This window comes from Streptosporangium sp. NPDC049644 (assembly GCF_040675205.1).
Taxonomy (GTDB): Bacteria; Actinomycetota; Actinomycetes; order Streptosporangiales; family Streptosporangiaceae; genus Streptosporangium; species Streptosporangium fukuiense.
Map to the genome: position 1 here is coordinate 1 of NZ_JBFAOJ010000009.1, position 163,513 is coordinate 163,513.

Consider the following 163,513-nt stretch of genomic DNA (forward strand, 5'->3'; position numbering starts at 1 on the left):
GATCGACCGCATCGTGTCCCTCGGCGACGCCGACACCGACGGGCTGCACGCGCGGCTCTACGCCCTGCTCGACCTCACCGACCCCGGCGCGCGGCCCGCGCGAACCTCCGCGGTCTAGAAGAACAGGTTCTCCGGCACCGGCAGGTCCAGTCGTGCCGGACCCTGCCACCTGGACGTGTCCTTCGGCACGTCGGCGCCGCCGAGGGTGCTGATCACCAGCGGGATCACGACCTTGCTCCCCGCCAGGTCGACGGTGACGTTCGCGCCGGTGGCCCGCTCGGCGCTGTAGGTCGAGTCGGTGCCGGCGATCACGAGGGCCAGCCTGTGCCCCTTCTTGAAGACGTACTCCTGCGGCAGCGTCTCCCAGCTGACCTTGCCGTACGTGCCCGGGGGCAGCGGCGAGGGCTCGCTGAGCGAGTCGCGGTTCTGCACGTCGATCCAGCCACGGGCGACGATCTCCAGCGGCCGGGTGGCCCGGTTGGTGACGACCTGCCGGTAACAGGCGTCGTCGGAGGCCGTGCTCTCGCCGTGGCAGCTCTCCTCGGCGACCGTGGTGACGCCCTGGCCCCGCCGCCAGTCGATCCGGGTGTCCTCGCCGAAGTCGACGAGGAGCGCGGTCAGGTTCGAGGTGGGCTTGTCGAGCGCGACGCGCAGGTCCACCACGGGCGTGCCGGACAGCCGCAGATCCAGCGGCAGCTCGCCGGTGGTGAAGGCCACCCGCCCCGGCTTGACGGTACCGACGTCGGCCACCATCGCGTCCTCGGACTGGCGGATGTCGGTGAACGTGGCGGTCTGCCCTCTTCTGGCCGGTACCAGGCCGAACGAGCCGTCGGCCGCGGGGCGGAAGGGAACCTTCAGGGAGAGCGGGGCGGGCCAGTCGCGCTGGGTGATCCAGCGGTCGAGGCTGGTCTGCACGTCGGCGCGGGGCTCTCGCATGACGCCGTTCTGCACGCCGAGCAGCCAGTGGTCGAACCAGCGGTGCAGCGTGTCGACCCAGAGGTCACGACGGCCCTCGAAGTCGAAGGGGTCGACGTGCTGGTACTGCCCGACCCAGATCTTGCGGGGCACGTTCCGGTCGGCCAGCGCCTGCCACCACTTGGAGAAGTTGTCGGGCCTGACGTTGAGGTCGTTGACCGTGTGCACGGCGAAGACGCTGGCACGCACCTTGGAGACATCGGCCATCGAGCCCGCGATGTAGTCGCGCTCGGCCCAGAAGCCGTTGTAGTCGCCGGTGTCGTCGCCGTCCTCGGCGTCCAGCCGCGCCCGCACCGCGGCGCACTTGGCCTCGGGGTCGGTGTCGACGTAGTTCCCCAGCCACGACATGTAGTCGTAGTTGTAGACCACCCCGTTGGAGCGCTGGTACCTGTACCAGGAGCTGATCGCCGAGATCGGCACGATGGTCTCCAGCCCCCGCACGCCGGTCGCCGCCACGGCGTTGGCCAGCGTGCCGTCGTACGACTTGCCGATCATCGCGGCCTTGCCGGTGGTCCAGTCCGCGACCGCGGGCGTGCCGTCGGGACGGTAGGCGGTGGCGCGGCCGTTCAGCCAGTCGATCACGGCCTTGCCGCCCAGCACGTCGGCCTGCCCGCCGACGTCGGGACAGCCGTCGGACCTGGTGGTGCCGATCATGTCGACATTCAGGACGGCGTAACCGCGCGGCACGAAGTAGTTGTCGTAGAACAGCGGGAATTTCACTACGTTCCCGGCGGCGTCATAGACCTTCCGCTCGGCCTCGTTGCCCCGGCCGGAGTTGTCGTAGTACGGACTCTCATCGATGATCACCGGTACCTTGAGCCCGGGGCCCGATTCCTTCGGTCTGATGATGTCGACACGGACCCGGTCCGGCCTCCCATCGGAGTCGCTGTCGACACTCGACTCGACGTAGACGTGCTCGCGGACGGCGTCGGCGTAGGAGAAGACCGGTTGGGTCCGCCCCCGCTCGACGGTGAGGGATGGCCGGGTGGCCGCGTGGGCCGGAGTGACGCCCGTCGCGAGAACCGCGAGGACGATGAGGGCTGCCCGTAACTTCGGCAAGCGGAGCCTCCAGAACAACTAGGGAAACATCCGCAATATCAATCTTTGTCCGTATAGTCCGCAAGATCCTTTATGTGTTCGACATCACCCTGGGGCTGGTATGTGACATGGCGCTCGACAGCCCTGTACGGCCACCGGTCAGGGCGGCCCGGCGCAGGCCGGGCAGGCGGGAGCAGGGGTGCGGCGGCTACCCGCCGCGGGACCTCAGCAGGGTTCGGTGCCGGAGGCGGGCAGGAGCTTGTTCAGCATGACCGCGCACCGGCGCAGCTCGTCGGCGTCGAGCATGTCCAGGAACTGGGCGCGGACACCGCGCAGATAGGTGGGGCCGGCCTCGGCCAGGAGCGCGGCGCCCGCGTCGGTGAGCACCGCGAACAGGCCGCGCGCGTCACTGGTGCACGCCTCGCGCTCGACCAGGCCGTCACGCTGGAGGCGGTCGATGAGCCGGGTCAGGCCGCTGCGCGAGAGCAGCACCCGGTCCGCCAGGTCGTTCATCCTCAGCCGCCGCTCGGGCGCCTCGAAGAGCTGCAGGAGGACCTCGTAGGAGGCCAGGGACAGATCGTGCTCGACCAGCAGGTCGGCTTCCAGCACTCGGGCGATGCGGACCTGTGCTCGCTGGAGCATGCGCCAGAGCATCAGCTCCTCCGAGCTGAAGCTCTCCGTGGACTCGCCCGCCGTGAGGGTCACCCAGTAACCTTAGAACGTTGCACGCGCATCTACACAGCGAATTGTCCGAATCCGGCGACCAGAACCGGAGCCGGAATTCCTGTCGACGTTCCGTGGTTCATACCATTGGACTCACGACGCCGACCGTTCCCTGACGGGATCGGGCCTCTCGCCAAGCCATACGAGCGCCGCGACGGGCAACTCCTGCCCTTGAGACGCCTCATCGATAACAGACAAGGAGGGACGGCATCCTCCGTCGCCCCCGGGTGACGCCGTGTTGCCGACACTTCGATGGCACCTACCCCGGAACTGGTGATGGCCGCTCTCGCGACCGTCAACGACCCTGAGATCCGTCGGCCGATCACCGAGCTGGAAATGGTCAAGAGCGTCGACATCTCCCCCCAGGGGGCGGTACGTGTCGCGATCTTCCTCACCGTGTCCGGCTGCCCCATGAAGGACACCATCACCCGAGACGTCACCGCCGCGGTCTCCAAGATCGACGGAGTGACCGGCGTCTCCGTCGAGATGGACGTCATGAGCCCCGAGCAGCGCAAGGCGCTGCAGAGCAAGCTGCGCGGCAACAAGGGCCCCGAGAAGGAGATCCCCTTCGCCCAGCCCGGCTCGCTGACCCGGGTCTTCGCCGTCGCCTCCGGCAAGGGCGGTGTCGGCAAGTCGTCGGTCACCGTCAACCTGGCCGCCGCGATGGCCGCGAGCGGCCTCAAGGTCGGCGTCGTCGACGCCGACATCTACGGCCACAGCATCCCTCGCATGCTGGGCACCTCCGAGCGCCCCACCAAGGTCGAGGACATGATCATGCCGCCGGTGGCGCATGACATCAAGGTCATCTCGGTCGGCATGTTCAAGCCGGAGGGCAACACCCCCGTGGTGTGGCGCGGTCCCATGCTCGACCGGGCCCTGCACCAGTTCCTCGCCGACGTCTACTGGGGCGACCTGGACGTGCTGCTGATGGACCTGCCCCCGGGCACCGGTGACATCGCGATCTCCGTGGCACAGCGGATGCCCTCCGCGGAGCTCCTGGTGGTGACCACCCCGCAGCAGGCCGCCGCCGAGGTCGCCGAGCGGGCCGGATCGATCGCCGTCCAGACCCACCAGCAGATCGCCGGTGTCATCGAGAACATGTCGTGGCTGCCCTGCCCGCACTGCGACGAGCGGGTCTCGGTCTTCGGCGAGGGCGGCGGCCAGACCGTGGCCGACGCGCTCACCCGCACCCTCGGCGCCCGCGTGCCGCTCCTCGGCCAGGTGCCGATCGACATGCGCCTGCGCGAGGGCGGCGACGAGGGCAAGCCGCTCGTGCTGACCGACCCGGACGCCCCGGCCGCGGCCGAGCTGATCCGCATCGCCGGCTCCCTCAGCAAGAAGTCGACCAGCCTCAAGGGCCTCCAGCTCGGCATCTCGCCCACCCGGCGCGGCTGAACGGCACCCGCTCCGACACGACGACGGCGGCGTCCTCCTGTGGGGGGCGCCGCCGTCGTCCGTCCGGGAGGGACTCAGGTCGCCTCGGAGTCGTACGGAGGGATCTCGCCGTAACCCAGCTCGCCGCCCGCCGGGTAGGAGGACGCGGGTTCGGCGGTGGCGGTGGCCGGGGTGGAGTTCCAGTCGTCCTCAAGATCAGCGGTGAGGTGCTTGCGGACGAAGTTCTTCGGATTCAGGTCGGACGGGTCGAAGTCGGCGAACTCCGGTCCCAGCCCGGTCCGCAGGTCGTCTCTGGCGTTGTTGGCCATCCTGCGCAGGTTGCGCAACGTCTTGCCCGCCTGGGCGGCGGCCTGGGGCAGTTTCTCCGGGCCGAACACGAGGAGGGCGATGACCACCAGCGCCACGATCTCAGGCCAGCCGAGTCCGAACACGGTGATCTCCTACCGAGAAGAGGCCATGGGCACCTCTCCGGCTACATACCGGAGAGGTTCCAGACTAATACCGCCGAGCGTGAGCACGCGCCCCTGCCGGGCGGCTCAGGACGGCTCGGGTGCGGGCTGGTCCGGCGCGGTGCCGACGGTCACGGTCGCGGTGTTCTCCTGGCCGCCGCGCTGGTACTTGACCGAGAGCTTCTCACCGGGAGCCCTGTTGCGGACCAGCGCGATCAGCTCGTTGCCGTCCTGCAGCACGATGCCGTCGACCTCCAGGATGACGTCGCCCGGCTTGAGGCCCGCCTGGGCGGCGGGGCCGTTCGGCTCGATCGGCTGGCTCCCCTGCTTGGCCTCGGTCGCGATGCGCACCCCGACGCCCTGGTAGGTCGGGTCGATGGCGACACCGATCCGCGACTTCTTGGCCTTGCCCGTGGTGATCAGCTCCTGGGCGACGCGGCGGGCGTGGTTCACCGGGATGGCGAAACCGAGGCCGATGCTGCCGCTCTGGCCGCCGACCGACCTGCCGAGAGTGGCGATCGCCGAGTTGACGCCGATCACCTCGCCGTTGCCGTTGACCAGCGGTCCCCCGGAGTTGCCCGGGTTGATGGCCGCGTCGGTCTGGACCGCGCTGAGCCAGGTGGTCTCGGAGTTGTTCTCCTCACCCGCCTGAACGGGGCGGTTGAGCGAGCTGACGATGCCGGAGGTGACGGTGCCGGTCAGGCCCAGCGGGGAGCCGATGGCGATGACCGGGTCGCCCACGACCACGTTGTCGGAGTTGCCGAGGGTGATCTCCGGGGCGCCGAAGGTCTCCGCCGGCTTGACCACTGCCAGGTCGGACTCGGGGTCGCGGCCGACGACGACGGCGGAGGTGGACTTGCGGTTGTTGAACTGGATCTGGATCCGACCGCTCGGATCGGCGCCGGCGACCACGTGGTTGTTGGTCACCACGTAGCCGCCCTTGATCAGGAAGCCGGAACCGGTGTTGGAACTCGTCCCGCCCTCGACCGCCAGCGAGACCACGCTGGGCAGCACCTTCGAGGCCACGCCCGCCACCGAGTCCGGGGGCCGGGCGTTGGAACCGGTCGGCGCGTTCCCCAGGCTGTAGGAGGGGTCGCGGCCCGAGCCGGTCGGCTTGGTGAGGAGGTAGGTGCCGACGCTGCCGAGCAGCGAGGCGAGCAACGCGATCACCACGGCGAGGACGACCAGCGTGGCCGTGCGCGGCCCGCGGACCACCGCGGGCGCCAGGCCGCCGAAGCTCCCCGGCAGCCCCGGGCCGCCGGGAGGCGGCGCCCAGCCGGGCCCCAGGCCGAACGCCTGGCTGGGCGGCGGTGGCGGCGGAGCCGGGTGGGCGGCGAAGACCGCCGTGTCGTACCTGGGCCGGCCGGAGGGGTCGCCCCAGCTCTCCACGTAGCCCTGTCCCTGGACGCCCTCGCCCGCCGGCGGCTCCCCGTCGTCGTGACGGAACAGCTCGGGTTGCCCCTGCCGGTCACCCCACCGGCCACGGCCTGGCGGAGCGCCCAACTGGCTCCAGCCGTCGTCGTCCGACCGCTCGGCCTGGGACGGCGCCCCCTCTCCGGCGGGCAGGAACTCGGGGCGCGAGAACTCGGGGCCGGAGGAGTCTGCGTGGCGGGACTCCGGAGCGCCGTGACCGCCGTCGGTGAAGTCCGACGGCGTACGCCCCGCAGCATCCTGCGCCCCGTGGCCGGTACGGGCCTCGTCGGTCATCGAATACTCACTACTCCTTGCCTCGCAGATGCCCACTCACCGGGTCAACCCGGCAATCTTCCCCCGAGTGGCATACGAGATGTGTAAAACACGCGTCAACCGAAGGGATTGACCCACGAGAGCAGGCGACTCGCACCTCGGCCGAGCCTCGTCCAGAGATCCGGAACATGCTCGTGCGGTAGGGCCGCGACAGCCGTGTCGACCATGTCGGCCGACGCGTCCGCGAAGACTGTATAGACATGCCCCCCACTCGCCCAGATCATCTCCTGCCCAACCGGGCCTCGAATCCAGATCGTATGCCCGCTGCGCCGTTCCGCATGCCAACCCTGGAGATGATCCTCATCAAGCACTCCGGGCTGCACAAAAACCGACACAACTGATAACCCATCTGAATACCCCAAATATAAGTATCCAGCGGGGGCGCTTCGCGCGGCGAACAACTCCAGGCGGCCCGGCAGGGCACGGGGAATGCGCCAGCCCGCGGCCAGCAGGCGGGGCATCTCCACGAGGTCGAGGCCCCCGACGGCCAGCGGCGGCGCCGTGGGCACCGCCCCCTTGGCCACCGGGTCGAGGGCCAGGTCGACGAAGGCCCCGACGTTGACGACCCGGCCCCTCGCGTCCATGAGTTCGCGGCGCAGCACCGGCCCGGCGGCCTTGTCGATCCAGTAGCGGGCGGCGACCGTGCCGTCCCCGCGCAGCACGTTCACCAGACGGGCTGGGCGCCCGCAGGCGTGCCCCTCCCCGGCGGCCACCACCCGGTAGTTCCGGGCCAGCACCTCGAGCATCGTCTCCGACGGGCTGGACATGCCCCCGGCGGGGGTGCCTGGATCGGCGCTCCGCACGGAACCCGAGGGCTCGGCATGCACCGTCATCCCCTTTCCGGGGACGTTGCGCACCTCCAGCACCGCGGAGGTGGAGCCGGAGGCCCCCCAGACCGTGACGTACTGGGTGCCTGAGTATCCGCGGGCCCGGCCCGCGACCGCCGCCTCACGGAGCAGGTGCAGGCCGGTGTCCTCGTTCTCCGCCTCGTCCGGCGGTATGGCGTGCGAGGTCCTGACCGCGTGTGCCGTACCGCCCGTCACCAGCCCCAGCAACATGACAGCCACCAGGATGATCGTGGCGGGCAGCCGGATCACGGAGTGGGTGAGAAGGTGGGCGTCGCCGATCCGCCGTAGGGTGCCGTGTTCCTGTGCTGGTTGGCGAACATGTCGACCGGCGGCACGACACGCGGATTGGGGTCGGCCCCGCCTACCACGAACAGTGTGCCGATCGCCACGGCCGCCGAGGCGACGCCCACCGCGACGTAACCCGCTCTCCGGGTGCGGCGAGGTCCTTGGGCCCGGCTCCTGGGACGGTTGTCCGGGGGAGCGACGCTGTACATGCTCGGAATGGGTGCTCCGCCGAAGGTGCGCGAGGCCGGAAAGGGGCGCTCACGCGGGGGCAACGGGCCGCCGGGCTCCGCCATCCGCAGCAGGGACATCGTCAGGTCGGTCGGCATCGCGGGCCCGTCGAGGGACCGCAACCGGCTCTTCAGCGCTCGCACGGCGTCGACCTCGGCCCGGCAGTCGGCGCAGAAGGCCAGATGCGACAGGGCCCGGTCGCGCTCGTGGTGATTCAGCTCACCGTCCACCAGTGCGGAAACGCGCTCTCCTAGATGACTCATGCGCACTCCTTGCCAAGTGGCTCGTCGTGACATTCGTCATGACTGTGATTTCTCATGCGAATTCCTCCCCGTGAGTAACGCTCGGGGGGAATAGATCGTTCCGCGGCGCGCGATGCTCAAGCGCCTCACGCAACTGCGCCCGCCCACGGTGGATCCGGCTCCGAACCGTGCCGAGCTTCACACCCAGCGTCGCCGCGATCTCCTCGTAGGACAGCCCCTCGATGTCACACAGAACGACGGCCGCGCGGAACTCGGGCGCGAGCGCGTCGAGTGCCGCCTGGATGTCGGGCTCCAGATGGGTGTCGTCGTACACCTGTGCGGGAGAAGGCTCGCGCCCGCGCAGCCGCTCGGCGGCGTCGTCGGCGAGCCCCTCGAACCTGATGCGCTGCTTGCGCCGCGCCATGTCGAGGAACAGGTTGGTGGTGATGCGGTGCAGCCAGCCCTCGAAAGTGCCTGGCGTGTAGTTCGACAAGGACCTGAAGACCCGGACGAAGACCTCCTGGGTGAGATCTTCCGCATCGTGCACGTTGCCGGTCAGCCGATAGGCCAGCCGATACACTCGCGCCGAGTGCGCCCGGACCACCTCCTCCCAGGTAGGAGGCGTCCAATCAGACACTGGAGCTTCTGCCTGGTGGTCAGGCTCGTCCACCAGCACTCCTCTCTCCGGGACCACCGCTATCGCCATAGTGCCTGGTTTCGTCCCTTCGTGCGCACTGACTACCTTCAGGACCGGCAAAGGCCGCTTAAACCGTGCAACGCACCGGGGACGACATGAGTTCCCGATCGGGCCTGCCTCCCTTAGGCTGCGACCCAGCGCCTATATGACTGTGTACGGAGAAAGCGGGAGGAGAGGCCGATGGCAGAGACGCCGACAAGTCCGTTGGAGGCCACTCTGGCCTATGCCGACGAGTTCCACAGGGAGGACGACATCCTGCTGGCCGCGCGCATGCGCGGAGCCGAGGTGGGAGCGCCCCCGATCCGGCCCGGCGGCGGCGCTGCTCTCTGCTTCCTCGCCACCGCCATCAACGCCCGTGCCGTCGTGGAGATCGGCACCGGCTGCGGGGTGTCAGGCCTGTGGCTGCTTCGCGGCATGCGCCAGGACGGCACGCTCACCAGCGTGGACGTGGAACCGGAGCACCAGCGGCTGGCCAGGCAGAGCTTCGCCCAGGCCGGATTCTCCGGGGGCCGGACCCGCCTGATCACCGGCCGTGCCCTCGACGTGCTCCCCCGGCTGTCCGACGGCGGCTACGACCTGGTCTTCTGCGACGGCGCCATGCACGAGTACGCCGACTACCTGGCCGAGTCCGTCCGGCTGCTCCGGATCGGCGGCATCGTCGTCTTCGACAACGCCCTCTGGGGCAACCGGGTGGCCGACCCCGTGCAGCGGGACCCCGACACGGTCTCCATCAGGGAGCTCGGCAAGCTGGTCCGCTCCGACGAGCGGCTCCGCCCGCTGATGATGCCTCTCGGAGACGGCATCCTGGCGGCCGTCAAGCTCTCCGACTGACGGCGGCCACCCGACCGGGGGCGGGACGACGACACCGTCCCGCCCGCCGCGCGATCACCGCTCCTGGAGCCCCGCCAGCCATTCGAGCAGCAGGCGCACGCCGTATCCGGTGGCTCCCTTGCTGAAGAGCCCCTCGTCCGCGCCGCTACGGCCGACGCCGGCGATGTCCAGGTGCGCCCAGGGCCGCCCGCCGGTGAACTCGCGCAGGAACAGCGCCGCGGTGACGGAACCCGCGCCGTAGGTCGATCCGGCCTCGATGTTGGTCAGGTCGGCCACCGACGAGTCGAGCGCGGGAAGGTAGTCCTCGATCAGCGGCATCCGCCAGAGCCGCTCCCCACTGGCCTCCCCCGCCTCGACCAGCGCGCCGGCCAGCGCGTCCTCGGAGGTGAAGACCGCGCCGAGATTCTTGCCCAGGGCCACACTGATCGCCCCGGTCAGCGTGGCGACGTCGACCATGACGTCCGGGTCCAGCTCCGCGTCGGCGTAGGCCAGCGCGTCGGCCAGCACCAGGCGGCCCTCGGCGTCGGTGTTGAGCACCTCCACGGTCCGGCCGCCGTACTGTGTGATCACGTCCGAGGGGCGCTGGGCCGAACCGGAGAAGGAGTTCTCGGCGGCGGCGACCAGGCCGGTGACCCGGATCGGCACGCCGAGCGAGGCCAGCGCGCCCAGGACCGCGATGACCACCGCTCCGCCGGCCATGTCGGTCTTCATGAACACCATGCCGGCGGTCGGCTTGAGCGACAGGCCGCCGGTGTCGTACGTGATGCCCTTGCCGACCAGGACCACGTGGCGCGTCGCGCCCTCGGGCCGGTAGGAGAGCTGGATCAGCCGGGGCGGGTTCACCGACCCCTTCCCGACGGCGAGGATGCCGCCGAACCCGCCGGCGCGCAGCTCCCGCTCGTCCCACACCCGCACGGCGACGCCCTGCTCGGCGGCGCGCTCGGCGAGCCAGGCCGGTGACTTCACCGAGGACGGGGTGTTGGCCAGGTCCCTGGCGAGCGCGACGGCTCCGGCGATCACCTCCGCGCCGGCGACCTCCGCCTCGACCTCGTCTCCGACGAATTCGAGTGTCGTCACGGGGGACTTCGCCTCGCCGACCCTGAAGGTGTACGTGGCCAGCAGCGCGCCCTCCGCGAAGGCCGCCACCGGCCCGCCGGGCAGCACGATCCTGATGGCGTCCTTGCCCTTACCGCGCCGCGCCACCGCCGCACCGGCCTTGCGCAGGGCCGTCGCCGACCCGTCCCCGACTCCGTAGAGGAGCACCCGGCCCACGGCGTCGCCGTTCGCGACGGGAACCTCGACGATCTCACCCGCCTCGCCCTTGGCCTGGTAGTGGGCGAGCAACGCGGCCACGGGCACCGGCAGCTCGATCTCGGGCGCGAGATCCTCGGCGAAGGGCACGGCGAGCAACTCGGCGTCGCCGAAGGACTCGGTCTCGGCGTCCTCCGCGACGAACGGCCCCTGGGCATAGGGCACGCGGGGTAGGAGCAGACAGGGGGAGATGGGCATGGATGACTCCAGTCGTCAGGCCCGGCAGGAGAGAGAAGCCGGGGAGAACACCGCGGCCCTGGCGCGAGCCGCCGCAAGGCGGTCCGACGGCCAGGGCCGTGTTCGTCGTCGGTCGCGCGGGCCATCGCAGGTGTCATGCTCCCCGAGCAAGCTCAAATAGGGCCCGGCTCCGCCGCTTTGTCTTAGATCGGTATCAACCGACGATCTTCTTCAGTTCCTCACCAAGAGCACTTGCCTCGTCCGCGGAGAGCTCAACGACGAGACGGCCGCCCCCCTCCAGAGGAACCCGCATGACGATCCCCCTGCCTTCCTTGACGACCTCCAGCGGACCATCACCGGTCCTCGGCTTCATAGCCGCCATGCGTGTATCCCTTCCTGCTTCGGGCTCCGGATCTCCGACTGACCCGAGGGTGGCCGACGCATTCACGTCTTCTGTGATGTCCTATTATCCCGCCTCCGCACGGAGAATGGGAACGATCAGTCTCAGCGTCGGCTCATCCGGCGATCAAGACCGTTGTCCGAGACCCCCCGGACGGCCAAACTTGTCCTCGTGAACGCCCGCGCCGCGCTCTTCGATCTGTACGGGGACCACCTCGGATCCCGAGGCGGCCATGCGTCCGTGGCCGCCCTCGTCCGCCTGCTCGCTCCACTGGACATCGCCGCTCCGGCCGTGCGCACCGCCATCTCGCGGATGGTACGGCAAGGCTGGCTGGCGCCCGCCCGGTTGCCCGGAGGCCCCGGCTACGAGGTCACCCCCAAATGCGTGCACCGCCTCGACGAAGCCGCGCTGAGAATTTACCGAGTTGGGACGATCACCTGGGACGGCCGATGGCACATCCTGGTGCTGGAGCCCGTGCGCGAGCGGTCCAGAAGGGAGCGCCTCCGGGCCGAGCTCTCCTTCATCGGGTACGCGCCCCTGTCCGAGACCACCTGGATCGGGCTCCGGCCCTCCTCCGAGCTGGAGACGATCCTCAGCCGCGAGGGCGTCGGCGCCGAACGGTTCGACGCGGTGCTCGACGGCGACCCCGCGGCACTGGCCGCCAGGACATGGGACCTGGACGGCATCGGCGCCGCCTACCGGAGATGGCTGACCCAGGCGACGGACCTGATCGGCGAACTGCCCGGCGACGCGAGCGACGCCCGGGTGTTCGCCGTCCGCAGCAGGCTGCTGCACGGCTGGCGCAACTTCCTGTTCCACGACCCCGGGCTCCCGGCCGAGCTCCTGCCGGAAGGCTGGCCGGGGGAGCAGGCCAGAATCTACTTCGAACACGAGGCCGGACGGCTGCTCCCAGCCGCCGCCGCCTTCGTCGACCGTCACCTCGGCGAGCCGTAGCACGCGGAGCCCAGAAGCCCGAAGGAGCCCTTGTTGAACGACGTTCTCTACTCCGTCGACGACGCCGTCGCCACCATCGTCATCAACCGGCCGGAGGCGATGAACTCGCTGACCTCCCGGGCGAAGACCGCCCTGCTTGAGGCGGTGACCGCGGCGTCGCAGGAGCGTGCCGTGCGGGCGGTGCTGCTGACCGGGACGGGGCGGGCGTTCTGTGCCGGCCAGGACCTGGGCGAGCACGCCGCGAACCTGGAGGCCGGCCGGGGCCTGGACGGCACGGTACGTACGCAGTACAACCCGATCGTCCGCACGATCACCGAGATGGACAAACCGGTCGTCGCGGCGGTGAACGGCGTCGCCGCGGGCGCGGGCGCCGCGCTGGCCTTCGCCTGCGACCTGCGGATCGCCTCGGAGAAGGCCAGGTTCGCGATGGCCTTCTCCGGCATCGCCCTGGCCCCGGACTCGGGCGCCTCCTGGACCCTGCAGCGCCTGGTCGGCGCGGGCCGCGCGGCGGAGCTGCTACTGCTCGGCGAGCCCGTCGGCTCGGCCCGCGCGCTCGAACTCGGGATCGTCTCCCAGGTCGTCCCCGCCGACGAACTGGACACCGCCGCCCACGCACTGGCCGTACGACTGGCACAGGGGCCCACGAGCGCCTACACGGCCACCAAGCGCGCCCTGCGGTTCGCCTCGACCAGTTCGCTGGCCGAGGCCCTGGACCTGGAGGCCGACCTCCAGGACGCCTGCGCCGGGACCGACGACCACCTGAACGCGACCCGCGCCTTCCTCGCCAAGGAGCGTCCGGTCTTCCAGGGCCGCTGACGGCCTGCCGGCGGCTTCCGCCGGGAACCCGGCCCGGCCGCCGCGTACCCGCTCCCTGTCGCGCGGGCGGCGGGGCGTCCGCGCACGGCTTCCCCTCGCCCGCGGGGGAAGGCCGTCAGGCCCGGTGTGTCCAGCAGTCGGCCAGGTGGTCGTTGACGAGGCCGATGGCCTGCATCAGCGCGTAGGCGGTGGTCGGGCCGACGAAACGGAAGCCGTGTGACTTGAGCTCCTTGGCCAGCGCCTTGGAGCCGGGGGTCTGGGCGGGCAGGTCCGCCGGGGTCTTCGGGACCGGCGAGCCGGGGTCCGCGTGACTCCAGACGAGGTCGGACAGGCCGATGCCGAGCGCGGCCCTCGCGTTGGCGATCGTCGCCTCGATCTTGGCCCGGTTCCTGACGATGCCCGCGTCGGCGAGCAGGCGTTCGACGTCCTGTTCGCCGAAGGCGGCCACGGCCGGGATGGAGAACCCCTCGAAGGCGGCACGGAAGTTCTCCCGCTTGCGCAGGATGGTGATCCAGGACAGGCCGGACTGGAACGCCTCCAGCGTGATCCGCTCGAACACCCGGTCGTCGCCGGTGACCGGGCGGCCCCACTCCTCGTCGTGGTAGGCGATGTAGTCGGGGGCCGCGCTCACCCACCCGCAGCGCACGAGCTCCACGGGTGCCGCGGGCACCACGGGTCGCGAGGTCTCGGTCAACGGGACTCCTCCTTCTTGTCCGTCCCCGGCCGCTCACCGAGGTGGACGCCGACGGCGTCGGAGGACGGCTCCGGCGAAACCCCGGAAGGGGACGGGGAGTCCGGCACCCGGGACGGCTCGGACGGCGAGGAGACCCGCGACATGCCGGGCGGCTCCTCCGCCACGGAACTCCCATCCGCCTCGGAGGGCCCGTCGGCCTCCTGCGACCCGTGCCCGACCCGTGACCCGCCGGAATCCCCCTCGTCGTGCACGAGGTCCGGCACGAGGTCCGGCACGGGCTCGGCCGCGCCGGGAAGCCGGGGCGGCACCTCGCGCCCGGTGAGCGAAACGGCGGACGAGCCGTCGGCATGCTCCTTGTCCGCCGCCGGCCTGCCGTGGCCGGAGAGCTCGTACGGCGCCTCAAGCTCGCGCAGGGTGGCGGGCAGGCCGCCTTTGAGCTCGTGGCGGGCCTGGAGCCGGCCGGCGAGCAGCTCGGCCACCCGCTGCTCCAGCACGGCGATCCTGGTGTCACGCTCGCTCAGGGCTCCGGCGACCCGGTTCAGCGCCTCGTCCACGCTCTGGGTGTGATAGCCGACGAGGCTCACCGGGAGCTGGAGCGCCATGAAGTCGACGGCACCGAGCTGGCCGCCCTTGGGCAGGTCCAGCGGAGGCACGTCGGGGGCGAACTCGCTCAGCTCACCCCCTCGGCCCATGGCGACCACCGTGACACTGGCGACGACGGCTACGGCAGCGAGGGCTAATACGACCAGCACATACGAATCGTGCCACAACTCCGCTGACCTAGGATCGGGTCGTGACTCCTCCGCTCCCTGAAGAGAGCAGCCTTCCGCCCGCCTCCGCCGAGGCGGGCGACGACCGGGCCCCGGCCTCTCCGAGCGGGCGGACCGGGACGGTCCCCCTCGTGCTCGGCCCCGGCGATCCTGGCGAACCCGGCTGGGTCGAGGCCCACTCGATCGGGGAGGTCGAGGAGCTCGTCCGCGCCGGGCACACCGTGGTCGTCACCCCCGCCAGGCTGGCCGCCGGCGGGCAGGCCTGGCAGGCCGGAGACGAGAGGGACGCCGAGGCCGCGGAACTCACCGCGGCCTCGATCTGCGCCTGGGCGGGTGCCCGCGTGTTCCGTACGGATCGCCGGGAACAGGTGCGACTCGCGGTCGAGATGACCGACTCCCTCGCCGGGCGGCGTCCACCCGCGCTAACCCGCCGTGGCCTCGCCTAGTTCCTCGGCACTCGGTTCCAGGTGCCTGGTCGACTTCTCCAGCAGCCGGAACGCCTCGTCGACCGTGGCGGTCCAGGAGATGGCGTCGAAGACGTTCGGCCGGGTGAAGCCCGCCTCCTGCATGCCCTCGACCAGGTCCCGCAGCGGCCGGTAGATGCCCCACGGGTCGAGGACCACCAGGGGCTTGTCGTGCAGGCCCAGCGTGCGGGACGTCCAGATCTCGAACAGCTCCTCCAGCGTTCCGATGCCGCCCGGCAACACCAGGAAGGCGTCGGAGCGGGCGTCCATGACCCCCTTGCGCTCGCGCATGTCGCCGGTGATCACCAGCTCGTCGGCGTGCTCGTCCGCGAGCTCGATGTCCACCAGCGACTGGGGGATCACGCCCACGGTGCGGGCGCCGCCCGCACGGGCCGCTCGGGCGATCGCGCCCATGCAGGAGACCCTGGCCCCGCCGCTCACCAGGTCGTGCCCGCGCCTGGCGAGCTCCGCGCCGACCTCCTCGGCCAGCTCCTGGTACTTCTTGTCGATTCTCTGACTAGACGCGAGGAATACACATATGAACACGCCCCGACCTTATTCGGCTTCGCCGGCCGGGGTCATGGGCTTCTCCGCTCGTCCCTGGCCCGCCCGCTCCTGGTCCGGTCGGCCCTGGTGCGGTCGGCCTCCACGATGATCCGGACCGCCTCGTCCACGTCGTCGGTGACGTGGATGAGATCCGCGTCCCGGGCGGAGATCTTGCCGGTCCGCGCGAGGGTGTTCCTGATCCAGCCGATCAGGTCGCCCCAGAACTCGGTGCCCATCAGCACCACGGGGAAGGAGGTGACCTTCCCCGTCTGGACCAGGGTGAGCGCCTCGAACAGCTCGTCCAGGGTGCCGAACCCGCCGGGCAGCGTGATGAAGCCGCAGGAGTACTTCACGAACATGGTCTTGCGCACGAAGAAGTAGCGGAACTCGATGCCGAGGTCGACGTACTCGTTCATGCTCTGCTCGAAGGGCAGCTCGATGCCCAGGCCGACCGAGACACCGCCGGACTCCGCCGCCCCCTTGTTGGCGGCCTCCATGCAGCCGGGGCCGCCACCGGTGATCACGGCGTAGCCCGCCTCGGAGAGCCTCTTGCCCAGCTCGATCCCCATCTCGTACTCGGGGCTGCCCGCGGGGGTACGCGCGGATCCGAACACGGTCACCGCCTGGGGCAGCTCGGCGAGCTGGCCGAAGCCCTCCACGAACTCGGCCTGGATGCGCATCACCCGCCAGGGGTCCATGTGCAGCCAGTCGGCCGGCCCTCTCCTGTCGAGAAGCCGCTGATCGTAGGTGGAGTCGGAGACGAGGTCACCGCGGACCACCGCGGCTCCCTGGCGGCGTTCAGGACGTGTTTTCCTCATGCGGGACACCGTAGTGCCGCCCCGGAAAAATCTTGAAAAATCTCCATGAAAACATGGAACCGAATTTTGACGAGGGCGCGTCTAACTGCCGAGGGTGCTGCTCGGGACTGAAAGTGGCTTTCCCCGCCAAATGGCCGGCGAGGAAAGCCACTTTCATTTGCGCCGCACGTCGCTCCGGCCCCTCACGGGATAACCGCCCACGTCAGAGTGGAGTGGATCACACCCGCCGGATGCCCTACCCCACCGTGAACGGCACGCCCGGCCGGGTGGGCCCGGCCTTTCACGACAGCCAGCCGAGCATTCCGCGCTCGCAGTCGGCGATCTTCTTCAGTGAGACGAACTCCCCCTGCTGGTGCGCCATATTCGGGTCTCCTGGGCCGTAGTTGACGGCGGGCACCCCGAGACCGGCGAAGAGCGAGACGTCGGTCCAGCCGAGCTTGGCCCTCGGCGTTCCGCCCACGGCGTCGACGAAGGCCGCCGCCACCGGATGGGTCAGGCCGGGCCGCGCGGCGGCCGCGCCGTCGGTGAAGCGGACCTCGTACCCCTCGAACACCTCGCTCACGTGGGCCCGCGCCTCCTCCAGCGACAGGTCGGGGGCGAAACGGTAGTTCACCGTCACCACGCACTCGTCCGGGATCACGTTGCCCGCGACGCCACCGCCGATGCCCACCGCGTTCAGGCCCTCGTGGTACTCCAGCCCGTCGACGACGGGCAGCCTCGCCTCGTAGGCGTTCAGGATCGCGAGCACCGGCTGGGCGGCGTGGATCGCGTTGACCCCGAACCAGGACCTGGCGCTGTGCGCCCGCTTGCCCCGGGTGACGACCTGGGCCCTGAGCGTGCCCTGGCAGCCGCCCTCGATCGCGCCGTCGGTGGGTTCCATGAGCACCGCGAAGTCCCCCGCGAGCCAGTCGGGGTGCCTGCGGCTGAGCCTGAGCAGGCCGTTGCGCTCAGCCTCGATCTCCTCGCAGTCGTAGAAGACGTAGGTCACGTCCCTGCTGGGTTCCGGGAGGGCCGCGGCCAGCTTCAGGGCGACCGCGACGCCGGACTTCATGTCCGAGGTGCCGCAGCCGTAGAGCAGGTCGCCCTCGACCCGGCTGGGCAGGTTGCCGGCGACGGGGACGGTGTCCAGGTGCCCGGCGATCACCACCCGCTCACCGCGGCCCAGCCGGGTACGGGCCACGACCGACTCGCCGTCGCGCTCGACCGTCAGGTGCGGGAGAAGCCGGAGGGCCTCCTCCACGGCGTCGGCCAGTGCCTTCTCGTCACCGCTGACCGACTCGACGTCCACGATCCGGGCGGTGAGCTCCCCGACATCCTGGGTGAGATCCAGACGCGTACTCATGCCCGCGACCCTAGTGCCCGCGCGGGAACCGGACGAGCCCGCCCCCGCCACCCCGTCCGTGTCCGTACGGCATCCGGTCGAGTCCGGCGTGGGGCCGGGCGCCCCCTGCCGAGCAGGCCGGCTATCCGTGTCCGTGCAGCATCCGGTCGAGTTCGACCTCGCCGGGCCTGCGTCCCTCCTCCAGGCGCTCGAGCACCAGCACGCAGCGCAGGCCGAAGGTGCCACCGGGAAACTCGCGCCGCCGGGTCCCCCCTGCCACCACACACCAGTCCGGGACGCGGCCACGGCCGAGTTCCTCCCCCGTCCGCACGTCGATCACAGGGGTCGAGCCCGACAGGATCGTCCCGGCGCCGACCACGGCGCCCCGGCCCACCCGGGCCCCCTCGGTGATCACCGCACGGCGGCCGATCAGCGCGCCGTCCTCGACGACCGCGGGTGCGGCCCTGGGCGGCTCTCCCCCGGCGCCGGAGCCCTCCTCGCCGTCCTGGCCGCCCGCCGCTCCGACGCCGGCCCCGCCGGCCAGGTGGACGTTCTTGCCGATCTGGGCGCACGAACCGACCGAGACCCAGGTGTCCACGGTGCTGCCCTCGTCCAGGTGGGCGCCGATGTCGACGAACGAGGGCATCAGCACCACGCCTCGCGCCAGGTAGGCGCCCCAGCGGGCGATCGCCCCCGGCACGACGCGTACCCCGTCGACGGAGGTCTTCAGCGGAAGGCGATCATGGTGATGGAAGTCACCCACCTGGGACCTGGCCATGCCGAGCACTCGGAAGGCGAGCTTGACGGCCCGCCGGGCGCGCTCGTCCACGACCACCTCGCCGCTGGGGGAGACCTCCGCCACCCGGGCCTTTCCGCCGTCGAGCATGTCCACCGCGCTCACCACGACGGCGCGGGCCTCGGTGTCCGCGGGGCTCAGCTCGGCCCGGCGCCGCCACAGCTCGTCGACGGCCGCGGGCAACGGGCTGGCATCGCTCTGGATCATGGCCCGGAGCCTAGTGTTCACAGCGTTATCACAGGCTGAGCAATCGCGGGGACCGGTAGGTTCTTGACCGTGCGAGGGCGCTTCTCAAAAGGGGTTATCGCGATCATCGCGATCGTGGTCGTGCTCGTGGTGGCCATCACCGCGGGTCTGTTCACCCTGCTCAAACGGGCGAAACCGTTCGTCGACCTCGGCGAGGGGTGCAGGATCACGACTCCGGAGGGCTCGCTGGACCTGGACATCGCGCAGGCCCAGGTGGCGGCGTCCATCGCGGCCGTGGCGGCCCGCAGGAAGCTGCCCGAGCGGGCCGCCGTGATCGCCTACGCCACCGCCATCCAGGAGTCGAAGCTGGAGAACCTGAGGGGCGGCGACCGCGACTCGGTCGGCGTGTTCCAGCAGCGCCCCTCCCAGGGGTGGGGAAAACCCAGCCAGCTCATCGATCCCGTCTACGCCTCGGAGAAGTTCTTCGCCGCGCTGGTGAAGGTGAAGGGATACCGGAAGCTGCCGCTCCACGAGGCGGCCCAGGCGGTGCAGCGCTCGGCCGACGGGTCGGCGTACGCCCAGCACGAGGAGGACGGGAGGATCCTCGCCGCGGCGTTCACCGGACGCGTTCCCAGGGCCGTGCACTGCTGGTTCCCCGTTCCCTCGGGTCCCTCGGGCAAGAGCCCGAGCCCCGACACGGGTGCGGCGAAGCGCGAGCTCACCAGGGCGCTCGGGGCCGCGTTCGAGGCTCCGTCGCGCAGGCGCGGCTGGCTGGTGGCCGGCTGGTCGATCGCCCACGCCAAGGAGTTCGGGCTGACCAGGATCCGCTACGACGGCCAGTCATGGGTCTCCGCGAACGGCCACGACGGCTGGCAGACCGACCCCAAGGTGCCCGCGGGGAAGGTCGAGATATCCCAGTCAACGACCCCCTCCTGAGGGAGGGGGCTTGAGGCGCGGTAACGCGCTTGCCGAACCCCGCGTTGACCGGCCCTGGCCGTCGGCGTTGTGATGGCCACGTTGAAGACCCACCGGCGGGTGCTTCCTCGGCCCGCCGCTCTGGAGGTCGAGCCCGCCCCGGGGCTCAGCCCCTCTTCTCGATCCTGATCGTGCCGGGGGCCAGGGGCTGGGCGTGCGAGGCTCTCCAGCGCCTGCCCTGCAGGCGTTCGAAGCTGAGCAGGCGGCCGTCGGCCGCCCGGTAGTCGGCGAAGTCGAGCAGGCCCCGCTCGGGCATCGAGGTGACGCCCTCACCGCGGAAGGCCGCGGTGCCGCGGTCGATGGGCAGGAAGTCGACCCCCTCGACGCTCAGGGTGGTCTTGGCGGGGATCATGCCCTCGGTGGGCACCTGCGTCCACAGCAGCACCTCCAGGTGCGGCGGCTCGCCGGTCGCCAGGCCGTCGTGCATCTGGATCGAGAGCCACTGGTAGCGGCGGGTGCCGTCGTCGAGAAGGTACTCGGTCCACTGGGTGCCCTGCCACGACAGGTACAGGGCGCCGAGAACACGGCTGCGCACCCCCTGGCATTCGATCGTGTCGCCGACCTTGATCGTACGGGGGTCGGGATAGTCGATGCCGACATGGCCCATGGCCGGTTGGGGCGGCTGCGCGGCCCCAACCGAGGAGGAGAGGGGGGTCTCGCCGGGAGGCTCGGGATCGTCGGCCCCCCTGTCCTGACGCGTCGTCGCGAAGAACGCGCCGAGCAACAGGACAAGGGTGACCACACTCAGACCGAGTATCACGGCGACCTCGGGGGTCATGCCGCGCGATCCTACTGGAGGCGGCGCACAGCCGCACTGATGCGTTCGTCACCGGCCGTCACGGCGACCCTGATGTGCCTCTCGCCCGCGGTCCCGTAGAAGTCGCCCGGAGCGACCAGGATCCCGTCGTCGGCCAGCGCGCGAACCTGCTCCCAGCAGCCCGTCCCGTTGGACGCCCACAGGTACAGACCCGCCGTGGAGTGCTCGATCTTCCAACCGGCCGCCTCCAGGGCGGGCCGGAGCGCCGCGCGGCGGGCGGCGTAGCGGGCCCGTTGCTCCTCGGCGTGCTCGTCGTCGTCCAGGGCGACGGCCATCGCCGCCTGGACCGGCGCGGGCATCATCATGCCGGCGTGCTTGCGTATCTCCAGCAGCCGCTTGATCAGCGCGGGGTCGCCGGCGACGAACCCGGCGCGGTAGCCGGCCAGGTTGGAGCGCTTGGACAGCGAGTGCACCGCCAGCAGTCCCTCGTGCGAGCCGCCGCAGACGTCCGGGTGCAGGATCGAGACCGGCTGCTCCTCCCAGCCCAGCTCGATGTAGCACTCGTCGGAGGCCACGACCGCGCCGTGCTCGCGCGCCCAGGAGACGACCTTGCGCAGGTGCTCGGCGGGCAGGACCTTACCCGTCGGATTGGACGGGGAGTTGACCCAGACCAGCGGCACCCGCTCGGGCCCGAGCGCGAGCAGCCCGTCGGCGGCGTACGGCTCGGCGCCCGCGAGGCGGGCTCCCACGTCGTAGGTGGGGTAGGCCAGCTCGGGGAAGATCACTCGTTGTCCCGGCCCGATACCGAGCAGTGTCGGCAGCCAGGCCACCAGCTCCTTGGAACCGATCAGCGGCAGCACGTTCGCCTGGTCGAGGACCACTCCGTGCCTGCGCCGCAGCCATCCGGCCGCGGCCGAGCGGAGGCGCTCGGAACCGTAGGTCTGCGGGTATCCGGGGCTGTCCGAGGCGTCCGCGAGCGCCTGGCGCACGATGGCGGGCACCGGATCGACCGGGGTGCCCACCGAAAGGTCGACGATCCCGTCGGGGTGCGACGCCGCCAGTTCCTTCAGCGGCGTGAGCCGGTCCCACGGAAAGTCCGGCAGGCCGATCATCGGAGCCTCGCGGACACGTTCGGGTCCTCTGACCGGTTGGAAGTGGCGCTCACTTGATTCAGCCGTCGTCTCTCGCTCTGTCGGATCTGCCGGTCTCACGCACCGGAGGAGCGATCTCGCACCCCTCCGGCACCGGACCCCGTCCTTTGGATCTTGCACCCACCGCGGCCGGTCAGACGGCACCTCGCCGTGTCGTCGTCGGTCGCCGCGGCACGCCGCGGCGACCTCCTTCGCTCCGCGAGGCGGCGGCCGGCCGATCCTCGCCACGGCAGGATCCGCCGGACAGGACCTAGTGGCTCTCGGCCTGCGGGGGCAGAGCCTCGACGACCGGGTGGTCCTTCTCGATCTTGCCGACCTTGGAGGCGCCGCCGGGCGACCCCAGGTCCTCGAAGAAGTCCACGTTCGCCTTGTAGAATTCCTTCCACTGCTCGGGAAGGTCGTCCTCGTAGAAGATGGCCTCCACCGGACAGACGGGTTCGCACGCGCCGCAGTCGACGCATTCGTCGGGGTGGATGTAGAGCATCCGTCCCCCCTCGTAGATGCAATCGACAGGGCACTCCTCGATGCACGCCTTGTCCAGGACGTCCACGCAAGGCTGCGCGATGACGTAGGTCACCTCGGGCTCCTTCTTCTTTACGCACCTAGGCACGACTTCGACCGCGGGTTGCTTAGCCCTAGTATTGCCGGGCCCGCCACGTGTCTGAAACGGGAGGGGGCAAAAGTCGATGGCCCTTGGTTTCGGTGCTCACCTGAATATCACCATAACCCCCTCTGACGTGGGCAAAAGAGTCACCACGCGGAGACGGGTCCCCGAGGGATTCCGGGACGCGGTGGGCGAGTTGGAGTTCTGGCGGGACGGCGTGCTCGGCGTGCGCAAACGGGACGGCACTCTGGTCGAGATCGGCGAGGAGACACTCGCCGCGGCGAAGGTCGTCCAGGGGCCGCGGCCGCCGCGCGGGTAAGCCGCTCGCCAAGACACGTATAAACCGTCCGGTGGGAAGGGCCGCGCCTGCTCGACCGGAGGAACGACAGCGGAGAGCATTCTCTCCGTGACCGTACGTACCAGCGCCGCAGCCGCCGTGATCCTCACGGCCACGATCGCCGGATGTGGCGCCCCGGCTCCTCAGAACATCCAACTTCCGCCGGTCAACACCCAGGCCGCCTCCATGAAGGAGGGCTTCTCCACGATGGAACGCCTCATCGAGGCGGCCAAGAAGGAGGGGACCCTCACGGTGATCGCGCTACCGCGCGACTGGGTGAACTACGGCGAGATCATCGACACCTTCGCCGAGGAGTACGGGATCAAGGTCGACCAGCTGGAGCCCGACGCGAACAGCGCCAGGGAGATCGCGGCCATTCCCGCGCTCAAACCCGACGTGTTCGACCTGAGCGTGGACGTCGCCGTGTCCAAGTCCGACCTCTTCGCCCCGTACCGGGTCCAGGGCTGGCAGGACATCCCCGACCATCTCAAGGATCACCGGGGCACCTGGTACGCCGGGTACGGCGGCTACATGTCCATCGGCTACGACCCGAGCAAGGTCGCGGCCCCCGCCTCCTTCTCCGACCTGCTGAAGCCCGGTCACAGCGTCTCGCTGCCCGGCGACCCCCGGGAGGTCTCGGCGGCCTTCAACGGGGTGATGGCCGTCTCGCTCAGGGGCGGCGAGGCGAGGGCGGAGCGGGGCGTCGAGTTCTTCCACCGCCTCAAGGGCGCGGGCAACCTCGCGGCGACCCCCAAGGCGGCCTCGGTCATCGTCGACTGGGACTACCACAACGCCGAGCGGGCGGCCGGCGGCAAGGACTGGAAGGTCGCGATTCCCGGCGACGCCGTGCTCGGCTCGTACTACGTCCAGGCCATCAACAAGCAGGCCCCACACCCCGCCGCCGCCCGGCTCTGGCAGGAGTTCCTTTTCTCGGACAGGGGCCAGAACCTCTTCCTGAAGGGCTACGCCCGCCCGGTCAGGATGGAGGCCCTCCAGATGCGCGGCACCCTGGACGACGAACTCGCGGCCAAGCTCCCCGCCACCAGCGGCAAACCCGTGATCCTCACCGTCTCGGAGATCGACAGGGCCAGAGCCTACCTTCAGCGCGAGTGGGCCAGAAAGGTGAGATGAGGGTGGGGCTGATGAGACTGATATGTCGTGACTTCCCAGAGGCTCTAAAGTGTCTGGAGAGTACCGATAAGAGACCCTGGCGTCTCAGAATGTGAGCTGATCGTCTTGCGATACGACGCGCCTAGCTTGACGAGGTGGAATGCTCGCGCCTATGACAGCAGCTTTGGGTACGTTTCAGCACATGGCGCCCCCCTGGTCGAGCTACTCGACCCACAGCCGGGCGAGCGCATCGTGGATCTCGGCTGCGGCACGGGGACGCTGACCGCCGAGATCACCTCCAGGGGCGCGCACGTCCTGGGGATCGACGGATCGCAGGCGATGATCGAAAAAGCCCTGGCGCAGTACCCGGGGCTGGACTTCATAGTCGGCGACGGCCGCGACTTCACGGTGGCCCAGCCCTACGACGCGGTCTTCTCCAACGCGGCCCTGCACTGGATGGGCCAGGAGCCGGACGCGGTGATCACCAGTGTCCGCGAGGCCCTCGCACCCGGCGGACGCTTCGTGGCCGAGATGGGCGGCGCGGGCAACTGCGCCGCGCTGACGGCGGCGCTGTCCACCGCCTGGCGGGAGTACGGGCTCCGCGAGCCCGGCCTGCCGTGGTACTTCCCCACCCCCGCCGAATACGCCACAAGGCTGGAGAAGGGCGGCTTCACGGTCCGCTTGCTGGAATACTTCGATCGGCCGACCCCGCTCGACGAGTGCCCCAACGGGGCGGCCGACTGGGTGCGGATGTTCGCCGGTTCGCTGCTCCAGGAAGTGCCGGTGGAGATGGTCGACTCGCTGCTGCACCGGGTGAACGAGCTGGCCGCCCCCGCCCTCCGGCGGGAGACCGGCTGGATGGCCGACTACGTGCGACTGCGGTTCGCGGCTGTACGCCGCTGAACCGACCCGATGCGCCGTAGCGATTTGCCAGACTATGGTCTGTTCCATGAGTCTCGTTCCCCGGCCACATGGAGTGTCTCGGGCGGCTTAAGGGGCTGGTGAAGGGAACGGATGAACTTCTGTCTGAGTGACCTCGTGCCGCCGCTACGCTGGAGCGACGCGGCCGCGGTCCCACTTCTGCGCGACCAGCCGGATCTGCCGGACGCCTGGTGGCGGAGCCTGCCGATGGCCCGGGTGCTCGCCGTGCTGCCTCCTGAGCGGCTGGCGGAGATCCTCACCGCGCTCGCCCTGAACCACTGGCCTGCCGCTACCGTGGGCGACGTGCTGCCCGCACTGCACGTCCTGGACCCGGACGAGGCCGACGAGCCCTGTACGGCCATAGCCCTCGACCGCGCGGGATCCTGGCCGGGCCTCCTCGCGCTGACCGGCCACGACCTGCGCGACCAGCCGTTCATCCAGCCGGTCCCGCTGCTGCACGCCCTCTTCACCGCGGTCTTCGCACGCCTGGCGACCCCGCTCCCGGCGACTTCGGCTCCGGTGGCTCCGGTGGCTCCGGCCGCTTCCGTCCAGGCGGCTCCGGTTCCGGTGGCTCCGGTCCAGGCGCCCGGCGCGCGGAGCGAGCCGGCCCCGGGCGAGTCCGATGCCATACCGAATGAGTCTGGAGCCGACCCCGCGCCGGAGACCGGGCCGGGCGTCGTGGCGGAGTCCCCCGCGGAACCCGCCGCCGAACCCGCTTCAGGGCCCGCTTCGGGGCCCACTGCCGAACCCGCTGCCGAAAGCGCGGCCGAGAGCGCGGAGAACTCCGTGCCGGAAGCCCTGCCGGTGCCCGAGGCACGTCGTGCGGCGGAGGCGGAGGCTGAGCCCGCCGCCGTCCCCGGGTCGCTCTTCCAGCCGGTTCCGGCGAGGAACGATCCGCCCGTGACCGATCCGGAGGCTCAGGCCGCCGCGCCCGGCGCCGTGTCCGAAGAGGTCCGGGAGTCCTCCGCCGAGAGCGTGCCCGAGGCCGAGACGGCCGCCGCCCCGGTCGGGGCGATCGCCGAGACCGGCGACGACCCCGTACCCGCCGCCGCCCCGGATGCGGCGAGCGCTCCCGAGCCGGAGGAGGCCGCGCGGAGCCCGCGGGCCGGGCAGCCCGCAGAGAGCCTGCACGCGCTGGTGGACGGTGTCTTCGCCAACGCGGAGGACAAGCGCTGGGCGGTGGCGCAGAACAGGCTGTTCAGCGACACCCCGGCGAGCGCCGAGGCGCTGGCCAAGCTCTTCGCGGTACGGCCGGAGGTCATCTTCGGCATCGAGCTCGACCTGCGCCGGGAACTCGGGGAGTGGATCGCCTCCGACGAGGCCGCCCCGTACCGGGAGCACCTGGAGGAGATGAGAAGGGTGCTCGGCAGGGCGGCGCCCAAGGAACGGCTGATCAACGCCGCCGACTGGCACACCCTGGAGCTGCACTCTCTCGACATCCCGGCCTGGCAGTTCGTGCTGGCCACACTCCCCGGTTACCACCTGGTCGACGAGTGGCTGGTGGAGGGCGACATCACCGAACTCCGCCATCGCACCCGCGACATGCTCAGCGACGCCCAGCCGCCGCTGACCATCAACAAGGCCCTCGACATGGTCTCCTCGCTGGGCATCCACCCCGAGGTGTCCAAGGAGTGGCTGGAGAACGTTCCGCAGCTCCGCATCCTCGGCGCGGGCGAACGGCCTCCCCAGCGCCCGAGCGGCGCCCCGGCCCTGATCGCGGAGAAGCCGCCCGGCGCGCCACGGGAGAACGGGGAGCCGGCGAAGGCCCCCTTCCGCCCGCTGAAGGACGTCTCGCTGACCAGACGCTGCTTCCGCCAGCCCGACGGTCGCTGGTGGCTCCGGATCGACGTCACCTCCGACCACCTGCGAGGCGCCGAGTGCCCGTTGCCCAGCGGGTTCGCCGCCTACCTCGGGATGTCACCCGGTGAGGGCCGCACGGTCAGCAGCGCGGTCGGCGATCTGGTCCTCAGCTGGCATGACAGGCCCGTACTCGAGTCGCTCAGAACGCTCCTGGAGGACGTGGGGGCCAAGGAGGGCAGCCACCTGTTCCTCACCCTCTCCGACGAGGGCGTCCTGCGGGCCAGGCACCTGCCCTCCGCCGAGGGCGAGGGGGAGGCGACGGCCCAGGCGCTGAGACTCGTCGGCTACACCGCCTCGGGCGGCACCCCGGAACAGGCCGGGCGGGTCATCGCCACCCGGGTCGGCATGACGGGCCCCGTGGGCATACCCGACCTTCTCATCCGGCTGCGAGAACGCGGGGACCGCGATCTCCTGTCACTGTTGGCCTAGCTCATGCCCCGCCTCGCCATCTCCCCGGACTTCCCCGTCGAACTCGGCGCCCTGGCCCAGCCGGTGCGCCGGGACGTCGTGGTCTCGGCGCGCAGGTTCCTGCAGAACGTGGCGGGTGCTCCGCACCCCGAGCGGGTCAGGGGGGCCAGGGATCCCCGGGTCGCCACCCTGAGGCTGGCCGACCGGTACCGGGGCGTCGTGGTCAAGCAGCGGGACGTCTACTGGCTGCTGACCGTGCTGCCGGACGCGGAGGCGTGGGCGTACGCCCAGCGCTACCGGTTCGGCGTCAACACCGCGCTGGGCGTGGTCGAGATGTGGGACGCCGAGGCGCTGGACCAGGTGCGGCCCGCGGTGCGCAGGGCGGCCGAGGCGTCCGCGACGCGGCTGTTCTCCGAGATCTGTGACAGCGACCTGGCCGAACTGGGGGTGGACGGCCGGTTCCTGCCGCTGATCAGGCAGATCACCGACCAGCTCACCCTGGAGGCGCTCGAACCGCTGCTGCCCCCCACGCAGTACGAGCCGCTGGCGGCGCTCGCCAGGGGCGAGTCGATGGCCGGGGCCTGGCGGGAGCTGGAGAACTGCCGCGCCGTCGCCGCGGGACCCGAGCCGATCAACCCCGAGGACTTCGGCGCCGCGCTCCTGCGCAGCCCGGACCGGGCCGTCTTCACGGACCATCCGCGCGAGCTGAACCGCGTGCTCGACGCGCCCGGCTGGTGCGTGTTCCTGCGGCCGCCGCAGCACCGGCTGGCGTACTGGGAGTCCTACCAGCAGCCGACGCTGGTCACCGGTGGCGCGGGCACCGGCAAGACGCTGGTCGCCCTGCACCGGGCGGCCCACCTGGCCAGGCGCGCGAGCGGCCAGATCCTGCTCGTCACCTTCTCCCAGGGGCTGAGCGCCGAACTCGCGGCCAGGCTCGACCTGCTGATCGAGGACGAGACGATCCGCAAGCGGATCGAGGTCGGCAACGTGGACCGGCTGGCCCACCGCATCGTCGCGGAGGCCGAGGGCCGTCCGCCCTCGCTGGTCGGCGCCGCCGAGCTGACGGCGCTCTGGGAGGAGACCGCGACCGGCCACAGCCCGGCGTTCCTGCTGCGCGAGTGGGAGCAGGTGGTGCTGGCGCAGAACCTGCGAACCCTGGAGGAGTACCTGGCCACCCCCCGCTCGGGCCGCGGCGTCGAGCTGTCGGCCGAGGAGCGCGGCGCCGTCTGGGACGCGATCGGGCACGTCACCGGACGGCTGCGGGAACGCGGCAAGCGGACCCTGCTGCAGCTGGCCTCCGAGGCGTCGGTGCTGCTCGGCCAGACCACGGGAGACCTGCTGGAGGAGACGGAGCCCATGCGGGAGCCGTACCGGCACATCGTGGTGGACGAGGCGCAGGACCTGCACCCCGCGCAGTGGCGGCTGCTGCGGGCGGCGGTGCCGCACGCCCGCGACGACCTGTTCATCGTGGGCGACCCGCACCAGCGCATCTTCGACACCAGGGTGACGCTCAGCGCCGTCGGGATCGACGCGATCCAGCAGCGCCTGCAGGTGTCGTACCGGCTCCCGCAGGAGATCCTGTCCTGGGGGGTCCGGCTGCGCGGAGGCGGTCCCGCCGACGGGCTCGTCAACGGTGTGCAGGAGCTTTACGGCTTCCGGAGCACCCGGCACGGGGCCAGGCCGATGGTCCGAGCCTACGATTCACCGCAGGATGAGCTGACGGGGCTGGTGGCACAGGTGGGACAGTGGGTGGATGAGGGCGTGACGCCCGAGGAGATAGCGGTGGCCGCCAGGACCGCCGGCCTCGTGCGTGACGCGCGGACCGCTCTGCGCGAGCTGGGGGTGCGAGTGACGACGCTGCACGGCATGAAGGGACTCGAGTTCCGGCGGGTCGCGGTGATCGGCGTGGGCGAGGGAATCGTGCCCGACCCCGACTCGCTGACCCCCGTCGGCGAGGATCCGGCAGCCAGGGCCCACGATCTCCAGCGGGAGCGCGGCCTGCTCTATGTCGCCTGCACCCGGGCACGAGAACTCCTTTACGTATCCCATTCCGGACGGGCAAGTCCCTTCCTTCCCAACTGACCACATAGTCTGAATTGCGGATGTAATCCCCTTTGCCGGTTGGACCTCAATGAACCTCAGCCTGAGCGACATCGCGCCACCGTTGCGCTGGACCTCTCCCGGCCAGGTAGCGCCGATCGCAACCGATCCGCGCCTCCCAGAGGCGTGGTGGCAGGCGCTTCCGCTCGACAGGGCCTGCTCCACCATCGGGACGTCCGAGGTAGCCGGACGCCTGACCGACCTCGCCCTGGCATGCTGGGGTCACCTGATGCTCGGCGACGTCCTCCCCCTGCTCAGATTCGCCGACCCCGCCTCAAGCGTGCGCACGCCCGAGGGGCTCGGCCGCGAGACGGTGCACAAGCTGTTCACCGGGGTGCTGGAGCGGCTGCTCGAACCGGTCACCGAGGAGAGCGTCGCCCAGACCCGCCCCGCAAGGCCCGACCGGCCGCTGCCAGAACTGATCGACGAGGTCTTCGCCACGCTGGACGAGCGGCAGCGGGCCATCGCCAGGGACCGGCTCTACGCCTCCCAGCGGGCCACGCTCGACGACCTGGCCCAGCGCTTCTCCGTCACCAGGGAGCGCATCCGGCAGATCGAGCGTGACCTGCGCGACCATGTCGAGGCCTGGCTCGCCAAGGACGACGCGGCCCCGCTGATCGGCCACGTGTCCTGGTTGCGGGGCCGGCTGGGCTCCGCCGTGCCCGCCGACGACCTGGCCGCGGCGGTGCCCTGGCACCGCACCGACCTGGCCACGCTGGGCATCCCCTCCTGGCGGTTCGTGCGGACGCTGCTGAGCGGCTACGAGCAGGTGGACGGCTGGCTGGTCGCGGGCGGCGCGGACGAGCTCAGGGAGAAGACCAGGCAGCTGTTCACGGACGGGCCGCGCCCGCTGGACGAGGCCGTCACGCTGGTCAGCCAGCTCGGCATCCGCGAGGACGTGGCCGAGCGCTGGCTCATCGCGGTGCCCCAGCTGCGGGTGCTGGAGAACCACGTGGTGCCCTGGCCGCGCAGCGTCAACGACAAGGCCGAGGCGGTGCTCGCGGTGGCCGGCAACCCGCTGACGCCCGAGGAGATCCAGGAACGCATCGGCGAGGACTACAGCCTCGTCGGCATCCGCAACCAGCTCACCGCCGACGACCGGTTCCTGCGGGTCGACCGGAACAAGTACGGGCTGTCGCGCTGGGGTGGCGAGCAGTACCTGGGCATCCGGGAAATGATCGTCAGGGAGATCGAACGCTCCAACGGCGAGGCGTCCGTCAACACGATCGTCACCAACCTCACCGGGCGCTACGACGTGAGCGAGAGTTCGGTCCGCGCGTACGCCGGCGGCCCCGGCTTCGAGCGCACGCAGCGCGGGTGGATCCGGGTGGCCGGAGCCGAGCAGTCCGACTACCAGCCGCGCCGCGACGTCTCGGAGACCCGGCGCTGCTTCCGCAGCCGCGACGGGCGCTGGTGGCACCGGGTGGACGTCAACGCCGAGCATCTGCGCGGCTCGGGCTCCCCGCTGCCGACCGGCTTCGCCGCGCATCTCGGCATGGCCCCCGGCGGCCAGCTGACCGCCTCCACCCCCTCCGGCGACGTGGTGATCAGCTGGCACAACCAGCCGACCATGGGCTCCATCCGCCCCGTCCTGATCGCGACCAACGCCTCCGAGGGTGACCACGTCTTCCTGACCGTCTCCGACGGCGGCGAGCTGCTGACCCGCTACCTGCCCGCCGCCTCACCGGCACTGCCCGCCCTGAACCGGGCGCTGCACCTGATCGGCTACACGGCGCCGGTGGCCTCGGAGGCCGAGGGCATCCGCCTGATCGGCGCCCGCATCGGCCTCTCGGACGGCTGCACCCGCGAGGAGGTGATCGCCCGCCTGCGCGACCGAGGAGACCGCGAGATCCTCGCCTTCCTGGAAAATGGTGGGTGATTGCGTAGGCTCGGCGTATGTTGCGCCTGTATGACACACGGAATCGGCGGGTTGAGCGGATCGTCCCCGAGGGGAGCCGTTCCCTGCGGATGTACACCTGCGGGCCGACCGTCTACAGGTCGGCCCACGTGGGCAACCTCCGCTCGTACCTGCTGTCCGACCTGATCAGGCGGGTCAGCGAGCGGCAGCGGGTCCGGGTGGTGGTCTGCCGCAACATCACCGACGTCGGTCACCTGGTCGACGACGCCGAGATCGATCCTGTCGGCGAGGACAAGGTGCTCGCCCAGGCGAGGGCCGAGGGGCGCAGCGCCCTGGAGATCTCGCGGTTCTACGAGGACGCCTTCCTCGCCGACACGGCCGCGCTGAACATCCGGCCGCCCGAGCACTCGCCCCGGGCGAGCGAGACGATCGACCTGATGATCGAGATGATCGCCAGGCTGATCGAGAAGGGGCACGCGTACGCGACCCCCGACGGGTCGGTCTTCTTCGACGCGACCTCCTTCCCGACGTACGGCGAGATCTCCGGCAACCGGCTCGACCAGCTGAGGCCGGGCCACCGGGTCGAGGGCGTCGATCCGCGCAAGCGCTTCCACGCCGACTGGGCGCTGTGGAAGCCCTCGGACCGGGAGCTGACCTGGGAGACACCATGGGGCCGGGGCTTCCCCGGCTGGCACATCGAGTGCTCGGCCATGTCGCTGCGCTTCCTCGGTGAGCGCATCGACGTGCACACCGGCGGGATCGACCTGCGTTTCCCGCACCACGAGGACGAGCGCGCCCAGTCCGACGCCACCGCCGGACACGAGGTGGTGCGGCACTGGGTCCACGGCGAGCACCTGCTCTTCGACGGGCGCAAGATGTCGAAGTCCACCGGCAACGTGGTCCTGCTCAAGGACGTGGCGGACGCGGGCCTCGACCCGCTGGCCGTGCGGCTGGCACTGCTCGAACACCGCCACCGACAGCAGATGAACCTCACCTGGGACACCCTGCGGGCCGCCGACAGGACCCTGCGGCGCTGGCGGAGCCAGGTGGCCCGGTGGTCGGAGTCGCCGAGCGGGCCGATGCCCGCCGATCAGGTCTCCCGGATCGAGGCGGCCTTCGACGACGATCTCGACACCCCGCTGGCGCTCCGGCTGCTGCGCGAGCTGGAGCGCGACGGCTCGGTCGCCCCCGGCTCCCGCTTCGAGGCGTTCCTGCACCTCGACCAGATCCTCGCCCTGGACCTCTCCCTCGACATCGGCAGGTCTAGGAGCCTGCCCGGGGGTGCCGCGGAGCTTCTCGAACAGCGCGCCCGAGCCCGCGACGCCCAGGACTGGGCCGTCTCCGACCGCCTCCGCGACGAGCTGGCCGCCCTCGGCGTACAGGTCGCCGACACCCCTGAGGGCCAGATCTGGTCCTGACATCCCCTGACCGGCCCTTGGCGCGGTCCATGTCGGAGACCCTGCCTCTGACATGGCCACGGAGCGGCCCGCATCGGGAACAGCCACTGACACGACCCGCCACAGACCTGTCTCATGGGTGTTGAATTGCCAGGTGACAAACATCGCGCCCACCGGGACTCAGTACACCATCGCGGCCGGCGGTTTCCAGGCGGTCATCACCGAGGTCGGGGCCGGCCTGCGGAGCCTCACCCTGGACGGCCGGCCGCTCATCGTCGACTTCCCCGAGGACCTGTCCCCGATCGGCGGCGCGGGGCTGCCGCTGCTCCCCTGGCCGAACAGGATCGAGGACGGCCGCTACACGTTCGACGGTGCAGAAAGGCAACTCGCGCTGAGCGAGCCGCAGACCGGCAACGCGATCCACGGCTTCTCCCGGTCCTTCCCCTGGCGCGTCCTCTCCCATGACGACGCCTCGATCCTGCTGGGGCTGCGGCTCTTCCCCCAGCTCGGCTATCCGCACATCCTGGATCTCCACCTCCGGTACGCGCTGGGCGCGTCCGGCCTGGAGGTCGAGGTGGCCGCGGAGAACGTCGGCACCACCGACGCGCCGTACGGCTTCGGGGCCCATCCCTACCTGACCCTGGGCACCCTCGACGACGCGATCCTGGAGCTCCCCGCCGCCCAGTGGCTCGCGGTGGACGACCGGAAGATCCCCACCGACCGCCGGGACGTCAAGGAGACCGAGTACGACTTCAGGACCGCCCGCCCGATCGGCCGGACGGTGCTCGACACCGCGTTCACCGACCTGGAGCGCGGCGCCGACGGGCTGGTACGGGTGCGGCTGAGCGCCGCGGACGGGACCCGCGGGGTCCAGCTGTGGGCAGGCGAGGGGATCGAGTGGCTCCAGCTCTACACCGGTGACACCCTCCCCGAGGAGCACCGCCGCCGGGGACTGGCCGTGGAGCCGATGAGCTGCCCGCCGAACGCCTTCCGCAGCGGTGAGGACGTCATCCGGCTCGCTCCCGGAGAGCGCGCCGTCCACCACTGGGGAATCGGCCCGATCTGACCGGCTGCCCGGTCAGGGGGCAGTTCGCGAGTTGATATGCCTTTCGTCGTTGAGGTTGGGCAAGGCGGGCTGGTCAGAGAGCTCACTGCCGGGCTACGGACGCGGCTGAGTGAACAATCCGGGCTCGGTTTCGACGAGGATGCCCTTGCTGACCAGGCGCTTGAGCTTGGCCCGGATGTTCTCGGTGTTCTTGGCCACGATGGGCAGATCCAGAACCTGGCAGAGATCACGGGCCCTCATGGGCTGGCCGACATCGGCGAAGACGGCGAGGATCTGCTGGTAGGCGGGATGGTCGGGCAGCTCGGGAGAGGGGGCGGCCGTCGCGGTGTCGGGCTTGTCGGCGAGGGATATCACGGTCTTGCGAGTGATCCGCAGATGATCGAGTGCTTCGTCGAGTTCGCGCAGCCTGGCGGTGAGGTCGTCGATCAAGATGCGGGTCTGCTCGGCCTCGCCGATCAGGGCCGCCTCGTGCGCGTCGATCTTGTCGAGCAGCCAGGTGCCCGGGTCGGGTCTGGTCACGCGCCGCGCCAGGTCGGGGCGGAGGTGCCGGTCAGGCGTCTGGTCATCATGTCGCTCATCGCCCAGTACACGCGCGATTCGGAGCTGGTGGGACGATGCTCATAGTCGCGCACCAGACGTCGGTGCAGCATGAGGGTGCCGTAGGTCTGCTCCACCACCCACCGCTTGGGCTGGGGAACGAACCCCCGGTCGGCGGGGTTACGCTCAACGATCTCCACGTCCATGCCGAGCCGGGCTCCGTGGGTGACCACCGAGCTCTTGAACCCTTGGTCGACCAGGACTTTCTGGACGGTGGGGGCCTGGGTGGCCGCTGACCGACGGATGCGCGGCCTTCTACGCCGTGATCACCGGCTCGATCAAGGCCCAGCGTTTGTCGGATAAGTCGCTCGGGTACGGCTTGCGCTCGCTCACGCCGCTATCCCAGCACAGCCAAGCCGGCCAGCCAGGCATAACGCTACAGATTCACGCGATCACACTACGATATCGCAGACATCAGCTCGCGAACCGCCCTCTCAGGAGAGCTCGACCGGGCTGACGAGGATGCCGTCCTCGTCGCTGTAGAGCCAGGCGCCGGGGGTGAAGACGACCTCGCCGAAGGTGACGGGGACGTCGAGCTCACCGGTGCCCTCCTTGGCGCTCTTGGCCGGGTTCGACCCGAGGGCCTTGATGCCCAGGTCCAGGCCGGCGAGGGCGACGGTGTCGCGGACGGCGCCGTTGACGACCACGCCTGACCAGCCGGAGGAGACGGCCGAGGCGGCGATGAGGTCGCCCATCAGCGCGGTGCGCAGCGAGCCCGCACCGTCCACCACCAGCACCCGGCCCGCACCGGGGGTGGTCAGGATCCGCTTGACGAGGGCGTTGTCCTCCAGGCAGCGGACCGTCGCGATCGGGCCCGCGAATCGGGTGCGCAGGCCGTAGGAGCGGAACTGGGTCAGGCAGCTCGCGACCGCGGCGCCGTGGGCGTCGACCAGATCGGCCGTGGAAAGTGTCATACCCGCATCTTCGCCAATGATCACAATGCCGGGACCTCCGGGGTGGTGCCACACTTGCGGAAGCGTGTCGCCTAGGAGGTTTTTGTGAGGTTCCCCCCGTACGCCTGGATGCCCCGTCCGCTCAAATGGCTGGCCCGCGCACTTTCCGTCCTCGTGGTGCTCGGTCTGCTGTTCGCCGGGGCCGGCGTGTGGACCGTACGAGCGTCCTTCCCCCAGCTCGAAGGCGAGCTCAAGGTACGTGGCCTCACCGGGAAAGTCACTGTATATCGCGATAAAACGGGTATCCCGCATATCTACGCCGACTCCCCCGACGACCTGTTCCTCGCCCAGGGCTACGTGCACGCGCAGGACCGCTTCTTCGAGATGGACTTCCGCCGCCACGTGACCGCCGGCCGGCTGTCGGAGATGTTCGGCTCGGCGACGCTGACCGAGGACAAGGTCATCCGGACCATGGGCTGGCGAAAGGTGGCGGAGAAGGAGCTCTCCCTGCTCGGCGAGCAGACCCGGCGCTACCTGGACGCCTACGCCGGCGGGGTGAACGCCTGGATGGAGCGACACGACGGCTTCGCCGCCCGGAGCCTGGAGTACGCGCTGCTGCGGCTGACCAGCCCCGACTACGAGCCCGAGCCGTGGACCCCGGTCGACTCGCTGGCCTGGCTCAAGGCCATGGCCTGGGACCTGCGCTCCAACATGACCGACGAGATCGGCCGGGCCGTCGCGGCGAGCAAGCTGCCCCGCGGGCGGGTGGAGCAGCTCTGGCCCTCCTACCCGTACGACACCCACCAGCCGATCGTCACCCAGGGCTCGGTCGGCGAGCGCGGGTTCGACCAGGACGAGGAGCCGAAGAAGAGCGTCACGGAGCCGCCGGGGACACCGGCCACCGGGGCGCTGACCCGGGCGGCGGCGGCCATCCGCGCGGTGCCGAGCCTGATGGGCGACCCGGCGGGCGGCAGCGGCATCGGCTCGAACTCGTGGGTGGTCGGCGGCAAGCACACCAAGTCGGGCAAACCCCTGCTCTCCAACGACCCCCACCTGTCCGCGAGCATGCCCTCGGTCTGGTACCAGACCGGACTGCACTGCCGCGCCAAGAGTGCCGAGTGCCCGTTCGACCTCACCGGGTTCAGCTTCTCCGGCGTGCCCGGCGTGATCATCGGCCACAACGACAGGATCTCCTGGGGCTTCACCAACCTCGGCCCGGACGTCGCCGACCTCTACCTGGAACGGCTCAAGGATGATTCGTACCTGTTCATGGGCGACTGGAAGCCGCTGACCACCAGGACCGAGACGATCAAGGTGGCCGGAGGCGCCGACGTACAGCTCAAGGTGCGCGACACCATGCACGGGCCGATCATCTCCGACGTCCTGCAGAGCACGAAGGACACGCTGCCCGGTATGGACGCGGTCTTCGAGGAGAAGGCCGACGCGGTCGCGCTCAAGTGGACGGCCCTGGAGCCGGGCAGGACCGCTGACGCGATCTTCGAGCTGAACACCGCGCAGGACTGGCAGCAGTTCCGGGCGGCGGCGAGCAAGTTCGAGGTGCCCGCGCAGAACCTGATCTACGCCGACACCGCGGGCAACATCGGGTACCAGGCCCCCGGGCGGATCCCGGTGCGGAGCCGCGGCGACGGCACCTGGCCGGTGCCGGGCTGGACCGGCGAGTACGCCTGGCAGTCGACGATCCCCTTCAGCGAGCTGCCCAGCGTCTACAACCCGCCGGAGGGCTACATCGTGACCGCCAACAACGCGGTCATCGACCCCACCCGCTATCCGTACAACCTCACCAAGGACTGGGCGTACGGATACCGCTCCCAGCGCATCCTGGACCGCCTCCGCGACGCGGTGAAGGACGGCAAGGTGGACGTGGCGACGATGAGCGCGCTGCAACAGGACAGCGACAACGGCTTCGCCGACTTCCTGGTGCCCAAGCTGATGGACGTCGAGATAGCCGGCCCCGCCGAGGGCGCCCGTGAGCTGCTGCAGAAGTGGGACCGCTCGCAGGGCGAGGGCTCGGCCCCCGCGATGTACTTCAACGCCGTCTGGCGGCACCTGCTCATCGAGACCTTCAACGACGACCTGCCCGAGGGTGCCTGGCCCGGCGGCGGCGACCGCTGGTTCGAGGTCGTCCGGGTCATGCTCGACAAGCCGAACGACGCGTTCTGGGACGACAGCGGCACCCCGCGCACCGAGACCCGGGACGACATGCTGCGACGGGCGATGGCCCGGGCCTACGACGAGCTGAACGCCCGGCTCGGCCCGGACGCCAAGGACTGGCGCTGGGGAGACCTGCACTCGCTGGAGCTCGTCCACCAGACCTTCGGAACCTCGGGGATCGGCCCGATCGAGTGGCTGTTCAACCGGGGCCCGTTCCCGGTGGCCGGCAGTGACGACGCGGTCAACGCCGCCGGCTGGGACGTCCAGTCCGACTACATGGTGGGCTGGCTGCCGTCCATGCGAATGCTGGTCGACCTGGGGAACCTGGACGAATCCCAGTGGATCAACCTGACCGGCGCCTCCGGCCACGCGTTCCACGACAACTACTGGGACCAGGCGCCGCTCTGGGCGAGCGGGAAGACCGTCCCCATGCTCGCCCGCGAGGAGTCGATCAAGAAGGCGGCCGCCAACGTCCTTACGCTCAGCCCCTGATGACCCGGGGCGGGCGCCGGGAGGCGCCCGCCCGCCGGGACGCAGGGTCGCGGGTCGTCAGGTGGTCAGCACGCGGGACTCGCCGACGGCGAGGTCCCACAGGTCGGCGCGGTCCCGTCCCGCCTCCGCCCAGGCCGCCCTGGCCTCCTCCACCGGCGCGAGGAGCGACTCTCCGGACAGTACGAACGTGCCCCAGTGCATGGTCGCCATCCGGCGCGCCCCGACGTCCTGGCAGGCCCGTACGGCCTGCGCGGGATCGACGTGCGCGGCCTTCATGAACCAGCGGGGCTCGAACGCGCCCACCGGCATCAGGGCCAGGTCGATGCCGCCCGGATAGCGTGCCCCGATCTGGGCGAAGCGCTCGCCGTAACCGGTGTCCCCGGCGAAGTAGATCGTCTGGTCGTCGGAGGCGATCACCCAGCCGCCCCAGAGGGTCCTGCAGGTGTCCCAGACCGTGCGGCGGCTCCAGTGGTGGGCGGGTACGAAGTCGAAGCGGACGCCGCCCACCCAGGTGCTCTCCCACCAGTCGAGCTCGGTGACGTGGCGGAACCCGCGTCTGGTGAACCAGGACCTGAGCCCGGCCGGGACGAGGACCGGCGTGCTCCGCGGCAGCCGCCGCACGGTCGGCGCGTCCAGGTGGTCGTAGTGGTTGTGGCTGATCACCACGGCGTCGATCCGGGGCAGGTCCGCCCAGGCGACGCCGGGCGGGGTCAGGCGGGCCCGGGTGCCGGGGATCTTCCTGGCCCAGACCGGGTCGGTGAGGATGGTCAGCCCGCCGATCTGCACCACGTACGTCGCGTGGCCCACCCAGGTGAGGACCGCGTCGGTCCCCGCCGGGCGGGGCAACCCGTCCCGGTGGACCGGGATCCGGTCCGCGTCCCCGACCCCTGGGCGGAGCCTGCCGTGCCACACGATCGCCAGCAGCTCCTGGAAGGTCGGGACCGGCGAGGTCAGCCGGTCCCTGAAGCCGCCCGGCCACGACCGCCGGGGCGCGGGTGCCAGGCGGCCCGGCGGAGGCGCCGGTCGGGGCGCCGGCCGTACCGGCGGCTCCGGCCGGGTGGGGGGTTCCGGGAGCGTGGCGGAGCCGGCCGCCGCCTCGACCACGGCCATCCGCTTGGAGGCCCGGCCCAGCTGTCTCAGCGCGCGCGCCGGCCGCGTGGCGAACCGGGCCGACCACCCGGAACGGCGGGGCGGCTCTTCGACAGGGCCCATGGGTTCTGCTGCGGCGGCTTCGGGGTGGGACGTCTGCGACATGGGCGGTCCCCTTCTGTCATCGTCGGCTCACCCCCTGTTGATCCCCCCGCAGAGAGATTCATTCCCTTTTAAGAGGATTTAGTACGAAACCACCACGGGGATCTGCGGGCGTAGTTGCCGTCCTCCAGGTTCGCCAGCCGCTCGAAGAGGTTCCAGGAGGCGTGGTCGCCGCAGATCAGCATGGAGACTGCCACCGCCACGACGTAGAGCGGCAGCATCGGCAGGCCCACGCAGAGCATGTACTGGGAGGCGTGCCGGTCCTCGTGCCTGAGCAGGGCTCCGGTGAGGAAGCCCTCCTCGTGCTTGGTCAGCACCACGTTGCCCACGGTGAACGCCGAGGCGATCGGGAACCGGAAACGGTAGCCGTACGCCAGGACCAGCCCGTCGGGCCCGGTGGCCACCCTGGCCCGCCCGAGGCGCGCCAGCAGCAGCCCCAGGGGCGTGGCCAGGTTGATGTAGTTGACAGTCCGTCGTACCCGATGCAGCCGCCGCATACCGGGATTGTCCGTCATCCGGACGGCTCGCGGTAGCGGCCCTCACCGCGCGGGGTCCGGGCGGAACCCGACCGGGCGAGCCTTCAGGTGCCGGGCGGGGGCTGCGGTCCCGGCGGCCCCTGACCGGGCGGTGCCTGTGGGCCCGGCGAGGCGGGTGAGGGCTGCGGGCGGGGACCGTACCCGTGCTGGGTGAGCGGCCACGAGCCGCCCTGCGTGGCCGGTGGCGCGAGCAGGACCCCCACCGCGACCGCCGCGAGGCCCCCGTAGAGGTAGACGTAGCCGGACAGGTCGTTGGCGATGACCAGGTCGCCCTCCGGCCGCCCGGTGATCCAGATCATGGTGATCAGCGCCCAGCCCATCGCGAACGACAGGGCCGCCGCCTTGCCGCGGGTCATCCGGCCCGCTCCGTAGGTGATCGCGAACAGCAGGGCGACGCAGACGAGGGCGGAGACCGGGACGGGCCTGATGTACCAGGAGTGCTCGAACCCGCCGAGGACGCCCATCAGCAGTCCGAGCATGACGAACACCGCGTTGACCGCCACGGTGACGACCGCCTCCGAGGGTTCGCGTGTCGCGGGGACCTGCTCCATCACAAACATCGAGGCTAGTCGATCCCGGCGAACAGGTCGTCCTCGCGGCCGTAAGGCTCGCCGAGACCTCCCACCTCGATCGGCGCTCCCGGCCTCGCGGGACCCCGCGCGCCGGAGCGGAGAACGAAGTGCTCGATTCCGAGCAACTCCTGGCCGACGTCGTTGGACAGCGCGAACCAGGGCGGGCTCACGCTGATCTGGGTGGCGTGCGCCCGCATCGCGGCTATCTTCCGTTCGATGTGGGCACGGGCGTCGATCTCGGTGGTGACGTCATCGTCCGCGCAGCCGAACGGCAGGTCGGCGACCGACTCGACGAGGAAGGGGGTGCCGTTCTCACGCATCGCCTCCTCACCCCTGATCATCACCGACCTGGGCATGGCGGTGTGGTAGAACTTCGAAACGCGCCACGGACCGTCCTCGCCGTACGCCGGGTCCGCCGCCAGCTCAAAGGCCCGCCAGGTGACCCGGTGGGCCTGGATGTGGTCGGGATGGCCGTAGAAGCCGTTCTCGTCGTAGGTGACGAGCACCTGGGGCCGCACCTCGCGGATGATCCTGACGAGTTCCCCGGCGGCCTCGTCCAGATCGGCCTGCCAGAAGGCGTTCGCGGCGTGGTTGGAGACGACGCCCATCATGCCGGAGTCGCGCCAGCGGCCCCGGCCGCCCAGGAAGCGGTGGTCGGTGACGCCGAGCGCGGCACAGGCCGCGGCGAGCTCGGAGACGCGGTGCTCTCCCAGGGTGTCGTCGCGATCGGCGGTCAGGTGGGCCAGCTCAGGCGGGATGACCTCGCCCTCCTCCCCCAGGGTGCAGGTCACCAGTGTGACGTGCGCGCCCTGGGCCGCGTACCTGGCCATGGTGGCCCCGCTGCCGATCGTCTCGTCGTCCGGATGGGCATGCACGAGCATCAGGCGCCGGTCAGTCATAGGTTTGAGGGTATCGATGCCAGGGATCGCCCAGAACCTCCGAATTCACCACTTCTGGAGAACAGGACAGCCGACGCGGAACTGGCAAGATGGCTCGTATGAGTGAGAGCTTTCCTCGCCTGCACGCCAGAACCCGCCGATTCACCCTCGGAGTGCCCCGCGGCTTCACGATCGCTCCAAGCGGTGATCGCATCGTCTTCCTGCGGACCAGGGGCGGCTCCGATCCGGTGACCTGCCTGTGGGAGTACGACGTCCTCAGCGGCGCGGAACGGCTCGTCGTCGACCCGCGCGCCCTGGCCGCGGACGACGAGAACCTGCCCCCCGAGGAGCGGGCGCGCCGCGAGCGGAGCAGAGAGCAGGCCGGCGGCATCGTCGGATACAGCACCGACGCGGCGGTGGCCACCGCCGCGTTCGCGCTCTCCGGCGGCCTCTACGTCGTCGACCTGAAGACCGGGTACGTAAGGAGTCTGCAGACCCCCGGACCGGTGATCGACCCCCGGATGTCCCCCACCGGAGAACACGTCGGCTACGTGACCGGCGGCGCCTTCCACATCCAGGACCTGGCGGACGAGGTCGACCACGCGCTGGCCCGCCCCGAGGCCCCGGAGGTGACCTACGGCCTGGCCGAGTTCATCGCCTCCGAGGAGATGGACCGCATGCGGGGCTACTGGTGGTCCCCGTCGGGGGACGCGATCCTGGTCGAGCGGGCCGACGAGTCTCCGGTCCAGCGGTGGCACATCGCCGACCCGGCCAACCCGGCCCGGCCCGCCGCCGAGCAGCGCTACCCCTCCGCGGGAACCGCCAACGCCGGGGTCGAACTCTTCGTGCTGACCCTCACCGGGGCCCGCGTCCCCGTGCCCTTCGACGACGAGTACCTGGTCAACGCCGCCTGGGACGCCCACGGCCTGTCGATCGTCACCATGACGCGCGACCAGCGGACCATGCGGCTGCTCGCCGTCGACCCGGCCACCGGCGCCTCCACCCTGGTGCGCGAGGACACCGACCCGGCCTGGGTCGACGTCGTCACCGGCGTTCCGGGCCACCTGGCCGACGGCAGCCTCGTCTGGGCCGCCGTCTCCGAGGGCGGCCACCGCCTGATCGTCGGCGACGGCCCCGTCACACCGCCCACCCTCCAGGTCCGCGAGATCCTCGACATCGACGGCGAGACCGTGCTCTTCCGGGCGAGCGGGGAACCCACCGAGATCGCGGTATGGGCGTACCGGAGGGGTCAGATCACGCTCGTCAGCCCGACCGAGGGCGGTGTCTACAGCGGCCACACCGCGGGCGGCACCCTGGTGATCACCGGTCAGACCCTCGAGAGCGAGGGCTCGGTCACCCGCGTCCTGCACAACGGCACGCCTCGCGGCCACATCACCTCGCACGCCGAGCGTCCCGGCCTGGACCTGCGGGTCTCCCTGATCAGGGCGGGCGAGCGCGACCTGGCCACCGCGGTGCTGCTGCCCTCCGGGCACATGCCGGGCTCCGCGAGACTGCCGGTCCTGATGGACCCGTACGGCGGACCGCACGCCCAGCGCGTCCTGGCCGCGGCCGGGGCGCACCTGACCAGCCAGTGGTTCGCCGACCAGGGCTTCGCGGTGGTCGTGGCCGACGGCCGCGGCACCCCGGGGCGGGGCCCCGAGTTCGAGCGGGCCGTCCTGCACGACCTGGCCGGCCCGGTCCTGGATGACCAGATCGACGCCCTGCACGGCGCCGCCGCGCGGTTCCCCGACGACCTGGACCTGACCCGGGTCGGCATCCGCGGCTGGTCCTTCGGCGGCTACCTGGCCGCCCTGGCCGTGCTCCGCCGCCCCGACGTGTTCCACGCGGCCATCGCGGGAGCCCCGGTGACCGACTGGCGCCTGTACGACACCTGCTACACCGAGCGCTACCTCGGCCGGCCCGACGAGGGGCACTACGACTCCTCGTCCCTGTTCGCCGACGCCGAGAAGCTGGACCGCCCCCTCCTGCTGATCCACGGCCTGGCCGACGACAACGTGGTCGCCGCCCACACCCTCCGCCTCTCCTCGGCCCTGCTGGCCGCCGGTCGCCCGCACAACGTGCTGCCGCTGTCCGGGGTCACCCACATGACCCCGCAGGAGGTCGTGGCGGAGAACCTGCTCCTGCTCCAGGTCGACTTCCTGAAGAAAGCCCTGACCTGAGCTGAGGCCGTTCCCGTCAGAAGATCAGAAGATACGACGCCGTGCCGGTGAGGCACAGAACCGCTCACCGGCACGGCGTTTCCCATCGGACGCGCGACTGAATTCCTCCGGTCGCCACGTTCCGTAACAATTACGACTCGACCGGCCAGCTACCCTCAACAGTCCCACCGAGGATATATAGGCGAGTCCCCAGGACAACGTAGGCAATCCAGCCCGCCCCGCCCACCGGGGAACGGCCAAGAATGTGCCGCTATTCTCCCGAGCCGATCCATGGATTGGCGATGAAAATCCGGCACGCCGCCAAACACTCGTCATCATGGGATTTGGGACGGGTATGGCTTTTCCCCGTTCAGTACTTTTTTCCCATTCCTCGGCGGCCATCCGTCCCTCATCTCGGATTCGCCGCCATTCCGGGGTTCACCGGTGCCTCGATTTACCCTGGAGAAGTTTCAGCGCTCGTCGTGACGATCTTCCTCGGTCGGCCACGCCGAAAATTGATCGAGCTGGACGGATCCAGAAAGAAGGCGTTCCCAGGTGCGCGCGAATTCAGAGAAGGTACTTGTCGTCGGAGCCGGTGTGAGCGGGTTGACGACCGCGCTGTGTCTGGCCAGGGAGGGATTCCGGGTCACCGTCATCGCGGACAGGTTCGCACCCGACATCGTCTCGGTCGTCGCGGGCGCGCTGTGGGAGTGGCCGCCCGCGGTCTGCGGTTACCACCACGACCAGGTCTCGCTCGCCCGCTCCAAGAGCTGGTGCGTCACCTCGTACCGGATATTCGATGAGCTGGCCCGGTCCGGAGTCCCCGGGGTGGCCATGCGAAGGTCCAACTTCTATTTCAAGCACCCCGTCGAGGAGAGTCCCCACGATCTCCACAAGATGCGGGAGCTCGCGGGGAAGGTGCGCGGTTTCGTCCACGACCGATCGCTCGCCGAGCGGAACGGCGTCGGCCCCGGCTACGGCGTGGTCGACGCCTACTCCCACCTGGCGCCCATGATCGACACAGACCGGTACATGCTGTGGCTGATGCGGCAGGTCAGAATGCACGGGGTGCGGGTCCGACGGCATCGGATCGAAGGGTCGCTGACCGAGAGGAAGGCCGAGCTCCTCGACCGGTTCGACGCCGAGGTGATCGTCTGCTGCGCGGGGCTCGGCACCGCCGAGCTCCGCGGTGTCGGCATGTATCCACTCCGCGGCGCGCTGGTGCGGGTCCGCAACGACGGAATCGACGAGGCCCACTGCGTCTCCCACGACGAGACGAACGACGGCGAGCAGGACATCGTCTTCATCGTGCCGCGCAGTCCGCAGATCCTTGTTCTCGGCGGGCTGGCGGAAAAGGACGAGTGGGACACCGGAATCAACCTGGAGAATCACGTCCCGGTGCGGGACATGTATGAACGCTGCCTGGCCTTCATGCCCGCGCTGCGAAGTTTCGAGCTGGATCCCGATGAGCCGGTACGGGCCGGACTGCGGCCGTTCCGGAAGGAGAACGTCTGCCTTGAGTGGGACGAGGAAGGGCAGGTCGTCTACAACTTCGCACACGGCGGGGCCGGATTCAGCTTTTCCTGGGGCTGCGCCCAGGAGGCCGTCGGCCTGGTGCGCGCGGCCGTGGCGGACCGCACGTACTCCTACTCCTGCTGAGCGTTCTCCTTTCTTCCCGGAGTCGACGCGAGACGGCCTGAACACGGCGAGGTCGCCCGGCGCCGTATGTCACCCTGCTCGGTCGCGACGACAGACCAAAGAGGCTCACTGAAATGCAGAGAATCGTCAACTGCCTGCTGATCGCGAACACGACCCTCGCGCTCACCTCGTGCCTGCCGTTCGGCATCGCGAACACCGGCACCGCGAACACCGGCATCGCGTCACCGAGACGCTCCGGACCCGCCGTCGCCGACGACCACCCGCCTCGTTCCGGGCACACCCCGCTGTCGCGTTTCCCCGCCCTTCGCCCCGGTGATCGGGGAACCCAGGTCCAGGAGATCAAAAAACGTCTCGACCGGCTGGGGTTCCGCACGGGATCCGCCGGCCAGGAGTACGACCCCGCGCTGCGCGCGGCCGTGTGGGCCTTCCAGAAGGCCAACGGGCTGCCCGCCGACGACGAGATCGACCCGGCGACCTGGAAGGCACTCGCCCGTCCGGCGCGGGTCAGGCCGCTGGTGTCCTACGGGGCTCCCACCAGGGTGGAGATCGACCTGCGTCGCCAGTTGCTCACGGCCTGGCAGGACGGCAAGCCGGCGCTGGTCTCCCATATCTCGACCGGCAACGACAAGCACTACTGCAAGAACGGCCACTGCGGGGTCGCCGTCACACCCACCGGGGACTTCCGCGCCTGGTGGCGGACCACCGGCTGGACCCACGGACCGCTGGGCGACCAGTTCTACACCGTCTACTTCAACGGGGGCATCGGCTTCCACGGCTCGGAAAGGGTCCCGCTCCACCCCGCGTCCCACGGCTGCATCCGCGTCCCGCTGCACAACGCCAAGCCGCTGTTCGACATGGCCCCGACCGGCACGCCGGTGTACGTCCGCCGCCCGGCCCCTGCCGAGCCGCCGAAACAGGCCGCGGCCCGGCGAGGCTGACCCCCGCGCCGGTCCTCAACCGGAGGTGCCGTGCCAGCTGCGCCACAGGGCCGCGTAGGAGCCCCCCGCGGCGACCAGTTCCTCGTGGGAGCCGAGTTCGCCGATGCGGCCGTCCTCCACGACCGCGACGCGGTCGGCGTCGTGGGCCGTGTAGAGGCGGTGGGCGATGGCGATCACCGTACGGCCTTCGAGGACGGCGGCCAGCGAGCGTTCCAGGCGGCGGGCAGCGCGGGGGTCGATCAGCGAGGTGGCCTCGTCGAGGACCAGGGTGTGCGGATCGGCCAGCACCAGCCGGGCCAGGGCCAGCTGCTGGGCCTGGGCGGGAGGAACGTGCTCGCCGCCGGAGCCGACCGCCGTGTCGAGCCCGTCGGGCAGGGTCTCGACCCAGTCCCAGGCGTCCACGGCCTCCAGCACCTCGCGGACCCGCGCGTCGTCGGCGTCGGGCCTGGCGATCAGCACGTTGTCGCGCACCGTGCCCCGGAAGACGTGGTGCTCCTGGGTCACCAGGGCGACCTGGCCGCGCAGGTCGTTCAGTGGCAGCTCGACCAGGGGGACACCGCCCACGGTGACCGAGCCGGTGCGGGGGCCGTGGATGCCGGCGAGCAGGCGGCCCAGCGTGGACTTGCCCGCCCCCGACGGCCCGACCATGGCCAGCCGCTCGCCCGGCTTGACCAGCAGGTCGATGCCGTGCAGCACGTCGTGGCCCTCGCGGTAGGCGTAGCGGACGTCGTCGGCCGCCAGCTCACTGCCCTCGGGAGCGGCGGAGGTGGCCTCGCGGTCGTCGGGCACCTCGGCGACGCCGAGCAGCCGGGCCATGGAGGCGCCACCGACCTGGAGCTCGTCGATCCACATCAGCAGCCGGTCGAGCGGGTCGATGAGCTGCTGGACGTAGAGCGTGGCCGCGGTGACCTGGGCCACCGATACCCAGCCCTGGAAGTGGAACAGGCCGCCGATGACCAGCGTCGCCACGATCGGGATCACGTAGCCGAGCTCGACCGAGGGGAACCACACGGTGCGCAGCCCCAGCGTGTAGCGCTCGGCCGCCCACGAGCGGGCGATGTCGGTGTCGGTGCGGCGGTGCCGCCGCCCCTGCAGGCCCAGGGCCTCCACCGCGCGGGCGCCGCCGACCGTCTCGGCCAGCCCGTCGGTCATGTCGGCGTACGCGGCGCTCTCCCGCAGGTAGCCCTCCCTGGCCCGGTTGAGATACCAGCGGGTGGAGATCCACAGGATGGGGACGGCCAGCAGCGAGGGCAGCGCGAGCAGCGGCCCGACCAGTACCAGCGCGCCGACGGTGATCAGGCAGGTGACCAGCGCGATCAGCGTCTCGGGCACGGCGTGCCGTACGGTGCGCGACAGCGAGTCGACGTCCCGCGAGGTCCGCGAGATCAGGTCGCCGGATCCGGCCCGCTCGACGACGGACAGCGGCAGGCCGAGCACCCGCCCGACGAACTCCTCGCGCAGCTCGGCGAGGACCTTCTCGCCGAGCCTGGCCGAGGCGTAGACGGCGAACCTGACCAGCACCGCCTGGGCGACCAGGAAGCCGCCGATGGCCAGCGACACCGTGGTTACGTCGATCCCGGTGCCGTCCTGGACGCCCTGGACGAGGCCGCCGAGCAGCCACGGCACCGCCAGGCCGGCGACGGCGGCCAGGCCGTGCAGCCCCAGCGCCACGGTGAGCTGTCCGGGATATTTCAGGGTGAGCCTGCGGGCGTACGCCCGAACCTGCGCGGTGTCGGCGACGGGCAGGATCTGCCTGCTCATGACTCCTCACCCCGGGTCACGACGGCGGTGTAGCCCGGGTGGGCGGCCAGCAGCTCCCGGTGCGTGCCCTGGGCGCGCACGACGCCTCCCTCGACGTAGATGACGTGGTCGGTGCGGTCGAGCACCAGCGGGCTGGTCGTGCAGACCAGCGTGGTCTTGCCCGCGCGGGCCTTGGCCAGCCGGTCGGCGATGCGGGCCTCGCTGTGCGCGTCGACCGCGCTGGTGGGCTCGATGAGGATGAGCACCTCCGGGTCGAGGGTCAGCGCCCTGGCGAGCCTGAGCCGCTGCTGCTGGCCGCCGGAGAACTCCCGGCCGGCCTCGGCGACGCGCCCCTCCAGACCGCCGGGCAGCGCCTCGACGATGTCGGTGGCGCACGCGGCCTGCAACGCCGAGTTGATCTCCTCGTCGGAGGCCCGGCCGGTGACGTCCAGTTCGTCCCTGAGCACCCCGGCGAACAGCTGGGCCTCGTTGTCGGCGACGAGGATGCGGCGGCGGACCTCGGAGATCGGCAGGGTGTCGAGCGCCACGTCGCCGAAGTCGACGTCGCCGTCGCTGTAGCGGCCGAGCCGGTCGGCGATGGTCACGGCCTCCTCGGGGACGGCCGCCGCGATGGCGGTGAGCATGCCCGGACGCACCGCGACCCCGGAGGTCACGTCGCGCAACAGGCCGCCCTCCGAGCGGCCGGTGCCGCCCTCCACCTCGGGATTCAGCGCCAGGATGCGCACCACCCTGCGAGCGGCGACGTGCCCCTTGGTCAGCTTGTCGGCCGCCTCGGTGAGGGTGCGCACCGGGGCGATCAGGAAGACCGCGTAGCCGTAGAAGGCGACGAGCTGGCCGGCGGTGATCTCGCCGCGCATCGCGAAGGTCGCACCGAGCCAGGTCACCCCGGCGATCAGCAGTCCGGGCAGCAGGATCTGCGCGCCCTCCAGCATCGACTCGACGGAGGCCACCCGCACGCCGGCGTGGCGCACTCGCTGCGACTCGGCGCCGTAGCGGTCGGCGAAGACCTGCTCGCCGCCGATGCCACGGAGCACCCGCAGGCCCGTGACGATGTCGGCGGCGCGGGTGGCGAGGTCGCCCTGCAGGTCGCGGTGGTCGTTCTGGCGGCGGTGCAGCGGCTTGAGCAGGGGGGCGACGGCGACCGCCACGAGGGGCAGCCCGACCAGCACCATCAGTCCCAGTTGCGGCGAGGCGCCGATCAGGATGACGGTCACGACGGCGATGGCGACGACGGCGCCGCTGCCGCGGAGCAGGATGTCCATCGCGTTGCCGATGTGGGCGATGTCGGAGTTGCCGACGCTGACCACCTCACCGGTGGACATGCGCTTGGGCAGGGTCGCGCCCAGCCGGGTCGACTGCCTGACGGTGACCTGGACGGTCCGGTAGGCGGCGGCCAGCCAGTTGTAGACGGCCATCCGGTGCCGCAGGACGCCCATGACGGCCTGGATGATTCCCAGGGCGAGCACCACCGCGCCCCAGGTGATCAGGGCCGGCAGGTCCTTGGCCTTGGGCGTGATCGCGTCGATGCCGTTGCCTATCGCGGCCGGTACGAGCGCCATCGCCAGCCACCACAGGATGGCGTAGCCGATGCCGAGTAGCAGCGGGCCCCGCTGCATACGGGCCACCCACAGCAGGTAGCCGATCGGACTGCGGGCATCGGGAACGCCGGGGTCGGCGGCTGGTAAGGAGCGCATCTCACAGCAAGGGTCACAAACTTCGACCTGGCCCGGCAAACGATTTTCGGCCTCCCGGCGTGTCGCCGTCAATCAGGGTTGACAAGTGGAGCATGTCAACCTAAATTGACAGACATGAGTGATACGGCGCAACTGGCATCCGACGCCGGTAGCCGCGATCCGGCCGTCGGCCTGCGGGCCGTGCGGGCGCTGCGGACGCTGGTCGACCGGCTGGAGGCCCTCCAGGTGGAGAACGCCAGGGACCAGGGCTGGTCCTGGCAGGAGATCGCGCACTGCCTTGAGGTGAGCCGGCAGGCGGTGCACAAGAAGTACGCGGGCGGCCGAGGTCTGCTGAGACGGAAGGACTGACCATGTTCGAAAGGTTCACCGACAAGGCCAGGCGGGTGACGGTCCTCGCCCAGGAGGAGGCACGGCGCCTGCGTCACGGTCACATCGGCACCGAGCACCTGCTGCTCGCCCTGCTGCGTCAGAGTGACGGCGTCGGCGCCCAGGTGCTGACCGGCCTCGGCCTCACCCACGAACGAGCCGACGAGGCGGTCGGCCGCACTCCCCGCGCCGGAGACCTCGACGCGGAGGCCCTGGAGACCATCGGCATCGACCTCGACGCGATCCGGGAGAAGGTCGAGGCCGCCTTCGGGCCCGGCGCCCTGGATCGCCCCCGCGACCGCAAGGCGCCCCGGGGCCACATTCCCTTCACCCCCGGCGCCAAGAAGGTCCTGGAGCTGTCCCTGCGGGAGGCCCTGCGGCTGAAGAACAAACACATCGGCACCGAGCACCTGCTGCTCGGCCTGGTCCGCGACGGCACGGGGCCCGGGATGCGGGTCATCACCCAGGCGGGCCTCACCGCCGACGACGTCCGCCGCGAGATCGCCCGCCACCTCGGCCGGCCGGATCGGCACTGACCCGAAGGACGTTCGGACCTCGGGCGTCGTCGCCCTGAGCGCGTTCCCGGCCGAACACGGTCATCGGCCGCCACCGGCCGGATGGATCCCGGGACGGCGCGAGCCGTACATCACCTCGGATGTACGGCTCGGTGAACCCGGGAAGGCCCGGAGGGTCGATCGGGCACCCACCCGGCGACCGCCTGGCCTACTTGGCGGCCCGCAGGTAGTCGTGGTTCATCTGGGCGATGGTGTCCAGCGGGATGCCCTTGGGACAGACCGCCGTGCACTCGCCGGTGTTGGTGCAGCCGCCGAAGCCCTCGGCGTCCATCTGCTCGACCATCGCGACGGCACGGGAGTCGCGCTCGGGCTGGCCCTGCGGCAGCAGGCTCAGATGGGTGATCTTGGCCGCGGTGAAGAGCGAGGCCGAGCCGTTCGGGCAGGCGGCGACGCAGGCGCCACAGCCGATGCAGGTGGCCGCGTCGAACGCCGCGTCGGCGTCGACCTTCTTCACCGGGAGGCTGTGCGCGTCGGGGGCCGAGCCGGCCGGGACGGAGATGAAGCCGCCCGCCTGGATGATCCGGTCGAACGCCGAGCGGTCCACGACCAGGTCCTTCACCACCGGGAAGGGCGCGGCACGCCACGGCTCGATGGTGATGACCGCGTTGTCCTCGAAGTGGCGCATGTGCAGCTGACAGGTGGTGGTGGCCACCTGCTCACCGTGCGCCACGCCGTTGATGACCATGCCGCACATGCCGCAGATGCCCTCGCGGCAGTCGTGGTCGAAGGCGATCGGGTCGTCGCCCTCCAGGATGAGCCGCTCGTTGAGGACGTCGAGCATCTCCAGGAAGGACATGTCCGGTGACACGTCCTCGACCCGGTAGTTGACCATCCGGCCCTCGTCCTTGGGGCCCTTCTGGCGCCAGACCTTGAGAGTGAGGTTCATACTCATGGTTCGCTTACCTCTCCTCATTCGCTGCGCGGATCGCTCGTCCCACGCGAACCGGTCCGCTCACCGCGTCGGGTGCACTCACTTGTAGCTCCGCTGGCTCATCTTGACGTACTCGTAGTCGAGGTCTTCCTTGTGCAGGATCGGACCCTGCTCGCCGTACTCCCAGGCCGCGACGTAGGAGAAGTTCTCGTCGTCGCGCAGGGCCTCGCCGTCGGCGTCCTGGGACTCGGCGCGGAAGTGACCGCCGCACGACTCGGTACGGTGCAGCGCGTCGATGCACATCAGCTCGGCCAGGTCGAAGAAGTCCCCGACCCGTCCGGCCCGCTCCAGCGCCTGGTTCAGCTCGTCGGCCTCGCCGGACACCTTCACGTTCTGCCAGAACTCCTCGCGCAGCTCGGGGATCCGCTCCAGCGCCTTGCGGAGCGACTCCTCGGTACGTTCCATGCCGCAGTACTCCCACATGATCTTGCCGAGTTCACGGTGGTAGGAGTCGGCGGTGCGGGTGCCGTTGTTCGTCAGCAGCTTTTCGATCTTCTGACGCACCTCGGCCTCGGCCTCGGTCACGTCCTCCTCGTCGACCTCACCGTAGGGGCCGTTCGCCAGGTAGTCGCCGATCGTGGTCGGCAGCACGAAGTAGCCGTCGGACAGCCCCTGCATCAGCGCGGACGCGCCGAGGCGGTTGGCGCCGTGGTCGGAGAAGTTGGCCTCGCCGATCACGAACAGGCCCGGGATCGTGGACTGCAGGTCGTAGTCCACCCACAGGCCGCCCATCGTGTAGTGGACGGCCGGGTAGATGCGCATCGGCTGGGAGTACGGGTCCTCGCCGGTGATGCGCTCGTACATCTCGAAGAGGTTGCCGTACTTCTTCTCCACCGCCTCGCGGCCCAGACGGCGGATCGCGTCGGCGAAGTCGAGGTAGACGCCCAGGCCACCGGGGCCGACACCGCGGCCCTCGTCGCAGACGTTCTTGGCCGCGCGGGAGGCGATGTCGCGCGGGACCAGGTTGCCGAACGCCGGGTAGATCCGCTCCAGGTAGTAGTCGCGCTCCTCCTCGGGAATCGCCGAGGCCGGACGGGTGTCGCCCGCCTTCAGCGGCACCCACACGCGGCCGTCGTTGCGCAGCGACTCCGACATCAGGGTCAGCTTCGACTGGTGGTCGCCGCTGACCGGGATGCAGGTCGGGTGGATCTGGGTGTAGCAGGGGTTGGCGAACATCGCGCCGCGCCGGTGTGCCCGCCAGATCGCCGTGGTGTTGCAGCCCTTGGCGTTCGTCGACAGGAAGAACACGTTGCCGTACCCGCCGCTGGCCAGCACCACCGCATCGGCGACGTGCCGCTCGATCTCGCCGGTGACCATGTCACGGACGATGACGCCGCGCGCCCGGCCCTCGGAGACGATCAGGTCGAGCATCTCGTGGCGGGTGTGCATCTTGACGGTGCCGGCCGCGATCTGGCGCTCCAGCGCCTGGTACGCGCCGAGCAGGAGCTGCTGGCCCGTCTGGCCTCGGGCGTAGAAGGTACGGGAGACCTGCGCGCCGCCGAAGGAACGGGTGTCGAGCAGACCGCCGTACTCGCGGGCGAACGGCACCCCCTGGGCCACGGCCTGGTCGATGATGTTCACACTGACCTGGGCGAGCCGGTAGACGTTGGACTCGCGGGCGCGGAAGTCGCCGCCCTTGACCGTGTCGTAGAAGAGCCGGTAGATCGAGTCGCCGTCGCCGCGGTAGTTCTTGGCGGCGTTGATACCGCCCTGGGCCGCGATGGAGTGCGCGCGGCGGGGCGTGTCCTGGTAGCAGAACGAGGTGACGTTGTAGCCGAGCTCGCCGAGGGTCGCGGCGGCCGAGCCGCCCGCCAAACCGGTGCCCACGACGATGACGTGAAGCTTGCGCTTGTTGGCCGGGTTGACCAGCTTCGCGGAGAACTTGCGCTTCTCCCAGCGCTCCTCGATCGGGCCGTCGGGAGCCTTGGTGTCACGGATCGGCTCACCTTCGGTGTACCCCGTGCTCATCGCGGTCCTCGCTCCTTGTTCTCCGTGCGGCAGGCCCGCCGGGTTCGCGTTCTCGCTCACTTGATCACTCCGATCGCGACCGCCACCGGGACCACCAGGAAGCCGATGACCAGCAGCGCCGACAGGCCCGCGGCGACGGCCTTCAGCGGGCGGTAGCTACGGCGGCTCGCCAGGCCGAGCGTCTGGAAGGCGCTCCACAGGCCGTGGCGCAGGTGCAGGCCGACCATGACGAGGGCGAGCACGTAGAACAGGGTGATCCACCAGCGCGACGGCGCGAAGCCCTCGACCAGGCGGTCGTAGGGGGTGGAGCCGCCACCGGCCGGGTTGACCGCGCCGAACGTCAGGTCCAGCAGGTGGTAGATCAAGAACAGCACGATGATGACGCCGCCGTAGCGCATGGTGTGCACCGCGTAGCCGTTCGCCCTGGACTTGCGCCTGGCCGCGTACTTGACCGGGCGGGCCTTGCCCGCCCGCCGGGCCAGGGAGATCGCCGACCACATGTGCAGGACGACCGCGACGACCATCACGACCTCGATGACGGTCAGCAGGACCCGGTACGGGAGCATCGGCTCGCCCATGGTCCGCAGGAAGGCCGCGTAGGTGTTGAACGACTCGGCACCGGCGAAGCTCTTGAGGTTTCCGGCCATGTGGCCGACGAGGAAGAGCACCATCACGGCACCCGTGATGGCCATCACGGCCTTCTTGCCGTTCGAGGAGCCCAGGAAGCCGCTTCTCCGCCTGGGCTTCGCGGTCTTCGCGGTATCCGCGGGGGGGTTCACAGACGCGGTGGCGGATCCGCGCTCAATCGTGGCAGTCACCCTCGTGACGCTAGGTAAGGGGTTTTATCCAAGTCCAAGTCATCGTGGATGTGGTTTCCATAGCCTGCGGCTATTACCTCTGCGTCGCTGTCGCTTCCAGCGCCGCGCCCTCCGACGCGGTGCGAGCAATCTCACATCGTCTCCCCCACCACCACCCGCCCCGAATCCGCGGTCGGGGGGTCCGTACGCTAGGGAAACGTGCAGCTCCAGCAACTCGCCTATTTCGTGGCGGTCGCCGAGGCCCGGCACTTCACCCAGGCCGCCGAGCGGATGCGCGTAGCCCAGCCCTCGCTGAGCAAGCAGATCAAGGCCCTGGAGGCCGAGCTCGGCGCACCGCTGTTCAGCCGTGCCCGGGGAAACGTCACGCTGACCCCCGCGGGCGAGGCGTTGCTGCCGCTGGCCCGCCGCATGCTGGCCGACGCCGAGACCGCCAGGAGCGAGGTCGGCGAGCTGGCCGGACTGCGCCGCGGCCGGGTCCGGCTGGGCGCCACGCCCTCGCTCTGCGCGGGGCTGCTCGCCGACGCGCTGGCCAGGTTCCACCACGCCTACCCCGGCATCGAGCTGTTCGTGGAGGAGGGCGGCTCCCGCGACCTGGTCCGCACCCTCGCCCGGGGCCAGCTCGACCTGGCGCTGATCATCATGCCGCTGCACAGCGACGACCCCGCCCTCGTCACCGAGGAGGTCCTGCGGGAGAACCTCGTCGTCGCCTCCCCCTCGACCACTCGCGCCCGCAGGCCGTATGTGCGCATCGAGGAGTTGCGGCGGCGGCCGATGGTGATGTTCAGGCGCGGGTACGACCTGCGGGAGGCCACGCTCAACGCCTGCCGGCAGGCCGGGTTCGAGCCCAGGTTCGCGGTGGAGGGCGGCGAGATGGACGCCGTGCTGCGCTTCGTGGAGGCCGGGCTGGGGGTCGCGCTGGTCCCCTCGATGGTCCTGGACGGCCGCCCGGGACTTTCCGGGACACCCCTGGCTCCTCCCGGGCTGCGCCGCACCATCGCCATCGCGCACCGCAAGGACGTCGAGCCCACCCGCGCGGCCCAGGCCTTCCGCGCGACCCTGCTCCTCTTCCTCGCCGAGGCCGCCCACGAGGGCAGCCTTCCCCAGGGGTTGGACCTGATCATCCAGGGTTGACCCCTGGCGAGGAGACCGTCGGCGCCTCGCGCCGATCAGTGCCTCCCCCGGTGTCCGACGGGCGGTGAATCACATCGCATCGGCGTCCCGGTACCTGACGTGTCGCACTATTCTACGTAGCGTCGACAGGTTCTCCCGAGCTCATGAAGAGGCGTCAGTGACCGCCCCCGCCAATGAAACGCTCACGCTTCTTCTCATCGAAGACGACGCGGGCGATGCCTTCCTCGTGGAGGAGTTGCTCGGCGAGGCGGACAACCCACCGAAGATCATCTGGGTGCGGAGCCTGGCCGAGAGCAGGGTCCGGCTGACCTCCGAGGTGCAGTGCGTGCTCGTCGACCTCTCCCTGCCCGACGCGACCGGCCTGGAGGCGCTGGAGCAGGTGCTCTCGATGGCGCCGCATGCCGCCGTGCTCGTGCTGACCGGCCTGAACGACGCCCACGTCGGCGTGGAGGCGGTCGCCGCCGGCGCCCAGGACTTCCTGGTCAAGCAGGACGTGGAGGGTCGCCTGCTGGCACGGGCGATCCGCTACGCGATGGAACGCAAGCGAGCCGACCTGGCCCAGCGCAGGCTGGTCGAGGCCGAACTGCTCACCAAGGAGAACTCCCGCCTCGAACGCGGGCTCCTCCCGGTCCCGCTGCTGTCCACCGAGATTCTCGAACACCACGCCCGCTACCTGCCAGGACGCAGGCGCGCCCTGCTCGCCGGTGACTTCTGGGACACCGTGCAGAGCCCCGACGGCGCCGTCCACGTGGTGGTCGGCGACGTGTGCGGGCACGGCCCCGACGAGGCCGCGCTGGGAGTCGCGCTCAGGATCGCCTGGCGGACCCTGGTCCTGGCCGGGCACACCGGCAACGAGCTGCTCGGCACGCTGGAGTCGGTGCTCCGCCTGGAACGCAAGTCCGCGGAGATCTTCACCACCCTGTGCATCGCCACGATCGACCCCGCGCTCAGCCAGGCGCGGATGTACGTGGTCGGCCACCCGCCGCCGCTGCTGATCCGCGACGGCGCGATCGGCGTGGTGCCGGGTACCCCCTCGGGGCCGCCACTGGGCATCTTCCAGGACGTGCACTGGTCGGAGATCGACGTCGCGCTCGGCGACGACTGGTCGCTGCTGCTCTACACCGACGGGCTGATCGAGGCCACCGTGGGCGGCGGACCCGACCTGCTCGGCACCGAGGGCCTGCTCAGGCTCGTCCAGGAGCAGGGCGGGATCGAACTCGATCGCCTCATCGAACGCGTCATCGAGCTGAACCGTGACGCGCTCAGCGACGACCTGGCGACCGTGCTCATCTCCCGGAACGGAAGACGATGACCGACCGCTCGGATCGCGGCACCAGCCCGCATCCCCTGCCCGCGCCCACTCCCGCGAAGGGTTTCGGGAGGCTCCCGGTGGGCCGCTGGTTCATGTTCGCCGGAGTGGGCATCGCGCTGGTCTTCATGATCTCGGCCGTCGTCACGATCAGGTCGATCGAGGACGCCCGCCAGGCCAGGGAGACCCTGGTCGACGTCATCGACCCGGCGACGCTGCGCACCCTGGAGATCTCCAACGCGCTGACCGCGCAGGAGAGCTCGATGCGGACGTACGGCAGGACCAACGAGGAGACCTCCCTGCGGGAGTACCGGGAGGCGCTCGCCGCGGAGCACCGGGCGCTGGACGCGCTCACCGCGCTGATCCCCCGGATACCGGAGCGACAGAGGATCAGTGTCGAGGTGGCCAACCTGAAGGCCAAGGGGGAGGCCTGGCGGCGCGACTACGCGGAGCGGGTCATCGCCTCGGTGCCGACGCTGAAGACCGACGCCGCCCGACAGAACGCCACGATCAACGCCACCCGGTCCACCGAGATCCGCCAGTCCCTCGAAGAGCTGCAGAACCATCTGAACCGGCTGCACGAGATCGGCAGCGTGCGGCTCGACCGCGGCTGGCAGGCCCTCTACGTCGCGCTCATCGGAGTCGCCGGAGCACTGGTCGCGGCCGCGATCGTCTCGGTCCTCATCGTGCGCCACGTGGTGCTCCGCCCGCTGGCGGAGCTGAACGAGCAGGTCCGCGCGGTCGCCCAGGGAGACTTCGACCACAGGCTCAGGGTCGAGCACCCCGCCGAGCTGGCCGAGCTGTCCGGCCACGTCGACGCGATGCGTCACCGTATCCTCGCCGAGTGGCACCGGTCCTCGGAGACGCAGCGCAAGCTGGAGGACCAGGCGACGGAGCTGAGGCGCTCCAACAGCGAGCTGGAGCAGTTCGCCTACGTGGCCAGTCACGACCTGCAGGAGCCGCTGCGCAAGGTGGCCAGCTTCACCCAGATGCTGGAGCAGCGCTACGGCGACCAGCTCGACGACCGCGCCAAGCAGTACATCGCCTTCGCGGTCGACGGCGCCAAGCGCATGCAGATGCTGATCAACGACCTGCTCGACTTCTCCCGGGTCGGCAGGATGGGCGGCGAGCGCACCGACATCGACGCCGAGGGGCCGCTGAGGGCCGCGCTGAACAACCTCGCCGCGCCGATCGAGGACACCGGCGCGACGGTGACCTACGACGAGCTGCCCCAGGTGCACGGCAACCGGGTGCAGCTCACCCAGCTCTTCCAGAACCTCATCGGCAACGCGATCAAGTTCCGCTCGGAGGATCCGCCGGAGATCCACATCGGGGTGCGGCGCGACGGGGACATGTGGGAGTTCTCCTGCACCGACAACGGCATCGGCATCGACAGTAAATACACTGACCGCATCTTCCTGATTTTCCAGCGTCTGCACGGGCGGGACGTCTACGCGGGCACCGGCATCGGGTTGGCTCTCTGCAAGAAAATCGTCGAGTACCACGGCGGTCGCATCTGGGTGGACACCGAGGACAGCGAACCCGAGAACACCACCAGAACCGGCACGACCTTCCGCTGGACCTTTCCCTCAGGAGAAAACGCTGATGAATGACCTGCGCTGGATCGACGTCCTGCTGGTCGAGGACGACCCGGGCGATGTCCTGCTGACGCGGGAGGCGTTCGAGCTCAACAAGGTCCGCAACAAGCTGCACGTGGTCAACGACGGCGAGCAGGCCATGTCCTTCCTTCGCAAGGAGGGCGAGTACGCCGACGCACCCCGGCCCGACCTGATCCTGCTCGACCTCAACCTGCCCCGCAAGGACGGCCGGGAGGTGCTCCAGGACATAAAGGCCGACGAGAAGCTCCGCGGGATCCCGGTGGTCGTGCTGACCACGTCGGAGTCCGAGGAGGACATCCTGCGCAGCTACAACCTGCACGCCAACGCCTACGTCTCCAAGCCCGTCGACTTCGACCAGTTCATCAGCGTGGTCCGGCGGATCGACGACTTCTTCGTGACCGTCGTCAAGCTGCCCAGCTCCGGCCAGCACTACTGACGGCACGCCACGCCCGGCGGCGGGGTCTCCCCGCCCGCCGCCCGTGCCCGTTCTCACGGCCTCCGAGACCTCCCTGTGATCGTCCACCTCCTGAGACGCCGCAGGCGGAGTGCCCTCACGCGCCAACGTGACAGGAATCACACCTGGCTAGTGAAATTACCAGTGACCTCTCTCACATAACCCCCGGGCTCCGTCGTAACGTATCCCCCACCAACATGCGCGCGCACGTGTGAGCCGGCGCGACCATGGCCCAGCGCGCGGCACAACTGAAACGACCCGGACCCCAAGGCGAGCGGGGTTCGCGGGAGGTGGAGAGGTCTCGATGACCCAGACAACGGCCGAGAGCCCGGCCAGAAGGCAACGTGCGCAGATCAAGGAGCGCACCCTGCGAACCGACCCGTGGTGGCGCTATCCACTGGTCACATTCATCATCTTCACGGTATTCGTCGTCTACGCCACGTGGACGATCTTCGACGCGAGTTACTTCGTGTCCCCATATCACGCACCGTTCACGTCACCCTGCCTGGCGACGAGCTGTCCCGAGGAGGCGCGGCTGTTCGGCCTCGCCCCGTTCGGCGACTGGTACGCGCTGCCCCCGGCCCTGCTGATCCTCGGTTTTCCCGGGGGCTTCCGTCTCACCTGCTACTACTACCGCAAGGCCTACTACCGGGGCTTCTGGCTCTCGCCGCCGGCGTGCGGGGTGGCCGAGCCGCACAAGAAGTACACTGGTGAGTCACGCTTCCCGTTGATTCTTCAGAACATTCACCGCTACTTCTTCTACGCGGCGATCGTCATCGGCCTCATCCTGGCGTACGACGCGGTGAAGGCGCTGATCGCCAAGCCGACCGGCCTGGGCACCTGGATCCTGATCGTCAACGCGATCCTCATCAACCTGTACACGCTGTCGTGCCACTCCTGCCGGCACATCACAGCCGGGCGCCTGAACCACTTCTCCAAGCACCCGATCCGCTACCGGGCCTGGGGCATCGTCTCGAAGCTCAACGCCAAGCACCAGGAGCTCGCACTGATCTCCATGTTCAGCATCATGGGTGCCGACCTCTACGTCCGCCTGGTCGCCAAGAACATCATCGCCTTCCCGTTCGTATAAGGATCACCTGTGGAAATCGAGCGTCACGAATACGACGTCGTCGTCATCGGCGCCGGCGGTGCGGGGCTGCGGGCGGCCATCGAGGCCCGCCAGCAGGGCAAGCGGACGGCGATCGTCTGCAAGTCCCTGTTCGGCAAGGCGCACACGGTCATGGCCGAGGGCGGCGCCGCCGCGGCCATGGGCAACGTCAACAGCGACGACAACTGGATGGTGCACTTCCGCGACACCATGCGCGGCGGCAAGTTCCTCAACAACTGGAGGATGGCCGAGCTGCACGCCAAGGAGGCGCCCGACCGGGTCTGGGAGCTGGAGGCGTGGGGCGCGCTGTTCGACCGCACCAAGGACGGCAAGATCAGCCAGCGTAACTTCGGCGGGCACGAGTACCCGCGGCTGGCCCACGTCGGCGACCGCACCGGCCTGGAGCTGATCCGCACCCTGCAGCAGCGGGTGGTCGCGCTCCAGCAGGAGGACGAGAAGCTGCACGGTGACGCCGAGGCGTACATCAAGGTCTTCCAGGAATGCACGGTGACCCGCCTGCTCAAGGACGGCGACGCCATCTCCGGCGCCTTCGGCTACTGGCGGGAGAACGGCAAGCTCATCCTGTTCGACGCCCCCGCGATCGTGCTGGCCACCGGCGGCATCGGCAAGTCGTACGTGGTCACGTCCAACTCGTGGGAGTACACCGGCGACGGCCACGCGCTGGCCCTGCTGGCCGGGGCGAACCTGATCAACATGGAGTTCATCCAGTTCCATCCCACCGGGATGGTCTGGCCGCCCTCGGTCCGGGGCATCCTCGTCACCGAGTCCGTCCGCGGTGACGGCGGGGTGCTGAGGAACTCCGAGGGCAAGCGCTTCATGTTCGACTACATCCCCGACGTGTTCAAGGACAAGTACGCCACCTCCGAGGAGGAGGGCGACCGCTGGTACACCGACCAGGCCAACAACCGCCGCCCTCCGGAGCTGCTCCCCCGTGACGAGGTCGCGCGGGCCATCAACTCCGAGGTGAAGGCGGGACGCGGATCACCCCAGGGCGGCGTCTACCTCGACGTCTCCACCCGCCTCCCGGCCGCCGAGATCATCAAGCGGCTGCCGTCGATGCACCACCAGTTCAAGGAGCTGGCCGACGTCGACATCACCAAGGAGGCCATGCAGGTCGGCCCGACCTGCCACTACATCATGGGCGGTGTCGAGGTCGACGCCGACACCGGCGCGGCGGCCGTACCCGGCCTGTTCGCGGCCGGTGAGGTCTCCGGCGGCATGCACGGCTCCAACCGGCTGGGCGGCAACTCGCTGTCCGACCTGCTGGTGTTCGGCCGCCGCGCGGGCGCCGGAGCGGCCTCGTACGTGGACGGCCTGGCCGCCCGGCCGAAGGTCTCCGAGGAGTCCGTGGCCAAGGCGAGCATGGAGGCGCTGGCCCCGCTGGAGCGCTCGGGCGAGAACCCGTACGAGGTCCACCACGAGCTGCAGCGGACGATGAACGAGCTGGTCGGCATCATCCGCAAGTCCGAGGAGGTCTCCGAGGCGCTGGAGGCGGTGGAGAAGCTCAAGGAGCGGGCCCAGAACGTCGGCGCGGCCGGCAGCCGGATCTACAACCCGGGCTGGCACCTCGCCCTCGACCTGCGCAACATGCTCCTGGTCTCGGAGTGCGTGGCGAAGGCGGCGCTGCTGCGCGAGGAGAGCCGCGGCGGCCACACCCGTGACGACTTTCCGGCCATGTCCGCCGAGTGGCGGACCAAGATCCTGCGCTGCGCCCTCACCCCGGACGGCTCCGGCATCGCGGTCGAGGAGCAGGTCCAGACCGCGATGCGGGACGACCTCATCACGCTGTTCGACCGCGACGAGCTGAAGAAGTACATCACCGAGGAAGAGCTGGCCGCCTTTGACGCGCTGGCCAAGGAGTAACCATGAGTTACAAGGCGAAGTTCCGCGTCTGGCGGGGCGAGGGCGGCGAGGGCAGGCTTGAGGACTTCACCGTCGAGGTGAACGAGGGCGAGGTCGTTCTCGACATCATCCACCGGCTCCAGGCGACCCAGGCCCCCGACCTCGCCGTCCGCTGGAACTGCAAGGCCGGCAAGTGCGGCTCGTGCTCCATGGAGATCAACGGCAGGCCGAAGCTCGGGTGCATGACCCGGATGTCCACCTTCAGCGAGGAGGAGACGATCACGGTGACGCCCATGCGGACGTTCCCAGTGATCAAGGACCTGGTCACGGACGTCTCGTACAACTACCAGAAGGCCAGGGAGATCCCGTCCTTCACTCATCCGGCCGACGTGAAGCCGGGCGAATACCGCATGCAGCAGATCGACGTCGAGCGGTCCCAGGAGTTCCGCAAGTGCATCGAGTGCTTCATGTGCAACAACGTCTGTCACGTCATCCGTGACCACGAGGAGAACAAGCCCGGCTTCGCCGGTCCGCGCTTCCTGATGCGGATCGCCGAGCTGGACATGCACCCGTACGACGTGGCCGACCGCAAGGACTCCGCTCAGGAGGAGCACGGCCTGGGCTACTGCAACATCACCAAGTGCTGCACCGAGGTCTGCCCCGAGCACATCAAGATCACTGACAACGCGCTGATTCCCATGAAGGAGCGCGTCGCCGACCGTAAGTACGATCCGCTGGTCTGGCTGGGCAACAAGATCTTCAAGCGTTCCAGCTCGAAGAGCTGACCTCCGCACGGCGGCGCCGCCCACGGGGCTCTCCCCGGGCGGCGCCGCCGTGTTTCCGCAACGTTTCAAGCTGCTCAGACCTTCGTGGCCTTCCGCGCTGTCTCAGGCCGGCGGCGCGATCAGGGACGAGGACGGTTCCAGAGGCCGGTGGAGGTCAGGTGGAGCGGCGGAAGAGACCGCGCTTCTTCTTGCCGGCGTCCTGACCGGGGAGCGGGTAGACCGCCGTCGAGGCCGGCCCCATGGGGGGCTGCTCGCCGGCATCCGGCCGGTTACCCGGGCCGTGGGTCCCCGGACCACCGGGACCGTCAGGACCACCGTGAGCGAGTGGGCCGCCAATGGGGCCGTGGGCTCCCGGACCACCGAACCCTTCAGGGCCGCCCTGAGCCGGCGGGCCACCGACGCCGTGAACTCCGCCGAAGGGGCCTCCGGGGCCACCTCGGGCGGGCTCCTGCGGGAACGGCGCCCCGGGGAACTCCGGCTGCCCCTGCGGAGAACGACCCTCGCGAGGCTCGGGGCCAAGCGCTCCGGGGTTCTCCGGCCCGCCCTGGCCTGGAACTCCCTGACCTGGAGCGTGCTGCCCCGGAACATCCTGCGGCTCGGGTCCGAAAGGCTGGAAATCGCCCTGGGGGCGGTCCGACCGGTTCCGATCATCCTGCGGTTCCTGGCCGAAGGGCTGGGGGCCGTGGAACGCGGCCGCCGGGCCGTCCTGCCCCGCCGGGCCGTAGGGCACCTGCTCCTGGACGGTCTGACCGTACGGGTCGCCGTGGCCGGTGGGCTGCTGCTCGTAGCCGGGCGCGGGCATGTACGCCGTCGTCTGCTCGTAGCCGTAGGGGTACTGCCCGGGGACGTAACCCTCCGGGTAGACGGGAGAGTACATCTGCATCGGGACGAGGCTGATGATCGGCGCGTAGGCCGTGCCGCCCTGGTAGGGGCCGGGAACGAAACCGGGTCCGGCGGCGTAGCCGGGACCGCCGTGATAGGCCATCGGGTCCATCGGGTCGACGCGGGGACCCATCCCCCGGGGGCCGGCCCGGCGGATGGCCGCGGCGTGGGCCAGGCGGCGCAGCCTGCCCTCGAAGATCAGAACGGCGAACAGCACCAGCAGCACCAGGATCAGCGCCGGGATGCCGAGCTGGCGGCTCAGCGTGGCCCCGTCAAACTCGGCGTTCGCGTTGCGGATCTCGGACACCGAGGAGCCCGAGGCGTTCTCGTCGAACGTGGCGCTCTCTTCCGGTGAGGGCGTGGCCGAGGGAAGCGGGGTGTTGGCCGGGAACTGGACGTCTTGTTCCTCGGACGCCGAAGGGCTGGGATCGGTCTCCGGCGGAGCGATCGGGGCCGAGCTCTCCTGGGCCGGCGGAGCGACCGGCTCCTGCGCGGGCGGCGGGGTCGTGGCCTTCGGAGGCTTCGTCGTCGGCGGTACGGTCACCGTGGTGGTCACGGTCTTCTGCGGGACCGGGGTCTCCTCCGCGCCGCCTCCGGGATCCTCGGTGACCGTGACCGTGACGATCGGCGTGGGCTCCTCACAGGGCCCCGCCGGATCGACGTCACATCCGGGGATGTACGACGGGTCGACGACCATCGTCCTGACCGTCGCACCGGCCACGGAGGAACCGGTGAGCGGTGCCACGACGACCAGGAAGGCACCGCTGATCCCCAAAGACATCACAACGGCGGAGACAGCTGCCCTGAGCCGTGCTCGCGTCACCGGTGCCCTCCGTGCAATCAACCATGAACACGTCAAAGAAATACTAGTTGGGCAAAAGTAACAGTAAATCGCCTTTTACAAAACGTGTCGCGAACGACGGCGGCGCTGGATCCTCCGCTGCAGCCAGAGGAGGCCGAGTAGTGCCCCCACCGCTGCTCCCACCGCCGGTAGGCCCCGCACTCCTGTCAGCAGCGGGCTTGACTCGGCGACCGCCCGGACCTGGGTGTTCGGACCGTCGAGATCCTGCGGGAGCGGCGCACCCTGTGGTACGGGGACCTGTGCGGCGGCGGGGAAGGGGCCCGCCGGCGGCAACTGGAGCTGGGGCCCGGTCCCGAGACCGGGCATCTGGCCCGCCCCCGCCACCCCCGCGGAGCCCGGCGGCACCTGCTGCGGTACGCCCGGCATCTGCCCCATGGGCGGCGGCGCTACCTGCTGCGGCACCATCGGTGCCTGGCCACCCGGCGGCTGCGCCATGGGCACCTGCTGTCCCGCTCCCGGGAAGCCGCCCCCCGGGAAGCCGGGACCGACCGGCCCGCCCACTTCCCGTCGTGGCGCACCGGGCCGGCCGGCCTTTCCCTGCCCGCCTGCCCCCGGATGGCCCGGAAGCATCGGCTGCGGCTGCGCGCCGAGCTGACCGGGCGGGACGAGCATGCCCTGACCGGGCTTACCCGGCCGGCCGGGCATGCCCTGACCGGGCTGGACGAGTTGTCCGGCCGGCCACTGAACGGCCCCCGGGTAACCGGGCCCCATCGGCGCCACCATCGGGCGGCGCGCTCCGGGCTTGCCGATCATCGTCTGGCCGCCTGCCGGATGACCGGGTCCCACGGGCGCGAGCATCGGCCTGCCCGCCCCCTCGCGGCGCGCGCCGGACCGGCAGGCCGCCCGCCGTTTCCCGGACATCTTCCGCCCGGCCGTCCCGCGTCCCGCGTGAGCCCCCACGGCCGGATGGTTCCTACCGTTCTGCCGCTGAAGGGGATGTTCCTCAGGTGTTCTCACCGGCTGCGGTGCGGCGTCGGCCGGGCCGTGGCCGGCCACACCGCCGCTCGTCCCCGGTACGGCGCCCGGAACGGCGGCGTCGGCGGGAAGCCTCGTTCCCGGCCGAACCGAGCCCTCGGGAGCCACCGGGGCCGAGGGAACAGCCGGGACTGAGGGGGCAGCCGAGGTCGAGGGAGCTCCCGAGGTCGAGGGCACGGCCGTGCTCCCACCCACACCCGTAGCGGCACCCGCCACGACCGAACGCGGCGCCTCGGGGACCGACGCCTTTTCCAGAACGTCGAAAAGGAAGGCCAGTGTGCGCTGCTCGACCTTCTCCGCCTCCGACGCGCCGGGGGCGATCTTCGGAGCCCAGCCCCGCTCCCCGACTGCCTGGGGAGCGTTGAGAACCAGGTCGGCGCCACCGAGCGTCTCCACGCCCGCGCGCGGACCCGCGGGCCGGGCCGGCGCGGCATCTCCCAGATGGATCCTGGAAGGGCCGGAGATTTCCGGGGCACCGGAGCCGCCACGCGAGGGCGGCGCCCCGGCACTCACCCCGGAGACGGACCCGGGCATCTCCCTCTGGGCACGGGCGAGCTCCGGGCTCCCGGCGGCGCCCCGGATCTGCGGCGTCACCACGTCCGGACTCCCGGCGGTGCCCCCGGCAGTGCCCCCGGCAGTGCCCCCGGCAGTGCCCCCGGCAGTGCCCCCGGCAGTGCCCCCGACGGTGCCCCCGACGGTGCCCCGCACCTGCCGGGTCACCACATCCGACTCCTTGAGTGCGCCCTGCCCCTGCTGCACCGTCTCCCCAGCGGGTCCGCGCATCCGGGCCATCGCGGTCAGCGTGATGTCCCGCGGACGCTCCGGCGCGGCGAGCAGCACGTCGACGAGCCCGCCGTCGGCGGGCAGGTCACCGACCGAGCAGACCGCCGTCCCCTTGGGAAGCGGGGTCGCGGGCCCGGTCGCCACCGGACACTCGATGCCTCTGAGGGCGTCGGCGGGGGTCGTCACGACCGCCAGCCGCGCGCCGGCGCCCGGCCCTCGCAGGCGGATGCGGAAGCGGATCACCTCGTCGGCGCGGCTCCACCGTGCCCACGTACCGGGGGCGGCGGCCAGGTCGAGGGGCGACTCGGCCGGCTCGGCCGGCTGGGCGGCGTACACCCCCGAGGCACCGCCGAGGATGAGCACCCCCGCTCCGACCGCCGACACGAGCCGAGTACCACGCCACCATACGGTCACCGCATATCTCCGTTCCCCGGGTACGGACACGCGACATCGCCACGTCCAGTAGCAGTTATGTCACGGTGCGGAGACGATCAATCCTTATTGAACCGACCTTGCCCATCGTTGAGACGACCTTGTACCGCCCGCACGATTGGAAGGTCCGCGGGCAGCCACGCCACGTCGTAGAGCTCGTCCATCTTCAGCCAGCGCAGATCCAGGTGCTCCCTGGTCTCCGGCCTGCCCTCGGCGATCACCGCGAACCAGACCCGCAGGACGTAGCCGCCGGCGAGCGCCCAGTCGCCGCCGACCCGCTCGCCCACCTCGATCAGTACGCCGAGCTCCTCCTGGCACTCCCTGACCAGCGCCGTGTGCTCGTCCTCACCGGGATCGACCTTGCCTCCCGGCAGCTCCCAGCCACCGGCCAGCTCGGGAGGATCGGCGCGCTGGGCGGCGAGCAGCCTGCCCTGGCCGTCGACGATGGCGGCGCCCACAACGACCTTTTCCGTGACTCCTCCGCTCCCCGAGGAGAGCGGCTTCTCGCTCCCCCGGCCGAGTTGGGCGATGGTCAGAACACCGGAACCGTAACAGGAGGCGACTCACCTGCCGGGTAGGCCAGGCCGTCCCCTCGCCGAACATGACGCCCCCGATTCTGTCAGCCCTGCTCCCTCAACTTGAGTTGCTCCAGGATCTGGGGGTGTTGCAGCGGTCGGGTGAACCCCACGATCCCGGTGCGTTCCCGATAGGTGGTGACCTTGATCGGCCCGCAGAGCCGGCATCTCGCCTCGACCATCTTGCCCGGCGACACCACCAGGCCCACGTGCCCGGGACGGTCGGGGCCGGTGCCGGGACCCGAGTTGAAGAAGACGAGATCACCCGCCTGTTCCTGCCCCGCGGAGACCTGCACGCCGAACGGCCACTGGCCGAACGTGGTCCGCGGGATGGTCAGGCCAACACTCCGGTAGGCCATGTAGATGATCCCCGAGCAGTCGTAGCCGGCGGGCCCGGTGCCGCCCCAGATATAGGGCTTGCCGCGCTGGGCCAGCGCGTACTGCAGGATCGCGGCCACCGTACCTGTCGGCGCCGCCTCCAGCATGGGTTCGTCGCAGCTGTCGTCCGCCTCGGGCGGGGTGGCGACCTCGCCGTCCTTGGCGTACTTCTCGGCGATCTCCATGACCTGGTCGACGTACCACCAGGCGCGGTTGTAGACGAACAGCGAACGCCGTACGTTCTCCGGCGCGCCGTTCCGCTTCAGCATCTTCGCCGCGCCTAGGATGGCGTCAGCCGGGTTGTACACGTCGGCCCAGCCGTCTCCGTCGCCGTCGGAGGCGTAGCCGTTGAACGTGGACGGGATCTTGATCTTGGCCTTACCGCCCCAGGTGCTGATGAGAAACTGCATCGGCCCGGCGGCGCCCGCGTAGTTGACGCCGCTGCGCACGCCGGGGAGTGTGGAGCGTCCGTGGTCGGTCTCGCGCTTGCCGACCCCGGCGAGCACGTTCCACTGCACGCCGACCTTCTGCCCGTGCTCGCGGTAGAGCTTCAGGTACTCCTCGGGGATGTCGGACGTCGCGGTCTCCGACTCGTCGCCCACCGTCTGGACGTTCTTCCCGCAGTCGGGTTGCGCCTGCCCGGTGATGGAGGGGAACGAGGGGAAACCACTGATCATCATCATCGGCGCCATGATCAGCGTGATCATGCAGAGTCCGGCGACTCCGAGGACCAGCGCGAGGCGGAGATGTCTGTTCTCCCTCATGAGGTTCCGCCGTTCATCCGGCCACGCCGGTCTCGGAAGGCTGTTCGTCTCCCTCCTGGCCGGAATCCGCCGGCTGGAGGTCGTGGACCCGCCACTCGGCACCGACCTGGATAAGCGTGACGGCGTACTCCGCGGTCCTCTCGTTCACCCCGCTCTTGGCCGTGACGTTCTGGGTGCCGACGACCACGAACACCACCGAGGCGCTGTTGATCTGCCGGATCTCCTTCACCCGCGCCGCGCCGACCGAGACGACCTCATCGGCCCTGTTCGCCTCGACTGTGCCCGGCGAGGTGACCGTGCGCAGCAGCACCCCGGAGAACTCGGCCGTGGTGTAGCCCTTCAGGCGGTCGCCGTAGACCGCCGGGTCCTCGTCGTAGCTGAACGTGCCGTACTCGGCGGTGAAGCGCTGCGCGTAGTCGGCGGCGGCCGCCAGCTCCTGCTTGGTCATCGGCAGGTAGGAGTAGACGTCGAAGGGCGCGTTGCTGGCCGTCGCCTCCGGGCGCGTCGGCTCCGCGACCGGCTCCCGTCCCGATGCCACGGTACGGGTGGCCCCCGCGGGCTCTGTCAGGTTCTCCACCCCGTCGCCCTCCGGCCACATGGTCAGGTAGACGCCGACCGCTGCGAGCACCGCGACCAGCACCGCGAAGACGACTCCCCGCCGGCTGCCTCCCTCGGTCAACGTCAGTCCCTGTCCGGGTTGGACGGGCGAAGCCAGAACGGCGGCGGCTCACCGGCGTCACCACCGCGCTCCGCTCGCCTGGTGATCCAGAGCGGTGGCGCCTCGGACGACCTGCCTCCGGCGTCCCGGTTCCGCGAACCGCCGGAGGAACTCCGCGAGCCGCCGAAGATGCTCTCGCCCGACCTCGAACCGCCCGAGCCCTTCGAGCCCGAAGAGCCGCGGGAGGAGTTGCCGTTACGCGACCCCGAGCCGGAGCCGCCTCGCGAGGAGCCGCCGAAGATGCTGCCGCCCGACCGGCCGCCACCCGAGGACGGCGCGGCGGGCCTGACCGCCGAGGGGCCGGACGATCTGCCCGCCGAGGACGCCCCGTTGCCCGAGGAGCCGCCCTGCGGCGCCCAGCCTCCCGACGAGCCGCCGAACCAGCCGCCGGAACCACGTCCCGAGGACCCTCCGGACCTGGTGGGGGGCGCGCCGCCACCGGTACCGGCACCGGACAGGTTGAGCGGTGGCGCCGCGCCCGGGCGGGCCGCGGTGACCGGGCGTCCGGTGCCCTTGCGCCGCCCCGCCGCCTGGGAGTCGGTGTCGAGCGGCGCCGGTTGCGCGCCGACCGGGACCCGGGTGCCCGACGGGGTGGCCGGCGTGGCGCCGTCCTCGCCGCGTCCCCTGCCCTGGGCGACCGTGGCGGCGGCCGCCGCGCCGACGGAGGCTCCGCCGGCCATCGCGGCCGCCTGGAGCATCGGCTCCGCCTTGCGCATGCCCCAGCGGCCCACCCTGGCCGCCGCGACCGGCGGCAGCGCGGACGCGGCCCGCTGCAGGGTCGGCGCGGTGGCCGCGTCGCCGAGCATCCGGGTGGTGAGCGTGTGCCCGTCCATCGAGGCGAACAGGTGCTGGAAGGGCCGCCGGTAGAAGAACACGGCGATCGTCAGGATCGCCATGAACATGACCTGCATGCCCCACGGCATCGCGGTGGAGATGATCAGCGCGTAGCCGTACACGAGCACGCCCAGGACGAGGGCCAGCACCGCCTGTCTGAGCAATGTGCCGATCAGCATCTCCACCCAGCGCATGGCGATGATCCGCCCGGACCCCGGATGGACGCCGATCAGCAGGAAGACCGGCGCGAGGATCAGCAGCAGCAGGAACCCGACCTTGAGCACCAGCAGCGAGACCGCCACCAGGAAGATCAGTAGCCCCGCGACCACCGCGGCCATGAAGGCGCCGATCGCGACCCCCAGCCGGTTCGTCCAGTCCTTGCCCTGGAAAAGGGGGAAGATCGGCGTGTTCTGCAGCTTGTCGGCGACCTCTGTCTCGTATCGTGCCTGGTGAAAGCCCACTTCGGGCGCCTGCTGCGCCTTCAGCTCGGCCGCGTCGATCGTCTGGATCTCCAGCAGTTTGGCGCCGAACACCTTGATGACGGGGGCGTCGGCGTCGGCCGTGCCGAACTGGCCCATCAGCCACGGCTTGCAGACCAGGGTGGACCAGAGCGCGTCGGAGTTCTGCTCGACTCCCGGCACGCCGCTCTGGCCGTATCCACCGCCCTGGACCTGCGGGTTGGCGTCGCCCTTGGCCGGCAGGCAGGAGGTGCCGCCCGCACCGGGCAGCCCGGAGAAGGCGGAGTTGACCACCTCTCCGGTCTTGTCGGTGACGACCTTGCCCAGCCCCGTGAGGTCTCCGGGGCGGCTGAAGAACCAGACGGCCACGGTGACCGCGAGGACCATCCAGATGACGCCCTCGGCGGTGGTGGTGGCGCGCTTGCGGATCAGCCCGTACCAGGCCAGCCAGACCGCGCCGAGGATCACCAGCGGCCGCAGGTACGGCCAGTACATGGCGTCGGCCAGGCGGACCACGATGTCGTCGACGACGTTCTTGATCGACTCCAGCGGCCCCTCGGTGGCGGCCGCCTGGTAGGTGGTGATGGTCAGCCGGTCCAGCGCCTTGGCCCACAGGAAGACCGTGTTGGCCATCGCGTTGCCCATCACCGCCGCGATGTCGTCACAGCCGAGCTGGTGGGTGTGCCAGAACTGGCCGCTCATGCCGTAGGTCGCGTAGTTGCCCTGAACCGCGGGAACCTCCGCCTGGGCGCCCGGCTGCGCGGGGTCCGGGACCGGCGGCTTGATCAGGCCGTCCACACCTCCCGCGACGATGTCAGGGGACAGGTCGGGTGACATGTCGCAGGGCGCGGCGGCGACGGCCGTGGACGCCTCGTCGGGGAACACCATTGGCAGCGCGAGGAACGCGGCCAGTGCCACCAGCCCGATGGCGATCCGCCTGCCCAGCCTTCCCCTGCGGGAATCCCTCTTGCGAGAGCCCTTCATGACCGCACCTCCAGCGCCGCAGCCCCCGGCCCATCGACTCTGTCGCCCCCAGGGAGATCATGCACTTTCTCGTCGGGTTTGTCGTGGGTAGGGTTCGTATCCAGCCAGCGCAGCAGCTCGTCCGAGATCAGGTCCACCCCGATACGGCCTGCTCGGCCGTCCAGATCCCGGAAGACGCACTCACCGTTACCGAGCGAGCGCAGCACCGCCTTGTGCTCCTCGGACGCCTCGACACCGAGCAGCGCCATCACGTGCTCCACCTCGACCCGCTCGGTGGAACGGAACGCGAACACCGAGGAGAGGCAGTTCGTCACCTGCTCGCTCAGCAGGTCACCGGCGTTCTGCGAGACCAGGACCAGCGCCGTGTTGCGGGAGCGGCCCATCCTGCTGACCTCGGGCACCAGCTTGGCGCCCTCGGGAGTGGAGGTGATCGCCCATGCCTCGTCCAGGAAGATCGCCTTGGGGGTCCGCCGGTCCAGGCCGTTCATCAGACCCCGCGCGAACTGCGCGACGAGGTAGAGCAGCGCCACCGACAGCCGCTGCTCGTAGGAGTAGTCGTCGCGGCCGGTGGAGGCGTCGGGCAGCGTCAGACCGCCCAGGGTGAAGACGGTGGTCCAGCCCTCGGTGTCGATCTGGTCGCCGCCAGAGGGGTCGAAGCAGAGCCTGGCCAGATGCATGTCGGACATGGAGCGGAGCACCGCGCCCAGGTTCTTGGAGGCGGCGTCGTCCGTCTGCTCCAGGAAGTCGACCACCTTGCCCAGCGACGGGTCCTCGGCGTTGGAGACCGCGGCGACCGCCTGGATCATCGCCGACTCGCGCTCCTCTGACATGCGCGGCAGCAGCAGGCGCAGGGTCTCGGTGGCCATCGTCTTCTTGGCCGCGAGGTCGTCGCCGAAGGAGAACGGGTCGAGCAGGCCCGGTGCCGCGGAGCCGAGCGGGATGATCCGTGCCTTCCTGCCCCGCTTCCGCAGTAGCTGGACCAGCGAGTCGGCGTCGCCCTTGGGGTCGATGACCGCGACCGTCACCCCGCGCAGCGCCATCTGGTAGATCATCAACAGCGCCAGCGTGGTCTTGCCGCCGCCGGGTTCGCCGGTGATGGCGATGGCCGTAGGCCGGTTGCGCGTCGCCGCCACCAGCGGGTCGAAGTGCACGATGCTGCGCGCCCGGCCCAGGGTCTCCCCTACGTACGGGCCCATCCAGCCCGAACCGCCCTCGTCCGTCCGGTCACCCAGGTCGACGGTGGCGGTGGCCATGCCGCCCGCGATGGTGCGCAGCGGCTGCCGCTGCGCGTAGGCGTTGACCCTGACCCGCTCGCCCGGCAGCGTCTCGCAGAACAGCGAGAACTGGTCGCCGGTGGAGTTGACGATGTCGATGCCCATGTCGCGGTAGTGCTCCACGACCGCCTCGACCCGCTGCACGCAGATCTCCTCGGTCGGGGCCGACACGATCAGCCGGTGCCAGCCGTACACGAACGGCAGGCGCTCCTTGGTGATTCCGTGCTCCAGCATCCGGGCCGCGTCGATCTGCTCGGCCAGGGCCAGCGGCGCCTCCGCCCCGGCCTCGCGGATGTGGATGTCCATGTCACGGGCGTGGGCGAGCTGGCGCGCCACGTCCTTGCTCGCCTTGACCGGCGGGATCAGCCGCATCCTCGAACTGATCTCCACCGGGAAGGGCAGCTGGTCGGCGAAGTGCATCCAGGGTTCGCCGTCGGGGAAGGGCATCAGGTCGGGGAAACGGGCGAAGGACATGTGCGCCACGTAGGAGTCGCCGTGCGGCTGCTCGATCCGGAGCAGCGCCCTGCCGTTGTGGATCTGCCCCTCGACCAGGGACTCGATCTCCCCCTGTCCCCACCGCCGCTTGGGGCTGGCCGAGGCAGGAGGGTCGCCGAGGGAGCCGGTCGTGGCGTGCTGGAACAGCCAGGCGAGCTCGACGGAGCTGGCGTGCCTGGCGTACAGGGCGCTGGCCGACAGTGCCCTGCCCAGCCGCTCCGCCTGCTCGGACCACTTGGCGATCTCCGCCTTGGGGACGTGGTCGTCCTCGATGCCCAGGGCCTTCTCGCTGCGCTGGTAGAAGCCGAAGAGCTGGGAGAGGACCCCGGTGCCCAGTTGCCTGCCGCGCGTGCCGAGCCGCACGCCGAGATAGACCTCCTTGGTCCAGAAGTCCTTGGCCCAGACGTGCCGGTACATGTCCTCCAGGTAGTCGCGCCAGCCGGGGCCCTCGTCGGAGGTGGCGTTCAGCGCCATCGCCCATTCGGCGGCCGGGTAGGTGCGGTGCGCCACCCGCAGGTGCACCTCGGCGTCCGGCATCCGGATGGCGGCCAGCGCGATCGTGATGTTGGTGGCCAGCGCCTCCCGCTCCTCGGGAGTGATGAACTCGTAGCTCACGGTGGGAAGCCTGAAATAGGCCCAGACCGACGAGTCGGTCAGCAGGATCCGGTCGTCGAAGTACCGGACGGCGAGGCGGCTGCGCGCTCGGGACGCACGGCTCACAGGCCCTCCCCCACCGGTCGTACGGCCCTGCCCGCACGCCTGCCCGCGCGGCCTCCGGCCCACCCGCTCACCCGCACCTCGTCACGCCCGTTCACCACGTCTTCTCGCGCCCGGGGGATCACTGAGCTAGTTCCTCCTCGCTGGGTCGACCCGCCTGCACCGTTCCGAAGCCCGCCACCACGACACCCGCCAGGGCGAGGTACGCCCGGCGGCCCGGCGCCCTCAGGTGGGACGGTTCCACCCGATCGGCCCTGCCGGGAGCCAGCGCGTCCTCCCAGGGGACCCTGACGATCGCCCGGCACCTGCCCCGCGCGACCGCCTCCGCCTGCTCCACGTCCTCCATGCTGCGGCGGCTCACCCCGTTGACGACCATGACCGCCCGGCGACGGAGGTCCGCGCAGCCGTGCCCGTCGAGCCACTCGTAGGTCATGGCCACCGCGTCGGGCCCGTCCTCACTGGCCGGGACGACGAGGACGAGCTGATCCGCGTAGGGGAGCACCCGCGCGGCCAGGGCCGCCGCCGGGTCCATGACGATCATCTTGTAGTACCGGTCGAGCGTGTCCATGGTCTGGCCGAGCCGCCGGTCGGAGAAGAGCGTGCGGTCGGACAGGCGCTGCTCGGCACCGGCGTCGGTGTCCCCGGCGAGAACCTCCAGCCCCGAGGCACAACGGCTGGTGTAGGCCCGCATGCCCAGGTATCCCTGGACGTTGTCGAGGCCGGCGAGCAGGGAGCTCAGGGTCTCGGGCGACTCGCCCTGGATCCGGCTGGACAGGGCGTGGGAGCCGGTGCTGGCGTCGACCGCGAGAATCCGGTCCTCCCGGTAGCGGGCGAGGGTGTGGCCAAGCATGAGCGCGGTCGTGGTCTGCCCGGCGCCGCCGGTGCAGCCCAGCACCACCACCCGGCGGCTGCCGCTGAACACCGCCCTGGCCCGTGCCTCGTCGATCTCCGAGCCGTCCGTACGGCCGCCGCCCCCGGGCCCGATCACCACCTGGGCCAGCCGCCGCCAGCCGCCCGAGGAGTCCCTGCCGACCACCGACTCCACCCGGCGGACCCTGGCCCCCGCCTCGCCGGCCGAGGAGGTGGGCACCTGCACCACGGGGGCCACCGGATCTGCCTTCGCCGTTCCCGAGGGGACCGCGCGGATCGACATGCCGGCACCGGTCTGGACGCCGGTGTCCCCCGGGATGCCGGGACCCGCCTGCGTCCCGGTGGGCCGCTCGGGCGGCCATGCCTTCGAGGCGTCGGCCGCCCGGCCGATCGGGGTGGGCCGCCCCCTGCGGTGCTGGCGCCGGGCGCTCCTGTCGTCCGGCGAGAGTTCGGCCGCCTCAGCGTCACGGCGTCCGGCCGGCGCCGGTCCGACGAACCTGGGCACGAAGGACGGAACGGCCGGGGCGGAGGGCTTCTCCACGGGGTCGGGCACGACGGCCGGCCTCTCGGCGGGCGCCGTACGGCCCTTGGCGGGTGTCTCCACCCGGGCCGGCTCCGGAGCCGAGGGGGAGGGCGGCGGCACGGCCGGGGCCTCGGGACGGTCCCGGACGGGAGAGCGCGAGGCGGGCACGGAGATCTCCGGAGACGCCTCGGGCTCGGACGGGGCGGGTTGCGCGGGCGGGGCGGCGGCGCGCTGAGCCTCGGCGGAGGCGGCGAGCCTGCGCAACCGCCGCAGCGCCTCGGTGCTGATCGGAGCCTCCGGCGTGTCCGGCGTGCCGGGCGTCGCCGGGGTGCCCTCGGCGTGCTCCCGTGCGGGAGCACGGTCCCGCTGGGCCGCGGGCCGGTCGGCGGGAGCGTCGGCGATCGGCCGCGAGGGCGGCCCCAGGACCGGCGTGTCCGGCGGGGAGGTGACGGTCTCGGCCGGAGCCGGCTCCGGGGACGCGACGGGCAGCGAGGCGCGGGGCACCGCGGACAGGACGGGGACGACCGGGGCCGGCTCGGCCGCCGCGGTCTGGGCGAGGGCCGGGGCGGTGCCCTGACGGAGTGCGCGAGCCTCGCCCCAGGCGACGCGCTCGCGGGCGACCGGGGCGGTGGCGGCGGCCGCCGCCGCGGCGGCCACGGCAGGACGCACCTCGCGCGAGCGTGCGGCGGCGCGCTTGGACTGGGCGTGGCGGGCCTTGCGCGACGCCTTGACCCGGACCGAGGCGGGCCGCGGCGCGGCCCGCCAGATCCGGCCGTTCAGCGCGATCTCGGCGGGCTCGGAGATGGGAGCCATCCGGCACCAGGTGCGCGGCTCGCCCACGTAGCGCATCTGCGACTGGAGCAGCTCGGTGAGCCGCTTGCTCTCGATCACCGGCCGGGTGGAGAGCCAGGTGACCACACCGGGCGGCACCAGGTAGAGCACGTGCCAGGGGGCCGCGAAGGGCAGGCCGAGCAGGTAGAGCAGGAGCGACCACGGAGCCAGCACTCCCACGAACCCACCGATCCAGACGATCGGGAGCGGCGTCGGCAGCCGTAGGTCGTACAGCTTGTAGAGCCGCTTCTCGATCCTCCAGATATTGGTGTACGTGGGCAGGTCCACGTGATCCTCCTCTCCGCCTCTCCTTGTTTGACCGTTTGGAGGCGGTCTCAACCCCCCGAGATGCCCAGTGCGCCCGCGATCGCCTTGGCAGTCACCTCGATGATGTTCGGCACGTAGAAGATCACTCCGATGGCGATCGCCAGGATGATGAACTGAACGAACCTGGTGATCTCACGGGTGAAGAGGAAGAAGAGGGCCACCACCGAGACGATGACGAGGAAGAGCGGTGCGAAGAAACTGCGGAGGAAGTCAGCGAGGCCTTCTGTGTTGACGCCTGCCGGAGGGGCTGTGGGCTGAGCGAACTCCATGGCGCTCAGCAGCATGGTCTTGAGAATCACTTCTTGTCCTCCGTACTCACGATCGCGGCCCCCGGGCGGCGACGGGCCCGCGACGCACTCGCGCGCGAACCCGAACCGGCGGCTCGTCGATCAGGGGGGGTCTGCTCACCGTGGACCGGCACCATTCGATCATGCGCTACCTCGCCACAGATCGATACGCACCACGAATGTCCTTGACGAACCACTTGTCGCCTTGCTTGACCACGGTGAGCAGATAGGCCTGCTCGAGCTTGCCTTCCATCTGGCCGGGATCCGCGGGTTCCGGGTCGGTGGACTGCCTCGCCTTTGACGGCACACCCCACAGGACCGTCGCGGTCACCTCGCGGGTGGCTCCCCCTCCGAGGGGCACGGCGAGCTCTTTGAGCTGCAGGAAGGTGAACGCGCCGCCGAATCCCTCCAGGGTGATCCCGGCGTCGGCGTAACGCTGCAGCGAGGCGGTGTCGCTCGCCGCGTAGGCCTTGAAGAAGTCCTCCATCGGGGTGCGCAGCTCCTGCTCCGCGGCGCGGTCACGCTCGGGTGCGGCCTTGGGCGGCAGGGCGGCCGCCTTCGGCGCCGGCAGGATGCCCGGACGCCCCGCGACGACGAACCTCTTCGCGGATCGGTCGTGGTAGACGGGCACCGACAGCAGCTGGCGGCGGTTGTCCGACTGGTAGAGGACGGTGACGACCGCGTTGTCCGCGTCGACGACCTCGATCCCGTACGGTTGCACCGCGCCGGCGCTCATCCGGCCGAAACCGTCCCAGCCGAACTGCGGCTCCGTGCCTTCGGGCAGGTAGGGGGCGAGCCGCGACCTTCTCTCCTCAAGGCGGGCCCCGTCGAAGTTCAGGTAGACCTCGGCGAACTGGGTCGCGAAGGCGGACCCCTGGGCGGTGGGGAACCCGCTGTCGGAGGCGGGCGCCGCACCTGAGGGGGCGTTCTGCTGGGTGAAGCGCTCGAAGGGCGCGCGGACCCCGTTCACCACGATGACGACTATCAGCGCCCAGAGCACGGCGCGGCCGGTCCACACCAGCCAGCGACCGCCTCCACCGGACCAGCGGCCCCGCGACGCGCCCCGCCCACGCGCCGGAGCGCGGCCGAGATCGGGGTCGTCGGGAAAGTCCGGGTATGCCGACAGCTCAGGGTCGCCAGCGATCCGGGGATCACGCTGGACCGTCGACCTTCGAGCCATCACGCCTCCGCTCGCGTCAATCCTCGGCCGCACGGTGTCGTATCGCCGCCAATCCCGTTGGCCATGGTGACGCACTTACTCTAGCCGCCCCGCCGATTCTTCCAGGAAAGCCACGCCTATGCTGCAGGCATCGCGATGACTGAGCAAACCCGGTCTGGAACCCCGGCGAGACCGGCGATGCCGCCGATGCCCGATGAAAAGTGCATTACCCCTGGCCAGCGCGTGGGTCGATTACTCAAACGCCACGCATTGCTAACTGGACGGTTCCCGGACTGTCGCGACCTGCACATTTAACCCGAAATACGTCACCCAGTGTCACAACCCCACGGAATGGCCTCGTTCCCCGGTCCAAACAACGACCGGGCCGCGAGGGCGCCCACCGGCGCGTCGGCTTTCCGCTCGGTGCGACCTCCGGTGCCGCCGGGCCGAGGAGGCCGTCGCCCCGGCCCGGCATTGTGACGATCATCGGCGGACGACCGCGCGGACGTGACGCGGCCGCTTTCGGCCGAGCCGGCCGGGCGAACCTCGTACGACAGGAGAAGGCCCCCGCTCGATCGGGCGAGCGGGGGCCTTCCGGGCGATCGGTCAGACGTTGAAGCGGAACTCCACCACGTCGCCGTCGCGCATGACGTAGTCCTTGCCCTCGATGCGGGCCTTGCCGGCCTGGCGGGCGGCGGCGATGGAGCCGGTCTCCACCAGCTCGGCGAAGGAGACGATCTCGGCCTTGATGAAGCCGCGCTGGAAGTCGGTGTGGATGACCCCGGCCGCCTCGGGGGCGGTGGCGCCCTTGGGGATCGTCCAGGCCCTGGTCTCCTTGGGGCCCGCGGTCAGGTAGGTCTGCAGGCCCAGGGTCTCGAAGCCCACCCTGGCCAGCTGGGCCAGGCCCGACTCCTCCTGGCCGACGGACTGCAGGAGCTCCAGCGCCTCGGCGTCGTCGAGCTCGACGAGCTCGGACTCGATCTTCGCGTCGAGGAAGACGGCCTCGGCCGGTGCGACGAGCGCCGAGAGCCGGGCCCGGAGCTCGGAGTCCGTCAGCTCGTCCGCGTCGAGGTTGAAGACGTACAGGAAGGGCTTGGCGGTCAGCAGGTGCAGCTCGCGCAGTTCCTTCGGATCGATCCCCGCACCCTTGGCGCCGGCGTACAGGGTGGTGCCACCGTCGAGGAGCTTGAAGGCCGCCTCCGCCGCGTCAAGCGCAGACTTGCGATCCTTGTTGGTCCGAGACTCCTTCTGGAGGCGGGGAATCGCCTTCTCCAGGGTCTGCAGGTCGGCGAGGATCAGCTCGGTGTTGATCGTCTCGATGTCGCGCCCGGGGGCGACGTCGCCGTCCACATGGGTCACGTCGGGGTCGCCGAAGACCCGGATGACCTGGCAGATCGCATCGGTGTCGCGGATGTTGGCGAGGAACTGGTTACCCCGCCCCTGTCCCTCCGAGGCACCGCGGACCAGCCCGGCGATGTCCACGAACTCCACCTTCGCCGGCAGGATCCTCGCGGACCCGAAGATCTCGGCCAGCTTCTCAAGACGCGGGTCGGGAACGCCGACGATGCCCACGTTGGGCTCGATGGTGGCGAACGGGTAGTTCGCCGCCAGGGCGTTGGCGGTCTTCGTCAGCGCGTTGAAAAGCGTTGACTTGCCGACGTTGGGCAATCCGACGATGCCGATGCTCAAGCTCACGTGAGCCGAGTTTACGCGGAATGACCCACTGCTAACCGCCACCGGCAGGTCACAGGGTGGTGGACATCCTCTTCGGGCGCCCGCCGGCGGTCTGGCACCGATCGAGGCCGTCCGGGCGACTCTCCCCGGTTCGGCCAGGTTCGGAGACGATGCCGCGGCTCCCGGTCCGGCCCCGGGCGCCTTCGGAAGGCGTGTCGGCGCGCCAGAAGTGATCGGGCCTGGAATCATGCCGGGGTGGACGTCATGGCGCTCTCCTTCCAGCTCGCGGTGGGCCTCGCCGCGGGGCTCGCGATCGGCTTCCTGCTGGGCCGGGCGCGCGCCTCCTCGGGAGCCGCCGACGTCATCGCGCGCCTGGCCGACGCCGAGGCCCGCGCGAAGATCGCCGAGGAGAAGGTCGTCTACATCGAGGAGCAGCTCTCCGAACGCTTCCAGGCCCTGTCGAGCCGGGCGCTCGATGTCAACAACCTGCGGTTCCTGGAGCTGGCCGAGACGAGGCTGGCCGCCAACCGGGTCGAGGCGGCCGGTGAGCTGGAGCAGCGCAAGCAGGCGGTCGAGCACCTGATCGAGCCGTTGAAGGACACCCTGGCCCGCGTCGAGACGCAGCTGCGCGACACGCAGACCGGCCAGCGGGCCGCCCACGCGGAGTTGGCCAAGCACATCGACGTCGTCCGCGAGAGCAACGAGCAGCTCCGCGCCCAGACGAGCTCCCTGGTACGGGCCCTGCAACGCCCCGAGGCCCGGGGCCGGTGGGGAGAGCTCCAGCTCCGCAGGGTCGCCGAGATCGCCGGGATGCAGCGGTTCTGCGACTTCGACGAGCAGGTGAGCGTCACCACGCCGGACGGCGTGCTACGGCCCGACATGGTGGTACGGCTGGCCGGCGGCAAGAACATCGTGGTGGACTCCAAGGTCTCCCTCGCCGCCTACCTGGAGGCCGCCGAGTCCGCCGACCCCGGCCACCAGTCGGCCCGGCTCGACTCCCACGCCCGTCACGTGCGCGAGCACGTGGACCGGCTGGCCGCCAAGACCTACTGGCAGGCGTTCAACCCGGCGCCGGAGTTCATGGTGCTGTTCATCCCCGGCGAGGCGTTCCTCGCCCCGGCGCTGGAGCGCGACCCCGCCCTGTTGGAGTACGCCATGCGGCGGCGGGTCCACATCGCCACCCCCACTACGCTGATCACCATGCTCCGCACCGCGCAGTACGCCTGGCAGCAGGCCGCGCTCAGCGAGAACGCGCGGGCGATCTTCGAGGTCGGCAAGGAGCTGTACGAGCGGCTGAGCAGCATGGGACGTAACGTCGACGCTCTGGGCCGCTCGCTGAACCGGGCCGTGGAGTCGTACAACAGGACCGTCGGCTCGCTGGAGACCCGGGTGCTGGTGAGCGCGCGCAAACTAAACGATCTGGGACTGGTCGAGACCGATCTGGACAGGCCGCAGGCGGTCGAGGACCTGCCGCGCGCGCTGACCTCGCCGGAACTGCTCGCGGAAGAGGAGCCAAGCTCGCCTCTCGTATCCCGCCTGAACGGTAGGTTGGCCAACGACCTGCCCTGAAACTGTTCTCCCAAGGCGCCGACGGCCGGACACTGGAGGCGACGGGGTTGACGACGTGGGGTCCGAGGTCATGGGGAGCGAGTGGTGGACGAGCGAGGCGGCCCACAGCCGGCCGGCGGGGTGATCGTATGAGTGAACTTGGCCGGACCACCGGCGGCGTCCGGCTGACCGTCCGGGGCGCGCTGGCCCTCGTGCTGGCGTCCACGCTGGTGGGCAGCGTGCTGCAGGCGCTGTTCGGGGTGGCGGCGCTGACCGGGGCGGCGTTCGTGGCCGGCTGCGTGGCCGCGGCGGCGCTGGTGAACCGCAGGGACCTGCTGACGCTGGTGGTCTCTCCGCCCCTGGTCTTCTTCGTGACCACCGTGCTCATCGAGGCGGTCCGTTCCCTGTTCGCGTCCACGCCCGTCCAGGCCTTCGGCCTGGGCATGTACACCGCGCTCTCGCAGGGGGCCCCGTGGCTGTTCGGCGGCTCGCTCCTGGTGCTGGTCATCGCCTGGCGCCGCGGTCTGACCCACTGCGTCCGTGAGCTGCGCGACGAGCTCAGAGCCGGCAAGGCCTCCGTTCCCGCGCCGAGGAGCGGCGAGGGCGCCTTCGCCCCCGAGCCCGAGGGGTACTTCGAGCCCAAGGTGTACGGCACACCGCGCGAAGGCTCCTGACTGCCGGGCACGAGATCTCACCGCCGGGCACGAGATCTCCCGGCCGGCCGTGGCCTGCCGCGACGGGCCGGGCGCGGCACCGTGCCCGTAGCGGCGGAACCCCTCGAACAGCGGTGCGGTCAGGCCGTGACGCGCAGGTCCTTGCGCAGCTCGTGCGGGAGCGCGAAGCGCACGCTCTCCTGGACGGACTCGACCTCTTCGACGTCCTCGAAGCCATGCCTGGCGAGGCGGGCCAGGACTTCGGTGACGAGTTCCTCCGGCACCGAGGCGCCGCTCGTCACGCCGACCGTGGTGACACCGTCGAGCCAGGCGTCCTCGATGAACGCGGCGTCGTCGACGAGGTAGGAGGCGTCGGCCCCGTGGTCGAGGGCGACCTCGACCAGCCGCTTGGAGTTGGAGGAGTTCTCCGAGCCGACCACGATGACCAGCTCCGCCTGTGCGGCGATCTCCTTGACGGCGACCTGACGGTTCTGGGTGGCGTAGCAGATGTCGTCGCTCGGCGGGTCGATCAGGTTCGGGAAGCGCTCCTTGAGACGGGAGACCGTCTCGACCGTCTCGTCCACGGAGAGCGTGGTCTGCGACAGCCAGACCAGCCGCTCGGGGTCCTTGACCCGCACGGCGCCGACCGACTCCAGACCGTCGACGAGCTGGATGTGGTCGGGTGCCTCGCCCGCGGTGCCCTCGACCTCCTCGTGGCCCTCGTGGCCGATGAGGAGGATGTCGTAGTCCTGGGAGGCGAAGCGCCTGGCCTCGTTGTGCACCTTGGTCACCAGCGGACAGGTGGCGTCGATCGTCTTGAGGCTGCGCCGGGCGGCCTCCTGGTGGACCGCCGGAGAGACGCCGTGGGCGGAGAAGACCACGATGGCCCCCTCGGGCACCTGCTCGGTCTCCTCGACGAAGATCGCCCCACGTGCCTCCAGCGTCTTGACCACGTGGGTGTTGTGGACGATCTGCTTGCGGACGTAGATCGGGGCACCGTACTGCTCCAGCGCCTTCTCCACGGCCTGGACAGCGCGATCGACCCCCGCGCAGTAACCGCGGGGCTTCGCCACCAGTACACGTCGGGTCGCGGAGGTCTTGGAAGTCATGCTCTTATGCTACGTGGAGACGCCCGCGAGACAGCCCATACGTCCCACAAGCTCATGCGGCACAGTCTTGCCACACTAGCCTTTCTCGATACAGACCTCCCAGGGAGACGATATGTCAGTCCCCGACATGATCCGCAATGTCACGCAGAAGGCAAAAGATCTGCCGCTGCACATGCTGCAGACCGCACTGAGCGGGGTGGGCCAGGCCCTGCTCCTCGGCGACCGCGTACGGTCCAAGATCAAGGGTACCTCCGGCCAGGGAGAAGAGCCCGACGAGTCCCGCGAGACGCTCGGCGGCCAGTCGGCGGAGACCGGTGAGAAGGCCGCGGAGCAGGTGGAGAAGCCCGCCCGCCGCGCACCGGTCATCTTCGCGCCGCGCCCGGAGAAGGCCGCGGACACGGCGACCGCCGCCGAGAGCAACGGCGCCAGGACCACCCGCGAGCCGGTCATCTTCAGCCCCGCCAAGCCCAAGGCCGCGGAGCCCTCCACCACCGAGGCGGCCACCGAGGCCGCCGAGACCAAGCCCGCCGAGGCCCCCAGCGCGGAGCCCTCCACCACCGAGGCACAGGCCGCCAAGGCCCCGGTCCCCACGGAGACCCCGGCCGCCGAGCCGGAAGTCGCGGAGGCCCCCGCCGCGGAGGCCCCGGCCGCCGCCGAGCCGGAGGCCGCGGAGGCCCCCAGCACCGAGCCGGAAGTCGCGGAGACCCCCGCCGCCGAGGCGAAGGCCGCCGAAACCGCCGCCGCCGAGCCGGAGGCCGCGGAGACCCCGGCCGCCGAGGCACCCGCCACGAAGAAGCCCAGGGCCACCCGGGCCAAGCCCAAGGCCACCGAGCCCGTGGAGGCTGTGGAGGCTGTGGAGGCTGTGGAGCCCGAGGCCGCCCCGAAGGCCAAGGCGACCAGGGCACGCAAGACCGCCAGGACCGCCGCCCCGGCGACCCCGGTGGCGGAGAGCGATGCCCCCGTCGAGACGCCCGCGGCGGTGAAGGTCGAGGTCGAGCGGGTCGAGACCGCGAAGCCCGAGAGCACCGACGCCGCGGCGGTCGAGGTGACGGAGACCAGGGTCGCGGCACCCGAGACGGCCGAGCCGCTGCCCGGTTACGCGGGGCTGACCGTCGCGTCGCTGCGGGCGCGGATGCGGGGCAGGACGTCCGAGCAGATCCGGGAGCTGCTCGCCTACGAGCGCGCCACCGCAGACCGCGAGGCCGTCGTGCGGATGTACGAGAACCGCCTGGCCAAGCTGGAGGCCGCGGAATAGTCGCCTCCGGCGCGTAGGCTCCCGGCCATGAGTTCGAACACCACCCCTGAGCAGCCACTCCCGGTTCGCACGGTGTTGCAGATGGTCGGCGGCTGGATCGGCAAGCTCGGCACCGTCTGGGTCGAAGGGCAGATCACCGAGCTGACCGCCCGAGGCGGCACGGTGTTCCTGACGTTGCGTGACCCGGTGGCCAACGTGTCCGCCCGGGTCACCTGCCCGCGTGGTGTTTACGAGGCGACCGTCCCCCGGCCGGTCGACGGCGCGAGGATCGTGGCCCACCTGAAGCCCGATTTCTGGGTCAACAAGGGCTCGTTCGCGTTCACCGCGCTGGAGATGCGGCCGGTCGGGGTGGGCGAGCTGCTGGCGCGGCTGGAGCGGTTGCGCCGGCTGCTCGCCGCCGAGGGGCTCTTCGGCGTCGACAGGAAACGCCGGCTGCCGTTCCTGCCGGGCACGGTCGGTCTGATCTGCGGCCGGGACTCGGCCGCCGAACGCGACGTGCTGGAGAACTCACGGCGCCGCTGGCCGGCGGTGCGGTTCAAGGTCGAGCCGGCGGCCGTGCAGGGGCCGTACGCGGTCGGCGAGGTCATCGAGGCGCTGCGCAAGTTCGACGCCGACAGCGAGGTCGACGTCATCGTGGTCGCGCGGGGCGGCGGATCGATGGAGGACCTGCTGCCCTTCTCCGACGAGGCGCTCGTCCGGGCGGTCGCGGCCTGCCGCACGCCCGTGGTCAGCGCGATCGGCCACGAGCAGGACAACCCGCTGCTCGACCTGGTCGCCGACGTGCGCGCGTCCACGCCCACGGACGCGGCGAAGAAGGTGGTGCCGGACGTCGGCGAGCAGATGACGCTGATCCGCCAGCTCAGGGACCGGGGCCGCAGGGTGGTGGGCGGCTGGCTGGATCGCGAGACGGCCTGGCTGGCCGCGGCCCGCTCCCGTCCCTCCCTCGCGGACCCGGTCCGTGAGATCGAGCGCAGGGCCGAGCAGGCCGAACAGCTCAGGGACCGGGCGCGACGTTCCCTCACCGGTTCCCTGGACCGCGCCGCCGATTCGCTGGAGCACCTGCGCGCCCGGCTGGTCTCACTCTCTCCCGCCGCCACGCTGGAGCGCGGCTACGCGATCGTGCAGCGCCCCTCGGGCGATGTCGTACGGCTCGCGAGCGAGGTCTCCCCCGGCGACGAGCTGACCGTGCGCTTCCCCGACGACCGGGTGCGGGTCAGGAGTGATCCCGCCAGGTGAGCGAGGGGTAGCCGTCGTCGACGAACCCCAGCTGCCGGTAGAGCGACTCGGCGTCCGAGGTGGCGTGCAGGTCGACCCTGCGGACCCCGCTGTCGCGGTACCACTTCAGGAGGGCTCCCATGATGGCCCGACCGTGGCCCCTGCGCCGGTGGCGCGGGTCGGTGGTCATGCCCTGGACGTAGCCGTAGCGGCCGTCGGGGAGGCTGGGGCCGGGAAACCGCTCGAAGATGAGGCCGATCCCGCAGGCCGCCAGTCCCCTCTCCGGGGAGTCCACCACGTAGACGGCGGTGTCGAGGCTGCCCAGCCGCTCTTCGAGGCTCTCGGCGTAGGTCTGCTGCCACTCCGCCTCGATGGGGAGGTTGCCGTCCCTTGCCATCCGGTCGGCCAGGATCTCACGAAGGCGCACCAGCTCGGGGATGTCCCCGGCGGTCGCGTCACGAACGTTCACCTGGGCATTCTCCCAGCCGTACTCCCCCGCGGAGCGACCGGGGAGGCACCTTGTCGATCACGCCGTCGCGGGGGCGCCTCGGCTCCCGGTACGGCACGGCGTCATCGGGTGGGCGTCACGATCTAAGGTGGGGTGCGTGGCCGATGAGAAGAGACCGTCGTACGAGCAGGCGCGCGAGGAGCTGACCGAGGTGGTCCGCAGTCTTGAGGCGGGCGGACTCACCCTGGAACAGTCGATCGAACTCTGGGAGCGCGGCGAGAGGCTGGCCGCGGTCTGCGAGGAGTGGCTCCAGGGTGCCCGGGTGAAGCTCGCGGCCGCCATGGCCCAGCGGCGGCACTCCGACCCGGCCGGAGAGACCCCCTTCTAAGCCCTGTCCCGCGCTAGGAGTCGTTCCTCGGCTGCTGCTTGAGGGAGCCCGCCAGGGTGGACAGCTCGTCCCAGGGGGCGGTGCCGGTGACGACGATCGTGACGTCGGGCAGGAACCGTACGAGGGCGCGCTGGTTCTTGTCCTCGCGGACGCGCTGCTCCCAGGTCACGCCGCCGATCTGGACGGTCCCGGTGACCGTGGAGGTGTTGGAGAGCCTGTTGGCGAACTCGGCCGCGGGCTTCTCGTCGCTCTGGGCGAGCATCGCGTGGAAGCGCTTGGCGGTGGCGAAACCGAGCTTCCAGGTGGTGGCGCCGTTCTCACGGGTGCTCCGGGAACTGTTCGGGACCCACCCGGCGGCGACGGGCTCGGGGGCCCACATCTGGAAGGGCGCCGTACGGCGCAGGTCGGCCAGCGCGATCGAGTAGTCGACCCTGGGAATGTGCTCGGTCCTGCTCTGCGGTGTGACCAGCAGGAACAGGCCGACGGCGGCCAGGCAGATCGCCATCGCGACCACGTAGCCGTAAAAGCCCTGAGTGAACCTTCGCACGACTGTCGACACTATCCGTTCAGGGAGGTGGTCCGCCCTCAGGGGCGGCGGATCTGGGCGATGATGGCCAGCACGTCCTCGACGAGCGCCCGTGAGGCGTCCTCGTCGTCGGACAGGGCGACCTCGGAGACCGCGGCGGCGAGTGCCCCGGTGAGGACCACGACCAGCGCTCCCTCGTCACCCTCGAACAGGGCGGCGTTGCGCTTGGCCCACTGCCGGAGCCGGTCGCGCACGATGACCTCGAACCCCGGCGGCCCGTCACCGCGCAGGAACAGCGCGGAGATCTCCCGCTCGGCCAGGCAACCCTCCAGGTAGGCGCGGGCCCCGGCGATGAACAGCCGCATCGGGTCGCTCTCGCCGGCCGCCCTGGCCTGGCCGACCGCCTGCTTGGTCCGCTGGGTCTGCCGGGCCTGGAACTCGTCGAAGAGCGTGAGGTAGAGGTCGGCCTTGCCGGAGAAATGATGGTAAAGACTTCCGACGCTCGCTCCCGCGCGGGCGACCACGTCGGTGACCCCGGTCTCGGCGAATCCGCTTGTGACGAAAATCTCCCTGGCGGCGGACAGCAACGCGGCGCGCGTGGCGGCCCCCCGCTCGGAGGTCCGCGCACCCACGCCTTTCACCAGCCGTTCCGCGTCGCTGCTCATGGTGGGCACATTATCCTCCGCCGACCGGTCAGAGGGGTGCCAACTACGATCGTTGCATTAGCCACGAGAGGGGTTTCCCACCATGTCTGATCAGACGTCCGTTCCTGCCGCCCTTGCCACGGGCGAGCACGCCCCTGATCGAAACCTCGCCCTGGAGTTGGTCCGGGTCACGGAGGCGGCCGCGATGGCCGCGGCCCGCTGGGTCGGGCGGGGTGACAAGAACGGCGCCGACGGCGCCGCGGTCAACGCGATGCGCCAGTTGATCAACACGGTCTCGATGCGCGGCGTGGTGGTGATCGGCGAGGGCGAGAAGGACAACGCGCCGATGCTCTACAACGGCGAGCAGGTGGGTGACGGCAGCGGCGCGGCGTGCGACGTGGCCGTCGACCCGATCGACGGCACCCGGCTGACCGCGCTCGGCATGCCCAACGGGATCTCGGTGATCGCGGTCAGCGAGCGCGGCTCGATGTACGACCCGTCCGCCGTCTTCTACATGGACAAGCTGGTCACCGGTCCCGAAGCCGCCTCGTCCGTGGACATCAACGCGCCGGTGGCCGACAACATCGCCGCGGTGGCCCGCGCCAAGGGCGGCGAGCCCTCGGACGTGACCGTGGTCATCCTCGACCGGCCCCGCCACGAAAAGATCATCCGGGAGATCCGGGAGACCGGCGCCCGGATCAGGCTCATCACCGACGGCGACGTGGCCGGTGCGATCATGGCGGCCCGGGTGGGCACCGGTGTCGACCTGATGCTCGGTATCGGCGGCACGCCGGAGGGCATCATCGCCGCGTGCGCGCTCAAGTGCCTGGGCGGCGTCATCCAGGGCAGGCTCTGGCCGCAGGACGACGCCGAGCGCCGCCGGGCGCTGGACGCGGGCCTCGACCTCGACGCCACGCTGAGCACCGACGACCTGGTCAGGTCCGACGACGTGTTCTTCGCGGCCACCGGGATCACCGACGGCGAACTGATGCAGGGTGTCCGCTACCGCGCGGGGCGGGCCATCACCAACTCCCTGGTCATGCGCGGCCGTTCCGGGACGATCCGGAAGATCGAGAGCGAGCACCAGCTCTGGAAGCTGCGGGCGTACAGCGCGATCAACTTCGACAGCGCCAGCTGAGGACCGGCACTGGAACCGGTGTCGTCCGGCATCCCGGAACACGGCATCCCGGAACGGCATCGGAACCGGAGCCGGAGGTGACCTCAGCGGCGGAACCAGGGTCGGCGAGGACGTTTGGGGGACTTGGCCACGATGTTCCCGAGCGTGACGACGCCGGTGATCTCGATGACCGGGCCGTCGGGCGCGCCCGGGGGGACCTGGTTCTTCTTGCCCCCCATGAAGGACGAGGCGGGCATCTCGATCCGCACGCCCTCGGGGACGATCAGGGTGAGGGTGCCGCCCATCACGGTGACCTGCAGGGTCACCCGGCTGGACTGGAGCAGCGCCTCGCACAGGTCGAGCTTGACGTTCGCGCAGATCGCGGTGGCGGAGAAGTGGGTCGGCACGACCCAGCGGCCCGAACGCTCCTCGGAGCCGAAGAACGCCGTCACCGGACGGATGTCGGTGCGGAGCGGCTGCGCCTCGGGCGGCAGCAGGTCCGTGGTGAGCGCGGAGAGCTCTCCCAGGGTGCGGGCGCGGTAGACCGCCTCGGTGCGCTCCTCGTACTCGTCGTGGTTCAGGCGCCCGTCGGCGAGCGCGTCGCCCAGCACGGCGGCCACCCTCTCGCGGTCGGCGTCCGCCGCCCGTAGGTCGGCGGGGGCAGGTTCAGGGTTGCGACGGCGGTTCGCGGGCGGGCGGGGACTCTCCACCCCTCGACCCTAATCCCTGCTGGGCCGCCCCGAGCGTCCCCGCACCGCCCGGCCGTCCGCTCCTCGATCGACGTCGCTGACGGGCGCACTCGCCGGCCTCACGATCGACCCCCGTGCCATGCGGCTGGGCTCCGGCGAGCTGGCGGCGGCCCCGAGGGGAGGAGGTTCTTCAAGGGACAGGGCGGCGGCACGGGGTACGAGGCCGTCTCCAGCCAGGTCATGAGGGGGACAGACGCGCTGCTGAAAGCCCACGAGGACATCCCCGCGCTCATCCGCCTCATGGACGACACGGTCAAGGCCGCCGACTGGGCCGGCGTCGCCGCGATCCTGTCCGACCTTCCCGCTCCCGATGTGAGCCGGCCGGTATGGGGGGAGCCTGACGACGCCGGCGACCGGTGACGACGCGCGACGAACGCGACGTCCACCGCGAGTACCGGCACGACGGCGCGGGATCGCGGATCCCGAGCGCCACGGGGCATTGACCGCCGGGGGCGGCACACCTAGCCTGGCGAGAACTTGAACCCCCCTCATGTTCTCCGGAGGCCGTCGTGCCCCTCCCGCGTGACAGACAGGCGCGCGTGGCGACCTGGGCGGCCTTCTTCGTCCAGGGCCTCTGCTTCGCCACCCTGCTCACCCATGTGATCGACCTCCAGCACAGGTTCGGGCTCAGCGACGGCGACCTCACCCTGGTCCTGCTGCTCGTACCGGTGATCGCCGGTGCCGGCAGCGCGATCGCGGGCCCGCTGGCGAGCCGGTACGGCAGTGCCCCGATCCTGCGCGTCTCCCAGGTCGGCGTCTGCGTCATCGTGGCGCTGTCGGGCTGGAACGGTCAGCTCGCCGGGCTGTACGCGCTCAGCGCCGCGTTCGGCCTGTTCGTCGGCGCGGTGGACGCGGCGATGAACATGCAGGCGGTCGCGGTGGAGCGCCGGTACGGCATGAGCGTGCTGACCGGCTTCCACGCCGTGTGGAGTGTCGGCTCGATGCTGGGCGCCGGATTCAACTCCGCCTTCAGCGCGCTCGGCGTCGAGCTGGGCTGGTCCTTCTCCGTCCCGGTGCTGATCGGCGCGGTGATCTCCGTGGTCATGCTCCCCCGCCTCTACGGGCGGGACGCGGAGCGGGCCGGCGAACAGGCCGCGCAGGTGGCGGCCAGGGTGCCGTGGCGGCCGATCATCCCGCTCTGCCTGGCGATGGCGTTCCTGTACGTCGGTGACGCGGCGGTCTCCAACTACAGCACGATCTACATGGAGAAGGCGCTGGCGGCGAGCGGCTGGCTGGTTCCGTTCGCCTACCTCGCCTACCAGGCGACCATGCTTCTCGCGCGGGTCCCCGGTGACCTCGCGGTACGCAGGTACGGACCCGCGCCGGTCGTCCGCGCGGGCGCGGTGATCGCGGCCGTGGGCACGCTGGGCGTCGTCGTCGCGCCCGGCGTCGTGGTGGCCGTCGTGTCGTTCGGCCTGGTCGGCGTCGGCCTGTCCATCATCGCCCCGCAGTCGTTCTCGGCAGCCGGGCGCCTCGGTGCCGGGGCGGAGACCGCGATCGCGCGGGTCAACATGTTCAACTACGTCGGTTTCCTGGTCGGTGCCGCCGTGGTCGGCACCCTCAACGACGAGGTGAACGTCCGCGTGGCGTTCGTACCCGCCGTGGTGCTGGTGGCCCTGATCGTGTTCCTAGCCAGGGGTTTCCAGCCGGAACCGGAACTCGCCGCGCGTCCCTAGGGCTCTCGCGAGGGCGCGGACCGCCTGGCCGGCGCGGTGTCCGGGCAGGCGGGCGAAGCCCATCAACAGCGCGGGCGGACCGGGGGCGTGCCGCATCGGCTCCACCGGCTCGACCGCCAGCCCGCACTCCTCTGCCCTGGCCACCACCGATGCCTCGTCCCAGCCGTACGGCAGCTCGGCGAACAGGTTGAGCCCGGCGGAGACGCCCCGCACGGTGATCTCGGGAAGGTGCTCGCCGAGGGCCAGCACCAGGGCGTCGCGGCGGGCGCGGTACTGCCGGCGCATCCTCCTCAGGTGCCGGTCGTAGTCGCCGGTGGCCACGAAGTCGGCCAGGACGTACTGCTCCAGGACGGGCGACCCCATGTCCAGCTCGCCGCGGGCCAGCCGCAGCGACCCGGCGATCCGGGGCGGAGCGACCGCCCAGCCCAGGCGGAGGCCGGGGGCCAGCGACTTGCTGACGCTCCCGACCAGGACCACCCGGTCTGCGGCCAGCCCCTGCAGACAGCCCACCGGGTCGCGGTCGAAGCGGAACTCCGCGTCGTAGTCGTCCTCCAGGATCATCGCGCCGGTCGCGACGGCCCACTCGATCAGCTCGGCGCGGCGGCGGGGCGAGAGCACGACCCCCGTCGGGTACTGGTGCGCGGGAGTGAGCATCACCGCCCGCGCCCCGGTCTCGGCCAGTGCCCCGACATCGATGCCCTCGTCGTCCACCGGGACGGCGACCAGGTCGGCTCCCGCCGCGCGGAGCAGCGGGAGCTGGCGCACCCCGGCCGGGTCCTCGACCGCCAGCAGGATCCGGCCCGGGGAGGGCACGGGGTACTCGACCCGCTGGACGAACCAGTCGAGGTCGTGGCGCGCCCGGACCTGGGGAAGCCGCCCCGCGAGCGCCTGGACCGTGAGGCTCAGCCCCTGGGCGACCCCGCCCACGATCACCAGGTTGTCCGGGACCACGTCGGCCGCCCGGACCCTCCCGAGGTAAGCGGCCAGCTCCTCGCGGAGCGCGGGGACACCGCCGGGGTCGCCGTAGTCCAGGGCCTCGACGGGCAGCGCGGCGAGCGTACGCCGCATCGAGGCCAGCCACCGCTCCCTGGGGAACGCCCCCAGGTCGGGCGCGGTGGAGCGGCGCTCGTGATACGGCTCGCGGCCCTCCGCGGGGCTCGTCATCCCGGGACCGGCGGGCGAGGGCGCGCTGTCCTGCGGCCCGGAAAGGCCCCCTGGAAGACCACCGGGAAGGCCACCGGGAAGGACTGCCTGGCGGCTCGCGGCCGGGGCCACCGTGGTGCCCACCCCGGTCCTGGAGATCAGGAAGCCCTCGGCGACGAGCTGCTCGTACGCCTCGACCACCACCCCCCGGGAGAGCCCGAGGTCTCTGGCCAGCTCACGGCTGGCGGGCAGCCGGACCCCGGCCGCGAGGCGTCCACGCCGTACCGCCTCGCGGAGCTCGCGGGCGATCTGGGCGGCGACACCGCCCGCCGCACGGTCGACGACGAGATGCAGATCGGCCAATTGGTCCTCTGTTCCGATGCTTCATTGGACCCGACAGGGGAGCCATTGGCTTCCTAGCATTCCGCACATGAAGGTGGATGTCAGCACTGTCTCCCGGCCGGAGCTACGCGGCCTGAGCGAGGCCGCAGGAGCGATGTTCCTGGTGGGAACCCTGGCGGGGGTCTCCGGAGTGATCGGGGACTATCCGGTCTACGGCGGCCAGGCCATGCGCTACCTGCTGGCGGCCGTGGTCCTGCTCGCGGTCACCCGGATGGCGGGGCTGCGGTTCGTGCGGCTCACGCCTCGCGAGACGGCGCTACTGGCGACGCTCTCCCTGACCGGGCTGGTGATCTTCAATGTGTGCGTGATCGAGGCCACCCGGCACGGCGGCCCGGCCCTGGTCGGCACAGTCCTCGGCACCGTGCCACTGGCCCTGGCCCTGCTCGGCGGGCGCCCCTCACCCCGGCTCCTGTCGGCGGCGGCGGTCGTCGTCACCGGAGCGACGGTGGCCACCGGGCTGGGCAGCGGTGACCTGACCGGACTGCTCTGGTCACTGGGCGCGCTGGGCTGCGAGATCTGCTTCTCCGTGCTGGCCATCCCGCTGCTGCCGAAGCTGGGCGCCGTGCGCGTCTCGGCCTATTCGGCGGCGCTGGCCGTACCGCTGCTGGTCGTCGCGGGCCTGCTCGCGGACGGCACCGCGATGATCCGGGTGCCGACCGCACCCGAGATCGCGGGCCTCGGCTACCAGTCGCTGATCGTGACCGCCGTGGCGTTCTTCCTCTGGTACGACGCCCTGCCCCGGCTCGGCCCGGGGACCGCGGGACTGTTCGCCGGGCTGATCCCGGTCGGCGCCATCGTCACCGGCGCGGTCCTCGGCCTCGGTGCGCCCTCACCGCCCGACCTGCTCGGCGCGGCGCTCGTGGTCGCCGGCATCGTCCTCGGCCTCAGAGCCGGTGCACCCGCTGCCGGGGCAGGTTCGCCTCCTGCGAAGGCTCCTCGTCCTGCGGGGGCTGGCTGACCCGCTCGGCGATGCCGCCGTCCCGCTGCGGGGGCACCGCCCCCTGGTGCGGTGGCAGGACGATCTGTCCGGACTCGGCGCTGATCCGCTGCCTGGGGACGCTCCGCTGGGAGTCCGGCCAGCTCACCGGCCACTGGGGAGTCCGCCCGTCGCCCTCTTTGATACTTGTCAGCGTGATGGCTATCAGTGATACGGCGAGTCCTGCCACCACGAAGACGGCCACGAGGATCAGCAGGACGATGTCACCGGTCATAAGGGTGTTTCCAATGTCCATGATGCCTCCCAACCTCCACCGGACGCTCGGCCCGGCCCTCTTCCAGCTTCTCTCGTTTCTTCGGACACGTGTGGACAAAAGACGCATATGCCATTAATGCTTGTCCCAAATATGTAGTTTTCATACGATCTGTCCACTGGCGCTCGCGCGGGGAAAGGGAGAGTCGGCTCCCACCCGACCGCGAAGGTCGGGCCCGATCGCGAGGGCCGTACCCTCTAGGAAAACGGCGCCCGCACGGAGGACCTACCACGATGCCCGAGTTCGACTACACCGACCTGCTTCCCATGGGACCGGACGAGACGGAGTACCGCCTGATCACCACCGAGGGGGTGCGGGTCGTCGAGGCCGCGGGGCGCAGGTTCCTGGAGGTCGAACCCGAGGCGCTGCGGCTGCTCACCGAGACCGCCGTCCACGACATCTCCCACTACCTGCGGTCGTCCCACCTGGCCCAGCTCCGCAAGATCATCGAGGACCCCGAGTCGAGCGGGAACGACCGCTTCGTCGCCCTCGACCTGCTGAAGAACGCCTCGATCTCGGCGGGCGGCGTGCTCCCGATGTGCCAGGACACCGGCACCGCGATCGTGATGGGCAAGCGCGGCCGCCACGTGCTCACCGACGGCGCCGACGCCGAACACATCTCCCGCGGCGTCTACGACGCCTACACCCGGCTGAACCTGCGCTACTCCCAGATGGCCCCCATCACCATGTGGGAGGAGAAGAACACCGGCTCCAACCTCCCCGCGCAGATCGAGCTCTACGCCGAGGACCCGCTCGGCCACCCCGACGAGTACAAGCTGCTGTTCATGGCCAAGGGCGGCGGCAGCGCCAACAAGTCGTTCCTGTACCAGGAGACGAAGGCCGTGCTCAACGAGAGGCGGATGCTCCAGTTCCTGGAGGAGAAGATCCGCTCCCTCGGCACCGCCGCCTGCCCGCCGTACCACCTGGCGATCGTCGTCGGCGGCACGTCCGCCGAGTACGCCCTGAAGACCGCCAAGTACGCCAGCGCCCGCTACCTGGACTCCATCCCCACCGAAGGCTCCCCCGCCGGCCACGGCTTCCGCGACACCGAGCTGGAGGCCAAGGTCTTCGAGCTCACCCAGAAGCTCGGCATCGGCGCGCAGTTCGGCGGCAAGTACTTCTGCCACGATGTCCGCGTCATCCGCCTCCCCCGCCACGGCGCCTCCTGCCCCGTCGCCATCGCGGTCTCCTGCAGCGCCGACCGCCAGGCCCTGGCGAAGATCACCCCCGAGGGGGTCTTCCTGGAGCGGCTGGAGACCGACCCGGCCAGGTTCCTGCCCGAGACCACGGACGAGCACCTGTCGGACGACGTGGTGAAGATCGACCTCAACCGCCCGATGCAGGAGATCCTCGCCGAGCTGACCAGGTATCCGGTCAAGACCCGCCTGTCGCTGACCGGGCCCCTCGTGGTGGCCCGCGACATCGCGCACGCCAAGATCGGCGAGCTGCTGGACGCCGGCGGCGAGATGCCGCAGTACCTCAAGGACCACGCGGTCTACTACGCCGGCCCCGCCAAGACCCCCGAGGGCTACGCCTCCGGCTCCTTCGGCCCGACCACCGCGGGCCGGATGGACTCCTACGTCGAACGCTTCCAGGCGGCCGGCGGCTCCAAGATCATGCTTGCCAAGGGCAACCGCTCCAAGCAGGTCACGGACGCCTGCAAAACCCACGGCGGCTTCTACCTCGGCTCCATCGGCGGCCCCGCCGCCCGCCTCGCCCAGGACTGCATCAAGAAGGTGGAGGTGCTGGAATACCCCGAACTGGGCATGGAGGCCGTCTGGAAGATCGAGGTCGAGGACTTCCCCGCCTTCATCGTGGTCGACGACAAGGGCGAGGACTTCTTCACGGACACGACCGGTCCCGTCCTGAGCATCGGCCGCCGCTGACCGCCCCCGGCCTTCCCCGGACTCCGCCGTACCGGCGCCCGAGGGCGACGAACTCGACCTCGGGCGCCCGCCGACGGCGTTCGATGCCGGAAACATGCTTATTACCTGCTGTATGCCGCATACGTCCCGATTATCGGGAGAAGCCATGGCCCCTCGGCAATTTGTCAGATATCACGCAGCGTTTCTCAACAGTTACGAGCGCGAAAATCTGACCGAAGTTGGCAAGAAGATTCGGCCCGGTCTCTACTGGTCTCATTACGCAAATCGGTAAGCTGCACCACATGCGTGCGCCGCCCGGATACCTTCTTGCAGCGCGCTACCGGCTGTCAGAACCGGTTGGGCGCGGTGGCATGGGCACTGTCTGGCGCGCGCACGACGAGTTGCTCAACCGCGAGGTGGCCGTCAAGGAGGTCCGCCTCCCGCTGATCCTCGACGAGGATCTCCGCGCCGAGCTGTGCGCCAGGACCGAACGCGAGGGACGGGCGACCGCGATGGTCGCCCACCCCTCGGTCATCACGGTCTTCGACGTCGTCACCGAGGACGAGCGTCCCTGGATCGTGATGGAGCTGCTCCGCGCCAGGTCGCTGGAGCAGCTCCTGCAGGACCACGGCCCGCTGCCGCCACGCCAGGTGGCGGAGATCGGCCGTCAGGTCCTGGGGGCGCTGCGCGCCGTGCACGCCAAGGGGATCCTGCACCGCGACGTGAAGCCCAGCAACGTCCTGGTGACCGACGACCGGGCGGTGCTCACCGACTTCGGCCTGGCCGCGCTGGAAGGCGACGTGTCGATCACCCAGGCGGGCATCGTGCTGGGCTCGGCCGGATACATCGCCCCCGAGCGCGTGCTGGGCGCCAAGGCCAGCCCGGCCGGCGACCTGTGGTCACTCGGCGCGACCCTCTACACCGCCGTCGAGGGCCGCGGCCTGCACGGCCGCCGTACGGCCGCCGCCGCGCTCGCCGCGCTGACCAGCGGCGAGCCGATCCCCATGGAGCGGGCGGGCCCGCTGACGCCGGTGCTGCGGGGTCTCCTCACGATCGACCCGAACGCCCGGCTCGACACGGGACGGGCCTCGCTGATGCTCGCCCGGGTGGCGGCCGGCGGACTGGTCGAGGACTCCTTCACCATGCCTCCGGCCCGGCCCGACAGCAGGCCCGCACGGCCCGACGTCAGACCCGACATCAGGCCCGCCAGGCGCCCCGACGGCAGGCCCCCCGTGGGCGGGTCCGGCGGGACCCCGGTTCCGCCGTTCAGCCGTCGTTCCCAGCATCGCGGGCTGCACCGGTTCGGCTCGGTGCCGGCGCCGACGTCGGCGCCGCGGCTCTCGTCTCCCATGTCGGCCCCGCCACCGTCCGGACCGATGTCGGCACCGGTGTCCCAGCCTCGCGCGCACCGGCGCCCGGGTGAGGGGGTACACAGAAAGCCGACGGAGGTTTCGCCAACCTATCGCCCATTTGTCCGTTTTATGACACCCCTTATAAGGTTGATGCTCCCGCGTCTTCTCTGGCCGAGGGAACTCCGTAAGCGCGGGTAAAGCGCTTCTCAAGGTGGAATGGCTATCTTCTTCTCATGCCGGAACAGCAGATGCGCGTGCTCGCGGACCGTTACGAGCTGATCGCGCCGCTCGGCCGGGGCACGATGGGCACAGTTTGGAAAGCCCATGACCGTTCCCTCGGCCGTGAGGTAGCGATCAAGGAGATCCGTCAGGAGCCCGGCCTCAGCGAGGCGCAACGCGCCGAACTTCGGGAGCGGATGATCCGCGAGGGCCGCACGGCCGCCCGCATCAGTCATCCCTCGGTGGCCACGGTCCACGACGCCATCGTCGAGGACGGCAGCCCCTGGATCATCATGGAGCTCGTGCAGGCACGCTCCCTGGAACAGGTGATCGAGGAGGAGGGGCCGCTCCCGCCCCGCCTGGTCGCCGAGATCGGGGCCGACCTGCTGGGGGCGCTTCGCGCGGCCCACGCCCAGGGAGTGCTGCACCGCGACGTCAAGCCCGGCAACGTGCTGATCACCGAGAACGGCCGGGTGGTTCTCACCGACTTCGGCATCGCCAAGGCCGAGGGCGACACGAGCCTCACCAAGACCGGCATGGTGATCGGCTCTCCCGGATACACCGCGCCCGAGCGGGCCCGCGGCGAGCACAACGGCCCCGAGTCGGACCTGTGGTCCCTCGGCGCCACGCTGTACTTCGCGGTCGAGGGCCGCCCGGCCTACGAGCGGGCCTCGGTGGCGGAGACCCTGGCCGCGCTGATGAGCGAGCAGGTCGACCCGCCGACCCAGGCGGGGCCGCTGCGCCCGGTGCTCGAACAGCTGCTGGAGAAGGACCACACGGCGCGGCTGACGGCCGCTCAGGCGGGCGCGATGCTCCGGGCCGTGGCGGACACCCCCTCGCACCTCGCGGACTCCATCCCCGCCGTCCCCGCCCCCGCCCCGTCCCCTCCCGCCCCTGATACACCCCTCGCACCGGACGCGGAGGAGGACGACGCCGACGGCTTCGACGCCGACCGCACCATGGTGGTCATCCGCCCCAAGGGCGGCCTGCGCATCCCCGGCGGAACGGCGCCCGCCGCGGAACCTCCCGCCTCCCCTCCCTCCGCCGCGGCCCCCGGCCGCCCGACGACCTCGCCCTACCCGGACAGCCCGCCCCTCGCCGAGCCGGGCGGGCCGGCCCCGGGACGGCAGGGCCCTCCCGGTCTCGGGACTCCGGTCGCCCGGGGACCCGCGGCCTCCGGTCGCGGCCCGGGCGCCTTCGGGCGGCAGGAAAACGAGCACGGATTCCTCGACGGCGGAAAGCCTGATCTCTCCGCCACCCCGCCGCACGGCTTCCCCCTGGTCGATCAGGAGTTCGGGGCGCCCGTCCCCGGACGCCCGGAAGCCCCCGCCGCCCTCCCGCCACACGGCCCGCCCCCCGGCAACCGGCCCGCCGACCCGGGGGCCCCGATGTTCTCGCAGCCCTGGCGCCCGCCGGGGCCCGAGTCCGCCGACGGCGCCTTCGGCCGCTCTCCCGGCCTGGGCACCGACCTGTTCGCGATCGCGGGTCAGAACGGCCGGCAGGTCCCCGGCGTCCCCGGTGCCCCCGGTGCTCCCGGGGAGCGGCAGGCCCCTTCGAAAAAGCCCCCGATCGGCATCCTCGTCCTCATGGGCGTGGCCGCGATCGCGCTGGTAGTGATCATGATCCTGGTGGTGGCCGCCTTCTCCTGAGTACTCCCCCGGTAAGGACCCGCACCCGCCGGTTTGATTCCCTCTCTGGGACGCAGACTGGACGTATGAGCGAGTATCGGATCGAGCATGACTCGATGGGCGAGGTGCGGGTGCCTGCGGGCGCGAAGTGGCGGGCGCAGACCCAGCGGGCGGTGGAGAACTTCCCCGTCTCCGGGCGCGGGCTGGAGGTTCCGCACATCTCCGCACTCGGCCTGATCAAGGCCCTCTCCGCCGAGGTCAACGCCGAACTGGGGGTACTCGACAAGGAGATGGCGCAGGCGATCGCCGAGGCCGCCACCGACGTCGCGGAGAACGAGTGGGACGGCGAGTTCCCCGTCGACGTCTTCCAGACCGGCTCCGGCACCTCCTCCAACATGAACGCCAACGAGGTGATCGCCACCCTCGCCGAGGAGCGGCTGGGCCGCCCCGTCCACCCCAACGACCACGTGAACGCCTCGCAGTCGTCCAACGACGTGTTTCCCACCTCCATCCACGTCGCCGCCATGACCGAGGTGTCGTACCACCTGATCCCCTCCCTGAGGCACCTGGCCACCGCGCTGCGGGACAAGTCGCTGGAGTTCGACGGCGTGGTGAAGGCGGGGCGCACGCACCTGATGGACGCCACCCCGGTCACGCTGGGCCAGGAGTTCGGCGGGTACGCCACGCAGATCGACAACGCCATCGGGCGGGTACGCGGCGCGCTCCCGCACCTCGCCCAGCTGCCCCTGGGCGGTACGGCGGTGGGCACCGGCGTCAACACCCCTCCCGGCTTCGCGGCCAAGGTCATCGAGAAGCTGCGCGAGGCCACCGGGTTGCCGTTCTCCGAGGCTCCCGACCACTTCGAGGCCCAGGGGGCCCGGGACGCCATCGTGGAGCTCTCCGGCCAGCTCCGTACGGTCGCGGTCTCGCTCAACAAGATCGCCAACGATCTCCGCTGGATGGGTTCCGGCCCCCGGGCGGGACTGGGCGAGATCAACCTGCCCGACCTCCAGCCCGGTTCGTCGATCATGCCGGGCAAGGTCAACCCGGTCGTCCCCGAGGCGGTGACCATGGTCGTCGCCCAGGTCGTCGGGAACGACGCGGCCATCGCCTTCTCCGGAGCCTCGGGCACCTTCGAGCTCAACGTGATGCTCCCGGTCATCGCGCGCAACATCCTGGAGTCCATCCGGCTGATCGCCAACGCCTCCCGGCTGCTGGCCGACCGGTGCGTGCACGGCATAACCGCCAACGTCGACCGCCTGCGCGAGTACGCGGAGTCCTCGCCGTCGATCGTCACCCCGCTCAACCCCTACGTCGGGTACGAGGAGGCCGCCAAGATAGCGAAGCAGGCCCTGGCCGAGCGCAAGACCATCCGCGAGGTCGTCATCGAGCGCGGCCACGTCGCCAACGGCGCCCTCACCGAGGAACGGCTCGACGACCTGCTCGACGTGCTGTCCATGACCCGGCCTCCGTCCTAGCCCCCGCCCACCGCGCCTCCGCTCGCCGCGGCCGCCCGGACGCGTCCCACCGCGTCACGCGGGTCGGCTCGGCACGCCGCGGCTCCCTCCCCGCCTCGCGAGACACCGCCTGACCGGCCCGGGCCACGGCGGGATTCGCGGGACGGCGCCCGGAGCCGCGCCCCGGCCTGCGCCGTGCACCCGGTCACCTGCGAGACTGCGGAACATGACCCAGATCAAGTTCTACGGCCGCCGGGACGTGTGGTCCGGCCGGCGTCAGGAGATCTCCGACACCGTCCACGGCTGCCTGGTGGACGTCTGGCGACTCCCCGAGGACAAGCGGTTCCACCGGTTCCTGCTGCTGGACGCCGAGGACCTGGTCTGCCCGCAGCGGAGCGAGCGGTACCTCATCGTGGAGATCGTCTGTTTCGGCGGCCGGTCGGACGAGGCCAAGCGCGCGCTGATCCGCGCCCTGTTCGCCAGGGCCGGGGAGGCACTCGATCTCCCCGCCGAGGACCTGGAGATCGTGATCCTGGAGTCGCCCAAGGTCAACTGGGGCATCCGCGGTCTCCCCGGCGACGAGCTGACGCTCATGTATCCGGTCACCATCTGAGACGCCGCCTTCCCCTCGGCGGTGGCCGCCCCGGGAGGCTCGTACTCCGCCCCCCGTCGGCATCTCCCCGAACCGGGCGGGAAGACGGAGTCAGGCCACATATACCGGGAATGGAGTGTGGGGGTGGGCGACATGGGCTGGGATTCAGGTCATTGCCTAGATTCGGCAGCATGATGGACCTAGCGGGTCGGCGAGCCGTGGTGACCGGGGCGGGCAGCGGGATCGGGCGCGCCTGCGCGCACCGGCTGGCCGCGGCCGGAGCACACGTACTGGTGGTCGACATCGACGCCGAGGCCGCGGCCAAGGTCGCCGCGGAGATCTCGGGAACACCCGTCGTCGCGGACCTGTCGGCACCGGACTTCACCCGGGCGATCCCGTCCGGCACGGACATCCTGGTGAACAACGCGGGATTCCAGCACGTCGCCCCGATCGAGAAGTTCCCCCCCGAGGTGTTCTCCAAAATACTCAAGGTGATGGTGGAGGCGCCCTTCCTGCTGGCCAGGGAGACGCTGCCGGGAATGTACGAGCGCGGCTGGGGCCGGATCGTCAACATCTCCTCGGTCCACGGGCTCCGCGCCTCGCCCTACAAGTCCGCGTACGTCACCGCCAAGCACGCCCTGGAGGGGCTGTCCAAGGTGATCGCCCTGGAGGGCGCCCCGCACGGCGTCACCTCCAACTGCGTCAGCCCCGCCTACGTCCGCACCCCCCTGGTGGAGAACCAGATCGGCGCCCAGGCCGGGACCCACGGCATCGGCAGGGACGAGGTGGTCGAGCAGATCATGCTCGCCCCCGCCGCCATCAAACGGCTCATCGAACCCGCGGAGGTCGCCGAACTCGTCGCCTACCTCTGCGGCCCGCACGCCTCCTCCATAACCGGCGTCTCCCTCCCCCTCGACGGCGGCTGGACCGCCCGCTGACCCCCATGAGACCGTGCCGGGGACTGGACTGAGGAGTGAAGGAGCCGGGTCCCAGCGGCCGAACCGCGACGCGCCAGCGTCGCCGACAACACGCAAGGACACAACATAGGGACGGGCCAAACGTCCCATCTCAAGGGACTACCCGTGAGGACGCGCCGGCGACTGGACTGAGGAACGAAGGAGCGAAGCGGATGAGTGACGAGGGAAGGAGCCGGGTAAGAGCGTCCGAACCGCGACGCGCCAGCGTCGCAATCAATACCGTCTTCCTTGAGCTGCTGGCCAGGGAGGCGTCGGCGGTCGAGTTCGAGGGACCCGTTCTCGCGGCGAGGAGCGCCGGGATCGGCGCGGAGGCACTGGCCGAGCTGGAGGAGGCCAAGCTCACCGCGTTGAAGGTACGGGCGTTGCTGCGGCGCAGGGCGAAGCGTGAGGCGGAGTTGTCCGCGCTCTTCGACACCGCCGGCGACCTCGCGGGACTGCGGGATCTGGACGCCGTCCTGGAGGCCATCGTGCACCGGGCCAGGCAGCTGCTCGGCACCGATGCCGCCTACATGACGCTGCACGACCCCGAGCGGGGCGACACCTGGATGCGGGTGACCGACGGATCGGTCTCGGCGAAGTTCCGGGCGCTGAGGCTGCCCATGGGCGCGGGTCTCGGCGGGCTGGTGGCCCAGACCGCCACCCCGTACTCGACCGCCGACTACTTCGCCGACGCGCGCTTCCGGCACAAGAGCGACATCGACGACGCGGTGCTTGAGGAGGGGCTGGTCGCCATCCTCGGCGTGCCGCTCAAGCTGGGCACGCGGGTGATCGGAGTGCTGTTCGCGGCCAACCGGAGCGTGCGGCCCTTCACCCAGGACGAGGTCGTGCTGCTGGGCTCGCTGGCCGCGCACGCGGCGGTGGCGATCGACAACGCCCGGCTGCTGCAGGAGACCAGGAACGCGCTGGAGGAGCTCAGCGAGGCCAGCCGGCAGGTGAACGCGCACAGCCAGGCGGTGGAACGCGCCGCTCTCGCGCACGACCGGATGACCGGTCTGGTGCTGCGCGGCGGCGGGGTCGAGGACGTGGCGGCGGTGGTGACGGAGGTGCTCGGCGGCTCGCTGACGGTGCTCGACGACGCCGGACGCCCGATCGCCGGGGACGCGAGCGTGCTGGAGGGCACGCTGGACGAGGAGACACTCGACCGGGCGGAGTCCGAGCGGAGATCCGCACAGCGGTCGGCGCGGAAGCCGGCCAGGAGGTCCGGCGCCGGGCGCAAGGAGGGCGCCGGACAGCCGCCGCGGAAGGCGGCGGATGTGATCGCGGACGCCGCACGGTCGTCGAGGGCACTCGGGCGCACCGTGTGGCGGGGGAACCTGCTGGTCGCGTCGGTGGAGGTGAGCACGGAACCGCTGTGCACGCTGGTGTTGCGCAACGGCGTGCGGATGTCGGACGCCGATCATCGCATCCTGGAGCGGGCCGCGCTGGTCACCGCGCTACTGCTGCTGTTCCGGCGTACGGTGGCCGAGGCGGAGGGCCGGGTCAGGGGCGAGCTGCTCGACGACCTGATCTCGCGGCCCGCCCTCGCCGGCCTGGCCGACCGTGCCCGGCGGGTGGGGGTGAACCTGGACGCCGACCACGTGGTGGTCGTGGTCCGCCACGGCGGCGGGCGGGAGCGGGCCGCGTTCTGGGCGTCCTCCCAGGCGGCCCTGCATCACGGCCTGGCCGCCCAGCGCGGTGACGAGGTGGTCCTGCTGCTGCCGGGGGACCGGCCCGGCCCCCTGGCGAAGCGGGTGGCGGCCGAACTGAGCGCCTCGCTGGGCCACCCGGCCACGGCGGGCGCCGGAGGCCCGGTACGCGGCGCCGCGGAGGTTGCCGCGGGGCACCGGGAGGCCCAGCGCTGCGCCGACGCCCTGGTGGCCCTGGGGCGGGCCGGAGACGGCGCCGACGCCGGAGAGCTCGGCTTCGTCGGACTGCTGGTCGGCGAGGGACGCGACATCGGGGCGTTCCTCACCTCGACGCTCGGCCCGGTGATCGACTACGACGCCCGCAAGGGCACCGCGCTGGTGCGGACGCTCGCCGCGTACTTCGGCGTGGGCGGCTCGCTGTCGCGTACGAGCGAGACCCTGCACATCCACGTCAACACGGTCACCCAGCGCCTGGATCGGATCGGCCAGCTCCTCGGCGACGACTGGCAGGCCCCCGACCGAGCCCTGGAGATCCAACTCGCCCTCCGCCTGCACCGCCTCAGCGGCTGATCCCGCGGCCGCACCCACCTCGGCGGTCGAAACCGGGCCGGCGGTCACCCGGTCACGCCCTGCCCGGCCCCGGCCCGATGGTCGGCCACGGCCGCGCCAAGCCCTGCCCGCACGGCGTCGTGGCCCGTCCCGGGCGTACCGCGCGGCGGCTCCGAACACCCACATAGGACGCTTGTCGGCTATGGCTGTCATCCCCATAGGAGTGACGCCGGTCACTACGTACGGTAGCCGGAATCCCCCCAACAGCGACTCCCCCTGGTGAGTGAGATGGCAGAGAAAACCCGAACCCCCATCGGAAAGATCGTCGGTGCCAGCCTCATCGGCACCACGATCGAGTGGTACGACTTCTTCCTTTACGGTTCCGCCGCCGCCCTGGTCTTCCCGAAGCTCTTCTTCCCCGAGTCGGAGCCGCTGACCGGCACCCTGCTGGCGTTCCTGACCTACGCGGTGGGCTTCGTGGCCCGCCCGCTGGGCGCGCTGGTCTTCGGGCACTACGGCGACCGGGTCGGCCGCAAGAAGCTGCTGGTGCTCAGCCTGCTGCTGATGGGCGGGGCCACCTTCCTGATCGGCTGCCTGCCGACCCACGCCGCGATCGGCATGGTGGCGCCGCTGCTGCTGACCCTGCTCCGGCTCGTCCAGGGCTTCGCCCTCGGTGGTGAGTGGGGAGGCGCGGTGCTCATCGTCTCCGAGCACGGCGACGCGGAGCGCCGCGGCTTCTGGGCCTCCTGGCCGCAGGCGGGCGCCCCCGGCGGCAACCTGCTGGCCACCGCCGTGCTGGCGGCGCTGGCCGCGATCCAGACGGACGAGACCTTCCTGAGCTGGGGATGGCGGGTGCCGTTCCTGCTCTCCGGCGTGCTGGTACTGGTCGGCATGTGGATCCGGCTGTCCATCAGCGAGTCGCCGGTCTTCCAGCAGGCGGTCGCCAATGCCGAGCCCGCCCCGTCCATGCCGATCGTCGAGGTGTTCAGGCACCACTGGCGGGATGTGATCACCGCGATCGGCGCCCGTTTCGCGGAGAACGTGTCCTACTACATCCTCACCGCGTTCGTGCTGGTCTACGCGACGACGTCGGCGGGGCTGACGAAGCCCGTCGTGCTCAACGCGGTGCTGATCGGGTCGGCCGTCCACTTCGTCTCGATCCCGCTGTGGGGGGCGCTCTCCGACCGGCTCGGCCGCCGCCCGGTCTACCTGCTCGGCGCCGCCGGAGTGGGCCTGTGGGCCTTCGCCTTCTTCCCGCTGATCGACACGAAGAACTTCGCCGCGGTCACCCTGGCGGTGACCGTCGGGCTGATCCTGCACGGTGCGATGTACGGCCCTCAGGCGGCGTTCTTCTCCGAGTTGTTCGCCACCAGGATGCGCTACTCGGGCGTGTCGATCGGCTCGCAGCTCGCCTCGATCATCGCGGGCGGCCTGGCCCCGCTGATCGCGGTGGCCCTGCTGAGCGCCTACGAGTCGTCGCTGCCGGTCATGCTGTACGTGGTCGGAGCAGCCGTACTCACCCTGATCACCGTGTACGTCTCACGTGAGACCCGGGGACGTGACCTCGTCACCCTCGGCGCCCGCGACGAGGCCCCGACCACCCGCTGAACATGATGGAGAGGCATCCGATGCGCATCGAGAACCGGCGGGTACCCACCGCCCGCATCACCCAGAACGTGCTGTCCGCCGCCGATGGGACGGCGGGCGGCGAGACGGTGCTGCTCGTGCACGGGAACGTGTCGAGCTCCGCCTTCTGGCGGGACACGCTGCTCGCCCTGGCGGAGGCGGGCCACCGGCCGCTCGCCGTCGACCTGCGGGGCTTCGGCGACACCGAGCCGGCCCCGGTCGACGCCACCCGCGGCCTGCGGGACTACTCGGACGACGTGCTCGCCCTCATCGACGCCCTCGGGCTGGACGACGTGCACCTGGTCGGCTGGAGCATGGGCGGCGGGGTGGTGCTGCAGGCGCTGCGGGACCGGCCGGCCGGCGTGCGGAGCGTGACGCTGGTCAACCCGGTCTCCCCGTACGGCTTCGGCGGCACGCACGGCCTCGACGGGGCACTGAACCACCCCGACGGCACGGGCGCCGGCGGCGGGTCGGCGAACCCGGACTTCGTGAAGCTGCTCGCGGCGGGGGGCACCTCCGACGACTCCCCGGCATCACCGAGGAACGTGATGCGGACCACGTACGTGAAGCCCGGCACCGTGATCAAGGACGAAGACGCCCTGGTCGCGTCGATGCTCTCCACGAGGGTCGGCGATGACCACTACCCGGGCGACGTGGTGGCGTCGGAGGAGTGGCCGGGGGTGCGTCCCGGCACGCGGGGTGTACTCAACTCCTTCTCGCCGCCGAACTTCCGGCTCGACGACCTGCACACGATCGACCCGAAGCCGCCGATCCTGTGGATCAGGGGCGAGGCCGACGTGATCGTCTCCGACACCTCGCTGTTCGACCTGGCCCACCTGGGCGCCCTGGGGGTCGTCCCCGGCTCCCCCGGCACCCCGGCGCAGCCGATGGTCGCCCAGACCCGCGCCGTCCTGGAACGGTACGGCCCGTACACCGAGATCGTCCTGGACACCGGTCACAGCCCCCACATCGAGCGCCCGGAGGAGTTCCGAACCGCCCTGACGAGCCATTTGCGACGCTAACGCGTCGCGGTGAGGCCGCTCTTATCCGACTCCTTCCCTCGTCGTTCATCCGCTTCGCTCCTTCACTCCTCAGTCCAGTCCCCGGCGCGGCCTCACGGGAGTCCCCCATGACAGATCGCTTGGCTCATCCCCTACGACACCTATCAAAATGGGTTACACGGTCCTTTCCTCGCAGTACTTCTCAATCCAGTCGTCGACGAAGTCCGGTCGTGGCCGGAGGGTTCGTCGCTGTCGTCTTCTTCGCCGCTCTTCTGGTGGGTGGGCCCGCGGCGAGTGCGGGGGCCTCTCCCGCGCACTGCGCCCGGCTGGACCGGGTGCTGGTGCCGGGGGCCGAGCACCAGGTGAAGGCGTGCCTGGACGACCTCACGACGGCCGGCACGATCGCCTCCGGGCACACCGACCCGGCCGACTGGGCGGGCCTGCACCCGGCGGGGGCGGTCAACCCCACCGGCGTGCCCGGCGTCCAGGTCGACGGCTACTTCCCCGACACCTCGACCTCCAACACGACGCACGGCTGGAACCACGACTCGCAGTTCGTGCTCCGGCTGCCCGACGACTGGAACGGCGGGCTGGTGGTCGCGGGCACCCCCGGCAACAGGGAGCAGTACGCGAACGACTTCACCATCTCCGACTGGGCACTGGCCAGGGGCTACGCCTACGCCGTGACGGACAAGGGCAACGTCGGCGTCACCTTCCACCAGGACGGCCGCAGGCCCGGCGACGCGGTCGCGGAGTGGAACGACCGGGTCACGCAGGTCGCGGTCGCGGCCAAGGCCGTCGTCGCGCAGCGCTACGGCAGGCTCCCGAAGCGGACCTACGCGGCGGGCATCTCCAACGGCGGATACCTGGTCCGCTGGCAGTTGGAGAACCGGGCCTGGCTCTACGACGGCGGGATCGACTGGGAGGGCACGCTCTGGCGGGTCAAGGGCGACAACCTGCTCAACTACCTGCCCCCGGCGCTGCGGGCCTACCCGGCGGGCGACACCCAGGCGATGTACGACGCCGGGTTCGCACGCGGGTCGGAGTTCCTGTGGCCCTTCCACTACCAGTACTACTGGGACCTGACCCAGCGCGTCTACCGTGAGGAGCTCGACCCCGCCTTCGACGGCGACACCGAGGCGGGCACCCCGTTCTGCGCCTCGGGCACCCCCGCCTGCGACGCCGACTACGACTACGACGCGCGCAAGCCGTACGCGGCGGTGCGGAAGATCGGGCTCACCGGCCGGATCGGCAAGCCGCTGATCACGATCCACGGCACGCTGGACACGCTGCTGCCGATCTCCCGCTCCGGTGACGTCTACGCGGAGATGGTCGGCGGGCACCGGTCGTTCCGGTACTACCGGATCACCGACGGAACCCATGTGGACAGCCTCTACGCCGCCTACCCCGACAGGCTTCGCCCGCTGCTGCCGTGCTTCCGCAGCGCGTTCGAGGCCATGGAGGGCTGGGTGGAGCGCGGGCAGAACCCGCCGCCGAGCGCGACCCTGCCGAGGCCCTCCGGCGGTGACCTGCCCAACGAGTGCCGACTCGGCGCCTGACGTGGCCGTGCGGTACGGGTGACCGTCTCAGCTGAGCATGTAGCGACGCTGCACGGTCTTGGTGACCCGGACCGCGTTCCTGACCCCCGGTATCCGCAGCGCGAGGCGTTTCAGCAGCGGGTACCAGGGCTCGGGGGGCCGGGCCGCGGCGGACTTGAGGATCTCCACCCGCCCGCCGCGGTTCATCTCCATCTTGAAGCGGAGCCCGGTCTCCTTGCCGTCCACCCGTAGGAAGGGCGCCCAGACGCCCGGCGCGAGGAACCCCTCCCGGTACGCCAGCCGGGTCGGAACCTTGGCGATCAGCCGCCCGGCGAGCTGCCCGGGGACGCCCGGCTCGACCAGGGCGGGCGCGGCGACCTCGCGTTCCCTGCCGGTGGTCTGGCGGAGTACCAGTTCCACGGGCGGCCCTCCGCTCGGTGGCACGTACGGCACGGGCACGACCACGAAGACGTACTTGCGCTGCCTGATGACCGTCGTACCCGGCGAGACCAGGACGATCGACTCGGAGAACGAGCGGGGCTCCACGCAGATCCCCAGCTCCCCCCGGTCCGACCACCAGGGGACGACCAGCCGTTTGGAGTAGTCGGCGACCACCCCGGTACAGTTCAGCGGGGACCCGGTCACCCGGGTCCGGGCCTGCTGAGCCCCCCCGTACATGCGCACGTGGATCTCCCAGAGCCCCGGCGGCAGCGGTCCGTCCACGGCCGCCGAGTCGACGTCCAGCCGGGCCGTGCCGGTGACCTGGAGCCTGACCCCGTTGCGGTGCCGGCAGCGGATCATCGAGCACTCCACCGGCAGGAAGTAGACGACCCCGGTCTCCTCGTGTCTGATGTACACCTCGAACCGCGCCCTGGCCGCGGCCTGACTGACGTCGGCCATCTCGGGGGGGAGGCGGAGCCCGTCCAGGGGCACCGGAGGCTCCCAGAGCAGGCCGTCCTCCCCGTAGGGGATGAAGCGCATCGGGGTGCCGTCGGACTGCATGATCTCCACGGTCAGCCCCATGGTGAGCACGCCGTCGTCCCAGACGACGTCCGTCAGGTCGGCCTGGAGGTGGATGCCCTGGCTGGCTCCGGCCAGCATGACGAGCTGGTCGAGCCTGCCCGCCCGCAGCAGCGCGGCGCGAGCCCGCAACTGCACCGGCAGCAGCAGGTCGAGGCGCGGGGGGAAGCGCTGGACCACCAGCTCGCGCAGGGTCGTGAAGGTGGCCGCCCGGCCCAGGGAGGAGGTGGCGAACGCACCCCCGCCGAGCCGCCGCAGCACCGCGGTGCGGAACCACTGGGCGTACATCCGATCGCGCCTGCGGCCCTCGGGGACCTCGTCGTCGATGATGTCGAGCAGCTCGCGCAGCTCGGCGGCCCAGACGTACGGGTCCTGGAGCGGCTCGGGCCGCTCGGCGACGTGACAGCAGACCTGGTCGGCCATGACCACGATGACCTTGGCCCGCAGGTAAGCGCGGACGACGAAGGCCTGCTCGGCCAGGAGCCCGCCGGGGTCGGAGAAGTTCAGCGCCTCGTCGTCGAGAAAGGCCCTGCGGAACAGCTTGTGCGGGGTGAGCAGCGTGAGCAGCCGGTCCTTGACCACGTCGGCGCGCTCACGGTTGACGTCGAAGACCGGGGAGGGCGGCTTCCGGTCGTCGACCAGCCGCCCGATGAGGATGTCCGCCTCGGTCTCCACGGCACGCCGGTACATCAGCTCCAGGGCCGTCCGTTCCAGGCGGTCGGTCTGGCCGAGCATGTAGACGTACTCGCCCCTGGCCACCATGAGGGCGACGTTGCGGCCGCGCATCGGCGAGCCGGTCCGCTCAAGGTGGAGCACCTTGACGTTCGACCGCACCGCGGCCACGGCGTCGAGGCGCTGCTGGATCCCGTCGTCGGAGCCGTCGTCGGCGAAGATCACCTCGTAGTCGTCGGAGGCCATCGACTGTTCCAGCACCGACCGGATACAGGCGTCGGCGCCATCACCGGGGTTGTGCACCGGCACTACCACGCTGACCTTCACATCCATGCGGCCAAGGGTGCGATGCCCGGGGCCGGGAGACGGTCAGACTTGCCGAGTCCTGGTCTCTCAGTACCAGCCTTTGGCCTGGGAATGGGCCCAGGCCCCGCAGGGCGTGCCGTAGCGGCCCTTGATGTAGGTGAGCCCCCACTCGATCTGGGTGGCCGGGTTGGTCTGCCAGTCGCTTCCCGAGCTGGCCATCTTGTGGCCGGGGAGGGACTGGGGGATGCCGTAGGCGCCACTGGAGGTGTTCATGGCGCGCTCGTTCCAGCCGCTCTCCTTCATCCAGAGCTTCTCCAGGCAACCCCACTGGTCGGCCCAGCCCCGGGACTCCAGCATCTGCTTGCCCAGTGCCCTGTTGCCGGTCGGGTTGGCGGTGCCCGGGGGGAGCCGCTGCGGGTTGAACCCGCCACCGCCCGGCGCCTCGTCAACGATCTTGACCGGGCTGAGCACCTTGCGGTTCTCCCGCTCGGCGGCGATCTTGTCGGCCTTGAGCGCCTGGGCCGCCTGGGCCTTCAGCATGTCGGACTCCAGGTCGGAGCCGAACGGGTCGGAGCCGAGCACCTGCGCCATCTCTTCCAGGGTGAGCGGCTGCGTGGGCGGCGCCGAGGCGTTCTGCACCGCGGTGTAGGCGGTGAAGGCTCCGCCACCCACCAGGATCACGACCGCGGTGCCCAGGATCAGGACACGCTTGGGGGTCAGACGGCCCGGCGTCTTCGTCTTGGCCGTTCTGCGATTGGAACGACGGGCACGGGGCGCCGCCGAGCGGTCCTTCAGTTGCTGTGATCCTGGACTCACGACCTATGAGCTTGCCGTGCGGAGGGGGGTGGTCCGCAACCGGAACGGAAGAGTTGGTCGGCGCCGTACGAGATCCACCGGGCTTCTCCTGAGCTAATCACCAGGCCAGAGCGCTTTCCAGGCAAGGAAAAGATGGGAGTGATTTTGCTCACATTTTACCCTACGGTGCCCCTTCGCCTCTCTATGTGATCACAGGAGCGCCCGAATCACGGCTTGACTGCCTTGTTCAGGTACTGTTTGCCCTATGTCGGGGTTCATGACCTGGCAGATCCATCCAAGCCTTGAGAGAATGATTACCCGGTGGCAGGCATCCTCCTCGTCGAAGACGACCCCTCGGTCAGGACCGGGCTGGAGCTGGCGCTCACCCGGCAGGGCCATTCCGTCACCGCGTGCGCCAGCGGCGAGGAGGCGCTTGAGCACATCAGGTCCCGCCGCCCCGAGATCGCCATCCTGGACGTCATGCTGCCCGGCATCGACGGCGTCGAGGTGTGCCGCCGCATCCGCAGGCTGGACCAGCTGCCGGTGATCCTGCTCACCGCCAGGGGCGACGACCTCGACGTGGTGGTGGGACTGGAAGCCGGGGCCGACGACTACGTGGTCAAGCCGGTCGAGCCGCGGGTCCTGGACGCCCGCATCCGCGCCGTCCTGCGCCGGATGGAGTCGGTCGCCTCCGACCGCATCACCTTCGGCGACCTGGTCATCGACAGGGGCGCGCTCAAGGTGTCGCTGAGCGGCCGCGAGGTCCACCTCACCCCCACCGAACTGCGGCTCCTGCTCGAACTCGTCCGCCATCCCGGCCAGGTGCTCAACCGCAGGTACCTGCTGCGGGCCGTCTGGGACCACACGCACGTCGCGGACTCCCGGCTGGTCGACGCCTGCGTCCAGCGGGTCCGCGCCAAGATAGAGGCGGTTCCCGCCGAGCCCGAGTTCATCCACACGGTACGGGGATTCGGCTACCGGTTCAGCCCACCGTGAAACGCACCCACACCGGCCTGCGCGGCCGTCTGGTGATCACCTTCACCCTGATCGCCGTCACCGCCTCCTCGCTGGTCGCCGGGATCGGCTACGAGTTCGTCAAGATCCGCATGATCGGACGCGCCGAGCAGGTCGCCGTGAGCGACGTGCGCGACATCCTGGAGGGCATCAGAGTGCCCATCGGCGCGCTCTGGCCCGGGGACAGCCCGCCGACCGACGACGAGATCAGCGCGCTGCAGAAGAGCCTGCGCCCGCAGGGCGGCAGGGTGGTGGTCCGCTACGAGGACTACCTCTACCCCGACGGCGAATTCGGCATCAGGGACGTCCCCGGCGACCTCGCCGCCAGGGCCACCCAGCGGATGGTCGCCAAGCGGCAGATCATCAACGGCGACATGTGGCTGCTCATCGGGACCCCCGTCTGGCGGATCGAGCCCATCCACACCGCCCAGCCCACCGGGATGACCGTCTACGTGTTCGCCCCCCTCATCGAGGAGGAGCGTCTTCTCAGCGGCCTGCGGCAGCCGCTGGCCGTCGCCAGCGTCGCCATGCTGATCATCGCGCTGGCCCTGGGACTGCTGTCGGCCCGGCAGCTCCTGCTGCCGGTCAGGCGGCTCGGCTCCGCGGCCCGCGCGCTCGGCGCCGGCCACCTGGACACCCGCCTGCCCGTGCACGGTAAGGACGAGCTCGCCGAACTCACCGCCACGTTCAACGACACCGCCGCCGCCCTGGAGCGGAGCGTCTCCGAACTCCGCTCGCTGGAGGCGATGTCCCGCCGCTTCGTCGCCGACGTCTCCCACGAGCTCAGGACCCCGCTGACCGCGATGACCGCGGTCACCGACATGCTCTCCGAGGAGGCCGAGCGGCTGCCCCCCGAACCCGCGGCCGCCGTGCAGCTGGTGCTGCGGGAGATCGCGCGGCTGCGTACCCTGGTGGAGCAGCTCATCGAGGCGAGCCGGTTCGACTCGGGCACCGCGACGCTGAACGTGGACACGGTGAACATCGTCGACGTGATCTGGGACTGCCTGGAGATGCGCGGCTGGTCGGACCAGGTGCGGGTGAACGTGCCCCAGGGACTGGTCTTCTCCGTCGACCCCAGGCGATTCGACGTCATCGTGGCCAACCTGGTGGGCAACGCCCTACGCCACGGGGAGCCCCCCGTGATGGTGACCGCCCGCAGCACCCCGAACGGCCTGGAGGTGAAGGTGCGCGACCACGGCAAGGGCATCCCGGCCAAGGATCTGCCGTTTGTGTTCAACCGCTTCTACAAGGCGGGCGCCCGGGGCGACGGCAGCGGACTCGGCCTGTCCATCGCGCGGGCCAACGCCCAGTTGCACGGCGGCACGATCTCGGTCCGCGCGCAGCGGCCGGGAACCCTCTTCACCGTCTGGCTGCCCCCGGCATGAGGCGCCTCACCTGTCTGCTCGCCGCCCTCGCGGTCCTGTGTGGATGCGGCATCTCTCCCACCGAGGTCCAGGACTACGGCCGCCCGCCGGTGATCAGCTACAGCCCGACCTGGGTGACCGTCTATCTGCTCCGTGACGGACGGCTTGAACCGGCCAGGATCCCGGTGGTCTCCGACTCGGCCAAGAACATCATCGACACCCTCTTCCGGGCGGGCAAGCAGCCGCCGAAACGGGGGCTGACCAGCGCGCTCAACAACTTCAGCCACTACGACACCAAGACCACCCGGTACTCCGACAACACCGACCAGCGCAACGATCCGGACGACAGCCTGGGCTACCGACTGAATGTGATCATCACGGGCGAGGGCAAGATCTCCAATGAGGGCCTCGCCCAGATCACCTGCACCATCCGGCAGAACAAGCAGGAGAGCATCTGGAGCGTCGAGATCACCCGGCTCTTCCCCGGAGTCCCGGAGTCGATGGGCGAGCACACCTGCTTCGAGTTCCGCAAACTCGCGGCCCCCGGCGTACGACTGCCGCCGTGAGCGCTCCTTGACGCCCGGTGCCGTGGTCCACGGCCGGCGTCCGCCGACCCGCGAACGACGAGCGAAGCGCGGTCGCGATGCCTCACGGCACCCGCGACCGCGCTTCGCACGATCATGCCTGGAGGTCCAGGACACCCGTCACATCGTGATGTCCTCCAGCATCTCGGTGACCAGCGCCGCGATCGGCGAGCGCTCCGAGCGGGTCAGCGTGACGTGCGCGAACAGCGGGTGCCCCTTGAGCTTCTCCACCACCGCCACGACGCCGTCGTGCCGGCCCACCCGCAGGTTGTCGCGCTGGGCGATGTCATGGGTGAGGACGACCCGGGAGTTGGCGCCGATCCGGCTCAGCACGGTGAGCAGCACCCCGCGCTCCAGCGACTGCGCCTCGTCCACGATGACGAAGGCGTCGTGCAGGGAACGGCCGCGGATGTGGGTGAGCGGGAGCACCTCCAGCATGCCCCGGTCCATCACCTCCTCGATCACCTCGGGCGTGGTGACCGCGCCCAGGGTGTCGTAGACGGCCTGTGCCCACGGGCTCATCTTCTCGTTCTCGGAACCCGGCAGGTAGCCCAGTTCCTGGCCGCCCACGGCGTACAGCGGGCGGAAGACGATGACCTTGCGGTGCTGGCGGCGCTCCAGTACCGCCTCCAGGCCCGCGCAGAGGGCGAGCGCGGACTTTCCGGTGCCCGCCCGGCCGCCCATCGAGACGATGCCGACCTCGGGGTCCATCAGCAGGTCGAGCGCGATCCGCTGTTCGGCGGAACGGCCGTGCAGGCCGAACACCTCGCGGTCGCCGCGCACCAGCCGCACCGACTTGTCGGGCAGCACCCTGCCCAGTGCCGACCCTCTGCTCGACAGCAGCCGCAGGCCGGTGTGGGTGGGCAGGTCGCGAGCCTCCTCCAGGTCGGCGGTGCCGTGCTCGAAGAGCACCTCCACGTCCTCGGAGGTCACCTGGAGTTCCGCCATGCCTGTCCAGCCGGACTCGACCACGAGTTCGGCGCGGTACTCGTCCGCGGCGAGACCGATGGAGGCGGCCTTCACCCGCATCGGCAGGTCCTTGGAGACCAGTACCACGTCGTGTCCCTCGGCGGCGAGGGTGCGGGCCACGGTCAGGATGCGGGTGTCGTTGTCGCCGAGCCGGAACCCGACGGGCAGGATGGACGGGTCACTGTGGTTGAGCTCGACCCGGATGGTGCCCTCGCCGATCGGCATGGGCTCGTCCAGCCGTCCGTGCGTCACCCTCAGGTCGTCGAGGTACCTCAGCGCCTTGCGCGCGAAGTATCCGAGCTCTGGATGATGGCGTTTGCCCTCCAACTCGGTGATGACGACGATCGGGATGACCACCTCATGCTCGGCGAAACGGCTCATCGCCGTTGGATCCGCCAGGAGCACCGAGGTGTCCAGGACGTACGTGCGCCGCTTGACTGCCGGCGACGTGGGTGAGGACGAAGGGTTTGCCACGCGTTCTCCCCCGGGCGCCAAGGACGGCGCCCTGCCATGAGCTGGGATGCGGACCGGCCTCGGACCCGCTCACGAGAATGCCGAGCAGGGACCGGCGACCGGCCCTCCTCAGCGAATCGTGACGCAAAGGCGGGCCCTCTCCGGCGTAGGTGAGTCGTGCTCTCCTACTTCTTACGGTACGTCCTGAATGCCCTACTTCCAACTGCTTAAGACTGACCGAAAGGGGTCGTTCATGTGCTGTTTCAGGAACCGTACCTACGGTGCCGCGCGGCGTACGAGCGGAGGGCCCGCAAGAAGTCGACCCTGCGGAAGTCAGGCCAGTAGGCCTCGCAGAAGTAGAACTCGGAGTGGGCGCTCTGCCAGAGCAGGAAGCCGGAGAGCCGCTGCTCTCCCGAAGTACGGATGACCAGATCCGGGTCGGGCTGGCCGCGCGTGTAGAGATGCTTCGCGATGTGCTCCACATCGAGGACCTCGACAAGGTCCTCGATGCTCGCGCCCTTGCTCGCGTGCTCCTGGAGAAGGGAGCGCACCGCATCAGCGATCTCACGCCTTCCTCCATACCCAACGGCAACGTTCACAATCAAACCGGGACGATGTGATGTCGCTTCTTTTGCATCTTTGAGCACACGGGCCGTGTGATCCGGCAAAAGATCTAGCGCACCCATGGGCTTGATGTGCCAGCCGTCGGCCACGAGTTCCTGGACCACGTCCTCGATGATCTTCATCAGGGGGTCCAGCTCGTCCTTGGAACGGTTGATGTTCTCGCTGGAGAGCAGCCACACGGTGACGACCTCGACACCGGCCTCGCGGCACCAGCCGAGCAGCTCCGAGATCTTGTCCGCGCCCTTGCGATGTCCGCGGCTCACGTCGTCGATGCCCATCGAGCGTGCCCAGCGACGGTTACCGTCAACGATCACGCCGACGTGCCGGGGAAACATCTCCCGCTGACGGGACAGCTTCGCTTCGAGCCGGCGCTCGTAGAGTCGATAGACGAGATCGCGCACGCCCATTGGAGCCCCTCCCTCAGCACCCGCCATGAATGGGCGCCGACAGGCAATTATCGCCGTCCCGCGGACCCCTCCGCCCCCTCTACAGGGATCTGGCCGACTTGCCCGGTTTGTATGGTCCTAGGCATCCTTCGGCTTCCGCGATGATGTCTTCCACGAAAACCCCCAGCTCAGCAGAAGTGAGCACGGCGCGCATACCCACTCCGCCGCCGCCCCATGCCTCCAGGAACGCTCTCCTGGTGAGCCGCCATGCCCCGGCCGGGCCGCGCCGTCCGGGAACCCAGATCGGAATGGTGCGCAGTTGGCAGCGGAGTTCACCCCCGCCGACGACCCCGTTCCTGGCCCGGTAACGAAAGGCGAACAGTTCCGCGTCACCGGGGAAGCGGTCGTCGGGATCGGGCCACCGCGCCTCGTGGCCGGCGCGGGCCTCGGCGACCCCGCGCGCCAGCCGGCTGAGAGTCCAGCCGCAGCGCTCCCCCACCGTCCCGTACAACGCGCCGTCGCGATGGAGTTCGAGCGTTATCTCGTACGGCGTACCGACACTGTCCCGGCACGCCACCGGCGTAACGGTCAGATAAGAACCATCAAGACAACGCACTCCCCCCACCTCAGAGAGGGTATCCCCGGCTCAGACCATCAAAACGTGATCAACGCCATCCATGTCCCCGCCAGCCGGGCGGCTGGTGCCACTCGGTCCATCCGTACCCCAGGCGCCCGTCGGAGGCCTCGAACCGGCACAGGGCACGCGGGAACCGGGCGATCTCCCCGTCCGGCGACGTCATGGCGACCGGGGCGAAGGCGAGCGGGACGACGGTCATCGGCATCCCCGGCACCTCCAGCCGCGCCCTGGACGGGAATCCGTCCTCCCCGAACTCGCTCGCCGCGGTGAAGCCCTCACGGTGCTCCAGCGCCCCGCCCGGCGGAGCCGTGAAGCATGGCCAGGGCATCTCGAAGCCGACGTTCGCCCGCATGCCGTGAAAGAACGTGCCGTCGTCGAGCCGGCCCGAGCTCCACAGCCACGACGGCCCCCACCAGTCACGCTCTCCCCAGCTGTGGTCGCGCTCACCATGACCGGAGAAGGCGATCTCCTCGCCACCGACCCGGATGGTCCCCTCGACCTCGCAGGGGACCTCGTAGCGCGGGACGAAGCCGTAGGGGTATGCCTCGCCGGCGCTCCGCCACTCCAGGTCGAACGCCAGGGAGGTCGTGGCGGCGCCGTCCAGGTCCCGGTACGCCAGGGCGGGGTCGGAGAGGACGGCGGCCGCCCCCGCCTCGAGGCTCACCCGCAGGGACCGCATGGGGAGCGTCACGTCGTGGGTGGCCTGGAAGTTCTCGCCCCGCACCGCGAGGTCGGGACCGGGGAGCGGGACATGGTGGTCGACCAGCAGCACCGTGGGCCTGCCCACGCCGACCAGGCACGCCCAGTACCAGGCGCGGTTCCAGTTGGGATACAGGCCCAGCCGGACGTAACCGGCGAGCGCGCCGTCCTCGGTCGTGAAGTCCAGGTAGACCGACTCGCTCCACAGCGGCTCGGCACCGGCCGGGTGCGTCCCCTCGTCCTCGGGGCGCAGCGGCCAGGTCGCGTGATCGGCGGAATTCCCCACGGTCGCTCCCGGCACAGGCACTCGATCATGTACCGGCTCAACCTAACCGACGGCGCCTCCGCAGCATAGAGCCCCTGGCGGCCGTCGCTCCGGTCTTCCGGCCCCCGGTGCCGGTCGAACGGCGTGCGCGCGAGGAGTGCACGGCCAGGCGTAGCGCGACCAGCCCGGCGACCAGGAGGAGCACGACGAGCACGGTGATGATGATCTTTGCGATGTGCATGCCGACCTCCGGGACGACTTCCCTTCCCGAGGTCCACTACCCAGTGGACGAACAGGGAAGGCCGCAAGTTTCTAACGGCGCCTGGCGAAAGGCGACCATCGGCGGGGCCCAGGGGTGACGGACTCCTTCGGCAGCCGCCCCGCCGCGCGCAGCCGGTCGGCGAAGTCGCGGGCGTCGGCGTGCGAGCCGCCCGGCGGCTTGGGGCGGCCTCGCGCGTACGCGTCGAACTCCGCGGCGAAGCCGTCGCCGAGCAGCGCGGCCAGGTCGGGCCGGAGACGGGCCACCGTTCTGCGCCGCTTGGAGATCAGGCCGGACTCCTGGATCAGCAGCCGCTCCCTGTCGAACCCCGGCGGTGCCTCCTCCCCCGCCACCAGGGCGGCCAGCAGCGCTGCCTGCGCCCCGGCCAGCGCCTCCCTGGCCGCGTCCTCAGACACCGGACATCGCGCCGCGGATCCGGCCCAGCTCCCGCTCCAGCGCGCCGTCGCTGGGGTAGTCGTCGTCCCATTCGAGCAGCACTCCCGGCGGATCCACCCTGGCGCACAGCTCCGCGAGGATGTCCAGCACCTCCTCGGGGACGCGGGCGGTGTGGGTGTCGTGCCACAGCCCTCCGCGGGAGTGGCCCCCGGCGACATGGACGTAGGCGAGTTCGGACAGCGGCAGGCCGTCCAGCGCGGCGGTGGCCGACAGCCCCAGGTTGACCTGGTTCGTGTAGAGGTTCGCCACGTCGACCAGGAGCCCGACGCCGGTCATCTCCACCAGCTCTCCGAGAAAGGCGGCCTCGGTCATCTCGTCCTCCGGCCAGCCGAACAGTGCCGCGACGTTCTCCAGGGCCAGCGGGACGGGAAGCGCCTCCTGTGCCCGCCGCACGTTCTCCGCGACAACGGCCAGCGCGGCCCTGGTACGCGGCACCGGCAGCAGGTGGCCGGCCTCCATGCCGCCCGCCCTGACGAAGGCCAGGTGCTCGCTGACCAGCGGCGCCTCCAGGGCGCGCGCGCAGTCCGCCAGCCGCGCCAGCCGCCGAGGGTCGGGATGCTCGGCACCGCCGATGCCCAGCCCGACGCCGTGCGGGATCACCGGCACGCCCCGGGCGCGGAGCACCCGCAGTGACTCGGGGAGCCGGGCCGGGTCGACGTTCTCGGCGACGACCTCGACGAAGTCGACCCCGGGCAGCCGTTCCACGGTCAGGTCGATCTCCGGCCGCCAGCCGATGCCCACGGCCGGCCCGGCCGCCGCCGGGAGCGCCCCGCCGGCGACCGTCCTCGCCGCGGCGACCGGGGGACGCTCACCCACCGCAGCCGCCCCCGCACCCGCCACCGCAACCGGACCCGCCACCGTCACTCGATCCGCCACCGTCACTCGATCCGCCACCTGAGTCGCCCCAGCTCCCGGATCCGAAGTCACCGCCGCCGCCACCGCAGGCGCCGACCGCGCAGCCGCTCCCGGAACCACTCGCGCTCTGGCGCTGGAGCTCCTCCACAAGGCCGGGCTCGTCGAGCTCCCCCAGCCCGTACAGGGCGACGGGAATGCCGACGGCGAAGGCCAGGTCGGGCGCGACGGGGCGGGCGCCCCGGACATAGGTCCCGCGGGCGGAGGTGAGCACGTCGTGGCCCGCGTGGCTCAGGACGTCGCGCAGCAGCCGCTTGTGCCGCGCGTAGACGGAGAACCCGAGGAGCGCCGCGATAAGTGCGACCAGCAGCGCCGCGGCGCCGAGCCTTCCCCTGGCGCCCGCGATCAGGATGCCCACCGCGAGGACCAGCGTGACGATCGAGGTGACCAGGAGCCGGTTCAGCAGTCCCCGCGCGTGGTCGAGCGCGCTCTCGGGCACCAGCAGGCCCAGTCCCAGCAGCCGGTAGCGCAGGCCGTCGACGGCCTGTCCGGCGGCCACCGCGTGGCGGAGCTCGCCCACCGGGGCGGCGCCCCCACGCTGGGCGAGCGCCGCCGTGACGGCGTGTTCGATCGGGTCGGGAGAGGGCACGGCCCCGGCGACCAGGCTGACCTGACCGCCTCGCGAGACCCGGATCACCCCGGCTTTGGCCAGCATGCCGAGCGCGGTGTTGACCACTCGGCGCGGGCCTCCGGAGAGGTAGGCGAGCTCATAGGGGGTCGGCGGCCCGCCGTGGTGGCGGGTCACCGCCGAGCGGACCCGGCGGTGCTCACGGCCGAGCGTGAACGCCGTGGAGACGACGGCCAGGGCGGCGGCGAAGGCGATGACGAACAGCGGGAACCCCATATCCGCCTCCTCGGGGGAAAGGGATCGCAGGCGTGACGTCCCGTGTATCCGATTGGACGCGCACAGCCTGTCAGAAGTTTCCCCCGTCTTCGACCCCTTTGCAGCTGTCAGCCCAGGCGGGCGACGAGTGCCTCGTGCTCCTCCCAGAGCTCGCGGGGCAGGTGGTCGCCGAAGGTCTGGAAGAAGGCGGGCATGAGCGCCGCCTCCTGCCGCCAGATCTCCTCGTCGACGCTGAGCAGCGTCCGCATGTCCTCCTCGGAGACCGCGAGACCGTCGGTGTCGAGCTCGGCGGGGAGCAGGCCGATGGGGGTGCGCACCGCCTCCGCCTGGCCGTTGAGACGGTCGACGATCCACTTGAGCACGCGGGAGTTCTCCCCGAACCCGGGCCAGATGAACTTGCCCTCGTCGTTCTTGCGGAACCAGTTCACGTAGTAGACGCGCGGCAACTCGGCGTTCTCCCGCCGGCCGATCTTGAGCCAGTGGGCGAAGTAGTCGCCCATGTTGTAGCCGCAGAAGGGCAGCATCGCGAACGGGTCGCGGCGCAGCTCGCCGACCTTGCCCTCGGCGGCGGCGGTCTTCTCCGAGGCGATGTTGGCCCCGATGAAGACGCCGTGCTGCCAGCTCAGCGCCTCCGTCACCAGCGGGACCGCGCTGGCGCGGCGCCCGCCGAACAGGATCGCCGAGATCGGCACGCCCGCGGGATCCTGCCACTCACGGGCGATCGTCGGGCACTGCGCGGCGGGGACCGTGAAGCGGGCGTTGGGGTGCGCGGCCGGCTCGCCGGACTCCGGCGTCCAGTCACGGCCCTTCCAGTCGGTCAGGTGCGCCGGGGGCTGGTCGGTGAGTCCCTCCCACCACACGTCACCGTCGTCGGTGAGGGCGACGTTCGTGAAGATGCTGTTGCCCCAGAGCGTCTCGATCGCGTTGGCGTTGGTGGACTCGCCGGTGCCGGGAGCGACGCCGAAGAAGCCCGCCTCTGGGTTGATGGCCCGCAGCCTTCCGTCGGCACCGAAGCGCATCCAGGCGATGTCGTCGCCGATCGTCTCGACCTTCCAGCCCGGGATGGTCGGCTGGAGCATGGCGAGGTTCGTCTTGCCGCACGCGCTCGGGAAGGCCGCCGCGACGTAGCGCGTCTCCCCCGAAGGCGGGGTGAGCTTGAGGATGAGCATGTGCTCGGCCAGCCAGCCCTCGTCCCGGGCCATCGTGCTGGCGATTCGCAGCGCGTAGCACTTCTTGCCGAGCAGGGCGTTGCCGCCGTACCCCGAGCCGTAGGACCAGATCTCGCGGGTCTCGGGGAAGTGGCTGATGTACTTGGTGGCGTTGCACGGCCACGGCACGTCGTCCTGGCCGGGTTCGAGCGGGGCGCCGACCGAGTGGACCGCCTTGACGTAGCCGCCGCGCTCCTCGATGAGCCGCAGCGCGTCCTCGCCCATCCGGGTCATGACGCGCATCGACACGACCACGTACGGCGAGTCGGTGATCTCCACACCGAGCTGGGAGATCTCACCGCCCAGCGGCCCCATGCAGAACGGCACGACGTACATCGTCCGGCCGCGCATGCTGCCCTTGAAGATCTCGCCGAAGGTGCGGCGCATCTCGGCGGGGGCGATCCAGTTGTTGGTCGGCCCGGCATCCTCCTCGCGCTCCGAGCAGATGTAGGTCCGGTCCTCGACCCGGGCGACGTCGCTGGGGTCGGAGGCGGCGTGGAAGCTGTTCTGCCGCTTGGCCAGGCGTGTGAAGGTCCCTCGCTCGACCAGCAGGTTCGTCAGGCGCGTCCATTCGACCTCGGAGCCGTCGCACCATTCGATCCGGTCCGGCTGTGTCAGCTCGGCGATCTCCCTGACCCATTCGGCCAGTTCCGCATGACTGGTCGGGCTGGTGGTGTTCACGTCTACGGTAAGGGACACTGCTCGGGCTCCTTTACGCTTCACGGGGCCAAAACATCATTAACGACGGAACCGCGCTTAATCCAATTGGCGTAGACCAGTGAATTCGCGCGATCAGATGTCAAGGCGCTTCCGGCTCGGCGTCTCCTGCGGTGTATAGCCTGGCAGGAGCCGCAGGGCTGTGCAGCCCCCTACCCAGAAAAAACGGCTCTAAAAAAGCTTTTCCCGCACTGGTATAGGCCAATGAGAAAGGTCTAAACCAATCGGCCGACAGGTTCAGACCAATTTATCGGCCATTCCCGCTGCCCAGCCTCAGGAATTCACGTCGGGTCCGGCGGCCCGGACACGGTCGACATGCCGTAGCGCGTCCCTCAGATCCGCCAGCCAGGTGTCGGTGTGGTCGCCCACCAGACGTACGCACCAGGCGAGCGCGTCACTGCGGCTGCGGGCCACCCCCGCGGCCACGAGGGTGTCGAGCACCCGGCGCTCCGACTGCCTGAGCCTGGTCATGACGGGCACCGACAGTGTGGTGAACATCACCGTCTCGCCGCCGACCGCGACCCCCCAGGAGACCTTCCTGCGGAACAGGTGTTCGGCCTCCAGGGCGATCTCCACGCGCCGCTCCCTGGTCTCCTCGCGGAAGCGCAGGATGCCGCCCTCCAGTGCGGCGGAACGCTCCACCTCCGAGACGTCGTCACCGAGCGCGGGAGCCCGGAGCCGGCCGACCACCGCGATCTCCTCGCGGTCCAGCACGATCTCGGGCTCGCCTTCGAACCATTCCCGGGGCAGCCTTCCCGAGAACCAGCCGCGCAGCTTCTCCACTGTTTTATCTTTTTCCATGTAATTTAGATTACAACGTTCACCGCCGCTGTCCACGGTGGCCCGCACAGGCGCGAGAATCGGCGAATGAGATCACCCCAACGCGCCGGAGGGCTGCGTGAGCGCAAGAAGGCGAAGACCCGCTGTGCGATTCAGGAGCACGCGCTGCGTCTGTTCGCCGAGCGGGGATACGAGGCCACGACCGTCGAGCAGATCGCCGAGGCGGCGGAGGTGTCGCCGAGCACCTTCTTCCGCTACTTCCCCACCAAGGAGGACGTGGTCGTCCAGGACGGGTACGACTCGCTGATCGTCTCCGCGCTCCGCGAGAGCAGCCCGGAGGCGACGCCCATCGACGCGTTCCGGCAGGCCGTGCGGGCCGTGTTCGAGAGCTTCCACGCCGAGGACTTCTCCCGGGCCGCCGCCATGGCCCGGCTCGTCCTCTCCGTGCCCGCGCTGCGGGCCAGGCGACTCCAGGCCGCCGCCGGCACGCACACGGCGATGTGTACGGAGATCGCCTCCCGCACCGGCCGCGATCCCCGCGACCTCTCCGTCGAGACCTTCGCCGCCGCGGTGCTCGGGGCCATGCTCCCCTCCGTCGCCCGCTGGGCCGCGAACCCCTCGGAGAACCTGCCCGACCTCCTCGACACCGCCCTGGTCCAGCTCGCCGCCGGCCTCCCGCTCACCGGTACGCGGTAGGCGAAAGGCCCAGGGGGCCTAGCGGACGCGGGCGGCGACCGCCGGGCTGACGCGCACGGCCCCGGCGAAGTTGCGGGTGGTGACGGGGACGAGCTTGACCACGTCGCCGGTCCTGGGAGCGTGCAGCATCTTGCCGTCCCCCCAGTAGATCGCCACGTGCGAGACGTAACCGGGGTTGGTGGGGTCGTGCCGCCAGAACAGCAGGTCCCCCGGCTGTGCCTGGGCGAGCGGGATCTGCGGGCCCGAGACGAACTGCTGGTGCGTCACCCGGGGCACCGTGATCCCCGCCTGGGCGTACGCCCACTGGACCAGGCCCGAGCAGTCGAAGCTGTCCGGCCCTTCCGCGCCCCACACGTACGGGCGGCCGAGCTTGCTGATCGCGGCGGTGAGCGCGGTCCTGATCTGGGGAGTGGTCGGGAAGGAACCGGCCGGCCAGTTCGTGCTCCGGGGGGCCGTCAGCACCGGGTTGATCACGGCGACCTGCCCTCCCTTGGGCAGTACGCGCAGGAGCGCGCGACGCAGCTTCGCGGAGTCGGCCTTCGGGGCGCTCACCACGAGCGCGTTGTTCTCCGGGATGCCCAGTGCGCGGGCGGTCGGCCGGGAGACCACCGCGTCGATGGCGCCCATGCCCATCGTGGCGTAGGCGCCGACCCTCAGGTTCTGCCCGGCGGTGGTGAACGTCTTGCCCAGCGGCATGCCCCCGTCGTTGCCCAGGACGAAGGAGACGGCGACCTCCCCCGCCGAGACGTTCCGCCAGAGCCTGTCGGAGCGCGCCGTCGGCTTGGGGGTGTAGGCGCGGAACGTCGAGGGGTTCACCCCGAGCGTCTGAACCCGCTTGCCGTCCAGGATCACCTCCGCGGCGTCGGCGCGCTCCACCGCCCGCACCCCGGAGAGCTGGGCGACCTTGGCCACCACCGCCGAGCTGAGCGGCTTGGGCGCCACGACGAAAAGATGCGGTTTCCGCATCGAGGTCAGCGGCGCCACCGGAGCGGGCGCCTGCGCGGGCTGGGCGGGCTTCGCCACCTGGGTCGGCACGGTGGCGACGGACCTGCGCATGGTGACCGTCTCCGGATCGGCCTCCGGCATCTGCGTGTAGATCATCAGACCGATGGCCAGCACGCCGACGAGCAGAACGGCGAGGATCGGGACCGCCTGCCTCATCAGGCGGGCGGCGCGGCTGTGGCGGAGACGTGGACGGTAGGCGAGGTCCTGGCGGGCCTCCCGAATCAGGTCGGAGACACGTGGCCGCCGATCGAACACGACATATCCCCTTCTCCCGCCGGGCCGGCCCTACGAGGGTGCCGTACACCGCCCGGCGATGCACGCGAACCCACCAAAAAGCGCCTTATCTGCAATACGGCCGAAAGACTACAAAACTCCCGCCAAATCCTCCAAGACATGGCAATCCGCCGGGACACCCGTCCCGGCGGATCAACGGATCAACGGAGTATGGGGAGGTCAGTTGCCGACGTACGGCACGGCCTCGAGGATCTCGACGGTGTTGGACCGGCCGTTCGGCATCGTGTAGGTCGCCTTCTCACCGATCTTCTTGCCGTTGATCGCCGAGCCGAGAGGCGACTTCGGCGAGTAGACGTCGATCGGGGCGCCGCTCTCCTCGCGGGAGGCCAGCAGGAAGGCGACCTCCTCGTCGTCGCCCTCGAAACGGACGGTGACCGTCATTCCTGGGCCCACCACGCCTTCGGTACGGGGCGCCTCACCGACCTTGGCGCTGTCCAGGATCTGACGGAGATGGAAGATGCGGGCCTCCATCTTGCCCTGCTCGTCCTTGGCGGCGTGGTAGCCACCGTTCTCCTTCAGGTCGCCCTCTTCGCGGGCCGCCTCGATCTTCTTGGCGATGTCGACGCGCCCGGGCCCCGAGAGATGCTCGAACTCAGCCTTCAGGCGGTCGTACGCCTCCTGAGTGAGCCAGGTGACGCTCTCGTTGTGGGAGTCGGCCACGGGTTCTCCTTGCTTCCTCTAGGGGGCTTCGTGCTTGGGGGTTGCGGACGGTCGAATCTCGACAGGCTAACAAGTTAGGCCTTCGTCCGCCTCCTCAAATGTCTCACTATACGAGATAGCAGTACTGGACATGACCAGAAGTGGCCTGAGCACTGGTCTCTAGCTGTTCAGTAAGCCGAACATACCCCTCACCAGCCGGAATATTGACCTCCTTGCTGCCGACCTCGACGTGGCTGACGTCGGTGGCCCGCAGCCGGCAGAGCGCCGCGCGATCAGATGGTTTGACGACCTCGAACATGATCTGCACAGAATCGCCGCGGCTGGCATCGAATGCGATGAGCTGGTCGATGACTTCCGTGTTGCCCTTGGACGCCCACATCACATAGCCCCAGCCCCCCGCGCACACGGCGCAGAGGATCGCGATCACGACGTGCACGACGAAGCGTCCCCTGCGCTCCGGACGGTCGGGAAAATCGTCCGGGGTGCCAAGGATCGGGCCGTTCTGACGGCCCTTCTCGGCTTCGCTGGTGGCCATGACGGAATCTCCCTGCACTACCTCGGTGTTATCCGAGACAATTGTCCCCTGCGGGGGCCTCGCCCTCGCGACCGCCCAAGAGAAACTAACCTCTTCACAGAGTGACGTAAGCCAAGGGCGCGCGGGGCACCGCGTCGAGCGGAGCGGGGGATACGGCCAGGTTAGGCCGCCCGCGAGGCGACCGACGACGATCCGAAGCGCGACCGACACAGAGGAGACACCGAGCCCGTGAGCGCACCACTCAGGCTGATGGCCGTCCACGCGCATCCCGACGACGAGTCGAGCAAAGGCGCCGCCACCATGGCGCGCTACGTGGCCGAGGGCGTGGACGTGCTGGTCTGTACGCTCACCGGGGGCGAACGCGGGTCGATCCTGAACCCCAAGATGGAGCGCCCGGAGATCCTGGAGAACATCGGCGAGGTGCGACGTCTGGAGATGGAGCGCGCCCGCGAGATCCTCGGCGTACGGCAGCGCTTCATGGGCTTCGTCGACTCCGGCCTGCCCGAGGACGAGAGCGAACCGCTACCCGAGGGCTGCTTCGCCCTGCAGCCCCTCCAGACCGCCTCGGCCTCGCTGGTTGCGGCCGTCCGCGAGTTCAGGCCGCACGTCATCCTCACCTACGACGACGACGGCGGCTATCCGCACCCCGACCACATCATGACCAACCGGGTCTCGGTGGAGGCGTTCGAGGCGGCGGGCGACCCCGACCGTTACCCGGGCACCGGCGAGCCCTGGCAGCCCCTGAAGCTCTACTACCACATGGGTTTCACCAAGGACAGGTTCGAGGCGCTGCACGAGGCGATGAACTCCCGCGGCATGGGCTCCCCCTACGCCGACTGGATCTCCCGCTGGGAGGACCGCCCGCAGAAGTGGCCGGTGACCACCCGGGTCCCCTGCGGCGACTACTTCGAGATCCGCGACGAGGCGCTGCTCGCGCACGCCACCCAGGTCGATCCGGACGGCTTCTGGTTCGTCTGCCCGCGTGACCTGCAGCGTGAGATCTGGCCGACCGAGGACTACCACCTGGCCCGCGCGCTCGTGGACGTCGAGCTTCCCGAGGACGACCTGTTCACCGGAATCCACGCGGACACGGTCTCGCACGCCTGCCACTGACGCGACCGTGGGGTGGCGGTGGCAGACTTGACGTGTGATTACACCAAACGTCCTCGACGAGTCCGTCGTCAACCCGGGCCTCGTGGGCTTCCTCGTCGTGGCAGCGATGGGGTTCGCCCTCTACCTGCTCGTCAAGTCGATGCGCAGGCAGATCTCCAGGATCGAGGTCCCCTCCGAGGCCGAGCTGAGGAATCAGCGGAGCACCGCCGGCACCACGACACCGACCGCCCCCTAGTCCGGTTCCGCGTACGTCCCCGGCCTGCCGGAGGCGGTCGAGGGACGGCCGGGGGTGATCGGGGCGATCACCCGCACCGCCGGACCCGTGACCCCGGCCGGTGACGGCTCGGCACGCGAAGAACCCGCCCGGCAGGGCCGACACCCCAAGGACGAGCATGGCCGACGACATCGAGGTCTCCGACAACCACGAGGCCGCCCGCTTCGAGATCCTGCTGGACGGCGGGGTCGCCGGGTTCGCCGCGTACCGGCTCCGATCCGGGAAGATCATTTTCACGCACACCGAGATCCTCCCCGAGTTCGAGGGCAGGGGCCTGGGCGGGCGGCTGGCCGCCGCGGCTCTCGACGCGAGCCGCGCCTCCGGCCGGATGGTCGTGCCGCTCTGCCCGTTCGTCGCCCGCTACATCCGGCGCCACCCCGAGTACCAGGACCTAGTGCCGGAGAGCTACCTCGACCTCCTGGACGAGGACGCCTGACCTCGGCGGCCGTGTGGCGGGCACCCGGTTCTCCGGACCTGGCCGACCGGCCCCTCCGCGCGTCCCGGCCGTCGGTCCGCGGCCCTCGCCCGCTCAGTCCCCGAGGGCGTCCGTCGAGGACCAGGCTCGCTCCAGCGCCTTGGGCAGGCCCCAGCGGCCCAGCGGGGTGAGCACCTCGGTCCTGTCGACGATCCCGAGGCACGCCCAGAGCGGGGTGACCGAGCTGAAGAGCGTCTCGGCCGCCTCCAGATCCTCCGGCTCGTCCATGTCGACGTCGATGTCCTCCGACTCGGCGATGAGCCGGGCGATCCGCTCGGGTGAGGCCAGCACCCCGGGACCGCGCCTGGCCAGGGCCGCGACCACGGCCAGCCAGTCGGCGTGGTGGATCGCGCACAGGGCGGCCAGCACCGAGTCCTCGTGGCTGAGCTCCCCGTCCAGATCGGTGAAGACCTCCAGCCGGTCCTCCTCCTCCGGCAGGTCGGAGATCGGCCCCGCGATACCCGCCGTGACGGTCAGCCAGAGTTCCTCGTCGTCGGCCGGCAGCGGCTCCCCCTCGTACCCGGCGCAGGCCCGCAGCACGTTTCCCGGATAGCCGGGGCCGGCCAGCACCTCGCGCAGCCGGGTGGCCGCGGCCCGCAGCTCTCTAACAGGCCGCTCGGGCTCGGGCAGCTCGGCCAGGATGCGCCGCAGCTCGCCCAGGGCGAACGCCTCCTCCTCGTCCCAGGCGGCGAACAGCTCCTCGTCCTGCTCGTCGGAGACCGCGGCTCCCGGGACCCGCCCGTCGGGCAGCGGACCGGTGAGCCAGCGCTCCTGGAAGTCCGCGTAGACCTCCCTGGCCTGCTCGTCGCCCCGTGCGAGCGCGTCCGGGTCGATCTCCCCCGCGGCGACCCGCTCCTCCAGGTAGGCGACCAGCCGGTTGAACATCTCCTCGCCGACCGGTCCCCGTTCGTCCTCCTCAGGCCAGACGAAGAAGCTGCGGGTGAGCAGGAGCGGCTCGGTGCCCGTGGACTCCATCCAGCGCTGCACGTCCCCCACGGTCGCGCCGCCGGACTCGATCGCGCTGAGGGTCGCCTTCGCGGAGTCCCAGAACGGCACCGACAGCGGGTTGCCCGCCGCCAGCAGCGCCCGCCTCAGATCGGGCAGCGCCACCAGCGCCACCCCGGACGGCACGGCGAGCAGCGCGCGGGCAACATCACGCCGGGTCAGCTCGGAAGCCGCCCTTCCGGCGTGCACACAGACGAAGTCGAGATCCACGCCCAGTGAGCCTACGCCCGAAGCGCGATGAACACACCTTCCCGCCCGGTGTCACCTCCAGCCCCTCGGCCGGCACGGCCTTCACCGGGCGGCCGGAGGGGAGAACGCGGCGGTGAACCCCGAACGCCCGGCGAGACGATCGCCGTCCACGGCGCGGGCCCGGCCGGGCTCAGGGCCACGCTCCCGGCGACCGCCGTCCCGGCCTTCTCGCCCTCGTCGAGCGGTTCGGCGGGACTCCCTTCGACGACTCCAGGGGGCCGGACGTCAAGGACCACGACCGCGGGCCGCTCGGCCTCGCCCTCGGTCTAGTGTGGAAAAACCGGGACGCGCGACCTGTGCGCACCCCGCGAGGAGAAGTACGCACCGCGTACCCAGGAAGGGTCTTCATGAACCGTTTGACGGACGCGACGAGCCCCTACCTGCTGCAGCACGCGGACAATCCCGTCGACTGGTTCCCCTGGGGGGACGAGGCCTTCGCGGAGGCGCGACGACGGAACGTGCCCCTGCTGATCAGCGTCGGTTACTCGGCGTGTCACTGGTGTCACGTGATGGCTCACGAGTCGTTCGAGGACCCCGGCACGGCCGCGCTGATGAACGAGCACTTCGTCAACGTCAAGGTCGACCGCGAGGAGCGCCCGGATGTCGACGCGGTCTACATGACGGCCACCCAGGCCATGACGGGCCAGGGCGGGTGGCCGATGACCGTCTTCGCCACCCCGGAGGGCCACCCCTTCTACACCGGCACCTACTTCCCCAGGCAGCAGTTCCAGCGGCTGCTGGCCGGAGTGTCGAACGCCTGGAACGGCGACCGGGAGGCGGTGCTCGAACAGAGCTCGAAGATCGTGGAGGCGCTGAACGAGCAGTCGGCGATGCCGTCGGGTCCACTGCCCGCGCCGAGCACGCTCACCCGGGCCGTGCAGAGCCTGGCCGAGTCCTTCGACTCGGCCCGCGGCGGCTTCGGCGGAGCGCCCAAGTTCCCGCCGTCGATGGCCCTGGAGTTCCTGCTGCGCTACGGCGCGACCCCCTCCGGCGAGGACACGCGGACGACCGCGAACGCGGCGATGTCCATGGCCGACCGGACGCTGGAGGCCATGGCCAGAGGCGGCATCTACGACCAGCTCGGCGGCGGGTTCGCCCGCTACAGCGTGGACGCGGACTGGGTGGTGCCGCACTTCGAGAAGATGCTCTACGACAACGCCCTGCTCCTGCGGGTCTACACACACTGGTGGCGTTCCACCGGTTCCGCCCTGGGCCGGCGGGTGGCGCTGGAGACCGCCGACTGGCTGCTGGCCGAGATGCGCACCCCCGAGGGGGGCTTCGCCTCCGCCCTGGACGCCGACAGCGAGGGCGTGGAGGGCAGGTTCTACGCCTGGACCCCCCGGGAGCTCCGCGAGGTCCTCGGCGAGGAGGACGGCGCCTGGGCGATCGACCTGTTCGAGGTGACGGGGACGTTCGAGCACGGCACCTCGGTGCTCCAGCTCCGCTCCGATCCCACCGACCCCGAGCGGTTCGCCCGGGTGCGCTCCGCGCTGCTGGCCGCGCGGGCCCGCCGGGTGCGTCCCGGGCGCGACGACAAGGTGGTGGCCGCCTGGAACGGCCTGGCCATCGCCGCCCTCGCCGAGACCGGCGCCCTGTTCGACCGGCCGGACCTCGTCGAGGCGGCACGCGAGGCGGCCACCCTGCTCGACGACCTCCACCTGGACGGTGACCGGCTGCTGCGCACCTCCCGCGACGGCCGCGCCGGCACCAACGCGGGGGTCCTGGAAGACTACGCCGACCTCGCGGAGGGCCTGCTGACCCTTTCCGGGGTGACCGGGGAGGTCCGCTGGTTCCGGCGGGCCGAGTCACTGCTGGAGACCGTCCTGGAGCGGTTCTCCGATGGCTCCGGCGGGTTCTACGACACCGCCGACGACGCCGAGCGGCTCTTCCAGCGCCCGCAGGACCCGACGGACAACGCCACCCCCTCCGGCCGGTTCGCCGCCGCGGGGGCGCTGCTGTCGTACGCGGCGCTGACCGGCTCGTCCCGGCACAGGGCGGCGGCCGAGGCGGCCCTGGGCACGGTCACCGTCCTGGCCGACAGGCACGCCCGGTTCGCCGGGTGGGGCCTTGCGGTGGCACAGGCGGCGGTGGCCGGCCCGATCGAGGTCGCGGTCGTGGGGCCGGCCGACGATCCGGCGACGGCGGCCCTGCACCGGGCCGCTCTGATGTCACCCCTGCCCGGCCTGGTCCTGGCACTCGGAGAGCCCGGTTCCGGCGAGATCCCGCTCCTGGCCGGCCGGGGCCTGGTGGGAGGCGCGCCCGCGGCCTACGTGTGCCGTGGCTTCACCTGCCGGATGCCCGTCACCACCCCCACGGCCCTGCGAGCCGACCTGGCGGGCGGGGCGTAGGGTCACTCGCTCCCCACGGGGGCGACGACACGGCGGCCCAGGCCGTTGAGATCGAACTCGTCGCCGCCTCCGCCGTCCTGGCCCTCCGGGCCGTTACCGGGGCCACCCTGCCCGTCGTCGCCCGGAGCCGAGGTCTGGCCGGGGCCAGGGGTCTCCTGTCCGGGACTCGCGCTCTGGCCGGGGCCGAAGGTGCCGGTCTCGTCGGGGGTGGGGCCGGCGGTGCCCTGGTCACCGCCCTGGTCGTCGTACCGGCCGTCGGAGCCGTAGACATCGTACGGGTTGGAGTAGCCGTAGCTGGACGGCTCCTTGAACTCCTTGACCGGCTTGCCGTCCATCGCCTCCGTCATGAAGGCGCGCCAGATCTGGGCGGGATAGGATCCGCCGTACTGGGCGCTGCCGTTCACGGTCACCGGCTTGTTGTCGTCGCGGAACATGTTCACCGCCGTGGCCAGCTGCGGGGTGAACCCGGCGAACCACACGGCCGCCGACTCGTCCGTGGTGCCGGTCTTGCCCGCCACGGGACGGTCGTACAGGCGGGCGCCCGAGCCGGTGCCCGCCTCGACGACCTGGGTCAGCGCGTAGGTGGCGTCGATGGCGGCCTGCTCGCTGAAGGCGCGCTTCCCCTTGGTGGAGCTCTTCACCACCTTTCCGCCGGCGTCGGTGACCGAGCGGATCACATGGGCCTCGCGGTGGACGCCCTCCGCGGCGAAGGTGGCGAAGCCCGAGGCGTTCTGCACCGCGCTCACCGAGGCCACGCCGAGCGGGAGGGTGGCCGCGGCCCGATGCGGGTCGAGCTGCCCGCTGGGGATTCCGGCGGCCTCGGCGACCTTGACCACCTTGTTCAGGCCGACCTTCTGGGCGAGGTCGACGAAGGCGGTGTTCACCGAGCTCTGGGTCGCCTTGACGAGGTTGACCTGGCCGTAGGAGTAGCCGCCCGAGTTGGGGATGTCGGCGGAGGCGATCCGCAGCGGCGAGTTGCCGTCGACCCTGGTGTCCAGGCCGAAGCCGTTGTTCAGGGCCGCGGCCAGCGTGTACGCCTTGAAGGTCGATCCGGCCTGCACCTTGGCCGAGAACGAGTTGTCGAACTTGTTGGCGGCGTAGTCGCGGCCGCCGTAGAAGGCGAGGACCTCACCGGACGCGGGATCGACGGCGGCCAGCCCGGTGCGGACCTTCCTGGGGGTGTTCTCCGGCAGGACCGAGGTGACGGCGCGCTCGGCGGCGGCCATCAGGTTCTTGTCGAAGGTCGATACGATCTTCAGCCCGCCCTGGTTGATGACCTCGTCGGTGTAGCCCCTGCTCTTGAGCTCGGCCGCCACCTGGTCGAGCATGTAGCCCTCCTGCCCCTTGGGCGCGAAGATCGCCTTGGGCTTTCTGAGGGTGGGGAAGGTCACCTCGGCGGCCTCGGTGGAGGTGACGGCCCCGATGGCCACCATCCCGTCGATCACCGACCTCCAGCGGTCCCTGGCCGCGTAGAGGTCCGCGCCCTGCGGGTCGGCGAACCTGGAGGGCTGCTGGATCACCGCGGCGAGGTAGGCGCCCTCGGCGAGGGTCAGCTTGCCCACGTCCTTGCGGAAGTAGGCGTCGGCCGCCGCCTGGACCCCGTCGGCGCCCCGGCCGAAGTAGATCGTGTTGAGGTACTGCTCCAGCACCCAGTCCTTCGACTTCGACTGGTCCACCTTCAGGGAGATCATGATCTCCTTGAGTTTGCGGATTATGGAACGTTCCTGACTGAGGCCGCTGTAGTAGTTGCGGACCATCTGCTGGGTGATCGTGGAGCCGCCCTGGAGCTGCTGCCCGGTGACCGTGGACCACATGGCCCGGAAGGTGCCCTTGAGGGAGATGCCCTGGTCGTCGTAGAACGAGCGGTTCTCCGCGGCGATGACCGCGTTGCGCAGGCCCTGCGGGACCTTGTCGAGGGTCACGCTCTTGCGGTTGACACCCTGCTTGGCCAGCACGGTCTTGCCGTCGCGATAGAAGATCACCGAGCCCTGCGCGGTGGCCCTGGGCTGGGTGCTGTCCGGGATGGGGGTCATCGCCCACACCACCCCGAGCAGGCCGATCACCGAGATGACACCGACGCCGAAGACGATGAGTGTGATCCGCAGGAGCTTCCTCCTGGGACTGCCCGTCCCGCCCTTTAGCACGCGTGACCCCCCGATCGGATCCGTCGCAGACCCCCGACGGCTGCGCGGACCGTTAAGGGTAAACGATGGATAACGGTGTCTGGCCCCTGCTTGGCATGGTACGGCTAGCTCCTCCCCTTGCGCGGGACATCGGCCACCAAAGGCAGAACACGGTATGGCACAGGGGTGTCCAAGGCGATCACCGACGAGGTCCTGACCACACCCCGGACGTCAACGATCAGGTCAATTACCCGCTGTAGATCGGCATTGCTGCGCGCCACCACGCGGCAGTGCATGTCGTCACCGCCGGTGATCGTGTGCACCTCCAGCACCTCGGGGATGGCCGCGAGTTGCACGGCGACCGGGTCGTGCCCGCTGACCTGGCGGATCTGCAGGGTCACGAACGCGGTCACGTCGTAGCCGAGCGCCGCTGGGGCGATGTCCGGGCCGAACCCGGTGACCACCCCCCGGGCGACCAGCCGGTCGAGGCGTGCCTGCACGGTCCCCCGGGCCACTCCGAGCCGCCGCGAGCACTCCAGCACCCCGAGTCTGGGCTCCGCCGCGAGCAGGGCGATGAGGCGGGCGTCGAGCTGATCGATCGTCATGATGTACAGGCGCTCCGCGATGATCGGCAACCGATTGTGCATATTGTGCACTATTTCAAGTGAGTGTTGCACAAACAGACCAGCAAATCAGAAGGTACTCGCATGAGCGACATCTTTCCGGTGAACGGCATGGACTCCGTGGTTTTCGCGGTGGGCAACGCCAAGCAGGCCGCCCACTACTACTCCAGCGCGTTCGGCATGCGGCTCGTGGCCTATCGGGGCCCGGAGAACGGCAGCCGCGACGAGGTGGCGTACGTCCTCACCTCGGGCGCCGCCAGGTTCGAGTTCCGCGGGGCGGTACGCCCCGGCACCGAGGTCGCCCGCCATGTGGCCGAGCACGGTGACGGCGTGATCGACCTCGCCATCGAGGTCCCCGACGTGGACACTGCCTACGCCCACGCGCTCGCCCAGGGCGCGCGGGGGCTGTCGGAGCCGCAGGTGCTGGAGGACGAGCACGGCAAGGTGGTGGTCGCGGCGATCGCCACCTACGGCGAGACCCGGCACACCCTCGTCGACAGGTCCAACTACAGCGGCGTCTACCTGCCCGGCTACCTCCCGGCGGAACCTCTGGTCGCGGCCCCCGACGTGAAGAACGGCCGCCTGTTCCAGGCCGTCGACCACTGCGTCGGCAACGTGGAACTCGGCAAGATGGACGAGTGGGTGGAGTTCTACAGGCGGGTCATGGGCTTCACCAACATGGCGGAGTTCATCGGCGACGACATCGCCACCGAATACTCGGCGTTGATGTCCAAGGTGGTCGCGGACGGCACCCGCAAGGTGAAGTTCCCGCTCAACGAGCCGGCGATCTCCAAGAAGAAGTCGCAGATCGACGAGTACCTGGAGTTCTACGGCGGCCCCGGCGTGCAGCACATCGCGCTGGCCACCAACGACATCCTCGGCACCGTCGACCGCATGCGCGAGGCCGGGGTCGGCTTCCTGGACACTCCCGCCTCCTACTACGACGACCCGGAGCTGCGGAAGCGCATCGGCGAGGTCCGCGCGCCGATCGAGGAGCTGAAGAAGCGCGGCATCCTGGTCGACCGGGACGAGGACGGCTACCTGCTGCAGATCTTCACCAAGCCGGTGCAGGACCGTCCGACCGTGTTCTTCGAGCTGATCGAGCGGCATGGCTCGCTCGGCTTCGGCAAGGGCAACTTCAAGGCGCTCTTCGAGGCGATCGAGCGTGAGCAGGACCTCAGGGGAAACCTGTGACCGCGGCTCAGAGGTAACCCACGACCGCCTTTGGCTTTGTGATGGCACTCTTCCGGCAATCACCCATAAATGGGATCAATACCGCCACCGCCGGATGACCGGGGATCGGACCCGTGGTCCGATCCCGCTCCACCGGGGCCGGGCCACCCAGGTCCCGGCCCCGGTCCACACCACGGCCCCGGCCCGGAACCCGGCCCCGGCTACGGTCCCGCCCCCGGCTACGGTGAGGGGCCGTTCGGCGGCGCCCCCCGGGACGGGGGCATGCGACTGGGCGGACGATGGCGCCGCCTGTTCGCGGGCATCCTCGACCTCGTCATCATCAGCCTCATCTCCACACCGTTCAGCTACCGGACCGTCAGCACCGTCACGGGCTCCGAGGGCTTCGTCGCGATAACACCCCGCGCGGAGACCCTCCTGGTGGCGGTGATCGGCTTTCTGTACTACTGGCTGCTGACCGCCTTCTGGAACGGGCAGACGCTCGGCAAGCGTCTCTTCCACCTGCGCGTGGTCGACCTCGGCGGGCGAAGGGCCGACGTCGGGCAGGCCGCGATTCGCGAGCTGGTCCGGTGGGTGATGTACATCACCTGCTGCCTGGGGTGGATAGACCTGGCTTTCATCCTTTTTCAGTCACGCAAGCAGGCCGTGCACGACATCGCGGCCAGAACGCTTGTCATAGACGCCTGATCGACGCAGGTCAGTCGCGTAATGTGCCATGCACGAGCTCGGCTCAGCGGGCCGGGGAAGGGGTGTTAGGGGTATGGCGTCAAAACGGCTGGCCACCACGGCGACCGCCGCTCTGCTCAGCACGCTCGGCACCATCGGCACGGTCGCCTGTGCCGCGTCGAGCGGGGAGAGCGCCCCGGCGGCGGGCTCGACCGTCAGCTCGACGGTGAACTCGACAGTGAACTCGACGGTGTCGGGCCCCTCCGCCTCCCCCATGTCCAGCTCCGCCGCCGACACCAGGGCCAGGCCCGGTGCCCCCGGGATCGGCGACTCCGACTTCCCCACCGACGGCAACGGCGGCTACGACGTCGACCACTACCTGCTCAAGCTGGGCTACACCCCGTCCGCCAAGCACCTGGCCGGGACTGCCAGGATCGAGGCCCGGGCCACCCAGCACCTGGCGAGCTTCAACCTCGACCTCTCAGGCTTCACGGTCAGCCGGGTCACCGTGGACGGCAGACCCGCGAGATTCGATCGGGCCGGAAGCGAGCTCACCGTCACCCCCGCCGAGTCCATCCCGAACGACGCGACGTTCGCCGTCGACGTCACGTACGCCGGAGAGCCCAAACCTGTCCGGAACTCCTCCAATCTGGGCACGTACGGCTTCATCCCGACCCAGGACGGCGCGTTCGTCACGGGCCAGCCCAACGGCGCCAAGACCTGGTTCCCCAGCAACGACCACCCCGCCGACAAGGCGCGCTACGACTTCGAGCTCACCGTGCCCGCGGGGCTGACGGCGCTGGCCAACGGCGAGCTCGTCGGCGAGCCGAAGACCGCCGGGGGCAGGACGACCTTCCGGTGGCGGGAGAGCCACCCGATGGCCAGTTACCTGGCCACCATGACGCTGGGCAGGTTCGAGGTGCTCCAGGGCAAGACCCCCGGGGGCCTGAAGAACCTGGCGGCCGTCGACCCGATCTTCCGTGGTTCGCTGCGGAGGCTGTACGACGTGTCGGGCAAGGTCACCGACTACTGGAGCACGCTCTTCGGCCCCTATCCCTTCTCCTCCACCGGGGGCGTGGTCGACGACTTCCCCGCGGGCTACGCGCTGGAGAACCAGACCAAGCCCATGTACGGCGGGTTCGCCCCCGACGAGGACATCATCGCCCACGAGCTGGCCCACCAGTGGTTCGGCGACAGCCTCAGCATCAAGCGGTGGAAGGACCTGTGGCTCAACGAGGGCTTCGCGACCTACGCCGAGTGGCTCTGGTCGGAGCACGAGGGCCGGGCCACCACCGAGCAGCTCTTCCGCAGGCACTACGCCGCAGCCGCCGGCGACCCCATCTGGAGCTACGCCCCCGGCCGGGCCAGGCCGGAGGACCTGTTCAACAATTCCGTCTACACCCGGGGCGGCATGACGCTGCACGCGCTCAGGCAGCGGATCGGCGACCCGGCGTTCTTCAAGCTCCTGAAGCAGTGGGTCGCCACGCACAAGTACGGGAGCGTCACGACCCCGGAATTCATCGCGATGGCCGAGAAGATCTCCGGCAAGAACCTCGAAGCCCTCTTCGACGCCTGGCTGTTCACCGCCGAGAAGCCGTCCACCTGGTGACGCGGGCCCGATGCGGCGAGGAGCCGGGCGCCCGGTGACGGCTCAGGTACAGACGATCTTGTACCCGTCCGTCCGCAGGGAGCCCAGCACCTCCGCGGAGTGCGCCGGCCCCCTGGTCTCCAGCTGGAGCTGGACCTCGACCTCGCCGGGGTGCATGCCCAGCCGCTCGTGCACGACGTCGAGCACGTTGGCGCCGAGTTCCGCCAGCCTGGCCAGCAAAGTCGCCAGCGCACCCGGCCTGTCGGAGAGCGGCACCCGCATGGTGAGATAGCGCCCCGCCGCCGCCAGGCCGTGCCGGAGGACCTTGGCCAGCAGCAGCGGGTCGACGTTGCCCCCGGAGAGCACCGCCACCACGGGCGGCTCGAAGACCCGCGGGTGGGCCAGGATCGCGGCCACCCCGGCCACGCCCGCCGGCTCGACGACCTGCTTGGCCCGTTCGAGGCAGAGCACCAGCGCCTGGGAGATCTGGCTCTCGGTGACGGTGACGACGTTGTCGACCAGGTAGTGGATCAGTTCGAAGGGCAGCTCGCCCGGACGGCCCACGGCGATGCCGTCGGCCATCGTCGAGGCGGGCCGGACCTCGACCGGATGCCCGGCGGCCAGCGACGCCGGGTAGGCGGCGGCCCGCTCGGCCTGGACCCCGACGATCCGCACGCCCGGCCTCAGCGACTTGGCCGCCAGCGCGACCCCGGCGGCCAGCCCGCCGCCGCCCAGTGACATCACGATCGTGCCGACCTCGGGAAGCTGCTCCACGATCTCCAGCCCGATCGTGCCCTGCCCGGCGATGACGTCGGGGTGGTCGAAGGGATGGATGAACACCGCTCCGGTCCGCTCGGCATGCTCCCCCGCCCGCTCCAGCGCGACGTCCACGGTGTCGCCTGCGAAGATCACCTCGGCGCCGTACGAGCGGGTGGCGGCCACCTTGGGCAGCGGCGCCCCCTGCGGCATGTAGACCGTCGAGGAGGTCCCGACCAGTCCGGAGGCGAGCGCCACGCCCTGCGCGTGGTTGCCCGCACTGGCCGCGACCACCCCTCGCCGCCGCTCGCTCTCGGTCAGCCCGGCGATCCTGACGTACGCCCCCCGGATCTTGAAGGAACCCGAGCGCTGCAGGTGCTCGCACTTGAGGTGGACGGGCCCGCCGACGATGCCCGACAGCACGTGTGAGTGGAGCAGCGGGGTGCGCAGAGCGACGTCGGCCAGCGACTCGCGCGCGGCGACCACATCCTCGTAGGTCACCCGAGACTCCGACATGCGGGCCATCGTACGGCGCGCGCTCGCGCTTTCGCACCGGACCTGGCGGGAGCGCTCGCCGGACGGGGCCGCCACCACCCGCGATCGCCCCCAGTCGCTTACAAGGACTTCACAAGACGGTGCGGGCAGACTCGGGCGGAGACGGGATCGGCATCGGTTCCTGGACAACACGGAGCGCAAGATGTACGCGGTGGCCTACACCGGGGAGCAAGGTGTCCTGAGATGACGGACGGGCGATTCACGGAGGAGGAGTACGTCGAATGGGCGAGGCGGTGGCTCGGCGACCGCCCGATCCCCGGTGAGCTGCTGCGGATGGTCGCCATCCAGGCCGCCCGGCCCCTCCACGCGGGCCCGGACGCCGACCCGCTGCACGAGCTGGAGATCACCGTACTGGGGCCGGGAAGCACCCACCCGGTGTTCGACGACGCCGCCAACCGGGAGATCGGCGGATCGTGGTCGGAGGTACTGAGCCACCTGTTCCCCGTCGTGGAGACGTTCAACTCGCCCTCGCTCGGCGACGGCGTGTACGGATACTGGCTGCACCCGGACGAGCGGGCGGAGCGGCCGCCGATCGTCGCGATCGACAGCGAGGGAACCTTCTTCGCGCCGAGGGGCAGCACCCTCCTTGAGGCGTTGCTCAACGATTCCGGCGTCGACGGCCCGGCGTTCGGGCGCCTGGCGGACCGGTTCGCCGCCGTCGGCCTGCCGATCTCCCCGCGCAGCCGTGCCGAGATCCCCGAGTCCGGCATCGTCATGGACCCCGAGACACTGGAGAAGATCGTGGACGCCGAACACCGAGCGGCCCACACCGCGAGCAGGCTCCTCACCTCACGGTGACCGCCCAGTGCCGCCTCTCGGCCCGCCCCGGCTTCGGCGACGAGCGGCCCAGGATCGGCCGATCTCAGGGCTGGCCGGCCGACGGCCGGGCGGAGAAGACCAGGACCGAGGCGGTGAAGCCGTGGACGTGGTTGTGGCCGCCCACCGGGCCCACCTCTCCCGCGGCGAAGAATCCGGCCACCCCGATGGGGCCCAGGGTGTCGCGGACGGCGACGGCGTCGTGGTCGGCGCTGCCGAACATGGCCGAGCCCCGGCCGTTGCAGGAGAACAGCAGGGCGCCGTCCACCCGGCCGAACGCCTCTCGGTGGGCGTCGAGCAGCTCGTACAGGTCCTCGTCGGCGGTGGCGGCGTCGCGGACCTGGAACCGGACGGTACGCCCGATCTCGACGACGTCGCCGATGGCCACCGCCTCGCGTTCGGGGTCGATGCCGAGCACGCCCCTGATCAGGAAGTCGCCGCGCTCGTGCCGTTCCGCGTACTCGTCCATGGCGATGCCGATCTGCAGCCCCGAGGCGACCAGGTCGCGGTCGTCCTCGTCCAGGGCGCTGACGATCTCCTCCAACCGGGCCAGAGCGGGCTGCCCCGCGAGTTCGAGCAGCAGGTTGTCCTCGACGGAGGTGACGGCCATCGTCGGGCCGATCGGGCGGCAGCCCTGGCTGACCACGGTGCTGACGTTGAGGTCACCGCTGAGCAGCACCCCGACGGCCCCCTCGGTGTAGATCCTCCCGTCGGCGAACAGCCGCACCGCGCCGCGGCCCTGGATCGCGTTGGCCAGGCCGCCGATCAGCGGAAGGTCCCCCATGACCTCCTCCGAGCGCTCGACGAAACCGTCGGTGGGGAAGGTGTAGGGGTCGGCGAGCAGGATGGCGGCGTGATCGTCGGGGCCGCAGTCGGGCAGGCCGACCACGACGAAGCGGTCGTCGGTGCGCAGCGTGTCGAGCGCGAAGGTCGTCAGCCTGGCCCCGTCGAGGGTGGCCGCCCAGGCGCTGACCGCCGGGGTGACCTCCACCCCCTGCCCGTCACCGATGACCCCGGTGGCGCTGCAGCCAAGGACGGCGGCGCCCGGTGCCATGCTCATCGCACGCAGTCCGGCGCGGGAGACGTCGTCGGGATCGTCCCCGCAGATGAAAAAGCAGAGCAGGTCAGCGGGTCCGGACAGGCCGGACAGAGCTTGGCGCACCGCGGTCTCGGCTGCGGCGACCAGATCGGACCCCACCGCGAGGCCATCGGCGAAACGGCTCGTCATCAGCGCCACTCGTCTCGCCTCTCCCTCTTGTCTGACGGCTCGCCCGGGAGTGACCGTGGTCTCGCCCGAAGCTCGCCGTGAAGTTCGTGAATACCGGAACCGTCCGACGTCCCCCCGAGGCCGTCCTGACGCTTGATCCTGAAGTCATCCGGTGTCTTGTCTTGGAGCGATTCTCCCCACTGCCGACACAAGCACTCGTGTCGAGCCCCACACAATAGTCAAGATCCGAAAGAGGGATGAGAGTGCCGGATCGGGTGTTGTGGACGTAGGCTCGATCCCGTGCCTCAAATCCCAGAGCCACGTACTCTGCGCGAGCTGCGCGCGAGCGGCCATATTCACCGTACGGTAAAGGCCGAGATCCGTGAGAACCTCCTGGCCCGCCTGCGGGCAGGGGAGTCGCGGTTCCCCGGCATCGTGGGCTTCGACGACACTGTCCTGCCATACCTGGAGCGGGCGCTTCTCGCCGGGCATGACCTGGTCCTGCTCGGTGAGCGTGGCCAGGGCAAGACCCGGTTGATCCGCACCGTGACCGGGCTCCTCGACGAGTGGACCCCCGTCGTCGAGGGCTGCGAGATCAACGACCATCCCTACCGGCCCTCGTGCGTCCGCTGCCGCCGCCTGGCCGACGAGGCGGGTGAGGAACTGCCGATCTCCTGGAAACACCGGGACGAGCGGTACGGCGAGAAACTCGCCACCCCGGACACCTCCGTCGGCGACCTGATCGGCGACATCGACCCGATCAAGATCGCTGAGGGACGCACGCTCGGTGACCCGGAGACCGTCCACTACGGCCTGGTGCCCCGGAGCAACCGGGGCGTGTTCTCCGTCAACGAACTGCCCGACCTGGCCGAGCGCATCCAGGTCTCGCTGCTCAACGTGCTGGAGGAGCGCGACATCCAGGTCAGGGGCTACAACCTGCGCCTGCCCCTGGACATCCTGCTGATCGCCAGCGCCAACCCCGAGGACTACACCAACCGCGGCCGGATCATCACCCCGCTGAAGGACCGTTTCGGCGCCGAGATCCGCACCCACTACCCGCTCTCGATCGAGACCGAGCTGGTGCTGATCCGTCAGGAGGCCGCTCTCGATCAGGTGGGCGCCGACCTGCCCGACCATTTGATCGAGGTGATCGCCCGCTTCACCCGGCTGGTCCGCGAGTCCACCGCCGTGGACGCGCGCTCTGGCGTCTCGGCCCGCTTCTCCATCGCCGCGGCCGAGACCGCGGCCGCCTCGGCCATCCGGCGTGCGGCGCTGACCGGCGAGGACCACGCGGTGGCCAGGGTCGCCGACCTTCCGGGGATCGTGCACACGCTCCGCGGCAAGGTGGAGTTCGAGGTCAGCGAGGAGGGCCGGGAGACCGAGGTGCTCTCGCACCTGCTCCGCAGGGCGGTGGCCGAGACGTTCCGCGGCACGCTCGGCGGCACGGACCTGGCCCCGCTGCTGGACAGGTTCGCGGAGGGCGTCCAGGTCGAGTCGGGGGTGGCGGTCCCGGCGGCCGAGCTGCTGCGCAGGATCGGCCCGGTGCAGGGCCTGGCGAAGATCATGTCCCAGCTCGGCATCGGCGACGAGTCGCCCGGCCACGCCGCCGCCGCGCTGGAGTTCGCCCTGGAGGGCCTGTATCTCCTGCGTCGGCTCTCCAAGGACGAGGTGGACGGCACGACGACCTACCGCACCTGAGGTGTCTGGCATGAGCTATCGCTACGGCGAATACCGGGACGGGCCCGACCCGCTCGCCCCTCCGTACGACGTCCGTTCGGCGCTGGACCGGATGGGCGACGCGATCCTGTCCGGTTCCAACCCCGCCCACGCCCTGCGTGACCTGCTCAAGGAGGGCCTGCCGGGCGCGCAGAACCGGCGCGGGCTCGACGATCTGCTCCGCGAGGTGCGGCGTCGGCGCCGGGAGCTGCGCGAGCGCGGACGCCTGGACGGCACGCTGGAGCGGGCCAGGGCGCTGCTGGACAAGGCGATCGGCCAGGAGCGGGCCGAGCTGTTCCCCGACCCCTCGGACGAGGCCAGGCTCCGCGAGGCGGAGCTGGCCGCCCTCCCCGACGACACGGCGAGCGCCATCCGGGAACTGGGGGATTATCGATGGCGCTCGGCCGCCGCCAGGCAGACCTTCGAGGAACTGCGCGACCTGCTGCGCGGGGAGGTGCTCGACAGCCAGTTCCGCGGCATGCGGCAGGCCCTGGCCGATCCCGACCCCGCCGCCATGGAGCGGGTCAGGGAGATGATGTCCGACCTGAACGACATGCTCGACCGGGACGCCCGTGGCGAGCACACTCAGGCTGATTTCGATAATTTCATGTCGAAATACGGGGACATGTTTCCGGAGTCGCCGCGAAACCTGGAGGAACTGGTCGACACCCTCGCCCGGCGAGCCGCGGCCACCCAGCGCCTGCTGGCCTCCCTGACCCCGGCCCAGCGCGAGGAACTGGGCCGGCTTATCGAACAGACGCTCGCCCAGGCCGGGATGGACGAGCAGATGCGCCGCCTGGGCGAGTCCCTGTACGCCCGTCGCCCCGACCTCGCCTGGAACACCCCGGAGCGGCTGAGCGGCGACGAGCCGATGGGGATGTCCGACGCGGTGAGCGCGCTGGACGAGCTCGCCGACCTGACCCAGCTGGAGGCCGCGCTCCGCCAGGACTACCCCGGCGCCCGGATGGACGACATCGACGAGGCCGCGATCCGGCGTGCTCTCGGCCGGGCGGCCGTCGACGACCTGCGGGCGCTCAGGCAGGTCGAGCGCGAGCTGGAGCAGCAGGGCTACCTGCTGCGCCGGCGCGGCAAGCTGGAGCTCACCCCGAAGGCCGTCAGGCGCCTGGGCGAGACCGCGCTGCGCCGCGTCTTCGCCTCCCTGGAGAGCGGACGCCGCGGCGACCACGACCAGGTGGACGCCGGTTCGGCCGGTGAGCTCACCGGCTCCTCACGGCCCTGGCGGTTCGGCGACGAGCAGCCGATCGACGTGGTGCGCACGGTGATCAACGGCGTCCGGCGCGGAGGGAGCACCGGTGCGGTGACCCTGTCCGTCGACGACTTCGAGGTGGCCGAGACCGAGCGGCGTACGGCGGCGGCGGTCTGCCTGCTGGTCGACCTGTCCTACTCGATGGCGCTCCGCGGCACCTGGGCGGCCGCCAAGCAGACGGCGATGGCGCTGCAGGCGCTGGTGGCCTCGAAGTTCCCGCAGGACTCGGTGCAGATCATCGGCTTCTCCAACTACGCCCGCGTGCTGCAGCCCGACGAGCTGGCGGGCCTGGAGTGGGACATGGTCCAGGGGACGAACCTGCACCACGCCCTGCTGATCGCCGGGCGCCACCTGGACCGCCACCCCGACTTCGAGCCGGTCGTGCTCGTGGTCACCGATGGTGAGCCCACCGCCCACCTGCGGCGCAACGGCTCGGCGGCCTTCGAGTGGCCGCCCACCCAGGAGACGCTGGAGCTGACGCTCGCCGAGGTCGACAAGATGACCCGGCGCAGGGCGACGCTCAACGTCTTCATGCTCGCCGATGACGAGCGTCTGAAGGATTTCGTGAACGAGGTCGGGCGGCGCAACGGCGGCCGGGTCTTCTCTCCTGGCGCCGACCGCCTGGGAGAGTACGTCGTCAGCGACTTCCTGCGGGCTCGTCGCACGCGCTGACGGGCCCCCGGCCCGCCTGAGGGCTCAGAAGTCGGCGTAGCCGTCGAGTGCCAGGTCGAAGCCGTCGTGGTAGTGGCGATAGGAGCGGTAGCAGGGACGCCACGCCGTGCTGTTGCCGACACCCGCGCGGGCGTCGGCGATCGCGGAGGGGATCCGCCGGGGAGAGAGCAGGAGGCCGCCGCCGAGATAGCGATCCTCGGCGAGGACCGTGGGGGTGCCCGGGTCACCGCTCGCGTAGCGGCCACGACGCCAGCCGCTCTCCTCGTCCCAGACCAGCGCGTCGCCTCCGGTCAGGCGGACGGTGACGGTGCGCGGGTCGCAGGGCCCCCGCCACCAGCTCTCGACCTGGTCACCCAGGGCTTCGACGACGAGGCCGACATAGTGGGCCGGCTGGTCCCGCCACTCCTCGGTGTACGGCTCAACGTGTTTGACAGCCACGGCTGGCACTCCTTCGTGCCGTCTTATCTCTGTTCGGTGGAAGGCCCGCCCGGCACGACCACGACTTCGCCGCCGGTCTCATCACACGGGAACGGACTCTTTCGATCCTACTCATCCCCGGGCGTGCTCAGAGCAGGATTCGAAGATCGACCACCTCGCAAACCGTGACCCTTCCGTAACAACGTCTTCGGGGCTGCCGCCGTCTACCCAGTAAAGAAAGTTCACCAATTCAAGGGGGAGGAATGAGTCCGATGCTCGCGGGAACTCTCGTGGCACTGATGCTCATTGTCTGCGTCTGCTTCGAGTTGTGCATGGTCCCGCACGGCCGGGACAGGCACGACACCATCGACGGCGAGTGACATCCCCCCGAATGTCCGACCGGCCCGGTCCGCACGGCCCCCGCGGGACGACCAGGGGGGCCGGGACCCGCCCGCCCGCCGCACCGGAACCTTCTTCAAAAGATCACTGCTGGTCGGTGACGTCCAAGCGAGCCGTACCCAGAAGAGATCGACGAAGACTAATGTCTGGCGCATGACAGACCTGCTGCTCTGGCTGCACATCGGCTTTTCGATCTTCGCCCTGGGCCCGGTGACCGCCGCCATGATGTCCACTCCCAGATTCATCCGCGCCAAGAACGTCGACGTCCTGCGCTACCTGCACAAGACCACCCGTATCTACGGCTTCGCCTCCCTGGGGATCTTCCTGTTCGGCCTGTTGCTGGGCCGCGAGTTCCTCGGCAGGCCGTACCTGTCGGTCTCCATGACGCTCTTCATCGTCACCTTGGGACTGCTGTTCATGGTGGCCCGCGACCAGGGCGCCGCCATCCGGGTCCTCTCCAGCGAGAGCCCGGAGGACGACGCCAAGGTTCAGACCGGCCGGATCGCCGCCTTCTCCGGCGTGATCGTGCTGATCTGGATCGTCATCCTGGCGCTGATGGTCTGGTTCAACCCGGCCTGAGCGCGCCCGCGCTCCTACCCCAGCGCCTGGGTGAGGTCGGCGAGGAGGTCACCGACCGACTCGATGCCGACCGACAGGCGGACCAGGTCACCGGGGACCTCCAGCGGCGAACCCGCCACGGAGGCGTGGGTCATCCGGCCGGGGTGCTCGATCAGCGACTCCACACCGCCGAGCGACTCGCCCAGGGTGAACAGCCTGGTCCGGTCGCACACCTCGACCGCCTCGGCCTCCCCTCCGGCCATCCGGAAGGAGACCATGCCGCCGAAGCGCCTCATCTGCTTGGCCGCCACCTCGTGACCGGGGTGCTCGGCCAGGCCCGGATAGAGCACCGAGGTCACCCGCGGATGGGCGAGTAGCAGATCCACCACCCTCTCGGCGTTCTCGCAGTGGCGGTCCATCCGCACCCCGAGCGTCTTGAGACCGCGCAGCGTCAGCCAGGCGTCGAACGGCCCGGCCACCGCGCCCATCGCGTTCTGGTGGTACGCGAGCTCCTCGCCCAGCCCGGCGTCACGTGCGACGAGCGCGCCGCCGACCACATCGGAGTGGCCGCCCACGTACTTGGTGGTGGAGTGCACGACCACGTCCGCGCCCAGCGCCAGCGGCTGCTGCAGGTACGGGGAGGCGAAGGTGTTGTCCACCACCAGCAACGCGCCGCAGTCGCGCGCGAGCTGGGCCAGGGCCGCGATGTCCGCGATGCCGAGCAGCGGGTTGGTGGGCGTCTCCACCCAGATGACCCTGGTCTTCTGGGTCACCGCGGCCGCCACCGCCGCCAGGTCGCCCAGCGGCACCGGGTCGTAGTGCAGCCCCCAACGCTCGTGCACCTTGGCGAACAGGCGGTAGGTGCCCCCGTAGGCGTCGTTCGGGATGATGACATGGTCGCCCGGCTTGCAGATCGTGCGGAGCACCGTGTCCTCGGCCGCCAGGCCCGAGGCGAAGGCCAGGCCGCGGCTGCCGCCCTCGACCGCGGCCATGGCCTCTTCCAGCGCCGTCCTGGTCGGGTTGGCCGACCGGCTGTACTCATATCCGGCGCGCAGACCACCCACGCCGTCCTGCTTGTAGGTGGACACCGCGTAGATCGGCGGAACCACCGCCCCGGTGTAGGGGTCGGGTTCCTGACCTGCGTGGATGGCCAGCGTCTCGAATCCTTGGTTCATGGGGTCAACGCTACTCGCAACATCGGCGCCCTCAGAGCACGCAAACCGCTCCCGCCGCCCCTCGACGCACCCCCGCTAGGGAGCACGCAGACCACTCGACCCACTCCCTCGGCGCACCCACCCACCAAGGGGCACGTACAACCGCTCCGCACCACCCTCCTCGGCTCCCTCTGCGCGCTCCCCGGTGATCCGCGAGAGCAGGACCGGGTCGGCGAGCGTCAGGGCGACGCCGACCAGCAGGCCGACGACCGGCAGCAGAACTCCGATGACAGTCATTTCCCTCTCCCCTTCGACATGTCAAGCATCGGTGCGGCCGCCCTGGCACCGCCTCCGCTGAAGGACCGGTTCGAACCGGGACGGCTCAGCCGAACGGCCGATATGCCACCTCCCCCTTCAGGTTTAGGCTCTGGGACCGTGGGGGAAACGAACCGGCTCATCTACTGGGTCAAACGGCTCAGCGAGATCGTGTTGATCGGCTGGCTCCTCCTGCTCCTGCTGCTCGACGTTCTGATCGTGACGAGTTCGCACGGGGAGGCGATGTGGCCGGTTCTGGTGTGCGGCGTGCTGGGCGTCGCGGCGGTGCTGTGGCGCCGCCGCCTGCGGGTCGGCGGGTTCGTCGCCCTGCTGACGGTGTCCTTCCTGTGCAGCCTGGCCGTCGGCATCACCGAGGGTAACGGCGGACCCGGCCTGGCCGAGATCGGAACGCTGCTGGTCCTCACCGTCGGCGGGCTGCGCGCGATCGAGCCGGTGTGGCGGGCCGCGCTGTTCTCGCTGGCGGCGATGGTCGTGCTGGAGGCGTCCTGCGTACGCCTGAACGAGACGACCGCCAGCCTGGTCACCGGCTTCCTGCTCTTCGTGAGCTGGTCGTTAGCCGCCGGCGTCGGCGCCTACCTCCGCTTTCAGCAGGAGCGCCGCAGGGAGGCCGTGGAGTCGGTGCGGCGGGCCGAGCGCCTGGAGTTGGCCAGGGAACTGCACGACCTGGTCGCCCACCACATCACCGGGATCGTGGTGCAGGCGCAGGCCGCCAAGATCGTCGCCGAGCGGAAACCGGAGGCCGTGATCCCCTCCCTGGAGGCGATCGCCGGTGCCGGGGCCGACGCGCTGACCTCGATGCGCCGCCTGGTCGGCGTGCTCCGCGCGCAGGACGAGGCCGCCCGGTCACCGGGCAGCACGCTCATGGACATGCGCACGATGGTCGAGCGTTTCTCCGCCACCGGCCCCCAGGTCGCCTTCGACATCGGCCAGGGCATCACCGACGGCACCTTGGCCCCGGAGGTGATGACCACCCTCCACCGGGTCCTCCAGGAGTCGCTGACCAACGTCCGCCGGCATGCTCCCGGCACCGGCTGGGTCGAGGCGGACCTGAGGCTGACCGACGGCTCCGGCCTGCGCGCCTGGGCCGAGAGCGGGCGCGCGGGGAAGGGCTGGGAGCCGGGGAGCCAAGAGAACGCGGCCGGGGACGCCGTGCGGCTGCGGGTGCGCAACTACGGCTCGGTGTCCGATGCCAGGATCTCCCACCTCGGCGGCGGCTTCGGCCTGGTGGGCATGGCCGAACGCGTCGAGGCGCTCGGCGGCAGGCTCATGGCCGGGCCCACCCGTTCCGGCGCCTGGGAGGTGACGGCCGAGTTCCCCCTCTGACCCGCAGGGACGGCCCGAATGCCGGCCGTGGTCTCCCGGCCGGCATTCGGGTGGTCTCAGTGGTCGGCGAGCTCAGTGGTTGGCGAGGAAGGCCAGCAGGTCCTGGCGGGTGAGCAGCCCGACGGGCTTGCCGTTGTCGAGGACGACCGCGGCGTCGGCCTTCTCCAGCGCATCGACGGCGATGGAGACCGGCTCCCCCGCGCCGATCGTCGGCAGCGGCTGCGACATGTGGGCCGCCAGCGGATCGGTCGGCCGCACCCGGCCGCGGTACAGGGCGTCCAGCAGGTCCCGCTCCAGGATCGAGCCGACCACCTCGGCGGCCATGACCGGCGGCTCCTCCTTCATCACCGGAAGCTGCGACACGCCGTACTCGCGCATGATCGAGATGGCCGTGTCGACCGACTCGTACGGATGGGTGTGCACGAACTCCGGCATACCGGAGTTCTTCCGGGTCAGCACGTCCTTGACCAGGCCCTCGTCGCTGTAGGTGGTCAGGAAGCCGTAGTCGGCCATCCACTCGTCGTTGAAGATCTTCGAAAGGTAGCCGCGGCCACCGTCGGGCAGCAGCACCACGACCACGTCGTCCGGGCCGGCCTGCGAGGCCACCCGCAGCGCCGCCACCGTCGCCATCCCGCAGGAGCCGCCCACCAGGAGCGCCTCCTCGCGGGCCAGGCGGCGGGTCATGCCGAAGGAGTCCTTGTCGGAGACCGCGATGATCTCGTCGCAGATCGTGGTGTCGTAGGTGGTCGGCCAGATGTCCTCGCCGACGCCCTCCACCAGGTACGGCCGCCCGGTGCCGCCGGAGTAGACCGAGCCCTCCGGGTCGGCGCCGATGATCTTAACCCGGCCGCCGGAGACCTCCTTGAGGTAGCGGCCGGTGCCGCTGATCGTGCCACCGGTGCCGACGCCCGCCACGAAGTGGGTGATCCGGCCCTCGGTCTGCTCCCAGATCTCCGGGCCCGTGGAGTGGTAGTGACTCTCCGGGTTGTTCGGGTTGGAGTACTGGTCCGGCTTCCAGGCGTTCGGCGTCTCCTTGGCCAGCCGGTCGGAGACGGAGTAGTAGGAGTCGGGATGATCGGGAGAGACCGCCGTCGGGCAGACCACGACCTCGGCACCGTAGGCGCGCAACACCGCGATCTTGTCCTGGGCCACCTTGTCCGGCACCACGAACAGGCACTTGTAACCCCGCTGCTGCGCCACGATGGCCAGGCCGATTCCGGTGTTGCCCGAGGTGGGCTCCACGATCGTGCCCCCCGGTCGCAACTCGCCCGACTTCTCGGCGGCGTCGATCATCCGCACCGCGATGCGGTCCTTCACCGAACCGCCTGGGTTGAAATACTCCACCTTCGCCAGCACCTGGGCGGAAACACCCTCCGTCACCTTCTGCAGCCGGACGAGAGGGGTGTTGCCCATCAGTTCGACGAGCGAGTCATGTACGCGCACCGGGATATCACCTCGAAATACCAAAGCTCTGTCAGCTTGTTGTGTTGATCGCCGTGATCCCATGGGGGTGGCGGGACCTCGACCATGTTTCAAAGGCAACGCTACCGCCCCGTACGGAGGGAGCAACGTCACGTGATCTGGACACCCGGGACGGCGCGAGCCGCCCGTCGCATCGCCGCGGCGGCCGCGCTGGGAGGGGGAGGCGTCACCGTGCTCGGTGCGGCGACCTACGGGCTGCTGCTGGCCGAGGCGATGGTGGCCCGCCGTGCGGTCGGCCGGCCGCACGGCATGGACGGACCGCCTTCTGACGGCGTGTACGGGGCCTTCGGCGGCGAGCCGATCCGGATGGCCATGCTCGGCGACTCCACCTCCGTCGGCCTGGGCACCACGAACCCCGCGGAGACACCCGCCGTGCTGATCGCCAACGGGCTGGCCGTGATCGCCGAGCGGCCGGTGCGGCTGACCGTGGTGGGCAGGTCGGGGGCGACCTCCGCGGAGCTGGGCGACCAGGTCGACGAGGCGCTCAAGGCCCGGCCCGAGATCGCGGTCGTTTTCATCGGCGCCAACGACGTCACCTCGCAGGCCGTGCCGGCCCAGGCCGTACGGCACCTGCAGAAAGCGGTCCGGAGACTGCGGGAGGCGGGGGCCGAGGTGGTCGTGGGCACCTGTCCCGACCTCGGCACGGTCAGGCCGATCGCGCAGCCGCTGCGCTGGATGACCAGGCGATGGAGCCGCCAGCTGGCCGCCGCGCAGACCGTCGCCGTGGTCGAGGCGGGCGGGCGGACCGTGGCCTTCGCGGACCTGCTGGGGCCGGAGTTCGACATGAACCCGGCGGAGATGTTCGGCCTTGATCGTTATCACCCATCTAGCCAAGGCTATCTCCAGACAGCTTACGCAGTGCTACCTTCCGTATGCAGTGCGTTGGATTTGTGGCCCGAACCTCGCGTCCAGCGCGCTGAGTCGATCTACCTCGCGGCGGCCAAGGCCGCGGAGGAGCCCGGCGCCGAGGTCTCCGCGACCCGTGTCGCCGGCCGAGCGACCGGACCCCAGGGACGATGGGTGACCTTGCTCGGCCGGAGGCCCGGAAAGCGACCCGACCGCGCCTGAACACGGTCACCCTCCGCCGCGAAGCCGTAACGCCTCGCCCGCATTGGAGTGGAATACCCGTGATCCGGCCCCTCGCGAAACCGGCCCTGGTGCTCGCCGGAGCTCTGACCCTGGGCGGCTGCTCCGGCAGTGAAGCGGCCACCCCCGACCATCCCACCTGGCACAACACCGAGGTGAACGTGGTCAGCCGCACCACCGTCGCCGATGGCGTCGCCATGGCGACCTCCATGAAGCCGGACGGCACGCTTGAGGCGGTGGCCGTCGACCTCGCCACCGGCAGGAAACTGTGGTCCCACCCCTCGACCATGGCCGGCCGCCTGCCGGGGATGGGGGTGCCCGCTCCCGCGATCGTCGAGACCGCCACCGGGCAGACCGTCGCGGTGACGGTCGACCCCGCCAGGCGGGGGCGCTGGAAGGCCACACTCGTCGGCCTCGACGCCAGAACCGGAACGCGCAGATGGAGTCGGCCGGTGCACTCCACCTTCGGCCCCCAGCGGTGCGGAACCTTCGTGTGCGTGTCCGAGCACACCGCGCTCGCGAGCGCCCGCGTCGTCGTGCTCGATCCGGTCACCGGCAGGATCGTGTGGAAGCTCCCCGGCATCGCCGAGGTCGAGTGGTCCGACACCTCCCGCGTGGTCTTCCTCCGCCTCGCCCGCCATCCCGTCCTGGAGTCGCACGACCTGAGGACCGGCAAGGTCATCTGGCGGGCCCCCGTCGAGCAGGCCCTCGGCTCCGGGGTCGACCTGTCGGGCGGCTGGTCCTTCGGCGCGACGACGGGAAACCTCGTCGGGTACGTCGCCCCCTACACCAACCCGAAGACGAGCAAGGTCTCCGCCTTCGGCCTGTTCTCCGTCAAGCTCGCCGACGGCACCGTCAACTGGATGCGCCCGTCGGTGGTCCGCGTCTATCCCAGCGGCAGCCCCGGCTTCGCACCGGTGGTCCGCCCGGTCGACCAGGAGGGCCAGTACGGCGGGTTCGCCCGGCTGGAGGCCGACAGCGGCCGGGTGCTCGGCCAGATCTCCGCCGAGCAGGTTCCCGAGTCCGGCTGGTGGCTGGCCTTCCCGACCCGGATGGAGAAGGTCGGTTTCCTGCGACATGACAAGCCGGGCAACGCGTTCGACCTTGCCACCGGCCGCAACGCCGACGTCAAGGACGAGCACGGCTGGTCCTTCTGCGTGACCGATCCCAAACCGCTCGCGCTCAAGGGCCAGAACTCCGGGTTCTACTCGGTGGCCTCGCTGTGCGAGTTCAGGCTGGCCGACGGCAAGCGGGTGTCGGGCCCGGGCGTCCCGCCCGCCTGGTTCACCGGCCGCCAGAACGGCTGGCGGATGTGGCGCGACGAGAAGGGCGGCCTCCACGGGATCAAGGACGGCGACGGCACCTCGCCCGGCATGTACGGCTGACATCCGCGGCCCGCGAGGGGCGGTCGACCCGCGACAGGGCCCCGTCTCCGGACGGGGGCCCTGTGCATCCAGTACAAAGTTCTGTTTCAGTACCGCCCTGGGCGTGGCTTTGGGCATACCGCGCGGTACGCTCCGCTGGAGGAGCAGATACGAACCCAGGAGAGCCACATGCCCGAGGCAGTCATCGTCGCGACCGCGCGCTCGCCCATCGGACGCGCCTTCAAGGGGTCCCTCAAGGAGATCCGCCCCGATGACCTGACAGCACAGATCATCCAGGCCGCGCTCGCCAAGGTCCCCCAACTCGACCCGGCCACGATCGACGACCTCATGCTGGGCTGCGGCCTGCCGGGCGGCGAGCAAGGCTTCAACATCGGCCGCGTGGTCGCCACCCTGCTCGGCCTGGACGGCGTGCCGGGCACCACCGTGACCCGCTACTGCTCGTCCTCCCTGCAGACCACCCGGATGGCACTGCACGCGATCAGGGCGGGCGAGGGCGACGTGTTCGTCTCGGCGGGCGTGGAGTGCGTCTCCCGCTTCGCCAAGGGCAACTCGGACTCGCTGCCCGACACGCAGAACGCGCTGTTCGACGACGCCCGCGCCCGTTCGGCCAGGGCCGCCGAGGGCGGCGGCGAAGTCTGGCACGACCCGCGCGAGGACGGCCTGCTGCCCGACATCTACGTGGCGATGGGCCAGACCGCGGAGAACCTCGCCGGGCTGAAGGGCGTCTCCCGGCAGGAGCAGGACGAGTTCGGCGTCCGGTCCCAGAACCTGGCGGAGAAGGCCATCGCCAACGGCTTCTGGGAGAAGGACATCACCCCGGTGACCCTGCCCGACGGAACCGTGGTGAGCAAGGACGACGGCCCCCGCGCCGGCACCACCTACGAGGCCGTCTCGACCCTCAAGCCGGTCTTCCGGCCCGACGGCACGGTCACCGCGGGCAACTGCTGCGCGCTGAACGACGGCGCCGCCGCGGTGATCGTGATGAGCGACACCAGGGCAGCCGAGCTCGGCATCACCCCGCTCGCCCGGATCGTCTCCACCGGCGTGACCGGCCTGTCCCCCGAGATCATGGGCCTGGGCCCGGTGGAGGCCTCGAAGCAGGCCCTGGCCAGGGCGGGCATGTCCATCGGCGACGTGGACCTCGTCGAGATCAACGAGGCGTTCGCCGCCCAGGTCATCCCGTCCTACCAGGAACTCGGCATCGACCTCGACAGGCTCAACGTCAACGGCGGCGCCATCGCGGTGGGCCATCCCTTCGGGATGACCGGGGCTCGCATCACCTCCACCCTGATCAACAGCCTCGCCTTCCACGACAGGTCGATCGGGCTGGAGACCATGTGCGTCGGCGGCGGCCAGGGCATGGCCATGGTCCTGGAACGCCTCAGCTGAGACCGGGCCGGGACCGGCCCCGACGCCTCGGTCAGCCGTGGACGTCGGGGCTGGCACGGGTGATCGTGATCTTCACGATCACCCGTCGGTCCCGCTCCATGGCGGCCCGGTAGTCGTCCCAGTCGGGGTGCTCACCTGAGATGTCGCGGTAGTAGGAGACCAGGGTCTCCATCGCCTCGGGCAGCGAGATGATCTCCGCGGTGCCGTCGATCTGGATCCATTCGCCGAAGAAGGCGTCGGTGGTCACGCAGAGCGAGAGTCTCGGGTCCCTGCGCAGGTTGCGGACCTTGGCCGCGGTCTCCCGGGTGCTGACGATCGGGTTCCCTTCCGCGTCGAGCCCCACGGTGACCGGGGAGAGCTGCGGACGCCCATCCGCATGCGTGGTCAGCATTACCGCGCGGTGGTTGGCACGGATGAATCCGCGCGCCTTCTCATGATCCATGAACTCATCATGGCGCACATGACAGAGCCCGCACCACCAAGGTGGCGCGGGCTTGGCGAAGACGGTCGACTACAGGTGGCGGGTACGGCGGTGCCGCTCGTGCTCGTGCACTATGGCGGCGGCATAGCCGTGGGACAGCCCGTGCTCGTCCGCGAGCCAGGTGGCGCGCTCATCACAACGAAGGAACGACGGGCCGTTGTCGATTGCTCGGAACCACTCGGGGAGTGCGCGTCCCGTGATATCCGGAACCCTTGCGATCAGCTTGTTCTGCGTCTCCATTGAGTGGTTCAACGACATGGGCACCTCCACGGATAGGCTCCTTTGCTCGACAGTGCATCACGAAAGCGCAGATAGCAAGCCCCGAGACGCTCTCTCTCGTCGCGGTTCGTCTATCCCCCGTTGCCTTCCGTTCACTCACGCATCCGTCCAGAAAAAAAGGAGGCCCCGCCGGATCGGATCCGGCGGGGCCTCCTGGCGTCACGGTCAGTCACTACTCGAGAAGTAGCTCAGCAGGCGCAGGATCTCCAGGTAGATCCAGACCAGGGTGACGGTCAGGCCGAAGGCCATCAGCCACGAGTACTTCTCCGGGGCGCCGGCCCGCACCCCGCGCTCGACCTCGTCGAAGTCCAGCAGCAGGAAGAAGCAGCCGATGAGGATCGCGGCGATGCTGAACACGTAGGCCAGCGGGCCACCGGAGCGGATGCCGATGCCGTCCTCGATGAAGAAGCCGGCGAGCAGGTTGACGAGCATGAGACCCATCAGGCCCAGGCCGGCGGCCACCACGAACTTGGTGAACTTCGGCGTCACCCGGATGATGCGCAACGCGTAGACCGTCAGCATGGCGCCGAACGCCAGAGCCGTGCCGAGCACCGCCTGGAACACGATGCCGCTGTACAGGTTGTTGTAAACGTGGCTGATCACGCCGATGGCGACGCCGTACGCCACCGAGTAGCCGAGGATCAACGCGGGGTTGGTGCTCTGTTTGAACGAGATGATCAGGGCCAGCACCAGGCCGACGATGACGCCGACGATCGCCGCGCCCATGCCGAGGTTGAGCGCCCAGGCGACCGCCGCCGAGACAACGAGCGTGCCGAGCGTGATGAAGCCACGCACGACCACGTCGTCGATCGTCATCGTCCGCTGTGCGGGCGGCGCGTATGACGGCGTGTTGTACATTCCCTGAAGCTGGTCAGGGGTGGGGGTCGGCATGCCCCATCCCTGCTGATGCCCCTTGGCCTGCCGACTGAATACGGGGTTCTTGCTCTCCATCGCTGCCTCCACGCTGCGACCTACGCGATCAGCGTATTAGATCGGTTGTCACACGGCCGTATCGTGCTGATATCCATGTTGTTCAAGTGACCGTACGGCTACCGCCGATGTTGCCAACGAACGGTTGGCGCGTCTGGTTCCCGGACCTCACATCTCCTTCGCCGACCTCTCGTCGAAAAGGCGCTGCGACGCCTCGACCTCGTCGAGGTTGCGGCGCGCCCACTCGCAGAGACCGGTCACGGTGACCGAGAGGTCACGGCCGATCCGGGTGAGCACGTATTCCACCCTGGGCGGCGAGGTCGGATAGACGTTGCGCTCGACGATGCCGTCGCGCTCCAGCGCCCGCAGCGTCCGGGTCAGCATGCGCTGGTTGATCCCCTCGATCCGCGCCTTGAGCCGGGAGAACCGCTGGGCCTCGTACCCCAGGGCCGCGATCACCAGCAGGGACCACTTGTCCCCGATGTGATCGATCACCTGCCGGGCGATCCCATTGGCCCGGAGCATCGGCTCCAGGTTCGCCTCGTTCCCCATGGTTACTATTTTATACCAGGGCCCCATCGAATCCCAAGTAGTAAGAAAAATCGGCCCGCGACCACATTTGCACTGGTCACGGACCGATTGTCGAATGGGCAATGCGGTACCCCCGGAGGGACTCGAACCCTCACTCGAACCCTTTTAAGGGGTTTGCCTCTGCCATTGGGCTACGGGGGCGCCTAATCATACGTAACGGAACACTCATGCGTAACTGCTCAAGCCAACCGTCGCATGACTCACTGCTCCAAATCTACGGACCCGCCCTGGATTCGGGAACCCGGTCAAGAAATAGCACACCGTCGGCAACGACGAATCCGGGGGTGGACACTCCTGTCCACCCCGGAGAGGTTCAGGTCGTCGCCGCGGCGCGGAACTCCGTACGTGGCTCCTCGATCTCTCCGAGAGAGACGGTCTCGCGCTTGAAGAAGAGCGCCAGGGTCCAGTCGGCCGTCACCCGGACCTTTCGGTTGATCGTGGGCACCCGCGACAGATGGTAGGTGCGGTGCATGAACCACGCGGCGAGCCCGCGGAGCTTGATCCCGTAGACGTTGGCGACCCCCTTGTGCAGGCCCAGTCCCGCGACGGAGCCGACGTACCTGTGCCGGTAGTCGACCTGCTCCTTCCCGTGGAGCCTGCGGGTGATGTTGTCCGCGAGGACCTTGGCCTGCCGTACGGCGTGCTGGGCGTTGGGCGCGCAGTACTGGCCCGGGTTGGTCACGTCGGGCACGCCCGCCACGTCTCCGGCCGCGTAGGCGTCCTCGACGCCGACCACGGTCAGCCGGGTGCTCGTCTTGATCCGGCCACGCTCGTCGAGGGGCAGGTCTCCGGCGTTGACGACCGGGCTGGGCTTCACCCCGGCGGTCCACACGATGGTGGCGGATTCGAACTCGTCGCCGTCGGAGAGCTTGACCAGGCCGCCCTCGCAGGAGTCGAGGCGGGTGTTCATCTTGACCTCGATGCCGCGCTCGCGCAGCTGCTCGGCGGTCCACTTGCCCATCTCGGGGCCCACCTCGGGCAGGATGCGGTCGGTGGCCTCCACGAGGACCCAGCGCATGTCCTCGCGGGAGATGTTGCGGTAGTAGCGGGTGGCGTCGACCGCCATGTCCTCCAGCTCCGCGAGCGCCTCGACACCCGCGAAGCCGCCGCCGACCACGACGAACGTCAGCGCCCGCTTGCGCAGGGCCTCGTCGTCGTCGCTCTCGGCCCGGTCGAGGAGTTCGAGCACCCGGTTGCGCAGCGCGATCGCCTCGCCGACGGTCTTGAAACCGATCGCGGCGTCGGCCAGGCCCGGAATGGGGAGCGTACGGGAGATCGAGCCCGCGGCCATGACCACGATGTCGTAGTCGATCTCGTGCGCCGTGCCGACGTTGGGCGCGAAGGTGAGGCTCTTGGCGGCGTGGTTGACCTTGGTCACCTTGCCGTTGAGGATCGTCGCCTTCGAGAGCACGCGCCTGAGCGGGACGACCACGTGTCGGGGCGAGAGGTTTCCGGCGGCCGCCTCGGGCAGGAAGGGCTGGTAGGTCATGTGGGACTCGGGGGTGAGAACAGTGATTCGCACGCTTCCTTCGCGCAGTTCCTTGCGGAGCGTGTGCTGCAGGCGCAGCACGGTGTAAAGGCCGACATAGCCTCCACCGATCACCACGATGTGCTTGGAGTTGCGGTCCACTTCGACGCCTTCCTTAAGTCTCGAGGCTTGTGAAAGCTTTCACAAGCATACGCGCGCGGCCCCGGTCGCGCCAGCCACAAGCCTGGCAACCTATCCGAAATTTCTGCCGATGGTTAGAAACACCTCCTCTTCTCGTGAAAATTCCTGCCGATCTTCTGGTTGTGATTGATTTCACAAGTTGCGGAGCGCGTTCGCCCTGGTGAAGAGCTCGTCGAGCATCGGCGCGGTCACCCGGCCGGTGAAGGTGTTCTGCTGGCTGGGGTGGTAGCAGCCGAGAAGGTGTACGGGGCTTCCCCCGGGGGAGGTGATCTCCACTTCGGCGCCGTGCCCGAAAGGCGGCCTCGGCCGGGGCAGGGCGTACCCGGCGTCCTTCAGCGCGGGCCAGATCGCCTGCCAGGCGAAGCCTCCCAGCGCGACGATCACCCGTACGTCCGCCGAGATCAGGGCGACCTCACGGGCCAGCCAGGGGAAGCAGGTGGCCCGCTCGGCCGGCTCGGGCCTGTTCGCGGGCGGAGCGCACCGGACCGCCGCCACCATCCGCGCGCCGACGAGCCGTTGCCCGTCGCCCGCGTGCAGGCTGGTCTCCTGTACGGCCAGCCCCGTCCGGTACAGCGAGGCGAACAGCCAGTCACCACTGCGGTCGCCGGTGAAGATCCTCCCGGTCCTGTTGCCGCCGTGCGCCGCCGGGGCCAGTCCGACGATCAGGATCTCGGGCCGCTCCGCGCCCCATCCGGCGATGGGCCGGCCCCAGTAGGTCTCCTCGGCGAACGCCCGTCTCTTGACCGTCGCCACCTCCTCGCGCCACTCCACCAGGCGCGGACAGGCCCTGCAGACCGACTGCGCGGCCGTCAGCTCAGCGAGGGTGCCGCTCTTCTCCGCGAGCTCGCGCACCTCGGCGGGGTCGTGGGCGACGGGGGTGTCGGGCTGGGCGGGATCACCGGGCCAGCCGGATCCTGGAGGAACACAGCTCATGAGTTTGATGGTGCCCGATGCGGGAGACCGCGGGGCACATCGGGCCGCTCGCCTTCCGCGGGGCGGTCGGGCTGAAAAGGCGACAGGCGGCGCCCGCTGGGTGCGGACGCCGCCTGTTTCACTCCGGACACGTTCCGGCGTCAACCGCCGGGCGCGCTGTCGCGACTGTCAGGCCGTCAGGCGGGAAGACTCGCGGCGGGGGTAGGAGTGGGGGTCGGAGTGGGAGGGGGCACGCAGGTGACCTTGCCCACCTCGGTGCCACTGGTCGGGCCACCGTAGATCTCGATCGCACGCTTGGCGTAGCCGGACGCCGAGGCGGTCCAGGTGTCGGTCACGCTCTGGCTCTGCGGACCGTGACCGCTGAAGTAGACACTCTGCCAGTCGCCCGCGACACCGTCGCGGATCCAGCGGTACTTCACGGCGCCACGGAGGTGCGAGACGCTGATCGTGCCGGTGAACGTACGGGCCGCCGGGCAGGTGCCGGCGTAGTCGGTCGGAGCGCTGACGTAGGTGGAGACCTTCGGCGACGTGTCCTTGCACCAGATCTTGAAGTAGGCGCGGTTGGACGAGGCCCCGACCGGGCTGAGGATCTCCAGCTCGGCCCAGCCCCTGAAGTCGTCACGGGGCTTGATCACGTGGTAGACCTTGCGCGAGCCGTTGACGTGAACGGCGTCACGGTCGACGACGCGGCCGTTGACGACCCACTGGTAACGCACCCAGCGGGAGTCGGAGGTGGTGATGCGGCCGATCAGGGCAGCCTCACAGTTGCCCTCGTCGACCCACACCTGCGCACCGACGCCGGGCCTGACGACCTCGTGGTCGTCCTCACCGGCGCCGCAGGAGACCGAGAAGCGGCCCTTCGCGGAGGTGGCGGCACGCGGAGCCAGGAGCTGGATGGCCTGCCAGCCCTTGACGTCGCCCTTGAAGGTCGCCTTCTCCTTGACGGTGAAGCTCTTGACGCCCTTGCCGCGGAAGGTGAAGGTCTGGACCTTGCCCTTGGACCCGTCTCCGCGCAACCACCGGTAGGCGACGGTGGTCTTGGCCTTGACGGCCTTCACCTTGATCTTCGAGGAGAAGGTCACCTTGACCGGGCACTCACCCTCGTACTTCGAGGGAGACGCCTTGGGAGTGCCCGCCCACACCGCGGGCTTCGGCTTGGCGGCGGCCGAGACCGCCTGACCCGATCCACTGGCCGCCGCTGCGGGCGTGGCCAGCATGCCTACTGCCATGGTTGCCAGCATGGCCGCGCCGGCTCCTGCTGCGGCTAGCTTTCTTGCTAGTCCGGACTTCATGAGGGGATGCTCCGTTCGTTGGGAAGCAAGATTCGCCCTGGAGACGGTTGCCGCCCCGACAACAAGCTGTGCCGGGCCCACGGCAAAGTCCCACTAAAGCTTCTTTACCTAACCATAAACGGGAAGCTTTCCTCAATACTCCCTAAACGGGTGAATTGTCTAGGTCTTGTTATGACGTGGCTGCGGACCACGCGATGCCATCGAGGATGTCGCGCTCGCTGGCGACCACATCGCCGAAACCGTAACGGGTCACTATCCGGTCGAGGATGAGCGCACCCGCCCCGATCACGTCGACCCTGCCGGGGTGCATGACGGGAATCTCCGCCCGCTGCCCGACGGTCATTCCGAGCAATCTGCCGGCAATGTCATGCACCTGACCTGCGGTAATTCGCGAATGGTGAATTTTCTGCGAGTCATATTCGGATAGTTCGAGCGCTACTCCGGCGACCGTGGTGACCGAACCGGCAAGCCCGACCAGCGTCAACGCCCGTTCCACCGGCACCTCGGCCGCGACCCGGTCGAGCGCGTCGTCGATGTCGGCGGTCATCGCCTCGATCGCCTCCGCCGACGGCGGGTCACCCGCGCCGCGCAGGTGACGCTCGGTCAGCCGGACACACCCGATGTCGACGGAGAACGCGGCCTCCACATGCGTCGAGCCGAGCACGAACTCGGTCGAGCCACCGCCGATGTCGACCACGAGATACGGGGGGCGAGTGCCTTCCGGTGCGGGCAGTCCCGTCTCGGGCGAGAAGCGCACCAGCTCGCGGGTGGCCCCGACGAACGACAGCTCCGCCTCCTCGACGCCCGTGATCACCTCGGGCTCGACGCCGAAGATCTCGCGTACGCCGTCCACGAAGTCCTGCCGGTTGGCGGCGTCCCTCGTCGCGCTGGTGGCGACCACGCGGACCGAGGTGGCCGCGTGCCGGTCGATGAGCTCGGCATAGCCGCGCATGGCGGTGAACGTGCGCTCCAGGGCGTCCGCCGCCAGCCTGCCGGTCTCGTCGACCCCCTGCCCCAGCCGGACGATCTCCATTCGGCGCTCGACGTCGATCAGCCTGTCCCTGCCGACCTCGGCGATGAGCAGGCGGACGGAGTTGGTACCGCAGTCGATCGCGGCGACGCGGATCACTTGCTCTCCTCTACGTCTTCGACGTCCACACACGGCCCGGCGGCCCACCACTCGCCGAGCGCGTCAAGGGCCTCACGGCCGAAGGGGTTGCTCCCCGGCGCCGCGAGCTCGTGCCCGACCAGGGCGTGCAGGCATTTGACCCGGGTGGGCATGCCCCCGGTGCTCTGCATGTCACGGGGCAGCGGCTCCAGGCCGTCCTCGGCGGCCGCCTTGTCACGGCGCGCCAGGTAGTCCTCGTGGGCGGCCCGGTACGCCTCGGCCAGCTCCGGGTCGTCGGTGAGCCTGGCCTGCATCTCCCGCATCATCCCCGAGGTCTCCAGCCTGCCGATGGCCGAGGCGGCCCTGGGGCACGTGAGGTAGAACAGGGTCGGGAAGGGCGATCCGTCGGGCAGTCTCGGCGCGGTCTCGACGACGTCGGGCAGCCCGCACGGGCAGCGGTGCGCCACCCCCCGCAGTCCTCGCGGCGCCCGGCCGAGCTGTCGCTCCACCGCCGCCACGTCGTGGTCATCAACCATTCGTGACACCCCCAAGAAGATGACAACCAGGGTATCGGCGTCACCCGGCGGCCTTGGCCGCCTTCTGCCCGGTGCCGCTGTCGGCGGCCTTGACCGAGTCCCACAGCGTTTCGTACCACGGTGGTCTGGCGACCGCCTTCCGCTCACCGACCGTGTTCCTGCCCGGCGCGGGCGACTCGCCCATGACGACGTAGCACTTCTGGCCGGGGTCGCAGTAGAAGAGCCGCTCCCTGCCCTGCCGTTTGATGAAACCGGGGTCCAGGAGCTGCTTGTGGCGGTCGTCCAGGGCTTTGATCGCGGCGATCTCCCTGGCCTTGTCCTGCTCCAGCTGGGCGATCTGGCGGCGCTGTGCGATGTACTCCCTGATGGGGTAGGCGAGGCTCATGGCGATCGCGCACACCACGATCGCGAGGACCGCGGCCCGTCCCGTCAACTGCGGCCGTGTCGCCATGCGCCCCTCCTCGTCCCCACGTTCTCGCGGCCCCGTCCGTCGTGCCCCGTCCGTCGTGCTCTGTCCACCGTGCCCCGCACAGCGGCTCCGACACCGGCGGTCGCCGATCTTCGCATTTCGGGAACGCCGGACCGCGGCCGGCGTTCCCGAAATGCGGCCCGCGCTCGGAACGGGTGCGAGCCGCCAGAAGAAACTACCGCCGGAACCGCGGGAAGGCCGCCCGACCCGCGTAACGGGCCGCGTCGTCCAGAAGCTCCTCGATGCGGAGCAACTGGTTGTACTTGGCCACCCGGTCGGAGCGGGCCGGGGCACCGGTCTTGATCTGGCCGCAGTTGGTGGCCACGGCGAGGTCGGCGATCGTGGTGTCCTCGGTCTCGCCCGAGCGGTGGCTCATCATGCAGCGGTAACCGCTGCGGTGGGCCAGGTCCACCGCGTCGAGGGTCTCGGTCAGGGTGCCGATCTGGTTGACCTTGACCAGCAGCGCGTTGGCGGTGCCCTCGGCGATGCCGCGGGCCAGGCGCTCGGGGTTGGTCACGAACAGGTCGTCGCCGACCAGCTGGACCTTGTCGCCGAGGGCGCGGGTGATGGCGTTCCAGCCCTCCCAGTCGCTCTCGTCCAGCGGGTCCTCGATGGAGACCAGCGGATAGTTCGCGACCAGGTCCTCGTAGAAGGCGATCAGCTCGGTGGCGGACAGCCCCTTGCCGTCGATGGTGTAGACGCCGCCCGTGTGGAACTCGGAGGCGGCCACGTCGAGGGCCAGCGCGACGTCCTCGCCGGGCACGTACCCGGCCTTCTCGATGGCGACCAGGATCAGGTCGAGCGCGTCACGGTTGGAGGGCAGGTTCGGGGCGAAGCCGCCCTCGTCGCCGAGGCCGGTGGCGTAGCCCTTCTCCTTCAGCACCGCCTTGAGGGCGTGGTAGACCTCGGTGCCCATCCGCACGGCCTCGCGGAACGTCTCCGCCCCGATCGGGGCGATCATGAATTCCTGGATGTCGACGTTGGTGTCGGCGTGCGCGCCGCCGTTCAGGATGTTCATCATCGGCACGGGCAGCAGGTGCGCGTTCGGCCCGCCCAGGTAGCGGAAGAGCGGCAGCTCGGCGCTGTCCGCGGCGGCCTTGGCCACGGCGAGCGAGACACCCAGGATCGCGTTGGCGCCCAGACGTGCCTTGTTGGGCGTGGCGTCCAGGTCGATCATGATCTGGTCGATGCTGCGCTGCTCGGTGGCGTCGAACCCGAGGATCTCGTCGGCGATCTCGTCGGTCACGCCGAGGACCGCCTTCTCCACGCCCTTGCCGCCGTAGCGCTCGTCGCCGTCACGGAGCTCGACGGCCTCGAACTGGCCGGTGGACGCACCACTGGGAACCGCGGCGCGCCCCTGGCTGCCGTCGTCCAGGAGGATGTCGACCTCGACCGTCGGGTTACCCCGGGAGTCAAGGATCTCTCGGGCGGTAACGCCCTCGATGGAAGCCACGAAGCGCTCCTAAAGTCGCAGGACAGTTTGCTTCAGAAGCCTATCGAGATCTATATGCCAGTACGGTGACCGGGACACCGCCGAACAATGTTCGCGCAATCTACGTACGAGCCCCCGAAGGCGCCCCACCGCCAACGTCAGGCCCCGCCCGGCTCTCAGCTCCCGCCGGAGACCGGACTGAGAAGACCATCTCAAGGAGCCCCCTGAGGACACGCCCCGCACTTCTCCCTTTAAAGGACTACCCGTGAGGCCGCGCCGGCGACTGGACTGAGGAGAGGGAGGTCGCGAGGAACGAGCGACCTCCCTCA

Annotated in this window: 148 protein-coding genes and 1 tRNA gene; 65 read left to right on the top strand and 84 right to left on the bottom strand. The window is 70.3% G+C overall.

From position 1 onward, the window contains the following. Positions 1 to 114 precede the first annotated feature (114 nt). A complete protein-coding gene (locus tag AB0J58_RS07255; RefSeq protein WP_364211482.1) occupies positions 115 to 2,034 on the bottom strand; it encodes a Xaa-Pro dipeptidyl-peptidase in 1,920 nt (639 codons plus the stop codon). A 204-nt stretch (positions 2,035 to 2,238) separates the two neighbouring features. Next, entirely contained in the window at positions 2,239 to 2,718 is a 480-nt protein-coding gene (locus AB0J58_RS07260) for a MarR family transcriptional regulator (protein WP_364211485.1), read from the bottom strand. Positions 2,719 to 2,988: 270 nt separating this feature from the next. Between AB0J58_RS07260 and AB0J58_RS07265 the strand changes: the two genes are divergently transcribed. Beyond that, positions 2,989 to 4,131 carry a P-loop NTPase gene (locus AB0J58_RS07265; RefSeq protein WP_343977494.1) on the top strand — a complete coding sequence of 381 codons (1,143 nt, stop codon included), beginning with the start codon at positions 2,989 to 2,991 and terminating at the stop codon, positions 4,129 to 4,131. A 74-nt stretch (positions 4,132 to 4,205) separates the two neighbouring features. On the opposite strand, the gene AB0J58_RS07270 is transcribed toward AB0J58_RS07265, so the two are convergent. The 5 genes from AB0J58_RS07270 to sigE form a co-directional block, all read right to left on the bottom strand. Continuing rightward, positions 4,206 to 4,562: a sec-independent translocase gene (locus tag AB0J58_RS07270; protein ID WP_343977496.1), complete on the bottom strand. Its 357-nt coding sequence runs from the start codon at positions 4,560 to 4,562 to the stop codon at positions 4,206 to 4,208. Positions 4,563 to 4,667: 105 nt separating this feature from the next. Further along, positions 4,668 to 6,287, bottom strand: coding sequence for a trypsin-like peptidase domain-containing protein (locus AB0J58_RS07275; RefSeq protein WP_364211488.1), 1,620 nt, complete (start codon positions 6,285 to 6,287; stop codon positions 4,668 to 4,670). A gap of 95 nt (positions 6,288 to 6,382) precedes the next feature. After that, a complete protein-coding gene (locus AB0J58_RS07280) occupies positions 6,383 to 7,384 on the bottom strand; it encodes a sigma-E factor regulatory protein RseB domain-containing protein (protein WP_364211788.1) in 1,002 nt (333 codons plus the stop codon). A gap of 35 nt (positions 7,385 to 7,419) precedes the next feature. After that, a complete protein-coding gene (locus AB0J58_RS07285) occupies positions 7,420 to 7,950 on the bottom strand; it encodes a zf-HC2 domain-containing protein (protein WP_343976310.1) in 531 nt (176 codons plus the stop codon). Positions 7,951 to 8,002: 52 nt separating this feature from the next. Further along, positions 8,003 to 8,635 (bottom strand): RNA polymerase sigma factor SigE, encoded by a 633-nt coding sequence (sigE, locus tag AB0J58_RS07290; protein WP_364151089.1) that lies wholly within the window; start codon positions 8,633 to 8,635, stop codon positions 8,003 to 8,005. Positions 8,636 to 8,806: 171 nt separating this feature from the next. Here sigE and AB0J58_RS07295 point away from each other — a divergent pair, with 171 nt between their 5' ends. Continuing rightward, positions 8,807 to 9,457: an O-methyltransferase gene (locus AB0J58_RS07295; RefSeq protein WP_364211491.1), complete on the top strand. Its 651-nt coding sequence runs from the start codon at positions 8,807 to 8,809 to the stop codon at positions 9,455 to 9,457. Between the two features lie 54 nt (positions 9,458 to 9,511). Here AB0J58_RS07295 and AB0J58_RS07300 read toward each other — a convergent pair whose 3' ends face one another. Together AB0J58_RS07300 and AB0J58_RS07305 are read right to left on the bottom strand one after the other, a co-directional pair. Continuing rightward, the gene (locus AB0J58_RS07300; RefSeq protein ID WP_364211494.1) at positions 9,512 to 10,966 is read right to left on the bottom strand and encodes a leucyl aminopeptidase; all 1,455 of its coding nucleotides are present in this window, start codon (positions 10,964 to 10,966) and stop codon (positions 9,512 to 9,514) included. Between the two features lie 193 nt (positions 10,967 to 11,159). Next, the gene (locus AB0J58_RS07305; RefSeq protein WP_084195322.1) at positions 11,160 to 11,327 is read right to left on the bottom strand and encodes a DUF3117 domain-containing protein; all 168 of its coding nucleotides are present in this window, start codon (positions 11,325 to 11,327) and stop codon (positions 11,160 to 11,162) included. 189 nt (positions 11,328 to 11,516) lie between these two features. Here AB0J58_RS07305 and AB0J58_RS07310 point away from each other — a divergent pair, with 189 nt between their 5' ends. Further along, a complete protein-coding gene (locus tag AB0J58_RS07310; protein WP_364211497.1) occupies positions 11,517 to 12,299 on the top strand; it encodes a PaaX family transcriptional regulator C-terminal domain-containing protein in 783 nt (260 codons plus the stop codon). Positions 12,300 to 12,332: 33 nt separating this feature from the next. Next, positions 12,333 to 13,115, top strand: coding sequence for an enoyl-CoA hydratase-related protein (locus tag AB0J58_RS07315; RefSeq protein WP_364211500.1), 783 nt, complete (start codon positions 12,333 to 12,335; stop codon positions 13,113 to 13,115). A 115-nt stretch (positions 13,116 to 13,230) separates the two neighbouring features. Here the strand turns inward: AB0J58_RS07315 and AB0J58_RS07320 are convergent, their stop codons facing one another. Beyond that, positions 13,231 to 13,809 carry a DNA-3-methyladenine glycosylase I gene (locus tag AB0J58_RS07320; protein WP_364211503.1) on the bottom strand — a complete coding sequence of 193 codons (579 nt, stop codon included), beginning with the start codon at positions 13,807 to 13,809 and terminating at the stop codon, positions 13,231 to 13,233. Continuing rightward, a complete protein-coding gene (locus AB0J58_RS07325) occupies positions 13,806 to 14,561 on the bottom strand; it encodes a hypothetical protein (protein ID WP_364211506.1) in 756 nt (251 codons plus the stop codon). The genes AB0J58_RS07320 and AB0J58_RS07325 overlap by 4 nt, the downstream gene beginning before the upstream one ends. 41 nt (positions 14,562 to 14,602) lie before the next feature. On the opposite strand from AB0J58_RS07325, the gene AB0J58_RS07330 reads away from it, so the two are divergent. Next, on the top strand, positions 14,603 to 15,025 hold the full coding sequence (locus AB0J58_RS07330) for a hypothetical protein (RefSeq protein WP_364211509.1): 423 nt from the start codon (positions 14,603 to 14,605) through the stop codon (positions 15,023 to 15,025). On the opposite strand, the gene AB0J58_RS07335 is transcribed toward AB0J58_RS07330, so the two are convergent. From AB0J58_RS07335 to AB0J58_RS07350, 4 genes are all read right to left on the bottom strand, one after another. Then, positions 15,002 to 15,589: a TIGR00730 family Rossman fold protein gene (locus AB0J58_RS07335; RefSeq protein ID WP_343976278.1), complete on the bottom strand. Its 588-nt coding sequence runs from the start codon at positions 15,587 to 15,589 to the stop codon at positions 15,002 to 15,004. The two genes, AB0J58_RS07330 and AB0J58_RS07335, sit on opposite strands and share 24 nt — an antisense overlap. Before the next feature lie 32 nt (positions 15,590 to 15,621). Then, positions 15,622 to 16,407 (bottom strand): TIGR00730 family Rossman fold protein, encoded by a 786-nt coding sequence (locus AB0J58_RS07340; protein WP_364211512.1) that lies wholly within the window; start codon positions 16,405 to 16,407, stop codon positions 15,622 to 15,624. Positions 16,408 to 16,687: 280 nt separating this feature from the next. Next, positions 16,688 to 17,749: a succinyl-diaminopimelate desuccinylase gene (dapE, locus tag AB0J58_RS07345; RefSeq protein WP_364211515.1), complete on the bottom strand. Its 1,062-nt coding sequence runs from the start codon at positions 17,747 to 17,749 to the stop codon at positions 16,688 to 16,690. Between the two features lie 121 nt (positions 17,750 to 17,870). Next, complete coding sequence (locus AB0J58_RS07350) at positions 17,871 to 18,731, bottom strand: 2,3,4,5-tetrahydropyridine-2,6-dicarboxylate N-succinyltransferase (protein WP_364211518.1); 861 nt, start codon at positions 18,729 to 18,731, stop codon at positions 17,871 to 17,873. 69 nt (positions 18,732 to 18,800) lie between these two features. On the opposite strand from AB0J58_RS07350, the gene AB0J58_RS07355 reads away from it, so the two are divergent. Beyond that, entirely contained in the window at positions 18,801 to 19,646 is an 846-nt protein-coding gene (locus AB0J58_RS07355; protein ID WP_364211521.1) for a hypothetical protein, read from the top strand. 145 nt (positions 19,647 to 19,791) lie between these two features. Here AB0J58_RS07355 and AB0J58_RS07360 read toward each other — a convergent pair whose 3' ends face one another. The 3 genes from AB0J58_RS07360 to fdxA all read right to left on the bottom strand — a co-directional run bounded on the left by AB0J58_RS07360 (position 19,792) and on the right by fdxA (position 22,170). Beyond that, on the bottom strand, positions 19,792 to 20,463 hold the full coding sequence (locus tag AB0J58_RS07360; RefSeq protein ID WP_364211523.1) for a DUF4178 domain-containing protein: 672 nt from the start codon (positions 20,461 to 20,463) through the stop codon (positions 19,792 to 19,794). A gap of 11 nt (positions 20,464 to 20,474) precedes the next feature. Beyond that, positions 20,475 to 21,554 carry a succinyldiaminopimelate transaminase gene (gene dapC, locus AB0J58_RS07365; protein WP_364211526.1) on the bottom strand — a complete coding sequence of 360 codons (1,080 nt, stop codon included), beginning with the start codon at positions 21,552 to 21,554 and terminating at the stop codon, positions 20,475 to 20,477. Positions 21,555 to 21,843: 289 nt separating this feature from the next. Further along, positions 21,844 to 22,170 (bottom strand): ferredoxin, encoded by a 327-nt coding sequence (gene fdxA / locus AB0J58_RS07370; protein WP_030910647.1) that lies wholly within the window; start codon positions 22,168 to 22,170, stop codon positions 21,844 to 21,846. A 160-nt stretch (positions 22,171 to 22,330) separates the two neighbouring features. On the opposite strand from fdxA, the gene AB0J58_RS07375 reads away from it, so the two are divergent. From AB0J58_RS07375 to AB0J58_RS07410, 8 genes are all read left to right on the top strand, one after another. Next, positions 22,331 to 22,516, top strand: coding sequence for a hypothetical protein (locus AB0J58_RS07375; RefSeq protein ID WP_364211529.1), 186 nt, complete (start codon positions 22,331 to 22,333; stop codon positions 22,514 to 22,516). Between the two features lie 87 nt (positions 22,517 to 22,603). Continuing rightward, on the top strand, positions 22,604 to 23,665 hold the full coding sequence (locus AB0J58_RS07380) for an extracellular solute-binding protein (RefSeq protein ID WP_364211532.1): 1,062 nt from the start codon (positions 22,604 to 22,606) through the stop codon (positions 23,663 to 23,665). Between the two features lie 126 nt (positions 23,666 to 23,791). After that, positions 23,792 to 24,547: a methyltransferase domain-containing protein gene (locus AB0J58_RS07385; protein ID WP_343976247.1), complete on the top strand. Its 756-nt coding sequence runs from the start codon at positions 23,792 to 23,794 to the stop codon at positions 24,545 to 24,547. Between the two features lie 111 nt (positions 24,548 to 24,658). Beyond that, on the top strand, positions 24,659 to 26,854 hold the full coding sequence (locus tag AB0J58_RS07390; protein ID WP_364211535.1) for a hypothetical protein: 2,196 nt from the start codon (positions 24,659 to 24,661) through the stop codon (positions 26,852 to 26,854). A gap of 3 nt (positions 26,855 to 26,857) precedes the next feature. After that, a complete protein-coding gene (locus AB0J58_RS07395) occupies positions 26,858 to 28,915 on the top strand; it encodes a UvrD-helicase domain-containing protein (protein ID WP_364211538.1) in 2,058 nt (685 codons plus the stop codon). Positions 28,916 to 28,964: 49 nt separating this feature from the next. Then, complete coding sequence (locus tag AB0J58_RS07400) at positions 28,965 to 30,812, top strand: sigma factor-like helix-turn-helix DNA-binding protein (RefSeq protein WP_364211541.1); 1,848 nt, start codon at positions 28,965 to 28,967, stop codon at positions 30,810 to 30,812. 17 nt (positions 30,813 to 30,829) lie between these two features. After that, complete coding sequence (gene cysS, locus AB0J58_RS07405) at positions 30,830 to 32,209, top strand: cysteine--tRNA ligase (protein ID WP_364211544.1); 1,380 nt, start codon at positions 30,830 to 30,832, stop codon at positions 32,207 to 32,209. Positions 32,210 to 32,342: 133 nt separating this feature from the next. Continuing rightward, positions 32,343 to 33,254 carry an aldose 1-epimerase family protein gene (locus AB0J58_RS07410; protein ID WP_364211547.1) on the top strand — a complete coding sequence of 304 codons (912 nt, stop codon included), beginning with the start codon at positions 32,343 to 32,345 and terminating at the stop codon, positions 33,252 to 33,254. Positions 33,255 to 33,347: 93 nt separating this feature from the next. Here the strand turns inward: AB0J58_RS07410 and AB0J58_RS07415 are convergent, their stop codons facing one another. From AB0J58_RS07415 to rraA, 3 genes are all read right to left on the bottom strand, one after another. Further along, positions 33,348 to 33,773 (bottom strand): hypothetical protein, encoded by a 426-nt coding sequence (locus AB0J58_RS07415; RefSeq protein WP_364211550.1) that lies wholly within the window; start codon positions 33,771 to 33,773, stop codon positions 33,348 to 33,350. After that, positions 33,770 to 34,024 (bottom strand): hypothetical protein, encoded by a 255-nt coding sequence (locus AB0J58_RS07420; RefSeq protein WP_364211553.1) that lies wholly within the window; start codon positions 34,022 to 34,024, stop codon positions 33,770 to 33,772. Before AB0J58_RS07420 ends, AB0J58_RS07415 begins: the two co-directional genes overlap by 4 nt. Positions 34,025 to 34,285: 261 nt before the next feature. Further along, positions 34,286 to 34,765: a ribonuclease E activity regulator RraA gene (gene rraA / locus AB0J58_RS07425; RefSeq protein ID WP_364211556.1), complete on the bottom strand. Its 480-nt coding sequence runs from the start codon at positions 34,763 to 34,765 to the stop codon at positions 34,286 to 34,288. Between the two features lie 108 nt (positions 34,766 to 34,873). On the opposite strand from rraA, the gene AB0J58_RS07430 reads away from it, so the two are divergent. Further along, positions 34,874 to 37,408, top strand: coding sequence for a penicillin acylase family protein (locus tag AB0J58_RS07430; RefSeq protein ID WP_364211791.1), 2,535 nt, complete (start codon positions 34,874 to 34,876; stop codon positions 37,406 to 37,408). A gap of 57 nt (positions 37,409 to 37,465) precedes the next feature. Here AB0J58_RS07430 and AB0J58_RS07435 read toward each other — a convergent pair whose 3' ends face one another. From AB0J58_RS07435 to mshB, 4 genes are all read right to left on the bottom strand, one after another. Continuing rightward, positions 37,466 to 38,662, bottom strand: a complete 1,197-nt coding sequence (locus AB0J58_RS07435; RefSeq protein ID WP_364211558.1) for an MBL fold metallo-hydrolase — start codon at positions 38,660 to 38,662, stop codon at positions 37,466 to 37,468. Positions 38,663 to 38,730: 68 nt separating this feature from the next. Next, positions 38,731 to 39,156, bottom strand: a complete 426-nt coding sequence (locus AB0J58_RS07440) for a hypothetical protein (protein WP_364211561.1) — start codon at positions 39,154 to 39,156, stop codon at positions 38,731 to 38,733. A gap of 83 nt (positions 39,157 to 39,239) precedes the next feature. Continuing rightward, positions 39,240 to 39,746: a DUF6113 family protein gene (locus AB0J58_RS07445; RefSeq protein ID WP_364211794.1), complete on the bottom strand. Its 507-nt coding sequence runs from the start codon at positions 39,744 to 39,746 to the stop codon at positions 39,240 to 39,242. A 14-nt stretch (positions 39,747 to 39,760) separates the two neighbouring features. Then, entirely contained in the window at positions 39,761 to 40,666 is a 906-nt protein-coding gene (mshB, locus tag AB0J58_RS07450; RefSeq protein ID WP_364211564.1) for an N-acetyl-1-D-myo-inositol-2-amino-2-deoxy-alpha-D-glucopyranoside deacetylase, read from the bottom strand. 98 nt (positions 40,667 to 40,764) lie between these two features. Here mshB and AB0J58_RS07455 point away from each other — a divergent pair, with 98 nt between their 5' ends. From AB0J58_RS07455 to AB0J58_RS07465, 3 genes are all read left to right on the top strand, one after another. Further along, on the top strand, positions 40,765 to 42,825 hold the full coding sequence (locus tag AB0J58_RS07455) for a prolyl oligopeptidase family serine peptidase (RefSeq protein WP_364211567.1): 2,061 nt from the start codon (positions 40,765 to 40,767) through the stop codon (positions 42,823 to 42,825). A 534-nt stretch (positions 42,826 to 43,359) separates the two neighbouring features. Beyond that, positions 43,360 to 44,463 (top strand): FAD-dependent oxidoreductase, encoded by a 1,104-nt coding sequence (locus tag AB0J58_RS07460; RefSeq protein WP_364211570.1) that lies wholly within the window; start codon positions 43,360 to 43,362, stop codon positions 44,461 to 44,463. 113 nt (positions 44,464 to 44,576) lie between these two features. Continuing rightward, positions 44,577 to 45,401: a L,D-transpeptidase family protein gene (locus AB0J58_RS07465; RefSeq protein ID WP_364211573.1), complete on the top strand. Its 825-nt coding sequence runs from the start codon at positions 44,577 to 44,579 to the stop codon at positions 45,399 to 45,401. Between the two features lie 15 nt (positions 45,402 to 45,416). Here the strand turns inward: AB0J58_RS07465 and AB0J58_RS07470 are convergent, their stop codons facing one another. Beyond that, positions 45,417 to 47,162: an ABC transporter ATP-binding protein gene (locus AB0J58_RS07470; RefSeq protein WP_364211576.1), complete on the bottom strand. Its 1,746-nt coding sequence runs from the start codon at positions 47,160 to 47,162 to the stop codon at positions 45,417 to 45,419. Beyond that, a complete protein-coding gene (locus tag AB0J58_RS07475) occupies positions 47,159 to 48,856 on the bottom strand; it encodes an ABC transporter ATP-binding protein (protein ID WP_364211579.1) in 1,698 nt (565 codons plus the stop codon). Before AB0J58_RS07475 ends, AB0J58_RS07470 begins: the two co-directional genes overlap by 4 nt. A gap of 114 nt (positions 48,857 to 48,970) precedes the next feature. On the opposite strand from AB0J58_RS07475, the gene AB0J58_RS07480 reads away from it, so the two are divergent. Then, a complete protein-coding gene (locus AB0J58_RS07480; protein WP_343976195.1) occupies positions 48,971 to 49,204 on the top strand; it encodes an RNA polymerase subunit sigma-70 in 234 nt (77 codons plus the stop codon). Between the two features lie 2 nt (positions 49,205 to 49,206). Then, positions 49,207 to 49,758 (top strand): Clp protease N-terminal domain-containing protein, encoded by a 552-nt coding sequence (locus AB0J58_RS07485; protein ID WP_364211582.1) that lies wholly within the window; start codon positions 49,207 to 49,209, stop codon positions 49,756 to 49,758. Positions 49,759 to 49,945: 187 nt separating this feature from the next. Here AB0J58_RS07485 and AB0J58_RS07490 read toward each other — a convergent pair whose 3' ends face one another. The 3 genes from AB0J58_RS07490 to AB0J58_RS07500 form a co-directional block, all read right to left on the bottom strand. After that, the gene (locus tag AB0J58_RS07490; protein ID WP_364211797.1) at positions 49,946 to 50,683 is read right to left on the bottom strand and encodes a succinate dehydrogenase/fumarate reductase iron-sulfur subunit; all 738 of its coding nucleotides are present in this window, start codon (positions 50,681 to 50,683) and stop codon (positions 49,946 to 49,948) included. An 84-nt stretch (positions 50,684 to 50,767) separates the two neighbouring features. Further along, the gene (locus AB0J58_RS07495) at positions 50,768 to 52,696 is read right to left on the bottom strand and encodes a fumarate reductase/succinate dehydrogenase flavoprotein subunit (RefSeq protein ID WP_364211585.1); all 1,929 of its coding nucleotides are present in this window, start codon (positions 52,694 to 52,696) and stop codon (positions 50,768 to 50,770) included. A gap of 56 nt (positions 52,697 to 52,752) precedes the next feature. Beyond that, positions 52,753 to 53,514 carry a succinate dehydrogenase cytochrome b subunit gene (locus AB0J58_RS07500; RefSeq protein WP_364211588.1) on the bottom strand — a complete coding sequence of 254 codons (762 nt, stop codon included), beginning with the start codon at positions 53,512 to 53,514 and terminating at the stop codon, positions 52,753 to 52,755. Positions 53,515 to 53,712: 198 nt separating this feature from the next. Here AB0J58_RS07500 and AB0J58_RS07505 point away from each other — a divergent pair, with 198 nt between their 5' ends. From AB0J58_RS07505 to AB0J58_RS07535, 7 genes are all read left to right on the top strand, one after another. Beyond that, positions 53,713 to 54,645, top strand: a complete 933-nt coding sequence (locus tag AB0J58_RS07505; RefSeq protein ID WP_364211591.1) for a LysR family transcriptional regulator — start codon at positions 53,713 to 53,715, stop codon at positions 54,643 to 54,645. A gap of 157 nt (positions 54,646 to 54,802) precedes the next feature. After that, on the top strand, positions 54,803 to 55,957 hold the full coding sequence (locus AB0J58_RS07510; protein WP_364211594.1) for a SpoIIE family protein phosphatase: 1,155 nt from the start codon (positions 54,803 to 54,805) through the stop codon (positions 55,955 to 55,957). After that, on the top strand, positions 55,954 to 57,567 hold the full coding sequence (locus AB0J58_RS07515) for an ATP-binding protein (protein ID WP_364211597.1): 1,614 nt from the start codon (positions 55,954 to 55,956) through the stop codon (positions 57,565 to 57,567). Before AB0J58_RS07510 ends, AB0J58_RS07515 begins: the two co-directional genes overlap by 4 nt. Then, positions 57,560 to 58,009 carry a response regulator gene (locus tag AB0J58_RS07520; protein WP_343976180.1) on the top strand — a complete coding sequence of 150 codons (450 nt, stop codon included), beginning with the start codon at positions 57,560 to 57,562 and terminating at the stop codon, positions 58,007 to 58,009. The genes AB0J58_RS07515 and AB0J58_RS07520 overlap by 8 nt, the downstream gene beginning before the upstream one ends. A gap of 322 nt (positions 58,010 to 58,331) precedes the next feature. Then, the gene (locus AB0J58_RS07525) at positions 58,332 to 59,117 is read left to right on the top strand and encodes a hypothetical protein (RefSeq protein WP_343976177.1); all 786 of its coding nucleotides are present in this window, start codon (positions 58,332 to 58,334) and stop codon (positions 59,115 to 59,117) included. Between the two features lie 9 nt (positions 59,118 to 59,126). Then, positions 59,127 to 61,019, top strand: coding sequence for a fumarate reductase/succinate dehydrogenase flavoprotein subunit (locus AB0J58_RS07530; RefSeq protein ID WP_364211600.1), 1,893 nt, complete (start codon positions 59,127 to 59,129; stop codon positions 61,017 to 61,019). Positions 61,020 to 61,021: 2 nt separating this feature from the next. After that, positions 61,022 to 61,783, top strand: a complete 762-nt coding sequence (locus tag AB0J58_RS07535; RefSeq protein ID WP_343976171.1) for a succinate dehydrogenase/fumarate reductase iron-sulfur subunit — start codon at positions 61,022 to 61,024, stop codon at positions 61,781 to 61,783. A 154-nt stretch (positions 61,784 to 61,937) separates the two neighbouring features. On the opposite strand, the gene AB0J58_RS07540 is transcribed toward AB0J58_RS07535, so the two are convergent. The 11 genes from AB0J58_RS07540 to ychF all read right to left on the bottom strand — a co-directional run bounded on the left by AB0J58_RS07540 (position 61,938) and on the right by ychF (position 78,606). Next, positions 61,938 to 63,446, bottom strand: a complete 1,509-nt coding sequence (locus AB0J58_RS07540) for a hypothetical protein (RefSeq protein ID WP_364211602.1) — start codon at positions 63,444 to 63,446, stop codon at positions 61,938 to 61,940. A gap of 117 nt (positions 63,447 to 63,563) precedes the next feature. Continuing rightward, a complete protein-coding gene (locus AB0J58_RS07545; RefSeq protein ID WP_364211605.1) occupies positions 63,564 to 65,669 on the bottom strand; it encodes a hypothetical protein in 2,106 nt (701 codons plus the stop codon). 107 nt (positions 65,670 to 65,776) lie between these two features. Further along, positions 65,777 to 66,175, bottom strand: a complete 399-nt coding sequence (locus AB0J58_RS07550) for a (deoxy)nucleoside triphosphate pyrophosphohydrolase (protein ID WP_364211608.1) — start codon at positions 66,173 to 66,175, stop codon at positions 65,777 to 65,779. Positions 66,176 to 66,336: 161 nt separating this feature from the next. Then, positions 66,337 to 67,434: a bifunctional lytic transglycosylase/C40 family peptidase gene (locus tag AB0J58_RS07555; protein WP_343976160.1), complete on the bottom strand. Its 1,098-nt coding sequence runs from the start codon at positions 67,432 to 67,434 to the stop codon at positions 66,337 to 66,339. A gap of 13 nt (positions 67,435 to 67,447) precedes the next feature. Beyond that, entirely contained in the window at positions 67,448 to 68,113 is a 666-nt protein-coding gene (locus AB0J58_RS07560; RefSeq protein ID WP_343976157.1) for a hypothetical protein, read from the bottom strand. A gap of 2 nt (positions 68,114 to 68,115) precedes the next feature. After that, positions 68,116 to 70,428, bottom strand: coding sequence for a type IV secretion system protein (locus AB0J58_RS07565; RefSeq protein ID WP_364211611.1), 2,313 nt, complete (start codon positions 70,426 to 70,428; stop codon positions 68,116 to 68,118). Beyond that, positions 70,425 to 72,917, bottom strand: coding sequence for an ATP-binding protein (locus AB0J58_RS07570; RefSeq protein WP_343963864.1), 2,493 nt, complete (start codon positions 72,915 to 72,917; stop codon positions 70,425 to 70,427). The genes AB0J58_RS07565 and AB0J58_RS07570 overlap by 4 nt, the downstream gene beginning before the upstream one ends. Before the next feature lie 118 nt (positions 72,918 to 73,035). Further along, complete coding sequence (locus AB0J58_RS07575; RefSeq protein ID WP_364211614.1) at positions 73,036 to 75,426, bottom strand: TcpE family conjugal transfer membrane protein; 2,391 nt, start codon at positions 75,424 to 75,426, stop codon at positions 73,036 to 73,038. A gap of 47 nt (positions 75,427 to 75,473) precedes the next feature. Beyond that, the gene (locus AB0J58_RS07580; protein ID WP_037970213.1) at positions 75,474 to 75,749 is read right to left on the bottom strand and encodes a hypothetical protein; all 276 of its coding nucleotides are present in this window, start codon (positions 75,747 to 75,749) and stop codon (positions 75,474 to 75,476) included. A gap of 151 nt (positions 75,750 to 75,900) precedes the next feature. Then, entirely contained in the window at positions 75,901 to 76,932 is a 1,032-nt protein-coding gene (locus tag AB0J58_RS07585) for a conjugal transfer protein (protein ID WP_364211617.1), read from the bottom strand. A gap of 585 nt (positions 76,933 to 77,517) precedes the next feature. Further along, the gene (ychF, locus tag AB0J58_RS07590; protein WP_364211620.1) at positions 77,518 to 78,606 is read right to left on the bottom strand and encodes a redox-regulated ATPase YchF; all 1,089 of its coding nucleotides are present in this window, start codon (positions 78,604 to 78,606) and stop codon (positions 77,518 to 77,520) included. 243 nt (positions 78,607 to 78,849) lie between these two features. Here ychF and AB0J58_RS07595 point away from each other — a divergent pair, with 243 nt between their 5' ends. Both AB0J58_RS07595 and AB0J58_RS07600 read left to right on the top strand, forming a co-directional pair. After that, positions 78,850 to 80,154, top strand: coding sequence for a DNA recombination protein RmuC (locus AB0J58_RS07595; protein WP_343977889.1), 1,305 nt, complete (start codon positions 78,850 to 78,852; stop codon positions 80,152 to 80,154). A gap of 128 nt (positions 80,155 to 80,282) precedes the next feature. After that, entirely contained in the window at positions 80,283 to 80,807 is a 525-nt protein-coding gene (locus tag AB0J58_RS07600) for a DUF6542 domain-containing protein (RefSeq protein WP_343977617.1), read from the top strand. Positions 80,808 to 80,926: 119 nt separating this feature from the next. Here AB0J58_RS07600 and AB0J58_RS07605 read toward each other — a convergent pair whose 3' ends face one another. Then, a complete protein-coding gene (locus tag AB0J58_RS07605; protein ID WP_343977619.1) occupies positions 80,927 to 81,895 on the bottom strand; it encodes a 4-hydroxy-3-methylbut-2-enyl diphosphate reductase in 969 nt (322 codons plus the stop codon). Between the two features lie 112 nt (positions 81,896 to 82,007). Between AB0J58_RS07605 and AB0J58_RS07610 the strand changes: the two genes are divergently transcribed. Both AB0J58_RS07610 and xseA read left to right on the top strand, forming a co-directional pair. Then, complete coding sequence (locus AB0J58_RS07610) at positions 82,008 to 83,150, top strand: hypothetical protein (RefSeq protein ID WP_364211623.1); 1,143 nt, start codon at positions 82,008 to 82,010, stop codon at positions 83,148 to 83,150. 27 nt (positions 83,151 to 83,177) lie between these two features. Then, a complete protein-coding gene (xseA, locus tag AB0J58_RS07615; RefSeq protein ID WP_343977625.1) occupies positions 83,178 to 84,386 on the top strand; it encodes an exodeoxyribonuclease VII large subunit in 1,209 nt (402 codons plus the stop codon). Here xseA and AB0J58_RS07620 read toward each other — a convergent pair. Continuing rightward, the gene (locus AB0J58_RS07620) at positions 84,364 to 84,834 is read right to left on the bottom strand and encodes a GNAT family N-acetyltransferase (RefSeq protein ID WP_343977628.1); all 471 of its coding nucleotides are present in this window, start codon (positions 84,832 to 84,834) and stop codon (positions 84,364 to 84,366) included. The two genes, xseA and AB0J58_RS07620, sit on opposite strands and share 23 nt — an antisense overlap. Positions 84,835 to 84,970: 136 nt before the next feature. Here AB0J58_RS07620 and AB0J58_RS07625 point away from each other — a divergent pair, with 136 nt between their 5' ends. Beyond that, positions 84,971 to 85,201 (top strand): exodeoxyribonuclease VII small subunit, encoded by a 231-nt coding sequence (locus AB0J58_RS07625; protein WP_364211627.1) that lies wholly within the window; start codon positions 84,971 to 84,973, stop codon positions 85,199 to 85,201. Between the two features lie 13 nt (positions 85,202 to 85,214). Here the strand turns inward: AB0J58_RS07625 and AB0J58_RS07630 are convergent, their stop codons facing one another. Together AB0J58_RS07630 and AB0J58_RS07635 are read right to left on the bottom strand one after the other, a co-directional pair. Continuing rightward, the gene (locus AB0J58_RS07630; protein ID WP_364211629.1) at positions 85,215 to 85,748 is read right to left on the bottom strand and encodes a DUF4245 domain-containing protein; all 534 of its coding nucleotides are present in this window, start codon (positions 85,746 to 85,748) and stop codon (positions 85,215 to 85,217) included. Positions 85,749 to 85,786: 38 nt separating this feature from the next. Further along, complete coding sequence (locus AB0J58_RS07635; protein ID WP_343977637.1) at positions 85,787 to 86,392, bottom strand: TetR/AcrR family transcriptional regulator; 606 nt, start codon at positions 86,390 to 86,392, stop codon at positions 85,787 to 85,789. Between the two features lie 82 nt (positions 86,393 to 86,474). Here AB0J58_RS07635 and glpX point away from each other — a divergent pair, with 82 nt between their 5' ends. After that, positions 86,475 to 87,509, top strand: coding sequence for a class II fructose-bisphosphatase (glpX, locus tag AB0J58_RS07640; protein ID WP_343977640.1), 1,035 nt, complete (start codon positions 86,475 to 86,477; stop codon positions 87,507 to 87,509). 83 nt (positions 87,510 to 87,592) lie between these two features. Here the strand turns inward: glpX and AB0J58_RS07645 are convergent, their stop codons facing one another. Further along, positions 87,593 to 88,198, bottom strand: coding sequence for a DUF1707 domain-containing protein (locus tag AB0J58_RS07645; RefSeq protein ID WP_364211632.1), 606 nt, complete (start codon positions 88,196 to 88,198; stop codon positions 87,593 to 87,595). A 219-nt stretch (positions 88,199 to 88,417) separates the two neighbouring features. On the opposite strand from AB0J58_RS07645, the gene AB0J58_RS07650 reads away from it, so the two are divergent. After that, complete coding sequence (locus tag AB0J58_RS07650) at positions 88,418 to 88,597, top strand: hypothetical protein (RefSeq protein ID WP_364211635.1); 180 nt, start codon at positions 88,418 to 88,420, stop codon at positions 88,595 to 88,597. Positions 88,598 to 88,776: 179 nt separating this feature from the next. After that, entirely contained in the window at positions 88,777 to 89,913 is a 1,137-nt protein-coding gene (locus AB0J58_RS07655) for an MFS transporter (protein ID WP_364211638.1), read from the top strand. Here the strand turns inward: AB0J58_RS07655 and AB0J58_RS07660 are convergent. Beyond that, complete coding sequence (locus tag AB0J58_RS07660; protein ID WP_364211641.1) at positions 89,866 to 91,419, bottom strand: PLP-dependent aminotransferase family protein; 1,554 nt, start codon at positions 91,417 to 91,419, stop codon at positions 89,866 to 89,868. The two genes, AB0J58_RS07655 and AB0J58_RS07660, sit on opposite strands and share 48 nt — an antisense overlap. Before the next feature lie 67 nt (positions 91,420 to 91,486). Between AB0J58_RS07660 and AB0J58_RS07665 the strand changes: the two genes are divergently transcribed. Further along, the gene (locus AB0J58_RS07665; protein ID WP_364211644.1) at positions 91,487 to 92,416 is read left to right on the top strand and encodes a DMT family transporter; all 930 of its coding nucleotides are present in this window, start codon (positions 91,487 to 91,489) and stop codon (positions 92,414 to 92,416) included. On the opposite strand, the gene AB0J58_RS07670 is transcribed toward AB0J58_RS07665, so the two are convergent. Then, on the bottom strand, positions 92,343 to 92,690 hold the full coding sequence (locus tag AB0J58_RS07670) for a hypothetical protein (RefSeq protein WP_364211647.1): 348 nt from the start codon (positions 92,688 to 92,690) through the stop codon (positions 92,343 to 92,345). The genes AB0J58_RS07665 and AB0J58_RS07670 overlap by 74 nt on opposite strands. 251 nt (positions 92,691 to 92,941) lie before the next feature. Between AB0J58_RS07670 and AB0J58_RS07675 the strand changes: the two genes are divergently transcribed. The 10 genes from AB0J58_RS07675 (at position 92,942) to AB0J58_RS07720 (ending at position 107,158) form a co-directional block, all read left to right on the top strand. Beyond that, positions 92,942 to 94,594, top strand: coding sequence for a fumarate hydratase (locus AB0J58_RS07675; protein ID WP_364211650.1), 1,653 nt, complete (start codon positions 92,942 to 92,944; stop codon positions 94,592 to 94,594). Between the two features lie 281 nt (positions 94,595 to 94,875). After that, positions 94,876 to 96,123, top strand: coding sequence for a serine/threonine-protein kinase (locus tag AB0J58_RS07680; protein ID WP_364211653.1), 1,248 nt, complete (start codon positions 94,876 to 94,878; stop codon positions 96,121 to 96,123). Positions 96,124 to 96,158: 35 nt separating this feature from the next. Continuing rightward, on the top strand, positions 96,159 to 97,793 hold the full coding sequence (locus AB0J58_RS07685) for a protein kinase (RefSeq protein WP_364211656.1): 1,635 nt from the start codon (positions 96,159 to 96,161) through the stop codon (positions 97,791 to 97,793). Positions 97,794 to 97,858: 65 nt separating this feature from the next. Next, the gene (locus AB0J58_RS07690) at positions 97,859 to 99,250 is read left to right on the top strand and encodes a class II fumarate hydratase (protein ID WP_364150982.1); all 1,392 of its coding nucleotides are present in this window, start codon (positions 97,859 to 97,861) and stop codon (positions 99,248 to 99,250) included. Between the two features lie 205 nt (positions 99,251 to 99,455). Continuing rightward, on the top strand, positions 99,456 to 99,842 hold the full coding sequence (locus tag AB0J58_RS07695; RefSeq protein ID WP_343977673.1) for a tautomerase family protein: 387 nt from the start codon (positions 99,456 to 99,458) through the stop codon (positions 99,840 to 99,842). Between the two features lie 173 nt (positions 99,843 to 100,015). Then, complete coding sequence (locus AB0J58_RS07700) at positions 100,016 to 100,759, top strand: 3-hydroxybutyrate dehydrogenase (protein ID WP_343977893.1); 744 nt, start codon at positions 100,016 to 100,018, stop codon at positions 100,757 to 100,759. Positions 100,760 to 100,950: 191 nt separating this feature from the next. Then, complete coding sequence (locus AB0J58_RS07705) at positions 100,951 to 102,993, top strand: helix-turn-helix domain-containing protein (RefSeq protein WP_364211659.1); 2,043 nt, start codon at positions 100,951 to 100,953, stop codon at positions 102,991 to 102,993. A gap of 267 nt (positions 102,994 to 103,260) precedes the next feature. Continuing rightward, positions 103,261 to 104,580 (top strand): MFS transporter, encoded by a 1,320-nt coding sequence (locus AB0J58_RS07710; protein ID WP_364211662.1) that lies wholly within the window; start codon positions 103,261 to 103,263, stop codon positions 104,578 to 104,580. A gap of 20 nt (positions 104,581 to 104,600) precedes the next feature. Then, positions 104,601 to 105,620: an alpha/beta hydrolase gene (locus tag AB0J58_RS07715; RefSeq protein ID WP_364211665.1), complete on the top strand. Its 1,020-nt coding sequence runs from the start codon at positions 104,601 to 104,603 to the stop codon at positions 105,618 to 105,620. A gap of 209 nt (positions 105,621 to 105,829) precedes the next feature. Then, positions 105,830 to 107,158 carry a tannase/feruloyl esterase family alpha/beta hydrolase gene (locus tag AB0J58_RS07720; RefSeq protein WP_364211668.1) on the top strand — a complete coding sequence of 443 codons (1,329 nt, stop codon included), beginning with the start codon at positions 105,830 to 105,832 and terminating at the stop codon, positions 107,156 to 107,158. Between the two features lie 27 nt (positions 107,159 to 107,185). On the opposite strand, the gene AB0J58_RS07725 is transcribed toward AB0J58_RS07720, so the two are convergent. Together AB0J58_RS07725 and AB0J58_RS07730 are read right to left on the bottom strand one after the other, a co-directional pair. Next, complete coding sequence (locus AB0J58_RS07725; RefSeq protein ID WP_364211671.1) at positions 107,186 to 109,162, bottom strand: glycosyltransferase family 2 protein; 1,977 nt, start codon at positions 109,160 to 109,162, stop codon at positions 107,186 to 107,188. 60 nt (positions 109,163 to 109,222) lie between these two features. Further along, positions 109,223 to 109,951 carry a transglycosylase SLT domain-containing protein gene (locus AB0J58_RS07730; RefSeq protein ID WP_343977691.1) on the bottom strand — a complete coding sequence of 243 codons (729 nt, stop codon included), beginning with the start codon at positions 109,949 to 109,951 and terminating at the stop codon, positions 109,223 to 109,225. Between the two features lie 300 nt (positions 109,952 to 110,251). Here AB0J58_RS07730 and AB0J58_RS07735 point away from each other — a divergent pair, with 300 nt between their 5' ends. From AB0J58_RS07735 to AB0J58_RS07745, 3 genes are read left to right on the top strand one after another with little or no spacing between them, the layout of a single operon-like run. After that, positions 110,252 to 110,926, top strand: coding sequence for a response regulator transcription factor (locus AB0J58_RS07735; protein ID WP_343977694.1), 675 nt, complete (start codon positions 110,252 to 110,254; stop codon positions 110,924 to 110,926). Further along, positions 110,923 to 112,329, top strand: coding sequence for a HAMP domain-containing sensor histidine kinase (locus AB0J58_RS07740; protein ID WP_343977697.1), 1,407 nt, complete (start codon positions 110,923 to 110,925; stop codon positions 112,327 to 112,329). The genes AB0J58_RS07735 and AB0J58_RS07740 overlap by 4 nt, the downstream gene beginning before the upstream one ends. Next, positions 112,326 to 112,874: a hypothetical protein gene (locus AB0J58_RS07745; RefSeq protein WP_364211674.1), complete on the top strand. Its 549-nt coding sequence runs from the start codon at positions 112,326 to 112,328 to the stop codon at positions 112,872 to 112,874. The genes AB0J58_RS07740 and AB0J58_RS07745 overlap by 4 nt, the downstream gene beginning before the upstream one ends. Positions 112,875 to 113,012: 138 nt before the next feature. Here AB0J58_RS07745 and AB0J58_RS07750 read toward each other — a convergent pair whose 3' ends face one another. The 10 genes from AB0J58_RS07750 to AB0J58_RS07795 form a co-directional block, all read right to left on the bottom strand. After that, a complete protein-coding gene (locus tag AB0J58_RS07750; protein ID WP_343977703.1) occupies positions 113,013 to 114,335 on the bottom strand; it encodes a PhoH family protein in 1,323 nt (440 codons plus the stop codon). Between the two features lie 242 nt (positions 114,336 to 114,577). Further along, positions 114,578 to 115,345, bottom strand: coding sequence for an isoprenyl transferase (locus AB0J58_RS07755; protein WP_343977706.1), 768 nt, complete (start codon positions 115,343 to 115,345; stop codon positions 114,578 to 114,580). 79 nt (positions 115,346 to 115,424) lie between these two features. Next, positions 115,425 to 115,901, bottom strand: coding sequence for a hypothetical protein (locus tag AB0J58_RS07760; protein ID WP_364211677.1), 477 nt, complete (start codon positions 115,899 to 115,901; stop codon positions 115,425 to 115,427). Positions 115,902 to 115,989: 88 nt separating this feature from the next. After that, positions 115,990 to 116,946, bottom strand: a complete 957-nt coding sequence (locus AB0J58_RS07765) for a hypothetical protein (RefSeq protein WP_364211680.1) — start codon at positions 116,944 to 116,946, stop codon at positions 115,990 to 115,992. A 37-nt stretch (positions 116,947 to 116,983) separates the two neighbouring features. Then, positions 116,984 to 117,166, bottom strand: coding sequence for a hypothetical protein (locus AB0J58_RS07770; RefSeq protein ID WP_364211683.1), 183 nt, complete (start codon positions 117,164 to 117,166; stop codon positions 116,984 to 116,986). Between the two features lie 71 nt (positions 117,167 to 117,237). Continuing rightward, positions 117,238 to 117,600: a hypothetical protein gene (locus AB0J58_RS07775; RefSeq protein ID WP_364211686.1), complete on the bottom strand. Its 363-nt coding sequence runs from the start codon at positions 117,598 to 117,600 to the stop codon at positions 117,238 to 117,240. Beyond that, complete coding sequence (locus tag AB0J58_RS07780) at positions 117,593 to 118,456, bottom strand: DUF692 domain-containing protein (RefSeq protein WP_364211689.1); 864 nt, start codon at positions 118,454 to 118,456, stop codon at positions 117,593 to 117,595. Before AB0J58_RS07780 ends, AB0J58_RS07775 begins: the two co-directional genes overlap by 8 nt. Further along, positions 118,449 to 119,396: a TIGR04222 domain-containing membrane protein gene (locus AB0J58_RS07785; protein WP_364211692.1), complete on the bottom strand. Its 948-nt coding sequence runs from the start codon at positions 119,394 to 119,396 to the stop codon at positions 118,449 to 118,451. Before AB0J58_RS07785 ends, AB0J58_RS07780 begins: the two co-directional genes overlap by 8 nt. A gap of 107 nt (positions 119,397 to 119,503) precedes the next feature. Continuing rightward, positions 119,504 to 121,303, bottom strand: coding sequence for a phosphoenolpyruvate carboxykinase (GTP) (locus AB0J58_RS07790; RefSeq protein WP_364211695.1), 1,800 nt, complete (start codon positions 121,301 to 121,303; stop codon positions 119,504 to 119,506). A 291-nt stretch (positions 121,304 to 121,594) separates the two neighbouring features. Beyond that, positions 121,595 to 122,122 carry a hypothetical protein gene (locus AB0J58_RS07795; protein ID WP_364211698.1) on the bottom strand — a complete coding sequence of 176 codons (528 nt, stop codon included), beginning with the start codon at positions 122,120 to 122,122 and terminating at the stop codon, positions 121,595 to 121,597. A gap of 66 nt (positions 122,123 to 122,188) precedes the next feature. On the opposite strand from AB0J58_RS07795, the gene AB0J58_RS07800 reads away from it, so the two are divergent. Next, positions 122,189 to 122,797, top strand: a complete 609-nt coding sequence (locus tag AB0J58_RS07800) for a TetR family transcriptional regulator (protein WP_364211701.1) — start codon at positions 122,189 to 122,191, stop codon at positions 122,795 to 122,797. Between the two features lie 18 nt (positions 122,798 to 122,815). Here the strand turns inward: AB0J58_RS07800 and AB0J58_RS07805 are convergent, their stop codons facing one another. From AB0J58_RS07805 to AB0J58_RS07815, 3 genes are all read right to left on the bottom strand, one after another. Continuing rightward, entirely contained in the window at positions 122,816 to 124,057 is a 1,242-nt protein-coding gene (locus AB0J58_RS07805) for a C40 family peptidase (RefSeq protein ID WP_364211704.1), read from the bottom strand. A gap of 198 nt (positions 124,058 to 124,255) precedes the next feature. Then, positions 124,256 to 124,756: a transcription elongation factor GreA gene (greA, locus tag AB0J58_RS07810; RefSeq protein ID WP_343977738.1), complete on the bottom strand. Its 501-nt coding sequence runs from the start codon at positions 124,754 to 124,756 to the stop codon at positions 124,256 to 124,258. Positions 124,757 to 124,862: 106 nt separating this feature from the next. Next, a complete protein-coding gene (locus AB0J58_RS07815) occupies positions 124,863 to 125,291 on the bottom strand; it encodes a DUF4307 domain-containing protein (RefSeq protein ID WP_343977741.1) in 429 nt (142 codons plus the stop codon). A 228-nt stretch (positions 125,292 to 125,519) separates the two neighbouring features. Between AB0J58_RS07815 and mca the strand changes: the two genes are divergently transcribed. The 3 genes from mca (at position 125,520) to AB0J58_RS07830 (ending at position 127,114) form a co-directional block, all read left to right on the top strand. Further along, the gene (mca, locus tag AB0J58_RS07820; protein WP_364211708.1) at positions 125,520 to 126,404 is read left to right on the top strand and encodes a mycothiol conjugate amidase Mca; all 885 of its coding nucleotides are present in this window, start codon (positions 125,520 to 125,522) and stop codon (positions 126,402 to 126,404) included. Positions 126,405 to 126,438: 34 nt separating this feature from the next. Beyond that, on the top strand, positions 126,439 to 126,639 hold the full coding sequence (locus AB0J58_RS07825) for a hypothetical protein (protein WP_364211711.1): 201 nt from the start codon (positions 126,439 to 126,441) through the stop codon (positions 126,637 to 126,639). Between the two features lie 157 nt (positions 126,640 to 126,796). Beyond that, a complete protein-coding gene (locus AB0J58_RS07830) occupies positions 126,797 to 127,114 on the top strand; it encodes a GNAT family N-acetyltransferase (protein WP_364211714.1) in 318 nt (105 codons plus the stop codon). Between the two features lie 93 nt (positions 127,115 to 127,207). Here the strand turns inward: AB0J58_RS07830 and AB0J58_RS07835 are convergent, their stop codons facing one another. Continuing rightward, the gene (locus tag AB0J58_RS07835) at positions 127,208 to 128,368 is read right to left on the bottom strand and encodes a hypothetical protein (RefSeq protein WP_364211717.1); all 1,161 of its coding nucleotides are present in this window, start codon (positions 128,366 to 128,368) and stop codon (positions 127,208 to 127,210) included. 386 nt (positions 128,369 to 128,754) lie between these two features. On the opposite strand from AB0J58_RS07835, the gene AB0J58_RS07840 reads away from it, so the two are divergent. After that, positions 128,755 to 130,755 (top strand): thioredoxin domain-containing protein, encoded by a 2,001-nt coding sequence (locus AB0J58_RS07840; protein WP_364211720.1) that lies wholly within the window; start codon positions 128,755 to 128,757, stop codon positions 130,753 to 130,755. 2 nt (positions 130,756 to 130,757) lie between these two features. Here AB0J58_RS07840 and AB0J58_RS07845 read toward each other — a convergent pair whose 3' ends face one another. Further along, positions 130,758 to 132,899: a transglycosylase domain-containing protein gene (locus AB0J58_RS07845; RefSeq protein WP_364211723.1), complete on the bottom strand. Its 2,142-nt coding sequence runs from the start codon at positions 132,897 to 132,899 to the stop codon at positions 130,758 to 130,760. 104 nt (positions 132,900 to 133,003) lie between these two features. Next, positions 133,004 to 133,483: an Lrp/AsnC family transcriptional regulator gene (locus AB0J58_RS07850; RefSeq protein WP_030910940.1), complete on the bottom strand. Its 480-nt coding sequence runs from the start codon at positions 133,481 to 133,483 to the stop codon at positions 133,004 to 133,006. Positions 133,484 to 133,585: 102 nt separating this feature from the next. On the opposite strand from AB0J58_RS07850, the gene hppD reads away from it, so the two are divergent. The 3 genes from hppD (at position 133,586) to AB0J58_RS07865 (ending at position 136,967) form a co-directional block, all read left to right on the top strand. Further along, a complete protein-coding gene (gene hppD, locus AB0J58_RS07855) occupies positions 133,586 to 134,695 on the top strand; it encodes a 4-hydroxyphenylpyruvate dioxygenase (protein WP_343977766.1) in 1,110 nt (369 codons plus the stop codon). A gap of 261 nt (positions 134,696 to 134,956) precedes the next feature. Next, positions 134,957 to 135,379, top strand: a complete 423-nt coding sequence (locus tag AB0J58_RS07860) for an RDD family protein (protein WP_364211726.1) — start codon at positions 134,957 to 134,959, stop codon at positions 135,377 to 135,379. A gap of 73 nt (positions 135,380 to 135,452) precedes the next feature. Next, the gene (locus tag AB0J58_RS07865) at positions 135,453 to 136,967 is read left to right on the top strand and encodes a M1 family metallopeptidase (protein WP_364211729.1); all 1,515 of its coding nucleotides are present in this window, start codon (positions 135,453 to 135,455) and stop codon (positions 136,965 to 136,967) included. Between the two features lie 42 nt (positions 136,968 to 137,009). Here the strand turns inward: AB0J58_RS07865 and ilvA are convergent, their stop codons facing one another. After that, the gene (gene ilvA / locus AB0J58_RS07870) at positions 137,010 to 138,218 is read right to left on the bottom strand and encodes a threonine ammonia-lyase (RefSeq protein ID WP_364211732.1); all 1,209 of its coding nucleotides are present in this window, start codon (positions 138,216 to 138,218) and stop codon (positions 137,010 to 137,012) included. A gap of 222 nt (positions 138,219 to 138,440) precedes the next feature. Between ilvA and AB0J58_RS07875 the strand changes: the two genes are divergently transcribed. After that, positions 138,441 to 139,055 carry a hypothetical protein gene (locus tag AB0J58_RS07875; RefSeq protein ID WP_364211735.1) on the top strand — a complete coding sequence of 205 codons (615 nt, stop codon included), beginning with the start codon at positions 138,441 to 138,443 and terminating at the stop codon, positions 139,053 to 139,055. A 64-nt stretch (positions 139,056 to 139,119) separates the two neighbouring features. On the opposite strand, the gene AB0J58_RS07880 is transcribed toward AB0J58_RS07875, so the two are convergent. Beyond that, positions 139,120 to 140,301: an FIST N-terminal domain-containing protein gene (locus AB0J58_RS07880; protein ID WP_364211738.1), complete on the bottom strand. Its 1,182-nt coding sequence runs from the start codon at positions 140,299 to 140,301 to the stop codon at positions 139,120 to 139,122. A 279-nt stretch (positions 140,302 to 140,580) separates the two neighbouring features. Between AB0J58_RS07880 and AB0J58_RS07885 the strand changes: the two genes are divergently transcribed. Then, positions 140,581 to 141,978 carry a sigma 54-interacting transcriptional regulator gene (locus AB0J58_RS07885; protein ID WP_364150936.1) on the top strand — a complete coding sequence of 466 codons (1,398 nt, stop codon included), beginning with the start codon at positions 140,581 to 140,583 and terminating at the stop codon, positions 141,976 to 141,978. 10 nt (positions 141,979 to 141,988) lie between these two features. Continuing rightward, on the top strand, positions 141,989 to 143,935 hold the full coding sequence (locus AB0J58_RS07890) for a hypothetical protein (protein ID WP_364211741.1): 1,947 nt from the start codon (positions 141,989 to 141,991) through the stop codon (positions 143,933 to 143,935). 24 nt (positions 143,936 to 143,959) lie between these two features. Here AB0J58_RS07890 and AB0J58_RS07895 read toward each other — a convergent pair whose 3' ends face one another. Further along, positions 143,960 to 144,373 (bottom strand): DUF6292 family protein, encoded by a 414-nt coding sequence (locus AB0J58_RS07895; RefSeq protein WP_343977791.1) that lies wholly within the window; start codon positions 144,371 to 144,373, stop codon positions 143,960 to 143,962. 531 nt (positions 144,374 to 144,904) lie between these two features. Here AB0J58_RS07895 and AB0J58_RS07900 point away from each other — a divergent pair. Continuing rightward, positions 144,905 to 145,330 carry a hypothetical protein gene (locus tag AB0J58_RS07900; protein WP_364211744.1) on the top strand — a complete coding sequence of 142 codons (426 nt, stop codon included), beginning with the start codon at positions 144,905 to 144,907 and terminating at the stop codon, positions 145,328 to 145,330. Between the two features lie 14 nt (positions 145,331 to 145,344). Here AB0J58_RS07900 and AB0J58_RS07905 read toward each other — a convergent pair whose 3' ends face one another. Further along, a complete protein-coding gene (locus AB0J58_RS07905) occupies positions 145,345 to 146,484 on the bottom strand; it encodes a cystathionine gamma-synthase (RefSeq protein WP_364211747.1) in 1,140 nt (379 codons plus the stop codon). 75 nt (positions 146,485 to 146,559) lie between these two features. Next, entirely contained in the window at positions 146,560 to 146,760 is a 201-nt protein-coding gene (locus AB0J58_RS07910) for a hypothetical protein (RefSeq protein WP_364211750.1), read from the bottom strand. Positions 146,761 to 146,898: 138 nt separating this feature from the next. Between AB0J58_RS07910 and AB0J58_RS07915 the strand changes: the two genes are divergently transcribed. After that, positions 146,899 to 148,122 (top strand): histidine kinase, encoded by a 1,224-nt coding sequence (locus tag AB0J58_RS07915; RefSeq protein WP_364211753.1) that lies wholly within the window; start codon positions 146,899 to 146,901, stop codon positions 148,120 to 148,122. Between the two features lie 72 nt (positions 148,123 to 148,194). Here the strand turns inward: AB0J58_RS07915 and AB0J58_RS07920 are convergent, their stop codons facing one another. Continuing rightward, a complete protein-coding gene (locus tag AB0J58_RS07920; protein ID WP_364211756.1) occupies positions 148,195 to 149,565 on the bottom strand; it encodes a cystathionine beta-synthase in 1,371 nt (456 codons plus the stop codon). 132 nt (positions 149,566 to 149,697) lie between these two features. Between AB0J58_RS07920 and AB0J58_RS07925 the strand changes: the two genes are divergently transcribed. The 3 genes from AB0J58_RS07925 to AB0J58_RS07935 all read left to right on the top strand — a co-directional run bounded on the left by AB0J58_RS07925 (position 149,698) and on the right by AB0J58_RS07935 (position 153,464). Continuing rightward, on the top strand, positions 149,698 to 150,672 hold the full coding sequence (locus tag AB0J58_RS07925) for an SGNH/GDSL hydrolase family protein (protein WP_364211759.1): 975 nt from the start codon (positions 149,698 to 149,700) through the stop codon (positions 150,670 to 150,672). Positions 150,673 to 150,731: 59 nt separating this feature from the next. Then, positions 150,732 to 152,075: a PQQ-binding-like beta-propeller repeat protein gene (locus AB0J58_RS07930; protein ID WP_364211762.1), complete on the top strand. Its 1,344-nt coding sequence runs from the start codon at positions 150,732 to 150,734 to the stop codon at positions 152,073 to 152,075. Positions 152,076 to 152,243: 168 nt separating this feature from the next. Beyond that, positions 152,244 to 153,464: an acetyl-CoA C-acetyltransferase gene (locus AB0J58_RS07935; protein WP_364211765.1), complete on the top strand. Its 1,221-nt coding sequence runs from the start codon at positions 152,244 to 152,246 to the stop codon at positions 153,462 to 153,464. Between the two features lie 31 nt (positions 153,465 to 153,495). Here AB0J58_RS07935 and AB0J58_RS07940 read toward each other — a convergent pair whose 3' ends face one another. From AB0J58_RS07940 to eno, 12 genes are all read right to left on the bottom strand, one after another. Then, entirely contained in the window at positions 153,496 to 153,906 is a 411-nt protein-coding gene (locus AB0J58_RS07940) for a PPOX class F420-dependent oxidoreductase (protein ID WP_364211768.1), read from the bottom strand. Between the two features lie 69 nt (positions 153,907 to 153,975). After that, complete coding sequence (locus AB0J58_RS07945) at positions 153,976 to 154,203, bottom strand: DUF4287 domain-containing protein (protein ID WP_030910989.1); 228 nt, start codon at positions 154,201 to 154,203, stop codon at positions 153,976 to 153,978. Between the two features lie 186 nt (positions 154,204 to 154,389). Then, positions 154,390 to 155,175 (bottom strand): Bax inhibitor-1/YccA family protein, encoded by a 786-nt coding sequence (locus tag AB0J58_RS07950; RefSeq protein WP_364211771.1) that lies wholly within the window; start codon positions 155,173 to 155,175, stop codon positions 154,390 to 154,392. Positions 155,176 to 155,322: 147 nt separating this feature from the next. Beyond that, on the bottom strand, positions 155,323 to 155,706 hold the full coding sequence (locus AB0J58_RS07955) for a helix-turn-helix domain-containing protein (protein ID WP_343977824.1): 384 nt from the start codon (positions 155,704 to 155,706) through the stop codon (positions 155,323 to 155,325). A 107-nt stretch (positions 155,707 to 155,813) separates the two neighbouring features. Next, positions 155,814 to 155,886, bottom strand: a tRNA-Leu gene (locus AB0J58_RS07960). Positions 155,887 to 156,058: 172 nt separating this feature from the next. After that, positions 156,059 to 157,375, bottom strand: a complete 1,317-nt coding sequence (locus tag AB0J58_RS07965) for an NAD(P)/FAD-dependent oxidoreductase (RefSeq protein WP_343977827.1) — start codon at positions 157,373 to 157,375, stop codon at positions 156,059 to 156,061. A 171-nt stretch (positions 157,376 to 157,546) separates the two neighbouring features. Next, positions 157,547 to 158,347 carry a uracil-DNA glycosylase gene (locus AB0J58_RS07970; RefSeq protein WP_364211774.1) on the bottom strand — a complete coding sequence of 267 codons (801 nt, stop codon included), beginning with the start codon at positions 158,345 to 158,347 and terminating at the stop codon, positions 157,547 to 157,549. 176 nt (positions 158,348 to 158,523) lie between these two features. After that, entirely contained in the window at positions 158,524 to 159,576 is a 1,053-nt protein-coding gene (locus AB0J58_RS07975; protein ID WP_364211776.1) for a hypothetical protein, read from the bottom strand. Between the two features lie 232 nt (positions 159,577 to 159,808). Then, the gene (locus AB0J58_RS07980) at positions 159,809 to 160,768 is read right to left on the bottom strand and encodes a Ppx/GppA phosphatase family protein (RefSeq protein ID WP_364211779.1); all 960 of its coding nucleotides are present in this window, start codon (positions 160,766 to 160,768) and stop codon (positions 159,809 to 159,811) included. Continuing rightward, positions 160,765 to 161,283 (bottom strand): DUF501 domain-containing protein, encoded by a 519-nt coding sequence (locus AB0J58_RS07985; RefSeq protein WP_364211782.1) that lies wholly within the window; start codon positions 161,281 to 161,283, stop codon positions 160,765 to 160,767. The genes AB0J58_RS07980 and AB0J58_RS07985 overlap by 4 nt, the downstream gene beginning before the upstream one ends. A 40-nt stretch (positions 161,284 to 161,323) precedes the next feature. Next, on the bottom strand, positions 161,324 to 161,734 hold the full coding sequence (locus AB0J58_RS07990) for a septum formation initiator family protein (protein ID WP_364211785.1): 411 nt from the start codon (positions 161,732 to 161,734) through the stop codon (positions 161,324 to 161,326). Between the two features lie 193 nt (positions 161,735 to 161,927). Beyond that, positions 161,928 to 163,205 (bottom strand): phosphopyruvate hydratase, encoded by a 1,278-nt coding sequence (eno, locus tag AB0J58_RS07995; RefSeq protein WP_343977846.1) that lies wholly within the window; start codon positions 163,203 to 163,205, stop codon positions 161,928 to 161,930. Positions 163,206 to 163,513 lie beyond the last annotated feature (308 nt).

Excerpts from the sequence above, each read along its gene's own strand:
- AB0J58_RS07265 (WP_343977494.1), top strand. The coding sequence starts at position 2,989 with ATGGCACCTACCCCGGAACTGGTGATGGCCGCTCTCGCGACCGTCAAC.
- AB0J58_RS07275 (WP_364211488.1), bottom strand. The coding sequence starts at position 6,287 with ATGACCGACGAGGCCCGTACCGGCCACGGGGCGCAGGATGCTGCGGGG.
- AB0J58_RS07280 (WP_364211788.1), bottom strand. The coding sequence starts at position 7,384 with ATGTTGCTGGGGCTGGTGACGGGCGGTACGGCACACGCGGTCAGGACC.
- AB0J58_RS07285 (WP_343976310.1), bottom strand. The coding sequence starts at position 7,950 with ATGAGTCATCTAGGAGAGCGCGTTTCCGCACTGGTGGACGGTGAGCTG.
- sigE (WP_364151089.1), bottom strand. The coding sequence starts at position 8,635 with ATGGCGATAGCGGTGGTCCCGGAGAGAGGAGTGCTGGTGGACGAGCCT.
- AB0J58_RS07295 (WP_364211491.1), top strand. The coding sequence starts at position 8,807 with ATGGCAGAGACGCCGACAAGTCCGTTGGAGGCCACTCTGGCCTATGCC.
- AB0J58_RS07300 (WP_364211494.1), bottom strand. The coding sequence starts at position 10,966 with ATGCCCATCTCCCCCTGTCTGCTCCTACCCCGCGTGCCCTATGCCCAG.
- AB0J58_RS07305 (WP_084195322.1), bottom strand. The coding sequence starts at position 11,327 with ATGGCGGCTATGAAGCCGAGGACCGGTGATGGTCCGCTGGAGGTCGTC.
- AB0J58_RS07340 (WP_364211512.1), bottom strand. The coding sequence starts at position 16,407 with ATGAGGAAAACACGTCCTGAACGCCGCCAGGGAGCCGCGGTGGTCCGC.
- dapE (WP_364211515.1), bottom strand. The coding sequence starts at position 17,749 with ATGAGTACGCGTCTGGATCTCACCCAGGATGTCGGGGAGCTCACCGCC.
- AB0J58_RS07350 (WP_364211518.1), bottom strand. The coding sequence starts at position 18,731 with ATGATCCAGAGCGATGCCAGCCCGTTGCCCGCGGCCGTCGACGAGCTG.
- AB0J58_RS07360 (WP_364211523.1), bottom strand. The coding sequence starts at position 20,463 with ATGACCCCCGAGGTCGCCGTGATACTCGGTCTGAGTGTGGTCACCCTT.
- dapC (WP_364211526.1), bottom strand. The coding sequence starts at position 21,554 with ATGATCGGCCTGCCGGACTTTCCGTGGGACCGGCTCACGCCGCTGAAG.
- AB0J58_RS07390 (WP_364211535.1), top strand. The coding sequence starts at position 24,659 with ATGAACTTCTGTCTGAGTGACCTCGTGCCGCCGCTACGCTGGAGCGAC.
- AB0J58_RS07395 (WP_364211538.1), top strand. The coding sequence starts at position 26,858 with ATGCCCCGCCTCGCCATCTCCCCGGACTTCCCCGTCGAACTCGGCGCC.
- AB0J58_RS07400 (WP_364211541.1), top strand. The coding sequence starts at position 28,965 with ATGAACCTCAGCCTGAGCGACATCGCGCCACCGTTGCGCTGGACCTCT.
- cysS (WP_364211544.1), top strand. The coding sequence starts at position 30,830 with ATGTTGCGCCTGTATGACACACGGAATCGGCGGGTTGAGCGGATCGTC.
- rraA (WP_364211556.1), bottom strand. The coding sequence starts at position 34,765 with ATGACACTTTCCACGGCCGATCTGGTCGACGCCCACGGCGCCGCGGTC.
- AB0J58_RS07430 (WP_364211791.1), top strand. The coding sequence starts at position 34,874 with ATGCCCCGTCCGCTCAAATGGCTGGCCCGCGCACTTTCCGTCCTCGTG.
- AB0J58_RS07435 (WP_364211558.1), bottom strand. The coding sequence starts at position 38,662 with ATGTCGCAGACGTCCCACCCCGAAGCCGCCGCAGCAGAACCCATGGGC.
- AB0J58_RS07440 (WP_364211561.1), bottom strand. The coding sequence starts at position 39,156 with ATGCGGCGGCTGCATCGGGTACGACGGACTGTCAACTACATCAACCTG.
- AB0J58_RS07445 (WP_364211794.1), bottom strand. The coding sequence starts at position 39,746 with ATGGAGCAGGTCCCCGCGACACGCGAACCCTCGGAGGCGGTCGTCACC.
- mshB (WP_364211564.1), bottom strand. The coding sequence starts at position 40,666 with ATGACTGACCGGCGCCTGATGCTCGTGCATGCCCATCCGGACGACGAG.
- AB0J58_RS07455 (WP_364211567.1), top strand. The coding sequence starts at position 40,765 with ATGAGTGAGAGCTTTCCTCGCCTGCACGCCAGAACCCGCCGATTCACC.
- AB0J58_RS07465 (WP_364211573.1), top strand. The coding sequence starts at position 44,577 with ATGCAGAGAATCGTCAACTGCCTGCTGATCGCGAACACGACCCTCGCG.
- AB0J58_RS07470 (WP_364211576.1), bottom strand. The coding sequence starts at position 47,162 with ATGAGCAGGCAGATCCTGCCCGTCGCCGACACCGCGCAGGTTCGGGCG.
- AB0J58_RS07475 (WP_364211579.1), bottom strand. The coding sequence starts at position 48,856 with ATGCGCTCCTTACCAGCCGCCGACCCCGGCGTTCCCGATGCCCGCAGT.
- AB0J58_RS07480 (WP_343976195.1), top strand. The coding sequence starts at position 48,971 with ATGAGTGATACGGCGCAACTGGCATCCGACGCCGGTAGCCGCGATCCG.
- AB0J58_RS07485 (WP_364211582.1), top strand. The coding sequence starts at position 49,207 with ATGTTCGAAAGGTTCACCGACAAGGCCAGGCGGGTGACGGTCCTCGCC.
- AB0J58_RS07490 (WP_364211797.1), bottom strand. The coding sequence starts at position 50,683 with ATGAACCTCACTCTCAAGGTCTGGCGCCAGAAGGGCCCCAAGGACGAG.
- AB0J58_RS07495 (WP_364211585.1), bottom strand. The coding sequence starts at position 52,696 with ATGAGCACGGGGTACACCGAAGGTGAGCCGATCCGTGACACCAAGGCT.
- AB0J58_RS07515 (WP_364211597.1), top strand. The coding sequence starts at position 55,954 with ATGACCGACCGCTCGGATCGCGGCACCAGCCCGCATCCCCTGCCCGCG.
- AB0J58_RS07520 (WP_343976180.1), top strand. The coding sequence starts at position 57,560 with ATGAATGACCTGCGCTGGATCGACGTCCTGCTGGTCGAGGACGACCCG.
- AB0J58_RS07525 (WP_343976177.1), top strand. The coding sequence starts at position 58,332 with ATGACCCAGACAACGGCCGAGAGCCCGGCCAGAAGGCAACGTGCGCAG.
- AB0J58_RS07535 (WP_343976171.1), top strand. The coding sequence starts at position 61,022 with ATGAGTTACAAGGCGAAGTTCCGCGTCTGGCGGGGCGAGGGCGGCGAG.
- AB0J58_RS07540 (WP_364211602.1), bottom strand. The coding sequence starts at position 63,446 with ATGTCTTTGGGGATCAGCGGTGCCTTCCTGGTCGTCGTGGCACCGCTC.
- AB0J58_RS07555 (WP_343976160.1), bottom strand. The coding sequence starts at position 67,434 with ATGAGGGAGAACAGACATCTCCGCCTCGCGCTGGTCCTCGGAGTCGCC.
- AB0J58_RS07565 (WP_364211611.1), bottom strand. The coding sequence starts at position 70,428 with ATGAAGGGCTCTCGCAAGAGGGATTCCCGCAGGGGAAGGCTGGGCAGG.
- AB0J58_RS07580 (WP_037970213.1), bottom strand. The coding sequence starts at position 75,749 with ATGCTGCTGAGCGCCATGGAGTTCGCTCAGCCCACAGCCCCTCCGGCA.
- AB0J58_RS07585 (WP_364211617.1), bottom strand. The coding sequence starts at position 76,932 with ATGGCTCGAAGGTCGACGGTCCAGCGTGATCCCCGGATCGCTGGCGAC.
- AB0J58_RS07595 (WP_343977889.1), top strand. The coding sequence starts at position 78,850 with ATGGCGCTCTCCTTCCAGCTCGCGGTGGGCCTCGCCGCGGGGCTCGCG.
- AB0J58_RS07600 (WP_343977617.1), top strand. The coding sequence starts at position 80,283 with ATGAGTGAACTTGGCCGGACCACCGGCGGCGTCCGGCTGACCGTCCGG.
- AB0J58_RS07605 (WP_343977619.1), bottom strand. The coding sequence starts at position 81,895 with ATGACTTCCAAGACCTCCGCGACCCGACGTGTACTGGTGGCGAAGCCC.
- AB0J58_RS07610 (WP_364211623.1), top strand. The coding sequence starts at position 82,008 with ATGTCAGTCCCCGACATGATCCGCAATGTCACGCAGAAGGCAAAAGAT.
- xseA (WP_343977625.1), top strand. The coding sequence starts at position 83,178 with ATGAGTTCGAACACCACCCCTGAGCAGCCACTCCCGGTTCGCACGGTG.
- AB0J58_RS07635 (WP_343977637.1), bottom strand. The coding sequence starts at position 86,392 with ATGAGCAGCGACGCGGAACGGCTGGTGAAAGGCGTGGGTGCGCGGACC.
- glpX (WP_343977640.1), top strand. The coding sequence starts at position 86,475 with ATGTCTGATCAGACGTCCGTTCCTGCCGCCCTTGCCACGGGCGAGCAC.
- AB0J58_RS07650 (WP_364211635.1), top strand. The coding sequence starts at position 88,418 with ATGAGGGGGACAGACGCGCTGCTGAAAGCCCACGAGGACATCCCCGCG.
- AB0J58_RS07665 (WP_364211644.1), top strand. The coding sequence starts at position 91,487 with ATGAAGGTGGATGTCAGCACTGTCTCCCGGCCGGAGCTACGCGGCCTG.
- AB0J58_RS07670 (WP_364211647.1), bottom strand. The coding sequence starts at position 92,690 with ATGGACATTGGAAACACCCTTATGACCGGTGACATCGTCCTGCTGATC.
- AB0J58_RS07675 (WP_364211650.1), top strand. The coding sequence starts at position 92,942 with ATGCCCGAGTTCGACTACACCGACCTGCTTCCCATGGGACCGGACGAG.
- AB0J58_RS07680 (WP_364211653.1), top strand. The coding sequence starts at position 94,876 with ATGCGTGCGCCGCCCGGATACCTTCTTGCAGCGCGCTACCGGCTGTCA.
- AB0J58_RS07685 (WP_364211656.1), top strand. The coding sequence starts at position 96,159 with ATGCCGGAACAGCAGATGCGCGTGCTCGCGGACCGTTACGAGCTGATC.
- AB0J58_RS07690 (WP_364150982.1), top strand. The coding sequence starts at position 97,859 with ATGAGCGAGTATCGGATCGAGCATGACTCGATGGGCGAGGTGCGGGTG.
- AB0J58_RS07695 (WP_343977673.1), top strand. The coding sequence starts at position 99,456 with ATGACCCAGATCAAGTTCTACGGCCGCCGGGACGTGTGGTCCGGCCGG.
- AB0J58_RS07700 (WP_343977893.1), top strand. The coding sequence starts at position 100,016 with ATGGACCTAGCGGGTCGGCGAGCCGTGGTGACCGGGGCGGGCAGCGGG.
- AB0J58_RS07705 (WP_364211659.1), top strand. The coding sequence starts at position 100,951 with ATGAGTGACGAGGGAAGGAGCCGGGTAAGAGCGTCCGAACCGCGACGC.
- AB0J58_RS07710 (WP_364211662.1), top strand. The coding sequence starts at position 103,261 with ATGGCAGAGAAAACCCGAACCCCCATCGGAAAGATCGTCGGTGCCAGC.
- AB0J58_RS07715 (WP_364211665.1), top strand. The coding sequence starts at position 104,601 with ATGCGCATCGAGAACCGGCGGGTACCCACCGCCCGCATCACCCAGAAC.
- AB0J58_RS07725 (WP_364211671.1), bottom strand. The coding sequence starts at position 109,162 with ATGGATGTGAAGGTCAGCGTGGTAGTGCCGGTGCACAACCCCGGTGAT.
- AB0J58_RS07745 (WP_364211674.1), top strand. The coding sequence starts at position 112,326 with ATGAGGCGCCTCACCTGTCTGCTCGCCGCCCTCGCGGTCCTGTGTGGA.
- AB0J58_RS07755 (WP_343977706.1), bottom strand. The coding sequence starts at position 115,345 with ATGGGCGTGCGCGATCTCGTCTATCGACTCTACGAGCGCCGGCTCGAA.
- AB0J58_RS07770 (WP_364211683.1), bottom strand. The coding sequence starts at position 117,166 with ATGCACATCGCAAAGATCATCATCACCGTGCTCGTCGTGCTCCTCCTG.
- AB0J58_RS07785 (WP_364211692.1), bottom strand. The coding sequence starts at position 119,396 with ATGGGGTTCCCGCTGTTCGTCATCGCCTTCGCCGCCGCCCTGGCCGTC.
- AB0J58_RS07795 (WP_364211698.1), bottom strand. The coding sequence starts at position 122,122 with ATGGAAAAAGATAAAACAGTGGAGAAGCTGCGCGGCTGGTTCTCGGGA.
- AB0J58_RS07800 (WP_364211701.1), top strand. The coding sequence starts at position 122,189 with ATGAGATCACCCCAACGCGCCGGAGGGCTGCGTGAGCGCAAGAAGGCG.
- AB0J58_RS07815 (WP_343977741.1), bottom strand. The coding sequence starts at position 125,291 with ATGGCCACCAGCGAAGCCGAGAAGGGCCGTCAGAACGGCCCGATCCTT.
- AB0J58_RS07830 (WP_364211714.1), top strand. The coding sequence starts at position 126,797 with ATGGCCGACGACATCGAGGTCTCCGACAACCACGAGGCCGCCCGCTTC.
- AB0J58_RS07840 (WP_364211720.1), top strand. The coding sequence starts at position 128,755 with ATGAACCGTTTGACGGACGCGACGAGCCCCTACCTGCTGCAGCACGCG.
- AB0J58_RS07850 (WP_030910940.1), bottom strand. The coding sequence starts at position 133,483 with ATGACGATCGATCAGCTCGACGCCCGCCTCATCGCCCTGCTCGCGGCG.
- hppD (WP_343977766.1), top strand. The coding sequence starts at position 133,586 with ATGAGCGACATCTTTCCGGTGAACGGCATGGACTCCGTGGTTTTCGCG.
- AB0J58_RS07860 (WP_364211726.1), top strand. The coding sequence starts at position 134,957 with ATGCGACTGGGCGGACGATGGCGCCGCCTGTTCGCGGGCATCCTCGAC.
- AB0J58_RS07865 (WP_364211729.1), top strand. The coding sequence starts at position 135,453 with ATGGCGTCAAAACGGCTGGCCACCACGGCGACCGCCGCTCTGCTCAGC.
- ilvA (WP_364211732.1), bottom strand. The coding sequence starts at position 138,218 with ATGTCGGAGTCTCGGGTGACCTACGAGGATGTGGTCGCCGCGCGCGAG.
- AB0J58_RS07875 (WP_364211735.1), top strand. The coding sequence starts at position 138,441 with ATGACGGACGGGCGATTCACGGAGGAGGAGTACGTCGAATGGGCGAGG.
- AB0J58_RS07880 (WP_364211738.1), bottom strand. The coding sequence starts at position 140,301 with ATGACGAGCCGTTTCGCCGATGGCCTCGCGGTGGGGTCCGATCTGGTC.
- AB0J58_RS07890 (WP_364211741.1), top strand. The coding sequence starts at position 141,989 with ATGAGCTATCGCTACGGCGAATACCGGGACGGGCCCGACCCGCTCGCC.
- AB0J58_RS07900 (WP_364211744.1), top strand. The coding sequence starts at position 144,905 with ATGACAGACCTGCTGCTCTGGCTGCACATCGGCTTTTCGATCTTCGCC.
- AB0J58_RS07905 (WP_364211747.1), bottom strand. The coding sequence starts at position 146,484 with ATGAACCAAGGATTCGAGACGCTGGCCATCCACGCAGGTCAGGAACCC.
- AB0J58_RS07910 (WP_364211750.1), bottom strand. The coding sequence starts at position 146,760 with ATGACTGTCATCGGAGTTCTGCTGCCGGTCGTCGGCCTGCTGGTCGGC.
- AB0J58_RS07935 (WP_364211765.1), top strand. The coding sequence starts at position 152,244 with ATGCCCGAGGCAGTCATCGTCGCGACCGCGCGCTCGCCCATCGGACGC.
- AB0J58_RS07940 (WP_364211768.1), bottom strand. The coding sequence starts at position 153,906 with ATGGATCATGAGAAGGCGCGCGGATTCATCCGTGCCAACCACCGCGCG.
- AB0J58_RS07945 (WP_030910989.1), bottom strand. The coding sequence starts at position 154,203 with ATGTCGTTGAACCACTCAATGGAGACGCAGAACAAGCTGATCGCAAGG.
- AB0J58_RS07950 (WP_364211771.1), bottom strand. The coding sequence starts at position 155,175 with ATGGAGAGCAAGAACCCCGTATTCAGTCGGCAGGCCAAGGGGCATCAG.
- AB0J58_RS07955 (WP_343977824.1), bottom strand. The coding sequence starts at position 155,706 with ATGGGGAACGAGGCGAACCTGGAGCCGATGCTCCGGGCCAATGGGATC.
- AB0J58_RS07970 (WP_364211774.1), bottom strand. The coding sequence starts at position 158,347 with ATGAGCTGTGTTCCTCCAGGATCCGGCTGGCCCGGTGATCCCGCCCAG.
- AB0J58_RS07975 (WP_364211776.1), bottom strand. The coding sequence starts at position 159,576 with ATGGCAGTAGGCATGCTGGCCACGCCCGCAGCGGCGGCCAGTGGATCG.
- AB0J58_RS07985 (WP_364211782.1), bottom strand. The coding sequence starts at position 161,283 with ATGGTTGATGACCACGACGTGGCGGCGGTGGAGCGACAGCTCGGCCGG.
- AB0J58_RS07990 (WP_364211785.1), bottom strand. The coding sequence starts at position 161,734 with ATGGCGACACGGCCGCAGTTGACGGGACGGGCCGCGGTCCTCGCGATC.